Source organism: Nocardioides litoris (genome assembly GCF_006346315.1).
GTDB classification, from domain to species: Bacteria; Actinomycetota; Actinomycetes; order Propionibacteriales; family Nocardioidaceae; genus Nocardioides; species Nocardioides litoris.
Window position 1 is genome coordinate 1,526,112 of sequence record NZ_VDMR01000001.1, and the last position, 174,033, is coordinate 1,700,144.

The 174,033-nt window shown below is 73.8% G+C and carries 175 protein-coding genes, 4 tRNA genes, 1 pseudogene and 1 riboswitch (1 of these 181 cut by a window edge); of the genes and pseudogenes, 137 read left to right on the forward strand and 43 right to left on the reverse strand.

The features are described 5' to 3' along the window. Positions 1–652, reverse strand: partial view of a dienelactone hydrolase family protein gene (locus FJQ57_RS07310; RefSeq protein WP_139978549.1) — the 5' portion only. The gene continues 92 nt to the left of window position 1, outside the view; the window shows 652 of its 744 coding nt (coding positions 1–652); it begins with the start codon at positions 650–652; its stop codon lies beyond the left edge, outside the window. Between the two features lie 43 nt (positions 653–695). Here FJQ57_RS07310 and FJQ57_RS07315 point away from each other — a divergent pair, with 43 nt between their 5' ends. Genes FJQ57_RS07315 through FJQ57_RS07325 form a run of 3 tightly spaced genes read left to right on the forward strand, consistent with a single transcriptional unit; the run spans position 696 to position 4,040 of the window. Further along, a complete protein-coding gene (locus FJQ57_RS07315) occupies positions 696–2,219 on the forward strand; it encodes a cryptochrome/photolyase family protein (RefSeq protein ID WP_139978551.1) in 1,524 nt (507 codons plus the stop codon). A 31-nt stretch (positions 2,220–2,250) separates the two neighbouring features. Continuing rightward, positions 2,251–2,751, forward strand: coding sequence for a 2'-5' RNA ligase family protein (locus FJQ57_RS07320; protein ID WP_139978553.1), 501 nt, complete (start codon positions 2,251–2,253; stop codon positions 2,749–2,751). Continuing rightward, positions 2,748–4,040, forward strand: a complete 1,293-nt coding sequence (locus FJQ57_RS07325) for a glycoside hydrolase family protein (RefSeq protein WP_139978555.1) — start codon at positions 2,748–2,750, stop codon at positions 4,038–4,040. Before FJQ57_RS07320 ends, FJQ57_RS07325 begins: the two co-directional genes overlap by 4 nt. Here the strand turns inward: FJQ57_RS07325 and FJQ57_RS07330 are convergent. Continuing rightward, positions 4,024–4,455 (reverse strand): VOC family protein, encoded by a 432-nt coding sequence (locus FJQ57_RS07330; RefSeq protein ID WP_139978556.1) that lies wholly within the window; start codon positions 4,453–4,455, stop codon positions 4,024–4,026. The genes FJQ57_RS07325 and FJQ57_RS07330 overlap by 17 nt on opposite strands. A gap of 81 nt (positions 4,456–4,536) precedes the next feature. Between FJQ57_RS07330 and FJQ57_RS07335 the strand changes: the two genes are divergently transcribed. Further along, a complete protein-coding gene (locus FJQ57_RS07335) occupies positions 4,537–5,781 on the forward strand; it encodes a DUF480 domain-containing protein (protein ID WP_246081639.1) in 1,245 nt (414 codons plus the stop codon). A 125-nt stretch (positions 5,782–5,906) separates the two neighbouring features. Here the strand turns inward: FJQ57_RS07335 and FJQ57_RS07340 are convergent, their stop codons facing one another. Both FJQ57_RS07340 and FJQ57_RS07345 read right to left on the reverse strand, forming a co-directional pair. Next, positions 5,907–6,872, reverse strand: a complete 966-nt coding sequence (locus tag FJQ57_RS07340; protein ID WP_139978558.1) for a lipid kinase — start codon at positions 6,870–6,872, stop codon at positions 5,907–5,909. A gap of 47 nt (positions 6,873–6,919) precedes the next feature. Continuing rightward, on the reverse strand, positions 6,920–7,360 hold the full coding sequence (locus FJQ57_RS07345) for an OsmC family protein (RefSeq protein WP_139978560.1): 441 nt from the start codon (positions 7,358–7,360) through the stop codon (positions 6,920–6,922). Positions 7,361–7,427: 67 nt separating this feature from the next. On the opposite strand from FJQ57_RS07345, the gene FJQ57_RS07350 reads away from it, so the two are divergent. Then, the gene (locus tag FJQ57_RS07350; RefSeq protein WP_139978562.1) at positions 7,428–7,898 is read left to right on the forward strand and encodes a MarR family winged helix-turn-helix transcriptional regulator; all 471 of its coding nucleotides are present in this window, start codon (positions 7,428–7,430) and stop codon (positions 7,896–7,898) included. Here FJQ57_RS07350 and FJQ57_RS07355 read toward each other — a convergent pair. The 3 genes from FJQ57_RS07355 to kstD all read right to left on the reverse strand — a co-directional run bounded on the left by FJQ57_RS07355 (position 7,895) and on the right by kstD (position 11,387). Continuing rightward, positions 7,895–8,623, reverse strand: coding sequence for a hypothetical protein (locus tag FJQ57_RS07355; RefSeq protein ID WP_139978564.1), 729 nt, complete (start codon positions 8,621–8,623; stop codon positions 7,895–7,897). The two genes, FJQ57_RS07350 and FJQ57_RS07355, sit on opposite strands and share 4 nt — an antisense overlap. 137 nt (positions 8,624–8,760) lie before the next feature. After that, positions 8,761–9,645 carry a MaoC/PaaZ C-terminal domain-containing protein gene (locus FJQ57_RS07360; protein ID WP_139978566.1) on the reverse strand — a complete coding sequence of 295 codons (885 nt, stop codon included), beginning with the start codon at positions 9,643–9,645 and terminating at the stop codon, positions 8,761–8,763. After that, positions 9,645–11,387 carry a 3-oxosteroid 1-dehydrogenase gene (kstD, locus tag FJQ57_RS07365; RefSeq protein ID WP_139978568.1) on the reverse strand — a complete coding sequence of 581 codons (1,743 nt, stop codon included), beginning with the start codon at positions 11,385–11,387 and terminating at the stop codon, positions 9,645–9,647. The genes FJQ57_RS07360 and kstD overlap by 1 nt, the downstream gene beginning before the upstream one ends. 34 nt (positions 11,388–11,421) lie before the next feature. On the opposite strand from kstD, the gene FJQ57_RS07370 reads away from it, so the two are divergent. The 3 genes from FJQ57_RS07370 to dmpG are packed head-to-tail and all read left to right on the forward strand — an operon-like array spanning position 11,422 to position 14,254. Then, positions 11,422–12,225: a 2-keto-4-pentenoate hydratase gene (locus tag FJQ57_RS07370; protein WP_139978569.1), complete on the forward strand. Its 804-nt coding sequence runs from the start codon at positions 11,422–11,424 to the stop codon at positions 12,223–12,225. A gap of 14 nt (positions 12,226–12,239) precedes the next feature. Next, complete coding sequence (locus FJQ57_RS07375) at positions 12,240–13,148, forward strand: acetaldehyde dehydrogenase (acetylating) (protein WP_139978571.1); 909 nt, start codon at positions 12,240–12,242, stop codon at positions 13,146–13,148. Continuing rightward, positions 13,145–14,254, forward strand: coding sequence for a 4-hydroxy-2-oxovalerate aldolase (dmpG, locus tag FJQ57_RS07380; RefSeq protein WP_139978573.1), 1,110 nt, complete (start codon positions 13,145–13,147; stop codon positions 14,252–14,254). Before FJQ57_RS07375 ends, dmpG begins: the two co-directional genes overlap by 4 nt. A gap of 52 nt (positions 14,255–14,306) precedes the next feature. On the opposite strand, the gene FJQ57_RS07385 is transcribed toward dmpG, so the two are convergent. Next, positions 14,307–15,200, reverse strand: coding sequence for an SDR family oxidoreductase (locus FJQ57_RS07385; protein WP_139978575.1), 894 nt, complete (start codon positions 15,198–15,200; stop codon positions 14,307–14,309). A gap of 80 nt (positions 15,201–15,280) precedes the next feature. On the opposite strand from FJQ57_RS07385, the gene FJQ57_RS07390 reads away from it, so the two are divergent. Further along, a complete protein-coding gene (locus tag FJQ57_RS07390) occupies positions 15,281–16,153 on the forward strand; it encodes an alpha/beta fold hydrolase (RefSeq protein ID WP_139978577.1) in 873 nt (290 codons plus the stop codon). Between the two features lie 98 nt (positions 16,154–16,251). Here the strand turns inward: FJQ57_RS07390 and FJQ57_RS07395 are convergent, their stop codons facing one another. From FJQ57_RS07395 to recA, 3 genes are all read right to left on the reverse strand, one after another. Continuing rightward, the gene (locus FJQ57_RS07395) at positions 16,252–17,004 is read right to left on the reverse strand and encodes a sporulation protein (RefSeq protein WP_170219316.1); all 753 of its coding nucleotides are present in this window, start codon (positions 17,002–17,004) and stop codon (positions 16,252–16,254) included. A 102-nt stretch (positions 17,005–17,106) separates the two neighbouring features. Then, positions 17,107–17,727 carry a regulatory protein RecX gene (locus FJQ57_RS07400; RefSeq protein WP_139978581.1) on the reverse strand — a complete coding sequence of 207 codons (621 nt, stop codon included), beginning with the start codon at positions 17,725–17,727 and terminating at the stop codon, positions 17,107–17,109. Continuing rightward, the gene (gene recA, locus FJQ57_RS07405) at positions 17,717–18,760 is read right to left on the reverse strand and encodes a recombinase RecA (RefSeq protein ID WP_139978583.1); all 1,044 of its coding nucleotides are present in this window, start codon (positions 18,758–18,760) and stop codon (positions 17,717–17,719) included. The genes FJQ57_RS07400 and recA overlap by 11 nt, the downstream gene beginning before the upstream one ends. A 230-nt stretch (positions 18,761–18,990) precedes the next feature. On the opposite strand from recA, the gene FJQ57_RS07410 reads away from it, so the two are divergent. From FJQ57_RS07410 to FJQ57_RS07425, 4 genes are read left to right on the forward strand one after another with little or no spacing between them, the layout of a single operon-like run. Next, positions 18,991–19,461: a phosphoribosyltransferase gene (locus FJQ57_RS07410; RefSeq protein WP_139978585.1), complete on the forward strand. Its 471-nt coding sequence runs from the start codon at positions 18,991–18,993 to the stop codon at positions 19,459–19,461. Positions 19,462–19,470: 9 nt separating this feature from the next. Further along, positions 19,471–20,331, forward strand: a complete 861-nt coding sequence (locus FJQ57_RS07415; protein ID WP_211348761.1) for a polyphosphate kinase 2 family protein — start codon at positions 19,471–19,473, stop codon at positions 20,329–20,331. Beyond that, a complete protein-coding gene (locus tag FJQ57_RS07420; RefSeq protein ID WP_139978587.1) occupies positions 20,328–21,089 on the forward strand; it encodes a HipA family kinase in 762 nt (253 codons plus the stop codon). The genes FJQ57_RS07415 and FJQ57_RS07420 overlap by 4 nt, the downstream gene beginning before the upstream one ends. Further along, positions 21,086–21,475 carry a DUF3037 domain-containing protein gene (locus FJQ57_RS07425; protein WP_246081640.1) on the forward strand — a complete coding sequence of 130 codons (390 nt, stop codon included), beginning with the start codon at positions 21,086–21,088 and terminating at the stop codon, positions 21,473–21,475. The genes FJQ57_RS07420 and FJQ57_RS07425 overlap by 4 nt, the downstream gene beginning before the upstream one ends. Before the next feature lie 3 nt (positions 21,476–21,478). Here FJQ57_RS07425 and FJQ57_RS07430 read toward each other — a convergent pair whose 3' ends face one another. Genes FJQ57_RS07430 through FJQ57_RS07465 form a run of 9 tightly spaced genes read right to left on the reverse strand, consistent with a single transcriptional unit; the run spans position 21,479 to position 30,029 of the window. Continuing rightward, positions 21,479–21,763, reverse strand: coding sequence for a hypothetical protein (locus FJQ57_RS07430; protein WP_139978588.1), 285 nt, complete (start codon positions 21,761–21,763; stop codon positions 21,479–21,481). Next, positions 21,760–23,529: an ABC transporter permease subunit gene (locus FJQ57_RS07435; protein WP_139978590.1), complete on the reverse strand. Its 1,770-nt coding sequence runs from the start codon at positions 23,527–23,529 to the stop codon at positions 21,760–21,762. Before FJQ57_RS07435 ends, FJQ57_RS07430 begins: the two co-directional genes overlap by 4 nt. Then, the gene (locus FJQ57_RS07440) at positions 23,526–25,013 is read right to left on the reverse strand and encodes an ABC transporter substrate-binding protein (RefSeq protein WP_246081641.1); all 1,488 of its coding nucleotides are present in this window, start codon (positions 25,011–25,013) and stop codon (positions 23,526–23,528) included. The genes FJQ57_RS07435 and FJQ57_RS07440 overlap by 4 nt, the downstream gene beginning before the upstream one ends. Next, on the reverse strand, positions 25,004–25,801 hold the full coding sequence (locus tag FJQ57_RS07445) for an ABC transporter ATP-binding protein (protein WP_139978592.1): 798 nt from the start codon (positions 25,799–25,801) through the stop codon (positions 25,004–25,006). Before FJQ57_RS07445 ends, FJQ57_RS07440 begins: the two co-directional genes overlap by 10 nt. After that, a complete protein-coding gene (locus FJQ57_RS07450; RefSeq protein WP_139978594.1) occupies positions 25,798–26,538 on the reverse strand; it encodes an ATP-binding cassette domain-containing protein in 741 nt (246 codons plus the stop codon). The genes FJQ57_RS07445 and FJQ57_RS07450 overlap by 4 nt, the downstream gene beginning before the upstream one ends. 60 nt (positions 26,539–26,598) lie before the next feature. Next, positions 26,599–27,363, reverse strand: coding sequence for a sirohydrochlorin chelatase (locus FJQ57_RS07455; protein WP_139978596.1), 765 nt, complete (start codon positions 27,361–27,363; stop codon positions 26,599–26,601). 34 nt (positions 27,364–27,397) lie between these two features. Then, positions 27,398–28,141, reverse strand: coding sequence for a phosphoadenylyl-sulfate reductase (locus FJQ57_RS07460; RefSeq protein ID WP_139978598.1), 744 nt, complete (start codon positions 28,139–28,141; stop codon positions 27,398–27,400). Continuing rightward, a complete protein-coding gene (locus FJQ57_RS22345; RefSeq protein WP_170219317.1) occupies positions 28,141–28,314 on the reverse strand; it encodes a hypothetical protein in 174 nt (57 codons plus the stop codon). The genes FJQ57_RS07460 and FJQ57_RS22345 overlap by 1 nt, the downstream gene beginning before the upstream one ends. Next, complete coding sequence (locus tag FJQ57_RS07465) at positions 28,311–30,029, reverse strand: nitrite/sulfite reductase (RefSeq protein ID WP_139978600.1); 1,719 nt, start codon at positions 30,027–30,029, stop codon at positions 28,311–28,313. Before FJQ57_RS07465 ends, FJQ57_RS22345 begins: the two co-directional genes overlap by 4 nt. Before the next feature lie 582 nt (positions 30,030–30,611). Between FJQ57_RS07465 and FJQ57_RS07470 the strand changes: the two genes are divergently transcribed. Together FJQ57_RS07470 and FJQ57_RS07475 are read left to right on the forward strand one after the other, a co-directional pair. Further along, positions 30,612–31,055, forward strand: coding sequence for a hypothetical protein (locus FJQ57_RS07470; RefSeq protein ID WP_139978602.1), 444 nt, complete (start codon positions 30,612–30,614; stop codon positions 31,053–31,055). A 66-nt stretch (positions 31,056–31,121) separates the two neighbouring features. Further along, complete coding sequence (locus tag FJQ57_RS07475; protein WP_139978604.1) at positions 31,122–32,564, forward strand: glycine hydroxymethyltransferase; 1,443 nt, start codon at positions 31,122–31,124, stop codon at positions 32,562–32,564. Positions 32,565–32,715: 151 nt separating this feature from the next. Here the strand turns inward: FJQ57_RS07475 and FJQ57_RS07480 are convergent, their stop codons facing one another. Together FJQ57_RS07480 and FJQ57_RS07485 are read right to left on the reverse strand one after the other, a co-directional pair. Next, on the reverse strand, positions 32,716–33,393 hold the full coding sequence (locus tag FJQ57_RS07480) for a response regulator (protein ID WP_139978606.1): 678 nt from the start codon (positions 33,391–33,393) through the stop codon (positions 32,716–32,718). After that, on the reverse strand, positions 33,390–34,973 hold the full coding sequence (locus FJQ57_RS07485; protein WP_139978608.1) for a sensor histidine kinase: 1,584 nt from the start codon (positions 34,971–34,973) through the stop codon (positions 33,390–33,392). The genes FJQ57_RS07480 and FJQ57_RS07485 overlap by 4 nt, the downstream gene beginning before the upstream one ends. 161 nt (positions 34,974–35,134) lie before the next feature. Between FJQ57_RS07485 and FJQ57_RS07490 the strand changes: the two genes are divergently transcribed. The 3 genes from FJQ57_RS07490 to FJQ57_RS07500 all read left to right on the forward strand — a co-directional run bounded on the left by FJQ57_RS07490 (position 35,135) and on the right by FJQ57_RS07500 (position 38,728). Continuing rightward, positions 35,135–36,514: a cation:dicarboxylate symporter family transporter gene (locus FJQ57_RS07490; RefSeq protein ID WP_139978610.1), complete on the forward strand. Its 1,380-nt coding sequence runs from the start codon at positions 35,135–35,137 to the stop codon at positions 36,512–36,514. A gap of 89 nt (positions 36,515–36,603) precedes the next feature. Continuing rightward, the gene (locus tag FJQ57_RS07495; protein ID WP_246081642.1) at positions 36,604–37,620 is read left to right on the forward strand and encodes a YihY/virulence factor BrkB family protein; all 1,017 of its coding nucleotides are present in this window, start codon (positions 36,604–36,606) and stop codon (positions 37,618–37,620) included. A gap of 10 nt (positions 37,621–37,630) precedes the next feature. After that, on the forward strand, positions 37,631–38,728 hold the full coding sequence (locus FJQ57_RS07500) for a potassium channel family protein (protein ID WP_246081643.1): 1,098 nt from the start codon (positions 37,631–37,633) through the stop codon (positions 38,726–38,728). Positions 38,729–38,794: 66 nt separating this feature from the next. Here FJQ57_RS07500 and FJQ57_RS07505 read toward each other — a convergent pair whose 3' ends face one another. Next, positions 38,795–39,199, reverse strand: a complete 405-nt coding sequence (locus FJQ57_RS07505) for a DoxX family protein (RefSeq protein WP_139978612.1) — start codon at positions 39,197–39,199, stop codon at positions 38,795–38,797. Between the two features lie 247 nt (positions 39,200–39,446). Next, positions 39,447–41,429, reverse strand: coding sequence for a potassium transporter Kup (locus FJQ57_RS07510; RefSeq protein ID WP_139978614.1), 1,983 nt, complete (start codon positions 41,427–41,429; stop codon positions 39,447–39,449). A gap of 162 nt (positions 41,430–41,591) precedes the next feature. Here FJQ57_RS07510 and FJQ57_RS07515 point away from each other — a divergent pair, with 162 nt between their 5' ends. Together FJQ57_RS07515 and FJQ57_RS07520 are read left to right on the forward strand one after the other, a co-directional pair. Beyond that, a complete protein-coding gene (locus tag FJQ57_RS07515; protein ID WP_139978616.1) occupies positions 41,592–42,260 on the forward strand; it encodes a VC0807 family protein in 669 nt (222 codons plus the stop codon). A 211-nt stretch (positions 42,261–42,471) separates the two neighbouring features. After that, complete coding sequence (locus FJQ57_RS07520; protein ID WP_139978618.1) at positions 42,472–43,272, forward strand: hypothetical protein; 801 nt, start codon at positions 42,472–42,474, stop codon at positions 43,270–43,272. A gap of 59 nt (positions 43,273–43,331) precedes the next feature. On the opposite strand, the gene FJQ57_RS07525 is transcribed toward FJQ57_RS07520, so the two are convergent. The 3 genes from FJQ57_RS07525 to FJQ57_RS07535 form a co-directional block, all read right to left on the reverse strand. Next, a tRNA-Val gene (locus FJQ57_RS07525) sits at positions 43,332–43,406 on the reverse strand. 29 nt (positions 43,407–43,435) lie between these two features. Further along, positions 43,436–43,506 (reverse strand) — tRNA-Cys (locus FJQ57_RS07530). Between the two features lie 43 nt (positions 43,507–43,549). Beyond that, a tRNA-Gly gene (locus tag FJQ57_RS07535) sits at positions 43,550–43,622 on the reverse strand. A 115-nt stretch (positions 43,623–43,737) separates the two neighbouring features. Between FJQ57_RS07535 and FJQ57_RS07540 the strand changes: the two genes are divergently transcribed. Continuing rightward, complete coding sequence (locus FJQ57_RS07540; RefSeq protein WP_139978620.1) at positions 43,738–44,556, forward strand: aminotransferase class IV; 819 nt, start codon at positions 43,738–43,740, stop codon at positions 44,554–44,556. A gap of 15 nt (positions 44,557–44,571) precedes the next feature. On the opposite strand, the gene FJQ57_RS07545 is transcribed toward FJQ57_RS07540, so the two are convergent. Continuing rightward, positions 44,572–44,985 carry an SsgA family sporulation/cell division regulator gene (locus FJQ57_RS07545; protein WP_139978622.1) on the reverse strand — a complete coding sequence of 138 codons (414 nt, stop codon included), beginning with the start codon at positions 44,983–44,985 and terminating at the stop codon, positions 44,572–44,574. Positions 44,986–45,166: 181 nt separating this feature from the next. Between FJQ57_RS07545 and FJQ57_RS07550 the strand changes: the two genes are divergently transcribed. The 6 genes from FJQ57_RS07550 (at position 45,167) to FJQ57_RS07575 (ending at position 49,715) form a co-directional block, all read left to right on the forward strand. Beyond that, a tRNA-Val gene (locus FJQ57_RS07550) sits at positions 45,167–45,238 on the forward strand. 68 nt (positions 45,239–45,306) lie between these two features. Continuing rightward, positions 45,307–45,777 carry a hypothetical protein gene (locus tag FJQ57_RS07555; protein ID WP_211348763.1) on the forward strand — a complete coding sequence of 157 codons (471 nt, stop codon included), beginning with the start codon at positions 45,307–45,309 and terminating at the stop codon, positions 45,775–45,777. A gap of 49 nt (positions 45,778–45,826) precedes the next feature. Beyond that, complete coding sequence (locus FJQ57_RS07560) at positions 45,827–46,522, forward strand: NADPH-dependent F420 reductase (protein WP_139978624.1); 696 nt, start codon at positions 45,827–45,829, stop codon at positions 46,520–46,522. Between the two features lie 156 nt (positions 46,523–46,678). Further along, the gene (gene thrS, locus FJQ57_RS07565; protein ID WP_139978626.1) at positions 46,679–48,670 is read left to right on the forward strand and encodes a threonine--tRNA ligase; all 1,992 of its coding nucleotides are present in this window, start codon (positions 46,679–46,681) and stop codon (positions 48,668–48,670) included. Between the two features lie 26 nt (positions 48,671–48,696). Continuing rightward, complete coding sequence (locus FJQ57_RS07570; RefSeq protein ID WP_139978628.1) at positions 48,697–49,212, forward strand: GNAT family N-acetyltransferase; 516 nt, start codon at positions 48,697–48,699, stop codon at positions 49,210–49,212. 35 nt (positions 49,213–49,247) lie between these two features. After that, a complete protein-coding gene (locus FJQ57_RS07575; protein WP_139978630.1) occupies positions 49,248–49,715 on the forward strand; it encodes a PPOX class F420-dependent oxidoreductase in 468 nt (155 codons plus the stop codon). 7 nt (positions 49,716–49,722) lie between these two features. Here FJQ57_RS07575 and FJQ57_RS07580 read toward each other — a convergent pair whose 3' ends face one another. Then, positions 49,723–50,178 carry a MarR family winged helix-turn-helix transcriptional regulator gene (locus tag FJQ57_RS07580; RefSeq protein ID WP_211348764.1) on the reverse strand — a complete coding sequence of 152 codons (456 nt, stop codon included), beginning with the start codon at positions 50,176–50,178 and terminating at the stop codon, positions 49,723–49,725. Between the two features lie 58 nt (positions 50,179–50,236). Here FJQ57_RS07580 and FJQ57_RS07585 point away from each other — a divergent pair, with 58 nt between their 5' ends. The 29 genes and pseudogenes from FJQ57_RS07585 to FJQ57_RS07725 all read left to right on the forward strand — a co-directional run bounded on the left by FJQ57_RS07585 (position 50,237) and on the right by FJQ57_RS07725 (position 78,720). Then, complete coding sequence (locus FJQ57_RS07585; protein ID WP_211348765.1) at positions 50,237–50,995, forward strand: pirin family protein; 759 nt, start codon at positions 50,237–50,239, stop codon at positions 50,993–50,995. A gap of 26 nt (positions 50,996–51,021) precedes the next feature. Beyond that, on the forward strand, positions 51,022–51,537 hold the full coding sequence (locus FJQ57_RS07590; RefSeq protein ID WP_139978635.1) for a VOC family protein: 516 nt from the start codon (positions 51,022–51,024) through the stop codon (positions 51,535–51,537). A gap of 119 nt (positions 51,538–51,656) precedes the next feature. Further along, a complete protein-coding gene (locus FJQ57_RS07595; RefSeq protein ID WP_139978637.1) occupies positions 51,657–52,661 on the forward strand; it encodes an AurF N-oxygenase family protein in 1,005 nt (334 codons plus the stop codon). A gap of 14 nt (positions 52,662–52,675) precedes the next feature. Further along, positions 52,676–54,346, forward strand: a complete 1,671-nt coding sequence (locus tag FJQ57_RS07600) for an FAD-dependent oxidoreductase (RefSeq protein WP_139978639.1) — start codon at positions 52,676–52,678, stop codon at positions 54,344–54,346. Between the two features lie 67 nt (positions 54,347–54,413). Beyond that, complete coding sequence (locus tag FJQ57_RS07605; protein ID WP_139978641.1) at positions 54,414–55,106, forward strand: TetR/AcrR family transcriptional regulator; 693 nt, start codon at positions 54,414–54,416, stop codon at positions 55,104–55,106. After that, the gene (locus tag FJQ57_RS07610; protein ID WP_246081644.1) at positions 55,103–55,642 is read left to right on the forward strand and encodes an HIT family protein; all 540 of its coding nucleotides are present in this window, start codon (positions 55,103–55,105) and stop codon (positions 55,640–55,642) included. The genes FJQ57_RS07605 and FJQ57_RS07610 overlap by 4 nt, the downstream gene beginning before the upstream one ends. A gap of 202 nt (positions 55,643–55,844) precedes the next feature. Continuing rightward, positions 55,845–57,008 carry a sugar ABC transporter substrate-binding protein gene (locus FJQ57_RS07615; protein WP_281284237.1) on the forward strand — a complete coding sequence of 388 codons (1,164 nt, stop codon included), beginning with the start codon at positions 55,845–55,847 and terminating at the stop codon, positions 57,006–57,008. A gap of 156 nt (positions 57,009–57,164) precedes the next feature. Beyond that, positions 57,165–57,953, forward strand: coding sequence for an ATP-binding cassette domain-containing protein (locus FJQ57_RS07620; protein WP_139978642.1), 789 nt, complete (start codon positions 57,165–57,167; stop codon positions 57,951–57,953). Next, positions 57,950–59,242 carry a sugar ABC transporter permease gene (locus tag FJQ57_RS07625; RefSeq protein ID WP_139978644.1) on the forward strand — a complete coding sequence of 431 codons (1,293 nt, stop codon included), beginning with the start codon at positions 57,950–57,952 and terminating at the stop codon, positions 59,240–59,242. The genes FJQ57_RS07620 and FJQ57_RS07625 overlap by 4 nt, the downstream gene beginning before the upstream one ends. A gap of 4 nt (positions 59,243–59,246) precedes the next feature. Then, positions 59,247–60,470: an ROK family transcriptional regulator gene (locus tag FJQ57_RS07630; protein ID WP_139978646.1), complete on the forward strand. Its 1,224-nt coding sequence runs from the start codon at positions 59,247–59,249 to the stop codon at positions 60,468–60,470. 49 nt (positions 60,471–60,519) lie between these two features. Continuing rightward, a pseudogene (gene pgsA / locus FJQ57_RS07635) lies at positions 60,520–61,122 on the forward strand (phosphatidylinositol phosphate synthase); the annotation flags it as partial. A gap of 109 nt (positions 61,123–61,231) precedes the next feature. After that, positions 61,232–62,149 (forward strand): pyridoxal 5'-phosphate synthase lyase subunit PdxS, encoded by a 918-nt coding sequence (gene pdxS / locus FJQ57_RS07640; protein WP_139978648.1) that lies wholly within the window; start codon positions 61,232–61,234, stop codon positions 62,147–62,149. Between the two features lie 7 nt (positions 62,150–62,156). Continuing rightward, positions 62,157–63,677, forward strand: coding sequence for a carboxylesterase/lipase family protein (locus FJQ57_RS07645; protein WP_139978650.1), 1,521 nt, complete (start codon positions 62,157–62,159; stop codon positions 63,675–63,677). A gap of 132 nt (positions 63,678–63,809) precedes the next feature. After that, the gene (locus FJQ57_RS07650) at positions 63,810–64,400 is read left to right on the forward strand and encodes an alternate-type signal peptide domain-containing protein (protein ID WP_139978652.1); all 591 of its coding nucleotides are present in this window, start codon (positions 63,810–63,812) and stop codon (positions 64,398–64,400) included. Between the two features lie 31 nt (positions 64,401–64,431). After that, positions 64,432–65,013: a signal peptidase I gene (locus tag FJQ57_RS07655; RefSeq protein ID WP_139978654.1), complete on the forward strand. Its 582-nt coding sequence runs from the start codon at positions 64,432–64,434 to the stop codon at positions 65,011–65,013. After that, positions 65,013–65,657, forward strand: coding sequence for an LPXTG cell wall anchor domain-containing protein (locus tag FJQ57_RS07660; protein WP_139978656.1), 645 nt, complete (start codon positions 65,013–65,015; stop codon positions 65,655–65,657). Before FJQ57_RS07655 ends, FJQ57_RS07660 begins: the two co-directional genes overlap by 1 nt. 138 nt (positions 65,658–65,795) lie before the next feature. Further along, the gene (locus tag FJQ57_RS07665; RefSeq protein WP_139978657.1) at positions 65,796–66,449 is read left to right on the forward strand and encodes a TasA family protein; all 654 of its coding nucleotides are present in this window, start codon (positions 65,796–65,798) and stop codon (positions 66,447–66,449) included. A gap of 2 nt (positions 66,450–66,451) precedes the next feature. Continuing rightward, on the forward strand, positions 66,452–67,789 hold the full coding sequence (locus FJQ57_RS07670) for a signal peptidase I (protein WP_211348766.1): 1,338 nt from the start codon (positions 66,452–66,454) through the stop codon (positions 67,787–67,789). A gap of 24 nt (positions 67,790–67,813) precedes the next feature. Then, the gene (gene pdxT / locus FJQ57_RS07675; RefSeq protein ID WP_139978661.1) at positions 67,814–68,404 is read left to right on the forward strand and encodes a pyridoxal 5'-phosphate synthase glutaminase subunit PdxT; all 591 of its coding nucleotides are present in this window, start codon (positions 67,814–67,816) and stop codon (positions 68,402–68,404) included. 12 nt (positions 68,405–68,416) lie between these two features. Then, on the forward strand, positions 68,417–69,190 hold the full coding sequence (locus tag FJQ57_RS07680; protein ID WP_139978663.1) for a YebC/PmpR family DNA-binding transcriptional regulator: 774 nt from the start codon (positions 68,417–68,419) through the stop codon (positions 69,188–69,190). Positions 69,191–69,223: 33 nt separating this feature from the next. Beyond that, complete coding sequence (locus tag FJQ57_RS07685; protein WP_139978665.1) at positions 69,224–69,760, forward strand: hypothetical protein; 537 nt, start codon at positions 69,224–69,226, stop codon at positions 69,758–69,760. 109 nt (positions 69,761–69,869) lie between these two features. Continuing rightward, a complete protein-coding gene (gene ruvC / locus FJQ57_RS07690; RefSeq protein ID WP_139978667.1) occupies positions 69,870–70,409 on the forward strand; it encodes a crossover junction endodeoxyribonuclease RuvC in 540 nt (179 codons plus the stop codon). Beyond that, positions 70,406–71,008: a Holliday junction branch migration protein RuvA gene (gene ruvA, locus FJQ57_RS07695; RefSeq protein WP_139978669.1), complete on the forward strand. Its 603-nt coding sequence runs from the start codon at positions 70,406–70,408 to the stop codon at positions 71,006–71,008. Before ruvC ends, ruvA begins: the two co-directional genes overlap by 4 nt. Positions 71,009–71,084: 76 nt before the next feature. Continuing rightward, positions 71,085–72,134, forward strand: a complete 1,050-nt coding sequence (gene ruvB, locus FJQ57_RS07700) for a Holliday junction branch migration DNA helicase RuvB (protein WP_139979169.1) — start codon at positions 71,085–71,087, stop codon at positions 72,132–72,134. A 132-nt stretch (positions 72,135–72,266) separates the two neighbouring features. Further along, positions 72,267–72,605 (forward strand): preprotein translocase subunit YajC, encoded by a 339-nt coding sequence (gene yajC / locus FJQ57_RS07705; RefSeq protein WP_139978671.1) that lies wholly within the window; start codon positions 72,267–72,269, stop codon positions 72,603–72,605. A 3-nt stretch (positions 72,606–72,608) separates the two neighbouring features. Further along, on the forward strand, positions 72,609–74,519 hold the full coding sequence (gene secD / locus FJQ57_RS07710) for a protein translocase subunit SecD (RefSeq protein WP_139978673.1): 1,911 nt from the start codon (positions 72,609–72,611) through the stop codon (positions 74,517–74,519). Next, positions 74,519–75,772, forward strand: a complete 1,254-nt coding sequence (gene secF / locus FJQ57_RS07715; protein ID WP_139978675.1) for a protein translocase subunit SecF — start codon at positions 74,519–74,521, stop codon at positions 75,770–75,772. The genes secD and secF overlap by 1 nt, the downstream gene beginning before the upstream one ends. Beyond that, entirely contained in the window at positions 75,769–76,332 is a 564-nt protein-coding gene (locus FJQ57_RS07720; protein WP_139978677.1) for an adenine phosphoribosyltransferase, read from the forward strand. Before secF ends, FJQ57_RS07720 begins: the two co-directional genes overlap by 4 nt. A 144-nt stretch (positions 76,333–76,476) precedes the next feature. Further along, a complete protein-coding gene (locus FJQ57_RS07725; RefSeq protein ID WP_139979171.1) occupies positions 76,477–78,720 on the forward strand; it encodes a RelA/SpoT family protein in 2,244 nt (747 codons plus the stop codon). 519 nt (positions 78,721–79,239) lie between these two features. On the opposite strand, the gene FJQ57_RS07730 is transcribed toward FJQ57_RS07725, so the two are convergent. After that, on the reverse strand, positions 79,240–80,481 hold the full coding sequence (locus FJQ57_RS07730; protein WP_139978679.1) for a DUF349 domain-containing protein: 1,242 nt from the start codon (positions 80,479–80,481) through the stop codon (positions 79,240–79,242). A gap of 119 nt (positions 80,482–80,600) precedes the next feature. Between FJQ57_RS07730 and FJQ57_RS07735 the strand changes: the two genes are divergently transcribed. From FJQ57_RS07735 to FJQ57_RS07860, 26 genes are all read left to right on the forward strand, one after another. Then, the gene (locus FJQ57_RS07735) at positions 80,601–81,323 is read left to right on the forward strand and encodes an MBL fold metallo-hydrolase (RefSeq protein ID WP_139978681.1); all 723 of its coding nucleotides are present in this window, start codon (positions 80,601–80,603) and stop codon (positions 81,321–81,323) included. A 2-nt stretch (positions 81,324–81,325) separates the two neighbouring features. Then, on the forward strand, positions 81,326–82,660 hold the full coding sequence (hisS, locus tag FJQ57_RS07740; protein WP_139978682.1) for a histidine--tRNA ligase: 1,335 nt from the start codon (positions 81,326–81,328) through the stop codon (positions 82,658–82,660). A gap of 279 nt (positions 82,661–82,939) precedes the next feature. Further along, the gene (locus FJQ57_RS07745) at positions 82,940–83,959 is read left to right on the forward strand and encodes an ABC transporter permease (RefSeq protein ID WP_139978684.1); all 1,020 of its coding nucleotides are present in this window, start codon (positions 82,940–82,942) and stop codon (positions 83,957–83,959) included. A 50-nt stretch (positions 83,960–84,009) separates the two neighbouring features. Further along, a complete protein-coding gene (locus FJQ57_RS07750) occupies positions 84,010–85,785 on the forward strand; it encodes an ABC transporter substrate-binding protein (RefSeq protein WP_170219318.1) in 1,776 nt (591 codons plus the stop codon). 154 nt (positions 85,786–85,939) lie between these two features. Then, entirely contained in the window at positions 85,940–86,941 is a 1,002-nt protein-coding gene (locus tag FJQ57_RS07755) for an ABC transporter permease (protein ID WP_139978688.1), read from the forward strand. Continuing rightward, on the forward strand, positions 86,938–88,029 hold the full coding sequence (locus FJQ57_RS07760) for an ABC transporter ATP-binding protein (protein ID WP_139978690.1): 1,092 nt from the start codon (positions 86,938–86,940) through the stop codon (positions 88,027–88,029). The genes FJQ57_RS07755 and FJQ57_RS07760 overlap by 4 nt, the downstream gene beginning before the upstream one ends. 167 nt (positions 88,030–88,196) lie before the next feature. Then, positions 88,197–89,303, forward strand: a complete 1,107-nt coding sequence (locus FJQ57_RS07765) for an ABC transporter ATP-binding protein (RefSeq protein ID WP_246081684.1) — start codon at positions 88,197–88,199, stop codon at positions 89,301–89,303. Then, positions 89,290–90,666 (forward strand): replication-associated recombination protein A, encoded by a 1,377-nt coding sequence (locus tag FJQ57_RS07770; RefSeq protein ID WP_246081647.1) that lies wholly within the window; start codon positions 89,290–89,292, stop codon positions 90,664–90,666. The genes FJQ57_RS07765 and FJQ57_RS07770 overlap by 14 nt, the downstream gene beginning before the upstream one ends. A gap of 11 nt (positions 90,667–90,677) precedes the next feature. Next, a complete protein-coding gene (locus tag FJQ57_RS07775; protein ID WP_139978694.1) occupies positions 90,678–91,178 on the forward strand; it encodes a hypothetical protein in 501 nt (166 codons plus the stop codon). After that, the gene (locus FJQ57_RS07780; RefSeq protein ID WP_139978696.1) at positions 91,175–91,459 is read left to right on the forward strand and encodes a DUF6167 family protein; all 285 of its coding nucleotides are present in this window, start codon (positions 91,175–91,177) and stop codon (positions 91,457–91,459) included. Before FJQ57_RS07775 ends, FJQ57_RS07780 begins: the two co-directional genes overlap by 4 nt. Continuing rightward, positions 91,459–94,152, forward strand: a complete 2,694-nt coding sequence (alaS, locus tag FJQ57_RS07785) for an alanine--tRNA ligase (protein WP_139978698.1) — start codon at positions 91,459–91,461, stop codon at positions 94,150–94,152. The genes FJQ57_RS07780 and alaS overlap by 1 nt, the downstream gene beginning before the upstream one ends. Positions 94,153–94,176: 24 nt before the next feature. Beyond that, on the forward strand, positions 94,177–94,674 hold the full coding sequence (ruvX, locus tag FJQ57_RS07790) for a Holliday junction resolvase RuvX (RefSeq protein ID WP_139978700.1): 498 nt from the start codon (positions 94,177–94,179) through the stop codon (positions 94,672–94,674). Beyond that, complete coding sequence (gene mltG / locus FJQ57_RS07795) at positions 94,667–95,860, forward strand: endolytic transglycosylase MltG (RefSeq protein ID WP_139978702.1); 1,194 nt, start codon at positions 94,667–94,669, stop codon at positions 95,858–95,860. The genes ruvX and mltG overlap by 8 nt, the downstream gene beginning before the upstream one ends. A gap of 31 nt (positions 95,861–95,891) precedes the next feature. Beyond that, complete coding sequence (locus tag FJQ57_RS07800; RefSeq protein WP_246081648.1) at positions 95,892–96,704, forward strand: shikimate dehydrogenase; 813 nt, start codon at positions 95,892–95,894, stop codon at positions 96,702–96,704. Then, positions 96,701–97,435: a prepilin peptidase gene (locus FJQ57_RS07805; protein ID WP_139978706.1), complete on the forward strand. Its 735-nt coding sequence runs from the start codon at positions 96,701–96,703 to the stop codon at positions 97,433–97,435. Before FJQ57_RS07800 ends, FJQ57_RS07805 begins: the two co-directional genes overlap by 4 nt. Before the next feature lie 40 nt (positions 97,436–97,475). Beyond that, positions 97,476–98,654: a chorismate synthase gene (aroC, locus tag FJQ57_RS07810; protein ID WP_139978708.1), complete on the forward strand. Its 1,179-nt coding sequence runs from the start codon at positions 97,476–97,478 to the stop codon at positions 98,652–98,654. Further along, positions 98,651–99,172 carry a shikimate kinase gene (locus FJQ57_RS07815; protein WP_281284239.1) on the forward strand — a complete coding sequence of 174 codons (522 nt, stop codon included), beginning with the start codon at positions 98,651–98,653 and terminating at the stop codon, positions 99,170–99,172. The genes aroC and FJQ57_RS07815 overlap by 4 nt, the downstream gene beginning before the upstream one ends. Further along, positions 99,169–100,293, forward strand: a complete 1,125-nt coding sequence (gene aroB / locus FJQ57_RS07820; protein ID WP_139978710.1) for a 3-dehydroquinate synthase — start codon at positions 99,169–99,171, stop codon at positions 100,291–100,293. The genes FJQ57_RS07815 and aroB overlap by 4 nt, the downstream gene beginning before the upstream one ends. A 13-nt stretch (positions 100,294–100,306) precedes the next feature. Beyond that, positions 100,307–100,756 (forward strand): type II 3-dehydroquinate dehydratase, encoded by a 450-nt coding sequence (locus FJQ57_RS07825; RefSeq protein WP_139978712.1) that lies wholly within the window; start codon positions 100,307–100,309, stop codon positions 100,754–100,756. Positions 100,757–101,026: 270 nt separating this feature from the next. After that, positions 101,027–101,971: a hypothetical protein gene (locus FJQ57_RS07830; RefSeq protein WP_139978714.1), complete on the forward strand. Its 945-nt coding sequence runs from the start codon at positions 101,027–101,029 to the stop codon at positions 101,969–101,971. Positions 101,972–102,219: 248 nt separating this feature from the next. Beyond that, positions 102,220–102,783: an elongation factor P gene (gene efp / locus FJQ57_RS07835; RefSeq protein WP_139978716.1), complete on the forward strand. Its 564-nt coding sequence runs from the start codon at positions 102,220–102,222 to the stop codon at positions 102,781–102,783. Continuing rightward, positions 102,783–103,190 carry a transcription antitermination factor NusB gene (nusB, locus tag FJQ57_RS07840; RefSeq protein ID WP_139978717.1) on the forward strand — a complete coding sequence of 136 codons (408 nt, stop codon included), beginning with the start codon at positions 102,783–102,785 and terminating at the stop codon, positions 103,188–103,190. The genes efp and nusB overlap by 1 nt, the downstream gene beginning before the upstream one ends. Before the next feature lie 33 nt (positions 103,191–103,223). Continuing rightward, positions 103,224–104,633: a dihydrolipoyl dehydrogenase family protein gene (locus FJQ57_RS07845; RefSeq protein WP_139978719.1), complete on the forward strand. Its 1,410-nt coding sequence runs from the start codon at positions 103,224–103,226 to the stop codon at positions 104,631–104,633. After that, positions 104,630–105,397: a DUF1206 domain-containing protein gene (locus FJQ57_RS07850; protein ID WP_139978721.1), complete on the forward strand. Its 768-nt coding sequence runs from the start codon at positions 104,630–104,632 to the stop codon at positions 105,395–105,397. The genes FJQ57_RS07845 and FJQ57_RS07850 overlap by 4 nt, the downstream gene beginning before the upstream one ends. Positions 105,398–105,518: 121 nt before the next feature. Then, complete coding sequence (locus tag FJQ57_RS22350; protein ID WP_170219319.1) at positions 105,519–107,033, forward strand: MinD/ParA family ATP-binding protein; 1,515 nt, start codon at positions 105,519–105,521, stop codon at positions 107,031–107,033. 37 nt (positions 107,034–107,070) lie between these two features. Beyond that, the gene (locus FJQ57_RS07860; RefSeq protein WP_139978723.1) at positions 107,071–108,075 is read left to right on the forward strand and encodes an NADPH:quinone reductase; all 1,005 of its coding nucleotides are present in this window, start codon (positions 107,071–107,073) and stop codon (positions 108,073–108,075) included. 22 nt (positions 108,076–108,097) lie between these two features. On the opposite strand, the gene FJQ57_RS07865 is transcribed toward FJQ57_RS07860, so the two are convergent. Together FJQ57_RS07865 and FJQ57_RS07870 are read right to left on the reverse strand one after the other, a co-directional pair. Continuing rightward, complete coding sequence (locus FJQ57_RS07865; RefSeq protein ID WP_139978725.1) at positions 108,098–108,508, reverse strand: PPOX class F420-dependent oxidoreductase; 411 nt, start codon at positions 108,506–108,508, stop codon at positions 108,098–108,100. 20 nt (positions 108,509–108,528) lie between these two features. Continuing rightward, positions 108,529–109,419 carry a phosphotransferase enzyme family protein gene (locus FJQ57_RS07870; protein WP_139978727.1) on the reverse strand — a complete coding sequence of 297 codons (891 nt, stop codon included), beginning with the start codon at positions 109,417–109,419 and terminating at the stop codon, positions 108,529–108,531. A gap of 75 nt (positions 109,420–109,494) precedes the next feature. Here FJQ57_RS07870 and pyrR point away from each other — a divergent pair, with 75 nt between their 5' ends. The 20 genes from pyrR to FJQ57_RS07970 all read left to right on the forward strand — a co-directional run bounded on the left by pyrR (position 109,495) and on the right by FJQ57_RS07970 (position 133,171). Next, positions 109,495–110,058, forward strand: coding sequence for a bifunctional pyr operon transcriptional regulator/uracil phosphoribosyltransferase PyrR (pyrR, locus tag FJQ57_RS07875; protein WP_139978729.1), 564 nt, complete (start codon positions 109,495–109,497; stop codon positions 110,056–110,058). After that, positions 110,058–110,990: an aspartate carbamoyltransferase catalytic subunit gene (locus FJQ57_RS07880; RefSeq protein WP_139978731.1), complete on the forward strand. Its 933-nt coding sequence runs from the start codon at positions 110,058–110,060 to the stop codon at positions 110,988–110,990. The genes pyrR and FJQ57_RS07880 overlap by 1 nt, the downstream gene beginning before the upstream one ends. Next, positions 110,990–112,285 (forward strand): dihydroorotase, encoded by a 1,296-nt coding sequence (locus FJQ57_RS07885; protein WP_139978733.1) that lies wholly within the window; start codon positions 110,990–110,992, stop codon positions 112,283–112,285. Before FJQ57_RS07880 ends, FJQ57_RS07885 begins: the two co-directional genes overlap by 1 nt. 140 nt (positions 112,286–112,425) lie before the next feature. Continuing rightward, positions 112,426–114,903, forward strand: a complete 2,478-nt coding sequence (gene hrpB / locus FJQ57_RS07890; RefSeq protein ID WP_246081649.1) for an ATP-dependent helicase HrpB — start codon at positions 112,426–112,428, stop codon at positions 114,901–114,903. Positions 114,904–114,969: 66 nt separating this feature from the next. Continuing rightward, complete coding sequence (gene carA, locus FJQ57_RS07895) at positions 114,970–116,175, forward strand: glutamine-hydrolyzing carbamoyl-phosphate synthase small subunit (RefSeq protein ID WP_139978735.1); 1,206 nt, start codon at positions 114,970–114,972, stop codon at positions 116,173–116,175. Then, on the forward strand, positions 116,175–119,495 hold the full coding sequence (gene carB, locus FJQ57_RS07900; protein ID WP_139978737.1) for a carbamoyl-phosphate synthase large subunit: 3,321 nt from the start codon (positions 116,175–116,177) through the stop codon (positions 119,493–119,495). Before carA ends, carB begins: the two co-directional genes overlap by 1 nt. A 36-nt stretch (positions 119,496–119,531) precedes the next feature. After that, positions 119,532–120,575 carry a quinone-dependent dihydroorotate dehydrogenase gene (locus FJQ57_RS07905; RefSeq protein ID WP_139978739.1) on the forward strand — a complete coding sequence of 348 codons (1,044 nt, stop codon included), beginning with the start codon at positions 119,532–119,534 and terminating at the stop codon, positions 120,573–120,575. Further along, on the forward strand, positions 120,575–121,732 hold the full coding sequence (locus FJQ57_RS07910) for an alpha-hydroxy-acid oxidizing protein (RefSeq protein WP_139978741.1): 1,158 nt from the start codon (positions 120,575–120,577) through the stop codon (positions 121,730–121,732). The genes FJQ57_RS07905 and FJQ57_RS07910 overlap by 1 nt, the downstream gene beginning before the upstream one ends. Beyond that, positions 121,729–122,577: an orotidine-5'-phosphate decarboxylase gene (gene pyrF, locus FJQ57_RS07915; protein ID WP_139978743.1), complete on the forward strand. Its 849-nt coding sequence runs from the start codon at positions 121,729–121,731 to the stop codon at positions 122,575–122,577. Before FJQ57_RS07910 ends, pyrF begins: the two co-directional genes overlap by 4 nt. Beyond that, the gene (locus FJQ57_RS07920) at positions 122,574–123,026 is read left to right on the forward strand and encodes a hypothetical protein (RefSeq protein ID WP_139978745.1); all 453 of its coding nucleotides are present in this window, start codon (positions 122,574–122,576) and stop codon (positions 123,024–123,026) included. Before pyrF ends, FJQ57_RS07920 begins: the two co-directional genes overlap by 4 nt. A 697-nt stretch (positions 123,027–123,723) precedes the next feature. After that, entirely contained in the window at positions 123,724–124,041 is a 318-nt protein-coding gene (gene mihF / locus FJQ57_RS07925; protein ID WP_139978746.1) for an integration host factor, actinobacterial type, read from the forward strand. Continuing rightward, entirely contained in the window at positions 124,038–124,589 is a 552-nt protein-coding gene (gmk, locus tag FJQ57_RS07930; RefSeq protein WP_139978748.1) for a guanylate kinase, read from the forward strand. Before mihF ends, gmk begins: the two co-directional genes overlap by 4 nt. A 40-nt stretch (positions 124,590–124,629) precedes the next feature. Beyond that, on the forward strand, positions 124,630–124,959 hold the full coding sequence (gene rpoZ / locus FJQ57_RS07935) for a DNA-directed RNA polymerase subunit omega (protein WP_139978749.1): 330 nt from the start codon (positions 124,630–124,632) through the stop codon (positions 124,957–124,959). 22 nt (positions 124,960–124,981) lie between these two features. Then, positions 124,982–126,292 (forward strand): bifunctional phosphopantothenoylcysteine decarboxylase/phosphopantothenate--cysteine ligase CoaBC, encoded by a 1,311-nt coding sequence (gene coaBC / locus FJQ57_RS07940; RefSeq protein WP_281284242.1) that lies wholly within the window; start codon positions 124,982–124,984, stop codon positions 126,290–126,292. A gap of 111 nt (positions 126,293–126,403) precedes the next feature. Beyond that, positions 126,404–127,606: a methionine adenosyltransferase gene (metK, locus tag FJQ57_RS07945; RefSeq protein WP_139978753.1), complete on the forward strand. Its 1,203-nt coding sequence runs from the start codon at positions 126,404–126,406 to the stop codon at positions 127,604–127,606. A gap of 139 nt (positions 127,607–127,745) precedes the next feature. Continuing rightward, complete coding sequence (locus FJQ57_RS07950) at positions 127,746–129,818, forward strand: primosomal protein N' (protein ID WP_139978756.1); 2,073 nt, start codon at positions 127,746–127,748, stop codon at positions 129,816–129,818. Positions 129,819–129,881: 63 nt separating this feature from the next. Further along, complete coding sequence (gene def / locus FJQ57_RS07955) at positions 129,882–130,436, forward strand: peptide deformylase (protein ID WP_139978757.1); 555 nt, start codon at positions 129,882–129,884, stop codon at positions 130,434–130,436. 2 nt (positions 130,437–130,438) lie between these two features. Continuing rightward, positions 130,439–131,368: a methionyl-tRNA formyltransferase gene (gene fmt / locus FJQ57_RS07960; protein WP_139978759.1), complete on the forward strand. Its 930-nt coding sequence runs from the start codon at positions 130,439–130,441 to the stop codon at positions 131,366–131,368. Further along, positions 131,365–131,811, forward strand: coding sequence for an MmcQ/YjbR family DNA-binding protein (locus tag FJQ57_RS07965; RefSeq protein WP_139978761.1), 447 nt, complete (start codon positions 131,365–131,367; stop codon positions 131,809–131,811). Before fmt ends, FJQ57_RS07965 begins: the two co-directional genes overlap by 4 nt. Beyond that, entirely contained in the window at positions 131,804–133,171 is a 1,368-nt protein-coding gene (locus FJQ57_RS07970) for an RsmB/NOP family class I SAM-dependent RNA methyltransferase (RefSeq protein ID WP_139978763.1), read from the forward strand. Before FJQ57_RS07965 ends, FJQ57_RS07970 begins: the two co-directional genes overlap by 8 nt. 8 nt (positions 133,172–133,179) lie before the next feature. On the opposite strand, the gene FJQ57_RS07975 is transcribed toward FJQ57_RS07970, so the two are convergent. Next, entirely contained in the window at positions 133,180–133,902 is a 723-nt protein-coding gene (locus FJQ57_RS07975; protein WP_139978764.1) for an AAA family ATPase, read from the reverse strand. Positions 133,903–133,926: 24 nt separating this feature from the next. On the opposite strand from FJQ57_RS07975, the gene ligD reads away from it, so the two are divergent. The 13 genes from ligD to FJQ57_RS08040 all read left to right on the forward strand — a co-directional run bounded on the left by ligD (position 133,927) and on the right by FJQ57_RS08040 (position 142,950). Next, the gene (ligD, locus tag FJQ57_RS07980) at positions 133,927–134,913 is read left to right on the forward strand and encodes a non-homologous end-joining DNA ligase (protein ID WP_139978766.1); all 987 of its coding nucleotides are present in this window, start codon (positions 133,927–133,929) and stop codon (positions 134,911–134,913) included. Continuing rightward, the gene (locus tag FJQ57_RS07985; protein WP_139978768.1) at positions 134,910–135,341 is read left to right on the forward strand and encodes a TY-Chap domain-containing protein; all 432 of its coding nucleotides are present in this window, start codon (positions 134,910–134,912) and stop codon (positions 135,339–135,341) included. Before ligD ends, FJQ57_RS07985 begins: the two co-directional genes overlap by 4 nt. 5 nt (positions 135,342–135,346) lie before the next feature. Further along, entirely contained in the window at positions 135,347–135,880 is a 534-nt protein-coding gene (locus FJQ57_RS07990; RefSeq protein WP_139978770.1) for an AAA family ATPase, read from the forward strand. A 31-nt stretch (positions 135,881–135,911) separates the two neighbouring features. Then, on the forward strand, positions 135,912–136,589 hold the full coding sequence (gene rpe, locus FJQ57_RS07995; RefSeq protein ID WP_139978771.1) for a ribulose-phosphate 3-epimerase: 678 nt from the start codon (positions 135,912–135,914) through the stop codon (positions 136,587–136,589). Positions 136,590–136,606: 17 nt separating this feature from the next. Beyond that, positions 136,607–137,137, forward strand: coding sequence for a maleylpyruvate isomerase N-terminal domain-containing protein (locus tag FJQ57_RS08000; RefSeq protein ID WP_170219320.1), 531 nt, complete (start codon positions 136,607–136,609; stop codon positions 137,135–137,137). 41 nt (positions 137,138–137,178) lie between these two features. Beyond that, a complete protein-coding gene (locus tag FJQ57_RS08005) occupies positions 137,179–137,391 on the forward strand; it encodes a hypothetical protein (RefSeq protein WP_139978775.1) in 213 nt (70 codons plus the stop codon). Between the two features lie 8 nt (positions 137,392–137,399). Further along, positions 137,400–137,529: riboswitch (FMN riboswitch) on the forward strand. Between the two features lie 83 nt (positions 137,530–137,612). Then, the gene (gene ribD, locus FJQ57_RS08010; protein WP_246081650.1) at positions 137,613–138,683 is read left to right on the forward strand and encodes a bifunctional diaminohydroxyphosphoribosylaminopyrimidine deaminase/5-amino-6-(5-phosphoribosylamino)uracil reductase RibD; all 1,071 of its coding nucleotides are present in this window, start codon (positions 137,613–137,615) and stop codon (positions 138,681–138,683) included. Beyond that, on the forward strand, positions 138,683–139,306 hold the full coding sequence (locus FJQ57_RS08015; RefSeq protein ID WP_139978777.1) for a riboflavin synthase: 624 nt from the start codon (positions 138,683–138,685) through the stop codon (positions 139,304–139,306). Before ribD ends, FJQ57_RS08015 begins: the two co-directional genes overlap by 1 nt. Then, entirely contained in the window at positions 139,303–140,637 is a 1,335-nt protein-coding gene (locus tag FJQ57_RS08020; RefSeq protein ID WP_246081651.1) for a bifunctional 3,4-dihydroxy-2-butanone-4-phosphate synthase/GTP cyclohydrolase II, read from the forward strand. Before FJQ57_RS08015 ends, FJQ57_RS08020 begins: the two co-directional genes overlap by 4 nt. After that, positions 140,637–141,125 carry a 6,7-dimethyl-8-ribityllumazine synthase gene (gene ribH, locus FJQ57_RS08025; RefSeq protein WP_139978779.1) on the forward strand — a complete coding sequence of 163 codons (489 nt, stop codon included), beginning with the start codon at positions 140,637–140,639 and terminating at the stop codon, positions 141,123–141,125. The genes FJQ57_RS08020 and ribH overlap by 1 nt, the downstream gene beginning before the upstream one ends. A gap of 235 nt (positions 141,126–141,360) precedes the next feature. Continuing rightward, a complete protein-coding gene (locus FJQ57_RS08030) occupies positions 141,361–141,624 on the forward strand; it encodes a phosphoribosyl-ATP diphosphatase (RefSeq protein ID WP_139978781.1) in 264 nt (87 codons plus the stop codon). A 19-nt stretch (positions 141,625–141,643) separates the two neighbouring features. Further along, a complete protein-coding gene (gene hisG / locus FJQ57_RS08035; protein WP_139978783.1) occupies positions 141,644–142,492 on the forward strand; it encodes an ATP phosphoribosyltransferase in 849 nt (282 codons plus the stop codon). Beyond that, positions 142,489–142,950 carry a PH domain-containing protein gene (locus FJQ57_RS08040; protein WP_246081652.1) on the forward strand — a complete coding sequence of 154 codons (462 nt, stop codon included), beginning with the start codon at positions 142,489–142,491 and terminating at the stop codon, positions 142,948–142,950. The genes hisG and FJQ57_RS08040 overlap by 4 nt, the downstream gene beginning before the upstream one ends. Here FJQ57_RS08040 and FJQ57_RS08045 read toward each other — a convergent pair. From FJQ57_RS08045 to FJQ57_RS08055, 3 genes are read right to left on the reverse strand one after another with little or no spacing between them, the layout of a single operon-like run. Continuing rightward, positions 142,909–143,841, reverse strand: a complete 933-nt coding sequence (locus FJQ57_RS08045; RefSeq protein ID WP_139978785.1) for an aldose 1-epimerase family protein — start codon at positions 143,839–143,841, stop codon at positions 142,909–142,911. The genes FJQ57_RS08040 and FJQ57_RS08045 overlap by 42 nt on opposite strands. A 43-nt stretch (positions 143,842–143,884) precedes the next feature. Then, positions 143,885–144,415 carry a nucleoside/nucleotide kinase family protein gene (locus FJQ57_RS08050; RefSeq protein WP_139978786.1) on the reverse strand — a complete coding sequence of 177 codons (531 nt, stop codon included), beginning with the start codon at positions 144,413–144,415 and terminating at the stop codon, positions 143,885–143,887. Positions 144,416–144,432: 17 nt separating this feature from the next. Continuing rightward, on the reverse strand, positions 144,433–144,900 hold the full coding sequence (locus FJQ57_RS08055) for a cellulose synthase (protein WP_139978788.1): 468 nt from the start codon (positions 144,898–144,900) through the stop codon (positions 144,433–144,435). A 78-nt stretch (positions 144,901–144,978) separates the two neighbouring features. Here FJQ57_RS08055 and FJQ57_RS08060 point away from each other — a divergent pair, with 78 nt between their 5' ends. The 6 genes from FJQ57_RS08060 to FJQ57_RS08085 all read left to right on the forward strand — a co-directional run bounded on the left by FJQ57_RS08060 (position 144,979) and on the right by FJQ57_RS08085 (position 148,677). Continuing rightward, positions 144,979–145,482, forward strand: coding sequence for an SseB family protein (locus tag FJQ57_RS08060; protein ID WP_246081653.1), 504 nt, complete (start codon positions 144,979–144,981; stop codon positions 145,480–145,482). A gap of 270 nt (positions 145,483–145,752) precedes the next feature. Next, a complete protein-coding gene (gene infC / locus FJQ57_RS08065; RefSeq protein WP_139978790.1) occupies positions 145,753–146,508 on the forward strand; it encodes a translation initiation factor IF-3 in 756 nt (251 codons plus the stop codon). A gap of 89 nt (positions 146,509–146,597) precedes the next feature. Further along, positions 146,598–146,810 carry a large ribosomal subunit protein bL35 gene (locus FJQ57_RS08070; RefSeq protein ID WP_139978792.1) on the forward strand — a complete coding sequence of 71 codons (213 nt, stop codon included), beginning with the start codon at positions 146,598–146,600 and terminating at the stop codon, positions 146,808–146,810. 69 nt (positions 146,811–146,879) lie between these two features. Next, on the forward strand, positions 146,880–147,272 hold the full coding sequence (gene rplT, locus FJQ57_RS08075; RefSeq protein ID WP_139978794.1) for a 50S ribosomal protein L20: 393 nt from the start codon (positions 146,880–146,882) through the stop codon (positions 147,270–147,272). A gap of 32 nt (positions 147,273–147,304) precedes the next feature. Further along, complete coding sequence (locus FJQ57_RS08080; protein WP_425465419.1) at positions 147,305–148,057, forward strand: TrmH family RNA methyltransferase; 753 nt, start codon at positions 147,305–147,307, stop codon at positions 148,055–148,057. A gap of 17 nt (positions 148,058–148,074) precedes the next feature. After that, the gene (locus FJQ57_RS08085) at positions 148,075–148,677 is read left to right on the forward strand and encodes a hypothetical protein (protein ID WP_139978796.1); all 603 of its coding nucleotides are present in this window, start codon (positions 148,075–148,077) and stop codon (positions 148,675–148,677) included. Positions 148,678–148,702: 25 nt separating this feature from the next. Here FJQ57_RS08085 and FJQ57_RS23250 read toward each other — a convergent pair whose 3' ends face one another. Then, positions 148,703–149,134 carry a GNAT family N-acetyltransferase gene (locus tag FJQ57_RS23250; RefSeq protein WP_246081655.1) on the reverse strand — a complete coding sequence of 144 codons (432 nt, stop codon included), beginning with the start codon at positions 149,132–149,134 and terminating at the stop codon, positions 148,703–148,705. 19 nt (positions 149,135–149,153) lie between these two features. Between FJQ57_RS23250 and FJQ57_RS08095 the strand changes: the two genes are divergently transcribed. Further along, on the forward strand, positions 149,154–150,212 hold the full coding sequence (locus FJQ57_RS08095; protein ID WP_246081656.1) for a sensor histidine kinase: 1,059 nt from the start codon (positions 149,154–149,156) through the stop codon (positions 150,210–150,212). A 27-nt stretch (positions 150,213–150,239) separates the two neighbouring features. Here the strand turns inward: FJQ57_RS08095 and FJQ57_RS08100 are convergent, their stop codons facing one another. Next, positions 150,240–150,851, reverse strand: coding sequence for a TIGR03086 family metal-binding protein (locus FJQ57_RS08100; protein WP_139978800.1), 612 nt, complete (start codon positions 150,849–150,851; stop codon positions 150,240–150,242). Positions 150,852–150,913: 62 nt separating this feature from the next. Between FJQ57_RS08100 and FJQ57_RS08105 the strand changes: the two genes are divergently transcribed. Further along, positions 150,914–151,903, forward strand: a complete 990-nt coding sequence (locus tag FJQ57_RS08105; RefSeq protein ID WP_139978802.1) for a helix-turn-helix transcriptional regulator — start codon at positions 150,914–150,916, stop codon at positions 151,901–151,903. Here the strand turns inward: FJQ57_RS08105 and FJQ57_RS08110 are convergent. Further along, positions 151,820–152,677 (reverse strand): DUF817 domain-containing protein, encoded by an 858-nt coding sequence (locus tag FJQ57_RS08110; RefSeq protein WP_139978804.1) that lies wholly within the window; start codon positions 152,675–152,677, stop codon positions 151,820–151,822. The two genes, FJQ57_RS08105 and FJQ57_RS08110, sit on opposite strands and share 84 nt — an antisense overlap. 65 nt (positions 152,678–152,742) lie before the next feature. Here FJQ57_RS08110 and pheS point away from each other — a divergent pair, with 65 nt between their 5' ends. From pheS to FJQ57_RS08125, 3 genes are read left to right on the forward strand one after another with little or no spacing between them, the layout of a single operon-like run. After that, a complete protein-coding gene (gene pheS, locus FJQ57_RS08115) occupies positions 152,743–153,861 on the forward strand; it encodes a phenylalanine--tRNA ligase subunit alpha (protein ID WP_139978806.1) in 1,119 nt (372 codons plus the stop codon). A gap of 2 nt (positions 153,862–153,863) precedes the next feature. Next, positions 153,864–156,362 carry a phenylalanine--tRNA ligase subunit beta gene (gene pheT / locus FJQ57_RS08120; protein ID WP_139978808.1) on the forward strand — a complete coding sequence of 833 codons (2,499 nt, stop codon included), beginning with the start codon at positions 153,864–153,866 and terminating at the stop codon, positions 156,360–156,362. A 1-nt stretch (position 156,363) separates the two neighbouring features. After that, the gene (locus FJQ57_RS08125; protein ID WP_211348770.1) at positions 156,364–159,522 is read left to right on the forward strand and encodes an ATP-binding protein; all 3,159 of its coding nucleotides are present in this window, start codon (positions 156,364–156,366) and stop codon (positions 159,520–159,522) included. Here FJQ57_RS08125 and FJQ57_RS08130 read toward each other — a convergent pair. The 4 genes from FJQ57_RS08130 to FJQ57_RS08145 all read right to left on the reverse strand — a co-directional run bounded on the left by FJQ57_RS08130 (position 159,519) and on the right by FJQ57_RS08145 (position 162,916). Continuing rightward, on the reverse strand, positions 159,519–160,364 hold the full coding sequence (locus FJQ57_RS08130) for an ABC transporter permease (protein ID WP_139978809.1): 846 nt from the start codon (positions 160,362–160,364) through the stop codon (positions 159,519–159,521). The genes FJQ57_RS08125 and FJQ57_RS08130 overlap by 4 nt on opposite strands. Next, on the reverse strand, positions 160,364–161,374 hold the full coding sequence (locus FJQ57_RS08135; RefSeq protein WP_139978811.1) for an ATP-binding cassette domain-containing protein: 1,011 nt from the start codon (positions 161,372–161,374) through the stop codon (positions 160,364–160,366). The genes FJQ57_RS08130 and FJQ57_RS08135 overlap by 1 nt, the downstream gene beginning before the upstream one ends. A 98-nt stretch (positions 161,375–161,472) precedes the next feature. Further along, complete coding sequence (locus FJQ57_RS22355; RefSeq protein WP_170219321.1) at positions 161,473–162,027, reverse strand: hypothetical protein; 555 nt, start codon at positions 162,025–162,027, stop codon at positions 161,473–161,475. A 64-nt stretch (positions 162,028–162,091) separates the two neighbouring features. Further along, entirely contained in the window at positions 162,092–162,916 is an 825-nt protein-coding gene (locus tag FJQ57_RS08145) for a maleylpyruvate isomerase N-terminal domain-containing protein (RefSeq protein ID WP_139978813.1), read from the reverse strand. A gap of 83 nt (positions 162,917–162,999) precedes the next feature. Here FJQ57_RS08145 and argC point away from each other — a divergent pair, with 83 nt between their 5' ends. The 11 genes from argC to FJQ57_RS08200 are packed head-to-tail and all read left to right on the forward strand — an operon-like array spanning position 163,000 to position 173,702. Then, on the forward strand, positions 163,000–164,097 hold the full coding sequence (argC, locus tag FJQ57_RS08150) for an N-acetyl-gamma-glutamyl-phosphate reductase (RefSeq protein ID WP_425465415.1): 1,098 nt from the start codon (positions 163,000–163,002) through the stop codon (positions 164,095–164,097). Next, positions 164,094–164,477 (forward strand): ACT domain-containing protein, encoded by a 384-nt coding sequence (locus FJQ57_RS08155; protein WP_170219322.1) that lies wholly within the window; start codon positions 164,094–164,096, stop codon positions 164,475–164,477. The genes argC and FJQ57_RS08155 overlap by 4 nt, the downstream gene beginning before the upstream one ends. Before the next feature lie 35 nt (positions 164,478–164,512). Continuing rightward, on the forward strand, positions 164,513–165,664 hold the full coding sequence (gene argJ / locus FJQ57_RS08160; protein ID WP_139978818.1) for a bifunctional glutamate N-acetyltransferase/amino-acid acetyltransferase ArgJ: 1,152 nt from the start codon (positions 164,513–164,515) through the stop codon (positions 165,662–165,664). Beyond that, positions 165,661–166,611, forward strand: a complete 951-nt coding sequence (argB, locus tag FJQ57_RS08165) for an acetylglutamate kinase (RefSeq protein ID WP_139978820.1) — start codon at positions 165,661–165,663, stop codon at positions 166,609–166,611. Before argJ ends, argB begins: the two co-directional genes overlap by 4 nt. Next, positions 166,608–167,828, forward strand: a complete 1,221-nt coding sequence (locus tag FJQ57_RS08170) for an acetylornithine transaminase (protein WP_139978822.1) — start codon at positions 166,608–166,610, stop codon at positions 167,826–167,828. The genes argB and FJQ57_RS08170 overlap by 4 nt, the downstream gene beginning before the upstream one ends. Beyond that, a complete protein-coding gene (gene argF, locus FJQ57_RS08175; RefSeq protein WP_139979190.1) occupies positions 167,825–168,766 on the forward strand; it encodes an ornithine carbamoyltransferase in 942 nt (313 codons plus the stop codon). Before FJQ57_RS08170 ends, argF begins: the two co-directional genes overlap by 4 nt. 5 nt (positions 168,767–168,771) lie before the next feature. Continuing rightward, the gene (locus FJQ57_RS08180) at positions 168,772–169,320 is read left to right on the forward strand and encodes an arginine repressor (protein WP_139978824.1); all 549 of its coding nucleotides are present in this window, start codon (positions 168,772–168,774) and stop codon (positions 169,318–169,320) included. After that, entirely contained in the window at positions 169,321–170,751 is a 1,431-nt protein-coding gene (gene argG / locus FJQ57_RS08185) for an argininosuccinate synthase (RefSeq protein ID WP_139978826.1), read from the forward strand. After that, positions 170,751–171,710, forward strand: a complete 960-nt coding sequence (locus FJQ57_RS08190; protein ID WP_139978828.1) for an NUDIX domain-containing protein — start codon at positions 170,751–170,753, stop codon at positions 171,708–171,710. Before argG ends, FJQ57_RS08190 begins: the two co-directional genes overlap by 1 nt. Continuing rightward, entirely contained in the window at positions 171,707–173,122 is a 1,416-nt protein-coding gene (argH, locus tag FJQ57_RS08195) for an argininosuccinate lyase (protein ID WP_139978830.1), read from the forward strand. The genes FJQ57_RS08190 and argH overlap by 4 nt, the downstream gene beginning before the upstream one ends. Next, positions 173,106–173,702, forward strand: coding sequence for a DNA-3-methyladenine glycosylase (locus tag FJQ57_RS08200; protein ID WP_139978832.1), 597 nt, complete (start codon positions 173,106–173,108; stop codon positions 173,700–173,702). The genes argH and FJQ57_RS08200 overlap by 17 nt, the downstream gene beginning before the upstream one ends. Positions 173,703–174,033 lie beyond the last annotated feature (331 nt).

A 174,033-nucleotide genomic window follows, 5' to 3' on the forward strand; every position in this document is an offset into this window, starting at 1 on the left:
TGCGGCCGGGGAGCTCGACACGCAGGAAGGCGTCGCCCAGCTCGCGGGTGAGGGTCTCGAACCGGGTGCCGGTGGCCGGGTCGCGGGCGTAGCGCACGCCGAGCACCTCGCACCCCGCGGCCGCCCGCCGGCGCACGGCAGCCAGGTCGTCGGGGGAGAGGTTGACGTCGGCGGCCCGCGCCCGGCCGACGGGGAAGGGCACCGAGGGCTGGCACAACACGGGGGCCGCGACGGCGTCGTCGACCATCATGGCCAGGGCGAACCCGCCGGTGAAGCACATGCCGAGCGCCCCGACGCCGGGCCCGCCGAGGTCGGCGTGCAGGTCGCGGGCCAGGCTGCGCAGCCAGCCGGCCACCGGGGCGGTCTCGCCGGTGGCGAGCTTGGTGAACTCGCGGCTCACGCAGACCTGGCGCAGGGACGAGGCGATGGCCAGGGGCCCGTCGCCGGTCTCCGGCCGGCCGAACAGGTGCGGCAGCACGACGGTGAACCCCGCCGCGACCACCTCCTCGGCGAACCCGATGACGTCGGCGGTCAGGCCGGGGACCTCGTGGATGACCACGACCCCCGGCCCGGTCCCCTTGCGGTAGGTGGGGTGGGTGGTGCCGGCGGGGTCGGTGTGCTCGCCCCGGGTCCAGGTCGCCAGCAGGCTCATGGGGTGAACATAGGCCCCCGGCGCCCCGACTAGCGTCGAGCACATGGCTCAGCGATCCGAGCGAACCGTGCGCCTGGTGCTGCCCCACCAGTTGTTCGAGTCGCACCTCGACGCGGCCGAGGGCACCACCTTCGTGCTCGTCGAGCACGACCTGCTGTTCCGCCAGTACCGCTTCCACACCCAGAAGCTCGTGCTCCACCGGGCGAGCATGCGCCGCTTCGCCGAGCGCCTGCGCGGTCGCGGGTACGACGTCGAGGTGCTCGAGACCGACGGGCGCACGACCTCGCGGGCCGCCCTGGCCAAGCTCGTGAAGAAGCTCGCGCCGAGCCGCGTGACGGCGTACGACGTGGTCGACGACTGGCTCGGGCAGGACCTGCTCGGCGGGCTGGCCGACGGCGGCTACGAGCTGCGCGACGCCGACGTCCTCGACACCCCCAACTTCCTCACCACGCGCCGCCAGCTCTCCGACTACTTCGCCGACCAGGGCGGGTCGGCGCGGATGCAGCACTTCTACGCCTGGCAGCGCCAGCGCCTCGACGTGCTCGTCACCGGCTCGGGCAAGCCCGAGGGCGGCAAGTGGTCCTTCGACGAGGACAACCGCAAGAAGCTGCCCCAGGACCACCCCGTCCCGACGCCGCGGCGCGTCGACCCGAGCGACCGGCACGAGGCGGTCGACGAGGCGATCGCCTGGGTGAAGAAGGCGTTCCCCGACAACCCCGGCGACGCCGACGCCTTCGCCTGGCCCACCAGCCACGCCGAGGCGAGCGCGTCCTACGAGGAGTTCCTGGCCGAGCGGTTCGCCGAGTTCGGGCCCTACGAGGACGCCCTGTCCACCCGTGAGCCGTTCGTCTTCCACTCCCTGCTCACCCCGGGCCTCAACGTCGGGCTCATCTACCCGCGCACGGTGCTCTCGCGGGCGCTGGAGGTGGGGGAGAGCAACGACGTCCCCATTGCCAGCCTCGAGGGTTTCGTGCGCCAGGTCATCGGTTGGCGCGAGTACATGCGTGCCACCTACGTCCTCTTCGGTCGCACGATGCGCTCGGGCAACCGGCTGCAGCACGCCCGGCCGCTCGACGAGGGCTGGTGGACCGCCCGCACCGGGCTGGGCCCGGTCGACCACGTGCTGGAGCGGGTGCTCGAGCGCGGCTACGCCCACCACATCGAGCGGCTGATGGTGCTCGGCAACGCGATGTGCCTGCAGCGCACCGACCCCGACGCGGCCTACGAGTGGTTCATGGAGATGTTCGTCGACGCCTACGACTGGGTGATGGTGCCCAACGTCTACGCCATGTCGCAGTTCGCCGCGGGCGAGGCGATCACGACCAAGCCCTACGTCTCGGGCAGCAACTACCTGCGCAAGATGAGCGACTACGCCGGCGCGGGCCTCGACGGCGACGACGAGGACTGGCAGGCCGCGTGGGACGGCCTCTACTGGACCTTCGTGCGCGACCACCGCGAGGTCTTCGAGCGCAACGCCCGCTCCGGGTTCGCGGTGCGCACCTACGACGGGCTCGACGCCGCGACCAAGGCCAAGCACACCCGCAACGCCAAGCCGTTCCTGGCCTGAGCCGCCGAGCCCCGCCGAGCCCCGCCGCGCCGTGCCCCGCCGCCACTCGATCGAGCTGCTGCCCGACGACGCCTCCGCCGCCGTCGTACGCCGGCAGTGGGAGGCGTTGCGCGAGGCCGGCATCCCCTCCATGGCCGACCACACGGGCGAGTCCAACACCCCGCACGTGACCGTGGTCGCCGTGCCGGGGCTGACGGAGGACGACGAGCGCCGCGCCGTCGACGCGCTCGGGCCGCTGCTCCCCGTGACGGCCCGGGTGGCCGGGCTGGTGACGTTCGGAGACGACCCGCTCGTGCTGGCCCGGGTCGTCGAGCTGCCCGACCCCGTCGTCGTGGCCGTGCTCGGCCTGCGGGCGGCCGTGGGCGACGACCGGTTCGCTGGATGGCTGCCGCACCTGACGCTCGGCATGCGCGTGCCGCGCGACCGGCTGGCCGAGGCCCAGGACCTGGCCCGGGGCGAGGACGAGGTGGTCTTCGCCGGCCTCCGGCGCTGGGACCCCGACGAGAAGGTCGTGCGAACCTTGCTCCCGTGAGCGCCTCCTCGCCCGTCCGGGAGGCAGCAGAGGCCGGGTGGGCCTGGACGCTCGACCAGGTCGTCCGCGACGACGAGGGACTGCTGCTGCCCGGCACCGTCGTCGCCGGTGAGCCCCCCGAGGCCGACGGCCCGCGCGCCGGGCTCCACAGCGGGCTCGGCGGGCTCGGGCTGGTCCTGGCCGAGGTGCGCCGCACGCGGCCGTGGACCCCGCGGGAGGCCGACCTGGCCCACGAGGTCGTCGAGGCGGTCCGCGCCGACGTGGAGGAGACGACCGACTGCTCCTGGTTCGACGGCCTCCCCGGGCACGCGGAGGTGCTCACGGCCCTCGGGGCCGGTGGTGTCGACCGGGTCGTGTCGCGGCTCCTCGAGCTGGCCACGCCGACGGGGTGGCCGACGGCGGTCCTGCTCCCGCCCCGGTGGGCCGAGGAGGCGCGGGTCACCGACGTCACGCTCGGCACCGCCGGCGTGCTGCGAGCCGCGACCGCGGCGCGGGCCTCGGGTGTCGCCGGGGCCGAGGAGCTGGCCCGCCGCGCGGCGGCCGTGCTGGAGGCCGAGGTCGAGACCGACGACCACGGGCCGACCTGGCCCCACGCGCCGCACCGGTTCCGGCTCGACCCCACCCCGCCGGCGGAGATGCCCAACTGGTCCCACGGCGCAGCGGGCGTGGCCCACGCACTGGTCGAGGCCGGTGTCGCGCTGGGTCGCCCCGACTGGGTCGACCTCGGTGCCCGGGCCGCCGCACGCCTGGTGGCCCTGGCCGACACCGGACCGGACGGCGGCCTGCTGCGCGTGCCCTCGACGATCCCGCTGCAGCGTCCCGAGGACCCGCTGCCGGCGTACGCCATGGGCTGGTGCCACGGTCCGACCGGCACCCAGCAGCTGTTCGGGGCCCTGGGGCGCGCCGGCGTGACCGAGGTCGCCGGGGAGAGCCCGGCCACCTGGGTCGCGCGGTGCTGGGACACCGTCGAGGCCTCGGGGGTGCCGGCCCGCGGCGAGCCCGGGGAGTGGGACAACGACGGGTGGTGCTGCGGCACGGCCGGGGTGGGCGCGCACGCCGTCGCGGCCGGTCGCCACCGGCTGGCCGTGGCGTGCGCCCAGGCGCTGGTCGACCGGGCAGTCGTGGCCGGCCCCGGGGGCCAGGTCTGCTGGCGGTTCGTCGAGCACACCGCTGAGGACCCCCTGCTCCCGCCGCGGCCGGGCTACATGCAGCGCAGCGCCGGGATCGTCGCCTTCCTCCTCGCCGCTGAACGCGCCGGCCTCGGCCGCGCCGTCAGCCGGCGAAGGTGAGCTCGAGGTTGATGTCGTCGGGGTCCTGGAAGGACAGGATGGTCACGGCGCCGGCGGAGTAGACCTCCCCGTGCTCGATGCCGGCCTCGTCGAGGCGCCGGGCGGCGGCGTCGAGGTCCTCGCGGCGGCCGACCTGGAGCGAGACGTGGTCGAGGCCGACCCGGGTCGAGTCGAACCGGTCGCCCGCCTGCGCCACTGGCCGCAGTCCGAGCAGCTGGCCGCCCAGGTCGAACACGCAGCCGCCGTACAGCTTCTCCTGGTCCTCGGTCGTGCCCGGCTCGTCGACCTCGTCGCTGAAGTCCATCGCGGGCTCCGAGCCCAGCACGGAGGTGTAGAACGCCTTGGACCGGCGGATGTCGGTGACGGTGAGGCGGACGTGGTGCAGGCCCTGGAGCGGGGCGATGGCGTCGGTCATGCCCCCACCCTGACCGCCCGCAGGGGTCCGCATGGTCACCCCGGCGGGTCGACCTGCCGACCTCGGCTAACGTCGGGCGACGTGAGCGAGACCAGCGCCCCGAGCACCCTCCCGGTGCTGAGCGCCGAGGAGCAGCGCGTCCTCGGCAGCCTCCTGGAGAAGGAGGTGACGGTCCCCGCGTCCTACCCGATGACCGTCAACAGCATCCGCACCGCGTGCAACCAGTCCAGCAGCCGCGAGCCGGTGGTCGACTACGACGAGCGCACGGTGCACGAGGTGCTGCGCGAGCTGAAGAACCGCGAGCTGGCCGCCGTCACCTGGGAGGACCGCGGCAAGCGCACCCTGAAGTACCTCCAGCGCCTCTCGGTCGTCCTCGACCTCGCCGACGACGAGCGCGCGCTGCTCACCGTGCTGCTGCTCCGGGGCGCCCAGCCGCCGGGTGCACTGCGGACCCGCACCGAGCGGCTGCACACCTTCGCCGACCGTGGCGCCGTCGAGGCCTGCCTGGCCCGGATGGCCGGGCGTGAGCACCCCCTGGTCGAGCAGCTGCCGCGCCAGCCTCGCGAGCAGGACGCCCGGTGGGTCCACCTGCTCGGCCCGGTCGACGTGCCCGGCGCCGGCGCGCCCGCGGTCGCCGCGCCCGAGGCCGACCGCGACGCGGTGGTCGCCGAGTCCGTCGGGGGATCGGCCGGGCGAGACGAGCGGGTCCGCACGTCGTACGACGCGGTCGCGGGGTCCTACGCCGACGCCCTCACCGACGAGCTGGACGGGCTGCCCTTCGAGCGCTGGCTGCTGGAGCGGGTGGCCGCCGACGCCGGCACCGGCCCGGTGGTCGAGGTCGGCTGCGGCCCGGGCCACGTCACGGCCCACCTGGCCGAGGCGGGCGCCGACGCGACCGGCCTCGACCTGTCGCCCGCGATGGTCGAGGAGGCTCGCCGGCGCTTCCCCGACGGCGTCTACGAGCAGGGCGACCTGCGCACCCTGATGCGCCCGGCCACCGGGTCCGGGTGGGCCGCGGTGCTGGCGTGGTACTCCCTGGTCCACACCGCGCCGGCCGAGCTGCCCGCCGTGCTGGAGGCGCTGGTGCGGCCGCTGCAGCCAGGCGGCACGCTCGTCGTCGCCGCGCACGCCGGCAGCGGGGTGCGGCGCCATGACACGTGGTTCGAGCAGCCAGTCGAGCTCGACTTCGTCGCCCACGAGCCGCACGAGCTGGTCGCCCTCGCCGAGCAGGCCGGCCTCGTCGACGTCGAGTGGTACCGCCGGGGGCCGCTCACCGCCCGCGGCGAGTCCACCGAGCGCGTCTACCTGGTGGCCCGCAAGCCCTGACCCGGCTGGGCAGGGCCTGGCGCATCGAGGTCCGCTCGCACCTCAGCCAGCGGGTCGGGCCCTCTGGTGGCTGAGGTGCGAGGAGCGCCAGCGACGAGCCTCGAAGCCTCCGCAGCCGTTCCCGATCACCCGTCCCAGCGCGCCGCGCGACTGGTGGTGGGGACGACGACGTGCACGGCGTTGCGCTCGAGCCGGAAGGTCAGGGGGGTCGTGGCCAGCACCTCGCCGTCGAGGTTGACCGGCTGGGCGGGGTCGGTGACGACGCGGACGGCCCGGGTGACGGCGTGGTGGACCTTCTCGTGCTCCACGAACTTGCCGGTCTTGAACAGCCGGGCGATGGAGAAGTGGTCGCGCACGCGGCCCTTCTCGATGCAGTAGACGTCGAGGGTGCCGTCGTCGATGCCCGCGCCGGGGGCGACGGTCATGCCGCCGCCGTAGTAGCGGCCGTTGCCGACCGCGACCTGCAGCACGTCGGCGACCTCGAGGGTGGGGTGGTCGCCGTCGGGGAACTCCAGACGCGCTGCGAACGGCACGTGGTCGCGGTAGGCCCGGGCGGCGGCGACGGGGTAGGCCACCGGACCCAGCCGCTTCTTCATGCCCGGGGTCAGCCGCTGCGTGGTGGCGACGGACAGGCCGAGCGAGGCGACGTTGAGGTAGGGGTGCTCGCCGGCGCGGCCGAGGTCGATGTCGACCACCCGACCGTCGACGAGCGCCGCGACCGCGCCGTCGAGGTCAGCGGGGATCTCGAGGGTGCGGGCGAAGTCGTTGGCCGTGCCGAGGGGGAGCACGCCGAGCATGGTGTCGGTGCCCGCCACACGCCCGGCGGCCGCGCCGACCGACCCGTCGCCGCCGCCGATGACGAGCATGCCGGGCGCGCTGGCGAGGGCCTCGTCGAGGGTGGCCAGCAGGCGGGAGCCGTCGGGGGCGGCGTACAGACGCACCTCGCCCGCGCCGGCTGCGGTGAGCCGGTCGCGGGCGAGGTCGGCGGCGTCGAGGCCCTTGCGCGAGCCCCCGTTGACCACGAGCGCCACGTCGTCGAGGCGCGGGGCGGGGCCGGGAGGGACGAAGTCAGGGGTCTCGGCGCTGCTCATGCGTCGAGCCTAGGGGCGGGCGATGAGCGCCCCGTGAGAGCGCGCTGTCAGCTCTCCAGGGAGGCGTCGAGGGTGATCTCGACGCCGGTGAGGGCCTTGCTGATCGGGCAGCCCTTCTTGGCGCCCTCGGCGGCCTCCTTGAAGCCGGCCTCGTCGAGGCCCTCGACCTCACCGACGACGGTGAGCTTGATGCCGGTCAGGCGGAAGCCGCCGTCGGGGTCCGGGCCGAGCGAGACGTCGGCGGTCACGTCGAGCGACTGCGGGGTGCCGCCGGCCTCGGCGATGAGGGCCGAGAGCTGCATCGCGTAGCAGGAGGAGTGGGCGGCGGCGACGAGCTCCTCGGGGGAGGTGGTCCCCCCGGCGTCGTCGGCGGCACGCTTGGGGAACGAGACGTCGTAGGTGCCGACCTTCGAGCTGGAGAGCTCGACCTGGCCGGAGCCCTCCTGCAGCGAGCCGTTCCAGGCGGTGCGGGCGGTACGTGTGGGCATGGGGTCCTCCTCGGTGGGCTGAACTGTCTTGTGCACAAGATACTCGGGCACGCGGTAGAATCAAGCCATGTCCACCACGAGCCACCTCGCGCCCTCAGCGGTGGAGCTCGACGAGCTCCTCTGCTTCGACCTGTACGCCGCGCAGCGGGCCGTCACCGCCGCCTACCGCCCCGTGCTGGCGCGGCTCGGGCTCACCTACCCGCAGTACCTCGTGCTGGTGCTGCTGTGGGGCCGCGGCGAGTGCACCGTGCGCGAGGTCGCCGACGCCCTGCGCCTCGACCACGGCACCCTCACCCCGCTGCTGCGGCGGATGGAGACCGCCGGCCTGCTGACCCGACGCCGCGGCACCGACGACGAGCGCACCGTGCTCGTCGCGCTGACCCCGGCCGGCGACGCACTGCGGGTCCACCGCGACGAGGTGCAGTGCCACGTCGCCGAGGCCATCGGCCTGGGCGAGCGCGACATCGCCGCCCTCCAGCAGCTGCTGCGGCACGTCACCGCCGCCACCGAGGCCGCGGAGGCGGCCGACGCGGGCTAGCGCCCGTCCGCCCGGTCAGGTCGGCCGCGCTGGTGGAGCGCGCTGCCGCCGGTCAGCCGCATGACGTCCCAGAGCAGGTCGCGGGTGGGTGCGTCGTCGGGCTCGCCGCCGGCGAGGGCGGTGGAGACCGTGGGCCGGTGCCGGGGGTCCAGCACGTCGGGCTCGGCCAGCGCCCATCGGGCCGCCGCGTCGTCGTCGACCACGGCGGCCCGCGCAGCGGTGTGCAGCAGGCGGCAGGCCGTGAGCACCCGGGTCGCCCGCGTCGGCGCCGGCAGCGGCTCGAGCCCGCGCTCGTCGTCGTACCGCTCGGCGAGGTCGCGGGCCAGGCCCAGCGCCTCGGCCCGCAGCGCGACCTCGTCGACCTCGGCCACCAGGTCTGATGCCGGCGGGCCGGCAAGCACCGTCGCGGTCCGGCGCAGCCGCCACCGACCCTCGGCGGTGTTGGGCCACCCGGCCGCGTCGACCAACCGGTCGGCGCCCGCCTCCGCCCGCGGCCAGCGCCGCCCGAGGGTCATCGGGCTGCGGAGGTCGGCCGCGTCGGCGTACACCACGGGCGGCCAGGTGCCGCCCGCCGCGGCGTGCAGCAGGTCGAGCTCGGCCCGGCGCGCCCCCTCGACCCGTCCGGCGGTCACCACGACGACGGCCCCGTCGGCCAGGTAGGCCGCGGCGAGGTCGGGTCCGAGCACCCCGCGCACGGCCTGCACCACCTCGCCCGCCCCGCGCACGAGCACCACCCTAGGCGCGGGCTCCCGACCCGTCCGGCCGGGACGGGTGCGGCTGGTGGCGGCAGGATCTCCGGTTCACCGGAGAAACTGCCACTTCTGGCACGAAACCCCCGCGCAGACCCGCCGTCCCCGAGCGGTCAGCCCCGGACGCCGACCTCGACGTCGGCCAGGGCGGGGGAGCCGTCGCGCTCGCCGCCGACGACGGTGGCCGACGCGACGACCCGGTCGTCACCGGTGCGCCAGCCACGGACGCGCAGGGTCTCGCCGGGGAAGACGACGCCGGCGAAGCGGGCGGCGTACGACGTCACGCGGCTGGCGTCGCCGTCGAGCAGGGCGTCGGTGAGCTCGCGCAGCACGATGCCGTAGGTGCACAGGCCGTGCAGGATCGGCGCCGGGAAGCCGGCGGCGCGGGCGAACGCCGGGTCGGCGTGCAGCGGGTTGCGGTCGCCGCAGAGGCGGTAGAGCAGGGCCTGCTGCGGCGTGACGGTGCAGGTGACGTCGCAGTCGGGGGCGGTCTGCGGCACCTCGACGGGCGTGGCCGAGCCGCGCTCTCCGCCGAACCCGCCCTCGCCGCGCACGAAGATCGACGACCGCACGGTCCACAGGGCGGAGCCGGACTCGTCGCGAGCCACGCCCTCCTGCCAGATGACCGCGGCCTTGCCCTTGTCCCAGACGTCGGTGAGCGTCGTGCTGATCGTCGCGGTGCCCGAGGTCGGCAGCGGCCCGTGCACGGCGACGGACTGGGAGCCGTGCACGACCTGGGAGAGCTGGATGTCGCAGCCCGGCAGGTCGAGCGGCGGCGGGTCGGTCTCGTGGAACGTCGGCGCGACCACCCCGAACGACGGCAGCACCTGCAGGTCCGGGCCGTCGAAGGTCCAGCGCAGCGCGCCCGGGTCGACGTGGTCGCCGTCGCGCGTGCCCGCGCCGACGCCGAGGTGGTAGAGCAGCACGTCGCTCGCGCCCCAGGAGAACGTCCGCTCGCCGAGGTCGGCACCCACCGCGACGGTGGGGTCGATCGGCATCAGGCGCTCTGCTCGGTGACGGCCTCGGTGACGGCCTCGGTGACGGCCGCGGTACGCCGACCGGCCGCCGTACGGGCGATGTCCTCGGCCGCGAGGTAGCCGAAGACGAGGGCCGGGCCGATGGTCGCGCCGGGTCCGGCGTAGGTGTGCCCCATGACCGCGGCCGAGCAGTTGCCGGCGGCGTACAGGCCGTCGATGACCGAGCCGTCGGCCCGCAGCACCCGGGCCCGCTCGTCGGTGACCAGTCCGCCCTTGGTGCCGAGGTCGCCGGGCACGATCTTCACGGCGTAGAACGGCGCCTGGTCGATGACGTGCAGCGACGGGTTCGGCTTCACCGTCGGGTCGGAGTAGTACTTGTCGTAGCCGGACTCGCCGCGGCCGAAGTCCTCGTCGACCCCGGAGCGGGCGAACCCGTTGAACCGGTCGACGGTCTCGCGCAGCGCCGCGGCCGGCACGTCGATCTCGGCGGCCAGCGCCTCGAGCGTGGCGGCCTTCCTGACCGTCCCGTTCTTGTACCACCGGCCGGGGAAGGGCTGGCGCGGTCCGAGCCCGGCGAACAGGTAGCGGTTGCGGTAGCGCTGGTCGATGACCATCCACGACGGCACGTGGCCGACGCCGGTCGCCTCGCCGGCGTAGATCTCGTGCACGGCCTCGACGTAGGGCAGGGCCTCGTTCATGTAGCGGCGGCCGGCCTGGTTGACGATGATCGACCCGGGCAGGTTGCGCTCGGCCAGGCAGAACCACGGCCCGCTCGGCAGTGGGATCGTCGGTCCCCACCAGGCGTCGTCCATCAGCCCGACGTCGGCGCCGGCCTCCTGGCCCGCCTCGATGCCGGCGCCGGTGTTGAACTGGCTGCCCGTCGTCCACTCCACCGACGTGGGCCGGGGCTGGTGGCGCTCGCGCATCTCGAGGTTGCGCTCGAACCCGCCGCTGCCGAGCACCACGCCGTGGCGGGCCCGGACGACGCGCTCGGCGCCCTCGGGACCGCCGTGGCGGACCCGGACGCCCACCACCCGGCCGTCCTCGAGGACCAGGCCGAGCAGCTCGGTCTCGTAGTGCACCGGCACGCCGGCGTCGACCAGCCCCTGCCGCAGGCCGATGGCGATGGCGTTGCCCATCGCGTACATCTTCTGGCCGCGCACCAGGCTGACGACCCGTCGCGCGAGGACCTTCACCATGGTGACCGGGCCGCGGATGGTGCGCATCCCCAGGCTGATCCTCCGGAAGTCGGCCTGGGTGACGATCATGTTGGCCGGCGCCTTGGTGTACTGCGGGTGCAGCCGCGCCAGCTCCTCGCCGAGGAACCGCGCGTCCATCGGCACGGGCTCGCAGGAGCGGCCCTTCAACCGGCCGCCCGGCGCCTCGGGGTGGTAGTCGGCGTAGTCCTCGACCCAGGCGAACCGCAGCGGGGTGCGGTCGCGCACGAACTCCATGACCTCCGCGCCGCGCTCGATGTAGGTGTCGCGACGGACCTTGGGCACGTCGTCGCCGACGATGGAGTCGAGGTAGCGCTTGGACTCCTCGACGTCGGCCGCGTCGGTCTGGCCGGCCGCCTGGAGCGCGTAGTTGCCGGGGATCCAGACCCCGCCACCGCTGCGCGCGGTGGAGCCGCCGAAGTGCGCCGACTTCTCCAGCACGACCGTCTCGAGGCCCTGGGCCCCGGCGGCCAGGGCGGCCGACATGCCGGCACCACCCGCCCCCACGACCACGACGTCGACCTCGTCCGGCAGCTGACCCGTCATGGCGCAAAACTGTAACAGGTTCTAGTATTGCCGCGTGACGTCTCCTGACGCCGTCCGCGCGGCGGTCGACCGCCTCGCCACCGCCCAGCGCGAGCGGGTGCCGTGCCCCCCGGTGCGCGACCTCATCGGCACCGACGACCTCCCCGCGGCGTACGCCGTGCAGCAGGGTCTCGTGCAGGCGCGGGTCGCCGGGGGAGCACGCGTGGTCGGGCGCAAGATCGGGGCGACGTCGAAGGCCGTGCAGGACCAGCTCGGCGTCGACCAGCCCGACTTCGGCTACCTGCTCGACGACATGGACGTCTCGGGCCGGGACCGGGTCTCCATGCGGACCCTGGTGCAGCCCCGGGTCGAGGCCGAGGTGGCCTTCCGGCTGGCTGCCGACGTCGACCTGCCCGAGGACGAGATCACCCTCGAGGCGGTGCGCGAGCGGGTCGAGGTCGCGCTCCCGGCGCTGGAGGTCGTCGACTCGCGGATCGCCGCCTGGGACATCGGGTTCACCGACACCGTCGCCGACAACGCCTCCAGCGGGCTGTTCGTCGTGGGCACCGAGGGCCGCCCGCTCGACGGACCCGACGGGCTCGAGCCCCGCGAGGTCGACATGGCCCTGGCCGTCGGCGGCGAGGTCCGCTCGTCGGGCAACGGCGCCGCGTGCCTGGGTGACCCGCTCGAGGCGCTGCGCTGGTTGGCCGTGCAGTGCGCCCGGTTCGGCGACCCGCTGCGCGCCGGCCACCTGGTGCTGTCGGGGGCCCTCGGGCCCTTCGTGCCCTTCGCGGCGGGCGACCGCGTCGAGGCGTCCATCAGCGGCTTCGCGCCGCTCGTCGCCACCTTCGAGGAGTGAGCAGGTTGAGCACGGTGAGCACAGGCAAGAAGACCGCCGCCATCGTCGGGCCCGGCAACATCGGGACCGACCTGATGCACAAGCTGCTGCGCAGCGACGTCATCGAGCCGCGCTGGATGATCGGCGTCGACCCGACCTCCGAGGGCCTGCGGCTCGCCGCGGAGCACGGACTGGAGGCCAGCCACGAGGGCGTCGACTGGCTGCTGGAGCAGGACGAGCTGCCCGACCTCGTCTTCGAGGCCACCTCGGCCTACGTGCACCGCGAGTACGCCCCGCGCTACGCCGAGGCCGGCATCCGCGCGGTCGACCTGACCCCGGCTGCGGTCGGGCCCGCGGTCATCCCGCCGGTCAACGGCGCGGAGCACCTCGGCGCGGCCAACGTCAACATGATCACCTGCGGCGGCCAGGCCACCATCCCGATGGTCGCCGCGGTCTCGCGGGCCGTCGCCGACGTCGGTGGGGTGTCCTACGCCGAGATCGTCGCCTCGGTCTCCTCGATGTCGGCCGGTCCCGGCACCCGGGCCAACATCGACGAGTTCACCCGCACCACCGCCGCCGGCGTCGAGACCATCGGCGGGGCCGCGGTCGGCAAGGCGATCATCATCCTCAACCCCGCCGAGCCGCCGATGATCATGCGCGACACGATCTTCTGCGCCGTCCCGCCCGAGGCCGACCTCGACGCCGTCGTCACCTCCGTGCACGCGATGGAGCAGGCCGTGCAGGAGTACGTCCCCGGCTACCGGCTGCTGCAGGAGCCGCAGGTCGACGGGCCGTCCGAAGCCACCCGGGGCCAGGTCAAGGTCTCGGTGTTCGTCGAGGTCGAGGGCGCGGGAGACTACCTGCCGCCGTACGCCGGCAACCTCGACATCATGACCGCCGCCGCCGCCCGGGTGGGCGACGAGATCGCGAGGAGCCTCCGATGACGCAGACCTTCTCCGACCCCGACCTCAACACGCTGTCCCGCACCTGGTCGGGCACCCACGGCGACGAGCCGTTCGGCCACCTCGACCTCCGCCTGACCGACACCTGCCTGCGCGACGGGTCGCACCACAAGCGGCACCAGTTCACCGCCACCGAGGTGCGCGACATCGTCGGCGCGCTCGACGCCTCCGGCATCCCGGTCATCGAGGTCACCCACGGCGACGGGCTCGGCGGGTCGTCGTTCAACTACGGCTTCTCCCGCACGCCCGAGCAGGAGCTGATCGCCATCGCGGCCGAGACCGCGACCCGGGCCAAGATCGCCTTCCTCATGCTCCCCGGCGTCGGCACCAAGGACGACATCCGGGCGGCCCAGGACAACGGTGGCCAGATCTGCCGGATCGCCACCCACTGCACCGAGGCCGACGTCTCGATCCAGCACTTCGGCCTGGCCCGCGAGCTCGGCCTGGAGACGGTGGGGTTCCTGATGATGAGCCACACCCAGCCCCCCGAGGTGCTGGCTCGCCAGGCCCGCACCATGGTCGACGCCGGCTGCCAGTGCGTGTACGTCGTCGACTCCGCCGGCGCGCTCGTCATGGAGCAGACCGCCGACCGGGTCTCGGCCGTCGTCGCCGAGATCGGCCACCAGGCCGACGTCGGCTTCCACGGCCACGAGAACCTGGGCCTGGGCGTGGCCAACACCGTCATCGCCGCCCGGGCCGGCGCCACCCAGATCGACGGGTCGGTCCGTCGCTTCGGTGCCGGCGCCGGCAACACCCCGCTCGAGGCGTTCATCGGCGTCTGCGACAAGCTCGGCTGGACCACCGGCGTCGACTTCCTCACCGTCGTCGACGCCAGCGAGGACGTCATCCGCCCGGCCATGCCCGAGGAGTGCCGCCTGGACCGGATGACGCTGATGATGGGCTACGCCGGCGTCTACTCCAGCTTCCTCAAGCACGCCGGCAACGCCGCCGAACGCTACGGCGTCTCCGGCGCCCAGATCCTCCTCGAGGCCGGCCGCAGGGGGCTGATCGGCGGCCAGGAGGACCAGCTCATCGACATCGCCCTGCTCCTGAGGTCCGAGCAGGACAAGGCCGCCGCCGGCTCTTGATCGCTGACCCGCCGCGCCGTCACGACGGGCCAGCGTGGCGGGCGAGCGTGGATCAGATGGAGACGGGCTTGCCGCCGGTCACGGCGATGACCTCGCCGGTGACGTAGGTGGCGTCGTCGGAGGCCAGGAACACGTACGCCGGGGCGACCTCGGCCGGCTGGCCGGCGCGGCCCAGCGGTGTCGACTCGCCGAAGGAGGAGACCTGGTCCTCCGGCATGGTGGCGGGGATGAGCGGGGTCCAGATCGGGCCCGGGGCGACCGCGTTGACCCGGATGCCGTCACCGCCGAGCGCCTCGGCCAGGCCGCGGGTGAAGTTGACGATGCCGGCCTTGGTCACCGCGTAGTCGAGCAGCGGCGGCGCGGGCGAGGAGGCCTGGACCGAGCTGGTCGAGATGATGCTCGACCCCGGTCGCAGGTGGGGCAGCGCGGCCTGGGCCAGCCAGAACATGGCGTACAGGTTGGTCTTGAAGACGCGGTCGAGCTGCTCGGTCGAGATGTCGGCCAGACCGCCGGGCTGGGCCTGCTGGTAGGCGGCGTTGTTGACGAGGACGTCGAGGCCGCCGAGGTCGCGCACGGTCCGCTCGACGACCTCGCGGCAGAACGCCTCCTCCTGCAGGTCGCCCGGCAGCAGCAGCGCTCGTCGGCCCGCGTCCTCGACCCACTCCGCGGTACGACGGGCGTCCTCGGCCTCGCCGGGCAGGTGGACGATGGCCACGTCGGCGCCCTCGCGTGCGAAGGCGATGGCCACGGCCCGGCCGATGCCGGAGTCACCGCCGGTGACCAGGGCGACCTTGCCGGGCAGCCGGTCGTGCCCGACGTACCCCTCCTCGCCGTGGTCGGGCTCCTCGCCCATCGCGGAGGTGACCGAGCCGGGGTGGCCGGGGTCGGGCAGCTGCTCGCCGTCGGTGTCGGGGTGGTCGTGGACGTCGCGGGGGTCGCTGGTCATGCCGTCCGGTGCCCAGCCCGCGTCGCGCCACCCGGACCCAGGTGGGTGACAGCGCGGGCCACCGCGGCTAACGTGACACCGTGTCGCAGACAAACCGGACCTCGGCCCGACGGCGCCGCCGCGAGCCCGTCCCGGCCCCCACCGTGCACACGGGCACCGGGGAGCCCCTCCTGCTCCTGCACCCCTTCACCACCTCCCACGACGTGTGGGCCGAGGTCGTCCCGACCCTGGCGCAGGAGCACGAGGTCGTGGCGGCCACCCTGCCCGGGCACTGGGGCGGTCCGCCGCTGCGCCGCCGCGACGTCTCGCTGCAGGCCTACGCCGACGGCGTCGAGACCCTGCTCGACGAGCTCGGCTGGGACACCTGCCACCTGGCCGGCAACTCCATCGGTGGCTGGCTCGCGTTCGAGCTGGCCCAGCGCGGCCGCGCGCGGAGCGTCACCGCCATCGCGCCGGCCGGCAGCTGGACGAAGTGGTCGCGCGAGGAGATCGTCGTGGCGGGCAAGTTCGCCGGCCTGTACGCCGCCGCGCTGCTCGGGCACGCGCTCGGCGAGCGGGCGCTCGACCTGCCGCTCCACTCCCTCGTGCTCAAGACCGTCTCGCACCACCCGCGCCGGGTCTCGCGCGAGCGCGCCGACAACTTCGTCCGCGCCGCCTCGCGCTGCCCGTCGTTCCTGCCGTTCATCCTCTCCGAGGTGCGCAGCTCCGACGCGACCGACGTGCGCGGACTCGACCGCGAGGTCCCGGTGCGGCTGGTGCTGTGCGAGCGCGACCTCCTGCTCCCGCCGAAGCGGTACGGCGCGCCGTACGCCGCCGCCATGCCCGACGCCGACGTGGTCACCCTGGCCGACATCGGGCACATCCCGATGTTCGAGGACCCCGACCTCGTCGCCGCGACGATCCTCGAGCACACCCGGGCGCACGCCGCTCTCCGGCACGCCGACACCGCCTGAGACCGCCTGGGACCGCCCGGGACCGCCTGGGACCGACGACGCCCCGCGACCGGTCGGTCGCGGGGCGTCGCCTCGGGGGTGCGAGCGGGGTGGGTGGCTCAGACGGTGCCGAGCACGTGGTTGATGTGCTGGGTGATCGACTGGACGTCGGTGTCCTGGTGGTTGAGGGTGAAGCGACGGGTGACGTCGGAGCCCTCGAGGAAGAACCCGCCCTTCTTGTCGACCTCGATGAGCACGTCGAGGTCGTGGGCCCGGGTGAGGAAGGTCAGCTCGACCTCTTTGAACCGGCGGCCCGAGCTGCGGGCGTCGAACTCGTACTCGCCGTAGAACCCGAGCGTCGAGCCCGGCACCCGGCCGGCCTCGAAGTCGGCGCTCTTGAAGTGGAAGTTGAGCTGCTGCATCGAGTACAGCACCGCCTCCTGGGCCGGCAGGGCCTGCACCCGGATGGGGTCGTTGTCGCGGGCGTCGACGGCGTTGTCGATCTCGAGCACCGTGGCCACGGCGATCTTGAGGCCGTGGATGTGCTGGCTGCCGACCAGGTTGGGCGACAGCTCGATCGGCACCTGCAGCTGGAAGGGCAGCGAGGCGTGCTGGCCGGGGGAGACCGCGAACGGCCCGCTGATGCGCTGCTCGCCGATGAGCCGGGCCGAGCTCCACTCGTCGTCGCCGGACTCGACCTCGACGACGGCCGAGATCGCGGCGCGGATGCCCTCGAGCTGCTGCTCGATCTCGCCGCCGCGGACGTCGACGCGTCCGGTCAGGACTCCGCCGGGGTAGACGGTGGGGTTGTCGAGGACGGTGTCGACCTTGGCGCCGCCCTTGCCGAGCGCGGCCTGCAGTTTCTTGAACATGAGCGGCACCATAGCCACTCCGGAGCCCGTCGAACCCCCTCAATCGGTGGCGGTCGCGTGCCCGGTCCAGACCGCGGCCGGTCCCGGCCCTGGGATTGCTGCTCAGTCCGCCTCGGGGGCCTCGCGACCGGCGCCGGCCAGCTCCTCGCGGACCACGGCGTACGCCGTGCCGGGAGGGTAGCCCTTGCGGGCCAGCATGCCCACCAGCCGCCGGGTGGCGGTGGTGTCGTCGACCCGGGCCAGTGAGCGCAGCTTCTTGCGGACCAGCGCCCGGGCGGCGGCGTCCTCGTCGTCGGGGTCGAGCTCGTCGAGGGCCTCCCGGGCCACCTCGTCGTTGACGCCCTTGCGGCGCAGCTCCTGGGCCAGCGCCCGCCGGGCCAGGCCCTTGGCCGACTGGCGGCCGGCCACCCAGGCACGGGCGAAGGCCGCGTCGTCGACCAGGCCGACCTCGGTGAACCGGTCGAGCAGCCGGGCCGCGACGTCGTCGGGCACGTCCTTGCCGCGCAGCTTCTCGGCCAGCTCGTACCGGGAGCGGGCCCGACCGGTGAGCTGGTCGAGCAGGATCGTGCGGGCCACCGACTCCGGGTCCGCCTCGGGACCGAGAGCCTCGACGTCGACCGGCGGCTCCGGAGCCGGCCCGGCCGACCGGGTCCAGGCGGCGACGCCCCCGTGGACGTCGCCGCGCCAGGGGTCGGCCCGACCGACGACGGGCTCAGAAGTCATCGATGCCGATCGGCTTGTCGGAGAGCACGTCGTCGTCGACGCTCGGGACGACGCCCAGCTTCTCCAGGATCTTCTTCTCCAGCTCGTTGGCCAGGTCGGGGTTGTCCTTGAGGAAGGTGCGGGCGTTCTCCTTGCCCTGGCCGAGCTGGTCGCCCTCGTAGGTGTACCAGGCGCCGGCCTTGCGGATGATGCCCGCCTCGACGCCCACGTCGATCAGGCCGCCCTCGCGGCTGATGCCCTTGCCGTACATGATGTCGAACTCGGCCTGCTTGAACGGCGGGGCGACCTTGTTCTTGACGACCTTGACCCGGGTGCGGTTGCCGACCATGTCGGTGCCGTCCTTGAGGGTCTCGATGCGCCGCACGTCGAGGCGGACCGAGGAGTAGAACTTCAGCGCCCGACCACCGGTGGTGGTCTCGGGCGAGCCGAACATGACGCCGATCTTCTCGCGGAGCTGGTTGATGAAGATGGCCGTGGTGCCGGAGTTGTTGAGGGCACCGGTCATCTTGCGCAGCGCCTGGCTCATCAGGCGGGCCTGCAGGCCGACGTGGCTGTCGCCCATCTCGCCCTCGATCTCGGCGCGGGGCACGAGCGCGGCGACCGAGTCGATGACGATCAGGTCGAGGGCGCCGGAGCGGATGAGCATGTCGGCGATCTCGAGGGCCTGCTCACCGGAGTCGGGCTGGGAGACCAGCAGGGCGTCGGTGTCGACGCCGAGGGCCTTGGCGTAGTCGGGGTCGAGCGCGTGCTCGGCGTCGATGAAGGCCACGATGCCGCCGCGGGCCTGGGCGTTGGCCACCGCGTGCAGGGCGACCGTCGTCTTGCCCGAGGACTCCGGGCCGTAGATCTCGACCACCCGGCCGCGCGGCAGGCCGCCGAGGCCGAGCGCGACGTCGAGGGCGATCGAGCCGGTGGGGATGATCTCCAGGGGCGCGCGGGTCTCGTCGCCGAGGCGCATCACCGAGCCCTTGCCGAACTGCTTCTCGATGTTGAGCAGCGCCGCGTCGAGGGCCTTGTCGCGGTCTCCAGCCATGGTGTCCGTCCTTTGCTTCACAGGGGTGTCGTGGTCGGTCGTCGTGATCCGTCGGCCGAGACGCTAGGGGCGACCACCGACACAACGCCTGCGGTGACGGTGGGCCTGTGGACGACCGCCTGGATCGACTGCGCCTTCGCGACGCGACCAGCCTAGGACGAACACGTGTTCGAACCCATCCGACACGCCGCCGTAACCTGCGCGGCGCCGATCCTGGGCACACTCGGAGGGTGACCGACGACCGCGAGGTGCTCACCTGGACCGCGTTCGGCGAGGCGGTCGACGACCTTGCCCGCCAGGTCAGGGCCGACGGCTACCAGCCCGACCTCGTCCTCTCCGTGGCCCGCGGCGGGCTCGCCCTCGGCATGGGCCTGGGCTACGCGCTGGGGGTCAAGGACGTCGCCGTCATCAACGTCGAGCTCTACACCGGTGTCGACGAGCGCCTGCCCGCCCCCGTCGTCCGTCCGCCCACCCCTGCCCCCGTCGAGCTGGAGGGGCGCACGGTGCTCGTCGTCGACGACATCGCCGACACCGGGCTGACCCTGCGGCACGTCCAGCAGTTCTGCGCCGGCCACGTCGCCGACGTGCGCAGTGCGGTGGTCTTCGAGAAGGACCGCTCGGTCGTGCGGCCCGACTACGCCTGGCGCCGGACCGAGAAGTGGGTCGACTTCGCGTGGTCGGCGGTCCCGGTCGGCTCCTAGGCTGGGTCGGTGACCACCAGCACCGCAGGCATCCCGGCCGCCCTCCGCCTGGCCGCCGGCCCCGTGGACCTCGCCGCGATCGAGACCGACGCGGCGCCGGCGTACGACGGGGGCAAGGCGCAGGGGGCGGCCGACCTCGCCGCGATGGGCGCCGAGCTGGCCGACCTGCAGGAGCGGCTCTTCGCCGAGGGCACCGCGGGCGGCACCCGCTCGGTGCTGCTCGTCCTGCAGGGCATGGACACCTCCGGCAAGGGCGGCACGCTGCGCCACACCGTCGGACTGGTCGACCCCCAGGGCGTGCGCATCACCTCGTTCAAGGCGCCGACCGAGGAGGAGCGCAGCCACGACTTCCTGTGGCGCATCGAGCGGGCCCTGCCGCGGGCCGGGACGATCGGCGTCTTCGACCGCTCCCACTACGAGGACGTGCTCATCGCGCGGGTGCGCTCGCTCGCCCCGCCCGAGGAGGTCGAGCGCCGGTACGCCGCCATCAACGACTTCGAGCAGCGGCTCGTCGAGGGCGGGACGACGGTGGTCAAGTGCATGCTGCACGTCTCGGCCGCCGAGCAGAAGGAGCGCCTGCTGGCGCGCCTCGACGACCCGACCAAGCACTGGAAGTTCAACCCCGGCGACATCGACGAGCGCTCGCAGTGGCCGGCCTACCAGGAGGCCTACGAGGTCGCGCTCGAGCGCACCCACACCGACCACGCACCGTGGCACGTCGTCCCGGCCGACAAGAAGTGGTTCCGCAACCTCGCCGTCGGGGCGCTGCTGCTGCAGACCCTGCGGGGGCTCGACCCGCAGTGGCCGGCGGCCGACTTCGACGTCGCCGAGCAGCGCCAGCGCCTGCTCAGCGAGGACCCGCTCGCGTGAGCCCCCTGGAGACGGTCACCGTCACCCGCTTCGTGACGCCGCTGCGCGAGGGCGGCAGCCTGCCGGGGGTCGTCGAGGGTGACGACCTCGGCACCTACGTGTGCAAGTTCCGCGGCGCGGGCCAGGGGCCGCGCGTCCTGGTCGCCGAGGTGGTGGTGGGCGAGCTCGCCCGCGCCATCGGCCTCGACGCCCCCCGCCAGGTCGTGCTCGACCTGTCCTCGGAGATCGCCCGCTACGAGGCCGACGAGGAGGTGCAGGACCTCCTGACCGCCAGCACGGGGCTCAACCTCGGCAGCGACTTCCTCCCCGGCTCCTTCGGGTACGACGGGCAGACCGGCATCGAGTCCGCCGTGGCCGGCCGGGTGGTCTGGCTGGACGCGTTCTGCGCCAACGTCGACCGCTCGTGGCGCAACCCCAACCTGCTGCTGTGGAACGGCGCCCTCTGGGTCATCGACCACGGCGCGTCGCTGTACTTCCACCACGCCTGGCCCGGCGGGGTGGGAGACCCGGCCCGGTTCGCGGCCCAGCCGTGGGACCCCGCCGACCACGTCCTGGTCGGCCGTGCGGGCGACCTCGCCGCCGTCGACGCGGAGCTGACCGCGCTCGTGACGCCCGAGCTCCTCGCCGAGGTCGTGGCCCTGGTCCCCGACGCCTTCCTCGACCCGGTACCGGGAGCGGGGACGCCGGAGGAGCTGCGGGCGGCGTACGTCGCGTTCCTGGTCGCCCGCCTCGGCACCCGCCAGTGGCTGCCGGCGTGAGCGGCGCGGTCGCGGTGCAGGCCTACCAGTACGTCGCGCTGCGCTGCGTGCCGCGCGTGGAGCGCGAGGAGTTCTGCAACGTCGGCGTGGTGCTCTACTGCCACGCCACCAACTACCTCGCCGCCGCCTGGCGGGTCGACGAGGCGCGCCTGGCTGCGCTCGGCGACGTCGACCCGGCCCTGGTCCGCGACGCCCTGGCCTTCGTCGACGCCGTGTGCGCCGGCACGGAGCGGGCCGGGGGAGCCGGGCGGGTGCCGGTGAGCCAGCGCTTTGGCTTCCTCAAGGCGCCGCGGAGCACGGTGCTGCAGCCCGGTCCGGTGCACGGGGGAGTGACCGCCGATCCGGCCCGGCAGCTGGGACACCTGCTGGACCGGCTGACCGGCTGAGGTTCAGAGGATCGCCTCCCAGGTGGTGAGGGCCAGCACGACCGGCACCACGACGGTCAGGATGACCGCCCACCCGGCGCCACCGGTGGCCCACCGCACCATCCAGAACGCGCCGCCCCAGGCGATGAGGCAGACGGGCAGCAGGGGCCAGAAGTACGCCGCGAACAGGGCCAGGACGGGGCTGAGGGCGATGGCCTGCAGGCACCCGACGACGGCGCCTACGACCGACGTGGGGTAGGGCTGGCCGCGCTCGACGACGTGCGGCAGGGCGACCGGGGGCTGGTTCACGGAACGGAGGCTATCTCAGATTTGAACGCGTTCACATCACTCGGTGAGCCCCGGTCGTGGTCGCGGCGGCGGACTACGGCCCCGCCGGAGACGGCGAGCACGCCGACCAGCACCAGGGCCAGCGCCGGGGCGCCGACGGCCCACGGCGCGCGCTCGACGTACGGCGCCCCGTCGGCCAGGAGCAGCCCCCACTCCGGCGAGGGCCGGGCCGGGCCGAGACCGAGGAACCCGAGGCCGGCCAGGGCCAGCACGACGGCCGGCAGGCGCAGCGCGGCGTGCCGGGCGACGGGACCGGCGACGGTCGGCAGCAGGTGGCGCCACACGACCCGGGCCCGCCCGACCCCGAGCGTGGGCAGCACGGCCACGTGGGGCTGCGCCCGCGACTCGACGACGAGGGCGGCGGTGTGGGCGGCCAGCGGTGCCCACGAGACCAGCAGGACCGCGGCCGCAGCGCCGGCCAGCGAGGGGCCGCTGACCGACGCGACGACGATGCCGACGACCACCGGCGGGGCGGCGTTGGCCACCTCGACCGGCCCGACCGACAGGCGCGGGGCCAGGCCCACCAGCAGCCCGACGGCCAGGCAGCACGCGGTGACGACGACCGCCGTGCCGACCGTGGTGACCGCCCCGTGCGCCACCCGGGCCAGCAGGTCGCGCCCGCTGGCGTCGGCGCCGAGCGGCAGCGACCACGACGGCGGGGCGAGCCGCGCGTGGTCCGAGGCGTAGGGGTCGCGCAGCAACCCGACCAGCACCACCGTGGCCAGCGCCGCGGCACACGCCAGGGGGAGCGCCCGCTCCCCCCGCCGCCGTACGACGACGGGCGCGGGCACCTGCAGCACGCCGGCCCTCAGCGCGGGGCCGAGCAGGGCCCGGCGGGCGGCCGCGGCCAGGAGGCCGACGAGGACGGCCAGCCCGAGCAGGGCCAGCACGCCCGCCTGGAGCGCGGGCAGGTCCTGCGCGGACGCCGCGCCGAGGGTGGCCCGGCCGAGCCCGGGCACGGCGAAGACCTCCTCCACGGCGACCGCACCGCCGGTCAGCCCGACCACGACGAGCCCGGCCTGGGGGAGCACCGACGGCAGGGCGCGTCGCAGGACGGCGAGGGTGGTCTCTCTGTCGGTCCAGTCCGCCGCCCGCCACGTGCGCAGCCAGCGCTCGGCGAACACCGCGGTCACCGACTCGGCGGTGACCCGGCCGAGCAGGCCGCCGGCCGGCACCCCGAGGGCGAGGGCGGGCAGGACGACCGAGGACAGCCCGGACCAGCCGTAGGGCGGGAACCACCCGAGCCACACCGCGCCGACCACGAGCAGCAGCAGGGCGAGGAGGAACTCCGGCAGCGCGGTCAGCGCCGCCGCGCCGGCCCCGGAGCCGGCCGACGCCCGCCCCCGCAGCCCGCGCCGGACCGCCGGGGCGACGAGCAGCGCGGCGACCACGAGGGCCACGACCGCGGCCCAGGCCATCAAGGTCAGCGAGACCGCCAGCGCGTCCAGCACCCCGGGGCCGACCTCGGCGCCGGAGATCCACGACCGCCCGAGGTCGCCGCGCACGACGCCGCCCCACCACTCGGTGGTCGTCGCGAGCGGGCCGCGGGCGAGACCGAGCTCGGCCCGCACGGAGGCGAGGGCCTCCGGGGTCGCCTCGCGGTCGGCGTACCGGGCGCGCAGGACGGTGTACTCCGGGCTGCGGCCCGAGAGCCACGGGAGGGCGCCGAGGAGGGCGAGCAGCCCGGCCAGGGCGCCCGCCCGCGACAGCGCGGTCAGGCCCCTCACGGCTCCAGGGTGGTCGAGGCCAGCACCAGCTCGCGCTCGCGGGGGTCGCGGGCGACGCCGCCGACCCCGGCGGCCTCGCCCTGGACCACCCGCTCGTGCAGCAGCGGGACGGCGGCGTCGCGGGCCAGGATCGCGGCCTCGGCGCGCATGATCGCGGCCTGCCGCTCCTCGCCGGCCGGGGTGCGGCCCGCCTCGGCGAGAAGCCGGTCGACCTCGCGGTCGCAGAACTGGGAGATGTTGAAGGACCCGTCGCAGGAGAAGTCGCTGACCAGGTAGGCCACCGGGTCGCCCGAGTCGAGCACGGTGGCACGGGAGAGGATGAAGACGTCGAAGGCGCCGTCGAGGGCGTCGGCCTCGATGTACTGGTACTCCCGCACGTCCTGGGTCACCTCGAAGCCCGCGGCCTCCAGCTCCTGCTCCACCAGCACCGCCACCTCGGGCAGCTCGGCCCGGTCGGTGAAGGTGCCCAGCGTGATCGGCACGCCGTCGACCCGGGCGGGCGCGGTGCGCTCCGGCTCCGCCCGCAGGTCGGCCGCCCACGGCAGCGCCGGGCCGAGCAGGCCGGCCGCGACGTCGGCGCGACCCTCGTAGACGTCGGCCACCAGCCGGGCCCGGTCGACCGCCTGCCGGGCCGCGGCCCGCACGGCGGGGTCGGCGAACGGGCCCTCGGAGGTGTTGAGGTAGAGGGTGTTGGTCCGCGGCATCGGCACCTCGTGGACGAGGTCGGGGTCGACCTGGGCCGCCTGGCCGACCGGCACGGCCTCGACGACGTCGGCCTCGCCCGTGCGCAGCGCCGCCGCGCGGGCCGTGCCGTCGGGCACGTAGGCGACGTCGAGGCCGGACACCTGGGCGGGCTCGCCCCAGTAGTCCTCGAAGCGGTCCAGGGTGGCCCCGGAGGTGCCGTTGCTCGCGACCAGCTCGAAGGGGCCGGTGCCCGTGCCGACCGGGTCGACCGGCCCGCCGTCGTACGCCGCGGGGGAGAGGATGGACAGCTGCGGGCTGGACAGCCGCTGGGGGAGCAGGGGGTCGGTGTCGCCGGTGCGGACCTCCACCACGCCGGCCTCCGGGCTCGTGACCTCGAGGTCGACACCGTCGAGGATGCGGGGCACCGGCGTAGAAGCTGCGGCCGCGGTCAAGGCGGTGACGACCGCCGCGGCGTCGAGCCCGGCGCCGTCGTGGAAGTGGACCCCGTCGCGGACCTCGAAGCGCCACGTACGGTCGTCGGTCTGCTCCCACGAGGTGGCCAGCGCGGGCCTGGCGAGGCCGTCGGCGTCGAGGCTCACCAGCGTCTCGGCCGTGCGCCAGCGGGACAGCTTGAACGCGTCGTCGCTGAACGGCGACAGGCCGGAGCGCGGGGGCTGGAGCATGGCGATCGAGAGCCGGTCGTCGCCCTCGGTCGCCTCCTCGCCGTCGCTCGGGACGCAGGCGGTCAGGGCGGCGACGCCGACGAGCAGCAGGCCGCCGGACAGGGACTTCAGGAGCACAGGGGTTCCTCTCGGGTGGGGTCGGTGGTGCCAGGGGTGCCAGGGGTGACGGCGTCGAGCAGCGCGCGGGTGGCGGGGTGCTCGGGACGGGTGAGGAGGTCGGAGGTCGGGCGGTCCTCGACGACCCGCCCGGCGTCGACCACGACGGTGCGGCGGCCCAGGCGGGCCACCGCGCGCAGGTCGTGGGAGACCAGCAGGACGCCGAGGCCCTGGGTCTCGTGCAGCGAGGCCAGCAGCTCCAGGACCTGGTGGCGCCGGGGCAGGTCGAGCCCGCTGGTCGGCTCGTCGGCGAGCAGGAGACGCGGCCGGGTGGCCAGGGCGCGCGCGACCGCGACCCGCTGGGCCTGGCCGCCGGAGAGCTGGGCCGGGCGGCGGTCGCCCAGGTCGGGGTCGAGGCCGACCGCGGTGAGGGACTCGGCGACGCGGGCCTCGACGTCGCAGGACACGCGCAGCCGACGCAGGGGGTCGGCCACCAGGTCGCGCACCCGCCAGCGCGGGTCGAGGGAGCCGGCCGGGTCCTGGGCGACGTACTGGACGGCGCGCCGGAACTCCCGGGTGCGGGAGCCCGCCCGCTGCTCGACGCCGCCCCAGGCGACCGAGCCGGCATCGGGGCGACGCAGGCCGAGGAGGGCGTGCACGAGGGTCGACTTGCCCGAGCCCGACCGGCCGACGACGCCGACCGCCTCGCCGGCGGCCACCGTGAGGTCGACCCCGTCCAGCGCCGTCGTGCGCCGACCGCCCCGGCCGTGCACGACGCGGAGGCCCCGTGCCTGGAGGACCGGGGTCACCAGGCGTCCTCGAGCAGCCGGTGGTGGCGGACGAGCTCGCGCGCGGCCGGGTGGCGGGGCGCGGCGAGGAGGGTGGCGAGAGGTGCGTCCTCGACGACCCGGCCGGCGTCGACCACGACCGCGCGGTCGCAGGTGCGCCGGGCGGCGGCCAGGTCGTGCGTGACGAGCGCGAGGGTCGCCGGGAGCTCGGCCAGGACCGTCAGCACCGCGGCCTCGGTGACCACGTCGAGCGCGGAGGTCGCCTCGTCGGCCACGATGACCGGGGACCCGCAGGCCAGGGCGAGGGCGAGGCAGGCGCGCTGGCGCTGGCCGCCCGAGAGCTCGCCGGGGTAGCGGCGCGCCACGGTCGACGGGTCCTCGAGCCCTGCCCGGGCCAGCAGCGCCTCGGTCCGGCGAGCGCGGGTGGCCCGGTCGCGCACGGTGCGGCGCAGCGGCCGGCCGACCTGCGCGCCGACCCGGACCAGCGGGTTCAGGGCCGCCGCCGTGTCCTGCTGGACCAGGGCGACACGGCTGGTGCCGGTGCGCACCGACCCGCTCCGCACCAGGTCGGCGGGCAGCGTGTCGGTGAGCGCCGCGGCCAGCAGCGACTTGCCGGCCCCGGACACGCCGAGCACGGCGACCCGCTCCCCGGCGGCCACGTGGAGGTCGACCGGCCCGAGCAGGGTCCGGCCGCCCGGGGTGGCGACGACCAAGCCATCGACCTCGACGGCGCACGCGCGCGCCTGACCCCCACTCACCCCTGAATGATAATCGTTCTCATTCGTAGATGAGCAGCGGGGTCACCGGGGCGCAGCGGGTCAGACGGGGACGAGCTCCACGGCGCCGACCGCGTAGCGGGCGAGCACGACGCGGGCGACCTCGGGGTGCGCCCCGAGGGGCTCGGAGACCGCGATCGCGCCGGCCTCGAGGGCGAGCTCGGCGGCGCGGTCGGTGAGCTCGCCCGGGGTGAGGAACAGCGAGGCGACGGCGATGTGGCGCCGGCCCTCGCCGCGGAAGGCGCGGACGGCCTCGCCCGTGGCCGGGGGCGCGCTGGCGGCGTACGCGGCGCTGACAGGGAGGCGGTGGTGGGTGCCCCAGAGCCGGGCCAGGCGGGCCACGGACTGGTTGGCCAGCGGGTCCGGGGACCCGGCCGCCGCCAGCACGAGGGCGTCGAGCTCGCGGACGCGGGAGGCGCGCAGCTCCTCGCGCAGGCGCTCGTCGAGCACCTCGAGGAAGCAGGGCTCGAGGCCGAGCGGGGCGGTGACGCGCAGCTGCAGCCCCGGGTGCCGGCCGGTGGCGGCCTCGACGGCGGCGGCCAGGCCGGGCATCGCGACGTCGGTCTCGGTGAGGGTCAGGGGCACGACCACGACCTCGTCGTGGCCGGCCTTGACCAGCCGGTCGACCACGGCCTGGAGCTCGGGTCGCACCCAGCGGCCGCCCGTGCCCTCGGCGTCGAGGAACGCGCGCTCGACGCGCAGGTCGGGGCGCTGCGCCTTGACCTGGTCGACGAGGGCGGTGATCGTCTTGGTGGAGCGGGAGTCGCGGCTCGCGGGAGCCAGGGCCACCAGGGCGGGAGCAGTCATCGGACTGCCTCCTCTCGTGCCGGTGAGCGGGGGATCACTGGTGGATCCCGCACTCGGTCTTGTTGGTGCCGGCCCAGCGCCCGCTGCGCGGGTCCTCGCCGGGCGCGACGCGTCGGGTGCAGGGGGCGCACCCGATCGAGGGGTACCCGTCGTAGACGAGCGGGTTGACCAGGACGCCGTTGTCCTGGATGTAGCGCTCCACCTGCTCGTCGCTCCAGCGGGCGAGCGGGGAGACCTTGACCTTGCCCTTCTTGGCGTCCCAGCCGATGACCGGCGCGATGACCCGGTTGTGGGTCTCGGCCCGGCGCAGGCCGGTGGCCCAGGCGTCGTACGACGACAGCGCGTCGGCCAGCGGGGCGACCTTGCGCAGCGCGCAGCACCGGTCGGGATCGGTGCGGAAGAGGTCCTTGCCCTCGGTGGCGTCCTGCTCGGCCACGGTCTGCTTCGGCGTGATCGAGAGCAGGGTGACGTCCATCGTGTGCTGCACGGCGTCGCGGGTGCCGATCGTCTCGGCGAAGTGGTAGCCGGTGTCGAGGAAGACCACGTCGATGCCGGGGACGACCCTGCTGGCCACGTGGGCGAGCACGGCGTCGCCCATCGAGGAGGTCACGCAGAAGCGCTCGCCGAAGGTGGCGGCCGCCCACTCGATGATGGTCTCGGCGGGGGCGAGCTCGAGCTCGGCGCCCCAGTGGGAGACGAGGTCGCGCAGCTCCTCCGAGGAGCGACCCTCGGTGGCGATGCCGCGGTTGACCCGCGCGGTGTCGGTCAGGGTGCCCATCAGCGCTGCACCCCCGTCGGCCGCAGGGTGCCGAGCATCTTCACCGAGAAGATGCGCTGGCAGTCACGGCACTCCCACGCCCCGTGCTGGCTCGACCCGTCCTCGGAGACGTGGGGCCACAGGTTGGTGTCACCGCAGTAGGCGCAGTGGAAGGGGACGGCGCGCTCGCTCATGAGGTGGACAACACCTTCTCGCCGCGGAGCAATTCCTCCTCGGCCCGCGCGACCCAGGTCGCGAAGCTCTCCTCGGCCGACTCGCGGTCGACGAGGTAGTTGGTCACGACGGCGGTGACGTAGTCGTCGAGGCCGGCGCTGGTGACCTTGTGGGCACGCAGCTTGCGGCCGAAGTTGGCCTGCAGACCGGTGGCGCCGCCGAGGTGCACCTGGAAGCCCTCGACCTGCTGGCCGTCGGCCATCACCAGCTGGCCCTTGAGGCCGATGTCGGCGACCTGGGTGCGGGCGCAGGCGTTGGGGCAGCCGTTGACGTTGACCGTGATCGGCACGTCGAGCTCGGGGAAGCGCTGCTCCAGCTCGGCCACCAGTCGGCGCGCGCGCTCCTTGGTGTCGACGATGGCCAGCTTGCAGAACTCGATGCCAGTGCAGGCCATGGTGTTCTGCCGCCAGTTGGACGGCCGGGCCGACAGGCCGATGGCGTCGAGCCGGCCGACGAGCTCCTCGACGACCTCGGGCCGCACGCCGATCAGCACGATCTTCTGGTACGGCGTCAGGCGGGCCCCCGCGACGCCGTACTCCTCGAGGAGGTCGGCCAGCTGCACGAGCAGGGTGCCCGAGACGCGGCCCGCGACGGGCGCGACGCCGACGTACTTCAGGCCGTCCTTCTGGTCGTGCACGCCGACGTGGTCGCGGTGGCCGACGGGGGAGTCGGGAGAGGGGCAGGAGACGAGCTCGCGGCCCAGGTATTCCTTCTCCACGACCTCGCGGAACTTCTCGATGCCCCAGTCGGCGACCAGGAACTTCAGCCGGGCGCGCGAGCGCAGCCGCCGGTAGCCGTAGTCGCGGAAGACGCCCGCGACCGCGGCCCAGGCGTCGGCGACCTCGTCGAGCGGGATCCAGACGCCCATCTTCTGGGCGAGCATCGGGTTGGTCGACAGGCCACCACCGACCCAGAGGTCGAAGCCGGGCCCGTGCTCGGGGTGCACCGTGCCGACGAAGGAGATGTCGTTGGTCTCGGGGGAGACGTCGTGGCTCGGGTGGCCGGTCAGCGCGGTCTTGAACTTGCGCGGGAAGTTCGAGAAGTCCTTGTCGCCGATGAAGCGGTCGAAGATCTCCTCCAGTGCCGAGGAGCCGTCGATGATCTCGTCGGCGGCCACGCCGGCCACGGGCGAGCCCAGGAACGGGCGCGGCGAGTCGCCGCAGGCCTCGAGGCTCGACAGGCCGGCCTCGTCGAGGCGGTCCCAGATCGCGGGGACGTCCTCGATGCGGATCCAGTGGTACTGGATGTTCTCCCGGTCGGTGACGTCGGCGGTGTCGCGGGCGAAGTCGACCCCGATCTCGCCGAGTGCGCGGACCGCGGACGGGGTGAGCAGCCGTCCGTCGGAGCGCACCCGCAACATGAAGTAGCGGTCGTCGAGCTCCTCCTCCTCGAGCTGGGCGGTCTTGCCGCCGTCGAAGCCCGGGGCGCGCTGGGTGTACAGACCCATCCAGCGGAAGCGGCCGCGCAGGTCGGCCGGGTCGATCGAGTCGAAGCCGCGCTTGGAGTAGGTGTAGAGGATCCGGTCGCGGACGTTGAGCGGGTCGTCGTCCTTCTTGGACTGCTCGTTCTTGTTCAGCGGCTCGGTGTAGCCCAGCGACCACTGGCCCTCCGACCGCTTGGGTCGGGGGATCTCGGTGTGCTTCGCCTTCTGGGACTGGAAGCGCAGGTCAGGCATGACTCAGGTAGGTCCTTCTGCTGGGGGGCGCGCAGCTCGGAGGGCGCGCCGGGGAGGTCTCGCGGTCAGCAGGAGCGACACATCATGCTGCGCGTGCGCCCGAGGTCCACGTGGCGGCGTACCACGAGGAAGGCGCTCGTCTCAGCAGTGACCATGGGATGGAGTCTCACGGCGTGGACAGGCCCGCCACAATCGCCGATCTCGTGATGTGAGATGCGTGTCCGCGATACGGACTCTTGAGACAGGCCGAGCCGCGTGGCGGCGCGGGGCAACGGGGTCCTGGTGCGAGGCACGTCACACGCCGACGCCGGCCGCGGGTGGGGGGTCTGCGGCCGTCGTCGCGCCGAGGGAGCTGAAGCGCTGTGTGGGCGGCCGGCGTCCTGTCCGGTCGCTTCCGGGGCCCGTCTGGGCCGGGTCGGACAGGGCTGGCCGGCCGGGGGTCGGAGGCGGGGGATGGGCCCAGAACCCGCAGAGCCGCTCGTTCCCGGTGTTCTGCCACATCGATGTCGGAAGTTCTTTACCTTGGTGGTGTCCCCGCCGCCCCTCGCAAGGCGGCGTCATCGTCCGTCTCTGGGAGCGATCATGCACGCCCTCGCCCGCCTTCTCCTCGCAGCGTTGCTGCCCGGTCTGCTGTCCTTCGCCGTCGTGACCGCCGGTCCGGCGGATGCCGCCAACAAGACGCCCGGGTGCGTGACCAAGGCTGAGTACCGCAAGATCAAGAAGGGCATGTCCATCAAGCGTGTGCGTGCCCTGGTCGGTCAGCGCGGCAAGACCGTGTCGCACGCGTCGTTCGGTGACGGGGACGCCATGGCGACGGTCGAGTTCCGCCAGTGTGGCCGCAGCTGGACCTACTCCTCCATCAGCGTCTCGACCGAGATGTCCGAGCGTGAGGTCTACGTGCCCGACGTCGTCTGCTACGACTTCGACGGCGATGGGTACGAGGAGGACTGCGAGGACTACGGCTCCTACGAGACCGTGTACCGCGCGCCCATGGTCGTGACGAGCAAGTACGCCTACTGGTTCTGATCCGGCGCCGGCCGGGCGGCGGACGGGGAATGGGCCGATCGACCCCCGGGCCATAAAATCGAGCGCATGGCCGACCTCAGCGCCCTCACCAGCTCCGCCTACGCCCAGGCCCTCGAGGTGATCGCCTCGGTGGAGCCCCGCATCGCGGAGGCCACCAAGCAGGAGCTCGCCGACCAGCGCGGCTCCCTCAAGCTCATCGCCAGCGAGAACTACGCCTCGCCCGCGGTGCTGATGACCATGGGCACCTGGTTCAGCGACAAGTACGCCGAGGGCACGGTCGGCCACCGCTTCTACGCGGGCTGCCAGAACGTCGACACGGTGGAGTCGCTCGCGGCCGAGCACGCGCGCGAGCTGTTCGGGGCGGAGTACGCCTACGTCCAGCCCCACTCGGGCATCGACGCCAACCTGGTCGCCTTCTGGTCGATCCTGGCCCACCGCATCGAGGGCCCGTGGCTGCAGGAGGCCGGCAGCAAGAACGTCAACGAGCTCACCGACGAGGACTGGGAGTCCCTGCGCCGCGAGCTCGGCAACCAGCGGCTGCTGGGCATGAGCCTCGACGCGGGCGGCCACCTGACCCACGGCTTCCGGCCCAACATCAGCGGCAAGATGTTCCACCAGCAGCAGTACGGCACCGACCCCGAGACCGGCCTGCTCGACTACGACGCGCTCGCCGCCAAGGCGCGCGAGTTCAAGCCGCTCGTGCTCGTCGCCGGCTACTCCGCCTACCCGCGGCGGGTCAACTTCGCCAAGGTCCGCGAGATCGCCGACGAGGTCGGTGCCACCTTCATGGTCGACATGGCCCACTTCGCCGGGCTGGTCGCCGGCAAGGTGTTCACCGGCGACGAGGACCCCGTGCCCCACGCCCACGTCGTCACCTCCACCACCCACAAGTCCCTGCGCGGCCCCCGCGGCGGCATCGTGCTGGCCACCGAGGAGTACGCCCCCTCGGTCGACCGCGGCTGCCCGATGGTGCTCGGCGGCCCGCTGTCGCACGTCATGGCCGCCAAGGCCGTCGCGTTCGCCGAGGCCCGCCAGGAGTCGTTCCGCACCTACGCCCAGCAGGTCGCCGACAACGCCAAGTCGCTGGCCGAGGGCTTCCTGACGCGCGGTTCCACCCTGGTCACCGGGGGCACCGACAACCACCTCGTGCTGCTCGACGTGTCCTCCTACGGCCTGACCGGCCGTCAGGCCGAGTCGGCGCTGCTCGAGGCCGGTGTCGTCACCAACCGCAACTCCGTGCCCGCCGACCCCAACGGTGCCTGGTACACCTCCGGCATCCGCCTCGGCACGCCTGCCCTGACGACCCGCGGCTTCGGCCACGACGAGTTCGACCGGGTCGCCGAGCTGATCGTGCACGTCCTGGAGAACACCGAGGCCGGCACCACCAAGGCCGGCGGCCCCTCCAAGGCGTCGTACGTCCTGGCCGAGGGCGTGGCCGAGAAGGTCAAGGACGCCTCCGCCGAGATCCTCGACAGGCACCCGCTCTACCCGGGCCTCGAGCTCGCCTGACGGACCCGGGCGCGGCGGCTTCCCGTCGGGAGTGGCCCACCAGCCACACTCCTGCGACGGAACTGCCACTCCTGGCGGGGAGTTACCTGCCAGAAGTGGCAGTTTCTCCGGTTAACCGGAGGTTTTCCCGGCGGGGCAGGCGGGCGCACCCTCACGCCCGCCGGTACTCCACCTCCGGACGCCCACCGCCGCCGTACCGCTGGCCGCGCACCAGGACGCCGGTGTCGGCGAGGTGCTCGAGGTAGCGGCGGGCGGTGACGCGTGAGGAGCCGACGAGGGCCGCGACCTCCGAGGCCGAGACGGGGTGCTCGGCGCCCCGGACCGCGGCGGTGACGTCGCGGAGGGTCTCGGGGCTCATGCCCTTGGGCAGCGCCGGGGCGCTGGTGCGCAGCGTCGAGAGCATCCGGTCGACCTCGTCCTGGGCGATGTCGCCAGAGGCGGACTCGAGGCCGCGGCGGTACTCGGCGTACTGCTCGAGCCGCGCGCGGAACGTCGCGAAGGTGAACGGCTTGAGCAGGTAGAGGACGACGCCGTGGGCGACGGCGTGGCGCACCACGTCGCTGTCGCGAGCGGCGGTGACCGCGATGACGTCGACGAGGTCGCCGCCGGCGCGCAGGCGCTGCAGCAGGCCGAGCCCGTGGCCGTCGGGCAGGTGCATGTCGAGCAGCACCAGGTCGACCTCGCGGTCGCGCTCGAGGAAGCGGGCGGCGTCGCCGGCCGACCGGGCGACGCCGCCCAGCTCGAAGCCCGGCACCCGCCCGACGTACGTCGCGTGCGCCTCGGCGGCGAGCTCCTCGTCCTCGACGACGAGCACCCGGAAGCCGCTCATGCGTCGGCCCCCAGCGTCACCGTGAAGGTGGCGCCGCCGAGCGCCGACCGGTCGATCCGCACCTCGCCACCGTGGCGCCGCGCGACCTGCCCGACCAGCGCGAGGCCGACGCCGCGGCCCTCCGCCTTGGTGGTCCAGCCGCGCTCGAGCACGTGCACCGCCTCGTCGTCGGAGAGGCCGGGACCGCTGTCGTCGACGCGTACGACGGGCCGCCCGGACTCCGCGTCGAGCTCGACGGCGACCCGGCGGACGGCGGCGCCCTCGCGGTCGGCCACGGCGTCGAACGCGTTGTCGACCAGGTTGCCGATGACCGTGACCAGGTCGCGGCCGGGGACGTCGGTGGGCGGCAGGTGGCCCGAGACGTCCAGCTCGATCCCGCGCTCGCGGGCCTCGGCGCTCTTGCCGAGCAGCAGGGCGGCCACCACCGGGTCACCGGTGGCGTCGACGACCTCGTCGGCCAGCCGCTGGGTGAGCTCGAGCTCCTCGGTGGCGAACGCGACGGCCTGCTCGGGCCGCCCCATCTCGACCAGCGACACGACGGTGTGCAGCCGGTTGGCGGCCTCGTGGGTCTGGGCGCGCAGGGAGTCGGTCAGGCCGCGGACGACGTCGAGCTCGCCGGTGACCGACCGCAGCTCGGTGTGGTCGCGCAGGCTGACCACCGCGCCGACGTCGCGGCCCCGCCAGGAGGCGGGGGAGGAGGAGACGACGAGGAGGCGGTCGCCGGCGGCGTACACGTCGTCGGCCTCGGCCGTGCTGCCCTGCGCCGCCTCGACCAGCCCGGGTGGGAGGCCGAGGTCGGCGAGCAGCCGGCCCTCGGCGTCGTCGGGCAGGTCGAGCAGCCGGCGGGCCTCGTCGTTGACCAGCTGCACCCGGCCGTCAGGGTCGACGAGCAGCAGGCCCTCGCGGACGGCGTGCAGCACGGCGTTGTAGTACTCGTACATCCGGGCCATCTCCAGCTCGCCCATGCCGTGGGTCTGGCGGCGCAGCCGCCGGCTGACCAGCCAGGCGCCGGTGAGGCCCACCGCGAGCACGACGCCGGCCGCGACGGCGATGGCCGCGAGGTCGTCGCGCAGCCGCCGGTCGATCGCGGTGACGGTGATGCCGACCGAGACCAGCGCGACCACGGCGTCGCCCCGCTGCCCGCGACCGGTGTCGACGACGGGCACGACGGCCCGCATCGAGGGGCCGAGGGTGCCGGCGTACTCCTGGGTGAAGGCCTCGCCCTGCGGCGCCCGGCCGAGGTCGCCGATGAACGGCTTGCCGATGTTGGCGGGGTCGGGGTGGGTGTAGCGCGTGCGGTCGGGCGCCATGATCGTCACGAAGTCGACGTCGGTGTCGCGACGCACCCGCTCGGCGAAGGGCTGGAGCTCGGCCGACGGGTCCGCGGTGGCCAGGGCGGTCAGCACCGCGGGGGAGTCGGCCACCGAGCGGGCGATGGCCAGCGCCTGCGACGTCGCGTCGGTCCGGGCGTCGCGCCGGGCGTCGTACGCCGCCAGCCCGAGCGAGGCCACGACCAGGGCGACCACGACGAGCACCTGGAGCGCCAGCACCTGGCGGGCGACGGGGACGGGGCGGCTCACGTGACCATCCTCACCCACGACCGCTCGACAGCCCCCCGTACGGGTGGAACCGAGGAGGTGACCCGCGTCATGTACTCAACGACCACAAGGGTGACCGCGGTCACATGGTCCGCGAACCTCGGGATGGCCGGGAAGCGCCCGGCTCGGCACCAGGAGGCACGATGAGCTCGACGAGGACGACGACGGACAAGCAGAAGGTCCGCGACCGGACCCACTACCTCTACATCGCGGTCATCGCCGCGGTGGCGGCCGGCATCGCGATCGGGCTCCTGTTCCCGTCGTTCGCGGTCGAGCTCAAGCCGCTCGGCACCGCGTTCGTCGGGCTGATCAAGATGATGATCCAGCCGGTCATCTTCTGCACGATCGTGCTCGGCGTCGGCTCGGTGGCCAACGCGGCCCGGGTCGGCAAGGTGGGCGGCCTCGCGCTCGTCTACTTCATCTCGATGTCGACCTTCGCCCTGGCCATCGGCATGGTCGTCGGCAACCTGCTGCACCCCGGCGACAACCTCCAGCTCTCCGAGGCGGCCCGTGCGTCCGGCCAGGAGCAGGCCACCGACGGCCACGGCAGCACCACCGACTTCCTGCTGGGCATCATCCCGGACTCGATGCTCTCCTCGCTGACCTCCGGCGACGTGCTGCAGACGCTGATGGTGGCGCTCCTCGTCGGCTTCGCCCTGCAGGGCATGGGCCGCTCGGGCGAGCCGGTCCTGCGCGGCATCGGCCACGTCCAGCGCCTGGTCTTCCGGGTGCTCGCGATGATCATGTGGGCCGCCCCGGTCGGCGCCTTCGGCGCCATCGCCGCCGTCGTCGGCGAGACCGGCGTCGACGCGCTCAAGAGCCTCGCCGTGCTGATGCTCGGCTTCTACATCACCTGCGCGCTGTTCGTCTTCGTCGTCCTCGGCACGCTGCTGAAGGTCACCACCGGCGTCAACGTCTTCTCGCTGCTGAAGTACCTCGGCCGCGAGTTCCTGCTCATCGTCTCGACCTCCTCCTCCGAGTCGGCCCTGCCGCGCCTGATCGCCAAGATGGAGCACGCCGGCGTCGACAAGCCGACCGTGGGCGTCGTCGTCCCGACCGGCTACTCGTTCAACCTCGACGGCACTGCGATCTACCTGACCATGGCCTCGATCTTCATCGCCGAGGCGCTGGGCACCCCGCTGTCGATCGGTGAGCAGATCTCCCTGCTGCTGTTCATGATGATCGCCTCCAAGGGCGCCGCGGGCGTGACCGGTGCCGGCATGGCCACCCTGGCCGGCGGCCTCAGCTCCCACCGCCCCGAGCTGGTCGACGGCGTCGGCCTCATCGTCGGCATCGACCGGTTCATGTCCGAGGCCCGCGCGGTCACCAACTTCGCCGGCAACGCGATCGCCACCGTCATCATCGGCCACTGGACCGGCGGCCTGGACCGCAAGCAGCTCGACACCGTGCTCCGCGGCGACGACCCGTTCGACGAGCTGACCATGGTCGACGACCACGGCCACGGCGCCCCGGCCGAGTCCTCGTCGTACGACGACGCCAAGGACCCGCTCGCCAAGGTCTGACGCTCGGCCGGCGCGAGCCGCCTCACACCTCCACCGGCGGGTGGGCGCGGGTCCCCGGACCCGGGCCCACCCGCCGTTAGCGTGTCCGGGTGAGCAGCGAGACGACGACGAGGGCGCCCGCGGTGCACCCGGTCCGTCGGCTGCTCGACCGGCTGCTCGTCCGGGCCCGCGCCGTGGCCCACCTGCTCTGGCGGATCGTCGTCACCACGGTCGGCTCCTGCCTGCGGCACCGGGTCACCGGCCTCGCCGCCGAGGGCGCCTTCTTCGCGGTGGTCTCCGTGCCGCCGCTCGTCTTCGCGCTGGCCGGCGCCGTCGGCTACGTCTCCGAGCAGTTCAGCGCCGCCCAGGTCGCCGACGTCGAGCGGGCCGTGATCGAGCTGTGCTCCCGGTTCCTCACCGAGGGCGCGGTCGACCAGGTCGTCGCGCCGACGATGGACGACGTGCTCGGCGGCGGGCGCCTCGACGTGATCTCCCTGGGCTTCGTGCTCGCGCTGTGGTCCGGCTCCCGGGCCCTCAACGTCTTCGTCGACACCATCACGATCATGCACGGGCTCGGCGGGCACCGCGGGATCGTCAAGACCCGGGCCCTGTCCTTCGGCCTCTACCTCCTGGCCGTCCTCACCGGGGCCGTGTCGCTGCCGCTGGTCGTCGCCGGACCCCAGCTGGTGCGCGACGCGCTGCCGCCCCGGCTCGACGTGCTCATGTCGTTCTACTGGCCGCTCGTCGTCGCGCTGTGCATCTGCTTCCTGGCCACGCTCTACCACGTCGCCGTACCGGTGCGGACCAACTGGAGCTTCAACCTGCCCGGGGCGGTGTTCACCCTCGCCCTGTGGATCGTGGGCTCGTCGGTGCTGCGCTGGTTCCTCACCGTCACCGCCACCGACTCCACCTCGATCTACGGTCCGCTGGCCGCCCCGATCGCGGTGCTGCTGTGGCTCTACCTGCTCTCGATCGCCGTGCTCATCGGCGCGGCGGTCAACGCGGCCTTCGACGAGGTCTTCCCGCAGCAGACCACCACCCGGGCTCGACGGGAGCTCGTCGCCCGGTTGCGGACCGCCGTGACCCGCGAGGGGCGCGACGGCACGCCCCCGACCCCGATGGCCTAGGTTCGGCGTCGTGGACGGGCAGGTCAGCGAGGCCGCGCTGCAGGCGCGGGGCAAGGTCAACCTCCCCGAGCGCCGCCGTTCACCGCTGTTCATCCTGGCCCGGCGGCTGCTGCTCGCCCTCGGCATCCTGGTCGGCACCGTGGCGCTGGTCTACCTCGACCGCGAGGGCTACCGCGACGGCAACGACCCGACCAACACCATCAGCCTCATCGACGCGATCTACTACACGACCGTCACGCTCAGCACGACCGGGTACGGCGACATCGCCCCGGTCAGCGACGGCGCCCGGCTGGTCAACGCGTTCGTCATCACCCCCGCCCGCATCGGGTTCCTGGTGCTCCTCATCGGCACCACCCTGGAGGTCCTCGCCTCGCAGGGCCGTGAGCTCGTGCGCATCTCGCGCTGGAGGAAGAACATGGGCCACCACGTGGTCGTCGTCGGCTACGGCACCAAGGGCCGCAGCGCCGTCCAGACCCTCATCGGCAACGGGTACGACGTCGAGAGCATCGTCGTGGTCGACCCCAGCTCCACCGCGCTGGCCGAGGCGCACGCCGACGGCCTCGCGGTCGTCACCGGCGACGCGACCCGCCGCGAGGTGCTGCGCCGCGCCGGCGTCGCGACCGCCGACCAGGTCATCATCACCACCGACCGCGACGACTCCAACGTGCTCGCCACCCTCACGGTGCGCCAGCTCAGCCCCGACGCCTGGATCGTGGCCTCGGTGCGCGAGCAGGAGAACGCGCCGCTGATGCGCCAGTCGGGCGCCGACTCGGTCATCACCTCCTCCGACGCCGTCGGCCGGCTCCTCGGCCTGTCGACCGTCTCGCCCATGCTCGGCACCGTCATGGAGGACCTGCTCTCCTACGGCGAGGGCCTCGAGGTCGCCGAGCGCGAGCTGCTCGTCTCCGAGGTCGGCAAGCAGCCCCAGTCGCTGCCCGACCAGGTCATCTCGGTCGTGCGCGACGAGAAGGTCTACCGGTATTTCGACCCCGTGGTCGCCCTGCTCGCCCGCGGCGACAAGCTGATCGTCGTTCGCCCGGCCAAGGAGCTGCCCTGGGCGCCTCGTCCGGGCACCCACAACGAGGAGTTCGCCACCGACGAGGACTGACCCCACGGTGGTCGAGGAGGGACGAAGTCCCGTCTCGAGACCACCTGGCCGCAGCCTCGAAGCCCCTCACTCCTCGCGCCCGCGGCCCTTCCCGACCCAACCGCCGGCGTACAGCGCGAGGAGCACCAGCAGCGGTTGGAACGGCAGCCGCAGCAGCCGCTTGGTGTCGGTGTCGAGCCCGAACGCGTCGGTGCCCTCGACGTACTGCGCGATGTTGCCCGGGAAGATCGCGACGAAGAACGCCGCCAGCAGGCCGCCGACGAGGCGTCGTCGGCGGGGGAGCGCGATGAAGGCGGCGCCGAGTCCGACCTCGACGACCCCCGAGGCGACGACCGTGAGGTCGGGGTCCACCGGGAACCAGTCGGGCACCTGGGCCTGGAACTCCTGGCGCTGGGTGGTCAGGTGCAGCGTCCCGGCCGCGACCATGAACGAGCTGAGAGCGATGCGGGCGACGGTGCGGGCGGCGGGCATGCCGCCAGCCTAGGGAAAGAAGAAACCGAGCCGCTGGCGTCTCGGGTCACCAGCGGCTCGGTGAGACCGAGGCTAGCGGGCCGCCGAGGGGCTCCGCAGCGAGATGCGAGAAGAAGTCGCAGGAAAAAAAGAACCGAGCCGCTGGCGTCTCGGGTCACCAGCGGCTCGGTAGGTAAGACACTACGGGGCTCGGTGTCTGCGCGCAGCAGGTTCGCCCACGAAAGGCCGTGAAGATGTCGTGAAGGCCTCAGACGTCGATCTGCGACCCCATGATGACCGTCCGGTCGCGGGGCAGGTTGAAGTAGCCGACCGCGTCGGCGGAGATGCCGGCGGTGGCGACGAAGAGCCGCTTGCGCCAGCGCGCCAGGCCCGGCTCGGAGCCGACCCGCAGCTCGATGGTGGAGACGAAGTACGTCGTCGCCTCCGGCTCGAGCGGCAGCTCGGTCGAGGTGCCCCGGACCTGGTCGAGCACGGCGGGGACGTCCGGGCTCTCGGCGTACCCGTAGCGGGCGAGGACGTGGATGATGCCGTCGTCGGTCCAGCCGAGGGAGTCGACCACGACGCGGTCCTCGGGCGCCACGGTGGGCACGAGCGCCGTGTGCACGGACAGCACGACCACGTGCTCGTGCAGCACCGAGTTGTGCTCGACGTTGGTCCGCATGGCCAGCGGCGTCGTCTCCTTGGTGCGGTTGAGGAAGACCGCGGTGCCGGGCACCCGGCGCAGCGGCGGGTCCTGGGCGTGCAGGTCGTCGACGAACGCCCGCAGCTCGCCCTCGGCGCTCTCGCGCTGGCGCGAGACCTGGCGGCGGCCCGCGTGCCAGGTGGTGAGGACGGTGAAGACGGCGGCGGCGATCAGCAGCGGGAGCCAGGCGCCGCTGAAGAGCTTGGTCAGGTTGCCGGCGAGGAACAGCAGCTCCAGCGGGAGGAAGAACGCGCCCACGAGCACGACGAGGGGCAGCGGCACGCCCCAGTGCCTCCAGGCCAGGAAGGCCAGCAGCACGGTGCCGAGGCTGACCGTGCCCGTGACCGCGACGCCGTAGGCGAAGGCCAGCGACGCCGAGGAGCGGAACGAGAAGACCAGCACCAGCACCGCGACCATGAGCACCCAGTTGATCCAGGGCACGTAGATCTGGCCGGCCGTCTCCTCGGAGGTGTGCAGCACCCGCAGCCGCGGCAGGTAGCCGAGCTGGGTGGCCTGGCGGGCCACGGAGAACGCGCCGCTGATCACCGCCTGGGAGGCGATGACGGTGGCCGCGGTGGCCAGGAGCACGACGGGCACCAGGGCCCAGTCGGGCACGAGCAGGAAGAACGGCGCGCGGCTGTTGGCGGGGTCCTCCAGGATCAGCGCGCCCTGGCCGAGGTAGTTGAGCACCAGGGCGGGGAAGGCGACCACCAGCCAGGCCCGGGTGATGGTGGGGCGACCGAAGTGGCCCAGGTCGGCGTACAGCGCCTCGGCGCCGGTGATCGCGAGCACGCAGGCCGCGAGCGCGAAGAACGCCGTGCCGAAGTCGCCGACCAGGAACCCCAGGGCGTACGTCGGGGAGAGCGCCTTGAGCACGGCCGGGTCGCCCACCACGCCGACCAGCCCGGTCACCCCGAGCAGGGTGAACCACACGAGCATCACGGGGCCGAACAACCGCCCCACCCGCGCGGTGCCGAACCGCTGGGCGGCGAAGAGCACGACGATGATGACCGCGGTCAGCGGTACGACGAGGGCCTCGAACGACGGCTCGACCAGCTCGAGCCCCTCCACGGCCGACATGACCGAGATGGCCGGGGTGATCATGCTGTCGCCGAAGAACAACGAGGCGCCGAAGATGCCGAGCAGCGCCAGCACCGCCTTGGTACGCCGCGACCCGGGGGCGCGTCGCCGCACGAGCAGCGTCATCAGGGAGAGGATGCCGCCCTCGCCCTCGTTGTCGGCGCGCAGCACGATGAGGACGTACTTGATCGTGACCAGCAGCGTCACCGCCCAGAAGATGAGCGACGCGACGCCGTACACGTGGTCGGTGGTGACCGCGACCGGGTGCGGGTCCCCGGGGTCGAAGACGGTCTGGATGGTGTAGATCGGGCTGGTCCCGATGTCGCCGAACACGACGCCCAGCGCGCCGAGCGTCAGCGCCGCCGTGGCCCCGCGGGGCGCCCCGTGGTGCTGGAGACCCTCCACGTCGCTCGCGCCCGCGTCGCTGCCCTCACGGCCGGTCCCCAGGTCCGGCGTGCCCTTGCTCATGTCGGCAACGTACGCCGCCGCGGACGGCCCCGGACGGCGGTCCTGACCCGTTCGGGTGGGGCGGGCGGAACGCTCGGCCACAAGTCGGGGATTCGCCGGACCGATGCTCCGGGTGGTGACATCGTCACGCACACCAGCCCCCGACGCCCGTCTCGGAGCCTCATGTCCGCCCTTGCTGTGCCCGCCCCGGTGGCGCCCGCCCCCCGCGCCGCCACCGACTCGATGCTGGGCCAGGTCCTGCGCCGCCTGGCCGCCAACCTGACCGTCGCCTGCGTCGTCCCGGCCCTGCTGCTCTACGTCGTGCTGCAGCTCGCCGGCGTCGCCCCGGCTGTCCTGAGCGCGCTCGCGTGGTCGTACGCCGCCATGGCCTGGCGCCGGGCCACGGGCCGCCAGACCTCCGGCCTGCTGGTGATCGCGGCGGCGATCCTCACCGTGCGGACGGTGTTCACGCTCTCCACCGGCAACACCTACGTCTACTTCCTCGAGCCCATCGTCACCGACAGCATCGTGGCGCTGATGTTCCTGGGCTCGCTGGCGACCGCGCGCCCGCTCGTGGCGCGGGTGGCCGCCGACTTCTACCCGATGACCGCCGACCTCAAGAGGTGCCCCAAGGTGGCGCGGTTGTTCCAGCGGCTCACGCTGATGTGGGCCGGCGTCGGCCTGCTCAAGGCGGGCGTCGGCTTCTGGCTCCTCGAGACCCTCGACACCGCCGACTTCGTGCTGGTCAAGACGAGCGCGACCATCGCGATCACCGTGCTGGCCGTCGTCGTCACGGTCCGCGCGGCCGTCGTCGTGCTCCGGCGCCACCACCCCGCACAAGCCTCCGCCTGACCCTCTCGGCCGCGTCGACGGCATCGACGGGTCCGCTCGCTGCCGAGGCCGGCTAGACGGCTCCTGCTCGACCGGGACCTCGACGGCGCCCGCCCCGACCGAGTCGGCCCGCGCCGGCGGTTGCGTCGGGGGTTCCTGGCACGGTCGGCGTCATGGAGGACATCGACCACTGCTGCCGGCGAAGCAGCACGCGCGGACCCGTGGGGGAGACGTGAGCACACGGCCCACCCCCGTCGTCGTGCTCGAGTCCTTCCGCGGCGAGTACGCCGATCGCTCGGCCTGGGCGGTCGTCCGGGTCGACGGGCCCGGATGGATCGGCACGCTCCCGGTGCACGAGCTGGAGCTGCTGTGCGCCGGCCCGGACGGCGTACCGCTGCACGGCCTGCCGCACCGGCGCGAGGGTGACCACGTCGAGATCACCCTCGGGCCGGCGCGGGTCCGCGGGCGGGTGGCCGAGTGGCGCGACCTGGTCGAGCGGCTGCTGACCACGCCGCGCACGACGGGCGAGCTGCTGGAGTCGCCGTCCGGGCGGCCGTGGGACGGCCCGGTGAGTGACGTACGTGTGGCCGACGTGCGGGTCGCCCACGAGCCGGCCCGGCCGGAGACGCCGGCCGAGGTCCTGGCCGCGGCGGCCGGGATGGACCTCGACCGCTTCATCGAGCTCCTCGGCGACGTCTGGCGGGCCGTGCCGGGCGAGGGCCCGCTCGGCACCTACCTCTGGGGCGAGCCCGCCCAGCTGGCCGCCGAGCCCGTCCTCGACGGCCTTGAGATCGGGACCCCGCGCGCCCGCTGGACCACCCACCTCAGCCACTACGAGGTGCTGGACCGGCGCCTGGTCACCGGTGACCAGACCGACGAGGAGGTGCGCGACGCCGTCGCGCCGCTGTTGCGTCGTCGGCGGCGCGGGTTCAGGTGGTGTCGGTACTGCGGCCAGATGCTCGCGCCGGACGCGAGGTTCGCCCGAGACACCTGCTACGGCTGCGCCACCGCCCGTCTCGGCGTCGTCTACTGAGCCGGGAGGTCCGAAAACCAGCAGAGGCTCCCCGCTGGGGAGCCTCTGGCCGGTGACGCTGGTGGGCGATACTGGGTTTGAACCAGTGACCTCTTCCGTGTCAAGGAAGCGCGCTACCGCTGCGCCAATCGCCCGTGGTGGAGATGTTGAGTTGTCGCATCCGAGGTGGGTACGGGATTTGAACCCGTGTACACGGATTTGCAGTCCGTTGCCTCGCCTCTCGGCCAACCCACCGTGCTACTGGCTGGAGGTCGGGCCGTGACACTTGACCTCTCAGAGCGGACGACGAGGCTCGAACTCGCGACCTCAACCTTGGCAAGGTTGCGCTCTACCAACTGAGCTACGTCCGCTTGCGGCTCCGGGTTTCCCCTGAGTGCGTGTGAACAGTAGCCCACACCGTCGGGCCTGCCAAAACCGGTACCCGGTCCGCCGTGTCGGCGGCCCGTCCTGGCTAGGTTGGCGGCCATGCGCGCATGGGTCGACGGGCAGCTGCTGGCGGATCCGACCGGCCCGGCGGTGAGCGTCGTCGACCATGGCCTGACCGTCGGCGACGGCGTCTTCGAGGCCGTGAAGGTGGTCGACGGGCGGCCCTTCGCGCTGGGCCTCCACCTCGACCGCCTGCAGCGGTCCGCCGCCGGACTCGGCCTCGGGGAGGTCGACCGCGAGCTCGTCGAGGCCGGAGTCGCCGCGACCCTCGACGGTCAGGACCTGCCACTCGGCCGCATCCGCATCACGCTCACCGGCGGCCCGGCACCGCTCGGCTCGGGCCGGGGCGACCACCCGATGACCGTGGTCGTCGTCGCTGCCCCCATGCAGCCCCAGGGCGCCGCGACGGCCGTCGTCACCGTGCCGTGGCGCCGCAACGAGCACGGCGCCCTCGCGGGCCTGAAGACCACGTCGTACGCCGAGAACGTGGTCGCGCTCGCCGAGGCCCAGCGCCAGGGCGCGAGCGAGGCCGTCTTCGCCAACCTGGCCGGCCACCTGTGCGAGGGGACCGGCTCCAACGTCTTCTACGTCGTCGGCGGTGAGCTGCGCACCCCGACGCTCGCCTCGGGCTGCCTGGCCGGCGTCACCCGCGCCCTGCTGCTCGAATGGTACGGCGGCCGCGAGGTCGACGAGCCCATCGAGGTCGCGGAGGGGGCCGACGAGGTCTTCCTGGTCTCGACGACGCGCGACGTGCAGCCGGTGGTGCGGTGGGGCGCGCGGACCCTCGAGGTCGGGCCGGTCACCCGCGCGGCGGCCGAGGCCTGGCGCCGCCGGGAACCGGAGCTGCTCGGCCGCTGAGGCCGCCAGCCAGGCTCAGGCCAGCAGCCCGGTGAGGAAGTCGTCGATGTCGACGCTCTCCTCGCCGGGACGGACGGCGATCCAGGTGCGACCGAGGAAGCCGAGCAGCTCGCCCGTGCGCACCTCGACCTGGAGCCGACCCTCGGGGGAGTGGAAGTCCATCCGCACGACCGCGCGGCCGTCCTCGTCGAGGCCGGGCCGCAGCCGGATGTCACCGTCACCGCACGGCTCGCCGAGCCCACGGACCAGCAGGGACCGGGACACCACCCACGGGATGTCGCCGGCCGGCACGTGGAAGGTCACCTGGACGGCGTACGGGTCGGCGACGTCGTAGCAGAACGTCGCGATAAAGGCCATCGGGCGCCCGTGCTCGTCGTCGCAGTGCAGGGCGATGTCGGCGGTGACGGCGGGGGCGAGCGGCTGGCTCATGGGGGGTAGTCCAATGTCCGAGAGCAGGGGGCGATGGCGCACGGTGGTGCGCTCTCACCTCTATGGACGCAGCCGGGGCCGATTCCGTTGCTCGAACGGCGGAAATCGTGGCCGACCGTTACCAAACAGTGACCGGGTGGGAGGTCGCGGTCGGGGTGCGCTACTGTCTGCGGCGCAACGCGGGCGATTGGCGCAGTGGTAGCGCGCTTCGTTCACACCGAAGAGGTCACTGGTTCGAACCCAGTATCGCCCACCCGTCCTTGCACAGCCTTCGCCGCCAAGAGGTCATTCGCTGACCGCAGCGGGAGGCACGGTGGATCTATGACCACCTCCCCACGCACCGTCGCCGACAAGATGCGCGTCGCTCCGGGCTGCCGGGTCCACGTCGTCGGGGCTCCGCCCGGTGTCGTCGAGACGCTCGGTCTCCCGCCCCACCGGCTCGTGATGGACCTGACTGGCGCCGAGCTCGACCACGTGCACCTCTTCGTGTGCACCCGCGCGGAGCTCGAGGCGGGGTTCCCGCCCCTCGTCCCGTACGTCGCCCCGCGCGGTCGTCTCTGGGTCTCGTGGCCGCGCGGGCGTGCCCTCGGCTCCGACCTCGGCCTGCCCGTCGTCATCGAGGTCGGCTACGACCATGCGATGGTCGAGAGCACCAACGTGCGCGTGGACGACACCTGGACGGCACTTTGCTTCACCCATCCCAAGCCCGGCAAGGTCTACCGCAACAGCTACGGCACCCTGCCCTGGCAGCGTGGCGCCGACCGGCTCCCGGACCCGGTCAAGCCCACCTGAGGCGCCACCGCCGGGGAACAACTCAGCGCCGGACGGCGATGTGCCTGGCATGACCGAGAACATCACCCTGGGACTCATCGGCGCCGGCAACATCGGCAGCACCGTCGCGCGCCTCGCCGTCGACGCCGGCCACGACGTCGTCCTGTCCAACAGCCGCGGCCCCGAGACGCTGTCCGACCTGGTGGCCGAGCTAGGGCCGCAGGCCCGCGCCGCGACGTCCGCCGAGGCGGCCGCGGCCGGCGACATCGTGGTCGTCACCGTGCCCCTCAAGGCCTACCGCGACGTCCCCGTCGAGCCGCTGGCCGGCAAGGTCGTCATCGACACCAACAACTACTACCCCGAGCGCGACGGCCACATCGCCGAGCTCGACGACGAGTCCACGACCACGTCCGAGCTGCTGCAGGCCCACCTGCCGACCTCCGAGGTCGTCAAGGGCTTCAACAACATCTACTTCGAGCACCTGCGCACCCTCGCCCGCCCGAGCGGCGCGCCCGACCGCAGCGCCCTCCTCATCGCCGGCGACGACGCCGAGGCCAAGCAGACCGCCGCCGCGTTCCTCGACTCCCTGGGGTACGACGCCCACGACGTCGGCCCGCTCGCCGAGGGCTGGCGCTACCAGCGCGACACCGCGGCGTACGCCGGCGCCTACGCCCCCGACGGCGACTTCAGCAACCCGCGACCGGCCACGCCGGAGCACCTCGACCGGCTGCTCGCGCAGGCCCAGCGCTACCGCGACATGGACTGAGGTGAGCGGCCCGGGGGCTTCAAGGCTCGTTCCGCTCGCACCGCAGCCACCGGGCCACGCGACCGGCCGGACAACCGGGCGGCGGCGGCCCCGGGTCCGCCGATAGCATCGCGAGGTCCGCCGACCGCCGGCGACGAGCTCTCGAGAGGAACCCCCGTGCCCGACATCCAGGTCGTCCGCATCCACGCCGGTGAGCGTGAGGAGCGGACCACCACGACGGGCACCAGGGCGTGGGAGCTGTTCGCCGACGACGCCGACGTCATCGCGGCGCGGGTGGGCGGCCAGCTCAAGGACCTCTCCCACGAGCTCGCCGACGGCGACGAGGTCGAGTCGGTGGCCATCGCGAGCCCCGACGGCCACGACATCCTGCGCCACTCGACCGCGCACGTGATGGCCCAGGCCGTGCAGCAGCTGTTCCCCGAGGCCAAGCTCGGCATCGGGCCGCCGATCACCGACGGCTTCTACTACGACTTCGACGTGCCGACCCCCTTCGTGCCCGAGGACCTCGAGAAGATCGAGACCCGGATGCGCAAGATCATCAAGGAGGGCCAGCGCTTCGAGCGCCGCGTCACCACCGATGCCGACGCGCTCGACGAGCTCCAGGACGAGCCCTACAAGGTCGAGCTGATCGGCCTCAAGGGCGGCGCGGGCGTCGAGGACGCCGCCGAGGGCGCGAGCGTCGAGGTCGGGGCCGGCGAGCTGACGATCTACGACAACGTCAACCCGCGGTCGAAGGAGACCGTGTGGTCCGACCTGTGCCGCGGGCCCCACCTGCCCACCACCAAGCGCATCCCGGCCTTCAAGCTCATGCGCAGCGCGGCGGCGTACTGGCGCGGCGACGAGAAGAACAAGCAGCTCCAGCGCATCTACGGCACCGCGTGGGAGTCCAAGGAGGCCCTCGAGGCCCACCTCGACCGCATCGCGGAGGCCGAGAAGCGCGACCACCGCAAGCTCGGCCGCGACCTCGACCTGTTCAGCTTCCCCGACGAGATCGGCTCGGGCCTGCCGGTCTTCCACCCGCGCGGTGGCGTCATCAAGCGGGAGATGGAGGACTACGTCCGCCGGCGCCACATCGAGGAGGGCTTCGAGTACGTCGGCACGCCCCACATCTCCAAGGAGCACACCTTCCACCTCTCGGGCCACCTGCCCTACTACGCCGACGGCATGTTCCCGCCCATGGAGTTCGAGGGCGCGAACTACTACCTCAAGGCCATGAACTGCCCGATGCACAACCTGATCTACCGCTCGCGCGGTCGGTCCTACCGCGAGCTGCCGCTGCGGCTCTTCGAGTTCGGGCACGTCTACCGCTACGAGAAGTCCGGCGTCATCCACGGCCTGACCCGGGTCCGCGGCTTCGCCCAGGACGACTCCCACTCCTACGTCACCGAGGAGCAGGCGCCCGGCGAGATCAAGCACCTGCTCGACTTCGTCCTCGGCCTGCTGCGCGACTTCGGCCTCGACGACTTCTACCTCGAGCTGTCGACCCGCGACGACTCCAAGCCCGACAAGTTCGTCGGCTCCCAGGAGCAGTGGGACACCGCGACCGAGGTGCTGCGGGTGGCCTGCGAGGAGTCCGGCCTCGAGCTGGTGCCCGACCCGGGCGGCGCGGCGTTCTACGGTCCCAAGGTCTCGGTGCAGGCCAAGGACGCCATCGGCCGCACCTGGCAGATGTCGACCATCCAGTACGACTTCAACCAGCCGCAGGGCTTCGACCTGACCTACCAGGCCTCCGACGGCAGTCGGAAGCAGCCGGTGATGATCCACTCGGCCAAGTTCGGCTCGATCGAGCGGTTCCTCGGGGTGCTCGTCGAGCACTACGCCGGCGCGTTCCCCCCGTGGCTGGCCCCCGTGCAGGTGCAGGCGATCCCGGTGGCCGACTTCGCCTCCGACTACCTGCACGACGTGGCCCGCCGGATGCGCACCCAGGGCCTGCGCGTCGAGGTCGACGACTCCGACGACCGGATGCAGAAGAAGATCCGCAACGCCCAGCTGCAGAAGGTGCCGTTCATGCTGATCGCCGGCAACGACGACATCGAGGCGGGCGCGGTCTCCTTCCGCTACCGCGACGGGCGCCAGGACAACGGCGTCCCGGTCGACGAGGCCATCGCCCGCGTCGCCACGGCCGTCGCCTCCCGCGACCAGGTCTGATCCGCCCCAACCACCCGAAGGACACGATGAGCACCGAGACCACCGAGGCCACCCCGGCGATGCAGGCCACCAGCGCCCCGACCGACGACGGCGAGGTGCACATCCGGCTGGCCGTCACGCCCGAGGACGTCGAGGCCGCGGCGCACCTGTTCGAGTACGACCTGCGCCCCGACGCCGTACGCCGGTTCCTCGGCGACGGTGGCCACCACCTCGTGCTCGCCTGGCTCGACGGCACCCCGGTCGGCATGATCACGGTGATCGAGCTGACCTACCCCGACCGCGGCACCGAGATGTTCATCTACGACATGCGCGTCGACGACGACCACCGCGGCAGCGGCATCGCCCACGCGATGCTCGACTCGCTCGAGAGCCTGGCCCACGACACGCTGTGCGAGGGCGTCTGGGTCGTCACCGGCACCGGGGACAAGAACGCCGGCGCCCGGGCGACCTTCGCCAGCCGCGGCGCCGAGGAGGACCGCGACCGCGTGCGCTACTCCTGGCGCACCGGCGCCCCGCAGGACCCCGCCCCGACCGAGGGGTGAGCGGCGGGCCGGCCGCCCTTCCTAGGGTGGTCGGCATGCCGCGCAAGATCGCCACCGCCGACCGCGTCTCGCTCGACGAGCTGCTCGACTTCGTCCGGCCCCGTCACCACTTCGTGCTGGTGACGCGGCGCCAGGACGGCAGCCCGCAGGTCAGCCCGGTCACCGGCGGCGTCGACGACGAGGGCCGCCTGGTCGTCTCGACCTACCCCGAGCGCGCCAAGACCGCCAACGCTCGGCGCCACCCCGAGGTGTCGGTGCTGGTGCTCGGCGACGAGTTCGACAGTGCCTGGGTGCAGGTCGACGGCACCTGCGAGGTCATCGACCCGCCCGACTCGGTCGAGCCGCTGGTCGACTACTTCCGCAGCATCGCGGGCGAGCACCCCGACTGGGACGAGTACCGCCGGGCCATGCGCGACCAGGGCAAGTCCCTGCTCCGCATCACCCCGACCCGGTGGGGACCCGTCGCCACCGGCGGCTTCCCGCCGCGCCTCGCCGACGCCTGAGGGCCCCTCACCCCAGCCGTCGTACGACGGCGCCGAGCGCGCGCTGGAGCACGTCGACCTCGGCGGGGGAGAGGTCGGCGAAGACCAGGTCGCGCACGAGCCGGGCGTGCCCCGGGGCGGCGCGGTCGATGGCCGCGCAGCCGGCGTCGGTGACGACCACCCAGGCGCCGCGGCCGTCGTCGGCGTGGTCGGTCTTGTCGAGCAGGCCGCGGCCGGCCATCCGGCGTACGTGGTGGGAGCACCGGCTGCGCTCCCAGCCCAGCGACGACGCCAGGTCGCCGACCCGGAGCCGCCCGTCGGGGGCCTCGGTGAGGGCCACGAGCACGTCGTAGTCGCTCAACGACAGGCCGGAGTCCTCCTGCAGCTGCCGGTTGAGGGCGGTGGGCAGGGCCGTCCCGAGTGCGACCCAGTGCCTCCAGGCGCGCTGCTGGTCGGGGGAGAGCCAGGGCTCGTCGTCGGTCACGCAGGCCATCCTACGGAATAGTTGACACGTCACCTAAGTTGCGAGCAGCATGACGACCATGAAGCTCGAGCCCATGATCGATGTCCGCCGCGCCGAGGACCGGTACAAGACCCGCATCGACTGGCTCGACAGCAAGCACTCGTTCTCCTTCGGCCACCACCACGACCCGCGCAACACCCACCACGGGCTGCTGCTGGTCAACAACGACGACGTCGTCGACCCCGGCACCGGCTTCGACACTCACCCGCACCGCGACATGGAGATCGTCACCTGGGTCCTCCAGGGCTCCCTGGTCCACCAGGACTCCACCGGCCACAACGGCGTCATCTACCCCGGCCTGGCCCAGCGGATGAGCGCCGGCCGCGGCATCCTGCACTCGGAGAAGAACGACTCCTGGCGGCTGCAGGGCGACGCCCACCGCGACCCGGTCCACTTCGTGCAGATGTGGGTCGTGCCCGACGAGCGCGGCATCGACCCGGGCTACGAGCAGCTGGAGGTCGACGCCGAGCTGATGAGCGGCGCGCTCGTCCCGGTCGCCTCCGGCATGCCCGAGCACGACGGCGCCTCGGCCATCCGCATCCGCAACCGGTACGCCGCGCTCCACGCCGCCCGGCTCCAGCCCGGCCAGTCCGTCGAGCTGCCGGACGCGCCGTTCCTGCACCTGTTCGTCCCCCGCGGTGCGGTGGTCCTCGAGGGCGCGGGCGAGCTCGCCACGGGCGACGCGGTCCGCTTCACCGCCACCGGCGGCCAACGCGTCACCGCGACCGAGGCCGCCGAGGTCCTGGTGTGGGAGATGCACGCCGCGATCGCGTCCTGACCACCCGAGACCGAGGAGACGACGAGATGACCCAGCCCGACACCGACGCGCCGATCGACCTGGAGGCCGTGGAGGCCGAGCGCGCCCGCATCCGCGAGGCGCACCTGCGACCCGCGGGGGAGCGGCCGGCGTCGTCGGCCCGCGGCCTGCACCACACCGCGCTCATCAGCAGCGACGTCGAGCGGACCGTCCGCTTCTACCAGGACCTCCTGGAGTTCCCGCTCACCGAGCTCATCGACAACCGGGACTACCCGGGGTCCTCGCACTTCTTCTTCGACATCGGCCACGGCAACCTGCTCGCGTTCTTCGACTTCCCCGGGCTCGACGTCGGCCCGTACGCCGAGGTGCTGGGCGGCCTGCACCACTGCGCGATCTCGGTCGACCCGGCCCACTGGGACCGGCTGGTCGGCAAGCTCGAGGCCGCCGGCGTCGAGCACGTCGTGCACAGCGGGGTGTCGGTCTACTTCCGCGACCCGGACGGGGCGCGGATCGAGCTGATCGCCGACCCGCTGGGCGAGATGTACGGCGAACGGGTGTTGTGACGACGCCCTGACGAGGTCCGCACAAGTTACCGAGACGTAGTGTCGCGGTAACTCTTTACACGCAACACGTGTCGCACTAACGTCGACGGAGTTCGCTCCCGACGACGCGAGGTGACCCCATGACCAGCACGCTCGAGCCCACCGAGACCGCCGCCGAGCGGCACGAGGCGCCGTTCCAGACCTACGAGGAGCGCCTGCGCACGCTCAGCGAGGCCTCCGTCGACCAGCACTTCGACGCCTTCCTCGACATCGACTGGGACCACCCCGACTTCGCGATCGACCCGACCGACGAGCGCTGGGTCCTCCCCGCCACCGACGTGCTCGGGCGGCACGCGTGGTACCGCGGGCTCCCGAAGGACGAGCAGATCCGCATCGGCCTCTACCGCCAGGCCAACATCACCAAGGTCGGCCTGCAGTTCGAGCAGGTGCTGATCGCCGGCCTGATGAACTACGCCTTCGGCCTGCCCAACGGCTCCCCGGAGTTCCGCTACTCCACGCACGAGGCGACCGAGGAGTGCCACCACACCCAGATGTTCCAGGAGTTCGTCAACCGCTCCGGCCAGGACGTCCGGGGCGGGTCGGTGTTCTTCCGCGGCATCAGCCCGTTCCTCCCGCTGGCCGCCCGGATCGCGCCGTTCGGCTTCTTCTACGGCGTCCTCGCCGGCGAGGAGCCGATCGACCACGTGCAGAAGTCGGTGCTGCGCGCCGGTCGCGAGATGCACCCGCTCCTCGAGCGGATCATGCAGATCCACGTCGCCGAGGAGGCCCGCCACATCGGCTTCGCCCACCAGTACCTCGAGCACAAGGCCCCGCGGCTCTCCCGCGCCGAGCGTGCCGTGCTGTCGATCGTGGTGCCCGTGGTCATGAAGTGGCTGTGCAACGAGATCATCGTCCCGAGCAAGAAGGCCCAGCAGGACATGGGCATCCCGGACTCGGTGATGAAGGAGCTCTACTGGAGCGGCGAGGAGGCCCAGAAGTTCCTGCGCGACCTCTTCGGTGACGTGCGGATGCTCGCCGAGGACACCGGGATGATGAACCCCGTCTCCCGTCGCGTGTGGCGCGCCCTGGGCATCGCCGGGCGCAGCTCGCGCTTCCGCAGCCAGCCCGCCTCCGCTGCCGCCTGAGCCACGGACCCGTCATGGCCTACGTCGTCACGCAGTCGTGCTGCGCCGACGCCTCGTGCGTCGTCGCCTGCCCGGTCAACTGCATCCACCCCGCGCCCGGCGAGCCCGGCTTCGCCACCGCCGAGATGCTGTACGTCGACGCGGCCGCCTGCGTCGGGTGCGGGGCCTGCGCGACGGCGTGCCCGGTCGAGGCCATCAAGCCCGAGACCGCGCTGACGCCCGAGGAGCAGCCGTTCGTCGGGATCAACGCCGACTACTACGCCTGCTTCCCGCACGCCGACCGGCGGCCGCTGGCCGTCGTGCCCCCGCAGCGGCGGCTCGCCGACCGCGGTCCGCGGCGGGTGGTCGTCGTGGGTGCCGGACCGGCGGGCCTCTACACCGCCGACGAGCTGCTCAAGCACCCCGAGGTCACCGTCGACGTGCTCGACCGGCTGCCCACGCCGTACGGGCTGGTGCGGGCGGGGGTCGCGCCCGACCACCCGCACACCAAGAAGGTCGAGCAGCTCTTCCGGGCCGTGGAGGAGCAGCCCGGCTTCCGCTACCGGCTCGGCGTCGAGGTCGGTCGCGACCTCTCGCTCGCCGACCTCGAGCAGCACTACGACGCCGTCGTGTACGCCGTCGGCGCCAGCGCCGACAGGACGCTCGGCATCGAGGGCGAGGACCTGCCCGGATCGCTCTCGGCGACCGAGGTCGTCGCCTGGTACAACGGCCACCCCGACCGGGTCGACCTCGCCGTGCCCCTCCAGGCGTGCGCCGCCTCGGGCCGGGCGGTCGTGGTCGGCAACGGCAACGTCGCCCTCGACGTGGCCCGCATCCTCACCCGCGACCCGGCGGCCCTGGCCCGCACCGACCTGGCCGCGGTCCCGTGGTCCGCGCTCGACCGCAGCCCGGTCCGCGAGGTCGTCGTGCTCGGCCGGCGCGGTCCGGCCGACGCGGCGTTCACGCTGCCCGAGCTGGTCGGCCTGGCCGGGCTCGTCGAGGCCGGCGAGCTCGACGTCGTCGTCGACACCGGGGGAGCGGCCCTGCCCGGCGGCGGGGCACCGGGCGGTCGCAAGGCCGAGCTGCTGGCCGAGCTCGCCGCCCGTACGCCGCGCCCGGGCCTGCGCCGCGTGGTCCTGCGCTTCCACACCCGACCCGTGCGGGTCCTCGGTGACGCCACGACCGGCGTGAGCGGCGTCGAGGTGGAGCGCGACGGCGTGCGCGAGGTGCTCGAGACCGGGTTGCTGCTGCGCGCCATCGGCTACCGCGGCCGGCCCGTCGCCGACCTGCCCTTCGACGAGGCCACCGGCACCGTGCCCCACGCCGGCGGCCGCGTGCGCCCCGGCCTGTACGTCGCGGGGTGGGTCAAGCGGGGTCCGACTGGCTTCATCGGCACCAACAAGACCTGCGCCGAGGAGACGGTCGCGTCCCTCCTCGACGACCTCGACGCGGGCCTGCCGCGGGCGCCCCGACCGACGGCCGCCCTCGACGCGCTGCTCCGCGAGCGAGGCGCCCGACCGGTCGACCTGGCCGGGTGGCGCGCGCTCGACGCCGAGGAGCGTCGCCGCGGGGCCGCCCGCGGCCGACCCCGGAGCAAGGTCGTCGACGTCGAGGAGATGCATCGCCTCGCCCTCGCCGTCCCCGCCGCCCCGGAGCGCCGCTACCCTTCGGTCAAGGAGCTGGTCGGGAGGCTCGCCCGGTCGTGACCGGCGCCCCCGCCAGCCGGAGTGGCCGCACCGGCGGCTGACGGAAGCGACTGGCGGACGGGGCGGGATGGCGCAGGACGGCCGGCAGGCGCGCTGGGACAGGCACAACCAGGAGCGCCGTGCCCAGATCCTCGACGCCGCCCTGGCCGTCATCGGCGAGTCGGCGACGGGCGAGGAGTTCCACGTCCAGCAGATCGCCCAGCAGGCCGGGCTCAACCGCACGGTCGTCTACCGGCACTTCGACGACCGTGCCGACCTCGACCGCGCCATCCGCGGGCACATCCTCGACGACCTGACGCGGGTCCTGATCCCCGAGGTCAGCCTCGACGGCACGGTCAACGAGATCATCCGCCGCATCATCACCTCCTACGTCGACTGGGTCGTCGCCCACCCGGCGGCCCACGACTTCGCCGTGCAGGAGATGACCGGTCCGGTCGAGAGCGGCGCCCACCGCATCGCCGGCGCGGTCGGCGGCATCATCGAGGCAGCGATCGAGATGCTCGGGCCCGAGCTCGACGACGACGAGCGCGCCCTGGTCGACCCCCTGGCCCACGGCCTCGTCGGGGCGGCGTTCGCGACCGTGCGCCGCTGGATCGCCCGCGAGCCCCGCACCCCGGACGCGTCGGTGCTGGTCGAGCTGCTCTCGCAGTCGATCTGGAACCTGCTCAGCGGGCACGCCCGGCGCTTCGGTCTCGAGATCGACCCCGACCTCCCGCTCGCCGACCTGCTGCCCGACCCGGACGGGGAGCCCGCGACGTGAGCGAGCCGCTGCGCCAGGACGGGATCGGCGACGGCGACGAGCTCGACCGCCTCTGGACCCCGCACCGGATGGCCTACATCCGGGGCGAGAACAAGCCCGCCGACGCCTCGTCGGGGCTGTGCCCCTTCTGCCGCATCCCGGGCCTCGACGACGCCGCCGGCCTCGTCGTACGCCGCGGGGAGCTGGCGTTCGCGGTGCTCAACCTCTACCCCTACGCCCCGGGGCACCTGATGGTCTGCCCCTACCGCCACATCGCCGACTACACCGAGACCACCGACGCCGAGGCGGCCGAGGTCGCCGACCTCACCCGACAGGCCATGCGCACCCTGCGCGCGGTCTCGGGCGCGGGTGGGTTCAACGTCGGGATGAACCAGGGCGAGGTCGCCGGTGCCGGCATCGCCGCCCACCTGCACCAGCACGTCGTCCCGCGCTGGCCCGGCGACCAGAACTTCATGCCGGTGATCGGCCGCACCAAGACCCTCCCCGAGCTGCTCACCGACACCCGCGCCCTCCTCGCCGGCGCCTGGGCCGTCTGAGCCGTCCCGGCACCGTCCCGTCGTCGTTCGACGACGGGACGACGTCGCGAGGGCGCCGTGCGTCCGCCGTTCGTTGGGGTGAACAACAAAGATTTGCTCAAGGCCCTTGTGGAGGGGGTTTCGTGACCCCTATGTTGTGCGACGCAACATATCCGTGACGGCGGTCACAGACCCAGGTCACACCCGAGCGATGGAGGGGCGCATGCGCCAGATGACGGGCCGCAAGGCAATGACGAAGGGCGCCCGCACGGCGGCCCTGGCCGCGGTGGGGGTGCTGGCGTTCGGGACGCTGGCCGCCTGCGGCGACGACGGCGGCTCGGGCAGCGGCTCGGGCGGCAGCGGCGGCGGTGGCGGTGGCGAGGCCTCCGGCAAGGTCGGCGTGATCCTGCCCGACGCGACCACCTCGCCTCGGTGGGAGACCCAGGACCGGCCGAGCCTGCAGGCCGCCTTCGACGAGGCCGGCATCGAGGCCGACATCCAGAACGCCCAGGGCGACGTCGACCAGTTCGGCCGCATCTGCGACGGCATGATCAACGACCAGGTCAACGTCATCATGATCACCAACCTGGACTCCGACTCCGGCAAGGCCTGCCTGAGCAAGGCCGCCGACGCCGGCATCCCGAGCATCGACTACGACCGCCTGACCCTCGGCGGCGGCGCATCGTACTACGTCTCGTTCGACAACGTCCGGGTCGGCGAGCTCATGGGCGAGGGCCTGATCTCCTGCCTCGACGCCGAGGACAAGGCCCAGGCCAACATCGTCTACATCAACGGCCTCGCGGCGGACAACAACGCCTCGCTGTTCAAGCAGGGCTACGAGCAGGGCCTGGCCGACAAGATCGACAGCGGCGACTACACGCTCGTCGGCGACCAGGCCGGCGACTGGGACGCCACCGTCGCGGGCAACGCGTTCGAGCAGCTGCTCACCGCCAACCAGGGCAAGATCGACGGCGTCGTGTCGGCCAACGACACCATGGCCGGCGGCATCATCGCCCGCCTGCGTGCGCAGAACCTCAACGGCCAGATCCCGGTCACCGGCCAGGACGCCTCGGTCGAGGGCCTGCAGAACATCCTGCGCGGCGACCAGTGCATGACGGTCTACAAGAACACCAACCTCGAGGCCGAGACGGCCGCCAAGGTGGCCATCGCCCTGATCACCGGCTCCACCGACGACGCCGACGCGCTCGTCACCGGCACGGTCCCCGACACCGAGACCGGTGAGGACGTCCAGTCGATCCTGGCCGAGCCCGTCTCGGTGACCACCGAGAACATGCAGCAGGTCTTCGACGACGGCAGCGCCGACCCGGCCGAGGTCTGCTCCGGCGACCTCGCCCAGCTGTGCGAGGAGGCCGGCGTCGGCGGCTGATCGCCGCCGTACACCGCACCCCGGCACGACCTGCACCACCCACGACCGGGGCCGCCCCACCCGCGGCGGCCTCGGTCGTGCGGCGCCCACGGGCGCCCGACCGCACGCCCGCAGCCCCGCCCGACCTGCCCGACCCCGTCCGCTGGAGGACCACCCATGACTTCCGCCGCCCTGGAGAAGAACCCGCCGAGCAAGGCCTCACCGCCGCTGCTCTCGCTGCGCGGGGTCCAGAAGAGCTTCGGCGCCGTGCACGTGCTCAAGGGCGTCGACCTCGACGTCCGGCCCGGCCGGGTCACCGCGCTCGTCGGTGACAACGGCGCCGGCAAGAGCACCCTGATCAAGGGCATCGCCGGGATCCACACCTTCGACGAGGGCAGCTACACCTTCGAGGGCAAGGAGGTCAGCGTCACCAGCCCCAAGGACTCCAACGCCCTGGGCATCGAGGTCGTCTACCAGGACCTCGCGCTGTGCGACAACCTCGACGTCGTCGACAACATGTTCCTCGGTCGCGAGCTGGCCCGCGGGCCGGTGCTCGACGACACCACGATGGAGCGCCGCGCCCGCGAGACCCTCGACGGCCTCTCGGTGCGCACCCTGTCGTCGGTGCGCACCAAGGTGGCCTCCCTCTCCGGCGGCCAGCGCCAGACCGTGGCCATCGCCCGGGCGGTGCTGTGGAACTCCCGCATCGTGATCCTCGACGAGCCGACCGCCGCCCTCGGCGTGGCGCAGACCGAGCAGGTGCTCAAGCTCGTGCGCCGCCTGGCCGACCAGGGCCTGGGCGTCGTGCTCATCTCCCACAACCTCAACGACATCTTCCAGGTCGCCGACGACATCGCGGTCCTCTACCTCGGCACCATGGTCGCCCAGGTCGAGACCAGCGAGGTCAAGCACGGCCAGGTCGTCCAGCTCATCACCGCCGGCCGCTACGAGGAGGACGCGCGATGACCGCCGTCGACACCCACCAGACCCCCGGCACCGGGCCCACCGGACCGGGCCGCACCGGCGCCGCGGACACCAAGCAGGTCGGTCCCCGCGAGATCGTCCACGACTACCTCGTCAAGGTCCGCGGCGGCGACATCGGCTCGCTGCCCGCCGTCCTCGGCCTGCTCACCCTGGTCCTGCTGTTCTCGATCCTGCGTCCCGACAGCTTCCTGACCTCGCTCAACTTCGCCAACCTCATCAACCAGTCGGCCGCGGTCGTCATCCTCTCGATGGGCCTGGTCTTCGTCCTGCTCCTCGGCGAGATCGACCTCGCCGCCGGCTACACCGCCGGCACCTGCGCCGGCGTGATCGGCGTCGCCGCGACCAACCAGGGCTGGCCCGTCCCCGTGGCGCTGCTCCTGGGCCTGCTGGCCGGCATCCTCATCGGCCTCGTCATGGGCAGCCTGGTGGCGTTCCTGGGCATCCCGTCCTTCGTGGTCACCCTCGCCTTCTTCCTCGGCCTCGCGGGCCTGCTGCTGCGCATCGTCGGCAACGGCAAGACGATCTCGCTGCCCGAGGGCTTCCTCATCGACATCAACAACGCGACCCTCCCGGTCTGGCTCGGCTGGGCCGCCGCCGTCGTGGGCCTCGCGGCCTTCGCGGGCTCGCGCCTGTTCGGCAACCTCCGTCGCCGCCGCCTCGGACTGGCCGCCGAGCCGCTGCTGCTGTGGGGCCTGAAGACCGTCGTCCTCGCCGTGCTCGTCCTCGGCGCGGTGGCCTACCTGTCCCAGGAGCGCGCCATCAACCCGGCGTTCCGCTCGCTCAAGGGCGTGCCCGCCATCGTGCTGGTCGTCGTGGGCCTGCTCGTGGTCCTGACCCTGCTGCTCAACCGCACCCGCTGGGGCCGCCACGTGTACGCCGTCGGCGGCAACGCCGAGGCCGCCCGCCGCGCCGGCATCAACGTCGTCTGGGTCAAGGTCAGCTGCTTCATGCTCACCGGCGCCCTCGCGGCGGTGGCCGGCCTGGCCATCGCCAGCCGCAACAACGGCGTCACCGGTGACACCGGCGGCGCCAACACCCTGCTGCTCGCGGTCGGCGCCGCGGTCATCGGCGGCACCAGCCTCTTCGGCGGCAAGGGCCGCATGGTCGACGCGATCATCGGTGGCCTGCTCATCGCCGTGATCCAGAACGGCCTGCTCATCCTCGACCAGCCGCCGAGCACGTTCCAGATGGTCACCGGCGCCGTCCTGCTGCTCGCCGCCACCGTCGACGCGCTGAGCCGCCGACGCAGCGCCGCGACCGGCAGGGGCTAGCGCCGTGGCTCGCCCCACCGGGGTGGGCACCGACGAGGTGCGCAGGGCCAACCTGAGCACGATCCTGCAGACCGTCCACCGCCACGGGCCCACCACGCGCGCGGAGCTCACCCGCCAGCTCGGGCTCAACCGCAGCACCATCGGCGGACTGACCGGCGAGCTGCAGGCGCTCGGGCTGGTCAGCGAGGAGACGGCGGTGCAGGCCGGCCGCTCCGGGCGGCCCTCCCACCTCGTCGTCCCGCGCGCCGACAACCTCGTGGCGACGGTCGACCTCGGCGTCGACCGCATCGCGGCGGCCGTCGTCGGCCTCGGGGGCGAGGTGCTCGAGCGGCGTACCCGGTTGCACCAGCGGGGCGAGCACGACGTCGACCACGTGGTCGAGTCGGTGGCCCAGATGGTCGAGGAGCTGCTCGCCGCGTGCGCCGGCGCCCGGTGCTTCGGCGTCGGCGTGGCGGTGCCCGGTGCGATCCGGGCCGAGGACGGGATGGTGCAGTTCGCCCCCAACCTGGGCTGGACGCGCGAGCCGTTCACCGAGCGGTTGGGGGAGCGCCTGGGTCGACCCGTCACCGCGGGCAACGACGCCAACCTGGGGGTCATCGCCGAGCACCTGCGGGGCGCCGCGGCCGGGTTCACCCACGCCGCCTACCTCGCCGGTTCCGTCGGCGTCGGTGGCGGGTTCCTCGTCGACGGCGTCCCCCTCGGCGGCTCCGCCGGGTACGCCGGCGAGGTCGGTCACCTCCAGGTCGACGCCACCGGGCCGCAGTGCCGGTGCGGTGCCACCGGGTGCTGGGAGATGAAGGTCGGCGAGAACCGGTTGCTCCAGCTCGCCGGGCGGCTCCCCGGAGGCGGCCCGAGCGCCGTGGCCGAGGTCATCGCCGCGGCGCGCGCGGGCGACGAGCGCGCGGCCGCGTCCCTGGCCGACGTCGCCACCTGGATCGGGGCGGGCCTGCGGGCGGTCATCAACCTCTTCAACCCCGACGTCATCGTCCTCGGCGGCGCGCTCGCCCAGGTGTGGGACGTCGAGGCCGACACCATCAACGCCGCCGTGGAGCGCTCGGCCCTGCTCGCGCCCCGGGGCGAGGTGACCATCACGGCCTCCCGGCTGGGGGGCGAGTCGCCGCTGGTCGGGGCGGCCGAGATGGCCTTCAACCCCGTGCTGGAGGACCCCCAAGCCCTCGCCTGCGCCGCTGGCCCGGCGACGACCCGCCTCGCGTCGCCCCGGCGCTGAGCCCGTCGGCCGGCGCCGCCGGTACCCTCCTCGGGTGCTGCAGACGAGCGTGCTGGACCGCTTCAAGGACTTCTGGCAGGGCGTCGTGCTCCTGCCGTTCGTGCGGCTGTTCATCCGCCTCGGCATCAGCCCCGACACCGTCACCTTCGTCGGCACCGTCGGGGTCTGCACCGGGGCGCTGGTCTTCTTCCCCCAGGGCGAGCTGCTGACCGGTGTCCTGTTCATCACCGCCTTCGTCTTCAGCGACCTCATCGACGGCAAGATGGCGCGCGAGCTGGGCCGGTCCTCGACGTTCGGCTCCTTCTGGGACTCGACCCTCGACCGCTTCGGGGACGGCGCGATCTTCGTCGGCCTGGCGCTCTACTTCGCCGGGCCGGGGGACAGCTACCTCTACCTCTGCCTCTCGCTCTACTGCCTCGTCACGGGATCGGTCACCTCCTACGCCCGGGCCAAGGCCGAGTCCCTCGGCCTCGACGCCCGGGGCGGCCTGGCCGAGCGGGCCGACCGGCTCGTGCTCGTCCTCGTGCTGACCGGCGTGGGCGCCATCATCGACCTGGTGCTGCTCACCTACGTCGCGCTGTGGGTGCTTGCCGTGGCCAGCACGATCACCGTCTACGTGCGGGTCAGCAAGGTCCACCGCCAGGCCGTCGAGCGCGACGCGACCCGTGACGCCGTCCGCGACGTGGCCCCCGGCGTCGACCCCACCCCCGCGGGTGCTCCCGACGCGGACGGGGCCGACCCGGCGCCGTACGATCGGGAGCATGGTCGACACGTCTGAGCCCACCCCTGGCGGCACCCCTGGCACCGGCACCACCCGCGTCAAGCGGGGCATGGCCGAGATGCTCAAGGGCGGCGTCATCATGGACGTCGTCACGCCCGAGCAGGCCCGCATCGCCGAGGACGCCGGGGCCGTGGCGGTCATGGCGCTCGAGCGGGTGCCCGCCGACATCCGCGCCCAGGGCGGCGTCTCGCGCATGTCCGACCCCGACATGATCGACGGCATCATCGAGGCCGTCTCGATCCCGGTGATGGCCAAGGCCCGCATCGGTCACTTCGGGGAGGCCCAGGTGCTGCAGAGCCTCGGGGTCGACTACATCGACGAGTCCGAGGTGCTGACCCCGGCCGACTACGCCCACCACATCGACAAGTGGCAGTTCACCGCCCCCTTCGTGTGCGGGGCGACCAACCTCGGCGAGGCCCTGCGGCGCCTGACCGAAGGCGCGGCGATGATCCGCTCCAAGGGAGAGGCCGGCACGGGCGACGTGTCCAACGCCGTCACCCACATGCGCACCATCCGCGGCGAGATCCGCCGCCTGTCCTCGCTCGAGCCCGACGAGCTGTACGTCGCCGCGAAGGAGCTCCAGGCGCCGTACGACCTGGTGGCCGAGGTCGCCCGCACCGGCGCGCTGCCGGTCGTGCTGTTCACTGCCGGCGGCATCGCCACCCCGGCCGACGCGGCGATGATGATGCAGCTCGGAGCCGACGGCGTCTTCGTCGGGTCCGGCATCTTCAAGTCCGGCAACCCGGCCCAGCGGGCCGAGGCGATCGTCAAGGCCACGACCTTCCACGACGACCCCGCCATGGTCGCCAAGGTCTCGCGCGGCCTGGGCGAGGCGATGGTCGGCATCAACGTCGAGGAGATCCCCCAGCCGCACCGGCTCGCCGAGCGCGGCTGGTAGCGGCGCCGTGCGCCGACGGGCCGCCACGGTCGGCACGGCGGCCGTCGTCGGCGCGGCCGCCCTCGCGGTGGCCTCGGTCGCGGCGCTGCTCGTGACGATCTTCACCACCGGGTCCGACCGCGCGCCCGCGGAGGTGGGCAGCGGGACGTTCGCGCCCGACGACGAGGTCGTGACCACGACGGCGGGCCGCCTGCGCGGCGTCCACGACGGCACGACCCGCTCCTGGCGGGGCATCCCGTTCGCCGCACCGCCGACGGGGGAGCGGCGGTGGCGCCCGCCGGCGGCGGCGCAGCCGTGGACGGGGGTCCGCAACGCGGACACCCCCGGCCCGGGCTGCCTGCAGCCCGAGCCCTACACCTTCGGAGCACGCAGCCTCGTGCCCCGCCCCGGCACCTCCGAGGACTGCCTCTACCTCGAGGTCTCGCGGCCCGACGACGACCGCACGGGACTGCCCGTGATGGTGTGGATCCACGGCGGTGGCTTCTTCGCCGGCTCCGGGTCGTCCGCGACCGACGTGGCCGCCGGCTTCGCGCGCCGCGGCGTCGTCCTGGTGGCCCTGAACTACCGCCTGGGCCGTCTCGGCTACTTCGCGCACCCGTCCCTGCCGGGCGAGACCGGCAACTTCGGGCTGCTCGACCAGGTGGCGGCCCTGCAGTGGGTTCGCGACAACATCGACGCCTTCGGCGGCGACCCCGGCGCCGTGACCGTCGCGGGCGGGTCGGCGGGCGCGATGTCGGTCAACGCCCTGATGGCGACGCCCGCCGCCGACGGGCTCTTCGCCCGGGCGATCGCCCAGTCCGCACCCGGCGACTCCCGCGCCCAGACGATGGCGCAGGCGCGCCGCACCGGCGAGGCGTTCCTGCCGGGGCGAACGCGCTCCCAGCTCTACGCGCTGCCGGGTCGCGCCCTGCTGGACGGCAGCTTCAACACCCTCGCCGGCGACGCACCGCTCGTCGACGCCGTGATGCCCCGCTCGGCCGCGGCGACCTTCGCCGCCGGCGACGAGGCCACTGTGCCCTACCTCCTCGGCACCACCGCCTCGGAGTTCGGCGACGACGCCTTCGCGAGCTTCGGCGTCGACGCCGCCCGGCTGCGCGACGGGCTCGGCGGTCCGGAGCACGCGGCCCTCGTGTCGGCGTACGGCGCGCAGGCGTACGAGGCCGACGTGCTCAACGACCTGGTCTTCGGGCTGCCCGCCGTCGAGCTCGCCGTCCAGCACGCTCGCCGCGCCCCGACGTACCGCTACGTCTTCGCCCGACCCGCGGAGGCCCGGCACGGCGCGGAGTCGGCCTACGTGTTCGACCTCGTCCCCGACGGTGGCGGGGCGGCGCTGAGCGACGCGGTCGCCGACTACTGGGCTGGGTTCGTGACCTCGGGCAGCCTGGAGGCCGACGGTCATCCCGCGTGGCCCCAGGTCTCCGCCGGATCGCCCGGGGCCTGGATGCAGCTCGGCCCTGACCGGCCCGTCCCGCACGACGACGACACCGCGCTGCCGCGGCTCGCGGCGCTCCGCCAGAGCCTTTCTTGAGGTGATGCCCGGGAGGGTTTCCCTTCTCTTGCGCAAGTGCCGTCCTGACGTGGGGCGGCACTTGCGCTTGGTCCGGCTGAATTGGTCCTGTCGCCGGAACAGGGGTTCCGGCTCCTCCCACGAAGGACCACCATGAACAAGACCGCCAAGGGCGCCCTCGCCGCCACCGCCGCCGCTGCTCTCCTGATGGGGGGCGCCGGGTCCCTCGCCTTCTGGACCGACGCCGACACCGTCAACGGGGGCAGCTTCACCTCCGGCGACCTCGACATCACCGCCGTCGGTTGCGACGCGAACTGGGTCTACGCCCCCGGCAACGCCAAGGCTGGCACCACGGTGACGAAGTTCGTCCCCGGCGACAAGATCACCAAGAACTGCACCTTCACCGTCACCGGCTCGGGTGACAACCTGCGCGCGGCAGTCGACCTGCCGGGCACGATCCCCGTCCAGGGCACGGAGGGCACCTCCTTCAAAGTGGTCAACGCCGCCAGCTACAAGCTCAGCAAGGGTGGGGTCGACAAGGCTCTCCTGAACGGCAAGGAGATCACCTCGGCCGACAACGGGTCGATCCTCACCGCGACCATCGTCTCCACCTTCGACTTCGGCTCCAGCGAGCAGGGGAACCCGAAGGTGAACGCCAACGACATGCAGAAGATCACGCGGACGGTCGACGGGCTCAAGGTCAGCCTGACCCAGGTCGACCCGAACGCCCCGGTCGCTCCCTGATCCGCCGGGCTCCCTGCCGCACCTGACGGTCATGTCGACCCTTGTGGCGCCGAGCCGCCACCGCGCCGAGGCTCCTGCCTCGGCCGGTGGCGGTCCGGTGAGGTTCTGCCTGCAGGTCGTCGCCTGGCTGGTCATCCTGGCCAGCCTCGCCGTCCTCGCCGCGGCGGTCGTCGTCCCCCGGATCGGGGGCGCGACGCCGTACGCGATCCTGACCGGGTCCATGCGTCCCGGCCTGCCGCCCGGCACGCTCGTGGTGGCCAAGCCGGTCGACCCCGCCGAGATCGGTGTCGGCACGGTCATCACCTACCAGCTCAACTCGGGTGAACCGACCGTCGTGACCCACCGCGTCATCGCGGTCCGCCAGTCACTCGACGGCGACCTGGAGCTCCAGACCCAGGGCGACGCCAACGACGTCGCCGATGAGAAGTGGGTCCGCCCCGAGCAGGTGCGTGGCGAGCTCTGGTACGCCGTCCCGCACCTCGGCCGCCTCAACGGCGTCCTCAACGGCGACCAGCGCCAGCTCCTGGTGTACGCCGCCGCGGCCGGCCTCGCCCTTTACGCCCTGCGCATGTTCGCCGGCGCCGGGCGCGACCGGGTCCGCCGGAGGCGCTGATGCGCCGCGCAGCGGTGGTCGCGACCGCGCTCGGGTGCGCCGTCCCGCTGGCCGTCCCTGTCCCGGCTCTCGCCGACGGCGAGCTCGTCCTCAGCCACGACGGTCGGCACTGGGTCGATCGGCTCCAGCGGCCGCTCTTCGACCCCGACGTCCGTTGGGTGCCCGGCGACGTCCGCCGGGCACGGTTCTACCTGCGCAACGACGCCCCCGACCCGGGCCTGGTCTCGATGGACGTCGAGCGCACCCGGCGGGTCGCGCTCGTCGACACCGGGTTCCTCAGAATGGCCGCGCGAGCCGACGGGGGTCCCTGGACCACGATCACCACCGACGGCGTCTCCCGCCTCGTCGACGAGGAGGCGATCCGCTCCGGCCGGGCCGTGCCCGTCGACGTGCGCGTGTCCATGGGCATCGACGCCCCCAACGGGACCATGGTCCTCTCCAGCGACCTCGACTTCCGGGTCACCGTCCGCGATGCCCGGTCGGCCGCGGTCGAGCAGCCGACCTCCTCCGGCAGCGGCGTCCTCCCCGACACCGGGTCCGCCGTCGCCCCGTGGGTCCCGCCGCTCGGGCTCGGGCTCGTCGTCGCCGGCTGGTGGCTGACCGGCGCCCGCCGACGGCGCCGCGACGACACCACCGCTGGGTGACGCCGGCTTGACCCGATCTTGAGCAAGGCCGTTCCCCGGCTTGCGGCCGGCTTGATCGCCGGTTCCTACCGTTCTTCTCGTGGCTCGGACGAGCCGCGACACCTGGCCCCCCACGGCCCCCTCCCAGGAGCACTCCCCATGAGCAGCCACCGCGCCCCGAAGACCCGTCGCGCCCCCCGTCGTCGCAGCGGTCGGACGCGCGCCATCATCTCGCTCGGCGCCATCGCGGTCCTCGCGACCGGCATGAGCGTCAAGGGCACCTTCGCGTTCTGGACCGACGCGGCGACGGCCAGCACCGGCTCGTTCACCTCCGGCACCCTCGACATCTCCGTCAACGGCGCTCTCGCTCAGCAGAACGGTGGCACCACCGCGCTGACGGCGTTCAAGATGGACACCATGGTCCCCGGTGAGAGCGTCGCGTTCTCCTTCCCGGTCAAGAACGAGGGAACGGTCCCGTTCACCTACAAGGTGACCGGCACGGGCTCGGGTGCGCTGGCCGTGGCCAACGGCCTCCAGTACGCCGTGTACTTCGGCTCCGCCGCGACCAACACCGGCACCGCGGCTGCCGGCACCCGGGCCGGTGCCTGCGGCACGGCGACGGCGACCGACAGCAACACCACGCCGCTCACCTCGACCTCGGCCACCCTGACCAACGCCGACCGCACCCTTGCCCCGACCGCGACCGAGACGGTCTGCGTGATCGCGCGGCTCAACTTCAACGCCGGCAACGACCTGCAGGGGAAGTCGGGCAGCGCGACCCTGGTGCTCGACTCCAAGCAGGTCGGGGCCTGACCGTGGTCTCGCGCCTGCGGGAGCTCGTCCTCTGGGTGGGGGCTGCTCTCGGGCTCCTCGCCGTCGTCACCGCCCTGGCCGTCGCCCTCGGCGGCTTCAGCTTCCTGGTCTTCCGGTCCGGTTCCATGGCTCCCGAGATCCCGACGGGCGGACTCGCCCTCGCCCGCACCGTCGACGCCTCCGACCTGCGCCCGGGGGACGTCGTCAGCGTCACCGCCGCGAGTGGTGAGCGGATCACCCACCGTGTCCAGAGCACCACGCTGCGTGGTGACCAGGCCTCGCTCGTCCTCAAGGGCGACGCCAACAACACCGCCGACTCGGAGGTGTACGTCGTCACCTCGGCCGAGCGAGTCATCGCCTCGATGCCCTACGGCGGCTACGTCGTCGCGCACCTGCTCACGCCGCCCGGGCTCGTGGCCCTCGGCGCGCTCAGCGCGATGCTGCTCCTGCTCACGTCTGGTCGTCAAAAGGACCGTGCGCCAGCGGTTCCCCGCGGTGGCCGGCACGCCGACACCGGAACGCGACGACGACGTCGTCGGGCGGCCACCGTGCTCGTCGCCGGTTCCGTGGCCACGGCGGCGGTCATCGGCACCAGCGGGACCCTGGCGACCTTCACCGATCGCGCGACGGCGGCCACCAGCACCAGCACGAGCGGCAGCATCGCTGTACCCGCCCAGCCCGACGTCATCACCCAGACCACCGGGACCGGCGCGGCGCCCATCTCCTGGGCCCCGGTCAAGACGGGCGACACCGGCGCCATGACCTATGACATCGTCCGCTACACCCAGGCGACCGGCGGTACGGGCACGGTGATGTGCCAGGACGTGACGTCCCCGCTGAGCTGCACGGAGCCGAAGCCGGCGACCGCAGCTGCGAACACCACCTACTACTACGGCGTCCGGGCCAGGTACGGCGCCAACTGGACCTCGGAGTCGACGACACGCCGCGCCTACACCCCCGACGTGATCTCGCCCGGCGGCAACTACCAGACGCCCGTGCTCACCTCGTGCACCAACACGCAGCTCGCCTGCGGCACGGCCTCAGACTCTGGTGGGGGAACGGTCGCTCGGGTCGAGTTCTCGCTCCTGCGGGTCCGCACGCTGATCCTCAACCTGTCCGCGACCGCGCAGTGCTGGAACGGGTCGGCCTACGTCGGCGCCACCAACGGGGCGTGCCCCACGTTCCAGCTGGCCACGGGCACCACCTCGTGGTCGGTGCCGGGATCCAAGTCCACGGCCTACGCACCCGCTCCCGTGGGCTACAGCCAGGACTTCACGCTGATCATCCGCCTGGTCGATTCGTACGGCAACGTTCGCACCTCCTCGCCCATCGAGTACTGACGTCAGCCGCTAGGGTCGCGGCCCGTGACCACCATCGGCGTCCTCGCCCTCCAGGGCGACGTCCGCGAGCACCTGCGGGCGCTGACGGGCCTCGGCGCCCACGCCGTCGCCGTACGACGACCGGAGGAGCTGGCCGCGGTCGACGGTCTCGTGCTGCCGGGTGGTGAGTCCACGACGATCGCCAAGCTCGCCCGCACCTTCGACCTGCTCGAGCCGCTCCGCGCACGCATCGCCGACGGGCTCCCGGTGCTCGGCACCTGCGCCGGGATGATCCTGCTCGCCGACCGCGTGCTCGACGGCGCCGAGGGCCAGGAGACGGTGGGCGGACTCGACGTCACGGTCCGTCGCAACGCCTTCGGCCGCCAGGTGGACTCCTTCGAGGGGCCGGTGGAGGTCGCCGGCCTTGACGAGCCGGTGCACGGGGTGTTCATCCGTGCTCCGTGGGTCGAGTCGACCGGCCCCGGGGTCGAGGTGCTCGCCCGGACCGACGACCCCGATAGGATCGTCATGGTGCGACAGGACGCGCTGATGGCGACGTCCTTCCATCCCGAGGTGGGTGACGACCCCCGGGTCCACGGTCTCTTCCTGGACCTGGTGACCCAGACGCAGACGTAGGAAGAGGTACGCATGTCCGGCCACTCCAAGTGGGCGACCACGAAGCACAAGAAGGCCGCGCTCGACTCCAAGCGCAGCAAGATGACGACCAAGCTCATCAAGAATATCGAGGTCGCGGCGCGCATGGGCGGGGGAGACCCCGCGGGCAACCCCACGTTGTTCGACGCCATCCAGAAGGCCAAGAAGTCCTCGGTCACCAAGGACAACATCGAGCGCGCGGTCAAGCGAGGGTCGGGCGCCGAGACCGGCGGGGCGGACTACCAGACGATCATGTACGAGGGCTACGGCCCGGCCGGCGTGGCCCTGCTCATCGAGTGCCTCACCGACAACAAGAACCGCGCCGCGATGGAGGTCCGGACCGCGATGAGCCGTAACGGCGGCTCCCTCGCCGACCCCGGCTCCGTCTCGTTCCTGTTCCACCGCAAGGGCGTCGTCACGGTGCCGGTCGAGCAGGACGGCAAGAAGGTCGACGAGGACGACGTCCTCGAGGCCACCCTCGAGGCCGGCGCCGACGAGGTCAACGACCTCGGCGACACCCTCGAGGTCGTCTCGGAGTCCAACGACCTGGTGGCGGTCCGCACCGCCCTCCAGGCGGCCGGCATCGACTACGACGCCGCCGACGCCTCCTTCGTGCCCGACAACAAGGTCGCCCTCGACGCCGACGGCGCGGCCAAGCTGTTCCGGCTCATCGACGTCCTCGAGGACCTCGACGACGTCCAGACGATCTACGCCAACTACGACGTGTCCGACGACGTCATGGCCGAGCTCGAGGGCGCCGACGCCTGAGGCGCAGGACGCCGGACGCCGTACCCTGGGCCGGTGCCCTCCACCGACCTCTCCCGTCGTTCCCGCCCGCGCCTCCTGGGCGCTCTCACGCTGGCCGTCGCCACGGCGCTGACCGTCCTGCCGGTCACCTCGCCGACCGCTCACGCCGACGTCAGCGGCGGCAGTGCGCAGCAGCGCAGCGACCCGCGCGGCGACGTGCGCGACGTGCGGGGCGACGCGCGCTCGGTCGCCGTGCGCACCGGTCGGACCTACTCGACCGAGCTGCGCTGGTACGGCTCGCCCCAGCCCGCCGCCAAGGTCTACGCCCAGGTGTGGTTCCGCAACAACCGCACGGGGGCGCCGACCTGGCAGGCCTACGCCGTGTGGAACGGTTCCTGGACGGCCGGCATCTACCGCAGCGGTGACGCGACCCGTCGGTGTCGTGCCAACGCCACCTGGATCGACAGCAAGAAGGGGGTGCGCGTGACCTTCGCCCCCGGCTGCGTCGGGCGGGTGCTCCCGGGCACGGTCTCGGGCCAGAGCATCGCCCAGCTGCAGTACGGCACCTACGTGGACAAGGTCAACCGCTGAGGCGACCGTGGGCCGACCGCGTGTCGCGCTCCCACCCGGCTGGCGGTCGGGCTAGCGTCGGCTGCGAACACACGTTCGACCGAACGTGTGTCGGTGGGAGGCGGTCGAGGTGCGCGTGCTGGGGATCGACCCCGGGCTGACCCGGTGCGGCATGGGGGTGGTCGACGGTGACGTCGGCCGTCCATTGCGCCTCGTCGACGTCGGCGTGCTGCGCACGACCTCGACGCTGCCCGTCCCGGAGCGGCTGGTCACGATCGAGCGCGGTGTCGACGCCTGGATCGAGGAGCACCAGCCCGACGCCGTCGCGGTCGAGCGGGTCTTCGCCCGCTCCGACGTCAGCACCGTGATGGGCACCGCCCAGGCCAGCGGCATCGCCATGGTGTGCGCGGCGCGGCGGGGCCTGCCGGTCGCCCTGCACACGCCGAGCGAGGTCAAGGCGGCCGTCTCCGGCAGCGGCCGGGCCGACAAGGCCCAGGTGACCGCGATGGTCACCCGCATCCTGCGCCTCGACGCGCCACCCAAGCCCGCCGACGCGGCCGACGCCCTGGCGCTCGCCATCACCCACATCTGGCGCGGTGGCGCCCAGGCCCGCCTCGACGCGGCCGTCGCCCGCACCGCCCCCACCCGACGGAGGACCTGGACCCCGTGATCGCCCACGTCCGCGGCGAGGTCGCCGCCCTCACCCTGACCAGCGCCGTCCTCGAGGTCGGCGGTGTCGGTCTCGAGCTGATGTGCACCCCCGGCACCCTCGCCTCCCTCCGCACCGGCCAGCCCGCGCGGCTGGCCACGAGCATGGTCGTGCGCGAGGACTCCCTGACCCTGTTCGGGTTCGTCGACGACGACGAGAAGGCGGTCTTCGAGCTCGTGCAGACCGCCTCGGGCGTCGGGCCCAAGGTCGCCCAGGCCATCACCGCGGTCCTCAGCCCCGACGACCTGCGCCGGGCCATCGCCTCCGACGACGTCAAGACGCTGACCCGGGTGCCGGGCATCGGCCAGAAGGGCGCGCAGCGCATCATCCTCGAGCTCAAGGACCGCATCGGCGCGCCGACCGGGCCCCGCGTCCCCGGCGCGCCGGCCGCTCCCGTCGTCGACGCCTGGCGCGGCCAGGTCCACCAGGGACTGGTCGGCCTCGGCTGGCCGGCCAAGGACGCCGACAAGGCGGTCGAGGCGGTGGCCGACCAGGCCGGCGACGCCCCCGACGTGGGTGCGCTGCTGCGCGCTGCCCTGCGCACCCTGAGCAAGGCCTGACGTGCACGACGACGACCTCGACGACCTCGACGACCTCGACGACCTCGACGACCTCACGGAGGCGGAGGAGCGTCACCTGCGCTCCCGCACCGGGTCGCTGACCGCGGCCGAGGCCGAGGGCGACGAGCGGGCCATCGAGGCGGCGCTGCGTCCGCGCACGCTCGACGAGGTCGTCGGCCAGGCGCGGGTGCGCGAGCAGCTCGGCCTGGTCCTCGACGCCGCCAAGGCCCGCGGTCGGGCCCCCGACCACGTCCTGCTCTCCGGCCCGCCCGGGCTCGGCAAGACGACGCTGGCCATGATCATCGCCGCCGAGCTCGGCTCGCCGCTGCGCCTGACCAGCGGCCCCGCGATCACCCACGCCGGCGACCTCGCCGCCATCCTGTCCGGCCTCAACGAGGGTGACGTCCTCTTCATCGACGAGATCCACCGGATGTCGCGGCCGGCCGAGGAGATGCTCTACCTCGCCATGGAGGACTTCCGGGTCGACGTGGTCATCGGCAAGGGGCCCGGCGCCACCGCCATCCCGCTGGAGATCCCGCCCTTCACCCTCGTCGGCGCGACGACCCGTGCCGGGCTGCTGCCCGGGCCGCTGCGCGACCGCTTCGGGTTCACCGGCCACCTCGAGTTCTACGACCCGGCCGAGCTCGACCTCATCGTGCACCGCTCGGCCGACCTGCTCGGCGTACGCCTCACCGACGAGGGCGCCGCCGAGATCGCCTCCCGCTCCCGTGGCACCCCGCGCATCGCCAACCGGCTGCTGCGCCGGGTCCGTGACTACGCCCAGGTGCGCGCCGACGGCGTGGTCACCCTCGAGGTCGCCCACGCGACCCTCGACCTCTACGAGGTCGACGCCCTCGGCCTCGACCGGCTCGACGTCGCCGTCATCGACGTGCTGTGCCGCCGGTTCGGCGGCGGTCCGGTGGGCGTGTCCACGCTGGCCGTGGCCGTGGGGGAGGAGCGAGAGACGGTCGAGGAGGTCGCCGAGCCCTTCCTGGTCCGGCTGGGCTTCCTGTCCCGCACCCCGCGCGGGCGCATCGCGACCCCGGCCGCCTGGGCCCACCTCGGCCTCCCGGCCCCGGCCGCCCCAGATCGGCCCGCCGACGAGGGAACTCTCTTCGACACCTGACACGTTGGGGTCCTTGGTGCAGGAGGTGCGGATTGGTCCGTGCCGGGACCACCGCGGCTATGCTTGCCCGTCGCCCGGTCCGCTGTCCTGCGGCCCTGTGCTCCTGCTCGACTCATGTGAGAGGTCTCGTCCGTGGAAGGGCTCGTCCCGCCGCTGCTCCTCGTGGGCATGCTCCTGGTGTTCTGGTTGCTGGTCGTGCGCCCCGGCGTACGCCGTGAGCGCGAGCGTCGCGCGATGCAGACGGCCCTCGTGGCCGGCGACCGCATCGTCTTGACGTCCGGCTTCTTCGGCACCGTGGTCGCCCTCCACGACGACCGCGCCGAGGTCGAGCTGGCTCCCGGCACGGTCGTGACCGTCGCCCTGGGCGCCGTCGGCGGCCTCGCCCCGGAGCCCGAGCACACCAGCGCACCCACCCTGCAGAAGAAGTCCGACACCGGGTCGTCGCAGACGCCCGAGTCCGAGGAGAGCTGAACGTTGGCGAAGAAGCAGGCCCGACCGGGACGCACCCTCGTGGTGTTCCTCCTGGGCACGGCGATCCTGTACGGCTTGGTGGCCCTGGCCGGGTCCTGGAAGCCCGAGCTCGGCCTGGACCTCCAGGGCGGCACCCGCATCACCCTGCAGGCGCAGGGCAACCCGAGCCGTGACAACCTCGAGGAGGCGCGCTCGATCATCGACCGGCGCGTCAACGGCTCGGGTGTCTCCGAGGCCGAGGTGATCACCCAGGGCGACAACATCGTCGTGGAGATCCCCGGCAGCCAGAACCGCAACCTGGTCGAGGTCGTCCAGCGCCAGGCGCAGCTGCGGTTCCGCCTCGTCGCCTGCCGCGACATCTGCCAGCCGCCGACGGGCGCGCAGGGCGCCACCGACGTCCCCGGCGTCGACGAGGTCCCCTCGACGGGTGCCGAGGTGCCTGCCCCGCCGGCCGAGGAGGCCCCCTCGGCCCCCGCCGCGCCGTCGTCCGCGCCGGCCTCGGCCAACCGTGTCGCGCCGGGCTGGGCCCGCGCGGGCACGACCCCGTCGCCCGCCCCGTCCGCGGGCGCCTCGGCCACGGCCACGCCCGCCCCCGGCGCGCCCGCCTCGCCGAGCGACGGCGCATCGCCCGCCGACGGCACCGCCCCCACCGAGGGCGCGACCCCGACCGCGCCGGCCGACACGCAGGACTTCGACACCAACGCCGTCGTCCCGCTCGACGACGCCATCGCCTTCATCCGTGGTGGCTACACCCAGGCCGACGTCGACCTGTTCGACAGCTACTCCTGCAACGACGACGGCACGGTGACCAAGAACCCCGACGCCGCCGCCGACGTGCCCGACCGCCCGGTCGACGACCCGAGCAAGCCGCTGGTGGGCTGCGAGCCGGCCGCCCCGGCCGTCGGCGACATCCCGGCGCGCGCAGCGACGAAGTACCTGCTCTCTCCCGCCGTCATCCAGGGCACCGACCTCGACGACGCCGGCTACCAGATCCCCCAGAACGAGGTCCGCTACGTCGTCACCCTGCAGCTCGGTGGCAAGGGACGCGAGGTCTTCGCCGCCGCTTCGAGCGAGGGTGGCCTGGTCAAGGGCGAGAACGGCGAGAACTTCGCCATGGTCCTCGACGGCACCGTGCTCTCGGCGCCGTACTTCTCCAGCGTCATCGGCGACGGCAACGCCCAGATCTCGGGCAACTTCACCGAGGCCGAGGCGCGCGACCTGTCCAACTCGCTGAAGTTCGGCTCGCTGCCGATCGCCTTCCAGGACCCGACGGTCGAGACGATCGGCCCCTCGCTCGCCGGTGACCAGCTCAGTGCGGGTCTCGTGGCGGGTGCGTTCGGCCTGGGGCTCGTGCTCATCTACTGCCTGCTCTACTACCGCGGGCTCGGCCTCGTCGTGGTGGCCTCGCTGCTCGCGGCCGCGGCCGTCACCTACGCCCTGGTCCTGCTGCTCAGCGAGACCGCGGGCTTCGTGCTGACCCTGCCCGGCATCGCCGGCCTGATCATCGCGGTCGGTGTCACCGCCGACTCCTTCATCATCTTCTTCGAGCGCATCCGCGACGAGATGCGCGAGGGCAAGTCGATGCGGGTCGCGGTGGAGACCGGCTGGAAGCGCGCCAAGGTCACCCGACTGGCCGCCCAGGTCGTCTCGCTGCTCTCGGCGGCCGTGCTCTACATCTTCGCGACCGGCGTGGTGAAGGGCTTCGGCTTCGCGCTCGGGCTCACCACGATCGTCGACCTGGCGATCCTGTTCTGGTTCACCAAGCCGATGGTGTCCTGGCTGGCCCGGTTCCACTTCTTCAACTCCGGCTCGCGCTGGTCCGGCCTGAGCCCGGAGACCCTCGGCATCGACCGTGCTGAGCAGTCGACCACCGAACCGACCAAGACGGCCGTCACGGCTGGAGGGAAGGCCTGATGGGCAAGGCATCGCGTCTGGGCAACGACCTCTACACGGGTCGCAAGTCCTACGACTTCGTCGGCAACCGGTCCCGGTGGTACGCCATCACGGGCGTCATCGTGCTGCTGGCCTTCGGCGCCCTCTTCATCAAGGGCCTCAACTTCGGCATCGAGTTCACCGGCGGCACCGAGTACCGCGTCCCGGTCGCCTCCGCCACGCAGGAGCGCGCCGACGAGCTCGGCGACGTCGTGGCCGCCAGCGGCATCCCCGGCACCGAGTCACCCATCGTCACCACCGCGGGCGGCTCCGTGCTGATCCAGGTCGAGGACATCACCCAGGACGAGGGCGACCAGATCGCCGCGGCGCTCTCGGAGGCCTCCGGCGTCGCCGAGGACCAGCTGACGATCAACGAGATCGGCGCGAGCTGGGGCCAGGAGGTCGCGACCCGCGCCGTCATCGGCGTCGCAGTGTTCCTCGTCCTGGTCCTGATCTTCATCGCGTTCTACTTCCGCGAGTGGAAGATGTCGATCGGCGCGCTCGTCGCGCTCATCCACGACGTGGTCATCACGATGGGCGTCTACGCCCTCTCCGGCTTCCAGGTCACGCCGTCGGCGGTCACCGGCCTGTTGGCGATCCTCGGCTTCTCGCTCTACGACACGGTCGTGGTGTTCGACAAGATCAAGGAGAACACCCGCGACATGCGGGCCAACCGCCAGACCTACGCCGAGGCGGCCAACCTGGCGGTCAACCAGACGCTCGTGCGGTCGATCAACACCGGCATCGTGGCCCTCATCCCGATCGGTGCGATCCTCGTCGTCAGCGCGTCCCAGCTGGGCGCCAGCTCGCTGCAGGACCTCGCGCTCTCGCAGTTCGTCGGCATGGCCGTCGGTGTCTACTCCTCGGTCGCCCTGGCCCCGCGCGTCGTCGTGCACCTGAAGTCCAACGAGTCCGAGGTCAAGCTGGCCGAGCGCCGGGCCAAGGCACGGGCCAAGGCCCAGGCCGACCGGTACGCCGCGGTGCCCGCCTTCACCGACGACCTGCCGGTGCAGGACGACCCCGACGGCGACGACCTCGACGACCTCGACGGGACCGACGAGCCCGGTCGGGTCCGTCCCCAGCTGGCCAAGCAGGGGTCCTCGGGCGCCGGCTCCGAGCCCGGCCGGGGTCGCGCCGTGCCGCCCTCGCGGGGCCCGGTGTCCCAGAGCGGCAGCTCCGGGCGCCAGCAGCCCACCCGCCAGCCGAAGTCCAAGCGCGGGAAGCCCCAGGCGTGACGCTCGGCCACACCGCGGACGTCGGCCGGGCTGCGGCCGAGGCGCTGGCGACCCTCGTCCCCGACGTCGCCGACTTCCCCGAGCCGGGGATCGTGTTCAAGGACATCACGCCGCTGCTGGCCGACCCGGCCGGGCTGCGGGCCGTCGTCGACGCCCTGGCCGAGGTCGGCCGGCGCGACGGCGAGGTCGTCGTCGACAAGGTGGTCGGCATGGAGGCCCGGGGCTTCATCCTGGCCGCCCCGGTCGCGCTCGCCCTCGGCGTCGGGTTCGTCCCGGTGCGCAAGGCGGGCAAGCTGCCGCGCGAGACCCATGCCGTGTCCTACGCCCTCGAGTACGGCGAGGCGACGCTCGAGCTGCACCGCGACGCGATCGCGCCGGGGGAGCGGGTCCTGCTCGTCGACGACGTGCTCGCCACGGGCGGCACGGTGGCGGCGACCCGCGACCTGGTCGCCGCCTGTGGGGGCACCGCCACGGCCGTCGCCGTCCTGATGGAGCTGTCCTTCCTTCCCGGGCGGGCCGCGGTCGGCGACCTTCCGGTGCATGCCCTCACGACCGTCTGACGTCCTGCCTACACTGGGACGATGACGGAGGAGCGCACCGCGGCGACGACCACCGGCCCGCGTGCGAGCACCCCGTCGGCCCGGCACGAGACGGCGGCCGAGCCGCCCCGCCCCGTGTCGGCCCCGCCCGGGCCAGGCCGGGGCATGCGGGCCAAGCTCGCCCGCATCGGCACCCGCGCCCCGGTGGCCAACCCGGTCCTCGACCCGCTCTTCCGGGCCGTGCGGGCCAACCACCCCAAGGCCGACCTGGCGCTGCTCGAGCGGGCCTACCGCACGGCCGAGCAGATGCACGGCACCCAGATGCGCAAGAGCGGTGACCCCTACATCACCCACCCGCTCGCGGTCACCACCATCCTCGCCGGCATCGGCATGACCGAGCCCACCCTGGTCGCGGCGCTGCTGCACGACACGGTCGAGGACACGCCCTACACGCTCGAGCAGTGCCGCGAGGACTTCGGCGACGAGGTCGCGCAGATGGTCGACGGCGTGACCAAGCTCGACAAGGTCGTCTACGGCGACTCGGCGCAGGCCGAGACGATCCGCAAGATGATCGTGGCGATGTCGCGCGACATCCGGGTGCTGGTCATCAAGCTCGCCGACCGGTTGCACAACATGCGCACGCTGCGCTACGTGCCGCTCAAGAGCCAGGAGCGCACCGCCCGCGAGACCCTCGACATCTACGCCCCGCTGGCCCACCGGCTCGGCATGAACACCATCAAGTGGGAGCTCGAGGACCTCGCCTTCGCGACCCTCCACCCCAAGATCTACGACGAGATCGTGCGGATGGTGGCCGAGCGCGCCCCGTCGCGTGACAGCTTCCTGGCCGAGGTGATCAGCCAGGTCGAGAAGGACCTGCGCGAGGGCAAGATCAAGGCCACCGTCACGGGCCGGCCCAAGCACTACTACTCGATCTACCAGAAGATGATCGTCGGCGGCCGCGAGTTCTCCGACATCTACGACCTGGTCGGCATCCGCATCCTCGTCGACGAGGACCGTGACTGCTACGGCGTGCTCGGTGTCCTCCACTCCCGGTGGAACCCGGTCCTCGGCCGGTTCAAGGACTACGTCGCGATGCCGAAGTTCAACATGTACCAGTCGTTGCACACGACCGTGATCGGCCCGCAGGGCAAGCCGGTCGAGATGCAGATCCGCACCTTTTCCATGCACCGTCGCGCCGAGTACGGCGTCGCGGCGCACTGGAAGTACAAGGAGGACGGCCGCGAGGGCCGCGACACCGACCGTCGCCTCGACGGGCCGGGCTCCGGCGGCGACATGGGCTGGGTCCGCCAGCTGCTCGACTGGCAGTCCGAGGTCGAGGACCCGGGCGAGTTCCTCGAGTCGCTGCGCTTCGAGATCAACCGCGCCGAGACCTACGTGTTCACCCCCCGCGGCGACGTGATCGCCCTGCCGTCCGGGTCGACGCCGGTCGACTTCGCCTACGCCGTGCACACCGAGGTCGGCCACCACACCATCGGCGCCCGGGTCAACGGACGGCTGGTCCCGCTGGAGTCCCAGCTCGACAACGGTGACGTGGTGGAGGTCTTCACCTCCAAGTCGGTCAACGCCGGCCCCTCCCGCGACTGGCTGACCTTCGTCAAGTCACCCCGGGCGCGTTCCAAGATCCGCCAGTGGTTCACCAAGGAGCGCCGCGAGGAGGCCGTCGAGCGCGGCAAGGACTCGATCGCCAAGCTGATGCGCAAGGAGGGCCTGCCCCTCAAGCGGCTGCTGACCCACGACTCGCTCAGCCTGGTCGCGACCCACTTCAAGCTGGCCGACGTCACCGCGCTGTACGCCGCCGTCGGCGAGGGCAACCTCGGCGCCCAGTCCGTCGTACGCCGGGTCATCGAGCTCAACGGCGGCGAGGAGGGTGTGCAGGAGGACCTCGCCGAGGCCGTCACCATCACCGGCCGCCGCAGCCACTCCCGCGCCGGCGGAGGCGCCGACGCCGGCGTCATCGTCAAGGGCTCGCCCGACGTGTGGGTCAAGCTCGCCAAGTGCTGCACCCCCGTGCCGCCGGACGACGTCCTCGGGTTCGTGACCAAGGGCGGCGGCGTCTCGGTGCACCGGACCGACTGCACCAACGCCGGTGACCTGCAGCGCCAGCCCGAGAAGGTCCTCGAGGTCGAGTGGGCCCCGACGGGCCAGTCGACCTTCCTGGTCAACATCCAGGTCGAGGCGCTCGACCGCGCCCGCCTGCTCTCCGACATCACCATGGTGCTCTCCGACGCCCACGTGAACATCCTGTCGGCCAACCTCTCGACCACCCGCGACCGCGTCGCGAAGTCACGCTTCACCTTCGAGATGGCCGAGGCCAAGCACCTCGACAACGTGCTCAAGGCCGTGCGGAGCGTCCCGGGGGTCTTCGACGCCTACCGCGTGACCGCCTGAGCCTGGCCGGCCGATGTCTTCCCGGGGCTGGTGTGGGCGGCCGCGCGCGTAGTCGATCGGGTCTCCGCGTCAAGGACGCCTGCGGCGCCGGCTCCGCCGGCCGCTCCGCGGTCCTTGACCCGGAGCCTCGCCCGATCGACTGACGGCGCGCTCAACGGCACGGGCTCCGCCCGCGCCGCCGCTGGCGCGGCCGCCCCATCCGTCACACGGGTGTCACTCCTGCGACGCAACTCCCACTCCTGGCAGGTAGTTACCGACCAGGGGTGGGAGATTCCCGCCATGCGTGGTGCCGATGTGACGTGTGGGGCGGGTGGCCGCGCCAGCGGCGGCGCGCCGAGCCTGCGAGGCGTCGCCGACAGCGCGCAGTCAGGCAGGCTGCGCGAGGCTCGGGGTCAAGGACGGCCGGAGGCCGCCGCGCAGCGGCGCGAGCGCAGCGAGCGTCCTTGACGCCGAGACGCGGCCTGCCACGCGCGCGGCCACCCGACCCACCCCGGGTCACCGGCCCGCGGGAGGACCAGGTCAGCCCGAGAAGTCCGCCGAGGCGCGGCGCGCCATGTCGAGGAACGACCGCCGGGACTCGAGGTTCTCCTCGAGCTCCTTGACCTTGCGGTCGTTGCCGGCGGCGCGGGCCTTCTCGAGGTCGGCTTCCACCTTGGCGATGGCGTCCTCGAGCTTGGTGACCATGTCGTTGGCGCGGGCCGACTTCTCGGGGTCAGAGCGCCGCCACTGCTCGTCCTCGGCGGCCCGGATGGCGTTCTCGACGGCGCGGATGCGGCCCTCGAGCTCCTTGACCCGGGCGCGCGGGACCTTGCCGGCGGCCTCCCACTTCTCGGCGATGTCGCGGTAGGCGCGCTTGACCGACTCGAGCTCCTGGCCGCCCTCGAGGGCGCCGACCAGGGCCTCGGCCTGCACGATCAGCTCGTCCTTGACGACCGCGTTGGCCTCGAACTCCGCGTCGAGTGCGGCGTTGGCGGCGTCGCGGGCACCGAAGAAGGTGTCCTGGGCGCCGCGGAACCGCTTCCACAGCTCGTCGTCGACGTCCTTGGGTGCGGGGCCGGCGGCCTTCCAGTCACGCATCAGGTCGCGGTAGCGGCCGGCGGTCGGGCCCCAGTCGGTCGAGGTCGCGAGCGCCTCGGCCTCCTTGGCCAGCCGCTCCTTGACCACGCGGGCTCCCTGGCGCTTCTCGTCCTGCTCGGCGAAGTGGACCTTGCGGGCCTTCGTGTACGCCGTGCGAGCGCTGGAGAACCGCTTCCACAGCGCGTCGTCGGAGGGACGGTCGATGCGGGGGAGCGCCTTCCAGCGGTCGAGCAGGTCGCGCAGGCGGTTGGCGCCGTTGCGCCAGTCGGTGCCCTCGGCGATGCGCTCGGCCTCCGCGACGAGCTCCTCCTTGGCGGCCTTGGCCTCGGCTGCCTTCTCGGCTTTCTCGGCCTTGCGGGTCTCGCGCTGCGCGGCCAGCACCGGGGCGAGGGCGTCGAGCCGGGCGCTCAGGGAGGCCAGGTCGCCGACGGCGTTGGCGTCGGTCACCTGCGCCCGGACGGTCTTGATCGACTCCGCGGCCTCCTCGGGGGAGAGCTTGCCCGAGTTGACCCGCTGCTCGAGGAGCTGCACCTCGAACGCGAGCGCGTCGAACCGCTCGGTGAAGAACTGGAGGGCCTCCTCGGGCGTGCCCGCGGGGTAGGACCCCACCGAGCGCTCTCCGTCGGCGGTCTTCACGTACACGGTGCCGTCGTCGTCGACGCGACCCCATTCACTGCTCGTCACTGCGTTCCCTCTTCGTCGGTCGTGGCGCGGGACCACCCTAGGGCACGCCCCGACGCGACGGAGGCCCCCAGCCCGCACCAGGGCACGAGGACTGAAGGCCTGGTCGCTACCCTGAGCCGGTGCTGATCGCCGCCTTCCCTGCCGGCCCGTGGGGCACCAACTGCTACGTGGTGGCCACCGGCAAGGGCTCCGAGTGCGTGGTCATCGACCCGGGCAAGGACGCGAGCGACGGCGTGGCCGAGGTCGTGCGCGAGCACCGCCTCAAGCCGGTCGCGGTCCTGGTCACCCACGGCCACGTCGACCACATGTGGTGCGTGGCCCCGGTCGCCGGCACCTACGACGCCACGGCCTGGATCCACCCACGCGACCGGCACCTGCTGGCCGACCCGATGCAGGGCATGTCGGCCGAGACGACCTCGATGCTGCTCGGCGGCCGCTACGAGTTCGCCGAGCCGGACGACGTGCAGGAGCTCGCCGACGCCCAGACCCTCGAGCTGGCCGGTCTCTCCTTCGTCGTCGACCACGCGCCCGGCCACACCGAGGGCTCGGTCGCGTTCCGCACGCCGTACGGCGAGGACCACGGCCTGGCCGACGTCTCCGAGCTGATGTTCTCCGGCGACCTGCTCTTCGCGGGCTCGATCGGCCGCACCGACCTGCCGGGTGGCGACCACGCGACGATGCTCGACTCGCTGCGCACCAAGGTGCTGCCCCTGGCCGACGACGTGGTGGTGCTGCCCGGCCACGGGGAGCAGACCTCCATCGGGCGCGAGCGCGCGACCAACCCGTTCCTGCAGGACCTGCTCGACGGCGGCCCCGTCGGCCGTACGACGCGAGGGCTGTGAGCATGGCGCGCCCGACCCCGATCAGCGGGTTCCCCGAGCTGCTGCCCGAGCAGCGCGTCGTGGAGCAGCACGCGATCGACACCCTCCGGCGGACCTTCGAGCTGCACGGCTTCGCCGGCATCGAGACCCGGGTCGTCGAGCCCCTCGACCGGCTGGCCAAGGGCGGCGAGATCGACAAGGAGATCTACGTCCTGCGCCGGCTGCAGGCCGACGACAGCGCCTCCGACGCCGGTCTCGCGCTGCACTTCGACCTCACCGTCCCCTTCGCGCGCTACGTGCTGGAGAACGCCGGCAAGCTCGAGTTCCCCTTCCGGCGCTACCAGGTGCAGCCCGTCTGGCGGGGGGAGCGGCCCCAGGTGGGCCGCTACCGCCAGTTCACCCAGGCCGACATCGACATCGTCGGTCGTGACGAGCTGCCCTTCCACCACGACGTCGAGGTCATGCGGGTCATGGTCGAGGCGATCAGCGCCCTCCCGGTGCCGCCGGTCTCCTTCCAGCTCAACAACCGCAAGCTCATCCAGGGCTTCTACCGCGGGCTGGGCCTGACCGACCTCACCGCTGCCATCCGGGTCATCGACAAGCTCGACAAGCTCGCCCCCGAGGCCGTGGCGGCCCTGCTGGTCGAGCAGGTCGGCGCGAGCGAGGAGCAAGCCGCGCGCTGCCTCGAGCTGGCCACCATCCGGGTCGGCGACACCTCCTTCGTCGAACGCGTGCGTGCCCTCGGGGTCACCGACGAGCTGCTCGACGAGGGCCTGGCCGAGCTGGCCGCGGTGGTCGAGGGCTGCGCCTCGGCGGCGGGGGAGCGGGTCACCGTCGAGGCCAACCTGCGCATCGCGCGCGGCCTGGACTACTACACCGGCACGGTCGTCGAGATCTTCATGGAGGGCTACGAGCACCTCAAGTCGGTCGGTGGTGGCGGGCGCTACGACCGGTTGGCCGACGACGGCCGCAACGTCTACCCCGGCGTCGGGGTCTCCTTCGGACTGACCCGCACCCTGGTGCCGCTGATCGCCGACGGCGTCCTCGCCGGCAGCCGCAAGGTGCCGAGCGCGGTGCTCGTCGCCGTGGCCGACGAGGAGACGCGACCCGCCAGCGACGAGGTCGCGCGGGCGCTGCGCTCGCGCGGCGTCCCCTGCGAGGTCGCGCCGACCGCCGCCCGCTTCGGCAAGCAGATCCGCGTCGCCGAGCGTCGCGGCATCCCGTTCGTCTGGTTCGTCCAGGACGACGGCTCGCACCAGGTCAAGGACATCCGCTCCGGGGACCAGGTCGCCGCCGACGTCGCGGCGTGGGTGCCTCCCGCGGCCGACCTGCGCGCCGGCACCGTCCGCCCGGGCTGAGACCACCCCCGCCCGTCCTCGGGCGCACCGTCCGGCCCACCTGCGCCATGCCCGCACGGGCATCGTGCCACCGGCCCGGACGCCGGAAGATCTCATCTGTCCGGGGGTTGTCGCCGGACGCCGGGAGGCTTCTCGGCTTGATGCAATCGTTACCTCGACGTGTCGCTCCGTCGCCTGCAGGTCGCTTAGAGTCCTCCGCGGCGCACAGGCGCGCCGGTGGCACGCAAGGCCTCCGGCACACGGCATCGGACCCCATCTCGGGGGTCCTCAGAGGCGGACATGACTTCTGCGGGCACGGAGGCCCTCGAGGCCCGAAGCGACATCAACCCGTCGACCGAGCCCCCGGCGCCCAAGGACATCGCGGGGCGCTCCCCGACCCGGATCGCCCTGGCCCGCCTGGCCAAGGACAAGGTCGCGGTCGTGTGCGGGCTCGTCCTGCTGCTGCTGGTGCTGGCCGGCCTGTTCGCGCCGGTGATCTGCAACGCGCTCAACATCTACAAGGACTACTCGCCGGGCGCCCCCCGCGCCAGCGACGTCCTCGACTTCGACAGCTACCCGCTGGTGGGCCCGCCCTACTACCCGTTCACGTGGGACCACCCGCTCGGCGTCGAGCCCAACACCGGCTACGACAACCTGGCGCTGCTGCTCTACGGCCTGCGCACCTCGTTGTTCATCGCCGTCCTGGCCACCGTGGTCTCCACGGTCGTCGGGGTCACGCTCGGCCTGGTCGCGGGCTACGCCAAGGGCTGGGTCGACTCGCTGCTGTCGTTCTTCATCGACTTCATGCTGTCGTTCCCGTTCATCCTGGGCGCGCTGGCGCTCGCCCCGATCATCACGACCCGCTTCGGCGGCAACTCCGAGACGCTCGGCCGTGCCGAGTTCCTCTCGCTGGTCGGCGTGCTCGTGCTCTTCGGCTGGATGGGCCTGGCTCGCCTGGTCCGCGGCCAGGTGCTCTCGCTGCGCGAGCGGGAGTTCGTCCAGGCCGCCCAGGTCATCGGCGTGCCCACCCGGCGCATCCTGTTCAAGGAGCTGCTGCCCAACCTGGTGGCCCCGATCGTCGTCTCGCTCTCCCTCGCGCTGCCGGCCTACGTCGCCGCCGAGGCGGGCCTGTCCTTCCTCGGCATCGGGCTGAGCGAGGGCACCTCGCTGGGCAAGACCATCGCCAGCGCGCGCGGCTACTACGACACGTACCCGCTCTACCTGTGGGTGCCGGTCGGCACGATCATGGTGCTCGTCATCGCCCTCAACCTCTTGGGCGACTCCGTGCGAGACGCCTTCGACCCCAAGACTCGCCGATGAGCCGAATCCGCGGCCTCGGGAGAAACACAGAAGAGAAGGGTGGGCACACGATGCGGTTCAAGAAGCCGTTGATCGCCGTCTCCCTCGTCACGACCTTCGCCCTCGCTGCCTGTGGTGGCAGCGGTGGCAACGGTGGCGGCGGCGGTGGGACCGAGGGCGACGTCGACCAGGAGACCCTGGGCGACACCGGTAGTGCGCAGGACGCGTCGCGCGTCGACGGGCCCGTGGAGATCGACGGCGCCACCGAGGGTGGCAACATCAATGTCATCTCGGCGGCCGGTCTGAACACCATGCACCCGAGCGAGGCGTACTACCAGAACACCTCGACCATCCTCAGCGGCCTCATCACCCGCCAGATGACGCAGTACGTGTACGACGAGGACAGCAAGTCGATGGTGCTCATCCCCGACCTGGCCACCGACCTCGGCACGCCCAACGACGACTTCACCGAGTGGACCTTCACGCTGAAGGACGGCATCAAGTACGAGGACGGCACGCCGGTCACGGCCGAGGACCTCGTCTTCGCCGCCGCCGCGTCGATGGACCGCACCCAGTTCCCCGAGGGCCCCGCCTACTCCAACGACTACCTGGAGAGCGGCGACACCTACGAGGGCTACTTCACCGCCGGCAACACCCTCGACGGGTTCACCGGTGCCGAGGCCGACGGCAACACCATCACCTACAAGGCCCGCAAGCCCTTCCCGGACCTGCCCTACTGGCTGACCTTCCCGGCCATGGGCCCGCAGAACGAGCAGGCCTCGGCCGACCCGGCCGCCTACGCCCGCAAGCCGCTGGCCACCGGCCCCTACAAGTTCGACCAGTACACCCCCGAGAAGTCGCTCACCCTGGTCCGCAACGACCAGTGGGACCCCGCGACCGACCCGGGCCGCACGCAGTACCCCGACTCGTACTCCATGGAGTTCCAGGTCGAATCCGAGCAGATCGACCAGCGCATGCTGGCCGACTCCGGTGACGACCAGACCACGATCTCCTACGACGACGTGCTCAACCAGAACTACCGCGCGATGGAGGAGACCGGCCGTCTCGTCGTCGGTGGCTTCCCGCTGACCCGCTACTGGGCTCCCGACTACCGCAAGATCACCGACGTCCGGGTCCGCCAGGCGCTCGCCCTGGCCTACCCCTACGCCGACGCCTACAAGGCCGGCGGTCTGATCGAGGGCGTCACGGCCATCCCCGGCCAGGCGCTCATGCCGCCGGGCACCGTGGGTCGCAAGGACTTCCCCGCGATCGAGGACATGGAGGACGCCGGCACCGACGTCGAGCGGGCTCGCCAGCTCCTCGAGGAGGCCGACGCCGTGGGCTACGAGATCATCTGGCCCTACGCCAAGGACGACCCGCAGTCGGTCGCCGCGAAGGACGCCGTCGTCGCCTCGCTCAACGACGCCGGCTTCAAGGCCAGCCCGCTGGCCTCGACCGTCGCCGACGTCTCGACCGTCCGCTCCGACCCCGACGCCCCGATCAACGTCCGCACCGCGGGCTGGATCGCGGACTGGCCGTCCGGCTCGTCGTGGTTCCCGCCGCTGATCGAGAGCACCAACCTCAAGGCCGAGGGCACGGGCTCCAACTACTCGATCTTCAGCGAGCCCACCGTCGACGAGAAGATCGCCGAGATCCAGGAGATGCCGGTCGACGAGCAGGCCGACGCCTGGGGCGAGCTCGACGAGCAGGTCATGACCGAGTACCTCCCGCTCTTCGTCACCGGCTACGGCGGCGTCGCGCAGATGCACGGCTCCAAGGTCGGTGGCATGAACATCGACAACACCATCGGTCAGCCGACCTGGAAGTCGCTGCACGTCACGCAGTGACCTGAGGGTCAGCTCCACCTGGTCGCCGGGTCATCGCACCTCGGTGCGGTGACCCGGCGATCGCCCTTGTGCCCGGGGCGGTGCCACCCGGCGTCTCGACCGTCGTCCCCCGCCCCGTCCAGCACGTCCACCACCTCGAGGAGAGGTCCACCCCATGCTCGGCTTCGTCGTGCGGCGACTGCTCTCGTCGCTCATCGTCCTGCTCCTGGCGTCCTTCGTCGTCTTCGCCGTCTTCTACCTGGGCCCGAGCAACCCGGCGCGCCCGGTGTGCGAGGGGGCCGGCGGCCGCTGCACGCCCGAGCGGCTGGTGGCGATCGAGAAGCAGATGGGCCTCGACAAGCCCGTCCTGTCGGCCTACGGCGAGTTCATGGGCGGCATCGTCAAGGGCCGCGAGATCGACTTCGGGGCCAGCGCCTACGACTGCACCGCTCCCTGCCTCGGGGTGTCCTACGACACCCGCAACTTCGTCACCGACGAGCTGAAGGAACGCATCGTCCCCACGATCCTGCTCGCCATCGGTGGGTCGATCGTGTTCCTCGTCGTCGGCGTGACGACCGGCATCCTCGCCGCCTCGAGACGGGGGTCATCGACCGACCGGCTGCTGGTGAGCGGCAGCCTCCTGGTCTCCTCGATCCCGTACTACCTGCTCTGCCTGATCGCGTGGATCTTCCTGACGCTGCAGACCAACATCTTCCCGGCGACCGGCTACTTCCCGATCACCGAGAACCCCCTCAAGACGATCGGCGGGCTCCTGCTGCCCTCGCTGGTGCTCGGCTTCGCCACGGCACCCGCCTATGCGCGCTACACGCGCGGCCAGATGGTCGAGACGCTCGGCGACGACTTCGTGCGCACCGCCTCGGCCAAGGGCCTGCCCCGCAGGCGGGTGCTGTTCCGGCACGCGCTCCGGGCGGCGATCGTGCCCATCGTGACCATCTTCGGCCTCGACTTCGGTGCCCTGCTCGCCGGCACGATCTTCACCGAGGCCATCTTCAGCATCGACGGCATCGGCCGGTGGGGCCTGGAGGCCCTGGACTCGCCGCTCGACCTGCCCGTGATCACCGCGACCGTCCTCGTCGGGGCCACGTTCATCGTGGTCTCCAACTTGGTCGTCGACATCGCGTACGGCTTCCTGGACCCGAGGGTGAGGATCGGATGACCTCCACGCAGACCACCAGCACCACTGGCACGCCCGACGGCGCGCCGTACCTCGAGGTCACCGACCTCACCGTCAAGTTCCCCACCGCCGACGGCCTCGTCAACGCGGTCAGCGACCTGAGCTACAGCGTCCCGCTGGGCCGCACGCTCGGCATCGTGGGCGAGTCCGGGTCGGGCAAGTCGGTCTCGAGCATGGCCGTGCTCGGCCTGCACGACGCCCGGTCGGCCCGCATCACCGGCTCGATCAAGGTCGGCGGCCGCGAGGTCGTCGGCATGGACGAGCGCGACCTGCGCTCGCTGCGCGGCAACACCGTGTCGATGATCTTCCAGGACGCCCTGGCCGCGCTGCACCCGTTCTACCGCGTGGGGCAGCAGCTCGCCGAGGCCTACCGGGTGCACCACCCGTCGGCGTCGAAGAAGGAGGCGCGCGCGCGCGCCATCGACATGCTCGACCGGGTCGGCATCCCGTCGCCGAAGTCGCGGGTCGACGACTTCCCGCACCAGTTCTCCGGCGGCATGCGGCAGCGCGTGATGATCGCGATGGGCCTCATCAACGACCCGGCGCTGCTGATCGCCGACGAGCCCACGACCGCGCTCGACGTCACCGTGCAGGCCCAGATCCTCGACCTGCTGCAGGACCTGCAGCGGGAGTTCAACTCCGCCATCATCATGATCACCCACGACCTCGGCGTGATCGCCGAGATCGCCGACGACGTGCTGGTCATGTACTCCGGCCGGGCGGTCGAGTACGGCTCGACCCGCGAGATCCTGTCGCACCCCGAGATGCCCTACACCTGGGGCCTGCTCTCGAGCGTGCCCGACGTGCACTCCGACACCAACGCGCGGATGATCCCGATCCCGGGCACGCCGCCGAGCCTGCTGAACCCGCTGCCGGGGTGCCCGTTCGAGCCGCGCTGCGCCCACCGCGACAAGGTGCCGGGCGACCTGTGCTCCACCACGCTGCCCGAGCTGCGGCCCGGCGGGCGGGGCGCGGGGCACGTCAAGCGGTGCCACCTGCCCGACCCGGACGCCATCTACGAGGCCGAGGTGCTCCCCGAGATCGCCCCTGACCTCGCCAAGGAGAACTGATGTCCCACCTGCGTCCCGAGTCCGAGCCGACTCCCGACGACAAGCCGGTGCTGGCCAAGGACGAGGTCGGGGAGGCACCCGCCTTCGACGACCTCGTCGAGCAGACCCACACCGCCAACGTGCTCGACCCCTCGGCCAAGCCGATCCTCACCGTCGACAACCTGAAGATGTACTTCCCGATCAAGTCCGGCGGGGTGGTCCGCCGCAAGGTCGGCGACGTGCAGGCGGTCGACGGCATCAGCTTCGAGGTGCCCGCCGGTGGTTCGCTCGGCCTGGTGGGGGAGTCCGGCTGCGGCAAGTCGACCACGGGTCGCCTCATCACCCGCCTGTACAAGCCCACGGGCGGCTCGATGAGGTTCGAGGGCCACGACCTCGCCCAGCTGACGGACAAGGAGATGAAGCCGCTGCGCCGCGAGGTGCAGATGATCTTCCAGGACCCCTACAGCTCGCTGAACCCGCGCCACACGGTCGGCACCATCATCGGCACGCCGCTGCAGGTGCACGGCATCGTGCCGAAGAACAAGGTGCTCGGCCGGGTGCAGGAGCTGCTCGAGGTCGTCGGCCTCAACCCGGAGCACTACAACCGCTACCCCAACGAATTCTCCGGCGGCCAGCGCCAGCGCATCGGCATCGCCCGCGCGCTCGCGCTGCAGCCCAAGGTGATGGTGGCCGACGAGCCCGTCTCGGCCCTCGACGTCTCGATCCAGGCGCAGGTCATCAACCTGATGCAGGACATCCAGGCCGAGTTCGGCGTGGCGTTCCTCTTCATCGCCCACGACCTGGCGATCGTGCGGCACTTCTGCCCCGAGGTCGCGGTCATGTACCTCGGCAAGATCGTCGAGATCGGTGACCGGGAGAGCATCTACTCCCACGCCCGCCACCCCTACACCCAGGCGCTGCTCTCGGCCGTGCCCGACGTCAAGCAGGCGGTGATCGGCGGCCGGCGCGAGCGCATCCGCCTCGAGGGCGACGTGCCCAGCCCGATCAACCCGCCGTCCGGCTGCCGCTTCCGCACCCGGTGCCCACTGGCCCAGGAGATCTGCGCCAAGCACGAGCCGCCGCTGCTCCAGATCGGCAAGCGCCACAAGGTCGCCTGCCACTTCCCGGGCGAGATCGGCAAGCACCCCACCGAGCCGCTGACCGCACGGCTGCTGGGCGTCGACCACGCGGGCAACCCCGACCCGGGCGCGTCACCGAGCACCGACCTGGACACCAAGCCGGGGTACGACGACACCTGGTTCGACCTGGACACGAAGACGTTTGCCCGAGCCTGACGAGCCCGAGGCGCTCTTCGCCGCCGGCCCGCCGCCACCCGCCAGGGGTGGCGGCGGGTCGCTGGCCGTCACGGGTCACGCCAACGCGCCGCTCGCCGTACGCATGCGGCCGCGCACCCTCGACGAGCTCGTCGGCCAGGAGCAGCTGCGCGCCCCCGGCTCCCCGCTGCGCCGCCTCGTCGAGGGTGACCAGTCGATGTCGCTGCTGCTGTGGGGACCGCCGGGCACGGGCAAGACCACCATCGCCTCGATCCTGTCCCACCAGACCGGGCGCCGCTTCGTGGAGGTCTCGGCGGTCTCGGCCGGCGTCAAGGAGGTGCGGGCGGCCATCGACGCCGCCCGCTCGGAGCTGGTGCGCGGCGGCGAGGAGACGGTGCTCTTCGTCGACGAGGTGCACCGCTTCAGCAAGGCCCAGCAGGACGCCCTGCTGCCCGGGGTCGAGAACCGGTGGGTGACGCTGGTCGCGGCGACGACCGAGAACCCCTTCTTCTCCGTCATCTCCCCGCTGCTGTCCCGCAGCCTGCTGCTGCGGCTGGAGTCCCTGGGCGACGACGACGTCCGTGGGGTGATGACCGCGGCACTGGCCGACCCCGAGCGGGGCCTCGGCGGCCGGGTCGCGGTCGACGACGACGCCCTCGACCACCTGGTCCGGCTGGCCGGTGGTGACGCCCGGCGATCGCTGACCTACCTCGAGGCCGCCGCCGGCGCGGCCACCGCGCGCGGCTCGGACCGGGTCGACCTCGAGACCGCCGAGACGGCCGTCGACCGGGCCGCCGTGCGCTACGACCGGCAGGGCGACCAGCACTACGACGTCACCAGCGCCTTCATCAAGTCCATCCGCGGCTCCGACGCCGACGCCGCGATGCACTACTTGGCCCGGATGATCGAGGCGGGGGAGGACCCGCGGTTCATCGCCCGCCGCCTGGTGATCCTGGCCTCCGAGGACGTCGGGCTCGCCGACCCGACCGCGCTGCCGACCGCGGTCGCCGCCGCCCAGGCCGTCCAGCTGATCGGGATGCCGGAGGCCGGTCTCAACCTGGCCCACGCCGTCATCGCCCTGGCCGTGGCCCCGAAGTCCAACGCCGTGACCACCGCCCTCGGCGCGGCCTCGGCCGACGTGCGGGCGGGCAAGGTCGGACCGGTGCCCGCCCACCTGCGCGACGCCCACTACGCCGGCTCGAAGAAGCTCGGCCACGGCTCGTCGTACAGCTACAGCCACGACGCGCCGTACGGCATCGCCGAGCAGCAGTACGCCCCCGACGTGGTCGCCGACGCGGCCTACTACCGGCCCAAGGAGATCGGCGCCGAGGCCGCGATCAAGGAGCGCTGGGAGCGGGTCCGGCGCATCATCCGCGGGCGATAGGGTCGACCACCATGGACCTGCCCGTGCTCGCGACCCTCGTCGTCGGGGCCGTCCTGCTCGTGGCGGTGGTGGTGCTCACCGTCGCGCTGGTCCGCACCCGCGCCCGCACCACCGCCGCGCTCGCCGCGGCCCGGGCCGACGTCGCGGCCCTGGCCGCCCAGGTGCACGACATCGAGCGGCGGCTGGCCCGTCCCGCGGCCCGCACCGACGAGAGGGAGTACGTCGTGACCGTGCTCGGCCGCGACGAGGCCGACGACCCCGACGAGGAGCCGGCAGCCGCGCCCGTCGTGCCGGCGCCGCTGTTCGCCGACCTGGTGCTGCGCGAGGGCGCGGTCCAGGCTGCCTCGCTCGCCGCCGGACTGCGCCGGGCCCTGGCGCCCGAGGTGCGCCACCGCATCCGCTTCGAGATGAGGCGCGAGGTCAAGCGCGCCCGCAAGCAGCGCCGGGCCGACCTGCGCCAGGCCAAGCGTGAGCTCGGCGACCGGCAGCGCAGCGGGCGGCAGGCGGCATGAGCCGGTCCTTGTGGTTCGCCGCAGGAGCGGGCGCGGGTCTCTGGGCTGCCGTCCGCGCCCGCCGCGCCGCCGAGCTGCTCACCGTCGAGGGCCTGCAGGACCGCGTCGGCGCCGCCGTGGTCGGCCTGCGGATGTTCCGTGACGAGGTCGCCCAGGGCAAGGCCGACGCAGAAACCGACTTGCGCGACCGCATGGGTCTCGCGCTCGATGGACGAGACCAACGGCGGGCCCTCGAGGCCGCACCGCACCCGCAGACGCACGACCAGGAAGCAGGCACCTGATGGACACCGCAGAGATCCGACGCCGGTTCGTGGCGCACTTCGAGCGCGCCGCGCACACGCCGGTGCCGTCGGCCTCGCTGCTGCTCGACGACCCCAACCTGCTGTTCGTCAACGCCGGGATGGTGCCGTTCAAGCCGTTCTTCCTGGGGCAGGAGACGCCGCCGTACGACCGCGCGACGAGCGTGCAGAAGTGCGTGCGCACCCCTGACATCGAGGACGTCGGCAAGACCACCCGGCACGGCACCTTCTTCGAGATGTGCGGCAACTTCTCCTTCGGCGACTACTTCAAGGAAGGCGCCATCGAGCTGGCCTGGGACCTGGTCACCAAGTCCGTCGCCGACGGCGGGTTCGGGCTGGAGGAGGGCCGGCTGTGGCCCTCGGTGCTCGCCGGTGACGAGGAGGCCCTGGCGCTGTGGATGAAGGTCACCGGGCTGCCGGCCGACCGCATCGTCCAGCTCGGGCCCAAGGAGAACTACTGGTCCATGGGCGTGCCCGGCCCCGGCGGACCCTGCTCGGAGATCCTCTACGACCGCGGGCCGGCGTACGGGCCCGAGGCCGACTGGGCCGCGATGGGCCCGCAGATGGCCACCGAGCTCGAGGACCGCTACCTCGAGATCTGGAACCTCGTCTTCATGCAGGACGAGCTCAGCGCCGTGCGGTCGAAGGAGGACTTCGACATCGCGGGCTCGCTGCCGCAGAAGAACATCGACACCGGCATGGGTCTCGAGCGCGTCGCCTACCTGCTCCAGGGCCGCGAGAACATGTACGAGATCGACGTGATGTTCCCGGTCATCGAGCGGGCCATGGAGCTCACCGGCAAGAAGTACGGCGCCGACCCGGGCGACGACGTGCGCCTGCGCGTCGTGGCCGACCACGTGCGCAGCTCGATGATGCTCATCGGCGACGGCGTGACGCCCGGCAACGAGGCCCGCGGCTACGTGCTGCGGCGGCTGCTGCGCCGCGCCGTGCGGTCCATGCGCCTGCTCGGGTACGACGACCCGGCGCTGCCCGAGCTGATGCCCGTCAGCCGCGACAAGATGGGCGAGACCTACACCGACCTGGTCTCCGACTGGGACCGCATCGCCCGTGTCGCGTACGCCGAAGAGGAGGCGTTCCGCAAGACGCTGCAGGCGGGCACGACCCGCTTCGACCTCGCGGCGTCGGAGGTCAAGGCGTCCGGGGGCACCACCATCCCCGGTGCGCAGGCCTTCCAGCTCCACGACACGTTCGGCTTCCCGATCGACCTGACCCTCGAGATGGCCTCCGAGGCCGGGCTGGGGGTCGACGAGGCCGGGTTCCGCGGGCTGATGGCCGAGCAGCGCGAGCAGGCCAAGGCCGACGCCAAGGCCAAGAAGGGCCAGCACGCCGACACCTCGGTCTACCGCGGCGTGCTCGACGAGCACGGCCCCACCGAGTGGCTGGCCTACGAGACCCTGGAGACCGAGTCGCGGCCTCTGGCGCTGCTCTCCGGCGGCGCGGCCGTCCCGGTGCTGGGCGAGGGCGAGGTCGGTGAGCTGGTGCTCGACCGCACGCCGTTCTACGCCGAGTCCGGCGGCCAGGTCGCCGACGCGGGCCAGATCACCTTCGACGGCGGCGTGCTCGAGGTCGTCGACGTGCAGCGCCCGGTCCGCGGGCTCGTGGTGCACCAGGTGCGGGTGCTCGAGGGCGAGCTGCCCGCCGACGCCCCGCTGCTGCACGCCCGCGTCGACCCCGAGTGGCGCACCGGCGCCCGCCAGGCCCACTCCGGCACCCACGTCGTGCACGCCGCGCTGCGCGAGGTGCTCGGTCCCAGCGCGCTGCAGTCGGGCTCCTACAACCGCCCCGGCTACCTGCGCCTCGACTTCGGGTGGACCACCGCGCTCAGCCCGGAGCAGGTCCACGACATCGAGCAGGTGTCCAACGAGGCGCTCCGCGCCGACCTGCCGGTCGGCTGGCAGTACATGACGCTGGCCGAGGCAAAGGAGTGGGGCGCGGTCGCGCTCTTCGGCGAGACCTACGACGCGACCAAGGTCCGGGTCGTCGAGATCGGCGGCCCCTGGTCGCGCGAGCTCTGCGGTGGAACCCACGTCGACCACGCCTCGCAGATCGGCACCGTCGTCGTCACCGGCGAGGCGTCGGTCGGCTCCGGCAACCGCCGCATCGAGGCCCACACGGGCGTCGAGGGCTTCGCCTACCTCGCGCGCGAGCGCGACGTCGTGCAGCAGCTCACCGGCCTGCTCAAGACCCAGCCCGGCGACCTCGTCGGCCGCGTCGGCGACCTGGTCGACCGGCTGCGCTCGGCCGAGAAGGAGCTCGAGCGGGTGCGCCTGCAGCAGCTGCTGGCCGGCGGCGCCGAGCTCGCCGCCGCGGCCACCGACGTCGACGGCGTGCGGGTCGTGGCCCACCGCGTCGACGGTGCCGGCGGCGGCGACGTGCGCACCCTCGCCCTCGACGTCCGGGGCCGGCTCACCGGCGACCAGCCGGCGGTCGTCGTCGTCATCGGCGCGGCCGACGGCAAGGTCTCCGTCGTCGCGGCCCTCAACGACGCCGCCCAGGCCCGCGGCCTGTCGGCCAACGAGCTCGTCCGCACCGTCGGCCCGTACGTCGGCGGCAAGGGCGGCGGCAAGGCCGACGTCGCCCAGGGCGGTGGCACCGACACCTCGCGCATCGACGAGGCGCTGGCTGCGGTGCACGCCGCGGTGCGGGGCGCGTGAGCCCGGTCGCATGAGGGAGGGCGCGTGAGGCGCGGGGTGCGGCTCGGGATCGACCCGGGCGACGCCCGCATCGGGGTCGCGCGCAGCGACCCGGCCGGGGTCCTCGCGACCCCCGTCGAGACCGTCCGGCGCGGCCCGGGCGACCTCAAGCGCATCCGGCGCATCCTCCGCGACCTCGACGAGGAGACCGGCGGGCTGGTGCTCGAGGTCGTCGTCGGGCTGCCCCGCTCGTTGTCCGGTGGGGAGGGCCCGGCGGCGGCCAAGGTGCGCGACTTCGCCGCCCGGCTCGCCACGTCGGCGACCCTGTCGACCGGGCCGGTCGGCGTACGCCTGGTCGACGAGCGGCTCACCACCGTCTCGGCGGAGGCTATGCTGCGCGACCGAGGCACCAAGGGCGCCGCTCGCCGTGCGGTGGTCGACCAGGCCGCCGCGGTCGTGATCCTGCAGCACGCCCTCGACACCGAACGTGCCACCGGAGTCCCGCCAGGGGAGCTCCTGCCGACGAAGGAGCCGGATGCCTGACCACGACGACCACGGGGACACCCACGGGTCGCCGCTCTTCGACGAGCCGGCGGCCGCGGCGCCCGCTCGTCCCCGGTCCTCGGGTGGACGGCGTCGCGGGCGACGCCGGTCGGGCTGCCTGCCGATCCTCGTCGTGCTCACGATCGTGGTCGTCGGTGGCTGGTTCTTCGTGCGCAGCATCGACCTGTCCAACCCCTTCGCCGACGGTCCGGCGGAGGACTTCCCGGGCCCGGGCTCGGGCGCGGTGACCTTCACGGTCTCGGCCGGCGACTCGATCTCGGTCCAGGCCCGCAACCTCGCCGACCTCGGTGTGGTCGCCTCCTCGGCGGCGTACGTCGAGGCGGCCGAGGCCGACGCCGCGGCGAGCACGATCCAGGAGGGCGTCTACCAGGTCCGGGAGGAGATGAAGGCCGCTGACGTGGTCGACCTCCTCGCCGGGGGCACGACCCGCGGCGCGTCCTTCACCTTCACCGCCGGCAAGACCGTCGACGAGATCGTCGGACTGCTGGTGCAGGACACCGACGTGACCCGCAAGCAGCTCAACGCCGCCCTGGCCGACCCGGCCGCGATCGGCCTCCCGGAGGCCGCCGAGGGCAGCGCCGAGGGCTACCTCTCGCCCGGCAGCTACGTCTTCTTCCCCGAGGACGACGCGGTCACGATCCTCTCGGCGATGGTGGCGCGCAGCGTGCAGACCTTCGACGAGGTCGGCCTCGCGGCGGCCGCCGAGCGCCTGGGCTACTCCGAGCACGACCTGGTGACCATCGCCAGCCTGGTGCAGGCCGAGGGCAGCCTGCTCGACGAGCCCGGCAAGGCCAAGATCGCCCGGGTCATCTACAACCGGCTCGAGATCCCCGGCAACCCCAGCGCCGGGTTCCTGCAGCTGGACGCCACGGTCAACTACGTCCTCGGCGAGAAGGTCGCCAAGCTCACCTTCGCCCAGATCGACGCGGTGGCCGACAGCCCCTACAACACCTACAAGACCAAGGGGCTGCCTCCGGGCCCGATCGCCACGCCGAGCGCCGACGCGCTCGAGGCCGCGCTCAACCCGGCCAAGGGTCCGTGGTTCTACTACGTGACGGTCAACCTGCGCACCGGCGAGACCAAGTTCGCGACCACGCCGGAGGAGTTCTCGGTCATCGAGGCCGAGTTCGACGAGTACTGCGCCACGCAGTCCGACCGCTGCTGAGCGAGCGGGACGACCTGCGGTGAGGTGTGCCGTGCTGGGCGACCCCATCGCCCACTCGCTGTCCCCGGTGCTGCACCGGGCGGCGTACGACGCGCTGGGGCTCGACTGGACCTACGACGCGGTCCGGGTCGGCTCGGGTGGGCTGTCGGCGTTCCTGGACTCGCTGGCCGAGGGGGAGTGGGGCGGGCTGTCGCTGACCATGCCGCTCAAGCGCGAGGTGCTCGCCCTGGTCGCCGAGCGCTCCGACCGGGTGCGGCTGGCCGGGGGCGCCAACACCGTCGTCCTGGGCGACGGGCCGCCCAGGCTCGACAACACCGACCTCCCGGGGGCCGCCGCCGCAGTGCGGGAGCGGTGGTCGGACCCGGTCGACACGGTGGCCGTGCTCGGCGCCGGGGCGACCGCCGCCTCGACCGGGCTGGCGCTGTGCGACCTCGGGGCCACGTCGGTGCGGCTGCTCGCCCGGTCGCCGGAGCGGGCGGCCGAGACCGCGGCCACGATCGCCGCCCACCCGTCCGGCCCGCGGGTCGAGGTCGGCCCGCTCGACGGCGACCAGCCCGTGGTGGCCGACGTGGTGGTCGCGACCGTGCCCGCCGCAGCGCAGTCGCCCGACCTGGTGCGGCGCTGCGACGGCGTACCGGTGGTCTTCGAGGTGGTCTACGACCCGTGGCCGACGCCGCTGGCCGCGGCCGCGCTGGCGTCGGGCCGGGTGCTCGTGGGCGGGCTCGACCTGCTGGTGCACCAAGCCGTGCTGCAGGTCGAGCTGTTCACGGGCCGGCCCGGACCGCTCGCGGCGATGCGGGCCGCCGGCGAGGCCGAGCTCGCGACGCGGGGCCGGTCGCGGTGAACGAGGTGCAGGGCGCGATCGCCGCCGCGGTGGTCTGCGCGGTGGCGGGCTACCTCGCCCCGCTGCTGGTCCGCCGGCTGCCCGAGCCACCGGAGAAGCCCGAGGAGGAGCAGAGCGCCGCCGAGCGCGCGGAGGGCCCCAAGGAGACCTACGCCGCCATCGCCGCACTGCCGTGGTTCGCGCCGACCGCGATGGTGGTCTCCGGCGTGGCCGGCGGGCTCGTCGGGTGGACGCTCGGGTGGTCGTGGGTGCTGCTCGTGGTCGTGCCCGTCGTGCCGGTGGCCGTGCTGCTCAGCGTGGTCGACCTGCGCACCCGGCTGCTGCCGGCGGTCGTGGTGTGGCCGACCTTCCTCTACGCGCTCGCGGCGGTCGTGCTGCACGGGCTGCTCGTCGCGACCGGGCACGACCTGCAGCGCGCGGCCATCGCGCTCGTGGTCGGCTACCTCTTCTACTTCGTGCTGTGGTTCGTGCACCCCTCGGGGCTCGGGTTCGGCGACGTCCGGCTCTCCGCCGTGCTGGCGCTGGTGCTCGGCTACCTCGGCTGGCCGCAGTTCATCGTCGGCATGTACGCCGGCTTCCTGCTCCTCGGGCTCCCGGGGCTGCTCCTCGCAGTGGCCAAGCGGCGCGCGTCGTACCTGAAGGTGCAGCTGCCGTTCGGGCCGTTCATGGCCGCCGGGGCCCTGCTCGGCATCGTGCTCGGGCCGCAGCTGCTGGGTCTCGCCGCGAGGTGACCGGCGCAGCGCTGTCGGTGCCGGGTGGGAGACTGGCGGCATGCTGCGCTGGTTGACCGCGGGTGAGTCCCACGGCCCCTCCCTGACCGCGATCCTCGAGGGCCTCCCCGCCCACGTCGAGGTGACGACGGCCGACGTCGCCGACTCCCTGGCCCGGCGGCGGCTGGGCTACGGGCGTGGCGCGCGGATGAAGTTCGAGCAGGACCAGGTGACGATCTCCGGCGGCGTCCGGCACGGCCGCACCCAGGGCGGCCCGATCGCGATCACCGTCGGCAACACCGAGTGGCCCAAGTGGGAGACGGTGATGGCCGCCGACCCGGTCGACCCCTCGCTGCTCAAGGACACCGGCCGCAACGCGCCCCTGACCCGCCCGCGCCCGGGCCACGCCGACCTCGCGGGCATGCAGAAGTACGACTTCGAGGAGGCCCGTCCGGTGCTGGAGCGGGCCTCGGCCCGCGAGACCGCGGCGCGCGTGGCGCTGGGCCGGGTGGCGTCCAACTTCCTCGACCAGGCCGTCGGCGCGCGCATCGTCTCCCACGTCATCGAGCTCGGCGGGGTGCGCGCCCCCGCGGGCCTGTGGCCCGAGGCCGACGACGTCGCCCGCCTCGACGACGACCCGGTGCGGTGCCTCGACCCCGAGGCCGCGGCCGCGATGGTCGCCCGCATCGACCAGGCCCACAAGGACGGCGACACCCTCGGCGGCGTCGTCGAGGTCGTCGTGCACGGCCTGCCGCCGGGCCTCGGCTCGCACGTGCACTGGGACCGCCGTCTCGACTCGCGGCTGGCCGGCGCCCTCATGGGCATCCAGGCCATCAAGGGCGTCGAGGTCGGCGACGGGTTCGAGCTCGCCGCCACCCCGGGCTCCCTCGCCCACGACGAGATCGTGCCCACCGACGACGGCATCCGCCGCGTCTCCGGGCGGTCCGGCGGCACCGAGGGCGGCATGACGACCGGTGAGGTGCTGCGCGTCCGGGCCGCGATGAAGCCCATCGCGACCGTGCCGCGCGCGCTGCGCACCGTCGACGTCGCCACCGGTGAGGAGGCCGTGGCCCACCACCAGCGCTCCGACGTGTGCGCCGTCCCCGCCGCCGGCATCGTCGCGGAGGCCATGGTCGCCCTGGTGCTCGCCGACGCCGTGGTGGAGAAGTTCGGCGGCGACTCGGTGGGGGAGACCCGACGCAACTGCACGTCGTACCTCGAGGCGCTGAGGTACCGGTGACCGGTCCTGGCGCGGGCACCGGTCCGCGGGCCGTGCTCGTCGGGCCGATGGGCGCGGGCAAGACCACCGTGGCCCGGGTGCTGGCGCAGCGGTGGGGCGTCGCGGTGCGCGACACCGACGCCGACGTCGAGGCGACCGAGGGCCGCAGCATCTCCGACATCTTCGTCGAGTCCGGCGAGGCCCACTTCCGCGCGCTGGAGCGCGCGGCCGTCGCGGCGGCCGTCGCCGAGCACGACGGCGTGCTGTCGCTCGGGGGCGGGGCCGTGCTCGACGCCGACACGCGCGACGTGCTCGCCGGCCACCGGGTCGTCTTCCTGCGCGTCGGCCTGTCCGAGGCCGTCAAGCGCGTCGGGCTCGGCGCCGGCCGCCCGCTGCTGTTCGGCAACGTGCGGGCTCAGATCAAGGCCACGCTCGAGCAGCGCGAGCCGGTCTACACGTCGGTGGCCACCGTGGTCGTCGACACCGACGAGGCGACCCCCGACGAGGTCGCCGACCGCATCGAGGAGGCGCTGGCATGAGCGAGCCCGACACCGACCACCCGGAGGAGTCCGTGCTGCACGTCGGCGGCGCGTCGCCGTACGACGTCGTGGTGGGGCACCACCTCGCCGACCACCTGCCCGGCATGGTCGGCGACGCCCTGCGGGTCGCGCTCGTCGTGCCCGACGCGCTCGAGGAGCTCGTCGACGACGTCGTCGCCCCGCTGGTCGAGAGCATGCCCGAGCGCGACGTGACCGTGCTCGCGGTGCCCGACGGCGAGGAGGCCAAGACGGCCGAGGTCGCCAACGCGTGCTGGGAGGCGCTGGGGGAGGAAGGGTTCACCCGCTCCGACGTGGTCGTCACGCTCGGCGGCGGGGCGACCACCGACCTCGGCGGCTTCGTGGCCGCCTCGTGGCTGCGCGGCGTGCGCGTGGTGCACGTGCCGACCACCCTGCTGGCCATGGTCGACGCGGCCGTCGGCGGCAAGACCGGCATCAACACCGAGGCCGGCAAGAACCTCGTCGGCGCCTTCCACGAGCCCGCCGGCGTGCTCTGCGACCTGTCGCTGCTCGAGACGCTGCCCCGCGACGAGCTGGTCGCCGGCCTCGGCGAGGTCGTCAAGTGCGGCTTCATCGCCGACCCCGAGATCCTGCGGCTCGTCGAGACCACCGACCCCGCCGACCTCGTGCCGTCCTCGCCCGTGCTGCGCGAGCTGGTCGAGCGGGCGGTGCAGGTCAAGATCGACGTGGTCGTCGCCGACCTCAAGGAGACCGGCGGCTCGTCCGGGTCCGGGCACCCCGGGCGCGAGGCCCTCAACTACGGCCACACCCTCGCCCACGCCATCGAGCGGGCCGAGGACTACGGCATCCGCCACGGCGAGGCTGTCGCCGTCGGCTGCGTCTTCGTCGCCGAGCTCGCCCACCGGGCCGCCGGGCTCCCGGCCGAGCTGGTCGACCGCCACCGGGCCGCGTTCGCGCGGGTCGGCCTGCCCACGTCGTACGCCGGGGCGTCGTTCGAGGACCTCCTGGCCACGATGCGGGTCGACAAGAAGTCGCGTGGCGCCACGCTGCGGTTCGTGGTGCTCGACGACGTGGGCGCCCCCCGCATCCTCTCCGGCCCGTCGGAGGAGCACCTGCGGGCGGCGTACGAGGCGATCGCGTGAGCGGCACGCGCCGGTGAGGGCGCTGGTCCTCAACGGTCCCAACCTCGGCCGGCTCGGGCGACGACAGCCGGAGATCTACGGCCGCACGACCCACGCCGAGCTCGCGGCCCGGTGCGTGGAGTGGGGCGCGGCCCTCGGACTCGAGGTCGAGGTGCGCCAGACCAACCACGAGGGCGACTTGCTCGACTGGCTCAACGCCGCCGCCGACGACGCCACCCCGGTCGTGCTCAACGCCGCGGCCTGGACCCACTACTCCTACGCGTTGTGGGACGCCTGCGCCCAGCTGACCGCCCCGCTCGTCGAGGTCCACATCTCCGACCCCACCCAGCGCCCCGAGGTCTTCCGCCACACCTCCGTCGTCACCCCCCACGCCGCCCAGGTCATCGCCGGCCACGGCGTCGACGGATACCGCCTCGCCCTGCAGGCCCTCGCGGAGCACGTCCGGAGCGGTCCAGGGGGATAGTGCGTCACCCAGTCAACGTCTGGCGTCTCTCGGACGTTGACACAGTGACGCACTATCCCGACGTACGCCTCTGTCGTGGAGGTGTCCACAGGGTGCGGTCCTCTGTGTCCCCTCCACAGGTCAGGTGGGCGCCGGATTGGAGTTCGCTAGCCGCGCGCACGGTGGCTCGGCGTGGAGGAACGAGGAGCATGGAAGCCGACCTGCGAGCGGCCGCATGACCTGACGTGGCCGATCAGGGTCGGCCGCCGCAGCACCGACCCGACGTGGCGGGTGGCGTCTGGTCCCACCTTCGAGCGCGTCGGTCGCGGGCTCTACGTCCCGGCCGGCCGCGCCCGCACGCCCGAGCAACGTGCGGTCGATGCCGCCGCCCGCCTCGCCGGGGACGGATCGCACGGTCACGTCACCGGTTGGGCGAGCCTGCGCTGGCGCGGTGCGGCGTACTTCGACGGCCTGGACTCCGCGGGTCAGCACGAGGTCCCGGTGCAGGTCACCTTCCCCGGGCACCGCAACTGCCGGGCCTGGGACGGCGTGGTGGTGTCGCGACGCTCGATCGGGCCGGAGGAGGCCGAGGTGGTCGACGGGCTGCCGTGCACCACGGTGGCGCGGTCGTTGTTCGACGAGGTGGTGCGTCGCGACGAGCTCTGGTCAGGTGTCCAGGCGGTCTGCATGGCCGCAGCTGCCGGCCTGATCTCCACCTGGCTGTTCGCGCGGTACGCCGGTGAGTGCCACAGCAGGTTGGGTGCGCCGCTCGTGCGCGAGGTCGTGTCCTTATCGGCCGACGAGTTCCTCTCACCACGGGAACCGTGGCTGTGGCTGGTCTGGCAGCTGGTGGCCGGCCTCGAACCGCCCCTGGTCAACCATCCGGTGTACACGCCTGACGGATCGCTCCTCGGCGTCCCCGACCTCTTCGACCCGGTGCTCGGTCTCGCCGCGGAGTACGACGGGGAGATCCACCGCGGGCGGGCTCGCCACCGCCGCGACGTGGTGCGGGCCGAGAGGTTCCGCGACCACGGGGTCCACCTGGTGCAGGTGGTCGCCGGCGACACCCGGCGCGAGGCTGCGTCCCGCATCCTGCAGGTGCGAGGGCGCGCTGTCGCCGCGTCCGGCCGAGCCGCCCGCTGGACGGTCGAGCGCCCCGCTTGGGACCCCGCGCCCGAGACCCTCGACTCCTACCTCGAGCGGACCGGCCAGGCAGAGCGACTGGCGGTCTGGTGAGCCGCGCGGTCGATAGTGCGTCACTCCATCAACGTTTCCGAGGCTCGGAAGGTTGATGGGGTGACGCAGTATCCGCGCTGTCGCGGCGGGCTTTCGCGGGGCGGGGAGGGGGATGGATAGACTCGGGGGCTGTTGCCCGGGGAGTGCCGCGACGACGCCCGACGGCGTACGACGCGAACGGCCGGGCCGTCCCAGCGCCGGGGCCTCGCGCCCGGCGACCACCCGAACCGAAGGCTGACCCGCGCGCAATGGCTACCACCAACGACCTGAAGAACGGCATGGTCCTCAACCTCGAGGGCCAGCTCTGGGCCGTCGTCGAGTTCCAGCACGTCAAGCCGGGCAAGGGCCCCGCGTTCGTGCGGACCAAGCTGAAGAACGTCGAGTCCAACAAGACCGTCGACAAGACCTTCAACGCCGGCACCAAGGTCGAGACCGCCACGGTCGACCGCAGCACGATGCAGTACCTCTACAACGACGGCACGTCCTACGTGTTCATGGACACCGGCACCTACGAGCAGATCGAGATCGCGCCCGAGATCGTCGGCAACGCCGCCAACTTCCTGCTCGAGAACCAGGAGGCCGTGGTCGCGCAGAACGACGGCCGGGTGCTCTTCATCGAGATGCCGGCCTCGGTCGAGCTCGAGATCACCTTCACCGAGCCCGGCCTCGCCGGCGACAGCGCCACCGGCCGCACCAAGCCGGCCACGCTGGAGACCGGCCACGAGATCCAGGTCCCGCTGTTCATCAACCAGGGCGAGAAGGTCAAGGTCGACACCCGCGACTCGTCGTACATGGGTCGCGTCAAGTCCTGATGTCAGCCCGTTCCAAGGCCCGCAAGCGGGCGCTCGACGTGCTGTACGCCGCCGACCTGCGCGGTGAGTCGGCCGTCGAGGCCCTCGAGCGGGTCCAGGCGGCGGGCGACGCGCCGCCCAACCCCTACACCGCGGTCCTCGTCCGCGGGGTGGCCGAGCAGCGCGAGCGCATCGACGAGCTGCTGCGCGAGCACTCCACCGGCTGGACCGTCGAGCGGATGCCCGCGGTCGACCGCAACGTGCTGCGCCTCGGCGTCTGGGAGCTCCTGTGGGCCGATGACGTGCCGGGCCCGGTCGCGGTCAGCGAGGCCATGGCGCTGGTCCAGGAGCTCTCGACCGACGAGTCGCCGCAGTTCGTCAACGGCGTCCTCGGCGCGATCCAGCGCGCCCACCCCGGCGTGGGCTGAGGGCTGTCCCCGGGCGCTGCCATGCTGGCGCCCATGAGCGAGCACGAGGACAGCCAGCAGCCCGACCCGTACGACGCCGTCGTGGTCGGTCTCGGCCCCGGCGGGGAGGCGCTGGCCACGGCGCTGGCCAAGGCCGGCCGCCGGGTGCTCGCCGTCGACAAGCACCTCGTCGGCGGTGAGTGCCCCTACTACGGCTGCATCCCGTCCAAGATGATGCTCCGCGCCGCCGACGCGCTGGCCGAGGCCCGCCGCGCCGACACGCTGGCCGGCGACGTCAGCGTCACCGCCTCCTGGGCCCCGGTGGCCCGCCGGGTCAGCGAGGAGGCCACCGCGGGCTGGGACGACACCGCCGCCGTACGCCGCCTCGAGGACGCCGGCGCCGAGGTGCTGCACGGGGTGGCGCGGCTCGCCGGCCCGGGCCGCGTCACGGTCACGACGCCCGACGGGGCGACGCGGGAGGTGGCGGCGACCGACGTCGTGCTCAACCCCGGCACCCGGCCCGCGGCGCCGCCCGTCGACGGGCTCGAGGGCACGCCCTACTGGACCAACCGCGACGCCCTGAAGGCCACCGAGGTGCCGGGCTCCCTGGTCGTCCTCGGTGGTGGGCCGATCGGCTGCGAGCTGGCCCAGGTCTTCGCGCGCTTCGGTGTGCGGGTCACGCTGCTGCAGCGCGGCGACCGACTGCTGCCCGGCGACGAGCCGGAGGCCGCGGCGATCCTCCAGGACGCCCTCGTCGCCGACGGGGTCCGGGTCGTGACCGGCGCCGAGACCCGCCGGGTGACCCACGCCGACGGCACCTTCACCGTCGAGGTCGGCGAGGAAGTGCTGCACGCCGACCGGCTGCTCGTCGCCGCGGGCCGCACCCCCAACCTCGACGACGTCGGGCTCGACACCGTCGGGCTCGACCCGTCGGCACGCACGATCGAGGTCGACGACCACCAGCGGGTCACCGGTCCCGACGGCGCGGTCCGGGGCCTGTGGGCGATCGGCGACGTGACGGGCAAGGGCGCGTTCACGCACGTCTCGATGTACCAGTCCGGCATCGCCCAGCGCGCCCTGCTCGGCGAGGACGGCCACCCGGCCAGCTACCACGCGCTGCCCCACGTCACCTTCACCGACCCCGAGGTCGCGGGTGTCGGCATGACCGAGCAGCAGGCCCGCGACGCCGGGCTCACGGTGCGGGTGGGCAGCACGCCGCTCGAGCAGTCCTCCCGCGGCTTCACCCACGGGCCCGGCGCCACCGGCACCATCAAGGTCGTCGAGGACGCCGACCGCGGCGTGCTCGTCGGGGCGACCGTCGTCGGCCCGGCGGGCGGCGAGATCGTCGGTGCGCTGGCCGTCGCGGTCCACGCGGCCGTGCCGGTCGAGGTGCTGCGGACGATGATCTACGCCTACCCGACCTTCCACCGCGCCATCGAGACCGCGCTCGGCGAGCTGGCGTGAGCGCGGCCGCCACGTCCGACGACGTCGTCGACAAGATTGCCCAGGTCGGCCTCGTCGCCTTCGGGGTCGTCCACCTGGTGCTCGGCTGGCTGGTGGTCACCCTGGCCCTCGGCGACCGCGAGGGCTCGGCCAGCACCACCGGCGCGATGCGCCAGCTCGACGAGCAGCCGCTCGGCGGGGCGCTGGTGTGGGCCGTGTCCCTGGGGATGTTCCTCCTCGTGGTCTGGCAGGCCGTCGAGGCCTGGACCGACGACGAGACCAAGGACCGCCTCGTCCACGCCGGACGGGCGGTCGTGTACGCCGTCATCGGGGTCAGCGGCGTGCGGGTGGCCACCGGCTCCGGCGGCGGGGGCGGCACCGACAGCATGACGGCCCGGCTCATGGACGCCCCGGGTGGCCAGCTCTTCGTCGGCGCCGTGGGGCTCGGCGTGGTCGCGGTCGGGGGCGCGCTGCTGTGGCAGGCCTGGACCGAGTCCTACCTCGACCACCTCGACGGCCGGGGCCGCAGCGGGGACGCGGGTCGCGCCTACCGGGTGCTCGCCCGGGTCGGCCACGTCGCCAAGGGGCTCGCGCTCGGCGCGGTCGGCGTCCTGTTCGGCTACGCCGCGGCCACCCACGACGCCAAGAAGTCCGGTGGGGTCGACCAGGCGCTGCGCCAGGTGCTCGACCAGTCGGGCGGGCCCGTGGTCGTCGGCCTCCTCGGCCTCGGCTTCGCGGCCTTCGGCGTCTACTGCTTCGCCTGGTCACGCCACCTGTCCCGCTGACCGCCCGGAGCGACGTCGCGCCTGGTCCAGACCGGGTTTGGGCGCCGGGTCACCCCGGGCAGGTGGTCCGGGTCGCTCCGCCACCTCCTAGGGTCGGGGCGTCCCGTCTCGGAGGAGATCCATGAGCCAGACCCCCACGCCCGACGAGCAGCCCGGTGACGCCGACGACCGGCTCCGCACGCCCGACGAGGTCGCCGAGCGGACCCGCGAGCGCGACCCGCTGAACGACCCCCTCGTCGACCCCCTCAGCGACCCGCTCGGTGCGCCCGCCCCGGCCACCTGGGAGCTCGACCCGCCGGCCGAGCCCGTCGGTCCGTCGTCGGGGGCGGAGGGCACCGATCCCTGGGGCCGCCTCGACGACCCGCTCCTCGACCCGGTGCCGGGCTTCGTCGAGCCCCCGCCCGGCCTGGTGACCCCACCCGCCGGGCCGCCGCCCGGCGTCGCCCCGCCGGCCGGGCCCCCACCGAGCAGCCCGCCCAGCAGCCCACCGAGCAGCCCGCCGCCGTCCTACGCCGTGCCCCCGGCCGGCCCGCCCGCGGCGCCTCCGAGCGGACCGCCCGTCGGTCCGCCGGCGAGCCCGCCGCCGGCGTACCCGCCCGTCGCCGCCGCCCCGCCCCAGCAGGCACCCGCGCAGGGGCCGCAGCAGGCGGCCCCGCCGGCTCCGACGCAGGCCCCCGCGCCGGCCCAGGAGCCCAAGCGCTTCATGACGGCCACCGACTTCCTCGACCGTCGCGACGGCCAGCGCGAGCAGGGCCCGGCGACGTGGGGCTGGCGCGGCCGCGTCCGCCGCTGGTCCGGTGGGCTGGTCAAGCCGGCGATGGGTCCGAAGGAGCAGGCCTACGAGCGCGACCGCGCGATCATCCAGCGCGACTTCGACGGCCCGCGCACGATCGCCTTCATCAACCCCAAGGGCGGCGCGGCCAAGACGACCGGCGTGCTGGCCGCGGGCTACACGTTCGGCACCGTCCGCGGCGGCGGCGTCATCGCCTGGGACAACAACGAGACCCGCGGCACCCTCGGCATCCGCGGCACCCGCGGCGCCCACCGCAACACGACCCGCGAGCTGCTCGAGGACCTCGACCGCTTCCGCACCGTCGACCAGTCGCGCATCGGCGACCTGGGCTCGTTCGTGCGCACCCAGGGCGACGCCCACTTCGACGTGCTCGCCTCCGACGAGCGGCCCGACGTCACCGGCATGATCAAGGCCGACGACTTCCGCGAGGTCCACAAGCTGCTGGAGCGCTTCTACCGGATCATCCTCGTCGACACCGGCAACAACATGCGCGCCGAGAACTGGCTGGCCGCCGCCGAGGCCGCCGACCTGCTCGTCGTCACCAGCACCGTGCGCGAGGACACCGGCTACAGCGGGCTGTGGATGCTCGACGCGCTGCAGGACGCCGGCCTCGACAACCTCAAGTACAAGTGCGTCACCGTGCTGTCGGACCCCTCGCCGCAGGTCGACCAGAAGCTGGCCGCCGACCTCGTCCAGGTCTACGAGCAGCGCACCCGCGGCGTGCACCGGGTGCCGTACGACGCCGCGCTGGTCGCGGGCGGCGTGGTGCCCTACAGCCAGCTCTCGGAGGAGACCCGGATGTCGTGGCTGCGCGCCTGCGCGGCCATGGCCGACGCCCTCTGAGCGGAATCCTCGGCGCGCCGGCGCCGTTGTGACCTCCATGCGAGCAGTCGTCTACTCCGAGAACGGTCCGTCCTCCGTCCTGCGGCTCGAGGAGCTGCCCGACCCCACGCCGGGGCCCGGCGAGGTGGTCGTGCGTCTGGTCCGCGCGGGGGTCAACCCGACGGACTGGAAGTTCCGGGCCGGGATGATGCCCAAGGCCCACGAGGTCGTGGCGCCGGGCCAGGACGGCGCCGGGACGGTGGAGGCCGTCGGTGACGGCGTCACCGGTCTCACCGTCGGCGACCGGGTGTGGCTGCGCATGGTGCAGCACGGTCGCCCCATCGGCACGGCGAGCGAGCTCGTCGTCGTCCCGGCCGAGCTGGCCGCGCCGCTGCCCGACGACGCGTCGTACGACCTCGGTGCGGCGCTGGGCGTGCCCGCCGTGACCGCTCACCGGGCGCTGACGCTCGACGAGCGCCGCCTCGAGCCCGGGTCGTACGCCGGCCGGACGGTGCTCGTGCAGGGTGGGGCCGGCGCGGTCGGCAACGCCGCGATCCAGCTGGCCGTGTGGGCCGGGGCCACCGTGGTCACCACGGTCAGCAGCGACGAGAAGGCCGCCCTCGCCCGCGCCGCCGGCGCCCACCACGTCGTCGACTACAAGCGTGAGGACGTCGTGGCCCGGGTGCTCGAGGTGGCGCCCGACGGCGTCGACCTCGTCGTCGAGGTCGCCCCGGCGGTCAACCTCGCGCAGGACCTCGAGCTGGTCGCCCAGGGCGCCACGATCGCCTTCTACGCCAACGACGGCGGCGACGAGGCCACGCTCCCGCTGCGCCCGAGCTTCTCCAAGAACCTGCGACTGCAGGGCGTGCTGCTCTACACCGTCCCCGCCGAGCGGCTGCAGGCCGCGGCCGACGACGTCACCGCCGCCGTGGCCGCGGGTGCGCTGCGGGCAGGGGAGGACGCCGGCGTGCCGCTGCACCACTTCCCGCTCGCCGAGACCGCGGCCGCGCACGACGCGGTCGAGGGCGGCGCGGTCGGCAAGGTGCTCATCGACCTCGCCTGACGGCGGGCTCCGGGTCGAGGACTCAGTCGTCCTTGTGGGCACCCCACCCGTGCCAGCGCTCGACGACGATCCGGGCGCTGGTGCGCGGGCTCTCCTGGTCGGGGTAGTCGCTGCCCCGGTAGTGGCGGCTGAGCCGGTTGATGTCGGCGAGACCCTCGTCGGCGGTCAGGCCGTCGATGCGGCCGACGATCGAGACGTGGGTGTACCAGTCGTCGGCGTCGGTCACGGTCAGCGCGATCCGGGGGTCGCGGCGCAGGTGCTTGAGACGGACACGGGTGTCGTCCATGTTGACCAGGATGCGGTCGTCGTCCTCGAGCAGGTACCACGTCGCGACGCTCACGGGCGCGCCGTCGGAGCGGAGGGTCGCGACCACCGAGGGGTTGGGCTTGCGGAGCATCGCGCGGACGTCGTCGGGGAAGGGCAGGTCGGCCATGACCCCCAACCTACAGAGGCTCAGGACCCGCCCAGCAGACCCCGACGGGCGTCCTCGAGACCCTTCTCGTCGCCCGCGGCGCCGGTCCCGGTGACGTCGCCCGTGGCGACCCGGCGGGCGAAGTAGTCGGCCTGCACCGCCCACCGGAAGCGCAGCATGGTCGCCAGGTGCGGCAGGTCGGGTGCCGCCGCGCCGCCCGCCCCGGCGTACGACGCCACCAGGGGCTCCGCGGCGTCGAGCCCGCCGAGGTACATCACGGCCGAGACGACGTCGTACAGGAGCGGGCCGGCCAGCGCGCTGGCCCAGTCGATGAGGGCGGTCGACCCGTCGGCGCAGCGCAGGAAGGCCTCGGGCGCCGGGTCGCCGTGGGCCACGCCCGTCACGAGGGGCCCGAGAGCCTCCACCGCGGCGAGGGCACCGACCACCGCGGCCCGCAGGTCGGCCTGGTCGGGGCGGTCGGCGAGGTGCGGTCCGTCGGGCTCGACCCAGGGCCAGCGCAGGCCGAGGACCAGGTCCTGGCCGGCGGTCGCCGCGTGCACCCGGGCGAGCGTGGCGCCCACGACAGCCGCGTCGTCGGGTCCCGACCCGTCGAGGGGCTCGCCCTCCACGCGGTGGAGCAGCACCATCGAGCCGCCCTCGACCAGCAGCACCCGGTCACCGCCGACCATCTCGAGCGGCGCGCCGGTCGCCACCCCGGAGGTCTCCGCGAGCGCCGCGGCCGCGACCCCGGCGGCCAGGGAGCCGACGGCGTCGTCGGCGACCCACTTCGCGACGTACCGACGGGTCGACGGGCCGACGTCGGTGGTCACCCACCACGTGCGGCTGTCCATGCCGGCCGTCGGGCCCTCGTGGGGCTCGAGGACCGTGTCGACCAGTCCCCAGCGCTCGCGCAGCACGGCCTCGACGTCCACGGGACGCACGATAGGGTCGGGCCGATCGACATCCTTTAACGAGCCGTCCCGTGAGGCGGAGAAGGAGGTCCGGGCGTGACCGTCCAGCCCGCCCAGCCTGGTGCCCAGCCCCCCGAGGGCCGAGTCGTCCTCGACGCCCGTGACATCGCCCGGGCCCTCACCCGCATCGCCCACGAGATCCTCGAGCGCAACAAGGGTGCGGGCGAGCTGGTGCTCCTCGGCATCCCGAGCCGCGGCGTCCCGCTGGCCCGCCGGATCGCGTCCCGCATCCGCGACGTGGAGGGCGTCGAGGTGCCGGTCGGGGCGCTCGACGTGACGATGTACCGCGACGACCTGCGCCGCCACCCCGCGCGCAGCCCGCAGCCGACCGACGTACCGCCCGGCGGCGTCGACGGCCGCACCGTGGTGCTCGTCGACGACGTCCTCTACTCCGGACGCACGGTGCGCTCGGCGCTCGACGCGCTCAACGACCTCGGCCGCCCCGACGTGGTGCGGCTCGCGGTCCTGGTCGACCGCGGCCACCGCGAGCTGCCCATCCGGGCCGACCACGTCGGCAAGAACCTCCCCAGCGCCCGCACCGAGCGGGTCATGGTGCGCCTGGACGAGCTCGACGACGTCGAGGGGGTCTGGATCTCCTGATGCGCAAGCACCTGCTCTCCATCGACGACGTCAGCGCCGACGACGCCGCCACCCTGTTCGCGACCGCGGCCGAGATGCACGACGTGCAGCGCCGCCAGGTCAAGAAGCTGCCCGCGCTGCGCGGCCGCACGGTCATCAACCTGTTCTTCGAGGACTCCACCCGCACCCGGTCGAGCTTCGAGATCGCCGGCAAGTGGCTCAGTGCCGACACCATCAACATCACCGGCAAGGGCAGCTCGGCCAGCAAGGGCGAGAGCCTGCGCGACACCGTGCTCACCATCGCCGCGATGGGCGTCGACGCCCTCGTCATGCGCCACCCGGCCAGCGGGGCCGCGCTGCAGGTCAGCCAGTGGGTCGACGCGGCCGTGCTCAACGCCGGCGACGGCACCCACGAGCACCCCTCGCAGGCGCTGCTCGACGCCTACACGCTCCAGCAGCGGCTCGGCTCCCTCGAGGGCCGGCACGTCGCCGTCGTCGGCGACCTCACCCACAGCCGGGTCTTCCGCAGCAACGTCAAGCTGCTCACCAAGCTGGGCGCCCAGGTGACCGTCGTCGCCCCGCCCACCCTGATGCCCAGCGGCGTCGGCGCCTGGTCGGCCGCGGCCGGGTTCGCGACGTCGTACGACCTCGACGAGGTGCTGCCGAAGGCCGACGCGGTGATGATGCTGCGGGTCCAGCGGGAGCGGATGAGCGGCGGGTACTTCCCCAGCGCCCGGGAGTACACCGTCGGCTACGGCCTGACCCGCGACCGGCTGCGGCTGCTCGGACCCGACGTGCCGATCTGCCACCCCGGCCCGATGAACCGCGGCCTCGAGATCGCCGCCGACGCCGCCGACGCGGCCCAGTCCGTCGTGCTCGACCAGGTCTCGGCCGGCGTCGCGGTGCGGATGGCCATCCTCTACCACCTGCTCGCCGGCGAGGAGACCGACTGATGAGCGAGACCATCCTGGTCCGGGGCGCCCGCCCGTACGGCGACGAGCCGGCTGACCTGCTGCTGCGCGACGGCGTGGTGGCCGAGGTCGGGCCCGGCCTGGACGCGCCGGCGGGGGCCCGGGTCGTCGACGCCGACGGCCTGGTCGCGCTGCCCGGGCTCGTCGACCTGCACACCCACCTGCGCGAGCCCGGCCGGGAGGACGCCGAGACCGTGCTCACCGGGTCGCGGGCGGCCGCGGTGGGCGGGTTCACCGCGGTCCTGGCCATGGCCAACACCTCGCCCGTCACCGACACCGCCGAGGCCGCCGAGCGGGTGCACGACCTGGGCCGGACCGCCGGGCTCGTCGACGTGCACCCGGTCGGGGCGGTCACCCGCGGCCTGGCGGGGGAGGAGCTCGCCGAGCTCGGGCTCATGCACCGCTCCCGGGCGCGAGTCTCGGTCTTCTCCGACGACGGCCGGTGCGTGGCCGACGCCCGCGTGATGCGGCGTGCGCTGGAGTACGTCAGGGCGTTCGGTGGCGTCGTCTCCCAGCACGCCCAGGACCCCTCCCTGGCCGGTCCGGCGTCGTGCTGCCACGAGGGCGAGCTGTCCGGCCGCCTCGGCCTGCCCGGCTGGCCCGGCGTCGCCGAGGAGGTCGTCGTGGCCCGTGACGTCATGCTGGCCCGGCACACCGGCTCCCGCGTGCACGTCGCGCACGCCTCGACCGCCGGCACCGTGGAGGTGCTGCGTTGGGCCAAGGGCCTCGGCATCGACGTCACCGCCGAGGTCACCCCGCACCACCTGCTCCTCACCACCGACCTGCTCGAGGGCTACGACCCGACCTACAAGGTCAACCCGCCGCTGCGGCCGCAGGAGGACGTCGAGGCGCTCCGCGCGGCGCTGGCCGACGGCACCATCGACGCCGTGGCCACCGACCACGCTCCGCACGCCCGGCACGACAAGGAGCACGCCTTCGTCGACGCGGCGTTCGGCATGCTCGGGCTCGAGACCGCGCTGCCGGTGGTGGCCCACGTGATGGTCGAGTCGGGCCTCATGGGCTGGGCCGACGTCGCCCGGGTGATGTCCACCGCGCCGGCCCGCATCGCCGGCCTCGACGACCAGGGGCAGGGACTCGGGGTCGGGGCGCCGGCCAACGTCGTCCTCGTCGACCCCGCCACCCCGCTCGTCGTCGACCGCGACGCCTCGGTCTCGCTCTCGCGCAACAACCCCTGGCACGGCCGCACCCTCGGCGCGTCCGTCGTCGCGACGTTCCTGCGCGGCGTGCCCACGGTGCTCGACGGGACGCTGGCCTGACGGTGGCTGCGGTCCTGGCAGATTCTCCGGTGAACCGGAGGATCTCCCACTCCTGACGGGGAACTCCCCACCAGGAGTGGGAGATCGGTACCCGGAGTCGGCGCCCCCGGCTGGCGGCGGCCGGGACTAGGTTGACGGACGTGGTGGACGACCGGGGCGCGGCGCTGCAGCGCCTGCTGGCCGATCCGCCCGACCTGCCCGTCGCCGCGGGCCTCGACCCCCTCGCCGACGCCGTACGACGACGGGGCGCGGCGGTCGTGCAGGCGCCACCGGGCTCGGGCAAGACGACGCTGGTCCCGCCGGCCGTGGTGCTCGCGGCGGGTGGGGGTCGGGTGGTGGTGACGCAGCCCCGGCGGATCGCGGCCCGGGCCGCCGCGGTCCGGCTGGCGCAGCTGCTCGGCGAGCCCGTCGGCCGCACGGCCGGCTACACCGTCCGCGGCGACCGGCGGGCCGGCGACGACACCCTGGTCGAGATGGTCACCCCCGGGGTGCTGCTGCGCCGGCTCCAGCGCGACCCCGACCTCCCGGGGGTCGCCGCGGTGGTCCTCGACGAGGTGCACGAGCGGGCATTGGACTCCGACCTGGTGCTCGCGCTCCTGGTCGACGTGCGGCGGCACCTGCGCGAGGACCTCCGGCTCGTGGCGATGTCGGCGACGCTGGAGGCGGAGCGGTTCGCTGCGCTCCTCGACGACGCGCCGGTCGTCACCGTCCCGGGGGCGCTGCACCCGGTCGAGCGCCGGTGGGCTCCGCCGCCCCCCGGCGTCCTGGCCCGCGACGACCGCGGGGTGACGCCGGCGTTCCTCGACCACGTGGCCGCCACGGTCCGCCGGGCCCTGGCCGAGCAGCCGGGCGACGTGCTCGTGTTCGTGCCCGGGGTGGGGGAGGTCGGCCAGGTCGTCCGGCGCCTGCGGTCGACCGGCGGTCGCGGGGTCGACGTGCTCGAGCTGCACGGCCGCCTCGACGCGGCCGACCAGGACCGCGCCCTGACCGCCCCGACCGGCCGCCGCCGCGTCGTGGTGTCGACCAGCGTCGCCGAGTCCTCCCTCACCGTCCCCGGCGTCCGGTCCGTCGTCGACGCCGGGCTGGCCCGCCGCCCGCAGACCGACCACCGGCGCGGCCTGGCCGGGCTCGTCACGACCCGGGTGAGCCGGGCTGCGGCCGACCAGCGGGCCGGCCGCGCCGGCCGCGAGGCGCCGGGCGCGGCCTACCGCTGCTGGTCCGAGGCCGACCACGCCCACCTGGCCGAGCACCCCGAGCCGGAGGTCGCCACGGCCGACCTCGCCGGGTTCGCCCTCGAGCTGGCCGTGTGGGGGAGCCCCGACGGGACGGACCTCGCCCTGCCCACCCCGCCGCCACACGCCGCCCTCGACACCGCCCGCGACACCCTGCTCGCCCTCGGCGCCGTCGACGACCACGGCGTCGTCACCGACCGCGGCCGAGCCATGGCCCGGGTGCCGGCCGACCCGCGGCTGGCCCGCGCCCTGCTCGACGGCGCCCCCCTCGTCGGTGCCCGCCGGGCCGCCCGGGTCGTGGCCCTGCTCGCCGAGGACGTGCGACCCCCCGGCGGAGACCTGGCCGCCGCCCTGCGGACGACGGGCCCGTGGCGCGAGACCGCCCGGCGGCTCGAGCGGCTCGTCCCGCCGACCGGGGGCGAGCCGGGACCGACCGACGACCAGGCCGTCGGTGTCGTCGTCGCCCTGGCCCACCCGAGCCGACTGGCCCGGCTCCGCCGACCGGGCGGGACGGCGTACGCGACCGTCGGCGGCACCGGTGCCGTGCTCCCACCGGGCTCGCCGCTGCTCGGCACGCCGTGGCTCGCCGTCGCCGACGCCGACCGCCGCCCGGGGGATCGCGACGCCACCATCCGCAGTGCCGCGCCCGTCGACGAGGACTTCGCGCTGGAGGCCGCGGCGGCCCTCCTCGTCGAGGCCGACGAGGTCGCCTGGCGCGACGGCCGGGTCACCGCCCGGCGGGTCACCCGCCTCGGGGCGATCGAGCTGTCCGCGGCGCCCGTCGCGCACCCCGACCCGGCCGCCGTGGCTGGCGCCGTCGCCGACGCCCTGCGCCGCGACGGCCTGGGCGTGCTGCGCTGGACCGACGCGGCGACCTCGCTGCGGCAGCGGCTCGGCTTCCTGCACCGCACCCTGGGCGCTCCCTGGCCCGACGTCGGCGACGAGGCCCTGCTCGACCGGGCGCCCGAGTGGCTCGGCGGCCAGGACCCCCGCCGGGTCGACGTGCTGCAGGCCCTGCGCGGGCTCCTGCCCTGGCCCGCGGCCACCCGCCTCGACGAGCTCGCCCCCGAGCGGATCGCCGTGCCCAGCGGCTCGGCCGTCCGCGTCGACTACGCGGCGGACCCGCCCGTGCTCGCGGTCAAGGTGCAGGAGGTCTTCGGCCTGGCCGAGACGCCCCGGCTGGCCGAGGGTCGTGTGCCGGTCGTGCTGCACCTGCTCTCGCCCGCGCGCCGGCCGGCCGCGGTGACCTCCGACCTGGCGTCGTTCTGGCGCACCGGCTACCCCCAGGTCCGCGCCGACCTGCGTGGCCGCTACCCCAAGCACGCCTGGCCCGAGGACCCGCTGTCCGCGCCGCCGACGCGCGGCACCGCCCGGCTGCGCCGCTGATAGGGTCTGACCCGGCTCGATCCATCCTTTAAGCACCGTCCCGTGAGGCGGAGAAGGAGGTACGGCGTGCCTGCGCATGCCCCGGCGATCCTCGTCCTCGAGGACGGTCGCACCTTCCGCGGCGACTCCTACGGCGCCGAGGGGGAGACCTTCGGCGAAGCCGTCTTCAACACCGGCATGACCGGCTACCAGGAGACGCTGACCGACCCGTCCTACCACTGCCAGGTCGTCGTCATGACGGCCCCGCACATCGGCAACACCGGCGTCAACGACGAGGACGACGAGTCCTCGCGCTTCTGGGTCGCCGGGTACGTCGTCCGTGACCCCGCCCGGGTCACCTCCAGCTGGCGCAGCCGCCGCAGCCTCGACGACGAGCTGCGCGCCCAAGGCGTCGTCGGCATCTCCGGCGTCGACACCCGCGCCCTGACCCGCCACCTGCGCGAGCGCGGCGCCATGCGGGTCGCCATCTCCACCGCGCCGACCGACGTGGCCGACCCGACCGCCCTGCTCGCGCGGGTGCGCGACGCCGGCGCGATGCCCGGCTCCGAGCTGGCCTCGGAGGTCTCCACCACCGAGACCTACGTCGTCCCCGCACACCCCGGACCCTGGGGCGAGAAGAAGCACACCGTCGTCGCCCTCGACCTCGGCATCAAGACCATGACGCCGCGCCGGATGGCCGAGCGCGGCTGCGAGGTGCACGTCGTCCCGGCGACCGCCTCGCTGGAGGAGATCACCGCGCTCCGGCCCGACGGGCTCTTCTACTCCAACGGCCCCGGCGACCCCGCGGCCACGACGCACCAGGTCGAGGTGCTCCAGGGGGCCCTGGCCCAGGGCCTGCCCTACTTCGGCATCTGCTTCGGCAACCAGCTCTTCGGCCGCGCCCTCGGGTTCGGCACCTACAAGCTCAAGTACGGCCACCGCGGCATCAACCAGCCGGTCATGGACCGCACCACGGGCAAGGTCGAGGTGACCGCCCACAACCACGGGTTCGCCGTGGACGCCCCGCTCGACGCGCCCACCACGACGCCGTACGGCGAGGCGAGCGTGAGCCACGTGTGCCTCAACGACGACGTGGTCGAGGGCCTCGAGCTGCGTGACGCCGCGGGCCGCCTGACGGGCTTCTCGGTCCAGTACCACCCCGAGGCCGCCGCCGGCCCGCACGACGCGGCGTACCTGTTCGACCGCTTCATCGACCTGATGTCCGGCTCGCGTGGTCTCGAGACAGGCGCCGGCGCGCCTTCCTCGACCACCGTGGGGGAGGAGAACGCCTGATGCCCAAGCGCACCGACATCCAGAGCGTCCTGGTCATCGGCTCCGGCCCGATCGTCATCGGCCAGGCCTGCGAGTTCGACTACTCCGGCACCCAGGCCTGCCGGGTGCTCAAGGAGGAGGGCCTGCGGGTCGTCCTGGTCAACTCCAACCCGGCCACGATCATGACCGACCCGGAGTTCGCCGACGCGACCTACGTCGAGCCCATCACCACCGAGTACCTCGAGGCGGTCATCGCCCACGAGCGCCCCGACGCGCTGCTGCCGACCCTGGGCGGCCAGACCGCGCTCAACGCCGCCATCGGCCTGCACGAGGCGGGCGTGCTGGAGAAGTACGGCGTCGAGATGATCGGCGCCAGCTTCGAGGCCATCCACCGCGGCGAGAACCGGGAGAAGTTCAACGCCATCGTCGACAAGGTCGGCGGCGAGGTCGCCCGCAGCCGCATCTGCCACACGATCGAGGACTGCGAGGCCGCGGTCGCCGAGCTCGGCTACCCCGCGGTCGTGCGGCCGTCGTTCACCATGGGCGGCACCGGGTCGGGCATCGCCTACGGCCCCGACGACCTGCACCGCATCGCCGGCGCCGGCCTGGCCGCCAGCCCCACCACCGAGGTGCTGATCGAGGAGTCGATCATCGGGTGGAAGGAGTACGAGCTGGAGGTGATGCGCGACAAGGCCGACAACGTCGTCATCGTCTGCTCCATCGAGAACCTCGACCCGATGGGCGTCCACACCGGCGACTCGATCACCGTCGCGCCTGCCATGACGCTCACCGACCGCGAGTACCAGCACCTGCGCGACCTGGCCATCGGCATCATCCGCGAGGTCGGTGTCGACACCGGCGGCTGCAACATCCAGTACGCCGTCAACCCGGCCGACGGCCGCGTCATCGTCATCGAGATGAACCCCCGCGTCTCGCGCTCGAGCGCGCTGGCCTCCAAGGCCACCGGGTTCCCGATCGCCAAGATCGCGGCCAAGGTCGCGGTCGGCTACACCCTCGACGAGATCCGCAACGACATCACCCAGGAGACCCCGGCGTCGTTCGAGCCCACGCTCGACTACGTCGTGGTCAAGGTGCCGCGGTTCGCCTTCGAGAAGTTCCCCGGCGCCGACCCCGTGCTGACCACCCACATGAAGTCGGTGGGCGAGGCCATGGCCATCGGCCGCAGCTTCACCGAGGCGCTGCAGAAGGCGCTGCGCTCCCTGGAGAGCAAGGACGCGCCGTTCGACTGGCACCAGGAGTGGGTCGACCTCGACAAGGCCGCGCTGCTGCAGGAGATCGCGGTCCCGCACGACGGCCGGCTGAAGAAGGTCATGGACGCCCTGCGCGCCGGCGCCACGGCGCAGGAGGTCTTCGAGGCCACCCGCATCGACCCCTGGTACGTCGACCAGCTGGCCCTCATCAACGAGGTCGCCGCCGAGGTCACCGCCGCACCCGAGCTGACGCCCGACCTGCTGCGCCGGGCCAAGCGGCACGGCTTCTCCGACGCCCAGATCGGCAAGATCCGCGGCATGACGCCCGACGTCGTCCGCGGCGTCCGGCACGCGCTCGGCATCCGGCCGGTCTACAAGACCGTCGACACCTGCGCCGCCGAGTTCGCCGCGCGCACGCCCTACCACTACTCCTCCTACGACGAGGAGACCGAGGTCGCGCCGCGCGAGCGGCCCGCGGTGATCATCCTGGGCTCCGGTCCCAACCGCATCGGCCAGGGCATCGAATTCGACTACTCCTGCGTCCACGCCTCGCTGGCCCTCAGCCACAGCAAGGGCGGCGCCGGCTACGAGACCGTCATGGTCAACTGCAACCCCGAGACGGTCTCGACCGACTACGACACCTCCGACCGGCTCTACTTCGAGCCGCTCACGCTCGAGGACGTCCTCGAGGTCGTGCACGCCGAGCAGCAGGCCGGCCCGGTGGCCGGCGTCATCTGCCAGCTCGGCGGCCAGACGCCGCTCGGCCTGGCCCAGGGCCTGGCCGCAGCCGGCGTGCCGATCGTCGGCACCTCGCCCGACGCCATCGACCTCGCCGAGGACCGCGGGCTGTTCGGCCGCGTCCTGGCCGAGGCCGGTCTCGTCGCCCCCCAGCACGGCACCGCCACCTCGGTCGACGAGGCGGCCCGCGTGGCGGCCGAGATCGGCTACCCGGTGCTCGTGCGGCCGTCGTACGTGCTCGGCGGGCGCGGCATGGTCATCGTGTACGGCGAGGACACGCTGCGCGTCTACCTCGAGAAGTACGTCGCCGCCGGGCTCATCAGCCGGGAGGCGCCGGTGCTGGTCGACCGGTTCGTCGACGACGCCGTCGAGGTCGACGTCGACGCGCTCTTCGACGGCGAGGAGCTCTTCCTGGGCGGCGTCATGGAGCACATCGAGGAGGCCGGCATCCACTCCGGTGACTCCTCGTGCGCCCTGCCGCCGATCACCCTGGGCGCCCACGAGATCGGCCGCATCCGCGAGGCCACCGAGGCCATCGCCCGGGGCGTCGGCGTGCGCGGGCTCATCAACATCCAGTTCGCCCTCGGCTCCGACATCCTCTACGTGCTCGAGGCCAACCCGCGCGCCTCGCGCACGGTGCCGTTCGTCTCCAAGGCCACCGCGACGCCGCTGGCCAAGGCCGCGGCCCGGGTGATGCTGGGGGAGTCGATCGCCGACCTGCGCGCCCTCGGGCTGCTGCCCGCCACCGGCGACGGCGGCGCGCTGCCGGCCGACCAGCCGATCGCGGTCAAGGAGGCGGTGATGCCGTTCAACCGGTTCCGCACCCCCGACGGCCAGCAGGTCGACACCGTGCTCGGCCCGGAGATGAAGTCGACCGGCGAGGTCATGGGCCTCGACCGCGACTTCGGCACCGCGTTCAGCAAGAGCCAGGCCGCGGCGTTCGGCCCGCTGCCCACCAGCGGCCGGGTCTTCGTCTCCATGGCCAACCGCGACAAGCGGTCGATGATCTTCCCGGTCAAGGTGCTGCGCGACCTCGGCTTCGAGGTGCTGGCCACCCAGGGCACGGCCGAGGTGCTGCGCCGCAACGGCGTGGAGTGCACCGTGGTGCGCAAGCAGCACGAGGGTGCCGGGCCCCACGGCGAGAAGACCACCGTGCAGCTCATCCACGACGGCGAGATCGACCTCATCGTCAACACGCCGTACGGCGCGGGCAGCGGCGGCAACGTCCGGCTCGACGGCTACGAGATCCGCACCGCGGCCGTCATGGCCAACGTCCCGTGCATCACCACGGTGCAGGGGCTCGGCGCGGCCGTGCAGGGCATCGAGGCGCGCCGGCGGGGCGAGATCGGGGTCCGGTCGCTGCAGGACTGGGCCGCGACCCTGCGGGCCTGAGACGCGACGACGAGGACGACGGGACGGGAGCCGGGCATGAGCGTCTACCAGCGGGTGTTCGAGCACGGCTTCCGCCGTCTCGACGCCGAGCGGGCCCACGAGCTCGGCTTCCGGGCGATCCGGGCGGTGCCGACCCGCGGGCCGGTCGCGACCCGGCTCCGCCCGCGCGGCACGCCGCTGCGGGCGATGGGCCTGACCTTCCCGCACCCGCTGGGCCTGGCCGCCGGGTTCGACAAGAACGCCGCCGGCATCGACGCCCTCGGCGCCCTCGGCTTCGGGCACGTCGAGGTCGGCACGGTCACCGGCCAGGCGCAGCCCGGCAACCCCCAGCCGCGGTTGTTCCGCCTCGTCGCCGACCGCGCCGTGGTCAACCGGATGGGGTTCAACAACGACGGCGCCGAGGCGGTGGCCGCCCGGCTGGCCGCCCGCGGTCGCCGTCCGGCCGGTCCGGTGCTGGGCGTCAACATCGGCAAGACCAAGGTCGTCCCCGAGGACGACGAGGCCGCCGTGCTCGACGACTACGCCCTGTCCACGCGGCTGCTCGCGCCGCACGCCGACTACCTCGTGGTCAACGTGTCCTCGCCCAACACCCCCGGGCTCCGGTCCCTGCAGGCCGTGGAGCGGCTCGGCCCGCTGCTGGGGCACGTGCGTCGGGTGGCCGACGACGCCACACCGGGCACCCGCGACCGGCTGCCGCTGCTGGTGAAGATCGCCCCCGACCTCGCCGACGCCGACGTGCTCGCCGTGGCCGACCTCGCGCTCGAGCTGCGCCTGGACGGCATCGTGGCCACCAACACCACGATCGGCCGCGGTGGCCTGCGCTCCCACCCCTCGCAGGTGGCCGAGGTGGGCGCCGGTGGCCTGTCCGGCCGACCGCTGACCGCGCGTGCGACCGACGTCGTACGGATGCTGCGGGAGCGTGTGGGGCCCGACCTGGCCCTCGTCGGCGTCGGCGGCATCAGCACCGTCGACGACGCCCGCGAGCGGCTCGAGGCCGGCGCCGACCTGCTGCAGGCCTACACGGCGTTCATCTACGAGGGGCCGCTGTGGCCCCGCCGCATCGCGAAGGGACTGGGTTGATGGCGTACGGCGACTACCAGATCGAGCTCTACCTCGGCAGCCTCGGCGGCTCACTGCCCCAGCAGCCGTTCTCCTACCCCGAGCTGGAGCAGCACGCGCTGGCGACGCTGACGCCGGAGCTGCGCAGCTACGTCGCCGGTGGGGCCGGCAACGAGCAGACCGCCCGCGACAACGCGGCGGCGTTCGACGACTGGGCGCTGGTGCCACGGATGCTGCGGGCCAGCGAGCAGCGCGACCTGTCGATCGAGCTGTTCGGCAAGCGCCTCCCGTCGCCGCTGCTGATGGCGCCGGTCGGCGTGCTCGGCATCTGCTCGCCCGACCAGCACGGCGACGTCCACGGCGCCGAGGCCGCGGCCGCCACCGGGGTGCCGTTCATCGGCTCGACCCTGATGAGCGACCCCGTCGAGGACGTGCTGCCCGCCACCGGCGACACGCCGGCCTGGTTCCAGCTCTACACGCCCAAGAACCGCGACCTGGCCGCCAGCTTCGTCTCCCGGGCCGAGGCCGCGGGCGCCGAGGCCCTCGTCGTCACGCTCGACACCTGGGTGCCGGGCTGGCGCCCGCGCGACCTGGCCTCGGGCAACTTCCCGCAGCTACGGGGCAAGGCCCTGGCCAACTACACCTCCGACCCGGTCTTCCGCGAGCTCGTCGGCCCCGACCCCGACATCGGCACCATCGTGATGACGTGGGTGGGCCTGTTCGGCCACCCGGTCACCTGGGACGACCTGGCCTGGCTGCGGTCGCTGACCGACCTGCCCCTGGTGCTCAAGGGCATCTGCCACCCCGACGACGCCCGCCGCGCCCTCGACGAGGGTGCCGACGGCATCTACTGCTCCAACCACGGCGGCCGCCAGGCCAACGGTGGGGGAGCGGCCCTGACCTGGCTGCCCGAGGTGGTCGACGCCGTGGCCGGCCGCGCGCCGGTCGTCTTCGACTCCGGTGTCCGCACCGGTGCCGACGTCGTCAAGGCGCTCGCCCTCGGTGCGACGGCGGTCGCCGTCGGCCGGCCCTACGTCTACGGCCTCGCCCACGGCGGCGTCCCCGGTGCGGTGCACGTGCTGCGCTCGATCCTCGCCGAGGCCGACCTGCTGATGGCCGTCGACGGCTACCCGACCGTCGCCGACCTCAGCCGCGACGCGCTGCGCAGGCTCCGGTGACGGCGGGGGCGACGTTCGGCGAGCGGTTCGTGGCGGCGGTCGCCGACCGCGGACCGTTCTGCGTCGGCATCGACCCCCACGCCGGGCTGCTGCGCGACTGGGGCCTCGACGACACCCCGGCCGGCCTCGAGCGGTTCGCCCTCACGGTCGTCGAGGCCGTGGCCCCGCTGTGCGCGCTGGTCAAGCCGCAGTCGGCGTTCTACGAGCGCCACGGCTCACGCGGCGTCGCCGTGCTCGAGCGGGTCGTGGCGGAGTCCCGCGCCACCGGGGCGCTGGTGCTCATGGACGCCAAGCGCGGCGACATCGGCTCCACCTCCGCGGCGTACGCCGAGGCCTACCTCGACCCCGCGAGCCCCCTCGGCTCCGACGCGGTCACCGTGAGCCCCTACCTCGGCTTCGGGTCGCTGGACCCGTTCGTCGACGCCGCGCGCACCCACGGCGGGGGCCTGTTCGTGCTCGCCCTCACCTCCAACCCCGAGGGCCCCGAGGTCCAGCACGCCGTCGTGGTCGACGGCGCGGGCGGCGTGACCGGCGAACGGGTGGCCGACCGCGTCCTGGCCCACCTGCGCCGCCTCAACGACGGGGCACGGCCGCTCGGCTCCTTCGGCGCGGTCGTCGGGGCGACCATCGGCGACACCGGTGCCGACTTCTCCTTCAACGGCCCCGTCCTCGCTCCCGGGTACGGCGCCCAGGGCGGCACCTCGGCCGACGTGCGCCGCATCTTCGGCCCCGCCGCCGCGCACGTCGCCCCCAGCTCCTCGCGCGAGGTGCTGCGCGCCGGTCCCGACCTGGACGCCATGCGCGACGCCGTGCGCCGCGCCAACGACGACCTGCGGCTCCCGTGAGGCGCGCCCTCGCCGCCGCCCTCGCGGTCGCAGCCCTGGTCGGGCTGCTGTCCGCCTGCGGCGAGGACGACCCCTTCGAGCGCTACTGCGACGTCGTGCGCGAGGAGCAGGCCGGCCTGACCCGCGACCTCGGGGACGCCGGCACGGCCGGCCTCCTGCCGGCCCTGCCGGCCTTCGAGCGGCTCGAGGACGCCGCCCCCGACGACATCGCCGACGACTGGTCGGTCATCACCCAGCGCCTCACCGGCCTGGCCGACGCGCTCGACGACGCCGGGGTCGACCCCTCGACGTACGACGCCACCGACCCGCCGGCCGACACGACCCCCGAGCAGCGCGAGGCCATCGGCCTCGCCGCCGGCGCCGTGGCCACCGAGGAGGTCCGCGAGGCCCTCGGCGTCGTCCAGCAGCAGGCCCGCGACGTGTGCGGCACGGAGCTCACGCTGTCCTGACTGTTCCTGCGGGGCTGGTGGTGCAGGGCTGGTGACCCGGGGTGGGTCGGGTGGCCGCGCGCGTGGCAGGCCGCGTCTCGTGTCCCGTGCCCGGCGCGCCGCCGCTGGCGCGGCCACCCGCCCCACCAGCACCAGCCACCCCACTCCTGGCAGGGATCTCCCACTCCCGGTCGGTAACTACCCGTCAGGAGTGGGAGTTGCGTCGCAGGAGTGTCGCGGGTCTGACGGATGGGGCGGCCGCGCCAGCGGCGGCGCGGGCGGAGCCCGTGCCGTTGAGCGCGCCGTCAGTCGATCGGGCGAGGCTCCGGGTCAAGGACCGCGAAGCGGCCGGCGAAGCCGGCGCCGCAGGCGTCCTTGACCGGAGACCCGATCGACCACGCGCGCGGCCGCCCGCACCAGCCCCGCAGACCGGCTGCAGCGCGTGGTCTCGAGACAGGCCGCCAGGCGGCCTTCCTCGACCACCGTGTGTTCCGGCCCGCCACACCAGACCACCGGCGGGACGGACCACGGGCGCGGCCGCCGCCCACACCGACCACCAGAGCGCCACCAGACGACACCAGCCCCACCACCAGCCCCACCCGGCTCGGCCACCACCGCCTGCCGTTGTGGCTCCCCGAGCGGGGTCGCTACTGTGACCCAGCGCTGCGGGCTCCCTCCGCAGCGCGTTGCACCCACCCACCCGAAGGACCCCTCGCCCGTGGCACTGCCCCCGCTGACACCCGAACAGCGCCAGGCGGCGTTGCAGAAGGCCGCCGCCTCGCGACGTGAGCGGGCCGAGGTGAAGAACCGGCTCAAGAACTCCGGTGCCTCGATCATCGACGTCGTCCACGAGGGCCAGACCAACGAGGTCATCGGCAAGATGCGCGTGGTCGAGCTCCTGCAGTCGATGCCCGGGCTGGGCAAGGTGCGCGCCCGCCAGGTGATGGAGCGGCTCGGCATCGCGGAGTCCCGGCGGGTCCGCGGGCTCGGCACCAAGCAGATCGCCGCCCTGGCCAAGGAGTTCGCGGCGGAGTGAGTCGTCTCGTCGTGCTCGCCGGCCCCACCGCGGTCGGCAAGGGCACCGTCGCCGCCGCCGTGCGCGAGCGGCACCCCGACGTGTGGATCTCGGTGTCCGCCACCACCCGCAAGCCCCGGCCCGGCGAGGTCGACGGGGTGCACTACCACTTCGTCGACGACGCCGAGTTCGACCGGCTCGTGGCCGAGGGCGAGCTGCTCGAGTGGGCCGTGGTCCACAAGGCCGCCCGCTACGGCACGCCGCGCGGCCCGGTCGTCGCCTCCCTGGCCGCCGGCCGACCCTCGATGCTCGAGATCGACCTCCAAGGTGCCCGGCAGGTGCGCCGGACCATGCCCGAGGCGCTGTTCGTCTTCCTCAAGCCGCCGTCGTGGGACGAGCTCGTCCGCCGGCTCGTCGGCCGCGGCACCGAGACCGAGGAGGAGCGCGAGCGGCGGCTCGCCACCGCCCGCGACGAGCTGGCGGCGGAGTCGGAGTTCGACAGGACGGTCGTCAACCACGAAGTTCATGAGGCAGCCGACGAGTTGGTAGCCTTGATGATGCTCGGTTGATCCATCCCTCCGAGCTCTCTATCGCTAGCGAGGCTCACGCGTGTCTGCGCCCAACATCGACGCCGTCGGGGTCACCAACCCCTCGATCGACGACCTCCTGACCAAGACCGACAGCAAGTACAAGCTGGTCCTCTACAGCGCCAAGCGCGCCCGGCAGATCAACGCCTACTACTCCCAGCTCGGCGAGGGCCTGCTGGAGTACGTCGGCCCGCTGGTCGACACCCACGTCCAGGAGAAGCCGCTCTCGATCGCGCTGCGCGAGATCGCCGACGACAAGCTGACCTGCGAGGACATCGACCCGGCCGAGCTGGCCGCCGAGGAGGCCGCCGCCCAGGCCGCGGCCACCGACGCCGCGCCGGCCGGCGAGTGACGATCCCGCCGCACCAGGTCCTCTGCTGACCACCGAGCACCACGACGAGGCCGCGACCCCCACGGGGGCGCGGCCCGTCGTCGTCCCGGCCGCAGGTGGAGACCGGGCCGACGGCCCCGGCCGCCCGAGGGTCGTCCTCGGCGTCGGCGGCGGCATCGCGGCGTACAAGGCCTGCGAGCTGCTGCGCCGGTTCACCGAGTCCGGCCACGACGTGACCGTCGTGCCGACCGCCTCGGCCCTGCAGTTCGTCGGCGCGCCCACCTGGGCTGCTCTCTCGGGCCGGCCGGTGGCCGACGACGTGTGGACCGGGGTCCACGAGGTGCCCCACGTGCGCATCGGCCAGCAGGCCGACCTCGTGGTCGTCGCCCCCTGCACCGCCGACCTGCTGGCCAAGGCCGCCCACGGCCTGGCCGACGACCTGCTCACCAACACCCTGCTCACCGCTCGCTGCCCGGTCGTCCTCGCGCCCGCGATGCACACCGAGATGTGGGAGCACCCCGCCACCCGCGCCAACGTCGAGACGCTGCGCTCGCGTGGTGTCGTCGTGGTCGAGCCCGCCTCGGGCCGGCTCACCGGCGCCGACACGGGCAAGGGCCGGCTGCCCGACCCGGCCGAGCTGTTCGAGGTGGCCTCCGACGTGCTCCTGCGCGGCCCGGTGGCGCCCGACCTCGCCGGTCGCCGGCTCGTCGTCTCCGCGGGCGGCACCCGCGAGCCCCTCGACCCGGTGCGGTTCCTCGGCAACCGGTCCTCGGGCCGCCAGGGGTACGCCCTGGCCCGGGCTGCGGTCGCCCGCGGCGCCGCGGTCACGCTCGTCGCGGCCAACGTCGACCTGCCCGACCCGGCCGGCGCCGACGTCGTCCGCGTCTCGACCACCGCCGAGCTGCACGACGCCGTGGTCGCCGCCGCGGCCACTGCCGACGCCGTGGTCATGGCCGCGGCTCCGGCCGACTTCCGGCCCGTCGCGGTCAGCGGAGCCAAGATCAAGAAGGCCGCCGACGGCTCGGCGCCCTCGATCGAGCTCGAGCAGAACCCCGACATCCTGCACGCGATCTCCCACGACCGGGCCCGGCCTGGTTCGGTGGTCGTGGGCTTCGCGGCCGAGACCGGCGACGAGACCGGCAGCGTGCTCGACCTGGCCCGGGCCAAGCTCGCCCGCAAGGGCTGCGACCTGCTCGTGGTCAACGACGTGAGCGGCGGGGCGGTCTTCGGCAGCCCCGACAACGAGGCGGTCGTGCTGGGGGCCGACGGCGGCGTCCGCGAGGTGCCCCGCGGCACCAAGGGCGCCCTGGCCCACGTCATCTGGGACGAGGTCGCCCGGCGATTCGCACCGTGAGACCGCCGTCCCGCATGCTGGGCGTTCTCTAGTCTTTCCCTGTTGTTTGACGCTGTCCCGAGTCCCCGGCTCCACCGAGCCGAACCCGTCTGATCGAGAGTGAGATCCACCGTGGCTGGACGCCTGTTCACCTCCGAGTCCGTGACCGAGGGTCACCCCGACAAGATCGCCGACCGGATCAGTGACACGGTCCTCGACTACTTCATCGAGAACGACGAGCAGATCGCCGACCTCCGCGTGGCCTGCGAGACCCTGCTGACCACCGGCCTGGTCGTCGTGGCCGGCGAGGTGCGCTCCACCGCCGCCCTGCCCGGCCCGCAGATCATCCGCGACGCGGTCAAGGAGATCGGCTACGACCACTCCGACAAGGGCTTCGACGGCGACACCTGCGCCGTGCAGTTCGCGGTCGGCGCCCAGTCCGCCGACATCGCCCAGGGCGTCGACCAGGGCCACGAGGCCCGCGTCGGCGAGTCCGTCGACGAGCTCGACCTGCGCGGGGCCGGCGACCAGGGGCTGATGTTCGGCTACGCCTGCGACGACACCGACGTCCTCATGCCGCTGCCGATCGTCATCGCCCAGCGCCTGGCCGAGAAGCTCACCGCGGTCCGCAAGGACGGCACGATGGCCAACCTGCGTCCCGACGGCAAGACCCAGGTCACGGTCGAGTACGACGAGGACGACCGCCCGGTCCGCATCGACACCGTGGTGCTCTCCACCCAGCACTCCGAGGACACCGACCTCGACAAGCTCGAGGCCGAGATCAAGCAGCACGTCATCGACCCCGTGCTCGCCACCTTCGAGCTGCCCTCCGAGGGCTACCGCCTCCTGGTCAACCCCACCGGCCGCTTCGTCACCGGTGGCCCCATGGGCGACGCCGGCCTGACCGGTCGCAAGATCATCGTCGACACCTACGGCGGCATGGCCCGCCACGGTGGCGGCGCCTTCTCCGGCAAGGACCCGTCGAAGGTCGACCGCTCGGCCGCCTACGCGATGCGCTGGGTCGCCAAGAACGTCGTCGCCGCGGGCCTGGCCCGCCGCTGCGAGGTCCAGGTCGCCTACGCCATCGGCAAGGCCCACCCCGTCGGCGTGTTCGTCCAGACCTTCGGCACCGGCGTCGTCTCCGACGAGAAGATCCAGGAGGCCGTGCTCGAGGTCTTCGACCTGCGCCCCGCCGCGATCCTGCGCGACCTCGACCTGCTCCGCCCGATCTACGCCAAGACCTCGGCCTACGGCCACTTCGGCCGCGAGCTGCCCGAGTTCACCTGGGAGAAGACCGACCGCGCCGACGCCCTCAAGGCCGCCGCGGGCGTCTGAACCCGCAGCCGCTCCACCAGCACCAGTGCCGAGCCGGCGCCCCGTCCGCGGGGTGCCGGCTCGCGGCGTCCCGGGGCACCCGTCCCGACCCTGTGGAGCGCCGCCCCGGACATCGGACCCCGCTGGTAGACAACAGGACGTGACCGAGCGCCCCCGCCGAGCAGGCCCACCCGAGGAGCAGCCCGAGCTGCTGCCCGGGCTGGTGCGCTCGACGGTCAAGCAGGCGCAGGCCAAGGCCCGCCAGACCCGCGCCCGCAAGGCCGCCGAGGCCGCCCTGGCCACCGAGCAGCCCGTGGCCCGGGTGCTCGTCGACGTGCCCCTGGCCCACCTCGACCGGCCCTTCGACTACGCCGTGCCGCAGGCAATGGCCGAGCAGGCCGTGCCCGGCGTCCGGGTCAAGGTCCGCTTCGCCGGCCAGGACGTCGACGGCTACCTGCTCGAGCGCGCCGACGCCACCGACCACGGCGGCCGCCTCGCTCCGCTGCGCCGCGTGGTGAGCCCCGAGCCGGTGCTGAGCCCCGCGGTGGCGGGCCTGGCCGCCGACGTCGCCGAGCGGTACGCCGGGACGCGCTCCGACGTGCTCCGCCTGGCCGTGCCGCCCCGGCACGCCACGACCGAGAAGCAGCCCAGCCCCCCGGAGCCGCCCACCGAGCTCCCCGAGGCGCCCGGCACCCCCGCCTGGTCCGGGTACGCCGCCGGCCCCGCCTACCTGGCCCACCTGGCCGACGGCGGCAGCCCCCGCGCGGTCTGGTCGGTCGCGCCGGGCGACGACTGGCCGGCGCTGGTCGCCGCCGCCGCGGCGGCCACCCTGCGGTCGGGCCGCGGCACCCTGGTCTGCGTCCCCGACGGCAAGGACGTCGCCCGGGTCGACGCCGCCCTGACCGCCGCTCTCGGCCCCGACCGGCACGTCACGCTCACCGCCGACGCCGGCCCCGCCCGGCGCTACCGCGACTTCCTCGCCGTCGCCCGCGGCACCCGCCGCGTCGTGGTCGGCACCCGCGCCGCGGCCTTCGCGCCGGTGCACGACCTGGGCCTCGTGGTCTGCTGGGACGACGGAGACGACCTGCACGCCGAGCCGCGGGCGCCGTACCCCCACACCCGCGAGGTGCTGCTCCTGCGGGCGGCCCGCGAGGACACCGCCGTGCTGGTCGGGGGCCTGAGCCGCAGCGTCGAGGCCGAGCACCTGGTCCGGGTCGGGTGGGCGCACGAGCTCCTCGCCCCGCGCGACCGGCTCCGCGCGACGGTCACCATCGCGGTGGCGGGCGCCAGCGACCGGATGCGCGAGCGCGACCCGAGCGGGTCCACCGCGCGCATCCCGAGCGAGGTCCACGGCGTGGTCAAGCAGGCCCTGGCCGAGGGTCCGGTGCTCGTGCAGACCCCGCGCGCCGGCTACGCCCTGGCGCTGGCCTGCGAGCGCTGCCGCACGCCCGCGCGGTGCGCCACCTGCGCCGGCCCGCTCGCCCTGACCTCGCCGACGACCCCGCCGGCCTGCCGCTGGTGCGCGACGCCGGCGACGGGCTGGCGCTGCCGCGAGTGCGGCGCCGGCGGCCTGCGGGCCCCCGTCCTGGGCGAGGCCCGCACCGCCGAGGAGCTCGGGCGCGCGTTCCCCGCCACCCGGGTCCGCACCTCGGCCGCCGGGTCGGTCCTGGCCGACGTGCCCGCCACCCCCGCGGTCGTCGTCGCGACCCCGGGGGCCGAGCCCGTCGCAGCCGGTGGGTACGCCGCCGTGGTGCTCCTCGACACCTGGTTGCTCCTGGGCCGCGACGACCTGCGCGCCGCCGAGGAGGCGCTGCGGCGCTGGAGCGGCGCGGTGGGACTCGTCCGTCCCGGCGGCCGGGCGATCGCGGTCGGCGACCCCGCCCACCCCGCCCTGCAGGCGCTGGTGCGCTGGGACCAGGCCGGCTTCGCCCGCCGCGAGGCCACCGAGCGCCGCGAGGCCCGGCTGCCGCCGACGACCCGGCTCGCCACGGTCACCGGCGAGCCCGGCGCGGTCGACGACGCCCTCACCCTGCTCGCGCCCCCGGCGCACGTCGAGGTCCTCGGCCCGGTGCCCACCGGCAGCGCGGGCCACGAGGGGGAGGAGCGCCTGGTCCTGCGCACCCCGTTCGCCCGCGGCGCCGACCTCTCCCGCTCGCTGGGCGAGCTGCAACGGGTCCGCAGCGCCCGCAAGCTCGACGCCGTCCGCGTCCGGGTCGACCCGGTCTCCCTGTGACCCGGTGCCGCGCCAGTACGCTGGGACGGCCTGCTCCCGACGTACCTCCGGAGGTCCGACCCCGTGGCGATCCAGCCCATCCGCCTCTTCGGTGACCCGGTGCTGCGCCGTCGCGCCGTCGAGGTCGTCGACTTCGACAAGGAGCTGCGCCAGCTGGTCGCCGACCTCACCGACACCATGCGCGACGCCCCCGGCGCGGGGCTCGCGGCGCCGCAGATCGGGGTCGGGCTCCGCGTCTTCACCTGGTACGTCGACGGCGAGGTCGGCCACCTCGTCAACCCCGACCTCACGCTGTCGACCGAGGTCCAGGAGGGCCCCGAGGGCTGCCTGTCGATCCCGGGCCTGACCTACGACTGCCGGCGGGCCCTGTCGGTGGTCGCGCGCGGCTTCGACGTGCACGGCGAGCCGGTGACCGTCGAGGGCTCGCAGCTGCTGGCGCGGGCCATCCAGCACGAGACCGACCACCTCGACGGCGTGCTCTTCCTCGACCGGCTCGACACCGAGGCCCGCAAGGCCGCGATGCGCGAGATCCGCGAGAGCGAGTGGTTCGGGCTGGCCGGGTCGGGTGCGCCCACGGTCAAGATCAGCCCCCACGCCACCCGCGGGCTCGGGATCTAGCCGTGCGCCTCGTCTTCGCCGGCACCCCCGAGGTCGCCGTGCCCGCCCTCGACGCCATCGTCGCCTCCCGCCACGACCTGGTGGGCGTGGTGACCCGTCCCGACGCCCCGGCCGGGCGCGGCCGCAGGCTGGTGGCCAGCCCCGTCGCCCAGCGCGCGGAGGCGCTCGGCGTACCCGTCCTCAAGCCCGAGCACCCCCGCGACCCCGAGTTCCAGGCCGAGCTGCGAGCCCTGGCGCCCGACTGCTGCCCGGTCGTGGCCTACGGCGCGCTGCTGCCGCAGTCGGCGCTCGACATCCCGCCGCACGGCTGGGTCAACCTGCACTTCTCCTGCCTGCCCGCGTGGCGGGGCGCGGCGCCGGTGCAGCACGCGATCTGGGCCGGCGACGAGGTCACCGGCGCGACGACGTTCCGGATCGTCAAGGCCATGGACGCCGGCCCCACGTTCGGCGTGATGACCGAGCGCATCCGGCCCACCGACACCGCCGGCGACCTGCTGGGCCGGCTGGCCGAGGGCGGGGCCGGGCTGCTGTTGGCCACGCTCGACCACCTCGAGGACGGCGACATCGAGGCCCGCGAGCAGCCCGCCGACGGCGTCTCGATGGCCCCCAAGATCACCGTCGAGGACGCCGAGGTCGACTGGCACGAACCCGCCGCCTCCGTCGACCGGCGGGTGCGCGCCTGCACACCGGCCCCCGGCGCGTGGACGACCCACGAGGGCGAGCGGCTCAAGCTCGGGCCCGTGGAGCCGACCGACGAGACCCTCGCCCCCGGCACCCTCGAGGTGCGCAAGCAGGAGGTGCTCGTCGGCACCGGCACGACGGCCGTCCGCCTGGGCGTTGTCAAGCCGTTCGGCAAGAAGCAGATGCCCGCGGCCGACTGGGCGCGCGGCACACGACTGGCCTCGGGCACCCCGCTCGGCGGCGCTGGGTGACGCCCGACCGCCCCGCCCGGCCCGACGACGTCGACGAGATCTGCGCCGCCCTGCCCGAGACCGAGCTGGGCACGTCGTGGGGCGACCGCCCCACCTGGAAGGTCCCCCGCGGGCCGAAGGGCAAGGGCTTCCTCCTCCGTCGCGCGCCGCACCCGACCGCGGTCGACCCCGACACGGGCGAGATGTACGACGACCTGCTGGTCGTCCAGACCCCCACCGAGGTCGAGAAGCACGCCCTGGTGGCCGACCCGGCCACCCCGTTCTTCACCATCCCGCACTTCGACCGCACCAGCGCCGTGCTGGTCCAGCAGTCGCGGCTGGGCGAGATCACCCGCGCCGAGCTGGCCGAGGTCATCACCGACGCCTGGGCGGCGATGGCGCCGAAGCGGCTCGTCCGCGAGCACCTCGCCGACCCCGGGGACGGGGGGACGACCGGTGGCTGAGCGTGGACGCCGGCGCCCCGCCGCGGCCGACCCGTCGCGCCGCGCCGCCTGGGAGGTCCTGAAGGCGGTCCGGGTCGACGACGCCTACGCCAACCTCGTGCTGCCGGCCGTCGTCGACCACTTCGGTCTCGACGCCCGCGACGCCGCGTTCGCGACCGAGCTGGCCTCCGGCACGCTGCGCTGGCGGGGCCTGTACGACGCCGTGCTGGCCGCCTGCGTCGACCGGCCGCTGAGCAAGGTGGAGGCCAAGGTGCTCGACGCGCTGCGCCTGGGCACCCACCAGCTGCTGGCCATGCGGGTGCCGACCCACGCCGCGATCAGCACCACCGTCGACCTGGTGCGCGCGGTCACCCACGACGGCGCGGCGGGCTTCGCCAACGCGGTGCTGCGCAAGGTCGCGGCCCGCGACCTCGAGGCGTGGACGGCCGAGGTCGCCCCTCCGGGCTCGCGCCGCCACCTGGAGGTCGCCCACAGCCACCCGGCCTGGGTCGTCGACGAGCTGCGCCGCGCGGTCGGCGACGACGAGCTCCCCGCGCTGCTGGCCGCCGACAACGTCGCGCCCCGCGTCACCCTCGTCGCCCGCCCCGGCCGTGCCACCCGCGACGAGCTGCCGGGCGAGCCGACCCGCTTCTCGCCGTACGGCGTGGTGCTGGAGGGTGGCCGGCCCTCGCAGGTGCCGGCCGTCGCCGAGGGCCGTGCCGGCGTCCAGGACGAGGGCTCGCAGCTCGTGGCGCTCGCCCTCGCCGCGGCGCCGCTCGACGGGCCCGACGAGCGCTGGGTCGACCTGTGCGCCGGTCCCGGCGGGAAGGCGGCCCTGCTCGCCGGCCTGGCCGACGAGCGCGGCGCCCGCCTGCTGGCCGTCGAGCGGGCCCCGCACCGAGCCGGTCTGGTGCGCCGGGCCCTGGCCGGCGCGGCCGGGGTCGCCGGGGTGGTCGCCGCCGACGGCACCCGCGCCCCGGTGCGACCCGGCACGGTCGACCGCGTGCTGGCCGACGTGCCCTGCACGGGCCTGGGCGCGCTGCGGCGGCGGCCCGAGTCGCGCTGGCGCCGCCGGCCCGACGACCTCCTCGAGCTGGTGCTGCTCCAGCGGGCCCTGCTCGGCAGCGCCCTCGACCTGCTGCGGCCGGGCGGTCTCGCCGTCTACGCCACGTGCAGCCCGGTGCTGGCCGAGACCTCCGGGGTCGTCGAGAGCGTCGTCTCGGGCCGCGACGACGTCGAGCTGGTCGACGCCACGGCCGGTCTGCCCGGCGCGGACGCGTGGCCCGACCTGGCCGGCCCCCTGCCCGGCACGGTGCAGCTGTGGCCGCACCGGCACGGCACCGACGCGATGTTCGTCGCCCTGGTCCGCCGCCGTCCCTGAGCGAGGGGTCAGTCGACGACGTGCCGCAGGTAGCGACCGGGGCCGTGGAGGAACGAACGCCAGTGCCGCACCAGCTCCAGGTCCTCCCACGCCGTGCGACGCAGTCCCCACTCGCCGACCTCGAGGACCGTGGCGCCCGGGAGCGCGGCCAGCACGGGTGAGTGCGTCGCGCACAGCACCTGGCCGCCCGCGGAGGCGACCTCGGCCAGCACCGAGACCAGCCCGAGGGTCGAGGAGAACGACAGCGCGGCCTCCGGCTCGTCGAGGCAGTAGAAGGCCGGGCTGTCGAACTTGGTGCGCAGGACCGCGAGGAAGGACTCCCCGTGGCTCATCGCGTGGTAGTCCGGGTCGCGCGGCCCGCGGTGGGAGTCCATGTAGGTGTACCAGCCGTGCATCGTCTCGGCGCGCAGGAAGAACCCCCACCGCGACGCCCCGATCCCGCGCTGCAGCCGCAGGGCCCGGCCGAGGTCGGACTCCGAGGGACGGGTGCGGTGCTCGCTGTACGTCGAGCCGCCCTCGGGCGAGAGGCCGAAGGCCATCGCGACCGCCTCGACCAGCGTTGACTTGCCGGACCCGTTCTCGCCGACCAGGAACGTCACGCCCGGGTCCAGGTCGAGGCCCTCGCGCTCGACCTGCGCCACGGCCGGGACAGAGAGCGGCCACCGGCCGGGCTCGAGGTCCTGCGACCCGACGTACTCGACGCGCACCACGGGCGGCTGGTCGAAGTCCATGAGCAGCCACACTAGGGTCGAGGGGTGGCGTCGAAGTCCCCGTCGGTCGAGATCGAGGTCGACGGCCGCGTCGTGCGGGTCTCCAACCCCGACCGGGTGTACTTCCCCGAGACCGGGGCGACCAAGAAGGACCTGGTCGACTACTACCTCGCGGTCGGCCCCGGCATCGTCAACGCCCTCTTCGAGCGACCGTGCATGCTGCACCGCTTCCCGACCGGGCTGACGGGGGAGAAGGTGCACCAGAAGCGGCTGCCACGCGGCGCCCCGGCCTGGGTGGAGACCGTGCGCCTGCACTTCCCCCGCTGGGACCGCACGGCCGACGAGCTGTGCGTCACCGAGCTCGGCGCCGTCATCTGGGCGGTGCAGATGTCGACCGTGGAGTTCCACCCCTGGAACAGCCGTCGCGGGCACACCGAGGAGCCCGACGAGTGGCGCATCGACCTCGACCCCGGTCCCGAGTCCGACTGGGCCCAGGTACGCCGCGTGGCGCGGGTCTGCCGCGAGGTGCTCGACGAGCTCGGCGCGGTGGGGTACCCCAAGACGAGCGGCGGGTCCGGCCTGCACGTCTACGTCCGCATCCGGCCCGACCACGGCCACCAGGTCGTCCGCCGCGCGGCGCTGGCCTTCGCCCGCGAGGTCGAGCGGCGTGCGCCCGACGACGTCACCACGACGTGGTGGCGCAAGGACCGCGACCCCCACCACCTCTTCGTCGACTACAACCAGAACGCGCGCGACCACACCATCGCCGCGGCCTACTCGGTGCGGGGCTTCCCCGACGCGCGCGTCTCGGCGCCGGTGCGGTGGGAGGAGGTCGACGACTGCGTGCCGCAGGACTTCACCATGACCACCATGCCGGCGCGGTTCGCCGAGATCGGTGACCTGCACGCCGACATCGACGACCCCGACCGGACCTTCGACATCGCGCCGCTGCTGCAGTGGGCCGACCGCGACGAGGCCGACGGTGCCGAGACGCCGGAGGAGCCGGGCGACGGGGAGGGGGAGGCACCGTGAGGGGCACCTGGGACGACCTCAACCGCCGCCTCACCGGCGCGATCCTCGCCCTCGACCTCGACGACGGGCTCGTCATCCGCGAGAAGGCACCGGCGCCGGTCAGGCGCGGGCTCTTCGGGTCGCGCCGGACCGCGGCGGCGCCGCGCCGCTACGTGCAGGTCACCGCGGCCGCCCGGGTGCTCATCGCGGAGTGCGTCGGGTCGACCTCGTTCGGCGGCGAGTGGGAGATGACCCCCGAGACCGAGGCCGCGCTGCTGCGGCAGGGCTGGGAGCAGCCCTGGTCGGAGAAGTACCGCACGTTCTCCCGCGAGGCCCCGCTGACCGGCGCCAACCTGGTCGCGCTGGCCACGGTGCGCGCCCTGCAGACCCTCGGGTGCGAGGTGGAGGACCTCGAGGTCGAGCTCGTCCACGAGGAGCCGGGGGACTGAGGTCCATGAGCCCCTCCACCCCCACCCCGCTGGGCAACCACCGGCCGACGGGCGCCCGGCTCGTGCTCCTCAACGGCATGCCGGGCGCCGGCAAGTCGACCCTCGCCGCGCGCTACCGCGACGACCACGCCGGGGTGCTCGTCGTCGAGGCCGACCTGCTGCGCACCTGGATCGGGGGCGACCCGGCCGGCCACGGCGAGGCCGCCCGCGTCCTCGCCCTGGCCCTGGCCCGCGCCCACCTGGAGACCGGGTGCGACGTGGTCGTCCCGCAGCTGCTGGCCCGGCTCGACCAGCTCGAGCGGTTCGAGCAGGTGGCCGACGAGGTCGGCGCCGAGCTCGTCCACGTCGTGCTCCACGGGGCGGTCGTGGAGTCCCGCGTGCCCGACGAGGCGCTCGGCCACCTCGTCGCCCACGCCCACGGCCTCGCCGACGTCGTCGCCGCCCGCCCCCGCACCCACCGCCTCGCCGTCCGCCCCGGCCACCTCGACGACGCGCTGCGCGACCTCGGGGACCTGCTCGACCCCGACCTCCCGGCCTGACCCGCCCGACCCGCGCCTAGGCTCGGACCCCGTGGGACACGTCCAGATCACTCCGTCGATCCTCAACGCCGACTTCGCGGCCCTGGGCGCCGAGGTGGGCCGGATCCCCGGCGCCGACTGGGTGCACGTCGACGTCATGGACAACCACTTCGTGCCCAACCTGACCTTCGGGCCGACCATGGTCGAGGCCCTGGCCCGCAGCACCGAGACCCCGCTCGACGCCCACCTGATGATCGCCGACGTCGACCGCCACGCCCCGGCGTACGTCGAGGCCGGCTGCGGCTCGGTGACCTTCCACGTCGAGGCGGCCAGCGCCCCCGTGCGGCTCGCGCGCGAGGTGCGGGCGGCCGGCGCGCGGGCCAGCATGGCGCTGCGCCCGGCCACCCCGGTCGAGCCCTACGAGGACCTGCTGCCCGAGCTCGACATGCTGCTGCTGATGACCGTCGAGCCGGGCTTCGGTGGGCAGCAGTTCCTCGACCTGGTGCTGCCCAAGATCCGCCGGGCGCGGGCCCTGCTCGACAAGCACGGCGTCGAGACCTGGCTCCAGGTCGACGGCGGCGTCTCGCTCGAGACCATCGGGCGCTGCGCGGAGGCCGGCGCCGACACCTTCGTCGCCGGCAGTGCGGTCTTCTCCGCCGACGACCCCGACCGCATGGTCGCCGAGCTCCGGGCCGCGGCGGAGGCGGCCCGGGACGGGGCCGGCTCGTGACGGCGTACCGACGGGGCGTGGAGCTGTTCCGCGCCGCCACCGCGGGCATCGGCGTGGCCGAGCTCGACCTCCCGGTGCCCTCCTGCCCGGGCTGGACGGTCTCCGACGTGCTCACCCACGTCGCCGACAACCACGCGGCCGTGCTCGCCCACAGCGGCATCGAGCAGACCTCGGCCGACCTGTTCGAGGTCTACGACGAGCACCTCTCCCGCCGCCCGCGTGCCCTCGTCGACGCCTTGGACCTCACGCTCCACGCCTGGGACGTCGCCCGCGCCCGCGGCATGTCCGCCGACCTCGACGACGTCACCCTCGACTTCCTCACCGCCTTCGCCGTCGACGCCGGCGAGCAGCTCTACGTCGACGGCGAGTTCGAGATGCTCCTCATCGGCCCCGAGCACGGCCGCCGGGCCAGCGTCCTCGCGCTCTACGGCCGCGACGCGCGCACCGCGCAGCGGACGCCGCACCCGGCGCCGGGGCCGGAGTCGGGGTCGGAGTCGGTGAGGTCGGTGGACCCGGTCACCTCGTTCAATGCCCACGAAGACGACTGACGTACTTGCCTTCGCCCCTCTCGGTCGCGAGACTGCGGCCCGTGGCTCCCGCGCTGCTCGTCGACCCCTGGGTGCGGGGCTGCGCCCTGGCCGGGGCGCTGCTGGCGGGCCTCCACGCGGTCGCCGGCCTCCCGTGGGCGCTCTGGCTGGCCTGGGCGTGGCTGGCCGGGCTGTCGGCGTACGACGCCCGGCCGCGTGACACGAGCCACAGCGAGCCGCGGGCAGGCGTGTGGCAAACTCGACCTGACGAGTGATCTATCGCTCGCGTGCTCTGGGGTCGGTGAAATTCCGAGCCGGCGGTGACAGTCCGCGACCCGACCGCAGCCAGCGGCCGGTTGACCAGGTGGGATTCCTGGACCGACGGTGAGAGTCCGGATGGGAAGCGCACGCAGGCGGACGGCCCTCGCCGCACCCCTGTGCGACGACCCGTCCCGCCAGCCCCGGAGTCCGTGAGCCCGACCGGACCGGAGGCGAGATGAGCGCGGCACCCACGCCCGCCGAGCGCGACGCGATGACGCGCGCCCTCGCCCTCGCCGCGACCGACGGGGTCCCGCTCGGTCCCAACCCGCGGGTCGGCTGCGTGCTGCTGGCCGAGGACGGCGCGACCGTCGCCGAGGGCTTCCACCGGGGCGCCGGCACCGCCCACGCCGAGGCCGACGCCCTGGCCCGGGCCGGCGCGGCCGCCCGCGGCACCACCGCCGTGGTCACCCTGGAGCCCTGCAACCACACCGGCCGCACCGGCCCGTGCGCCCGGGCCCTCGTCGACGCCGGCGTACACCGCGTGGTCGTCGCCCAGCGCGACCCCAACCCGGTCGCGGCCGGCGGCACCGAGACCCTGCGGTCCGCGGGCGTCGAGGTGGTGCACGGGGTGATGACCGCCGAGGCCCGCGCGCTCAACCGGACCTGGACCTTCGCCGTCGAGCGCGGCCGGCCGTTCGTCACCTGGAAGCTCGCCACGACGCTCGACGGGCGCTCCGCCGCGGCCGACGGCACCTCGCGCTGGGTCTCCAGCGCCGCGGCCCGACGCGACACCCACCGCCTGCGTGCCCTCGCCGACACCATGCTGGTCGGCACCGGCACGGTGCTCGTCGACGACCCGCTGCTGACGGTGCGCGACGACGACGGCCACCCCGTCGAGCGCCAGCCGCTGCGTGCGGTGATGGGGGAGCGCGACCTGCCCGCCGACCGCAGGGTCCTCGACCCCCTGCGCTCGGGCGGCGCCGAGACGGTCCACCTGCGGACCCGTGACCCGCACGCGGCCCTGGCCGAGCTGCGCTCCCGCGACCGCCAGCACGTGTTCCTCGAGGGCGGACCCACCCTGGCCGCGGCCTTCGTGGCCGCCGGCCTGGTCGACGAGGTCGTCGCCTACGTCGCGCCCGCCTTCCTCGGCGCCGGCCTCGCCTCGGTCGCCGACCTCGGAATCACCACCATGTCCGCGGCGTTGCGGCCCACGGTCACCGACGTGACCGTGCTGCCCGACGACCCCGAGCACAACGTCCGCTTCACCATGACCCCCCACCCCACGCGACCGCAGGAGGAAGCCTGATGTTCACCGGCATCGTCGAGGAGCTCGGCACCGTCGAGGCGATCGAGGACCAGGGGGACGCGATCCGCCTGACCGTCCGCGGCGTCACCGTCACCGAGGACGCCGGGCTCGGCGACTCCATCGCCGTCAACGGGTGCTGCCTGACCGTCACCACGCTCGAGGACGGCGGCCTGTGGACCGCCGACGTCATGCAGGAGACGCTCGACAAGACCAGCCTGGCCGGCGTCCGGCCCGGCGACAGGGTCAACCTCGAGCGCGCGGTCACCGCCGACAAGCGGCTCGGCGGCCACATCGTGCAGGGACACGTCGACGCCGTCGGCCACGTCGTCAGCCGGACCCCCAGCGAGCACTGGGAGGTGGTCGAGGTCTCCATGCCCGCCACCCTCGGCCGCTACCTCGTCGACAAGGGCTCGATCACCGTCGACGGCGTCAGCCTGACGGTCGTCGAGGCTCGCGACGAGTCGTTCACCATCAGCCTGATCCCCGAGACCCTGGCCCGCACCACGCTCGGCCACCGACAGCCCGGCGACCGGGTCAACCTCGAGGTCGACGTGCTGGCCAAGCACGTCGAGAAGCTGCTCGAGGCCCGTCTGGCCGCCACCTCCGAGAGGAACCCCCGATGACCACCCCCATCCCGCCCCTCACGGTCGAGGAGCAGCACGGCGGCGTCCGGCTCGACCCGGTCGAGCGGGCCATCGCCGACATCGCCGCCGGCAGGGCCGTCGTCGTCGTCGACGACGAGGGCCGCGAGAACGAGGGCGACATCATCTTCGCCGCCTCCAAGGCGACGCCGGAGCTGATGGCATTCACGATCCGCTACTCCAGCGGCGTGATCTGCGTGCCGATGCCGGGCCCGATGCTCGACCGGCTCGAGATCCCCCTCATGACCCCGCACAACAAGGACAAGCTGCGCACGGCGTACACGATCTCGGTCGACGCCCGCGACGGTGTCTCCACCGGCATCAGCGCCGCCGACCGCGCCCACACCGCGCGGGTGCTGGCCGACAGTGCCACCGAGCCGTGGGAGATCACCCGGCCCGGCCACGTCTTCCCGCTGCGGTACGCCGACGGCGGGGTGCTCGCGCGCCGCGGCCACACCGAGGCCGCGGTCGACCTAGCCACCCTGGCCGGGCTGACGCCGGCCGGCGTGCTGGTCGAGGTCGTCAACGACGACGGGACGATGAAGCGGGCGCCCGAGCTGCGCGCGTTCGCCGACGAGCACGGCCTGGCGATGATCTCCATCGAGGACCTGGTCCGCTACCGCCGCCGGCACGAGAACCTCGTGGAGCGCGTCGCGGAGACCCGCCTGCCCACCCGGCACGGCGACTTCACCGCCTACGGCTACCGCGTCTCCGTCGACGGCTCCGAGCACGTCGCGCTGGTCCACGGCGACGTGACCGGCCCCGACCCGGTGCTGACCCGCGTGCACTCCGAGTGCCTGACCGGCGACGTCTTCGGCAGCCACCGCTGCGACTGCGGCCCCCAGCTCGACGAGGCGCTGGAGCGGATCGTGGCCGAGGGACGCGGCGTCGTGGTCTACCTGCGCGGCCACGAGGGCCGCGGCATCGGCCTGGTCGCCAAGCTGCAGGCCTACCAGCTGCAGGACGGCGGGCGCGACACCGTCGACGCCAACCTCGACCTCGGCCTGCCCGCCGACGCCCGGCACTACGGCACCGCGACGCAGGTGCTCAAGGACCTCAAGGTCGAGTCGGTGCGGCTGCTGACCAACAACCCCGACAAGATCGCCAACCTCGAGCTGTACGGCGTCCCGGTCGCCGAGCGCGTCCCGCTCACCCCGCACCCCAACGACCACAACCTGGCCTACCTGCTCACCAAGCGCGACCGCATGGGCCACGACCTGCCCGACCTCGGGCCCGTCACCCCCAGCACCCCCAGCACCCCCAGCACCCCCAGCACCCCCAGCACTCCCGTGGAGACGAAGGAGACCGACTGATGGCCGGACACGGCGCCCCTGCCGACACCCCGATCGACGGCAGCGACCTGCGGGTCGCCGTCGTCGCCGCGAGCTGGCACACCCAGGTGATGGACGGGCTCCTCGCCGGCGCCCGCCGCGCCCTCGAGGCGTACGGCGTCACCGACGTGCGCGAGGTCCGGGTGCCCGGCACCTTCGAGCTGCCCGTGGTCGCCGACGCGCTGGCCGACCACGGCGTCGACGCGATCGTGGCCCTCGGCGTGGTCATCCGCGGCGGCACCCCGCACTTCGAGTACGTCTGCTCCGCCGCCACCGACGGCCTCGGCCGGGTCGCCCTCGACCACGGCGTCCCGATCGGCTTCGGGGTCCTCACCTGCGACACCGAGGAGCAGGCCCTCGACCGGGCCGGCCTCGACGGCTCCGCCGAGGACAAGGGCTACGAGGCCACCGCGGCCGCCCTGCAGACCGCCCGCACCCTCCGCGACCTCGGCGACGTCGACGACGACTGAGCGGCCTTGGGGCGGGAGATCCGTGCCAGGAGTGGCCGTTTCTCCGGTTGACCGGAGGTTCTCCCGCCGCGGCGCGACTCCTGGCACGGAACTCCCACTCCTGGGTGGGAACTCCTCGCCAGAGGTGGCAGTTTCTCCGGTCAACCGGAGGTTTTGCCGGCCCTGCGGCCCCCACCCGTCCCGCCCGCCCCACCGGCGCGGCCGAGGAGGCACCCACGGCCTAGGATCGACCCCCGTGAAGACGTTCGACGCGCTGTGGGCCGAGCTGTCCGAGAAGGCGCGCACGCGGCCCGCGGGGTCGGGCACCGTCGCCGAGCTCGACGCCGGTGTCCACGCCATCGGCAAGAAGCTCGTCGAGGAGGCCGCCGAGTCCTGGATGGCCGCCGAGCACGAGGGCAAGGAGCGGGCCGCGGAGGAGATCAGCCAGCTGATCTACCACGCCCAGGTCATGATGCTCGCCCTCGGCCTCGAGCCCGACGACATCTACACCCACCTCTGAACCGCACGACGAGAGACCGATGACCCTCAGGATCGCCCTGCCCAACAAGGGCTCGCTGTCGCAGTCGGCCAGCGACATGCTGCGCGAGTCCGGCTACCGCCAGCGCGACGACTCCAAGTCGCTGACGGTGATGGACGTCGACAACGACGTCGAGTTCTTCTACCTCCGCCCCCGCGACATCGCGCTCTACGTCGGCGAGGGCACCCTCGACGTCGGCATCACCGGCCGCGACCTGCTGCGCGACTCCGGCGCCAAGGCCGAGGAGGTGCTGACGCTCGGGTTCGGGCGCAGCACGTTCCGCTTCGCCGGTCCGGCGGGGCGGTTCACCGAGGTCGCCGACCTCGCCGGGCTGCGCATCGCCACGTCGTACGTCGGCGTGGTGCGGGCGTTCCTGGAGGAGCGGGGCGTCGACGCCACCGTGACCCGGCTCGACGGCGCGGTCGAGACCAGCATCCAGCTCGGCGTGGCCGACGCCATCGCTGATGTCGTGGAGACCGGTGCGACCCTGCGCCAGGCGGGGCTGGCGACGTTCGGCGAGCCGCTGCTGCAGTCGGAGGCCGTGCTCGTCACCCGGGCCGGGGCCGACCTGCCGGCGTCCTACGAGATCTTCAAGCGGCGGCTCGAGGGCGTCCTCGTGGCCCGCAGCTACGTGATGATGGACTACGACGTCGCGCGCGAGCACCTCGACGCCGCCACGGCGCTGACCCCCGGCATCGAGGGACCGACCATCGCGCCGCTGGGCCGCGAGGGCTGGGTCGCGGTCCGCGCGATGGTGCCCCGGGCGGGTTCGCAGCGGCTGATGGACCAGCTCTTCGACGTCGGTGCTCGCGGCATCCTGCTCACCGACATCCACGCCTGCCGGCTGTGAACGCGCCCGCGCACGGCCTCGACCTCCCGCGCACCTGGCGCCCGCTCGGCCCCCGCATCGCGGGGATCTTCGGGGGCGGCTCGCTGGTGGCGATCATGACCGTGCTCTGGCTGCAGCTCGACCAGGACGTGCGCGACTCGGTCACCGGGCTGCAGCGCGGCATCGTCATCGCCGCCTTCCTCGGCGGCTTCGCCTGCCTCTACGCCCTCGTCCGGTCGCGGGCCACGGCCCGGCCCGACGGCCTGACCGTCGTCAACGGCTACCGCCGTCGGGAGTACGAGTACGCCGAGATCGTCGCCGTCCGGCTGCCGCCGGGCGCGCCGTGGGTGACCCTCGACCTGGCCAACGGCGAGACCGCCTCGGTCATGGGCATCCAGGGCTCCGACGGGTCGCGGGCCACGACCGCGGTCCGCGAGCTACGCGCCATCGTCGACGACGCGCACACCCCACGAGACTGACACCTCGTCGCCGGGCTCCCCGGCGGGCGCGAGGACGAGCAGGTCCTCACCGCTGCGGAACGCGTCGGCGTTGGCGGTCATCGGCTCCACCGCCAGCGACCGGCGGGCCGTGGCCGGCACGTCGTCAGCGGTGTAGAGCAGCAGCCAGCGGACCCCGCCGTCGACCCACAACGAGACCGCGCGGCCGGTGGCCCGGTCACGCAGCACGGTCGTGGCCACGCCGGCCGCGTCGCGCTCGAGGTCGGTGAACCCGGTGTTGAGCTCGAGGTCTCCCAGCGGCCGCGCCACCCGGAAGTCGTACACCGTGCCGTCGACCGGCTCGCGCCCGACCGGGATGAGCACGTCGTCGACGACCGACCGGGTCGCCGCGGGCAGCGTCAGCTCCCAGTCGTCGACCGGCCCGGGCCCGACGGTGAGGTAGGGGTGGGCGCCCGAGGCGTACGGCGCCGGCTCGGCCGAGACGTTGGTGGCGGTCTGGGTGACGGTCAGGCCGTCGGCGGACAGGTCGTAGAGCACGTGCAGGTCGAGGGTCCACGGGTAGCCGGTCTGCGCCATCAGGCGGTACTGCAGCGACACCGAGCCGCTGGTGTGCTCCTCGACCGTCCAGGCGACCCACCGGGCCAGGCCGTGGGAGGCGTGGTGCCGCTTCGGCTCGGTGAGGGGGAGCTGCAGGTCACGGCCGCGGAAGGCGTACTGCCCGTCGCGCACCCGGTTGGGCCACGGCACCAGCAGCTGGCCGCGCCCGCCCGCGGACATCTCGTCCTCGGCGAACCCGTCGAGCAGCGGGCGGCCGGCGTGGGCGAGGGTGCGCAGCGCCGCCCCGCTCTCGGTCACGACGGCGTCGTACCCGCCCGCGGAGATGCGGAACTGGTCACCACTGGGAGGCAGCATGGCACCACCCTGCCACCGGTCGGCGGCACCGGGGGACAGGCGCTCAGGCCGTCCCGTCCACGACGAGGTCGGCCCGGGCGCGGGTGCGGTGGCGGGCGTGGTGGGCGTCCTCGCGAGCCTGCCAGGCCACCCACTCCGCCCGCAGGTCCTCGCCGTCGCGGGCCAGCCCGCGCCGCAGCCGCACCTCGCGGGGCGCCTCGACCCACACCAGGACGGTCACCAGGTCGGCCACCTCCGGCGAGCCCGACCCGACGCCTTCCACCACGACCAGGCCGCCGGGCCCGGGGTGGGGGAGCGCCACGGTCTCCGCGAACGCATGGGCGTGCCAGTCGTAGCGGCGGTAGGCGCCGGGGCGTCCCTGGGCGAGCGGGCGGAGCAGCGTGCCGAGCTGGCCGTCGACGCCCTCGAGGCCGGCCCACCCGTCGTACAGGTCGTCCATGTGGACGACCGGTGCGCCCGTGGCCGCCGCGACACCCGCGGCCAGCGTGGTCTTGCCCGACCCGCCGGGACCGTCGACGCACAGCAGGCGCGCGCCGGCCAGCGTGGCGGGCCGCTCGTCGAGCAGGGCTCGCACGCGCCCCACCGTGTCGGTCAGCTGATGCCCCGCTTGCGCAGGATGGCCTCGATGTCGGCGAGGTCGTCGTCGGCCACCGCGGGCGTGCCGCGCCCGGCGGGCGGCTGCGGCCCGGGGGAGGTGGCCGCCGGGAGCTCCTCGCGCCCACGGCGGGGGCGGCGGGCGCGGCGCTCGGGAGGCGTGTCGCCGCCGCGGGCGGAGACGACCCGCCCGGCGCCGTACAGCACGACCGCGACGCCCGCGACGACGATGCCCGCCCACACCGCGGGGCTGAGCACCAGGCGGGTGGCCCAGTCGCCGACCGCGTCACCGACCCGGGCCAGCATCCGCAGCGTCTCGGTCAGCCAGGCCGCGATCGGGAGCAGGGTGATGCCCGCGCCCTTGAGCCCGGCGCCGAGCCCGCGTCGCTGGTAGGCGACCCAGGTGCCGATGCCGGCCAGGATCGTGAGGGCGATGGCCAGCACGCCGTAGCTCGCGTCGTCCATGCCCGTCAGCCTCCCACGCACGCCCCAACCCACACCCCGGGCCGCGGCCCACCCGGCAGGCACTGGGAGGATCGGGGTGTGCCCGACCGTGACCTGCTCGCGCCGGCGTACCCCGACGACGACGGGAGCGCTGATGCGGCCCTGACCGCCGCGCTGACGGCCCACGCCGCCGACCGGATGCTCCTGCCGCAGGCGCTCGGCGCGCTCCAGGACGCCCGGCTGCTCGTGCCGGTCGTCGCGGTCGCCGACGAGGTCGAGGTCGACGAGCAGGGCCTGGCCCGCGAGAAGTCGAGCGACATGGCCGCGGTGCTCGTGCAGGGCCCGGGCGGCCGACGCGGGCTGCTGGCGTTCACCGCGACGACGACCATGGCGGCCTGGGACCCCGCGGCCCGCCCCGTGCCGGTCCCGGCCCGCACCGCCGCACTGGCCGCGGTGCAGGACGGCGCCGACGCGCTCCTGGTCGACCTGGCCGGTCCGGCCTCGCTCGTCGTCGAGGGCGACCACCTGCGCGCGCTCGCCGCCGGGTGGCGGCTGGTGCGGATCGGCGACGACCACGGCTGGGTGGAGCCGACCCCGTCCTAGCCGTGCCCCGGCCGGTCGGACGAGGGCCGCGTGGATTGGGCAGGGGGGAATGCGTGCCCTACTGTGTGGTGTTGACCGATCAGTGGGCGCACACCCGTGTGCCCGCAGATCCACAAGCGGAGGCCAGGCTCGATCGCCTCCCACCCGCACCGACCGTCGTTCGCCACCACGGGAGCACAGGTCGTCGGGTCCGGTCCGAAGGCTCCGGCCCGGGGTTCGCGTGCACGTGGCGCGACCGCGAGGTGAGGTGGTCCTGACTGGCTTCCGCTTGTGTCACCGGCGGAGGCCTCTCGTGCTTTTGGGGGGCGTCGCCGACCACGACCCCGATCCACTGGAGGACCCATCAGCACCGAGCTCCGCATCAACGACCGGATCCGCGTGGCGGAAGTCCGGCTCGTTGGCCCCAGCGGCGAGACCGTCGGCATCGTGCCCACCGCCGACGCGCTGCGCCTTGCCCAGGAGGCCGACCTCGACCTGGTCGAGATCGCCCCGATGGCCCGTCCGCCCGTGTGCAAGCTCATGGACTACGGGAAGTTCAAGTACGAGAACGCCCAGAAGGCCCGCGAGGCGCGCCGCAACCAGACGAACGTGATCATCAAGGAGATGAAGCTTCGTCCCAAGATCGACGCGCACGACTACGAGACGAAGAAGGGCCACGTCGTCCGCTTCCTCAAGGCCGGCGACAAGGTCAAGATCACCATCATGTTCCGCGGGCGCGAGCAGCACCGCCCCGAGCTGGGCTTCCGGCTGCTGCAGCGCCTGGCCGAGGACGTCACCGAGCTCGGCTTCGTGGAGTCCTCGCCCAAGCAGGACGGCCGCAACATGATCATGGTCCTCGGCCCGCACAAGAAGAAGGCCGAGGCCAAGGCCGACCACGCCGCGCAGAAGGCCGAGAGGGAGGCCGAGCGTGCGGCCAACAAGGCCGAGGAGCAGGCCGAGCGCGACGCCGCGCACGCCGCCGGCCCCGTGGCGCAGAAGAAGGAGCGCGGCCGCTCCGAGAACCTCGACCCCGAGATCGAGGCCTGAGACCCCGCCGGGGCGGCCGCCGCCGTACCCGGTCCACCGCAGCCCGCTGCACGGTGCGCACCAGCACCACCCACCCGAGGAGACACACGATGCCCAAGAACAGGCCGCACTCCGGCGCCAGCAAGCGCCTGAAGGTCACCGGCTCCGGCAAGATCATGCGGCTGAAGGCCGGCCGCAAGTCGGGCGCTGCGTTCGCCTCCGCCCCGACCACGGGCAGCCGCAAGAAGCACCGTCGCAACGCCGGCCACACCGAGATCGCCAAGGCCGACGTCAAGCGCGCCAAGAAGATGCTCGGCATCTGACGCCTCCACGCGTCACCGCCAGCACCACCCGCACCGCCCCGAGCATCCCGAGCACCTAGGAGTACGACCATGGCACGCGTCAAGCGCGCAGTGAACGCCCACAAGAAGCGCAAGACCACCCTCGACCGGGCCGCGGGCTACCGCGGCCAGCGCTCTCGCCTGTACCGCAAGGCCAAGGAGCAGGTCACCCACTCGCTGGTCTACAGCTACAACGACCGCAAGAAGAACAAGGGCAACTTCCGGCGCCTGTGGATCCAGCGCATCAACGCCGCCGCGCGCGCCGAGGGCCTGACCTACAACCGCTTCATCCAGGGCCTCAACCTGGCCGGCGTCGAGGTCGACCGCAAGATCCTCGCCGACCTCGCCGTCAACGACCCGGCCGCCTTCAGCGCCCTGGTCGCCGCGGCCAAGGCCGCCCTGCCCGAGGACGTCAACGCCCCGCGCGCCGAGGTCTCGGCCTGAGCGTCGTCCCGCTCTCGGCCGGCAACGCCCGGCTGAAGGACATCCGCAAGGTGAGCCGCCGCTCGGTCCGGACCGAGCGGCGGCTCTTCCTCGCTGACGGCCCGAAGGCCGTCGCCGGGGCGCTCGGCGTCGCGGGCTGCGTGGTCGAGGTCTTCACCACCCCCGCCGCCGTCGGCCTCGTGCCCGCGGTGCCCGACGGCGTCCCGGTCACCCTCGTCGAGGACCGTGCGCTCGCCTTGCTGAGCGACTCGGTCACCCCAGCCGGTGTCGTCGCCCTGTGCCGGTACGTCGACCGGCCGCTCGCCCACCTGCTCGACGGCTCGCCGCGGCTGGTCGCGGTCTGCGCGGAGGTCCGCGACCCCGGCAACGCCGGCACGGTCGTGCGCACCGCCGACGCCGCAGGCGCCGACGCCGTGGTGCTGGCCGGGGACTCGGTCGACCTCTACAACCCCAAGACCCTGCGGGCCAGCGTCGGCAGCGCCTTCCACCTGCCGGTGGCCGTCGAGCCCGACCCGGCCGCTGCGGTCGACGCCCTGCGGGCGGCCGGCCTCACCGTCCTGGCCACCGCCGCCGACGGCGAGGTCGACCTGCACCATGCCGGCGACCTGCTCGCCCGTCCGACCGCGTGGCTGTTCGGCAACGAGGCCCACGGACTGCCCGCCGAGCTCGCCGCGCGCGCCGACCACCGGGTCCGCATCCCGATCCACGGCCGCGCCGAGAGCCTCAACCTCGCCACCGCCGCGGCGCTGTGCCTCTACGAGTCGGCGCGTTTGCACCGCTCCTAGGCGGTCATCGTCCCCGGGTGAGCCCCGCCCCCCGCCTGGTCCCCGGCCTCCTCGTCCTGGTCCTCGCGGCCGCCGGCTGCAGCGGGTCCGTCGACGTCGACACCGACGCCGTCCGGGCGGGCCTCGGCGAGCGGGCCGCGGCGGCGTACGACGACGAGGGCCTCGACCGGGCCGAGGACTTCCAACGCGGGGTCCGGACCTCGTGCCTGGTCCTCGACGACGCCGGGGTCGACGCCGTCGGGGCGGCGGTCGGCATCGACGACCCGGAGGCGCGCGCCGGCTTCGTGGCCGGCCCCGAGGACGCCGAGCGGGCGAGCTGCACGCTGCGCGACCCGGCCGGCCGCTCGGCCGGGGTCACCGTCGGGACCACCGACCTCGACCGGGCCGCGCTCGTCGAGGTCGGGACCGGCGAGGGGCGCCGGGTCGTCGAGGGCGAGGCGGAGGGCCTCGACGAGGAGCACTACGTCGGCTTCGGCAACGAGGACGCCACCGTGGTCACCTGGGTGCGCGACGGCGTCACGGCCTCGATCACCGTCCCGACCGACGTCGCGGGGGCGGACGCCGTGTTCGCGGCCCTCCCGGTCCTCCTCGAGGAGGTCGACCGCGAGCTCGGCGACTGATCCGCTCGATCCCCGGTGGGCGCCCTCAGAGGTCCTTGCGGAGGTGCACGTCGGCGGCGCCGGCGGAGGGCACGCCCTCCCACCGGAGGATCTCGCGGTAGCCGGCGCGCTCGTAGAACGCGGGCGCCTGGAACGTGAACGAGGTGACGAACACGTGCGTGCACCCGCGCGCCCGGGCCTCGTCCTCGAAGGCCGCGAGCAGCCGCGCACCGAGCCCGGTGCCCCGGTCGCCCTCCCGCACCCAGGTCATGGCGATCCCGGCTGCCTCGCCCCAGGTCCAGCCGCTCACCCCTCCGGCCAGGTCGTCACCCGCGTCACCCGCGTCACCCGTGCCCGCCCGCACCGTCAGCTCCCGGGCCGGCTCGACCCCTGGTGTGGCGGCGGCGTTCCAGGCGTCGAGCTCGTCGCTGAGGCGCTGGTCCAGGGCGGGGTCGGCACCACCGGTCACGAGGTCCACGCGCCGTAGTGTGGTCCACGTGCCCCAGTCGAGCGCGCAGGACCTGGCCGACGTGCTGCCCGACGGCGTCGTCGTCGCCGACGCCGACGGCAGGGTCACGCTGGTCTCGACGGTCGCCGCTCGCATGCTCGGACGCGTCGGGTCCGACGACGTCGGGCGCCCGCTCGCGGAGGTCCTGCGGCTGCAGGACCAGGACGCGCAGGCCTGGACCGCCTGCAACACGCCGTACGCCGGGCTCCGCACCCGCACCGGCGTGCCCGAGCAGCCGTGGCTGACCCCCGGGGGCGTCGAGGTGCTCGTGACGGCTGCCCTGCACCGGGCCGAGCGGCTCGGCCCGGTGACGCAGGTCGTGGTCACCATCCGGTGGGGCCATGGCCGGGCCCGCCTCGACCGCGAGCGCTCCGACCTGGTCGCCACCGTGGCCCACGAGCTGCGCTCGCCGCTGACCGGCGTCAAGGGCTTCGTGCAGGCGCTGCTCAACCGCTGGGACAAGCTCAACGACGAGCAGAAGAAGCTGATGCTCGAGACGGTCGCCGCCGACTCCGACCGGCTCAGCCGGCTGATCGCCGAGCTGCTCGACGTCGCCCGCATCGACACCGGTCGTCTGCAGCTCTACCCCCGGCCCTCCGACGGAGGCGTGCTGGTCGAACGGGTCGTGGAGTCGGTGCGCGCCGCGACGGCGCGCGAGATCGACCTGGCCGTCGCGGGCGCCCTGCCCGACGTCATGGTCGACCCCGACAAGTTCACCCAGGTCGTCACCAACCTCGTCGAGAACGCGGTGCGCCACGGCGACGGCCTGGTCACCGTGCTCGCCGAGCCCGAGCCGCACCCCGACGCCCCCGACGGCCTCCGGGTCACGGTCAGCGACCAGGGCGAGGGCATCAAGCCCGAGCTGCGGCGGCGCGTGTTCACCAAGTTCTGGACGGGCGGGGTGTCCGGCGGCTCCGGCCTCGGGCTCTACATCGTCAACGGCCTCGTCCGCGCTCACGGCGGCGTCGTCAGCATCGACGACGCCCCCGGTGGCGGCGCGGTGCTCTCGGTGACCTGGCCCGGCGTCCCCGAGGAGCTCGTCGTCTGACCGACCCCTCCCCGCCAGGGCCGCCGCTCAGCCGGCGCGCCACCCGGGGTCGCGGCCGACCCAGGCGACGAGCCGGTCGGTGGCACGGGCGTCGTCGGCCACGGGCACGACCTCGCCGAACGGCACCCACTCCTCGCCGCGGATCTCCGCGGGCAGGGCGCGCACGATCGCGGGCAGGCAGGCCTCGGCCTGCCGGTCGTCGAGCCCGGAGGTGTCGCCCAGGGCGGCGGCGAGGTCCCAGGCGTGCACGAGGAGCTCGCTCACGTAGGTCCCGATGGCGGCCGCGGCGGGCATGTCGCCGGCCGGGTGGTGGACCGTCCGGCCGAGCAGGTCGTCGTCGGCCAGCGCCGCGGCGAGAGCCGGCTGCCGGTCGGTCCAGCCGGCCACGAGACCGGCGGCGTCGTCGAGCCCGCCCACCATCGACGGCACCTCGGACGGGTGGCCGCCCCCGAGCACGTGCGGCACCCGGTCGGCGACGGCGAGCAGGTGGGCGAGCAGGTCACGCACCACCCAGCCGTCGCACGGCGTGGGTCGGTCGAGGTCGGTCTCGCCGACGCCCTCGACGTACGGCGTGAGCTGGGCCGCGGCGGCGAGCAGGGCGGGTCGCGGGTCGGTCAGGGGCGGTGTCTGCTGGGTCATGTCGTCCAGGATGTCGACCAAACCAGACACGCACTGTCAGGTTCTGCTGGGAGGATGACGACGTGCGCGCCGACCGCCTGCTCCGCCTCCTGCACCTGCTCCAGCGCCACGGCACCCTGCCCGCAGCGCGGCTGGCCACGATGCTCGAGGTCAGCGAGCGCACCGTCCTGCGCGACATGGACGCGCTGTCGGCCGCGGGGGTGCCGGTCTTTGCCCAGCGCGGCCGGGGAGGCGGCTGCGGGCTCGTCGAGGGCTACCGCACCGACGTCAGCGGCCTGACCACCGGCGAGGCGCAGGCCCTGTTCCTCTGGGGCAGCCGCGACGCCACGGCCGAGCTCGGTCTCGGCCCCGAGCTCGGCAACGCGCTGGCCAAGCTCGCCGCCACCGTGCCCACCGGCGCGATGGACCAGGCCGACGCGCTGGCGTCGGTGCTGGTGGTCGACCGGCGCCGCTGGTTCGCCGCGGTCGACGACGTCCCGGTGCTCCCGCTGCTCCGCGAGGCCTCGGCGTCCGGCCGCCGCGTCCGGATGCGGTACGCCGGCGCGGGGGACGCCGACCCGACGACCCGCACGGTCGACCCCTACGGCCTGGTCGAGAACGCCGGCCGCTGGTACTTCCTGGCCGCCCACCGCGGCCGCCGCCGCACCTACCGCGTCTCGCGCGTGGTCGACGCCGTGGTGCTGGACGAGCCGGCGCAGCGGCCCGCCCACCTCGACCTGGCCCGGGAGTGGGAGGACACCCGGCGTGTGCTCGAGGTCGGCGAGCAGGTGACGCTCGACGTCGCCGTCGCCCCGGCTGCCCTCGCGATCTTCCGGCGGCTCGCCGCCTCCCAGGCCACCGCCGGCACCACCGTCGAGACCCTCGACGTCCCGGCGGACGACGACCGTCCCCGGCTCCGGCTGACCGTCCGCGCCCGGCGGCAGGCCCTCGGCCTCGTGCTCACCTTCGGCGGCGACGTCGAGGTGCTCTCACCGGCCGACCTGCGGGCCGACCTGCTCGGCGCGGCTCGAGCCGTCATCGAGCGGCACGCCGGCGAACCCGCGCGGCCGTGAGGAGCCCGGGCCGGCGGCGTACAGGACGCCCTCCCAGCGCTTGACCGCCGCGACGAGCACGAAGCTCATCGTCACCAGCAGCGCCCAGGAGCCGATCTTGGAGGTGTGCACGACCTCCCACACCTCCAGCTGGCCGGGGTACTTCCACGCGCCGAGGAAGGTGGCCAGGTTCTCCGCCACCCACAAGAAGAGCCCGATCAGCACGAACGAGACGGCCAGCGGCATCCGGTAGCGGGCGTGGCCGACGCTGAAGTGCACCCACGCCCGGCGCAGCACCAGGAGCCCGACGACCGCGATCGGCACCCGCAGGTCGACGGTCCAGTGGTGGGTGAAGAAGTTGGCGTAGACGGCCACCGCGACCACGGTCATCGGCCAGGCGTCGAACCCCGAGACCCGCAGCGACAGGCGGCGCCAGGCCTGGCAGACGTAGGAACCCACCGCGGCGTACATGAACCCGGCGAACAACGGCACGCCGGCGACCTTCGTCACCGCGTCCTCGGGGTAGGACCACGACCCGACGTGCACCTTGAACAGCTCCAGGCCCAGGCCGAGCAGGTGGAAGGCCACCACCACCAGCACCTCGCGCCACGTCTCCAGCCCCAGCGCCCAGAAGGCGAGCGTCAGCGCGACGCACCAGACCAGCAGGGCGTCGTACCGGGCGATCGGCAGCGGCACGACGTAGGCCACCAGCAGCCCGGCGAACAGCACCGCCGCGAAGAGGCACGACTGCGCCTCGGCCCAGCCGAAGCGGACCAGCTGGACGAGGAAGCGCATGGGCCAGCGTACGTCGCGGACAACCGGTTCGCGGGCCACGGCGGCCCGTTCCTAGACTCGCCCTCGTGTCCGGACCCAACACCGACTACGACCCCGTGGAGGTCGACGCCTTGAAGCCCGAGGAGGTCGAGGCCGCGCGCGACGCCGCGCTCGCCGCGATCGCGCAGGCCGCCGACCTGGCCGACCTCAAGCAGGTCCGGACCGCCCACACCGGCGACCGCTCGCCGCTGGCCCTGGCCAACCGCGAGATCGGCGCCCTCCCGCCGCAGGCCCGCAAGGAGGCCGGCCAGCGCGTCGGCCAGGCCCGCGGGGCCGTGGGCAAGGCGCTCGCCGAGCGGCAGGTCGTGCTCGAGGCCGAGCACGAGGAGCGGATGCTGGTCGAGGAGACCGTCGACGTCACCCTCCCCACCGACCGGCTGCCCCGCGGTGCCCGCCACCCGCTGACCACCGGCGCCGAGCACATCGCCGACATCTTCGTGGCCATGGGCTGGGAGGTCGCCGAGGGCCCGGTCATCGAGGCCGAGTGGCTCAACTTCGACGCGCTCAACCTCGGGCCCGACCACCCGGCGCGCACCATGCAGGACACCTTCTGGACCGACCCGGAGGACCACGGCCTGGTGCTGCGCACCCACACCTCGCCCGTGCAGGCGCGCACCATGCTCACCCGCACGCCCCCGATCTACGTCGTGTGCCCCGGCCGCGTCTTCCGCACCGACGAGTACGACGCCACGCACTCGCCGGTCTTCCACCAGGTCGAGGGGCTGGCCATCGACGAGGGCATCTCGATGGCCCACCTCAAGGGCACGCTCGACCACTTCGCCGCGGCCATGTTCGGCGAGGGCATCAGCACCCGCTTCCGCCCGTCGTTCTTCCCCTTCACCGAGCCGTCCGCCGAGGTCGACCTGGTCTGCTTCGTGTGCCGCGGCGCGCAGGTCGTCACGACCGCCGACGGGGTCGAGACCTGCCGCACGTGCCGCGGCGAGGGCTGGATCGAGTGGGGCGGCTGCGGCGTGGTCAACCCGCGGGTGCTCACCGCCTGCGGCGTCGACAGCGAGCGCTACAGCGGCTTCGCCTTCGGCATGGGCATCGACCGCACGCTGATGTTCCGCCACGGCATCGAGGACATGCGCGAGCTCTTCGAGGGCGACGTCCGCTTCACCACCGCCTTCGGAACGGAGCTCTAGACATGAAGGCCCCCGTCTCCTGGATCACCGAGCACGTCGACCTCCCGGCCGGCACCACGACCGAGCAGCTCGCCGCCCGGCTGACCGCCCTCGGCCTCAAGCTCGAGGCCGTCGAGAGCCCCGGCGACCAGATCACCGGCCCGCTCGTCGTCGGCAAGGTGCTCTCCCGCGAGCCCGAGCCGCAGAAGAACGGCAAGACCATCAACTGGTGTGCGGTCGACGTCGGCGCCGCCAACGGCACCGGCGAGCCCCAGGGCATCGTCTGCGGCGCCCACAACTTCGACGTGGGTGACCTCGTCGTGGTCGTGCTGCCCGGCGCGGTGCTGCCGGGCGACTTCGCCATCAGCGCCCGCAAGACCTACGGCCACGTCTCGGCCGGGATGATCTGCTCGGCCGCCGAGCTGGGCCTGTCCGGCGACCACGACGGCATCATCGTGCTGCCGCCCGACGCCGGCGCGCCCGGCGACGACGCCTTCGACGTGCTCGGCCTGCACGACGACGTCATCGAGTTCGAGATCAACCCCGACCGCGCCTACGCCCTGAGCGTGCGTGGCGTGGCCCGCGAGGCCGCCCTGGCCTACGCCGCCGAGGGCGCGACCTTCCGCGACCCGGCCGACCGCGACGTCCCGGCGCCCACCGACGACGGCCACCCGGTCGAGCTGCACGACACCGACGGCTGCCCGCTGTTCGTGGCCCGCCTCGTCGAGGGCTTCGACCCGGCCGCGCCGACGCCCGACTGGATGGTCCGCCGGCTCACCCAGGTCGGCCAGCGCTCCATCTCGCTCGCCGTCGACGTGACCAACTACGTCATGTTCGAGCTCGGCCGCCCGATCCACGCCTACGACGCCGACACGCTCACCGGGCCGGTCGGCGTACGCCGGGCGCGGGCGGGGGAGCGGCTGACCACCCTCGACGGCACCGAGCGGACGCTGTCCGAGCAGGACCTCGTCGTCGTCGACGAGTCCGGGCCCGTCGGCCTCGGCGGCGTCATGGGTGGCGAGGCCACCGAGATCTCGGCCGCCACGACGCGGGTGCTCGTCGAGTCGGCCCACTGGGACCCGACGTCGATGTTCCGCACCGGCAAGCGCCACCGCATCAGCTCCGAGGCCGGCAAGCGCAACGAGCGCGGCGTCGACCCGGCCATCACCGAGGCCGCGGCCGACCGGGTCGTCGAGCTCCTGACGACGTACGGCGGCGGGTCGGCCGGCGGCGTGACCGTCGCCGGGTCCGTGCCCGACCGGGCCCCCATCACCGCGGCGGCCGACCTCGCTGCGCGCATCAGCGGCATGGACGTCGACCACGCCACGACGGTGGCCCATCTCGAGGCCGTCGGCTGCACCGTCGACGACCGCGGCGACGGCACCCTCGTGGTGACCCCGCCGTCCTGGCGGCCCGACGTGACCGACCCCCACGACCTGGTCGAGGAGGTGGCGCGGGTCGTCGGCTACGAGACGGTCCCCTCGGTGCTGCCGACCCCGGACGCGGGCCGCGGCCTGACCCGTGACCAGCAGCTGCGACGCCGGGTCGGACGGACCCTGGCCGGGGCCGGGTGCGTCGAGGTGGTCAGCTTCCCGTTCGTCGGCGACGCGACCTTCGACCAGCTCGGGCTCCCGGCCGACGACGAGCGCCGCCGGACCGTGCGCCTGGCCAACCCGATCAGCTCCGAGGAGCCGGGCTACGCCACGACGCTCCTGCCGGGCCTGGTCAAGGCCGCCGCCCGCAACCTCGGCCGCGGCGCCCCGGGCGTCGCGCTGTTCGAGACCGGCACCGTCGCCTTCCCCGCCGACGCCGGGCCGGCGCCCATCTACGGCGTCGACCGTCGACCGACCCCGGAGGAGCTGACGGCGCTGCTCACGGCCGTGCCACGCCAGCCGCTCCACCTCGGTGCGGTGCTGGCCGGCGAGCAGGAGCGGCCCGGCTGGTGGGGCCCGGCCCGGGCGGCCGCGTGGTCCGACGCCGTCGCGCTCGTGCACCGGCTGGCCGACGAGCTCGGCGTGCCCCTCGAGGTGCGCTCCGACGTGCGCGCCCCTTGGCACCCCGGCCGGTGCGCGGCGTTCGTGCTCGCCGGCCCGGCGGGGCGCGTCGTCGGGCACGCCGGCGAGCTGCACCCGCGGGCCTGCCGGGCGACCGGCCTGCCCGAGCGCAGCGCCGCGCTCGAGCTCGACCTCGACGCGCTGCTGGCCGCGGTGCCCGCCACGGCACCGGCGCCCGTCTTCTCCTCCTTCCCGCTGGCGAAGGAGGACGTCGCCCTGGTGGTCGACGCCGGCACCACGACGGCCGAGGTCGAGGCCGCCCTGCGCGACGGCGCGGGCGAGCTGCTGGAGTCGATCCGCCTCTTCGACGTCTACACCGGTGAGCAGGTCGGAGCCGGCAGCCGGTCACTGGCCTTCGCGCTGCGCTTCCGGGCGCCCGACCGCACCCTGACCGAGCAGGAGACCGGCGCCGCACGCGACGCCGCAGTCGCCGTGGCCGCCGAGCGCTGCGGCGCCGTCCAGCGCTGAGGTGACCGGCGTCGTGGGGCTCCGGCTGCTCGACGACGTCACCTACGGCGACCGGCCGGTCACCGGCGACCGGACCCTGGCTCTGCTCGCCACCCTCGCCGCGGCGGGCGGCCGCCCGGTGCCCGAGACCACGCTGGTCCAGGCCCTGTGGGGCGACGGCCCCGCTCCGGCCCATCCGGGCAAGGCGCTGCAGGTGGTGGTCAGCCGCACCCGCGCCCAGACCGCGCCCGACGTCGTCCAGCGCACCGACGGCGGCTACCGGCTCGGTCCGGCCACCACCGACGTCGCGGGACAGGCGACGGCCCTCGCCGCCGCCGAGCGGGCCGAGGGGACAGGCGACACCGCGACCGCCCGCGACCGGGCCCGCGAGGCCCTGGCGGTGCCGGTCGTGCCCGGCGGCGTCGAGCCCCTGGCCGCCCTGCGTGCCGCCGCCACCGGTCGCGCCGAGCGCGCGGGCGCCGTGCTCGGCCGCGCGCTCGCGGCCCTGGGCGACCACGACGACGCCCTGGTCCACCTGCTCGCGGTCCCCGACCCCGACGAGACGACGCTGGCCGCGCTGCTGCGCAGCGAGGCGGCGGTCCACGGTGCCCCGGTGGCGCTCGAGCGCTACGAGCGCCACCGCGCCGCCGTGCGCGACCGTCTCGGGGTCGACCACGGTCCGCTCCTGCAGGCCGTGCACGCCGAGCTGCTCGCCGCCGACAACCCCGTCCGCACCGGCGTGCGCTACGACGCCACCTCGATGGTCGGGCGGGCCGACGACCTGCGGGCCCTGCGCGCGCTGCTGCGCCGCAGCCGCGTGGTCTCCATCCTCGGCCCCGGAGGGCTCGGCAAGACGAGCCTGGCCCAGGTGCTGGCCCGCGAGGCCGAGCAGCCCGTGGTCCACGTCGTCGAGCTGGTCGGCGTCGTCTCGCCCGACGACGTCGTCGGTGAGGTCGGCTCGGCCCTGGGGGTCCGCGACTCCGTGAGCGGGCGGCGGGTGCTCACCCCGGAGCAGCGGGCCGACGTGCGGGCCCGGATGGCGGCGCAGCTCGACCGCGCCCCGACCCTGCTGGTGCTCGACAACTGCGAGCACGTCGTTGACGCCGTCGCCGACCTCGTGGCCACGCTCGTCGCCACGACCCGCACCCTGCGGGTCCTCACCACCACCCGCGCGCCGCTGGCCATCGCCGCCGAGCAGGTCTTCGCCCTCGACCAGCTCGACGACGACGCCGCGGCCGAGCTGTTCGTCCAGCGCGCCCGCGCGGCCCGCCCCGCGGTGCACCTCGACGACGCCGTCGTACGACGCGTGGTGGCCCGGCTCGACGGGCTGCCGCTGGCCGTGGAGCTGGCCGCGGCGCGGGTGCGCGCGATGTCGGTGGCCGACCTCGACCGGCGCCTCGACGACCGGTTCGCGCTGCTCCGCGGCACCGACCGGGGCCGCCCCGACCGCCACCAGACCCTGCTGGCCGTCATCGACTGGTCCTGGAACCTGCTGGGCGAGGCCGACCGCGCGGCGCTCCGCCGTCTCTCGGTCCTCGCCGACGGCTTCGCGCTCGACGCCGCCGAGGCGGTGGTCGGGCCCGATGCGTTCAGCGCCGTCGAGACGCTCGTCGGGCAGTCGCTGCTCGTGGTCCGCGACGCCGCGGGCGAGGGCGACGGCGACGGCGACGGGGTCCGCTACCGCATGCTCGAGACCGTGCGCGAGCTCGGCCGGCTCCGGCTGCGCGAGGCCGGCGACGAGGACGACGCCCGCTCCGCCCTGCGCCGCTGGGCGGTCGCCCGGGCCGAGGAGGCCCGCCTGCGGCTCCACGGCCCCGACCAGGTCGCGGCCGTGCGCGGGCTGGGCGGGGAGGAGAACAACCTGGCCGACGTGCTGCGCCAGGCCCTGGCGGAGCCCGACCCCCCGGCGGTCGCGGTGCTGGTGGCGGCCCTGGCGTCGAGCTGGACGATCCGCGGCGAGCACGACCGCGTCGTCGCCCTCGCCGCGGCCGTCGGGGAGGCGCTGTCGGGCTGGACCCCGCCCGCCGGCCCGCTGGCCGACGCGGCGGCGCGGGCCGCGGCCACCGTCGTGGTCAACACCGCCGTCTCCGGCGTCCCCACCCCGCCTGCCCTGCTCGCCGTCCTCACCACCTGCGGGCCCGCCTCCACCGAGCCCGAGGTGCGTGCCCTCGCGGTGCTGACCGCCGACGGGACGAGCCTCCTCGGCGGCGACCGGCTCGACCTGGGGCGGTTCGTCGACCACCCCGACCGCCACGTCGCCGGGCTCGCGCTGCGGTGGTCCAGCCACGCCCTGGAGAACTCCGGTGAGCTCGCGGCCGCGGTCACCGCCTCCGAGCGGGCCCTGGGCCTGTGGCGGCCCGAGGACGGGCCGTGGCCGCACGCCATGCACCACACCCAGCTCGCCGGACTGCACTCCCAGCTCGGTGACCCCGACGCCGCCGACCGGCACGCCGCCCAGGCGCTGGACGTGCTCGACGACCTGCTCGCCGTCGACGACGCCGTGCAGCTGCGTGCCGTCCTGGCCACGGGCGCCATCGCCCGCGGCGACCTCGACGAGGCCCAGCGCCAGGTCGACGAGGCCGCGTCCCGACCGCAGTCGGCGCTGTGGGGCGGCGGCTTCGTGCTCGCCGCGACCCGGGCCGAGCTGGCCCTGGCCCGCGGCGACGTCGAGACCGGCCTGGCGCTCTACGAGCAGTCGGTGGCCGCCGCGGCGGCCCTGGCCTTCCCGGGACTCGGCACCGAGGTGGGTCTGGAGCCCTGGACGCTGTACGCCGAGAGCAGCGCGCTGGCCTCCCACGCCCGGCACGGCGCCGACGGGTCCGGGGTCGAGCTGCACGCCCACGTCGTCGACCAGGCCCGCCGGGCCCTGGCCCCCGGGCGCGGGCGGGTCGACCACCCGGCCATCGGCTGCCTGCTCTTCGCCCTCGGGGTCTGGGCGCTGCTGCGCGAGGGGCGCCCGGCGGCCGCGGTCGAGCTGGTCGCGCTCGCCGAGCGGTTCGGCTACAGCCGGCACACCCCGTCGATGGCCCTCGGCACGCTGGAGACCGAGGCGGAGGCCGCCGCGCCGGGCGCGCTGGAGGCCCGCCGGGCGGCGTACGACGGACGGAGCGGCCCGGACCTCCTGGCGGAGGCCCGGGCCGCGGTGTCGGCCGAGGCCGGGTCCGGGGCCGCGACCGGCTAGAGCTTGCGGGAGTAGGACCGCAGGGCCAGCGGGGCGAAGACGGCCACGACGGCTGCGCAGCCCAGCAGGGCCCAGCCGACCTGGGCGGTGACCGCGCCCTGGTTCATCAGGTCACGCACGGCGGAGACGACGTGGCTGACCGGGTTGACCTGCACGAACGCCTTCAGCCAGCCCGGCAGCGTGTCGACGGGCACGTAGGCGTTGGACAGGAAGGTCAGCGGGAACATGATCATCATCGAGATGCCCTGCCCGCCCTGGGCCGAGCGGGCCACGGTGCCGAGCCAGGTGAAGATCCAGGCCAGCGACCAGCCGGCGACGACGGTGAGCACGATGCCGCCGAGCGTGCCGAGCACGCCGCCGCCGGGGCGGAAGCCCATGGCCAGGCCGACGGCGACGGTGAGCACCGCAGCGGTGGTGTAGCGGAGCAGGTCGGCGACCATCGGGCCGGCCAGCGGCGCGATCCGCGCCACGGGCAGCGACCGGAAGCGGTCGAAGACGCCCTTGTCCATGTCCTCGCGCAGCTGCACGCCGGTGGCCATGCAGGCCGTGAGGGCGGTCTGGGCGAGCACACCGGGGATGACGATGGGCAAGTACGCCGTCACGCCGCCGGAGATCGCGCCGCCGAAGATGTAGGCGAACATCGCCGTGAACAGCAGCGGCTGGGCGGTCACGTCGAAGAACTGCTCGGGGTTGCGGCGCATCTTCTTCGTGGCGCGCCAGGCCATCGACAGGGTCTGCGAGACCGCGGCGCGCAGCGGCACGCGGGGCTGCAGGTCGCGGGTGGGGTCGAGGGCGCGCTCGACCGCGGCGCGGTCGGCGGCGGGGGCGATGAGGGTGGTCATCAGGAGGCCTCCTGGGCGAGGTGCGAGTCGGTGCCGGGGCTGGAGTCGGAGGTGCCGTGGCCGGTGAGGGCCAGGAACACCTCGTCGAGGGTGGGCTTGGCGACGCTGACCGAGGCGACGGACAGGCGCGCCTCGCGCAGCGCGATGAGCACGTCACCGGCCCGGTCGGCGTCGGTCAGGGAGACGTGCAACCCGCCGGCCTCCGGCGTGCGGGCGGGCTCCTCGCCGAGGAGGCGTCGTACGACCTCGGCGGCCTCGGCGGTGCGCTCGCGGTCGGCCAGGCGCAGCTGGAGGGTCGAGGTGCCGACGGAGCTCTTGAGCTCGTCGGGGGTGCCCTCGGCGACGGTGCGGCCGCGGTCGATGACGGCGATGCGGTCGGCGAGCTGGTCGGCCTCGTCGAGGTACTGCGTCGTGAGCAGCACAGTCGCGCCGTCGGCGACCAGTGTGCGGATGGTGTCCCACATCTGGCCGCGGGTGCGCGGGTCGAGCCCGGTGGTGGGCTCGTCGAGGAAGATCAGCGGCGGCCGGGTGATCAGGCTGGCCGCGAGGTCGAGGCGGCGGCGCATCCCGCCGGAGAACGTGGCGATGCGCCGGTCCGCGGCCTCGTGGAGCCCGAAGGACTCCAGCAGCTCCGCGGCCGTGGTCCGGGCGCGGCGGGACGAGAGGCCCTGGAGGCGCCCGAAGAGCCACAGGTTCTCGCGGCCGGTGAGGTTCTCGTCGACCGAGGCGTACTGGCCGGTGACGCCGACGAGCTGGCGCACCTCGTGGCCGCGGGTGGCGACGTCGACGCCGAACACCTCGGCCCGGCCGCCGTCGATGGGCAGCAGCGTGGCGAGCATCCGCAGCGTCGTGGTCTTGCCGGCGCCGTTGGGGCCGAGCACGCCGAACACCTCGCCGCGGCGGATGTCGAGGTCGATGCCGTCGACGGCGCGAGCGCCGCCGAAGGTCTTGACGAGGCCGCGGGCGACCACGGCGAGGTCGGGGGAGCGGGGGAGGCTGGTCTGGGTCACGGGCCCACCGTGGTGGCTCGCGCCTTCACGCCGCCTTCACGCCGGTTTCACGCCGACCCGCCGTGGCTCCACGGGTCGACGGCGGGTCGACGGCGGGGTCAGCGCACGTAGCCGCGGTCGGGCGCGCGGTCGACGCGGCCGCGCACCGGGCGCCCGTCGCGGTAGCGGGTGTAGTCCCAGCTCTGGGTGTAGACCCCGGGTCGCTTCGTGATCGACAGGCACGCGCGGGGCACGTAGACCTCGATCGTGCGCTTGCGCGGACGCGCCTTGGCGTCCAGGCCCCGGCAGGGGACGGGGGCGAGGACCCGCCGGCCCTGCACCCGGTAGAGGCCGAACTGCTGGTAGCGGTCGCCGTCCCGGTTGAAGCCCCAGATCAGGCGGTAGTCGGCGCCACGTCCGCCCCGGGTGTCGTAGTAGACCTCGATGCCGTTGAACTTCTTGCCGTAGGCGTAGCGGCTGCCGATCATCTGCGTGGTGACGGTGCCCCGGAAGCTGGCGAAGAGCCGCACCACCCGGGTGTCGAGGGCGACGGGGGAGTCGTCGGGGTCGTCGCGGCGCACGACGGCCGAGGCGCTCGGCGCGGTCGCGGTCAGGACGGACAGGAGCGTGAGCACGAGGCCCGCGACGGCGAGCAGGGCGGTGGGTCGGCGCATGGGGCCACGCTCCCCGCCGCCTGCCCCGCTCACACCCTGGCCGCCAGGTCGGGGTCGCGGGGGGTCAGTCCAGCGGCGGGTCGAGTGCGGCCCGCAGCGCCGCGTGGGCCTGCGGGTCGCCGTCGGCGGCGAGGGCCTCGGTGCCGCCGCGCTTCCACCACGCCACGTCGACCTGCTCCGCGGTGCCGCTGACCACCGCCGACGGGGCGGTGCCGTCGCCGGGTGCCTCGACCACCAGCACGTGCGGGCCGTCGTGGGTCCTGCCCGACTCGGGGTCGGTGCCCAGGAACGTGCACGGCCGGGCCCACAGCGAGGTGCCGACGTCGGTCAGGTCCACCCGCACCAGGTGCGGACCCGGCTCGATCCGGCCCCAGGCGGGCGCGTCGCCGCCGTACATCACCTCGAGCAGCTCGGCGACGCCGTCGGCGGCGAGGGTCGGGTCGAGCGGCGTGACGTGCGCCGGCCCGGCGGTCTGCTCCGCGTCGAGGCGGTGCACCAGGGCCTCGTGCGCCTGGCGGCGGAAGGTGAAGCCGACCGTCTGCCCGTCGGGGACGTGCCCGGCCCAGGACCACGCCGGCTCCTCGGGGTCGGCGGCCCCGAGGGCGCGGACGAGGGCGTCGGCGTGGGTGGCGTGCTGGTCGTGCAGCCCCGCCCAGGAGTCGGCGCGGGTCGGGCGGCGGTCGTCGTCGGGCGGCCCGGCCGGGCGGTGGGTGACCACCTCGCTCCAGAACCACTGCACCTCGGTGAGGTGCCAGAGCAGGTCGGCGGCGTCCCAGTCGGGGCACGCGGGCACCCGCGCCGCGGGGTCGGCCTCGCGGAGGGCGGCGGCGAAGCGGGCGGACTCGCGGCTGATCGCGGTCAGGTACGTGGTGGCGTCGGGTCGGGGCACCGGAGCGACGCTACGGTCGGTCCTGGACGGGCGCACCGCGTTTCGACCCCGGTGTGCATGAAGATTCCGACACCTGTATGGTCATGCACATGACATCGACGTCACCCCCTGTCGGCACGACCGGGCCCGCGGTCCGCGTGGCCGTGGCCGGAGCCAGCGGGTACGCCGGCGGCGAGGTGCTCCGGCTGCTGCTCGGCCACCCGGGGGTCGAGATAGGCGCCCTCACCGCGGGCAGCAACGCCGGCGAGACCCTCGGCTCGCTCCAGCCGCACCTCGTGCCGCTGGCCGACCGGGTGCTCGGCGCCACCGACGTCGAGACGCTCGCCGGGCACGACGTCGTGGTCCTCGCCCTGCCCCACGGCCAGTCGGCGGTCCTCGCAGCCGCCCTCGGTGACGACGTGGTCGTCATCGACTGCGGCGCCGACCACCGGCTCCGCGACGCCGCCGCCTGGGACGCCTTCTACGGCGGCGAGCACGCCGGCACCTGGCCCTACGGCCTGCCCGAGCTCCCCCTCGCCGACGGCAGTCGACAGCGCGAGGCGCTCCGGGGTGCCCGCCGGGTCGCCGTGCCCGGCTGCTACCCGACCGTCAGCTCGCTCACCCTGGCGCCCGCCCTCGCTGCCGGCCTCGTCGAGCCCGAGCTCGTCGTGGTCGCCGCCTCCGGCACCAGCGGCGCCGGCAAGGCGGCCAAGCCGCACTTGCTGGGCAGCGAGACCATGGGCAACGCCAGCGCGTACGGCGTGGGCGGGGTCCACCGGCACACGCCGGAGATCACCCAGAACCTCGCGCCCCTCGCCCCGACCGGCCCCGCGGGCAGCCTGTCGGTCAGCTTCACCCCGCTGCTCGTCCCGATGTCCCGCGGCATCCTGGCCACCTGCTCGGCCCCGCTGCGGGGCGAGGTCGGCGCCGAGGAGGCCCGCGCGGCGTACGTCGAGGCCTACGCCGACGAGCCGTTCGTGCACGTGCTGCCCGAGGGGCAGTGGCCGCAGACCCAGTCGGTGCTCGGCTCCAACGCCGTGCACGTCCAGGTGACCGTCGACGCGGCCGCCGGCCGGCTCGTCGCCGTGGGCGCGGTCGACAACCTGGCCAAGGGCACCGGCGGCGCCGCCGTCCAGTGCCTCAACCTCGCCCTCGGTCTCGAGGAGACCCTGGGCCTGACGAGCGTGGGAGTCGCGCCGTGAGCACCCTGCACACCTACCCCGAGAAGATCGCCGTCCTGCGGCTCGCGCCCGGCGCCGACGTGCCGGAGTGGGCGGAGTCGTCCTCGCTGTTCTCCATCACCGCCACGGCCACCGAGACCTCGGTGGTCTGCGCGGGCCGGTCGGTGCCGACCAAGGTGCCGGGTGACCGCGGCCTGACCGGGTTCGCCCTCGCCGACGAGGCACCCTCGGCCGGGGTGCTGGTCGAGCTGCTGACCCCGCTGGCCGAGGAGGGCCTCTCGGTCCACACGGTCACCACGACGACCACGGTGTGGGTGCTGGTGCCCGCCACCGACGCCGAGCGGGCGGCCGAGGCGTGGCGACGACGGGGGCACACCGTCGCCCCCGCCCCCGTCGACTGACGTCGGTCGACAGACCCACCTCCAGGAGCACACCCATGAGCGTCACCACCCCGGCCGGGTTCCAGGCCGCGGGCGTCGCCGCCGGACTGAAGTCCACCGGCGCGCCCGACGTCGCCCTCGTCGTCAACGAGGGCCCCCGCTTCGACTCCGCGTCGGTCTTCACCGCCAACCGCTGCCAGGCCAACCCGGTCCTGTGGAGCAAGGAGGTCGTCAAGGACGGCGTCGTGCGCGCCGTCGTCCTCAACTCCGGTGGCGCCAACTGCTACACCGGCCCCGACGGCTTCGCCACGACGCACGCCGTCGCCGAGCGGGTGGCCGAGAAGGTCGGGATCGGCGCGGTCGACGTCGTCGTCTGCTCGACCGGCCTCATCGGCCTGGCCAACCCGCGCGAGCAGGTCCTGGCCGGGGTCGACGCCGCCCACGCCGCCCTGTCCGCCGACGGCGGCGGCGACGCGGCCACCGCGATCATGACCACCGACTCGGTGAGCAAGCAGGCCGTCGTCGAGGGCTCGGGCTGGAGCATCGGCGGCATGGCCAAGGGCGCGGGCATGCTCGCCCCGCAGCTGGCCACCATGCTGGTCGTCATCACCACCGACGCCGTCGTCCCCGCCGCCGACCTCGACACCGCGCTCCGCGCCGCGACCAGGGTCAGCTTCGACCGGCTCGACTCCGACGGCTGCATGTCGACCAACGACACCGTGACCGTGCTGGCCAGCGGCGCCAGTGGCATCACGCCGGCCCTCCCGGACTTCACCGACGCCCTGACCCAGCTGTGCACCGACCTGGCCATGCAGCTGCTGCGCGACGCCGAGGGCGCCGACCACGACATCGCGATCACCACGCTCAACGCGGCCACGGAGGACGACGCCGTCGAGGTCGGCCGCAGCGTCGCCCGCAGCAACCTGTTCAAGGCGGCCGTCTTCGGCAAGGACCCCAACTGGGGCCGGGTGCTGGCCTCCATCGGCACCACCGGGGCCGCCTTCGACCCCGCCGACCTCGACGTCGCCATCAACGGCACCTGGGTCTGCCGGCGGTCCACCCCCGCCGAGGACCCCGCCGGCGTCGACCTCGAGCCGCGCGAGGTCACCGTCACGATCGACCTCAAGTCCGGCACCGAGCGCGCCACGGTCTGGACCAACGACCTCACCCACGCCTACGTCCACGAGAACAGCGCCTACTCATCATGAACGACAGCAGCCTCGCCACCGGCGAGTTCGACACCAGCAAGCCCGACCAGGCCAAGGCCCGCACGCTCGCGGCCGCCCTGCCGTGGCTGAAGCAGTACCACGGCAAGATCGTCGTGGTGAAGTACGGCGGCAACGCCATGATCGACGACGACCTGCGTCGCGCCTTCGCCGAGGACGTCGTCTTCCTGCGCCTGGCCGGCTTCCGCCCCGTCGTGGTCCACGGCGGTGGCCCGCAGATCTCCTCCATGCTCGACCAGCTCGGCATCGAGTCGGAGTTCCGCGGCGGCCTGCGCGTGACCACGCCCGAGGCCATGGAGGTCGTCCGCATGGTGCTCGTGGGCAAGGTGCAGCGCGAGCTCGTCGGCCTCATCAACGACCACGGCCCGTACGCCGTCGGCCTGTCCGGCGAGGACGCCCACCTCTTCACCGCGACCCCGACCAACACCGTCGTCGACGGCGAGGAGGTCGACCTCGGCCTCGTCGGCGAGGTCACCAACGTGCGGCCCGAGGCCGTGCTCGACATCATCGGGGCCGGCCGCATCCCGGTCGTCTCCAGCGTCGCCCCCGACGCCGACGGCCAGGTCCACAACGTCAACGCCGACTCCGCCGCCGCCGCCCTCGCGGTGGCCCTCGGCGCCGAGAAGCTGCTCGTCCTCACCGACGTCGAGGGGCTGTTCCTCGACTGGCCGGCCTCGGAGGACGTCATCGGCGAGATCAGCCCCGAGTCACTGGAGGCCCTGCTGCCGTCGTTGGCCAGCGGGATGGTGCCCAAGATGGGCGCCTGCCTGCAGGCCGTGCAGGGCGGCGTACCGCGGGCCACCGTCGTCGACGGGCGTGAGCCGCACGCGGTCCTGCTCGAGCTGTTCACCAAGGAGGGCGTCGGCACCCAGGTGCTGCCCGGGGTCGAGACCAAGACCCGCAAGGCCCGTGACGGGAGCGCGTCGTGAGCGCCACCAGCGAGTGGACCGAGCGCTACCAGGGCGCGGTGATGAACACCTTCGGGCCACCCAAGCTGGTGCTGGAGAGCGGTGAGGGCATCGTCGTCCGCGACGTCGAGGGCCGCGAGTACCGCGACTTCCTCGGCGGCATCGCGGTCAACACCCTCGGCCACGCCCACCCCGCGCTGGTCGGCGCCGTCACCGCCCAGCTCCAGCAGCTCGGCCACGTGTCCAACTTCTTCGCCACCCGGCCCCAGGTCGAGCTGGCCGAGAAGCTGCTCGAGGTCACCGGCCCGGGGCGCGACGGCCGGGTGTTCTTCGCCAACTCCGGCGCCGAGGCCAACGAGGCCGCGATCAAGCTCAGCCGCCGCACCGGCCGCACCCACCTGGTCGCGATGGAGGACGCCTTCCACGGCCGCACCATGGGCAGCCTCGCCCTGACCTCCAAGGCCGCCTACCGCGAGCCCTTCGAGCCGCTGCCCGGGCACGTGACCTGGGTGCCGTTCGGCGACGTCGACGCGCTGGCCGCCGCCGTCACCGACGAGACGGCCGCGGTCGTCATCGAGCCGCTGCAGGGCGAGGCCGGCGTCAACGTCGCCGACCCCGACTACCTGCGCGCCGCCCGGCGCGTCACCACCGAGCGCGGTGCCCTGCTGTGGCTCGACGAGATCCAGTCGGGCATGGGCCGCACCGGCCACTGGCTCGCCTCGTCGCCGTACGACGTCGCGCCCGACGTCGTGACCCTGGCCAAGGGCCTGGCCGGCGGCATCCCGATCGGTGCGTGCGTGGCCTTCGGCGAGGCCGGCAGCCTGCTGCAGCCCGGCAACCACGGCACGACCTTCGGCGGCAACCCGGTCGCCTGCGCCGCGGCGCTGGCCGTCATCGCCACCCTCGAGTCCGAGGGCCTGCTGGCCCGGGCGAGCGAGACCGGCGAGCGGCTCCGCGCCGGGGTCGGGGCCGACGACCGGGTCGTCGACGTGCGCGGCGAGGGCGTCCTGGTCGGGCTGACCCTGGCGGCGCCCCACGGCCCGCACGTCGTGGCCGCGGCCCAGGACGCCGGCTGGATCATCAACGCCACCGGTCCCGACCGCATCCGGTTCGCGCCGCCGCTCGTGGTCACCGACGCCGACGTCGACGCGCTCGTCGCGGCCTGGCCCGCGATCCTCGACGACGCGTGGGCACGCGGTGCGGCCGCCGAGGCCGCGGCTACGGGAGGGAGCTCCTGATGCGCCACTTCCTGCGCGACGACGACCTCACCCCCGACGAGCAGCGGCGCCTCCTCGACCTGGCCGCCGACCTCAAGACCACGCCGTTCATGCGGCGCCCGCTCGCCGGCCCGAAGTCGGTCGCGATGATCTTCGACAAGCCGACCCTGCGCACCCAGGTGTCCTTCGGCGCCGGCATCGCCGAGCTCGGCGGCAACCCGATGCTGGTCGAGGGCAAGCTCGCCGGCATCGGCGTGCGCGAGTCCGTCGAGGACGTCGCGCGCGTGCTGGGCCGCCAGGTCGCGGTCGTGGTGTGGCGCACCTTCCTGCAGTCCGACCTCGACCTGATGGCCGCCCACGCCGGCGTGCCCGTGGTCAACGCGCTCACCGACGACTTCCACCCCTGCCAGCTCGTGGCCGACCTGCTCACGGTGCGCGAGCACAAGGGCGGGCCGGACGGCTCCCTGGCCGGCCTCACCGTGGCCTTCGTCGGCGACGGCGCCTGCAACATGGGCAACTCGTGGCTGCTGGCCGGCACCACCGCCGGCATGCACGTCCGCATCGCCGCCCCCCAGGGCTACCGGCCCTCGGCGGCGATGTTCGCCCGGGCCGAGGAGATCGCCGCGACCACCGGCGGGTCCGCGTCGTCGTGCGCCGACCCGGCCGAGGCCGTGACCGGGGCCGACGTCGTGGTCACCGACACCTGGATCTCGATGGGCAAGGAGGCCGAGGAGGCCGACCGGGCCGCCGTCCTCGCGCCGTACTCGCTGACCGAGGAGCTGCTCGCCCACGCGGGGCGCGAGGCGATCGTGCTGCACTGCCTGCCTGCCTACCGCGGCAAGGAGATCTCCGCCGAGGTCCTCGACGGCCCGCAGAGCGTGGTCTGGGACGAGGCCGAGAACCGCCGGCACGCCCAGAAGGCGGTCATCGCGTTCCTGCTCGAGCAGGCCGGGCGGTGAGGGCCGTGGGCACCAGCCGCGTCGCGTCCACCAAGAACGCCCGGCACCAGCGCATCGTCGACCTGGTCACCACCCACGAGGTGCACTCCCAGGTCGAGCTGGCCCAGCTGCTGGCCGACGACGGCGTCACGGTCACCCAGGCCACGCTCTCGCGCGACCTCGTCGAGCTCGACGCCCTCAAGGTGCGCTCGGCCTCCGGCACCCTCGTGTACGCCGTCCCCGGTGAGGGCGGCGACCGACGACGCACCGCCCCGGGGGAGTCCGCGGCCGGCGCCCAGCGCCTGGCCCGGCTGTGCGGGGAGCTGCTGGTCAGCGCCGAGGCCAGCGCCAACCTCGTCGTCCTCCGCACGCCCCCCGGGGCGGCCCAGTACCTCGCCTCGGGCTTCGACAAGTCCGAGCTGCCCGACGTCCTCGGCACCATCGCCGGCGACGACACCGTCCTCGTGATCGGCCGCGACCCGGCCGGGGGAGCGGCGCTCGCCGACCGCTTCCTCGCCCTGGCCTCCGCGCACGCCGACGCCACCACGTCCCCGTCCTCCAGCCAGGAGTCCTGAATGTCCAAGGTCCTCACCTCCCTGCCCGTCGGCGAGCGCGTCGGCATCGCCTTCTCCGGCGGCCTCGACACCTCCGTCGCCGTGGCCTGGATGCGCGCCAAGGGCGCCGTCCCGTGCACCTACACCGCCGACATCGGCCAGTACGACGAGCCCGACATCGAGGGCGTCCCCCACCGCGCCCTCGAGTACGGCGCCGAGATCGCTCGCCACGTCGACTGCAAGACCCAGCTGGTCGAGGAGGGCCTGGCCGCGATGGCCTGCGGTGCCTTCCACATCCGCTCCGGCGGCCGCACCTACTTCAACACCACGCCCCTGGGCCGCGCGGTCACCGGCACCCTGCTCGTCCGCGCGATGCACGAGGACGGCGTCGACATCTGGGGCGACGGATCGACCTTCAAGGGCAACGACATCGAGCGCTTCTACCGCTACGGCCTGCTGGCCAACCCGGAGCTGCGCATCTACAAGCCCTGGCTCGACGCCGACTTCGTCACCGAGCTCGGTGGCCGCGCCGAGATGAGCCAGTGGCTGACCGAGCAGGGCCTGCCCTACCGCGACAGCCAGGAGAAGGCCTACTCCACCGACGCCAACATCTGGGGCGCCACCCACGAGGCCAAGACGCTGGAGCACCTCGACGTCTCGCTCGAGACCGTCGAGCCGATCATGGGCGTGAAGTTCTGGGACCCCGCGGTCGCCATCGAGACCGAGGACGTCACCATCGCCTTCGAGGCCGGCCGGCCGGTCGCCATCGACGGCACCCGGTACGACGACCCGGTCGACCTCGTCCACCAGGCCAACGTCATCGGCGGCCGCCACGGGCTCGGCATGAGCGACCAGATCGAGAACCGCATCATCGAGGCCAAGTCCCGCGGCATCTACGAGGCGCCCGGCATGGCGCTGCTGTGGGCGGCCTACGAGCGGCTGCTCAACGCGATCCACAACGAGGACACCATCGCGCTCTACCACTCCGAGGGCCGCCGCCTCGGCCGGCTGCTCTACGAGGGCCGCTGGCTCGACCCGCAGGCCCTGATGCTGCGCGAGTCCATCCAGCGCTGGATCGCCTCGCTCGTCACCGGCGAGGTGACGCTGCGGCTCCGGCGCGGCGAGGACTACTCCGTGCTGGCCACCAGCGGACCCGCGTTCTCCTACCACCCCGACAAGCTGTCGATGGAGCGCACCGAGAGCGCCGCGTTCGGCCCGACCGACCGCATCGGCCAGCTCACCATGCGCAACCTCGACATCGCCGACTCGCGCGCCAAGCTCGAGCTGTACGCCGCCCAGCCCGTCGAGCAGGGCCAGGTGCTCGTCGAGCACGGCACCCTGTACGGCGAGCTCGAGGCCGGCGGCGCCGACCGCATCGCCAGCAACCCGGCCGCCACCGACGCCGACGGGGAGGCGCTCGACGCCGCCGCGATGGAGTTCGGCACCGACTGATGACCGCTCAGCCGACGGGAGCGAGGACCCGGCCGCGGGGCACCGCGCGGGTGCTGGTCGTCAACGGACGCGACGAGGTGCTGGTGCTCCTCGCCCGCCTCGACGACCAGCGCCTCGGCATCCTCACCCCCGGCGGCAAGGTCGAGGACGGCGAGGCGCCGCGCGCCGCCGCGGTCCGGGAGCTGCGCGAGGAGACCGGGATCGACGTCGACCCGGCGCACCTGCACGGTCCGCTCCACGACGGCCCCACGCGGTGGCGCGACCGGTCCGGCGTGCTCCGCACCATGCACGCCACGGTCTTCGCCGTCGGCACCGCCGACGCCGACGGCCCCGAGGTCAGCGCCGCCGGGCGCACGCCCGAGGAGCTCGACTTCCTCGTCGACCACGCCTGGCTCACCCCCACCCAGCTGGCCCACGACCCGCGCCTGCGCAACCCGCACCTGCCCGCGCTCGCCGCCCGGGCGGTCGCGGCGGTGCGGTCGGGCGACCCGGTCGCGCCGACCTCGCGTCGTACGGCGCGGGTGCTGCCGGTGCGCGCCGACGGAGCCGTCCTGCTGCTGCAGGACCAGGACCCTGCGGTGCCCGGGCTGCTGCGCTGGGGCACCGTCGGCGGGGCCGTCGACCCGGGGGAGAGCCTGCAGGTGGCGGTGGTGCGCGAGGCCTTCGAGGAGACCGGCCTCGTGGTCGACCCGTCCGCACTGGTCGGTCCCGTGCACCGCGACGTGCGTGAGTTCACCTACGACGGCCGGCCGTTCCTGGGCGACTCGACCTTCTTCGCCCTCGCGCTCGACGACGTGGTCGAGGTGTCCTTCGACCACCTCGCGCCCGAGGAGGTCGACACCGTCACCGGCCACGGCTGGTGGACCCCCGACGACCTCGCGGCCGACGGCTCCGCGATCACCCCCGACCTGCCCGACACGATGCGAGCCGCGGTCGCGGCACTGGAGGCACACCGATGAGCACGACCAACGAGGGCAAGCTGTGGGGCGGCCGGTTCGCGAGCGGGCCCTCGCCGGAGCTCGAGGCGCTCTCGCGCTCCACGCACTTCGACTGGCGCCTGGCGCTGTACGACATCGCCGGCTCCCACGCCCACGCCAAGGCGCTCGGCGCGGCCGGCTACCTCTCGCCGGAGCACGAGGCCGAGGTCCACCGCGGGCTCGACGTGCTCGCCGACCGGTTCCGCGACGGCAGCCTGCAGCCCGACCCCACCGACGAGGACGTGCACGGTGCGCTCGAGCGGTTGCTGCTGGAGGAGGTCGGCCCCGACGTCGGCGGTCGCCTGCGCGCCGGGCGCAGCCGCAACGACCAGATCGCCACCCTGTTCCGGATGTACCTGCGCGACCACGGCCGCACCGTCGCCGGCCTGGTGCTCGACCTCGTCGACGCCCTCGTCGGGCAGGCCGACGCGGCCGGGGAGGCCGTCATGCCGGGTCGCACCCACCTCCAGCACGCCCAGCCCGTCCTCCTCGCCCACCACCTGCTGGCCCTGGCCCACCCGCTGCTGCGCGACGTCGACCGGATGCTCTCCTGGGACGCCCGGGTCGCCGGCGACTCGCCGTACGGCTCGGGGGCGCTCGCGGGCCAGACCCTCGGCCTCGACCCCCAGCTGGTCGCCGCCGAGCTGGGCTTCACCGGCTCCTCGGCCAACTCCCTCGACGGCACCGCGGCCCGCGACTTCGTGGCCGAGTTCGCGTTCGTGTGCGCCCAGGTCGGCGTCGACGTGAGCCGGATCGCCGAGGACGTCATCCTCTGGACGACGCGCGAGTTCGGCTTCGCCCGGCTCCACGACTCCTGGTCGACGGGGTCGAGCATCATGCCGCAGAAGAAGAACCCCGACATCGCCGAGCTGGCCCGCGGCAAGGCCGGCCGGCTCGTGGGCAACCTGGCCGGCCTGCTCACCACGCTCAAGGCCCTGCCGCTGGCCTACAACCGCGACCTCCAGGAGGACAAGGAGCCGGTCTTCGACTCCGTCGACACCCTCGAGGTGCTGCTGCCGGCGTTCACCGGCATGGTCGCGACGCTGGCCTTCGACACCGACCGGATGGCGGCCCTGGCCCCGCAGGGGTTCTCCCTGGCCACCGACGTCGCCGAGTGGCTGGTCCGCGAGGGCGTCCCGTTCCGGGTGGCGCACGAGGTGGCCGGAGCCTGCGTCCAGCGCTGCGAGGAGCTGGGGGTCGAGCTCGACGAGCTGACCGACGAGCAGTACGCCGAGATCTCCCCGCACCTGCGCCCCGAGGTCCGATCGGTCCTCACGGTCGCCGGCTCCGTGGCGGCCCGTGACGGGCGCGGCGGCACCGCCCCGGTGCGGGTGGCCGAGCAGCTCGCCGAGGTGCGGTCGCTGGTGGCCGCCCACCGTGGCCGACTGGCCTGAGCTCCGCGGGCCCGCGGAGGTCGTCGCGCCCCGGCTGCTCGGGGCGGTGCTCCGCAAGGGGCCGGTCGCGGTGCGCCTGACCGAGGTCGAGGCGTACGCCGGCTCGGCCGACCCCGGCTCCCACGCCTACCGGGGCCGCACGCCGCGCACCGAGGTCATGTTCGGCCCGGCCGGCCACCTGTACTGCTACCTCAGCTACGGGATGCACGTGTGCGCCAACGTCGTGGTGGGGGAGGAGGGCACCGCCTCGGCCGTGCTCCTCCGCGCCGGCGAGGTCGTCGACGGCCTCGCGGTCGCCCGCGACCTGCGGCCCGCGGCCCGGGTCGACCGCGACCTCGCGCGGGGCCCCGGCCGGTTGTGCCAGGCCCTGGGCATCGTCCTCGGCGACGACGGGACCGACCTTCACGCTGGGCCCGTCACCCTCGAGCTCGGGGCGCCGCCGGCCGCCATCGCCACCAGTCCGCGCACCGGGCTGCGCCTGGCCACCGAGCGGCCGTGGCGCTTCTACGAGGTCGGGGAACCCACGGTCTCGGCGTACCGGAGGCATCCGCGAGCGGTCCTGCCACACCCCGATTTGTGAACGGCAGATGACGTGCCCTAACGTTCTTCTCGTCGCGGTCAGCGAATCCCCTCGGGGCCAGGAGGCCCAAGATCGAAGGGGTTCGGCACGTCCGGGCAACGGCTTCGAAGCCGCCCAGCTCCCCGGAGTTGACGCGGACCACTCGGATCCGTAAGGTTTACCAGGTTGCCCCAGAGCGGATCCCGCAAGGATCACGAGGGGGCATGCGCCTGATGTTTGAGAACTCAACAGTGTGTCATAGTCGACGGATTAGTTTGTAGGCTCGTCTGTTTGTTGGATGGGTTGATAGTTTTTTTCGGCAATGATTCTGGCTAGCGATAGTCAGTGATCG

What these genes read in the sequence shown, in the direction of transcription:
- FJQ57_RS07315 (WP_139978551.1), top strand. Translation starts at nt 696, where the DNA reads ATGGCTCAGCGATCCGAGCGAACCGTGCGCCTGGTGCTGCCCCACCAG.
- FJQ57_RS07330 (WP_139978556.1), bottom strand. Translation starts at nt 4,455, where the DNA reads ATGACCGACGCCATCGCCCCGCTCCAGGGCCTGCACCACGTCCGCCTC.
- FJQ57_RS07340 (WP_139978558.1), bottom strand. Translation starts at nt 6,872, where the DNA reads ATGAGCAGCGCCGAGACCCCTGACTTCGTCCCTCCCGGCCCCGCCCCG.
- FJQ57_RS07345 (WP_139978560.1), bottom strand. Translation starts at nt 7,360, where the DNA reads ATGCCCACACGTACCGCCCGCACCGCCTGGAACGGCTCGCTGCAGGAG.
- FJQ57_RS07350 (WP_139978562.1), top strand. Translation starts at nt 7,428, where the DNA reads ATGTCCACCACGAGCCACCTCGCGCCCTCAGCGGTGGAGCTCGACGAG.
- FJQ57_RS07360 (WP_139978566.1), bottom strand. Translation starts at nt 9,645, where the DNA reads ATGCCGATCGACCCCACCGTCGCGGTGGGTGCCGACCTCGGCGAGCGG.
- kstD (WP_139978568.1), bottom strand. Translation starts at nt 11,387, where the DNA reads ATGACGGGTCAGCTGCCGGACGAGGTCGACGTCGTGGTCGTGGGGGCG.
- dmpG (WP_139978573.1), top strand. Translation starts at nt 13,145, where the DNA reads ATGACGCAGACCTTCTCCGACCCCGACCTCAACACGCTGTCCCGCACC.
- FJQ57_RS07385 (WP_139978575.1), bottom strand. Translation starts at nt 15,200, where the DNA reads ATGACCAGCGACCCCCGCGACGTCCACGACCACCCCGACACCGACGGC.
- FJQ57_RS07395 (WP_170219316.1), bottom strand. Translation starts at nt 17,004, where the DNA reads ATGTTCAAGAAACTGCAGGCCGCGCTCGGCAAGGGCGGCGCCAAGGTC.
- FJQ57_RS07400 (WP_139978581.1), bottom strand. Translation starts at nt 17,727, where the DNA reads ATGACTTCTGAGCCCGTCGTCGGTCGGGCCGACCCCTGGCGCGGCGAC.
- recA (WP_139978583.1), bottom strand. Translation starts at nt 18,760, where the DNA reads ATGGCTGGAGACCGCGACAAGGCCCTCGACGCGGCGCTGCTCAACATC.
- FJQ57_RS07455 (WP_139978596.1), bottom strand. Translation starts at nt 27,363, where the DNA reads ATGACTGCTCCCGCCCTGGTGGCCCTGGCTCCCGCGAGCCGCGACTCC.
- FJQ57_RS07460 (WP_139978598.1), bottom strand. Translation starts at nt 28,141, where the DNA reads ATGGGCACCCTGACCGACACCGCGCGGGTCAACCGCGGCATCGCCACC.
- FJQ57_RS22345 (WP_170219317.1), bottom strand. Translation starts at nt 28,314, where the DNA reads ATGAGCGAGCGCGCCGTCCCCTTCCACTGCGCCTACTGCGGTGACACC.
- FJQ57_RS07465 (WP_139978600.1), bottom strand. Translation starts at nt 30,029, where the DNA reads ATGCCTGACCTGCGCTTCCAGTCCCAGAAGGCGAAGCACACCGAGATC.
- FJQ57_RS07470 (WP_139978602.1), top strand. Translation starts at nt 30,612, where the DNA reads ATGCACGCCCTCGCCCGCCTTCTCCTCGCAGCGTTGCTGCCCGGTCTG.
- FJQ57_RS07475 (WP_139978604.1), top strand. Translation starts at nt 31,122, where the DNA reads ATGGCCGACCTCAGCGCCCTCACCAGCTCCGCCTACGCCCAGGCCCTC.
- FJQ57_RS07480 (WP_139978606.1), bottom strand. Translation starts at nt 33,393, where the DNA reads ATGAGCGGCTTCCGGGTGCTCGTCGTCGAGGACGAGGAGCTCGCCGCC.
- FJQ57_RS07490 (WP_139978610.1), top strand. Translation starts at nt 35,135, where the DNA reads ATGAGCTCGACGAGGACGACGACGGACAAGCAGAAGGTCCGCGACCGG.
- FJQ57_RS07505 (WP_139978612.1), bottom strand. Translation starts at nt 39,199, where the DNA reads ATGCCCGCCGCCCGCACCGTCGCCCGCATCGCTCTCAGCTCGTTCATG.
- FJQ57_RS07510 (WP_139978614.1), bottom strand. Translation starts at nt 41,429, where the DNA reads ATGAGCAAGGGCACGCCGGACCTGGGGACCGGCCGTGAGGGCAGCGAC.
- FJQ57_RS07515 (WP_139978616.1), top strand. Translation starts at nt 41,592, where the DNA reads ATGTCCGCCCTTGCTGTGCCCGCCCCGGTGGCGCCCGCCCCCCGCGCC.
- FJQ57_RS07540 (WP_139978620.1), top strand. Translation starts at nt 43,738, where the DNA reads ATGCGCGCATGGGTCGACGGGCAGCTGCTGGCGGATCCGACCGGCCCG.
- FJQ57_RS07545 (WP_139978622.1), bottom strand. Translation starts at nt 44,985, where the DNA reads ATGAGCCAGCCGCTCGCCCCCGCCGTCACCGCCGACATCGCCCTGCAC.
- FJQ57_RS07555 (WP_211348763.1), top strand. Translation starts at nt 45,307, where the DNA reads ATGACCACCTCCCCACGCACCGTCGCCGACAAGATGCGCGTCGCTCCG.
- FJQ57_RS07560 (WP_139978624.1), top strand. Translation starts at nt 45,827, where the DNA reads ATGACCGAGAACATCACCCTGGGACTCATCGGCGCCGGCAACATCGGC.
- FJQ57_RS07570 (WP_139978628.1), top strand. Translation starts at nt 48,697, where the DNA reads ATGAGCACCGAGACCACCGAGGCCACCCCGGCGATGCAGGCCACCAGC.
- FJQ57_RS07575 (WP_139978630.1), top strand. Translation starts at nt 49,248, where the DNA reads ATGCCGCGCAAGATCGCCACCGCCGACCGCGTCTCGCTCGACGAGCTG.
- FJQ57_RS07585 (WP_211348765.1), top strand. Translation starts at nt 50,237, where the DNA reads ATGAAGCTCGAGCCCATGATCGATGTCCGCCGCGCCGAGGACCGGTAC.
- FJQ57_RS07590 (WP_139978635.1), top strand. Translation starts at nt 51,022, where the DNA reads ATGACCCAGCCCGACACCGACGCGCCGATCGACCTGGAGGCCGTGGAG.
- FJQ57_RS07595 (WP_139978637.1), top strand. Translation starts at nt 51,657, where the DNA reads ATGACCAGCACGCTCGAGCCCACCGAGACCGCCGCCGAGCGGCACGAG.
- FJQ57_RS07600 (WP_139978639.1), top strand. Translation starts at nt 52,676, where the DNA reads ATGGCCTACGTCGTCACGCAGTCGTGCTGCGCCGACGCCTCGTGCGTC.
- FJQ57_RS07605 (WP_139978641.1), top strand. Translation starts at nt 54,414, where the DNA reads ATGGCGCAGGACGGCCGGCAGGCGCGCTGGGACAGGCACAACCAGGAG.
- FJQ57_RS07615 (WP_281284237.1), top strand. Translation starts at nt 55,845, where the DNA reads ATGCGCCAGATGACGGGCCGCAAGGCAATGACGAAGGGCGCCCGCACG.
- FJQ57_RS07620 (WP_139978642.1), top strand. Translation starts at nt 57,165, where the DNA reads ATGACTTCCGCCGCCCTGGAGAAGAACCCGCCGAGCAAGGCCTCACCG.
- FJQ57_RS07625 (WP_139978644.1), top strand. Translation starts at nt 57,950, where the DNA reads ATGACCGCCGTCGACACCCACCAGACCCCCGGCACCGGGCCCACCGGA.
- pdxS (WP_139978648.1), top strand. Translation starts at nt 61,232, where the DNA reads ATGGTCGACACGTCTGAGCCCACCCCTGGCGGCACCCCTGGCACCGGC.
- FJQ57_RS07650 (WP_139978652.1), top strand. Translation starts at nt 63,810, where the DNA reads ATGAACAAGACCGCCAAGGGCGCCCTCGCCGCCACCGCCGCCGCTGCT.
- FJQ57_RS07655 (WP_139978654.1), top strand. Translation starts at nt 64,432, where the DNA reads ATGTCGACCCTTGTGGCGCCGAGCCGCCACCGCGCCGAGGCTCCTGCC.
- FJQ57_RS07660 (WP_139978656.1), top strand. Translation starts at nt 65,013, where the DNA reads ATGCGCCGCGCAGCGGTGGTCGCGACCGCGCTCGGGTGCGCCGTCCCG.
- FJQ57_RS07665 (WP_139978657.1), top strand. Translation starts at nt 65,796, where the DNA reads ATGAGCAGCCACCGCGCCCCGAAGACCCGTCGCGCCCCCCGTCGTCGC.
- FJQ57_RS07680 (WP_139978663.1), top strand. Translation starts at nt 68,417, where the DNA reads ATGTCCGGCCACTCCAAGTGGGCGACCACGAAGCACAAGAAGGCCGCG.
- secF (WP_139978675.1), top strand. Translation starts at nt 74,519, where the DNA reads ATGGGCAAGGCATCGCGTCTGGGCAACGACCTCTACACGGGTCGCAAG.
- FJQ57_RS07725 (WP_139979171.1), top strand. Translation starts at nt 76,477, where the DNA reads ATGCGGGCCAAGCTCGCCCGCATCGGCACCCGCGCCCCGGTGGCCAAC.
- hisS (WP_139978682.1), top strand. Translation starts at nt 81,326, where the DNA reads ATGGCGCGCCCGACCCCGATCAGCGGGTTCCCCGAGCTGCTGCCCGAG.
- FJQ57_RS07745 (WP_139978684.1), top strand. Translation starts at nt 82,940, where the DNA reads ATGACTTCTGCGGGCACGGAGGCCCTCGAGGCCCGAAGCGACATCAAC.
- FJQ57_RS07750 (WP_170219318.1), top strand. Translation starts at nt 84,010, where the DNA reads ATGCGGTTCAAGAAGCCGTTGATCGCCGTCTCCCTCGTCACGACCTTC.
- FJQ57_RS07755 (WP_139978688.1), top strand. Translation starts at nt 85,940, where the DNA reads ATGCTCGGCTTCGTCGTGCGGCGACTGCTCTCGTCGCTCATCGTCCTG.
- FJQ57_RS07760 (WP_139978690.1), top strand. Translation starts at nt 86,938, where the DNA reads ATGACCTCCACGCAGACCACCAGCACCACTGGCACGCCCGACGGCGCG.
- FJQ57_RS07765 (WP_246081684.1), top strand. Translation starts at nt 88,197, where the DNA reads ATGTACTTCCCGATCAAGTCCGGCGGGGTGGTCCGCCGCAAGGTCGGC.
- FJQ57_RS07775 (WP_139978694.1), top strand. Translation starts at nt 90,678, where the DNA reads ATGGACCTGCCCGTGCTCGCGACCCTCGTCGTCGGGGCCGTCCTGCTC.
- FJQ57_RS07780 (WP_139978696.1), top strand. Translation starts at nt 91,175, where the DNA reads ATGAGCCGGTCCTTGTGGTTCGCCGCAGGAGCGGGCGCGGGTCTCTGG.
- alaS (WP_139978698.1), top strand. Translation starts at nt 91,459, where the DNA reads ATGGACACCGCAGAGATCCGACGCCGGTTCGTGGCGCACTTCGAGCGC.
- mltG (WP_139978702.1), top strand. Translation starts at nt 94,667, where the DNA reads ATGCCTGACCACGACGACCACGGGGACACCCACGGGTCGCCGCTCTTC.
- aroC (WP_139978708.1), top strand. Translation starts at nt 97,476, where the DNA reads ATGCTGCGCTGGTTGACCGCGGGTGAGTCCCACGGCCCCTCCCTGACC.
- aroB (WP_139978710.1), top strand. Translation starts at nt 99,169, where the DNA reads ATGAGCGAGCCCGACACCGACCACCCGGAGGAGTCCGTGCTGCACGTC.
- efp (WP_139978716.1), top strand. Translation starts at nt 102,220, where the DNA reads ATGGCTACCACCAACGACCTGAAGAACGGCATGGTCCTCAACCTCGAG.
- nusB (WP_139978717.1), top strand. Translation starts at nt 102,783, where the DNA reads ATGTCAGCCCGTTCCAAGGCCCGCAAGCGGGCGCTCGACGTGCTGTAC.
- FJQ57_RS07845 (WP_139978719.1), top strand. Translation starts at nt 103,224, where the DNA reads ATGAGCGAGCACGAGGACAGCCAGCAGCCCGACCCGTACGACGCCGTC.
- FJQ57_RS22350 (WP_170219319.1), top strand. Translation starts at nt 105,519, where the DNA reads ATGAGCCAGACCCCCACGCCCGACGAGCAGCCCGGTGACGCCGACGAC.
- FJQ57_RS07860 (WP_139978723.1), top strand. Translation starts at nt 107,071, where the DNA reads ATGCGAGCAGTCGTCTACTCCGAGAACGGTCCGTCCTCCGTCCTGCGG.
- FJQ57_RS07865 (WP_139978725.1), bottom strand. Translation starts at nt 108,508, where the DNA reads ATGGCCGACCTGCCCTTCCCCGACGACGTCCGCGCGATGCTCCGCAAG.
- FJQ57_RS07880 (WP_139978731.1), top strand. Translation starts at nt 110,058, where the DNA reads ATGCGCAAGCACCTGCTCTCCATCGACGACGTCAGCGCCGACGACGCC.
- FJQ57_RS07885 (WP_139978733.1), top strand. Translation starts at nt 110,990, where the DNA reads ATGAGCGAGACCATCCTGGTCCGGGGCGCCCGCCCGTACGGCGACGAG.
- carB (WP_139978737.1), top strand. Translation starts at nt 116,175, where the DNA reads ATGCCCAAGCGCACCGACATCCAGAGCGTCCTGGTCATCGGCTCCGGC.
- FJQ57_RS07905 (WP_139978739.1), top strand. Translation starts at nt 119,532, where the DNA reads ATGAGCGTCTACCAGCGGGTGTTCGAGCACGGCTTCCGCCGTCTCGAC.
- FJQ57_RS07910 (WP_139978741.1), top strand. Translation starts at nt 120,575, where the DNA reads ATGGCGTACGGCGACTACCAGATCGAGCTCTACCTCGGCAGCCTCGGC.
- FJQ57_RS07975 (WP_139978764.1), bottom strand. Translation starts at nt 133,902, where the DNA reads ATGGACTTCGACCAGCCGCCCGTGGTGCGCGTCGAGTACGTCGGGTCG.
- FJQ57_RS07990 (WP_139978770.1), top strand. Translation starts at nt 135,347, where the DNA reads ATGAGCCCCTCCACCCCCACCCCGCTGGGCAACCACCGGCCGACGGGC.
- ribD (WP_246081650.1), top strand. Translation starts at nt 137,613, where the DNA reads ATGAGCGCGGCACCCACGCCCGCCGAGCGCGACGCGATGACGCGCGCC.
- FJQ57_RS08015 (WP_139978777.1), top strand. Translation starts at nt 138,683, where the DNA reads ATGTTCACCGGCATCGTCGAGGAGCTCGGCACCGTCGAGGCGATCGAG.
- FJQ57_RS08020 (WP_246081651.1), top strand. Translation starts at nt 139,303, where the DNA reads ATGACCACCCCCATCCCGCCCCTCACGGTCGAGGAGCAGCACGGCGGC.
- ribH (WP_139978779.1), top strand. Translation starts at nt 140,637, where the DNA reads ATGGCCGGACACGGCGCCCCTGCCGACACCCCGATCGACGGCAGCGAC.
- hisG (WP_139978783.1), top strand. Translation starts at nt 141,644, where the DNA reads ATGACCCTCAGGATCGCCCTGCCCAACAAGGGCTCGCTGTCGCAGTCG.
- FJQ57_RS08045 (WP_139978785.1), bottom strand. Translation starts at nt 143,841, where the DNA reads ATGCTGCCTCCCAGTGGTGACCAGTTCCGCATCTCCGCGGGCGGGTAC.
- FJQ57_RS08055 (WP_139978788.1), bottom strand. Translation starts at nt 144,900, where the DNA reads ATGGACGACGCGAGCTACGGCGTGCTGGCCATCGCCCTCACGATCCTG.
- FJQ57_RS08070 (WP_139978792.1), top strand. Translation starts at nt 146,598, where the DNA reads ATGCCCAAGAACAGGCCGCACTCCGGCGCCAGCAAGCGCCTGAAGGTC.
- rplT (WP_139978794.1), top strand. Translation starts at nt 146,880, where the DNA reads ATGGCACGCGTCAAGCGCGCAGTGAACGCCCACAAGAAGCGCAAGACC.
- FJQ57_RS08100 (WP_139978800.1), bottom strand. Translation starts at nt 150,851, where the DNA reads ATGACCCAGCAGACACCGCCCCTGACCGACCCGCGACCCGCCCTGCTC.
- FJQ57_RS08110 (WP_139978804.1), bottom strand. Translation starts at nt 152,677, where the DNA reads ATGCGCTTCCTCGTCCAGCTGGTCCGCTTCGGCTGGGCCGAGGCGCAG.
- pheT (WP_139978808.1), top strand. Translation starts at nt 153,864, where the DNA reads ATGAAGGCCCCCGTCTCCTGGATCACCGAGCACGTCGACCTCCCGGCC.
- FJQ57_RS08130 (WP_139978809.1), bottom strand. Translation starts at nt 160,364, where the DNA reads ATGACCACCCTCATCGCCCCCGCCGCCGACCGCGCCGCGGTCGAGCGC.
- FJQ57_RS22355 (WP_170219321.1), bottom strand. Translation starts at nt 162,027, where the DNA reads ATGCGCCGACCCACCGCCCTGCTCGCCGTCGCGGGCCTCGTGCTCACG.
- argC (WP_425465415.1), top strand. Translation starts at nt 163,000, where the DNA reads ATGCACATGACATCGACGTCACCCCCTGTCGGCACGACCGGGCCCGCG.
- argJ (WP_139978818.1), top strand. Translation starts at nt 164,513, where the DNA reads ATGAGCGTCACCACCCCGGCCGGGTTCCAGGCCGCGGGCGTCGCCGCC.
- argB (WP_139978820.1), top strand. Translation starts at nt 165,661, where the DNA reads ATGAACGACAGCAGCCTCGCCACCGGCGAGTTCGACACCAGCAAGCCC.
- argG (WP_139978826.1), top strand. Translation starts at nt 169,321, where the DNA reads ATGTCCAAGGTCCTCACCTCCCTGCCCGTCGGCGAGCGCGTCGGCATC.
- FJQ57_RS08190 (WP_139978828.1), top strand. Translation starts at nt 170,751, where the DNA reads ATGACCGCTCAGCCGACGGGAGCGAGGACCCGGCCGCGGGGCACCGCG.
- argH (WP_139978830.1), top strand. Translation starts at nt 171,707, where the DNA reads ATGAGCACGACCAACGAGGGCAAGCTGTGGGGCGGCCGGTTCGCGAGC.